The sequence below is a fragment of the Legionella pneumophila subsp. pascullei genome, from assembly GCF_900637585.1.
GTDB classification, from domain to species: Bacteria; Pseudomonadota; Gammaproteobacteria; order Legionellales; family Legionellaceae; genus Legionella; species Legionella pascullei.
Genome location: NZ_LR134380.1, coordinates 1 through 230686 on the forward strand (window position 1 = coordinate 1; position 230686 = coordinate 230686).

The window sequence follows — 230686 nt, forward strand, 5'->3', positions numbered from 1 at the left end:
GTGTCAACTACTGCTTGGCAAAAATGTTTAGGTTTGTTGCAAGATGAATTTTCTGCTCAGCAATTTAATACCTGGTTGCGTCCTTTACAAGCATACACTGACGAGCAACGTTTAGTCTTATTAGCACCTAATCGTTTCGTTGTTGATTGGGTTAGAAAACATTTTTTTTCCCGTATTGAAGAGTTGATTAAACAATTTTCTGGTGATGATATCAAAGTTATTTCTATTGAAGTGGGTAGTAAGCCTGTAGACACTGTTGAGGCCCCTGCTGAACCAATTGTTACATCCTCTAGTATAGCACCGCTAAAATCTACTTCCAAAAAAGCAGTTGACTACAAGAGTAGTCACTTAAATAAAAAATTTGTTTTTGATAGCTTTGTCGAGGGAAATTCAAATCAGCTGGCCAGAGCTGCTTCTATGCAGGTAGCTGAACGTCCAGGGGATGCTTATAATCCTTTATTTATTTATGGAGGAGTAGGTCTAGGTAAAACACATTTAATGCATGCTATTGGTAATAGTATTCTAAAGAATAATCCTGAAGCAAAAGTTTTGTATTTGCATTCAGAGCGTTTTGTAGCCGATATGGTTAAAGCATTGCAAACCAATTCTATTAATGAGTTTAAACGTTTTTATCGTTCTTTAAATGCTTTACTTATTGATGATATTCAGTTTTTTGCCGGAAAGGATAGGTCACAAGAGGAGTTTTTTCATACTTTTAACGCCTTACTGGAAGGCCAGCAACAAATTATATTGACTAGTGATCGATATCCTAAAGAAATAGAGGGGATGGAGGAGCGTTTAAAATCCCGATTTGGATGGGGGTTGACAGTAGCAGTGGAACCTCCAGAATTAGAAACTCGTGTGGCTATATTGGTTAGTAAAGCAGAGCAATCCAATATTGAGTTGCCTTATGAAGTAGCCTTTTTTATAGCCAAACGTATTCGTTCCAATGTCAGAGAGCTTGAAGGCGCTTTGCGACGAGTTATAGCTAATGCTCATTTTACTGGAAAGCCAATAACTATTGAATTTGTACATGAAGCCTTGCGTGACCTTCTCGCTTTGCAAGATAAGTTAGTTACAATAGAAAATATTCAAAAAACGGTTGCTGAATATTATAAAGTAAAAGTTGCTGATTTACTTTCCAAACGTAGAAGTCGTTCTATAGCAAGACCAAGGCAAATGGCGATGGCCTTGAGCAAGGAATTGACCAACCATAGTTTACCTGAAATCGGCGATCATTTTGGTGGTAAGGATCATACGACAGTCATACACGCCTGTAGAAAAGTTAAGGAATTAATCCAGGATGATAGCGATTTTGCTGAAGATTATAAGAATTTAATGCGAATATTATCTTCTTGATACGGAGTCTATCTTGTTTGAGCTAACCATTAAAAAAGAAGAGCTTATTACCCCTTTGCTTACTGTTTCCGGAGCTGTCGATAAGAAGCAGTCTTTAGCTATTTTATCCCATTTTTTATTAAAATTATCGGATGGACTTTTATTTATTACTGCCACAGATTTGGAAATTGAAATATCCGCACAGGTGGCATGTGATTCCAAACAGACTAGTGGTTCTATTACCGTACCAGCCAAGAAATTTATTGATATTATCCGCTCATTGGATGAAAACACTAGTCCATCTATTGTTTTTGATAAATCTTTAGTGACGATAAAACAAAATCGAAGTACATTTAAACTGGCTACTTTGCCTTCTGAAAATTATCCAACCAGCGAGGATGAGTGCAATGATGTTGAGTTAACTATCCCTCGTCTGGTTTTATTGCAGTTATTGCAATCTACTCATTTTGCTATGTCTCAACAGGATGTTCGTATATTTTTGAATGGTTTATTGCTTGAGTTTGACAGTAATCTTATTTCTGCAGTTGCCACTGATGGACACAGAATGGCTATATCTCGATATTCTTGTAATAGTATTGCTCAAGCAAAATTACTTTTACCCAAAAAAGGAGTACAAGAATTATTAAGATTGTTGAACTGTATTAATGATGATCAAGTTTTGTTGGCAGCAGGCAAATCCCATATAAAATTGATTACTAACCAATTTGTATTTTTGTCCAAATTAATTGAAGCACGTTTTCCTCCCTATACTAAAGCCATACCAAGAGAACAGGATAAACATATTATTATTGATTGCGCCACGCTCAAGCGTGCTCTGTCTCGTATTGTCATTTTAGCTCATGAAAAGTCAAAGGCTGTATTGTTGCATTTGCAACCAGGTCAGTTAACTTTAATTGCTAATAATAATGAGCAAGAAGAGGCAATAGAAACATTGAACGCTGAAACACAAGGCGATGAACTTAAAATAGGACTTAATGCTACTTATTTGCTGGATGTTTTAAGTCACTTTTCTGAAGGGCAAATTAAGTTATCAATGTCTACTACAGACAGTAGTATTCTAATTGAGTCATTAGTCAATGATAATTATCAATACATCATTATGCCTATGAAAATATGATTTTATCTGAAGTAAGAATTCATAATTTTCGGAATATATCTTCGACTAATTTAATCCTAAATTCCCATTTTAATTGCATTACAGGACCTAATGGCAGTGGTAAAACCTCACTATTAGAAGCTCTTTATATGTTGAGTTGTGGTCACTCTTTTCGGTCTCGTGAAGTGGCACCAATTATTTCTTATGGACAAAACCAACTAAATGTTTTTGCCCGTGCTCACGATGAAAGTACCATTAGTGTTCAGAAATCTTTAACGGATGGCATACAAATTAAATTAAATAATCATTTTTGCTGTACTACAAGTCAACTAGCCTATGCGCTTCCATGTCAAGTTATTTACTCAGATATTTTTCAAATTATTGATGCAGGTCCTTCGGTACGGAGAAGTTTGCTTGATTGGGGATTGTTTCACGTGAAACATGATTATTTGAAGATTTGGAAAGAATATAAGCGCACTCTTAGTCAAAGAAATGCCTTATTAAAATCCAGGGCGACCTTCGAACATTTTATTCCTTGGGATCAACAACTATGTCAATTGGCAAATCAACTGGATAAATTTCGGAATGATTACTTTTTGCAATGGCAACCTAAATTCTACCAAGTGTTAAGTGAGTTAACTAACATATCCTGTACAATATATTATTACAAAGGTTGGGATAGAAAGAATACAGGACAAAGTTTGAATGAATTACTTCTTAAATCGTTTGAAAATGATAGAAATAGATTATATACCCAATTGGGCGCACACCAAGCTGATTTGATAATTACTGCTGATCAACACAGAGTGAAGCATACGCTCTCTCGTGGACAACAAAAAATAATTCTAATCTCACTTAAGCTGGCTCAAGGCCAGTTGCTCGATAAAGACTGCTTGTACCTTATTGATGATTTGGCTGCTGAGCTGGACGAGTATCACCAGAAAAATTTGATTAAATATCTGACGCAGCAACGAGGGCAGTTTGTTATAACGAATTTAAACAATAACAATTTGCACACCCTACCAACTGACACAAGTTTATTGCAAGTAAACTGTGGTGAAATTAACATTTTATAAATATAAAATGTTTCACGTGGAACACAAATAAAATTATAAAGATGAAAATATAATACAAGACTAAAGAGATGTTGAAATGTATTGATGTAGAAGTCAAATAGACAAAACGGTATTCATGAAATTAAAGCCAACAATTTAGACGGCTCAAGCGTAAAGTTCTCTACTAAGATATAAACCAAATATAAAAGATGATATAATATATTCATTTTAATACCATAATACGGCAAGAGGACAGCTGATGAGCGTAGACGCCAGTTATGATTCAAATAATATTAAAGTCTTAAAAGGTTTAGATGCGGTAAGAAAAAGACCAGGCATGTATATTGGGGATACAGATGATGGAACCGGTTTGCATCACATGGTTTTTGAGGTTGTAGATAATTCAATAGATGAGTCTCTGGCAGGATATTGCAAGGAAATTTTTGTTACCATCCATAGCGATGAGTCAATTACAGTTAAGGACGATGGCCGTGGTATTCCTGTAGATATTCATAAAGAAGAAGGCAAATCAGCAGCCGAAGTCATCATGACAGTCCTACATGCTGGAGGTAAATTTGATGATAATTCCTACAAGGTATCTGGGGGGCTACATGGAGTGGGTGTATCTGTAGTGAATGCTCTTTCAGAAGAATTGCATTTGCTAGTGCGTAGACATGGAAAAGTCTATGAACAACACTACAGGCATGGCGTTCCTGAAGCTCCTATCGCTGAAACTGGAGAAGCCAACTCAACTGGCACACAAATCTGGTTTAAGCCAAGCGCAGAAACTTTTTCTAATATAGAATTCCATTACGATATTCTAGCCAAAAGATTACGGGAATTATCTTACCTAAATTCAGGTGTTTGCATCCATTTATTTGATGAAAGAACACAAAAAAAAGATACGTTTCACTACGAAGGCGGCATCAAGGCTTTTGTGGAACACTTAAATAAAAATAAAACACCAGTTCACCCTGTGGTTTTCTCAATGACATCAGAAAAAGATGGCATCGTTATTGAACTGGCAATGCAGTGGAATGATGGCTATCAAGAAACTATATTTTGCTTTACTAACAACATCCCTCAAAGGGATGGTGGAACACATATGGCTGGTTTCAGAGCAGCACTAACTCGTACCTTGAATAATTACATAGAAAACGAAGGGTATGCTAAAAAAGCAAAGGTATCGCCAACAGGTGATGATGCTCGTGAAGGACTAACAGCTGTTCTTTCTGTAAAAGTACCAGATCCCAAGTTTTCATCGCAAACTAAAGATAAGCTGGTTTCATCTGAAGTAAAACCAGCAGTAGAGTCTTGTGTTGCAGAAAAATTTAATGATTTTCTCTTGGAAAATCCCACTGCAGCAAAAGCTATCGTAGCAAAAATTATTGATGCCGCAAGAGCCAGAGAGGCAGCGCGGCGCGCCCGTGAAATGACTAGACGTAAAGGGGCTCTGGATATTGCCGGATTACCAGGTAAATTAGCTGATTGCCAGGAAAAGGACCCATCACTTTCCGAGTTGTATTTGGTTGAGGGTGATTCCGCAGGAGGCTCAGCAAAACAAGCACGAGACAGGAAATTTCAGGCCATTTTACCCCTCAAAGGTAAGATTCTTAATGTTGAAAAAGCCCGGTTTGATAAGATGCTCTCTTCTCAAGAAGTAGCCACTTTGATTACTGCACTTGGCTGTGGAATTGGTCCTGATGAATATGATCCAGACAAAGTACGTTATCATAGAATTATCATTATGACAGATGCTGATGTGGATGGGTCTCATATAAGAACTTTACTTCTTACCTTTTTCTATAGGCAAACAAGAGAGCTATTGGAGAGAGGTTATATTTATATAGCACAACCGCCTTTGTACAAGGTAAAGCGTGGAAAGCAGGAGCAATATGTTAAAGACGATGAAGCCTTGTTTGACTATTTAACTCAATGCGCTCTGGATGGAGCAATATTTTATCCTGCTAGAGAGGCTCCGCCCATATCAGCCAAATCGCTGGAAGAATTGGTTCAGCACTTCAGGCGAGTTGAGAAGATTATAAAGCGGTACAAGAGAAGATACCCCAGCGATATACTCAAACGAGTAGCTTATATGCCAATGCTACATCAAGAAGATTTTAACAATCAGTCAAAAATTGAAAACTGGTGCAGACAATTACACTTGAGCTTGCAACAAGTAGACAGTAAGACAGAACAATACAAAGTAGATATCCAAAAACTAACAGAAAGCAATCAATACAACCCAAAAATTACAGTGTATCAGCATGGCCTGGAAAATTATATTCCTATGCAGGTTGAATTTTTCTTGTCTAAAGATTACAAAGAAATGGTTGATTTAGGACATAAATTGTCGAATTTAATAGAAGAAGGAGCTTATATTCAACGTGGGGATAAATCTTTACCAGTGGAAAATTTTGAACAAGTACTTAATTGGCTGATGGATGAAGCAAAAAAAGGACAAACCATACAACGCTATAAAGGTCTTGGAGAGATGAACCCTGAGCAGTTATGGGAAACAACCATGGATCCCGATGTAAGAAGAATGCTGCAAGTGAGTATTGAAGATGCAGTAGCTGCAGATGAAATCTTTACCACCTTAATGGGTGACAATGTAGAGCCAAGAAGAGAGTTTATTGAAACGAATGCTTTAGATGCGGAAAACATTGATATTTAAAAAAATGTTCCTAATGAGTTAGAGAGACTACTGTTCCACTGGTGACAAACACTCCTCTAACTCACAGCAAGGCTTAGTCAATTATTAAATTGATTTTACTGTTTAGATAATGAGATAAAAAAAAGACTTGATTTTGTTGCTTAAAAGAAAAGGTTCATTGGCACACTACCAATTTAGCTAATAAGTGCTGCATCCTTGCAGCGAAGTACATCCTTTGTACTGGTCCCTTTGTTGACTTCCTGTCAGACATGTCCATGTCATCCCTATATGTTTTTAGTATAACCAATTGGTGGTTTATGTCATTGAGTATAATGAGCAGTGATATGTAAGAAATTTCTCATTTCAGAAGTGGTATTGTCTTCCTCATTGAAAGCTGCATTATTATCCTGCAATACCAATGGATTTAGGTTGCTGTTGAGTAATACAGTGTATACCGCCGCCACCAGAAAACACATCGAGCGCATCGATTTGTGTAATTTGATATCCTGGAAATATTTGTACAAATAGCTGATAAGCTAATCTATCAAAAGACTCATATCCAAAAGCAGGCATCACAATGCCTTGATTAGCCATGTAAAAATTGATATACGAGAGTGTGAGCCTTTCCCCATCAAGGTAAGTAGCTGGAGGTTGTTCAACAGTATACACATCAAGTGCACGTCCTCTGGCGTCCCTAGCTGATTTAAGAATTTCAAAATTCTCTTGTAAGCGATGATAATTGGGATCATCCTTATCATTGCTAATAAGGCACAATACCTTTCCAGGAGCAATAAATGTTGCTATTTCATCAACATGACCATCTGTTTCATCACCTATCAATCCCATATTCAGCCAAATAATGTGCTCGGCTCCCAGGTAATTCAAAAGGTATTGCTCGATTTCCTGCTGAGTTAAATGAGGGTTTCTATTGGTATTTAATAAACACTCTTTACTTGTTAATATAGTGCCCTCACCATCCACATGAAAGGAACCTCCTTCCATGACCAATGGGGCATGGAAATATTGAGCACCAGTATATTTTATTAGTTCAGCAGCTATTAAATTATCTAAAGAACAATCAGCGTAATTACCACCCCAAGCATTATGTATCCAATCCACTCCGGCAAGTTGCTTTGCATTATTAATTAAAAAGGTAGCACCTGTATCGCGGGTCCATGAATCGTTAATTGGTAAAGAGATAATTTCAATATTATGGCCATTGCATAATTGTTTAGCTGAGTCTTCATCACCTGGATTGACTAATATAGCAACGGGCTCAAATTGAGAAATAGCATTTGCAACCCGAGCATAGGCCATTTTAGCTTTATCTAATCCGATTTTAGACCAAGTGCCTTGGTGACAGGGCCATGCCATCCAGCATCGTTCATGAGGATACCATTCAGCAGGCATATAAAAACCATATTGTTGAGGTGTTGTATTCATAATCACTGTGCTACATTTCCATCTAGGTAAGTTAATTGAGAAAAAATACTTCTTAATTCATTTAAGTAAGAGAGTGCTATTTCCTTAGGTAGTTCTGATTTTATTAATTGCTTTTCATATGATTGAATTAATTTCTTAGTATCGAAATGGGCTAAATTCAACACGTTTGTGACAGTATCGCCACTGACTAAATCATCCAGCTCAAAATGCCCATCATCAGAAAGTTTTACATCCAAAGAATTGGTATCTCCAAACAAGTTATGTAGATTACCTAATATTTCCTGATACGCACCAACCAGGAAAAATCCCATATTATAAGGGTTATTGACATCATAGGAAGGGAGCATCAATGTGGTTGTAACGCATGAACTACCAGGATATTGTTTAATTGTACCGTCTGAATCGCAGGTTAAATCTTGCAGGATGCTATGCATGCTAAGCGTTCTATTAAGCTGCGAGATAGGAGCTACTGGGAAAATCTGGCCAATGGCCCAAGCATCAGGAATAGATTGGAAAAAAGAGATATTACAAAATATCTTGGCGGCCATGCATTCATTGATTCGCATCAGTAAAGCTTTTTCACTTGGATTTTCTTCATCCAGTTTATCTTTTATTTCCATACAAATGTTAGTATAAAAAGCTTCCACTTTGGCTTTTTCCTGCAGACTGATTACCCCGTGTTTAAAAAGGGAGTGCGCTTCATTAAGCGAATGAGCAGCATAATTATATATTTCTGTGGGTGAGCTGTCCGTGATAGCTTGGTAAGTGTCATAGATATCTTGAATAACATGGGAGTCATCTTCGGATATTTCAGGAAGGACTGGTGCTTTATTAATAATCTCTATATCCGTAATATTGGAAATTAATACAGCATGATGAGCAGTTAATGCTCGTCCTGATTCAGAGATAAGATCTGGTTCAGATATATCAGCTTCCTGGCATAAATGTTTTAAGGCCAACATGATGTGAGTAGCATACTCAACAAGGCTGTAGTTCATTGAGCATCCTTTATTAGATCGAGTTCCCTCATAATCCACGCTCAGACCTCCTCCAACATCAATTGTGCTTATCGGAGCATTGAGCTGACGTAACTCAATATAGTATCTCGCTACTTCCTGCATGCAATGGCGTATGTCATGAATGTTGGCTATTTGTGAGCCTAAATGGCAGTGCATTAACTGTAAACAATCCAGCATATCATTGGCTTTTAATTGTAAAATCAATTCAAGGACCTGTTTGGCATTTAATCCAAATTTTGATTTAACTCCGCCGGTATTTTCCCACTTGCCAGCACTCTTGCTGACCAGCCGAATTCGTACACCCAATGTCGGTTTGACTTGAAGGCGCGCAGATTCTTTTAAAATAATGTCCAATTCAGATTTTTTTTCAATAACAATAAAAACTTTATGCCCCATTTGTTGAGCGATTAGCGCTGTACGAATGTAGCTGGAGTCTTTATAGCCGTTACAAACTATGGTGCTTTGCTGGTCTCCCAACATACCTATAACCGCCATCAATTCGGGTTTGCTGCCAGCTTCCAGGCCTATCTGATTATCAGGCGATTTTAACAATTCACGCACCACACTTTGTTCCTGGTTTACTTTAATCGGATAAACCAGTTGGTAATTGCCTGCATAATCAGTATCTTCTCGAGCCTGGGTGAACGCCTGATAAATTCTGTGGACTCTATCATGCAGAATATCACTACAACGGATTAGTAAAGGTAAATGCAATCCGGCACGATCGGCTGCATCAACTATAGTTTGCAGTTCAACTCCCTGTTTACCTGGTTTTTTACTGATCTCAATATTTCCTTTAGAGTTGACTCTGAAATATCCTTCACCCCAATTTTCAATGTTATAAAGATTTTCATCTGATAGAGTATTATTGTTCATTCTTGCTTTCCAAAGGGGATTAACGGGGTTTGACTAATTCATGATAAGTCTCGGGTTCTCGCTGTTGGGGAAATGGGAATAATCGTCCCCACAATTCACGTTGGCTGAAGTCCAGTTCAGCAACTAATACAGCAGGCTCATTTCGCGGTGCCTGAGCTAAAATTTCACCCATAGGGGTACTGATAAAGCTGCTTCCGTAAAAGTTTAAGTCATCTTCACAGCCAATACGGTTGACTGCAATAATGAAGGTGTTGCTCATAATTCCCTGTGCTACCATAACTTTTTGCCACATGGGTTGACTATCAAATCCTGGTGCGGTTGGCTCTCCTCCAATAGCTGTGGGATAAACCAAAATTTCAGCTCCTTTTAACCCATAAATTCTTGATAGTTCAGGGAACCATTGGTCATAGCACGTGGGTAGTCCCAAGAGGTGACCTGCGATGGCATGGACAGGGTAATTGGAGTTACCTGGTTTGAAGTAGAAGTTTTCATGGTATTTTTCACCACTAGGGATATGTTGCTTTCTGGTAACAGCAATCAATTCTCCTTGGGGATTAAAGGCTACTGCAGTATTGTAACCTGCCTTTTCAAAAAGTGACGCTGTAATATGAATTTGATTCGCCTTTGCCATTTGGCTAACAAATTGAGCAGTAGGGCCGGCGGCAATATCCTCCATATAGGGGACAGGATCAACATCACAACGGGTACAGAAATAAGGGCTTAAGGTAAGCTCTTGTAAACAAACGAGTTTTGCTCCTTGTTGGGTGGCTGAAAATATTCCCGAAGCCAGTTTATCTTGATGCTCTTTAGGATTTTCATACCATTGTTCCTGAACCAGTGCTACCGTTAGTTTGTTTTCTTTCATTAGAGTTCCCAATAAATGCTGTTAAGTAATTTTTTGTCTCAAATTTGAATTGTTTATTCCTGGTTAAATCAAATCATCAATACAGATTAAAAATCTGGCTATGTTATCAAAAAAAGCTCTCATTGTACTAGCATTAATTTCAATTCACCGTTCATTTTTGCTGCTATTAACTGCCAATGACATCCATAACTGCAGCTATTCTGAAATTATTGAAGGGCTCCCGACTATCAACTGGAAGCAGAACTTTCTCTTCATTCAGGACAGCACACTCTGTTTTCCTTGATTTTTTATGAGGTAAAGGTCTTGCTTATTTGTTTTAAAACTAAAAAGTAAACTTGTTCAATAGCATTCTGTTCGAATCATATTAAGTTTAAAGCGGTTTTTTATTTTTAATTCATCGATTTAACTTGAGTAGATTACAATAAGTCAATGAATTTATGGGAAAATACTAACATGAATTGTCGCTGCATGATGTGTAAAGAATGGGTAAAAAAGTGTAAAGTTGCCCTTAACCAAGTAAGGGCAAAGGATACGGATGGTTTACTTGCCAAATAATCCGCAAAAATTAGTCCAGCAATTACTTTTTTCTTCTTCCTCTTCAGAATCTGAGGCAATGGGTTCTGACGGAGAGCTTTTCTTCTTTTGTTCTTCAGATTGTCCTTTAAATAAAACGTTTCTATTGCGTAAACTGGTTGGAGATTCTTGCTTTGGTGTCATTTCCTCGGTAGAAGGTAAGACAACGGGTGTGGGCTTTACCAGGCAGGGCTCTTCTTTGGGCACCATGGCACTGGCTATCATTCTGAAGGGACTTGATTGCTCGTGAGCTGCTCCATTGATCATTTCGAGTTTTCTACTGATATCTGAACGTACCTTAGCATCCAGTGTAGCTAACCTTTCTCCGATAGCTTGCTCATGCTCTTTTAATAACTCCGGGAATAAAATTGCAAATTCAAGGCATAAATCAACGCTAAAATCACGGCTATTGAAAAATTGTTCTGGATTATCGCCTAACAGATAACGGTCTATATCCCTTCTTAATGCAAAAGCGGATTGAACTTTTATTGCAAGCTCACTATCCTCAGTACAGAAACCTTTAATTTTCTTTAATACATCGGTGCGATTTTCGGCCGAGGTTCGCAGTGCGAGTTTTCCGGCAATTGAAGATTCTTTATCTTTAATTACATTGAATAAACTTGCGAATTCGATACAAGAATCGATCTTGAATTCACGGCTTGAGAAGAATTGATCAGGCCTGTCTCCTAACAATAATCGCTCTATGTCTCTGCGAACAGCAAAAGCGTGACCTACTTTAGCGGCAAATAGAGACTGTGGGAAAATATTGTTAATATTTTGAGATACTCGTGAACGTTCTTGGGGAGGTGTAGTTTCAGCCAGTCTCAATGCAATGGCTAATTCATTGTTGGTTAATACATCGATAGCCAACTTATTAAAATTATTAAATAGCTCACCATCAAACTCTTTTTCCAATATCATGGAATGAGGGTTTTTATTACGTGGATCAAGCAAGGAAATGATTCTTTTTTTTACCTGATAAGCTTGAAATAAAACAGAATGAAAGGTATCGCTATCATCTTGTGGCATTCTTGCTGCCTCAATCGCATGAGCAAAATCTTTTAATTCATTAACGGGGCACTCTAAAACCAGGCGGCTGGCTAAAACTAATTTTTCATCATTGGTTAATTTATTTAGCTCTTCACGGTTTTCAGCCAGTGCGTCACCATTGCCAAGTACTTCATATGGATGCTCTAATCCTTTTAATTCATCGCAAGTAAACGTCATTAAAATCTCCTTATTAACTCATCAGTAGCCTGATTGTAGATGTGCAAAAATATTTTGATTGACTATATTAACGAATTCAAACCACGCTGTCATGAAAATATACTAAAGTTTTATTATAGGGTGTCGAATAAATAGTTAGATACCCGTTTTTGCCTTTAAAAATTACAATAACAACAAGGAGTAGGCAATGTCTAAAAATCATTTACTACAAGACCCTTTCCTAAATGAATTGCGCAAGGAAAAGGTACCTGTTTCAGTGTTCCTGGTCAATGGTATTAAATTGCATGGGATAATCGATTCTTTTGATCAATATGTGGTGATGCTCAAAAACTCCATAACCCAAATGGTTTATAAACATGCCATTTCAACAGTTGTTCCTTCTCGAATGATCAAAGTTCCTGCTGAGGAAAGCTCTGGTGAGGAAGACGGAACTGTGGCAGACTAATCAATTTCTTGTTTGGGGATTAGGGTAGTGTTTGAACGTCCACAAGGCGGTGAGCGCGCTGTTTTAGTGCAGCTGGCTCTCCCCGGAGTTGATGCGGATAAGGCATTGACTGAGTTTGAAGAATTGGCGCTTTCAGCGAAGGCGGAGGTGTTAGATTGTGTATTAGGTGCCCGTGCTACCCCTGATGCTAAATATTATGTAGGGAAAGGTAAGGCTGAGGAAATAGCCCATTTGGTAAATACACTCGATGCGGATTTAGTGCTAGTCAATCATGAGCTCTCCCCATCTCAAGAGCGAAATCTCGAACGATTATTTGGATGTCGAGTGGTGGATAGAAGTGGCTTAATTCTTGATATTTTTGCTCAGAGAGCTCGTACTTTTGAGGGTAAACTTCAAGTTGAACTGGCCCAATTGCAACATTTATCAACAAGGCTTATTCGTGGATGGACCCATTTGGAAAGACAAAAAGGAGGAATTGGTTTAAGAGGCCCAGGAGAAACCCAATTGGAAACGGACCGGCGTTTGTTAAGAGAGCGTATTCGTTACATCAATAAGCGCTTGGAAAAAGTACGCTGCAGTCGTGATCAAAACAGGCAGGCCAGGCGAAAAGCGTCTATGCCTACTATTTCTTTAGTAGGTTACACCAATGCCGGAAAATCCACGTTATTTAATGCGTTAACAGGGGAGCGCACTTATGTGGCTAATCAATTGTTTGCAACGCTGGATCCGACGATGCGCAAACTGGAATTGCCGGGGTCGTCTGCTGCTATTTTAGCTGATACAGTAGGATTTATTCGTGATCTTCCCCATCATTTGGTAGAAGCATTCCGAGCTACTTTGGAGGAAACTCAACAGGCTGAGCTGTTACTACATGTCATTGATATTTCTGACCCAAATTGGCGCGAAACGGTTTTTGAAGTACAAAAGGTATTAGATGAATTGAAAGTTAGTGATATCCCGGTAATTCAGGTGTTTAATAAAATTGATTTGCAGGAAGGTTGGCAGCCAAAAATTGATTATACTGAAGATTCTTGCAAGGTATGGTTATCAGCAACAACAGGAGCTGGTCTGGATCTTTTAAAAGAAGCAATAGCAACTCAATTGCATGGTACGATTTTAATTGAGGATGTTGTAATTAAACCCGGCCAAGCAAAATTACGAGCCCAATTATACCAATTAGGCGCTGTACTTAAAGAGTCTGTAGATGAAAACGGTGATTGGTTAATGAAAATTAGAATAACGATTGATCAAAAACGACGGTTGCTTTCATGAATAGCCAAGCCAGACAGACTGTGGAGCCTACATTTGATCGGTTCACAAGAAAACATTTACAGGACACAAAAACGCCAAGCTTGAGACAAAAAATGTTTTTCACAAAGAGATTAGGGTTTTGCGTAAGTCCTGATTTAATGTATTGACCAAAAAGATAATTTTTATTTATCTTCTTAGGCGTTCCTATTCCTTTCGATGACTTTCTCTAATGTTTTTGCTGTTTGTCCTCCGTATAATTTTTTAATTAATTGCCCCTTTGGGTTAAATACAAAAGTTACAGGGACTCCTGTGATGTCTCCCAACTGTAAATCCTGAGCCGGATCCTTTAACAAATTAGGATAATTAATATTAAATTTCTTGATTAGTAGTTTTTGCTCCGGTAAAGGCAGAGCATCGTAATTGACGGCGTATAGGGCTACTGTATCGTTTTTATGATTTTTGTAAAAACGATTAAACTCAGGGATTTCATCAATGCAGCTTTCACACCAGCTTGCCCAATAGTTTATAAAAACCCATTTTCCTTTAAGTGATGAAAAAGGAATATTGTGACCAAGGGTATCTCTCAAGAGCGCTTCTGCATGAGCAGAGAAGGGCGCAATTGCTAAAATAAGCAGGTATATGAAAGTAGGTATTAAGCGCTTCATGATCACCTCTTGAATGGACAAAATTGTCTGCGGTTATTATGTTATGCAAGTTGAACATAAGAAAATGATTGTATTTGCTTATATTCAACTCACTAACCTTAAGACATATTTAATTGGTTTGCTAAAATTTAAATAGTAACAATTGGCCACTAGTTTATCAGGAAACAATCAGACTCCCAAATTCAACTGAACCTCTTCTTCCTCTTGAATGGCCGAAGGAGCTTGTTTCGCTCCCAAAATACTGTGCTTTTTTAACCCATCCAAAATATCCAGCGAGTCTTTGTTATTACGCCAGCTCGCTTTTGTTCGCCAATCAAATACAGTTGGCTCGTTTTCTGGAAGGCATGTTGGTGTGGGGATGGGAGCTCGTTGCGGATTTCTTCGTTTTTCATCTGCGATAATTTCAGCGAGCCTTTCATCTGAAACAGGCATAACTGAGCCGTCATAAAGATAAGGAAAGAGGCGAAGTTTGGTAACTAATTTAAACGCAGCCCATTTATTGGTTAGCTCCTTATACCCATGTTTTTCAGGATTTTGTCTGAGCTGTTCATATTCTGTAGGAGAAAGTATTTCAATTTTACTGAGATTGTTGCGGTAATATACTTTTCCTTTACTTAAAACCAGCAGTGGTTGATGTTGTCTTGAGTTAAAATCAACGTCGGGCATATGCACCAAACCGCCAAAATCTTTTTGCTCCGGTATTTCACTTCCAGATAATACTTGATTGATGTCTTTTAGTGATGCGGTCATACCATTTAAGCAAGCTAAACGGTTAAATTGATTAAGGCATGTATCAAATTTTCCATCCCCACGAGCTCGAGAAGGGGCTTCTGTCGTATTAGGAGTTGGGTCATAGGGTCTTACTGTATAAACTCCAACACGATTTACTTCATCATGAAGATTATTAGCCAGAATATTGCCCCATATCCCAAAACGCTCTTTTAATACGACACGTAAATCGCCGATCATGGACATATGTCCTGTAGCAAAATGATCGGAATAGTAATGAAAAGTAAATAGCTCTATAGAATAAGCTTGGGCATGATAGCGGTTTGCCAAATCAAGTAGGGTATTGCTTGAAAGAGGTTGATTTTTATTTTGTAAGGAGATTTTTAAAGTACTCAAATCAGGGTTATCTGATTGATAATTTTTGTCAGTAGCTAATTGTTTTAATTCATAGGATAAACGAGCATATCTTAAGGCGATAGCGTGACCCAGGATATAAACTCGAATAGACCATGGCGTAAAATGGGTTTGATTGCGAACAAGCATTTCCCCGTAATCTTTGACACGAAAATAATACATCAGTTGTTGAGCATAGAAATTCAAGGTAGGCGAAAAGGGTACATAGTTAGCATTATTAATGGAATAAATACGGTCAATTTCTTTTCGAGTTACATCAGGAGCAGCCAAGTTATTGTATGCTGTAATTAAAGCGCTTTCTTCTTTAGGATCTATAGGCTTGCGAATGAGGTGTTTTCCCAATTCTATCGGGGAATTAAAGAACTCGCATTTGGGTAGATCCAAATCCATAGTCCAATTAGCCTGAGTAAAATAATCACCCGCCATGGCAATAATTTCGCCAGCGGACATCTCTAACTCCATTGGTTCAGGCAGGTTGTTTTCACTGAATCGTTGGAGTCGCAGATGGAGCACACCAAACTCATCTATTCGTAAGTAAGGATTGCCTTCGATTTTATCCATGAGCAAACCATTGCCCAGCTCTGTATGTTCCGTTGTGTTCATAAGTTCCGCTCCTATCCCTAGAGTCTATTTTCATCATATCCTTGATAACCGAACCTGCCAATAGGTTAAATAATAGTAATTCCATTAGGAAACCATACTATTTTGAACTATCTTATATAGAATAGTAATAATGAGTAGTCCATATGAAGGCAATAGAAGTAGAGCAGTTGATCCAGGGAACATTAATACGGGAAGGTGGGGGTGTTAAGTTACGTCGGTATATAGGTGCTGATAAAACCAATCATTTTGAACCTATACTGCTTTTTGATTATTTTGACAGTACAGATCCATTGGATTATCTTGCCGGATTTCCGCCTCATCCACATCGTGGATTTGAAACAATTACTTATCTGCTGGAGGGAACCATTACCCATGAAGACAATAAGGGCAACAAAGGAGTAATCAATGCAGGTGGCGTGCAATGGATGACTGCTGGAAAAGGGATTATTCATTCGGAAATGCCCTCGTCGTCAACTGGTCGTTTGCATGGTTTGCAGTTGTGGCTAAATTTGCCTGCAGCAGAAAAATGGCAAGAGCCTCGTTATCAGGAAAAATCATCGGATCAATTACCTATTGAGGTCATGGAATCAGGTGCAACCATCAAAGTAATAGCAGGAACTATTGATCAAGGATTGAGCTCACCCATTGTTGAAATTGCGACGCGACCTTTATTTCTTGATATTATTCTCCCAGCCAATGAAGCTATCCAACAAACGATTCCCGATGATTATCAAGCTATCCTTTTTGTCATTGAAGGCATTGTGAATATAGGAGGACAGCAAGTTAGCGCAGGGACTTTAGCTAGCCTGACAAACGGCGAAAGAATACAAATAGAGGGCAAAGACAATCAAAATAGAAATCATTGTTTATTGATAGCTGCGGCTAAACTTCATGAACCTATTGTTCGATACGGTCCTTTTGTAATGAATACCCAGGAAGAAATTATGCAGGCAATGCATGATTTTCGTACAGGACATTTTTAGTTGCTTATTTTGTTGATTTTGGCTGGATAGTTAAAACTATTCAGGCTGATCTGCATATATTATCTTGGTTGCTCAAGGGAATATGAGTACAATGTGAATGATTAAACACTTATGATTTCCGTGAAACTTATTTAACGTGAGTTATGGATACGTTATCTTGAATCGTTCGGGCTGAGGAGGCATTTATGCCGTCTCGAAGCCTTGTATGGAATTTAATGTTTCGTGCCAAGGCTTCGAGACGATGCTTACGCATCTCCTCAGCCCGAACGAACCCGGGATATCGACAGCTTCTTATATAATCCTAATCCATAATTCACGTTATTTAATAACAATGTAATTATCAATCTAATTTTTGATAGAGTTATTAAAAAGCAGCAAGTATTCCCAATATTTCAGTCAGGATGCGATGGTCAACTAAAGTGAAAAAGGAGTTTTTATGAGTTTGGAAGTGGAATCTAAACCGCACGGTAATAATCCCTATGCCAATCGCTTTGATAACTTACCACCCAAGGCTCAAGGACGTTTCCCTCGAGTGGCTTATGTGTTGCAAGGCGGTGGATCACTGGGAGCCTATCAATTTGGAGTAGTTAAAGGACTTCTTGAAGCCGGATATGAACCAGACTGGATTGCAGCAACTTCTATTGGTGCTATACAGGCTGCGATTATTGTAGGGAATCCCCCTGAAAAACGTATTGAAAAACTCGAAAGATTTTGGGATGAAATTGCGCCGGGTAATTTTTTCGATTTTCTAGGCGAGTCCGAAATTACTTTAGATTTTTATAATAAATTAAGCGCCGCTTTTGCTTTATTATTTGGTCAGCCCGAGTTTTTTTTTCCAAAATGGTGCACTGGAACAATTCCTTTATGGGGTGATCCAACGACTCTAAGCTATTATGATACGACTCCTCTTCGCAAAACGCTGCTGGATCTTATTGATTTTGATCTGTTGAATTCTTGCCCCATTCGCTTAAGCCTTGGTGCCGTTCAAATCAGCAATGGTCATTTAATCTATTTTAATAATATCAATTATCGTATAGAGGTTGATCACATTATGGCAAGTGCTGCTTTACCTCCAGGCTTTCCTGCAGTTAATATTGATGGGGAGTTATATTGGGATGGCGGCGTTCATTCTAACACCCCACTAGAAGTTATTCTGGAGGCCATTCCAGCAGAAAATACGTTGTGTTTTCTAATTGATTGTTTTGGTGGACGATCGTTTATTCCCAAAAGCATGAGTGAGATTGAAGAGAGAAGAAAAGATATTTCATATGGAACCCATGCGCAACGCACTATTTATAATTATTTGCAGAGACAAAAAATGCGAAATTCAATGATGGAATTGAGCTGTATTTTAACGGATGAGCAAAAGAAGAAGGGCGCTCATTTGTTAGATATTGGAAGCCCGCATCATTGTACTTTGGTTCATTTGGCTTACAGTTCAAGAATAGTAAAAGCCGCATCAAAGGATTACAACTTTGGCCGCGTAGTCATTAGGAAGCGAATGGACTCAGGGTACTTGGATGCCAAGGCTGTGCTGGCAGAAGAATCTCAATGGGGTTATTTACCTGAGGATGGAAAAAGCCGATTATATGAGTCACCCAATAATCTTTCTCGATTGTTTCGAAAGCGAAAAAAAGAGGTATTTTAGTTTTAATGCCGAAAAGGGAGAGACCTTGTCATAGAGGTTCTCTCTTTGAGAGATAAACTTATGTTGTATGATAGAGTCATCATCAAAGAGGCGCTGCATTGTGAAAGAGAAGTTTGCCACATGGTATAAAATAGCAATTAAACAAATTCGGCTTTTCTTTAGTTATTCTATTCCTGTGTTTTTTAAAAAAGCCAAAAATTACATTAATCTTCCCATCATTGTCGTTGGCTTGGCTCTTATTATTGGCCTTTTTCATTTATTTTCCTATTTAATCCCTTTTACTGATAATGCGTTTGTTGTAACTAATGTGACTCCTGTAGCTGCTGATGTATCTGGTTTTATTACTGAAATCTATGTCAAGAATGGTCAGAAAGTAAAAAAGAACGATCCTATATTTAGTGTTTACCGGGTTCCTTATGAGTTGGCTTATCAACAAGCAAAGGCTGATTATAAGGAGGGGATAAAGAAAATAGACGTATTTCAAAAGCAGATTGAAAGAACGGTTGCATTGATTAAAGCAACGGATGCTGAACTTGAAAAAGCCCAGTTTGCTCTTGGCCTTAAAAAAAATAAGAATGTGGCTGAAGCGGTATCTATTCTTGAATTAAAAAATCTTGGTTATGATGTTTCTACGCTAAGTAATAAAAGAAATGCTCTGCAACAGGAAGTGGCGGTTTTGCAAGCCAGGATTGAACAACAAAGACATACTGTCGCCAGCCTTAAGGCAAAAATGGATAATGCCAAGGTTAATCTTGATTTAACCATTGTCAGAGCTCCTGGTGATGGGGTGATAGATAATATGTATGTCTCTCCAAATACCCCTATCGAGATCCATAAACCGGTGTTTTCTTTTATAGATACTGCAAATTATTATATCCAGGCTAATTTTAATGAAACGGACTTACGAAACGTACGCCAAGGTGATAAAGCGTATATCATTTTGCGTATGTATTATTTTGACAAAATATTTCATGGGGTTGTTGTCAACTCGTTATGGGCTGCTGAACGGCAAACTACTGCCCCAAAGAGTCAAATTCAGGTCGTTGCAAATCAAAATGAATGGCTGTTGCTTCCTCAGCGATTTCCATTACAAATCAAAATATTGGATCCCGATCCTGACTATCCTTTAAATCCTGGTGCCAGTGCTTATGTTTATATCTCAACTAAAAGATAAGCTCGCATCCTACGATAAGTATAAAGAACATCGTATTAATGGGCTAAAAGCAGTGTTCGTTTTGCAGCTTATGATTATATTTTACTTTTTTTCTTCCATTGACAATCCGTATTTCTATTATTTTTATGCTCCAATCACCTGCTTTACTGTGGAGGCGGCGGGAACAACGTTAAAAGAAAAGTACTTGCTTTTACTCTATACTCTTTTAGGAAGCATACTCTCTATATTCTTGTTTGGCATAATTTCCGTATACAACGTACTTTTTATTTTTTTTGTTTTTTTCTATACCTTGTCTCTTTATTTCCTTGTGCTTCACCATTTTAAAAAAATGCTTGTTATTGTTCCATTGATGCTGAGTTTGGCATCGTATTCCCTAATTTATGGGGTGGAGGCAGACAGCAATTTTTATATTGCCATTAATAATGCTTTATATACATTGGCTGCTATGGCGGTGATCTTTGCTGGATTATTTCTTTTTCCCAAAAAATATTATTTTGATATTTGGGAGCGTGCCTTTTTTGAAGTCATTACCGGCCTGGAATCTCTATCTGCCAAGATTTGTAAGGGAGAGGTCAAAACCATCGCTATTTTTTCAGGCATTATTGTGATGGAGCGCTATTCCAAAATGCTTCCAAGAAATATTAAGTGCTACAGTATATTAAAGATAACCATGCTGTCTTTTGAGTTAATTTTAACCATGTCTTACTTGCTGTCTTTTCAAAAGCAGTTACGTAGGGAATACGTTATGGTTTTACATCATTATCTTGAACGTCTTTGCAAAGCCTGTAAAGCGAGACAACCAGTGATACTCTCAGACCAGGAGCTGCCTGCATTTAAAGAAACGCATGAGTTGGAAGTTTTGTATCAATTAATTTTAAGCTGGAATTACTTATGCGCGGATGGTTAGGGGTTCAAGCATTTTCTTATCTTGAGCTGCGCTGTATTCAGATCAGTACGGTCTTTGCCTTTACTATTTTTGTCCAGGAATGGTTGCGTTATCCACGGGCAGGGTGGACGGGCTTTGCTGTCATGATGATTTATGCCGGCTTTGATAATGGAACAACCATATTCAGGACGTATCATCGGTTTTTAGGGGTCCTTTTAGGCTTATTCACCGGATATTTATTGTGGTTTATAGGTCATCTGGATTATCGAACGTTAATTCTGATTATGCCCTTAATGGTCTTTTTTGCTTTTTTTCTGGTAGGAAGGGCATACAGTGTTCCCACTGTATTTACTGTCAATGTGTCTGTAATTGGCTCAGGCTACTTTAGCACGGAAGATACCCTTCCAGTCTTCTATTTTATTATTGATTATACGGTTTGCACTTTGATTGCCTTTACTATTATTCTGGGTTTTGAATACTTTTGGTTTAGGCATTATGGGCTGATGCAGCGATTTATCAAGAGTACTCAGGCTGAAGTGATTGATGATCTTTACAGGCTGGTTCGCTTGTTAAATCAGGGTAAAATAAAAAAAACAGAGTGGTTCCAAGCTTGTATCAAGTTGACTGACAGCTTGTTTGAGGTCAATAAGCTCATAACAAATTCCCAGTTTTTAATCAGTTCAGAACATGCCGTTGGGGATGAATTTAATCAGTTTGTGGAACTGGCCAATCGAATTTTTATTGGCCTGAAAGCTTTATATATGGCTTATTATACCAAACATTATCATACGTTTAATTATTATCAATTATTTCAACAGGTTCAAAAAGATTTGGTGCACTTAAAAGATTTTGTTGCAGGAGAGCAAACAATTGACCTTAGCGAGGGAGTAAAGAATGCTACGTCCGGTTAAAATCATTTTATTATCAGTCTTTTTAGTCGGATGCTATAGTGAGCCCTATCACAGACCCAATGTTGAAGTGATTAACAAATGGTCTGTAACGGACAAGAATGTTAAAAATATTGACAGCAAGAATATTCCTTATATGGCTTGGTGGCGTGATTTTAAAGACCCCACTCTCAACCAACTGATTGAAAGAGGATTGCTTTCCAATACAAGCCTTGGTATGTCAAGAGGGAGCATTGAAGCGGCAGAGGGAGAGCTTAAAAAAATTCGTTATCAGTGGGCACCTACTCTGGATCTTATGACCGGTTATTCAAGAAATCCGGCAACTGGGTTTCCTGGCGTTCTGATTGTTTTTATTCCAAATTATACCATAAATATCATCAATCAAATTAGAGAGCAAAAACAGGCAAAATATACCCTTGCTCAGGTAAAAGCTGAAGACGATGCTCTCAAACTAACTATTATTTCACAAATAGCAGCAAGTTATTTCACCTATCTTGCAGAAATAGAACGCAAAGAATTTTTACAGACCTTAGCCAATGATCTTACTCAGCTGGCAAAGGTTGCCAGGAAAGTTTACCAGGGAGGGTTAAGTTCTGAAATTGAGCCGGAAGAATTGTATAGTCAGGTCAATTTGATACAAGGTGAACTGGAAGTAACAGAGCGTAATATCATTATAAGTCGCAATGCTATCCGTTATTTACTAAACCAAAATCCAGGCGAAATAAAAACGGTTAAGAAATTATTACAACTTAAAAATCATAATTTAATACCTGGTTCTTTACCGTTAACGGTTCTTGAAAACCGGCCTGATATGCAAGTGGCTGAAAACCGTTTGCGTGCTTCCCATGAAGGAATTGGCGTTGCAGAAAGTAATCTTTTACCAACAATACAGTTAGATTACATAGGTGGTTTGGCTGCTGGAGATAGCCGCTACGCGTTACCTAAAAAAACAGTGAAATTTAATGATCAGTTGTTGAAAGCACCTATTATTGATATGCCTGTTTTAGGTGCAGTAGCGAAGGCTAAAGGTGTAAATAAGGTTTCTTATTTTAATTATATTGATACTTTACAAAAAGCATTAAGAGATACGACCAATGCATTATCAGAGAATGAGCGTTTAACTAACAAGCTCAAACAGACAGCTTTTGCTCAAAAACATTTGGCAAAAGCATATAATTTGAATGATAGGTTGTATCAGACAGGTATTCAAAGTTATATAGTAACCTTAAGCAGCAAAATTTCGCTTGATAAAATCAATATCAGTTTAAATCAGGATAAACTGCAAGAGTTACTAAGCATCGTTCGGTTATATCAAGAACTGGCCGGAGGTTATCGCGCCAATTTAGAGTCTGAAATAAAGTCTTCCGTCTGAGCAAACAGAACTCTGTTATAAATTATTAATTACGAATAGGGGCGTATTTCATTTTTCATAGTACCCAGCTTATCTTCTTCTACAATGCCCCCCTGATTCAGTCTTTTATGGTCGTTTTTAGTTCATGGTGAGCATAAAGGTGCACATACTAAGACAGGATATGCAAATAAATATTGCATAATGTTTAATTTTATGACATTATTTGCGCCATTGTGTATTCTGTGAGAGTTGTGTATGTTAAAAAAAACAATGTTTTTTATTTTGTCGATATCTACTTCAAGTATTTTTGCTGCTGACAATGTAGATTTGTATCAGGCCCCTCTCAATAGCATCAATAAATACCCTATACTACAAACACCAAAGAATGCGATTATTTTAAAGAGTTCTTCTGCTGTTATTGATAATTCATTGCAAAAGTTAAATCAAACAAAAGAAGACAATCAAATGATTGTTCGTTATCAGCAACTGTATAAAGGAATACCTGTTATTGGCGCCCAAGTGATGATTACTAAAGGAACAGACTCAGGAGTGCAGTCCAATGACAATGCAGAGGTGAACGGGCATTTATTGGATAATATAGAACTTAATACGAAACCGGCTATTAGCGCACAACAAGCCAAGGACTATGCAAAAAAGTCCTATTTTCAATTCAGCCCCCAGTCTAACATACAACAGGAAACCGCCGAATTGCAGATTCGACCTGATCAAAATAGTCAATTAAAGCTGGTTTATTTGGTTTCATTTAAAAGCGTACAGCAAGACGGCAAACCAGACTGGCCTTTTTTTGTTATTGATGCTCAAACCGGAGCTTTGATTAAGCAATGGAACAATATTAAAAATTATTTGGATACAGGGCCTGGGGGCAATGAGAAGGTTCAGGAATATTGGTATGGTAAAGATGGATTACCTGCTTTGGATGTGACTCAAAATGGCAGTCAATGCGTCATGGAAAACTCAAAAGTTAAATTGGTTAATCTCAATTCCCAATGGGACTGGGAAAACAGTATCAATACCCCTTTTGAATACCTTTGTAATAATAATGTAGAAGAAAATATTAATGGAGGGTTTTCCCCAAGCAATGATGCGTATTATTTCGGACATGTTATTGTTGGTATGTACAAGGACTGGTATGGGGTTAATGCCTTACAACATCCTAATGGCGCGCCAATGCAATTGGTTATGCGAGTTCATTTTGGACAAAGCTATGATAATGCTTTTTGGGATGGGCAAGCCATGTCATTTGGAGATGGAATGGATTTTTACCCATTGGTTTCTTTAGATGTAGCAGGTCATGAGGTAACTCATGGTTTTACAGAGCAACACTCTGGTCTTGAGTATCATGATCAATCTGGCGCGCTTAATGAATCGCTGTCTGATATGGCAGGACAGGCGTCAAGAGCTTATCTTTTGGAAACAAATCCTCAGCTGTATAACAAGGCTTACTTGCAACCAAATGAAGTAACATGGGGCATTGGTGAAACAATTATTCGCGACTCTTTTGGCAAGGCTTTGCGTTTCATGGATTATCCTTCTTCTGACGGAAGCTCTGCGGATTGTTTGGACAAAGGTATTGCGCAAAGTCATGGCAGCTATTGTGCTATCAATTATGATGAGGTAGTAGCCTATGCCAATGCGCATATTGCGCTTCCTCAAGAACGCCAGAGTTTCATAGTTCATACTGCCAGTGGTGTGTTTAATAAGGCTTTTTACTTAATGTCCAAAGATATGGGTATTAAAAACGCGTATCACATCATGGTTGTTGCCAATACAAAATATTGGACCCCTACGACCGATTTTAAAAACGGAGCTTGTGGAGTGATTTATGCTGCCAGGGATTTAAATTCGGATATCAATAAGGTTAAGTCTGCTTTTGGCCAAGTAGGTATTGATACAGCCGGGTGTGCTATTTAAGGGGTGCAAGAGTTTCCAGCAGGTTTTTGCTTCAAGCAAATTAGTGTTTTCTTGTAATTCATCGCGAGCTATTTTTGCTCGCAGTGTTGTTTGCCGTGCATGGAAATTAGTATATAATCAATCAGGATCTATCTTTTAGATTTCCCTGGAGTTGAAATCTTAATAAGCTCTGATTTTAAAATCATTAGGATTTAATATTACTTTCGTATTAGGAACAGAATGGCATTTTTTTTAATCACGCTTTGCATACTAATATTGAGTTTATTCTGCCTGGCCGTAATGGTTTTAAAATTTATTCAGCAGCCCTCCTTGCCTCTATCCTTCTCCCAATATGTTAAGTTAATGTGTAGCGGGGTTATTGCTTTTATTGCGGATACAGTGGGTGTTGGTAGTTTCGCTGTTAATGTCGCCTTGGCAAAATTGTTAGGTACTTTTAGGGATGATGAATTACCGGCTGTGAATAATGGAGCCCAAGTGCTCCCTGGAGCTATAGAATCTTTATTTTTTATAAACATGATAGATGTTGATTTAACTACTTTGCTTACTTTAGTCACCGGAACCTGTATTGGTGGATTAGTTGGTGGTTTTGTCGTGAGTCAGTTAAGCAAGCAAGCCATTAGACTGGCAATGATTTGTTCATTTGCCCTAATCATTATTCTTTTAATCTCCCACCAGCTTCGCATACTGCCAGTTGGTGGTGATTTGACGGAATTACATTCCTGGAAACTGGTTATTGGTTTTTTTGCCATGGTGGTTTGTGGTTCTCTGACTTCGGTCGGGGTGGGGCTTTTTGTCATGGTACAAGGTGTTTTATTTTTAATGAATGTTTCACCCGTTGTGGCTTTTCCTATCATGACAACGGCAGGGGCTATGCAACAGCCCTTGACCACATTGGTTTTTTTACAAAAAAATAAAATCCCGTTAAAAAAGACTTTGATTTTAAGCTTTTCAGGATGTCTGGGTGTTATGATCACCATTCCAATTTTTACGAAATTAACAATAACCTGGCTGCATTTTTTACTTTTGTTTATCCTTATCTATAATTTTTTAGCGATTGGCCATACTTATTTACGATCAAGACCTGCGAAACAATATGTTCAATCTTCTATTAAACTCGCTGCAGCGGACTGAGTTTATCAGCTTACTTGGGATTCTTCTTTATTGTTTTTTCAGGAACAGAGTCTTTAAAGACATGCTCAACCAACATGATGATCCAGGCTGATTTTTGAAGGTGCTGGTATTTGCCTGTTTTCATTCGAATTTGATTAGAGTCTATCCTATCTGGACATGCACTTATATAGTATAATTGATGTTATTTTAAAAAATATATCGCCCTATGGATGAACAAATCAGTAAATCACAGAAAAAAAGAGATGCCCATTATTTACAAGATATAGGCGTGAAATTTATTGAACTAAGCACATCCAAGCTCGATTCTTTACCCCTTCCTGATAATTTACGTCAAGCAATTATGGATGCCAAGTCAATCAAAAGCCATGGAGCCAAAAGACGACAGGCGCAATTAATAGGCAAGTTAATGCGAGCAGCCGATTTTGAAACGATTATTGCTGCCTATGAAAAAATCCTTGAAGAAGAGAGTTCAATGACTGCCTCTTTTCATGAGATAGAACTATGGCGCGACAGGTTATTGCAAGATGGAAAAGAAGCTTTGACAGAGTTTATTGATGCCTATCAACCTGACGACGTGCAACAATTAAGACAATTGATTAAAAAAGCATTAGATGATCAGATGAAAGATAAAAATACTGGCGCTGCTAAAGCACTGTTTCGCTATTTAAGGTCTTTAATAAAATGAATTACTCACTATTCATTAGTTGTGCAAAAGGTTTGGAGTATTTGCTGGAAGACGAACTCAAGGGATTGGGGCTTCATGTTACTCAGGTGAGTCCGCAAGGAGTATATGGTGAGGCCAGCCTGCCTGTAATTTATAATTTATGTTTATGGTCAAGACTTGCCAACAGAATTCAACTCATTTTATTTAGTGGCCATGCTGCAAAAGAACAAGCTGTGCATCAGTTATGCACAGACTTTCATTGGCAAACGGTTTTCACCCATGATAAAACCATAGCCATCGAATTTCATGGCGCATCAGAGCAAATTCGTAATACCATGTTTGGCGCTCAAATAGTCAAAGATGGCATAGTGGATCATTTTCGCCGATTGAATGGCTCAAGGCCTTCAGTCGACAAGGAAAAACCGCAAATTTTAATTCATGCTCATTTGAAAAATGATATTTTGACTGTGAGCTTTGATCTGGTTGGATATAGCCTGCATCAAAGAGGTTATCGTAAAAAAGCGGGGAAAGCTCCTTTAAAGGAAAACATCGCAGCAGCCATGCTATTAAGAGCCAAATGGCCAGAGTTGGCTGCTCAAGGATATGGTTTACATGATCCGTTTTGCGGTTCAGGAACATTAGTTATAGAAGCTGCCATGATGGCGGCTCATATTGCTCCAGGCTTATTGCGACAAGATCAATCCTTACAATATTGGGCCCGACATCAGAGTTCTCTATGGGAAAAATTGCGAACTCAGGCATTACAGCAAGTTAAACCACTGGCAGTTAAGCTGGTTGGTACGGACACGGACAGCAAAGTAATTGCTCTTGCACATTCCAATGCAGAGAGGGCAGGGGTATTACCGTTGGTTGAGTTTAAAACATTATCGCTAAACGCTTGTAGGCCAGGGACAAAAAAAGGATTGGTTGTTTGCAATCCACCTTATGGCGAGCGACTGGGCGAGGTAACTCAGCTTGTTCCTTTATATCAGCAATTGGGCACTGCATTACATACTTATTATCAAGGTTGGCAAGCGGCTATTTTAACCTCCAGCCCGGTTTTGGCTAAAGCCTTGGGATTACGGGCTGATAAGCAATATACTTTATATAATGGGCCACTAGAGTGCAAACTCTATTGTTTGACTCTTTCTGCGGCGAATAAGCTTAAAAATACCCCGGATGCACCGTTGTCTGATAATGCACAAATGCTATTTAACCGATTGGAAAAAAACAGAAATCATTTACAGAAGTGGGCTAAAAAGAATCAAATTTCCTGTTATCGAATTTATGACGCGGATTTGCCCGAATATGCCTATGCCATAGATATATATAATGACTATGCTGTTCTGCAAGAATATGCGCCACCAGCCAGTATTCCAGTACACAAGGCGGAAAAACGCAGTCTTGAGATATTGCAAGTTGTTCCTCGAGCATTAGATGTTCACCATGAAAAATTAATAGTCAAACAAAGAAAGCAGCAAAAGGGTGCGGAGCAATATCAAAAAATAGGAAAAACCAGCCACAGAATGATTGTGACAGAAGGCAAGGCAAAATTGATAGTGAATTTGTATGATTATCTCGATACAGGGCTATTTCTCGATCACAGACCTATGCGCTTGAAATTTGCGCAATTGGAGCCGGGAACTCGATTTTTGAACTGTTTTTGTTATACCGCCAGTGCAAGTGTCCATGCCGCCCTGGCCGGTGCATTAACCACGAATGTTGATCTATCCAAAACGTATTTACTTTGGGCGGAAGATAATTTTAGGTTAAATGATATTAATTTGTCCCAGCATCAATTTGTGCAATATGACTGCAAGGAATGGATGAAAATTACCAGGGACAAATTTGATGTCATTTTTTTAGATCCCCCCAGCTTTTCAAACTCAAAACGTATGGCCGATATTTTAGACATTCAACGAGATCATGTTTCTTTGATTAACATGGCAATGCGGCTATTAAATCCCAATGGTGTTTTATATTTCTCTACTAATCTGCGCCAATTTAAGTTAGAGCCGATGCTAAAAGAAAAATATGCAATACAAGACATCACACCGCAGACCATCGATCAGGATTTTAAACGAAACAACAAAATTCACCATTGCTTTAAAATTCTAATGCCGCATTTTGCGGATAACTGATTGAAGCGGCTGAAAAATGGCGTTATTTATTATGAGACCTCTTGCCAAGCTTCACTAAGAGTGAAGCTTGACTTTCTTTAAGATTTGGATTTTGTTTTGCCTTTGCTTTCTTTCTCAGTATTGATGTTTCCTTCTTCATTCCCATAAATTTGTTCTTTTAGAGAATTCATAAGTCCTGCCATAAAAAACAATTCTGCTGTTAAATACAAAGGCGCAATAAGGGCTTGGGTAAAATTAACCATAAAGGCAGGCTTTTTTCCCTCAATAAAATGACCGTATAATTGCAATCCCCAACCTGCGATAAAAGTAATAATAAATACCCAAAGTCCGAATTTTGTTGGGCCATCATAGTTAAACCAACTGGCTAACCATAACAAAAAGATTAAAATGGGAGTTAATGCCAAGGCGAGTTGCCAGTTTAACAGGAAGTAATAAATGAGGGCTGCTAATGTAGCTAAACAAGCGAGATCGGTTGCATAAACACCTGGAATAACTATTTTAACAAATCCCAAAAAGATCATGATGGAAAGCATGATTAACGGGACTCCTGCCATATGCGTGTAACGTGTCGCTGTGTTTTGATGGTAAGTTGCATAGAATTGAGCTTGCTCAATAAACGATTTCATTTTCTTTTCGTCCTGATGTTGAGGGTCATGAAGAAAACATAGCACATAAAATAAAGAAGTACCAAAAAGAGGGAAGTTCTTAAGCATTCTTTAATAGTCATTGAATTTGATTTGGTCTATTCATTACCAGGATTTTTTTGAACGATAAAATCGAAGTGGGTAACCCCAAATATTGATTGGCTTTGAAATACAGATAGCTACGGAAGCAAATAGTGCTTCCGTATCCAGGTTGTTGTTATACGCTGATCAGCGAATTGTTCTGAAGTATCTCATCATTTTCAATGGAGAGATCATATCATCTGCTTCTATAGCAAATGCTATAATGTCCTTGGATTCGGTATTATATTGACATATCCAGTTGCCTTCTCCATCATCTTCTGGATGGGGAGAACCTGACATGGTTGAAAGTAATTTATTGCTTTCTGCCAATGCCATATCATCATTGTCAGCTGCGATTGGTCCTACAATAAACACCCAGTTTGAACTGGTATTGTAATGACTTAAATTATAGGTAATATACATGCCCTCCAAAATTTCAGCAGACATGGACATCCCTTCCGATTGAATCGAGGGTACACTGGGGCATGCCTCAGGTTTTATTTGATTTGCTAAAGAAGAGCCAGCCAAGATTACAGCACCGATAAAAGCAGTCAACTTGGTTTTCAACATCATGTTACTTCTCCTTGTTACCTAACAGTTAAAAATCTTCAAGAGACTAGCAAGTTGAATTTTCAGTTGCAACAATTTTAAAAGGATATGATTGGTATTTATTCCGCATTATCTTTTGTCGTATGCAGGGGTTATTACATATTTATAATGATATTTTCCCGAGGATATACAACACGTTTCCTGCTCCTGCTGAGCCAGGGATGTAGGTTGCCGCAACCGTTGTTCGTTTATAGAAAATGGCGACCCATGGTAATGCACCTGGAAAGGGGACGTTATCATAATCAACGCGAGAAGTAACCAATACGGAGTATCCGAGGCCTGCTTTTAAATCTTTATTCACGGAAGCTGTTTTTAGATAGGCATAACCAACGGCGGGTTCTATATGGCGATGGGAGTCCAGGAAGGCAATTGCATAAAGTCCATGCCAGTTTCCCTTTTCATCAAAAAGACTTTTACCTAATCCGCCACCCCATGCGGCTTCATTGTAGGATTTAATCTTCTCAGGTCTGTAAGTATAGCGATTATGCCAGGCGTAACCCGAAAAATACATATCATCATGGCCTTCTGTCCATGTTTGATGGATACGTTGACACACGGGTTTAAGGATAGGGATCCATCGAGAACAAGGATAAGATGCCGTTTCGGATGTCGCGAAAGCATTTAAAGAGCAAATTACTGTTAAGCTGGAAATTAATCTTTTCATTCAATTTTTAACCTTTGCAGGGTTTCTCCCAGCTATAATTTAATGGTAGAGTTGAACTGTGTAAGGTTTTGTTAGATGGAAGATAACCGGAGTTTATGTTTATTGATAACTTAAATTTCTGAAATAAACAATAAAAAATAAACCTGAGAGCATACTATCATGGACTTGTTTCGTAAAAAAGATATAAAAGGATCATTAGACAATGAATCACATTTAGCGAAATGCCTTAATGTATTTGACCTTACCTTTTTGGGAGTGGGTGCAATTATAGGTGCTGGTATTTTTGTTCTGACAGGAATAGTAGCCGCCACTCTAACTGGACCAGCCGTGATATTCTCCTATGTTGTTGCCGGATTTGCTTGTGCTTTTGCAGCCTTATCCTATGCTGAATTGGCTGCCAGCATAGGCGGTTGTGGCAGTGCTTATGGATATGCTTACGCAGGATTTGGTGAGTTAATCGCATGGATCGTTGGATGGGATTTGTTATTGGAATATTCTATTGCTGTATCCGCTGTTTCTATTGGCTGGAGCGGTTATGCCAATGATTTTTTAATGGCTCTGAAAATATTTATTCCAACTCATTTATTACACGGTCCTGCTGACGGCGGTAATCTCAATATTCTCGCCATTTCGATCATCGCTGTTTTAACTACATTATTAATTATTGGTGTGAAGTCCAGTTCTCGATTTAATAATATCATGGTGCTAGTTAAGCTTTTGGTTATTTTTATTTTTATGGTTATCGCATTTGGTGAGATCAAGGTTGAAAATTGGTCTTCTTTCATGCCATATGGTTGGGCTGGTGTAATGAAAGGTGCTTCAATCATCTTTTTTGCCTACGTGGGGTTTGATGCGGTCTCTACTGCCGCCGAAGAAGCAATTAATCCACAACGGGACTTACCCATAGGGATAATCGCCTCTCTGGCTATTTGTACGGTGATATATATTCTGGTTTCAGGTTTATTAACCGGAATTGCCCATTACACTACTCTTAACGTTTCATCACCAATCAGTCATGTTCTGCTTGTCTTGGGTTATAAAACAGCAGCTGGACTGGTCGGTGTAGGTGCAATTGCTGGTTTAACCACAGTCATGTTGGTTCTGTTCTATGGATTAACCAGGGTGTTTTTAGCGATGTCAAGAGATGGTTTATTGCCACGGTTCTTATCAAAAACGAATGAACAGACTAAAACACCAGTTCGAATTATATTGTTATGCGGTATATTAATGGCAGCTCTCGCCTCAGTGACTCCTATTGGTACTTTGGCGGAGTTAGTAAATATTGGTACTTTGTTTGCCTTTATTATTGTTTGTGGAGGCGTGTTATATTTAAGACGAACTCATCCTGATATGGAAAGGCCATTCAAAACCCCGTTTATGCCTTATGTTCCTATATTAGGTATAATAAGCTGTTTTTATTTGATTCTGAATTTGCCATGGGTAACGATATTGCGTTTTATGATTTGGATGCTAGTTGGTATAGTGGTCTATTTTGCATTTAGCAGGACAAATAGTGCGTTAAGTGTTGAAGGGGATTGTGCTGCCGAGTGAAATTAGAATCTAAACAGTCGGTGAGATGGTCATGATGGCAGCAGCAACTAATGCAGCTGCTGGAATGGTAAGCAACCAGGAGTAGAATATCCTTCGTAAAACTTTCCAGTGGGCGCCACCTATTCCACTGATTAACCCAACTCCTGCAATGGAACCTGTGACCGTATGGGTAGTTGAGACAGGGACTCCAAATTCTGTGGCGGCGAAAATGGTAATGGCGGCTCCTGTTTCAGCGGCACAACCCTTCAGTGTGTTAAGTTTGGTAATTTTAGTTCCCATGGTATGCACAATCCTCCAGCCTCCGGCTAAAGTCCCCAGGCTAATTACCCCGTGACATGAAATGACGACCCAGAATGGGACATAGAATACACCATCAAGCCAAGATACGGAAAAAAGTAATACCGCGATGATCCCCATCGTTTTCTGTGCGTCATTACCTCCATGAGTGATACTTAATAATGCTGAAGAAATCAGTTGAAAGCTTTTAAATAATGTATTCAGTTCTTCTTCGTTCTTATGTCTAAGAAACAAAGTGAAAATATGAGTAAATAATAAGCCAATCAATAATCCTAGAACAGGAGATATGAATATACCTGCCGCTACTTTGGCAAAACCTGTAATCTTGAGCGAAGATAGGCCTCCCTTGGCTATTGCCGCACCGGCCAATCCACCAATTAAGGCATGGGAGGAGCTTGATGGCAGTCCATAATACCAAGTCACTAAATTCCAGAATATCGCTCCCATCAAGGCCGCTAAAATAAAATAAGTATCTACCAGATCAGTATCGATTAAACCGTAGCCTATTGTTTGGGCTACAGTTAAATTGAAAATCAGGAAAGCAATGAAGTTAAAAAAAGCAGCCCATAGTACAGCTTGTCTTGGCGTTAAAACTCCTGTAGTGACTATGGTTGCAATCGAATTGGCGGCGTCATGAAATCCATTAATGAAATCAAATACGAAGGCAACAAAGATGACAAATAGAATGAATATCGTATTGTAGTCCATATGTAATCATATCCTGTTAAATATAATAACTACTCTGAGTCATTAATTTTGATACAGCATTCATCAATTGTTTAATAACATAGGGAAGTTCAACTGCACCAGCTTCCATGGCTGTATTCGCATGATGTTCTTCGTCTTCTTGCATTCTTTCTAATATGGCTTTTGATTTTTTATCCTTTTCCGGGAGATAATGAAGATGTCTTTGTAAATGAGCTGTTACCTGGCGCTCTGTTTCGGCAACAAATCCCAAACTGATTTTATCGCCAGCCAATCCAGCCAAGGCACCTAATAGAACAGAACCGCAATACCAGATGGGATTTAAAAGACTGGGTTTGCTGCCTAATTCATACAATCGTTCTTCACACCAGGCCAAATGATCGACTTCTTCGGCCGCAGCATTAGCCATTTGCTCTTTGATGTGAGTCAGCCGTGCTGTTAGAGCTTGTCCTTGATAAAGCGCTTGAGCGCAGACTTCTCCGGTATGATTTACTCTCATTAATCCTGAAATATGTTTCCTTTCCTCATTGGAAAGCTCGGTGTCTACAAGATTTTCAGCAGGGGATTGGCGCGCTGTAATACGTTTTTTTGGCAAAACAAGAGTTCGAAGCGCACTATCGACTTCACCTATTAACCTATCTAGGAAGCTTGATGTTCGCATGGATACTTTAAATAAAGTGTTGGACCTCTATGTTAACTTGATTGGTGGGCAGTTTGAAGTCATTAGTCAATTAAATTTTATAAGGTTGTTTAATATCGCTGTCTGTAAATTATGATGAAGTTGTGAATTGATCATGTTTGATGCAGTTATTTTGATTATTATACGATTACATCCTAAGCTTTATTATACAGAAACGATGCGAGTAGATCTAAATTAGCACATGATAGATAAAATGAGGAAGGTTAAAGGGTCGCGTCCATTAAATCATCTCGCTTCAGGAGATAATTTCAATCATCTTAACCTACTAGAACGAAGCTTAATAAGCCAATTGATTGAACTGAGTTACGATGAAAATACATTACATACTTTAAGTTTGCACGGGTTAAAATTACTTGGTAAGCATCCCTTACTAAAAGATACAATTACTGCGATTTGGCATCATGATGGCAGTCATATCAATATTCTTGCTTCTAATGGATTAACATTTGATGCGCAACACGAATTAGAGAAATTTTTAACTGCAATGCCGGATTGGCATTTTTTAAAAATAAATAATACAAAGCTCAAGAAGCATTCTAAAGAAAAATCAAAGCAGCGTATCGATATTTGCCTAGATAAATATCAAGGTAATTTATTTTGTCTTAGTTTCTGGTTTGAGTCTATTAATTTTAATTTTGAGATACTAATGCCTTTTTTTAAGGATATTCTGGGTGTATTAAACCTGTCTTTAGCCAAATTGATGAGTAAAAAAAGGGAAAAGCTACTGACCACTATTTTGGAAAAAGCAGGTGATTCTGTCGAAATAACCGATGAAGAGGCTGTCATTCAATATGTTAATCCTGCTTTTGAGAACATCACTTTGTATAATGCTCACGAGGCGATGAACAAAACGGTGGCATCCTTATTGCGTTCACCTGTCGAAGACGTTCATTTATTTGAACAAATAAACCAAACACTTAAATCAGGGAATACATGGAAGGGGCAAATACGCTCAAGAAAAAAAGATGGCAGCTATTGGATCGCGCAAACTATCATTGTTCCTGTGATGGATGATGAATTAGGGAGAATTACCCAGCATATAGCAATTAAACAAGACATTACTGAACAAGTACATCGATTCAATCAACTAAAAATTAGCGAGGAACGATATCGAAATCTAATGAACGCTGTATCGGATGGTATTTTTATTCATAATTTGGAGGGAGCATTTCTGGAAGTGAATGAAGCGGCTTGCTTGTCTTTGAATTATAGCAGGGAGGAGCTAATTAATTCCTATGTTTGGGATATTGAAGTGGGATTTTCTCAGGAAAGTTTAAATCAGTTGTGGGTGGATGTTCAAAAGGGACCCATGAACATAGAAGGTATGCACCGCAGAAAAGATGGCACAATTTTTCCTGTTGACGTTCGTTTAGCGGTTTTTAATGCGACTGGAGAGAAATTGGTTTTGGCTATAGTAAGAGATATTACACTTCAAAAACGTTCCGAAGCGACTATAAGAAAGTTAACACGAGCTTTAGAGCAAAGCCCGGTTCTAGTCATAATAACTGACAAAACGGGAACTATTGAGTATGTCAATGCTAAAGTGATAGAGCAAACAGGTTATCGTAAGGAAGAATTGATTGGAGGAAATACAAGAATTTTACGATCAGGCCAAACTCCCCACGAAATGTATAAAACCATGTGGGAACAATTAGCCAATGGGGAAGAATGGCATGGCGAGTTACTGAATAAAAACAAATCAGGAGAGCATTTTTGGGTATCAGCAATTATTTCTCCAATTCGTAATGAGAATGAAGAAATAACTCATTATCTGGCTGTTATGGAGGATGTGACTCAGAAGAAAAGCTACGAGGAAATGTTAAAACACCAAGCAACGTTTGATAATTTAACCAATCTTCCTAATCGTCTCTATGCTTTTAATAAACTGGGACGAGCCATTTCAAAGTCACACATCAATAATCAAAAATTGGCGGTGCTGTTTTTAGATTTGGATGAGTTTAAACAGATTAATGATTCCCTAGGGCATGCCGTTGGCGATTTATTATTGAAAGCGTTATCGGAACGTTTTCTATCTGTGATACGGCAAACCGATACTATTGCACGCTTGGGTGGTGATGAATTCATGATGATTTTAGAAAACATCATGCAAGATACCGATGCAGAAAGTATAGCAAAAAAATGTCGAGAAGTTTGCTCTCAACCTTTTGTAATTGAATCACAAGAACTACTGGTGTCTACAAGTATAGGAATTGCAATATATCCTTATCATGGCAAGGATGCCAAAACTTTAATGCGTAATGCAGATACAGCCATGTATCAGAGCAAGATGCGGGGTAAAAATAATTGGACAGTATTTCAAAATACTATGGTTGAGGAGGCAAATAACCATATTCGTATTAAGACGGAGTTATATCAGGCGTTAACACGTAATGAGTTATATATTTGTTACCAACCAATCATTGATCTTAAAGAAAATAAAGTAGTCGCTGCGGAGGCCTTGTTACGTTGGCAAAATACAACCTTGGGTCAAGTCAATCCTGACCAGATTATCCCCTTGGCCGAAGAGACAGGGATGATTATTCCACTGGGCTATTGGATTTTGGATAAGGTGTGTACGCAAGCGAAAGAGTGGCAATTTATTACCAGTAGCAAGATAAAAGTAGCGGTGAATATCTCTACCTTACAATTAAAACAAAAGGATTTTATTAATAAGGTGCAACTAATTTTGAAAAGGACGAACTTATCTGCAGATTCTCTAATTTTTGAGATTACGGAGTCTGCATTTATTGATGATTCAAAATTCATTTTATCTCAATTAAATAAGTTAAGTGACATGGGTATTCATTTTTCTTTGGATGATTTTGGGGTGGGCTATTCTTTCCTGCAGTATATTAAATCCTACCCATTCAAAAGTTTAAAAATTGATCGGGTTTTTATCCAGGGTGTAAATTCAAATCATAATGAGTTAAGTTTGATTAATAGTATTATAACCATGGCACGTAATCTGAAACTGTCAGTTATTGCTGAAGGAATAGAAACGGCAGAACAATTGGAATTAATGCGTTCAATGAACTGTGATATGGTACAAGGATGGTATTTTTCAAAACCTTTAAGTGGAGATAAATTTTTGTCCTGTTTTATTTAATGAATAAGTAAGGAAAGGGCAGCTGCCGTGCCTGATTTAAAGAATAGGCACGGATGTCGATGGATGGTACTAACTTATTTGTTTTTACTTCAGGTGCAAAAAACAGCAGGATATCCTTGTTATTATGATTTTAAATGATTAACAGATGAATTTTGTGCTATCCATTGCTCAAGTTGATTCACCACGTCTTCTTGCGTATATCGGCTGCCAGGATGTGATATTAATAATCCCTTCTCAGCAAGCGCATCAGCCAGGTAGGATGTGAAGGAATGATGATGATACGCCCTGGAGGAATGGCCCAGAAAATCTTTTAATTTTTCTACGGTTTCATCCAGCGTAGCATTCTTTGCGCTGATGGAAGTATATAGTTTATTGGCTGTAGAGATTCCAAAGCTTCCATGACGAAAAAAACTGAAATAGCCATCACCTTGTCCTCTGTTGTATTGGGGATTATTTTTGTTTTCGGATTTCGTATGATAATTCGTATAATTTTGCACAGCCTTGTAAACAGCAAATTGCAAGTCATTCACTGATAAGGAGGGTTTGTCTAAAAATACATTAACTTGTTCCCCGGCCTCTTCAGTCATTGGTCTGCAGTGAGCTTTGTCCAGAGGACCCCTTTTAACTTTAGCTTGTAAATGAGCAGGCAAACGTCTTCCTTTAGGGCCTTGCGGACGTTCCCTTACAAAATGGTTTAGCTTCGGTTTTTCACTATTGCTATCCGTTTTTTTGTTAGGAAATGTGGGTACGTTCTCTTCTTGAGGCGCTAGTCCTTTGAATTGTTGGTACTTGCTTTGAGAGTCAATAGCAGCCCATGCCTCTTGTATTTTTTTGGCAGTGACTATCCTGGTGTTATTAAGGGGTATTTTAGGAGCAAAAGGATTTATACCCCCCATTTTTTTAATGCGTTCTTCTTTCTCTAAAGCTTCAATTCTTTGTTGATATTTTCTTCTGATAGAATCATAGGATTCATTGTTTTCTACGTTTAACCATCTAAGCAAGGCTTCTGTTTTCATTAATAAACTCCAATTGCAGAGCACCATTAAATTGGTATGAACTTTATTGCTTTCATCGCTAATTTAAACCAAGCTCTGCTACAAAGGCCAGGCCTAATTTAGTGAAATTAACCATATGTTCCAGATTTAGAATATCCAAAGTATCATCCGAGGTATGAACATAAGGATTATCATCGTCTAAAGTAGTAGCAGATGGGTAGGTGGTTTTAAAACCTTCATAGGTCCAATTCACGTGATCACTGCAGGCATAACCACACTTAGTGTAACCAACAGGAATTTTTACATAGCGAGTTAATAATTGTGCTGTAAATTCAGTTAAACCCTTGTCTACATAATCCTTTAACAGCCAAATCGTTTGGTCTTTGGCGTTGGCTCTATATCCTGCCTGGTCTAACTGCATTACTGCTTTTACTGGAATTTTTTTCTGTAAAAAATCTTGTACTACATACCCAGAGCCAATAAGTCCTCTTTCCTCAGCAGCATAAGCGATAAAATAAACGGGTCTATTGAGTTCCAAATCCGATGAAAAGAGAACTCTTGCCATTTCAAGTTCAACGGATATTCCGCTTGAGTCATCATCTGCACCAGGCATATTGCCATCCAGTGTGTCAATATGTGCTCCTACAACAATTGCTTCACCTGGTTTATCTTTTCCAATCACCGTGACGACTGAGGGTTGTATATATTTATTACCCGTTTTGACAAAGTAGCTATCGACATCCTTTCTTCCATAATCTTTGGCTAAGGTATCAAATTGCTGTTTAAACCATCGCGCAGCGTCTACTCCTGTCCTGGATTTGGCAGATCGGTTGATATAACTGGTTAAATGTTGATTGGTCTGCCATATTTTGGCTGGATCAATTTGTTCGAACAAACCATGGACTTGTGCTTCATGATTAATAGGGTATGAGTTTGTGGGTGAGATGGGGCGGTTGCGACTCAATTTATCTAACAATTTTTGCGAATCAAGAATACTATTGCCGGTGTTTTTGATGTAGGGCTCGGTATTAAGGTAATGTCCGCATATTGGTCTCATTTTTTGTAGAGTATTGGCAATATTGTTATCAATGGAAATGGCAATAAAACTAAAGTGATCCGATTGGGCAATTAACCTGGCTTTGTCTTTTAGTTGCTTATACAGGCAGTTTGAAACAATGATTCTATCCTCCTCATGAGGCTGAGACAAACACCACCCGGTAACACTTGAAAAGCACAATAAAATAACGCCAGCTAACCTTGATTTAAATATCATGAAAAACTCCATTTCATTTTTATTCATTGCAATATATTACATGAAGGAGATTTAGGCCATTTTTTACTGCAAGGAATGGGCGTGTTCATGTTTTTCATCGCCTTTTGCCTCAATGTCATCCTTATTATCCCAAAAAGTGCCTGAAACTATGGAATAGCTCGATGATCTTGACCGTTGAAGCCTTTCGTCACGTTCTCGCAAGACTTTCTTGCCAAAAAAAGTGCCTGCCAAATAGGTACTGATACCAATAGCTGTAGAAGCGGCCAGAAGGGGGGCGCTTGACTGATGGCTGGGTTCTAAAAGTACTCCTCCGCCATAAGTGACATTCGTCATCGCATGGGCTTTCACTTTTTCATTGACCACCAGGTTGAAATAATCGGTGTGGATGGTTGTATTTTGAGACACAAAAAAGTCAAGAGGGAAAAATTCTGAGGTAACTGGTCCAGTATAATCAGGCGTGTTGACTGAACCAGTGATATTGGTTCCATTAAAAGGGTAAGTGAAATGATATTTTGATAAATCCTTAATTGAGAAATCCAGGACATTTTTTGTTAAAAGACTGCTGAATGAAGCGATTGCTAAAGAATTACAAAAGGATTTTGCGTTGACATACAGATATTCTTTGTAAGTAGGTGGCTCCAGGTCAGTGCCGTACTTGGAATTAAAGTGATATTTGTCTTCTCTGTTTTGCTGCCATTTTTTAAGGTTGGCCCCAAAAGTCCTTAAGGTAGTCCCAGAAAGAATAGCCAGAGAACTGATCATAAAAATAGTGCCTGGATTGGCAAAATCATTCAATGCATAGCTGCCACCGCCGGATTTTTCCAGTAAATCCCTGCGAAAAGGAATGGTTTGATTAAATCCATAATTAAATTCTACTGCAGTCACATCCAGATTAACTGTGCCAGCTACTCCAACTGATCCGAAGTACCCTGCTTTTATCGTTTCAGACATGGAGTAAGAGAGAGAGACCCCAGCGCCTCCAACCATACAGGCTAGTGAGCCCGCTGCATTTAAAGAGTTTGCTGCACCTTCGATTACGGTATTAGTAACCACGCGATACGCATTCCAAAATCGATCAGTCCATCCCATAGTTAAAATCTTTTGTTAAGTTATAAAAAATTAGATTCGTCACTTTGATTAAGTTTGAATCAAGAAATGTAACGAAGAATATCACAGTTTTTTAAAAAGCAAGATTTATTTGTTGTAAAAAAATACATATGATTGAAAAATAGATCGAATGCGGCTTTTATTTGTCCAGTGTTGACGGGGTTTCATGTCAATTAATAGAGCTAACTATAATCGATTGGAGTTGCTATATTTAAAATATGGTATTTGCTAGGCAATATTAGAAATGAAATTACACTATGTCAGCACAAACAAGGTACGTCTCATTATCAGTATGTGGCCCATCTATTTACTTGCAGTTCTGTTTTTTATTGCGAGTGTTTTTACGATAGCAGTATTAATGATGAAATACACTATTGAATGTAAAGAGAAACAACATCATTTGGCTAGAGGATGTGTTTTACACAGTAATGTTTATAATTTATATCACTCCAGCACCGAATTGGGGGATTTAAAGGCTGCCGTAGTTAAGACTAGTCGTTCAAGTAAAGGAAATACGCTTTATTATGTGGATTTACTAACAGATAAAGGTTCAGTCAATCTTACGGGGAGTAGTTCCAGTGGGCGAAGCGACAAGGACATTGCTGCGAACAGCATTAACAACTACATAAGCAATAGCTTGGAAACGACTTTTAAAGTGAGCTACCCAGCCTCGTGGTGGATGTATGGCTTATCCGGCTTTTTTCTGGTGGTGGGTGCTTTGTTGCTTACTATCAGAGGTGCTGTCGTTGATTTTGATAGAATATTAAAAACAATCGTAATAAAAAGGAAGGGACTGTTTAAGACAGAGGAAACCAAATTATCGTTCTCTGATGTGGATAAAATTATAGTTGAAGAGTCACTTGGGAGTAGAGGGACAAAGACGTATAGATTGGCTATTGCTCTAAAGGATAAAGCGCCTCTTCCTTTGGTAACAACTTATGATTCTTCTTTTTCTAAAAAAGAAATGATTGTAAAGCAATTAAATCAATTCATTGATGAAATTTGAAGTATTTGAAAAAGCATTTATTAAAAGCCTTAAGATAACCTTAAGTAATTCTGTATATAATATGTGCATATTGGTAGAGAAAAGTCAGCCTTGGATTCTGGAGAAGGAAAATAGCATGTCCAAATTTTTTATTATGTTGATAAGTATTTCAATTGGCTTGGCAAGCACTTCCATTTATGCTCAAAAAACGCTACGACTTAGTCCTAACGAAACCAAGACATTGAAAAATAGTACTTTGTGGACTTTGAATGCTACGTGTAACGTGCAGAGCAGTACGCAGGTTAGTGGTAAAATAAAAATCATTGTTTTAAAGAACAATGGCAAAGTGAATGGAAAAAGTCTTTCAACTGGTCAGGGAACTTCTATTACAATAAAAAATAATAGTAGTATCTCAGTTAGTACAGAATCAGGAACTCAAATTAATTTAATTAATTTAAGTGATCAAGAGTTACAGGCAGTTTGCTCTACTTAATTAAATCAATTGATCTCAAACAAACCATTGAAATTAATGGTTTGTTTGCCTTGTCCGCTTGTTTATTCGCTTAATAATAGAGCCATAGATAAATAATTTCCACGATAGTCAGGGTTATTAACGCGCTTAATCATTTGATTGAGATACCCAATTTCTATCGTGCTGTTTTTACTGGTTCTATAACCTAAACCAACAAATAAACGGTTTTGATCAAAACCTTGATTACGTTGAAGATTGAAATCATTCAGATGAAAAAAAACTTCATCAGAAAACACCGCTGCGTATTTAGGATGTTTGGGAATAAAGATGCTGGTTTTAAATAATTGTCTATATCGCCAAGCGGTATGAATAGTTCTTTCGATGAAGCGCTCTTCCAAGCGTGAACGGGCCGTAAGTCTGAAGCGAGTATACTCTTTGCTCCACAATAACTGTTGCCAAATTCGATTTTCGTTTACAGGTGGGTTAGAAAAGGGCTGTGCTGTGTAAATTCTATCATATCCGAGCCAGATGGTTGTTGTCGGCCAGAGCTCGTATCCCAGGCCAGGGCGTAATAACATTTGAGACAGTTGCGAAATATTTTCACCAATCCTCTCTTGTATTTCAAGCCAATACCTTATTTTGCGATGCTGTTTATTGATGGGGCCTATCGCGTTCATAAGAGTCCATAACTGAGAATCCCTTGTTGATGCTCTGACAGGAGCAAAAGCGAACATTTGTGCAATAAATAAAATAGAAAAAGCGAATAGAAATTTTTTCTTTAAACTAATGGAATATTGGTAACTCATTATTTTAAATGACTTATAAAGTTATAGTGCATCAGATTTGTGAAGCTAATGCCAATAGGTGTTTTTATTTTAGCGTTCCATGTTTTTATAAAATAGCTGAGAGTCATGTCTTTTATAATATTGATAGAATGATATTACCTTTTTATTGTTCCCCAGATTATAGGAAAAAAGCAATAGATTTATTAAGCGCTTGAGCCATTTGTCTGTTTAAATGGTAGTTAAGGCTGAAAGAAAAGATTATATATTTTAAGGTAGGTTCCATCATTTTCGATAGCAATTAATGCCTGATTAATTTTTTCAATAAGTTCTGCTTGACCTAATCTGGCGACAACTCCAAATCCTATTCCAAAAGGAAAACTGTCGCCCAATAACTTACAGTCAGGTGTATTGGATGCCCAGTATTGTGCCTGATCGCTATTTGTCACTATCGCGCTAACTTCCGGATCAGTCAGTCCATTAAGCAAATCCATGAATGTTTCGTAATATTTAAATTGAATATTATTGTTGAAATAGACCGTTAAATAATCGGCAGTAGGTGAACCTAAATGAATTCCTATAGTCTTTCCTTTAAGATCGTCAATTTTTTTTATATTCGAATTAGATGGTACAAGAAACTGGTGATAGCTGGATTTGTAGGGAAGGCTGAATAAAAATCGCTCGCTTCTTTCAGGCGTAATATTAATGCTTCCAATGCCTAAATTGATTGTACCGGAATTAACTTCAGCTAAAATTTGTTCAAATAATAACGGCTTGTATTGGCATTTCGCATTGATGCGCTTGCAAATCTCATTCATGAGTTCAATTTCAAAACCATAAAACTCATTTTTCGATGAAGAATCGTTGACCTGAATTTCAAAAGGAGGATTATAAGACAAGGTACCTATGGTCAAAGTCAGTGCATACCCTTTATAAAAGGGAATAACCAAGAGCAAAGAACATAAATAAAGTCTGAGGCGAACCATTTAAAGATCCTTTTTATATAGTTATTTATTATTTTAGCTTCATTTTGGCAAAATAAAAGGTCGATTGGGTTGTTTTTAATCTATCTTGAGGCAATCTACCTTACCCTTAACAAAATTAAGGCAGATTGCAATGATTGCTAATTGATAAAGCTGATGATGCCACACGGATTAACTGTGAGCCGATACATGATGAATAGTTTGCTGTTCCAGCTCATTTTGTTTGTCTAACCAGGCAATTAATTTTGGCCGGAATAATTTAAAAAACAAATAGAACCGGTTGCTTGAACGAATTTGTGCCATCTCATCCCTTGCGTACAGTTCTGCAATTTCTGATGGTGTTGTTAATTTTAAATTCAAGGCTATTTTATCCATATGGAAAGCAATATCGGTTAGCGCACAATCACTTAATTTGAATGCACCATCAATGATTTCTTTGCCGTTTAATTTTAAATCGTTCATAGTGAATTGATGATGATAGAAATACTCACAGGTTTTTCCATTGGCTGCTTTTAATTTGGGATCAGCCCCCGCAATCTCCAGTTCTCTGATTAGCTCATCAAAATGATAAAAATTAGCCCAATGCAAGGCGGTCATACCATGATGATCTCTTTGATTGACATCACAGCCTAATTCTTGCATTTTCGCCAAAATCAATCGGGCTGACTCTTTATCAGCAAGTTTGCAAGCTAATAAAAGCGCTGTATTGTCATAAGAGCATGTTATTAGTAAATTGCGATTGGCAAAGGTTAACGTTCGTTCCAGATTCGCTTTGTTAGCTTCAATAACGGCCAGATGTAAAGGCGTGTTTGTTGGTACCTGATCGTCATAACTTACTTTACTGGGGAGGCTCATTTCGCAGAAGGATGGCAAAGTTTCTCTCAGGAAAGACAGAGCGCTGCTGTGTAATAGTTCTTCATGATAGAGAGAAAAAAAGGCCTCAAGAGTATCTAGTTGTTTGAGCAGTGGATAAATTGTTTCCAGAACTTCCTCAGTTAACAAGTCGTTAATTTGTAATTTAAGCAAGAATGACTCGTATTTTTCTATAATTTGCCCATTACATAAATGAGGAGTGATTTTTTCCATAAAATTTTGGCTTAATATGCCTAGTTTATGCGTAGTACTCATAAATTTTGAAAGTGCCCTAATCTCAGGGATACCAAAATTCTTGATGATTAATAAATGAGCAATGGCAGGAATGAAATCGCTGGGCGTTGCCTGGGTTAACCCAAACAGTTCAAAAAGAAGAATCCATTCATCGTATTGCTCAAATACGCCATCCCCCTGGTAAATTTGCAGAGGAGGCACTTTCGTTATGTTAGTATATCGTTCCAGTTTGTTTTTTTGAGCCAAATAGGCTACCAACTCATAGGTTTTATTATCTTCTGGTGGAAGCATCCTGACTGCTTCAACCAATTCGGTTCTTGATAGAGAGCTTGTATTTTCATCAGCATATATACGGAGAGCCAGGGTAGGATTGGAGATCTTCTTGTGCTTAATGAAACTAATTAAATGGATTAATTCGGTTAATTGTTGAAATTGCCGTTCTGTCAATTTTCTCTTAAAGCCTTCAGCTATTCTGGTTTCGATTTCATCGATGGGAATGTCTGGAGTGTCAATAATAGCCAGGAACCAGTCGGTAAAAGTAATTGTTTCAATATGGGGAGTTGTTGCAACCATAATCATTCCTTAAATAAATTGTCAATATTATAAACAAAAGGCATTATTTTGATAACAATAAAATGACATTTTGTAAAATAAATGCGATGCAAGAGTGCAAAAAGTCGTAGAGTCCAATTTCATGGCATCCAGTGGTTATAAGGAGAAACCGGATGAGCAAGGCTTTATTTAAGATTGCAAGAATTAATTATTCATTTTGTAGATATTCAATCTTCTTCTGGATTACTATTTATAAGTAAGATAAATAGTGTGAGTAGCCATCTTGAAATTTAGGTTCCGTTTTTATCTGGGTATGGTTCTTTTAATTTTGGCGATAGTATGTCCTTTGCTGATCCCATTAATTGTGCAATCCAATTTCTCAGTGCTGATAAAGGGATTTCTATCTTCAATATTAGTGTTTGGTCTTCCAGAAATTTTGATAGTCTTAGCTATCGCCTTACTTGGAAAAGAGGTGTATGGCCTTATCGAGCAAAAAATTAAAAATATCCTTTTTAAGGAAAAAGTCTCAAGGACTCGTTATCGTTTAGGTTTGGTTTTCTTTGCCTTTCCACTTGTTATAGGGTTGCTGGAGGTGTTTGTAAAAGAAATTACCTTGGCTTATGGAAGTTATTATTATTATTGGGTAGAAATTATTTGGACTACGATGTTTGCTTTAAGCTTTTTTATTTGTGGGAAACAATTTTGGGATAAATTTAAATCTTTATTTATTTATGATTCTTATGTCGTTTTTGAAAAAACTAAAAAATGAATTTATTAATTGGAATTGTTTCTAGTTTGGTCTGTTCTCCTTATCGCTTTCGCTATCTGGCGATTTACAATATTCATTGATTTTAGGCAAACTTAATTTATAAATATGTTCTTGCCCTGGCAATATCTCTATTCCCCAGAGTGAGAATATGGGGTTATCATCTATCGTATATCTCGCGTCTGCGAGGATTAATGGTTTTTTATTGGCAACAATTAGAAATCCATCGGTAAACCATTGAAATGTCGCCAAATCTCTTTTTTGTCCGGATGACAAGGTGAACGGAATCATTGATTCATTAAAGCTTAAAGCCTGTCGAATCAGCTTGATTGTGGCCGGATAGAAAAGAGAGGTTTTTGCTTCTGCGATAATTAAACAATGCTGCTGTTTGGCGATAATGCGCCAATCAGTAGAGCTGGCTAATTTAGGTAAAGCACGTGTATGGTTTAATTTGAGATTATTAGTCGTGGCGTATTGATGAATGCCATCTAAAGCTCGGTTATGTAATATCGTATTAAAAATCAGAAAAAAAAAGCAGAAAATCAAGCTTGCTGTTACTGCTTTTTGATTTTGATAGATGACTGACCAGGCTGTTCCTAAGAATAGAGGCAAGGTAAAAACAGGATCAATAATAGAAATAATATCCCAACTGATGCGATTATCGCTCCAGGGCCAAAATAAAACGGTACCGTAAGAGGTTAATGAGTCTAATAAACAATGAGTCGCATAACCAACAAGAGAGGCTCCAATAGTTACTTTCCAATATTTTCTATATTGTGAAAAACACAATAAAAACAGCGCGACTACCAGGCCTCCAATTGGGATAAACATTAAGGAATGCGTAAGATAACGGTGCCATTGCTCAAGGCTCAATGGTTCTTGGCTAAAACGAATAAAAACATCCAAATCCGGAGCCATCCCTGCTAAAGCACCTGCTTGCCAAGGGATTTTCTTGTCATATTTTCCAAAAGCTGCTTGTGCACAAGCAGCACCTAAAGCACCGTGAGTTATTGGGTCCATTTTTTACTTAACAGGCTGATAATACAATGAAAATGCGCTTCTTCTGAGAAAGGTAAGGCTTTAATTTCATTGAAAAAATAAGTATTATATGTTGCAAAAGAATTTTTATAGATATTTTTTAAAAAATAAAAGTAATTTTTTCAATTTTAATTGGATTTACTGTTCTAATGATAATTGATTTTACTCAATTTGATGGGTTTTACAATGATAAGGACGTTTCTTACAGCATTCCTCATGCTGCTTTGTTCACTTGCTTTAGCACAAGAAAAGGTTATCACTCATTTTTTTAAGGAAGTTAATTCTTCCATAGCTATTTCAGAAGGAAAAGCGAATATCCAGGCAAGCCGATATCGTGTTGTTGATATCGATGTTAACCAGCTTTACGCAGAATTGGAAAATGCGCCTCATCGTGATGGTATAAGCACAGGCATACCCCTTCAACTTGAACTTCCTCAGCCGGATGGAACTGTAAAACGTTATCAAGTGATGGAAAACAGCACTTTAGCTCCCGAATTAAGTACAAAATTTCCAGAAATTAAAACGTATGACGCCTATGGGGTTGATAATCCAGGGGAATTAGTAAAGTTTGATCTGACACCTCAAGGTTTTCATGCCATGATCTTAAGTCCGGGTAGAGATACAGTCTTTATTGATCCTTTAATAAAGGGTAATACGCAGTACTACATGATTTATTACAAAAAAGATTTCATTACTTCCAAAAAAATGAAGTGCGGTGTGAAAAATCAAAATCAACCTCTTATAAATGCGGCTTCAAAAAGAGATTTCACTGATTTTAATCCCTGTGTATTAAAAAAATATCGTCTTGCATTGGCGGCAACGGCACAATATACCCAATTTCATGGGGGTACAGTACCTCAAGCACTTGCTGCAGAGACAACAACTGTCAACAGGGTCAACGGTATCTTTGAAATCGATATGGCAATCACGATGCAAATTATTGCTAATAACAATTTGATTATTTACACAGATCCGAATACCCAGCCCTATACCAGCGGCGATCCTGATAAAATGATTGGTGAAAATCAGGCAAATATCGATAAAGAGATTGGAGCAGCTAATTACGATATAGGTCATGTGGTTGACGCCGCTGGCAGTGGATTGGCTCAAACTCCAAGCGTGTGTATAAACGGTGAAAAAGCAATGGGTGTAACTGGGCAAAGTAATCCTGTTGGAGACCCATTTGATGTCGGTTATGTTGCCCATGAAATAGGACATCAATTTGGTGCGAATCATGTACAAAATAATAATTGTCAAAGAAATAATCCTACTGCTGTAGAGCCTGGAAGCGGCAGTACGATTATGAGCTATGCGGGAATTTGCGACCCTAATGTCCAAGATGATTCTGATCCCTATTTTAATGGTATTAGTTTGCAAGAAATGGGGAATTTTGTTTCTGATGCAACACATACTTGTCCTGTAAAGACATCAATACCCTCTGCTCCGGTAATTCAAGGAACGAATGGCGGGGTTAAAATACCAGCACAAACGCCTTTTGCTCTAACTGCTACAGCAACTAAAAGTGGAGGTAATGAGGCATTAACTTTTGCATGGGAGCAACAGAATAATGAAGCATCACAGCAGCCTCCTGTCAGCACCTCAAGAGTTGGACCAAATTTTAGAAGTTTCTCTCCTCAAGTATTGGGGACACGTTATTTTCCCAATTTAAATGCCTTGGCTAATAATGGTCCCTTTACCTGGGAAGTTTTACCTTCAGTCTCCCGCACTTTGAAGTTCAGGGTAACCGTACGCAGGAATACTCCCGGAGGTTCTTGCAATGCTTATACAGATACTACCTTATCTGTAGAAAGTAAGGCTGGACCTTTTGTAGTGACGAATCCCACCGAGTCAGGTATTACCTGGACTGGTATCTCACCAAGGACAGTCACTTGGGACGTAGCCAATACTAACCTTCCTCCAATAAATGCCCGATTTGTAAACATTCTATTATCAATAGATGGAGGGCAAACTTTTCCTTTTACCCTCTTATCAAATGTCGACAATACAGGAAGTGAGGTAATCTGTGTTCCTAATCTGAATTCGTCAACAGCAAGAATTATGGTGCAGGCATCAAATGGGACTTTTTTTAATGTTTCCAAAAACAATTTGACTATTATTCCAGTTCCACCTCGACCACCAGAGTTAACGCGCGCTGATCGAAATCCTATGGATACTTCTAAGGCTTTTGTTCTCTATGCAAATTGCATTCCAACTGGCAATGATGTGTATACGGTGAATGGATTGCCCCCTGGTGCAACAGTAAGATTTGATGCAAATAATCGACGATTTGTCATTGAGAATATTAATACACCGAAAAGAGTGCGGAATGTGACTATAACCGCAACGGATGAAAACGGTGTTAGCAGAACTTCAAATGCAATTACTATCCCCAGTATTTTATAAAAAAGGCTCAATATGAATAGATACCCCATATTTTTTTTAGTTCTTTGTGTTTTTGCACTGGAATCTCATGCCGGCTTGTATTCTGGAATTAATTTGGGAATCAATGCTGTTAAAATCAATAAAAATCTGGTTTACCCGCTGGAAGATCCTGTGCCAACAACTTCCAGTTTTAATAATGCTTATACTGATTTTCATGGACAATTGATCGCAGGTTATGATTTTTCTCTTGCCCCAAAAATATCTGCTGCAGTTGAAGCAAATATTGACCTATTTACAGGTAAGGCAAAACACAGAATCACCGAATGGTATTTTGATGAGGATGTTTATGCAGAAGAGCAGTTAAAAGTAGGTTATTCGTTATTTTTGTTACCCACCTATCATTTAAATGACATGGTTCAGTTTTTTGTAGGTCCAGGCGTGTCATCAAGTCGATTTAATATTGCTTTTAGTAATACTGCTGGAAACGTAGGGGTCAGTGATAGTTTGAATGAATGGCTGACCGGGATAAGTGTTAAGGCGGGTTCAATAACGAAGCTGACTCGTAATATAGACTTACTTTTAACCTATCAATTCACACAATATAACAGTGTTACCGGGGTTCAAATGGAACCTTTATCCGAAGATACGTTGAGAGGGAGCTATAAGCCAAACGTAAACACAGTGCTAATAGGTTTTAAAGTACACCCTTCAGATGAAATCACAAAAGACACTTAATCTCAGTTATGGATAAGACCTCAATTGCAGTGACTTGAGGTTTCCTATCCTTAACTGATTTTAAATAATCAAACTGAGCACGCCATGTCGTGGCCGCAGCAAACAGGTGATTTGATTTGACCGCATCCGTTGGGGCATTTTGCTACTTGAACTTTATTCCCATCATTTTTGACTATGGTGCCACTAACCAACAATGCGTCACATTTACTGCAGGTTAAATTTTTTACGCCCATACCACATTGATTGCATTTACATTCCATTATAATGACTCCCTTTTATTTAAGTAGAAAAACTTTTATTAATTATAATCCATACTAAATTGAATTGGATTCTTCATTAGAGTTCTGTCCTAGCAAGACTTCATTGACACTTTCTCTAATGCTTTCTGTTATTGAACCAAGGTTTAAGTGATCTTCTGTTAAACCAAATGGTTCTTCCAAATTTCGAGCAATTCCCTCTATGGCGATAATTAAATAGGTAATAATAATGGTAGCAGGTATTGCCCAAACTCCAAGCGTATCGATTAGGCTGCAAGGTAAAAAAAGGATAAAAATAATGAATACATGCTTTACAAAAACCCGAAATGAAAGCGAGATAAATGTATTTTTAATGCGCTCGCAACCGCCGCAAATGTCCATAAATTTGCTAAATTCGTTATCCAATAACCATAGATTCAATCTTTTCGATGCTTTTGTCTTGTCAGAAAGCTCACGATACAGCTCCTGGGCAATATAAGAGGGCACATGATTGGGAAGATTTGTCATTGCTAAAAACTTTTTAAAGTCATCACGAGTACTTTTTTGTCTCAAATGGATAGCCAATACCTCGCAAAATGTGTTGATGAGTTCAGAAAATTTTTTAGCTTCATCGGTATTAGGCAATAACAATACCCTGATTTTTATTGCTAAATTACGACTGGCATTGACTAATTGGCCCCACAGAGTTCTCGCTTCCCACCAACGCTCATAAGCCCGATTGCTTCTAAAAACCAGAAGCAAACCTAAAATGATGCCAAATACACTTTGTGAATAGGATAGCCAGTTACTGGAATGCAAGTTAACTTGTTCAAACCAAAAATAAATAATTGCGCTGTAAACACCAACTAAAACACTTATTCCAAGTACTTTCTTTAGAGCATGGGTGAAATGTACTTCTGAAAATAAATAGCTAACCATGGCCGTCCATTTGATTGTTTCGTTTTTCAAGAATAATAGAAACCAAACTTTCCATAAAGTGCTTTGTCAAAAAAGCATGGGGCAAAATAAGTAATAACCAGAGAAAACCAGTTATTACTTATTGTTCAGTCTAAACTCTTATTCTTAGAGAGCAATAGTCTGTTTATTAGTAGTTACTATCATTTATGGGTGTTGATGGGTGTTTGGCGCTGGTTGTTGATGATAATGTTGATTCTGAGATGCGTAATAAGGTGAATGATGATGCGTTGTAAAAAAACTATTGGGGTGGTACATAGGCAGTTGGCCTGGAAAATAAGGTGGGTTCGGATTAACAACCACAGTTTGTTGTCCATTGTTGACTTGAACAGTAGCATTTGACGGGTGAGAGTGTGTCTCAGGGTGATGATGTACTCGTTTCATAGATTATTATCCTTATAAAAATACAACTGCATTACATACATAAAACTGACGCTACTCAGGCTATTAAAAAATAATCTGAGTGGGAGATTGTAATGTAGATAGTTAAACAAGTACAGATAGTATTAAAAATTTACTATTTTTCTTTCTCGCATTCAATACTATTGGTTTTTTTGTGCTAATATTTTGATCATGATGAATATATAAAAGCACTATTCTCGTCAAACTGATTAACATAACTTAATAAGCTAAGGAATAAGCACCAAGGGGGTGGTTTGTATTTCTTTGTGTTTAACCAGATTTATTAAGGTTTTGTTATGGATTCTCTAGATTTAGATTTTTATGCCATTACCAGAGCTTTTTTATTTTTTGCACTTGTTGGTTTGATGGTGTTTTTTGAATATTTCTTTAGTTGTCATCATTTAGGCAAAGCAGGAGTTCGAAAACGTAGAATCAATAATTGGTGTCTGGGAATTGTTAATATTATAGTTGCTTTTCCTCTTAGCACTTTAACTGCGGCTGCCTATTGTGAATATTATCAAATAGGGTTGTTTAACTTGCTGAAGATGCCTTTTTGGCTTGTCTTTATTTTATGGTTCATAATGTATGATTTGTACGTGTACTTATTTCATCGCCTAAGTCATGTTACTTCCTTATGGCATTTTCATAAAATACATCATTCCGACAAATCACTTAACGTAACAACAAGTTTTAGATTTCATCCCATTGAATATGTTTTATTCAATGTTTTAAAGATAGTTTTGATTATGCTGTTGGGTCCTTATTTCTTTGTTTTATTAATCTCTGATTTTATTCAAGCAGTTCTTGTATTCTGGGGGCACAGCAACATTGGTCTAAATGTTAAACTTGAGCGAGCACTATCTCGAATAATTATTACTCCGAGATATCATGTGTTGCATCATACTCAAGATGAATGTAGAAGAAATTATACTTCAGGATTAACACTATGGGACTATTTATTTCATACTCACACAGAACCTATTTGGAATAAAGAGGATATCAATAAATTAACTCTCGGAATCCGAACAAAAACAAATGATATTGAATTTAAAAATCTCTTGTTAATAAATAAATTAATCCATTTTGTTGGCAAACCACAATTTGTCTATTTCAAATTCCCGCTTATTACAATAGGAATTGTAATAACTTTTGGAATAGTTGAATTTTATTAATTGCTTTGACATGTAGGCTTTAGTTAAAATATAGCCTGTTTTTCTTTATAGACTTATTTCCGGGAGCCATAACTTATGATTCCCCAAAAATAGATTGTTATTAAATCCCGGCAGTCTCTAATTATATCAAAAGAAATTTATTTCCCATGCTGAAAAGAAGTGCTAGCTTGATGCTGCTTTGATGTCTCTTCGCCATGGCAAAGTCTATAAAAAAAACAATAAAGATTATAATAAGGTGATGCACCAGGAATAAAATCGGGCGCATTATTTCTTCTTGCTTCCTTTTGTGTTTGTTCCAAAGTTAGTTTGTCAGTCTCTTTTTTTTGCATGTTATTTGTTGATTTCATAAACCTTATCCTTGATTAAGAAAATATATTGAATTTTTAGTATGGCTCAAACCAAGAAAAAGAGTTTCTGGTTTGTTTACAAATAAACCATTTTATTGCTCATGGATTGGTGATTATAGTTCAGACAGGTGATCAATTGTAGTAGTTGTCCCGGATGTGTTATGTTTATCTGACTGATAGGAATTGAGGTGCCAGAACAAGGAATAGATGATGAACTGTTTCCCTTTCTTTGCCAAAAAAAATAAAAAAAGTGATGATGGAAAAGCAGGAGCAACATTAAGTGTGATTCCTGCAAGTACTTCTACAAATAAAACAATGGTAAAGGAAATTTGTTTTACAGATATTTTTTGTGACACTCATCCTTTTGTTTGGTTTTACTATCCGGAACATAACCTGGCCATTTGGACATCAAAACTTGCGGGAACAACCCAAAACTACCCGGCGGATTATTTGCTTAAACAACTTGCAAAGATTCCTGGAATTACAATCAATCAGGGGGATGCAGCCATTAAGGATGTTAGTACTTTTATGCAGAGCCATCAAATGATTCCTATTAGAACTTGCGAGAGCTGGCAATATATCAAGTCTTCTTCTTTCTCAATGAGCTAATAGAAAATAAGCGAAGAGATAGAAAGCGGGTTCAGGTTCGTAAATAGTGTGTCAGGGTCATTCAGATGACTTTTCTCATGTCATTGATTTGATAGAGCCACACTTAATGAAACATTAGAACGTTATGAGAATAATAATATACAATGAGCTCATTTAAATTCCGAAATGAGTGAAGTATGAAACCTACTTATGAAAAGCACTGGTCTAAAATCGAATATCTACATCAAAGCGTAAAAAATCCAAACATTCATATCAAAGGTAAACACAGCTATTATAGTGATGCCTGGACTGGTCGTTTTGAAGAAACCGTCGTTCGGTATCTTTATGGAGATGAATACAGTTTAAAAACCTGGCAACCACAATGGCCGATCGACCAACTATACATTGGAGATTATGTCTGCATTGCTGCTGAAGCGATAATCCTGTTGGGAGGAAACCATAATCATCGAGCGGACTGGTTTTGTTTGTATCCATTTGCAGACAAATATGTAGATGCTTATCAGGGCAAAGGCGATACTATTATTGAGGATGGTGCCTGGATCGGGATGCGTGCTGTTATTATGCCTGGTGTTACTATTGGCGAAGGAGCAATCGTGGCAGCAAACAGTATTGTCACCAAAAATGTGGAGCCCTATAGCATTGTTGCTGGAAATCCTGCGCAACTAGTTAAAAAAAGATTTGCAGATGATGTGATTGAACGAATTCTGGCGTTAGGTATTTATTCCTGGAGTGAAGCCAAATTTAACTTGTTAAAAAACTATATTTGCAGCAATAACATAGATAAATTGGAGCAGGCAAGCAGGAGCTATGATCAAAACCATACCATAGAAAGCAAATGATGAATATCAGGCAATTAAAATCAGGTGACGAAGCCAACTTGGAAACTTTTTTAAAGTCCCATACGGATAAGAGTATGTTTTTGCGTAGTAATCTTTATCATTCCGGGTTGCATTATCAAGACAAACCTTTTCATGGTGATTATTTTGCTTCTTTTGATAATTCTGAAACGATTACCGGCGTATTAGCCCATTATTGGAACGGCAATGTAATCGTGCAGTGTCCTGATTTAAATGTATTAAGAACTCTAGTGGACACTTTTCAAAAAAGCGTGACCAGAGAAATTGCAGGTATTCTCGGTGAAGAGCAACAAGCCGATGTAGTTATTAAACACCTCCAGCTCGAACACATAGATTATTCCGTGAATTACCCGGATGGGTTATATGAGCTCAATTTACAGAATCTGGTAATGCCTGGTAACACGGGCGGATATCAACTGAAAGAAGCCAAACACTGTGATAAGCGTTTATTATATGAGTGGTTTAGAGCTTATCATATCGAGGCTTTAGGTGCTGAAGATGACAGTTCAAGATTAAAAGATCAAGTAGAAAATGAAGTTAAAAGTACTCTCCAAGGCAATGAACGTTGGATTTTAGAGGTGGATGGCATTCCTGTCTCATTATGTGGTTTTAACGCAAGACTACCGGATATTGTCCAAATTGGGCCAGTGTGGACACCAGTTGATTTGCGCGGGCGCGGATATGCTCGAACCGTTGTTGCGCTTAGTCTTGATGTAGCCAAAAAAGGAGGGGTCAGTCGAGCGGTATTATTTACTAATAATGAAGCCGCAGTTCGAGCTTACCAGGCAGTTGGTTTTAATAAAGTAGGTAATTATCGATTGGCCATATTAAAAAAACCAATATTCCTAAAGTGTTCATTGTGAATACTTATTAAAACAGTAAAGGTATTTATAAAGGGAAATAAAAAGATGGACATGGATATCATGCATAAGCCTTTGAAACGAGAACTCACCCTATTCGGCGCCACGATGATGGGGCTTGGATCTATTGTCGGAACGGGTGTTTTTGTGAGTATCGGAATTGCGGCGGGTGTCACAGGACCATCCGTGATTCTTGCTATTGCTTTGGCCGCACTTGTTGCTACCTGTAATGCGTTCTCAAGCGCTCAACTTGCTGCAAATCATGCCGTTAGTGGAGGTACTTATGAATACGGATATCGTTATTTACATCCTGCTTTTGGTTTCACTGCCGGCTGGATGTTTTTATGTGCGAAGAGTGCTTCCGCTGCAACGGCAGCACTTGGGTTTGCCGGTTATTTCATTCACCTGTCAGGTTTAGAGACGGAGCCTATCATCCCTGTCGCTATGATAGTGTCTATCATATTAATACTTTTAGTCTTAAGTGGACTCAGAAGAACAAACACAGTGAATATTATTATTGTAATGATTACGTTAATAACCTTAACCGTTTTTATAATAGGAGGATTACCTGATTTCCTGCAGCGGGGAATGGTTAATTTGAAGCCCTTCTTTCCTGTGTCAAACCAGGAAGGATTAAGCCATTTTTTTTATGCTACGGCTTTAATGTTTGTGGCATATACCGGTTATGGCAGAATTGCAACATTAGCGGAAGAGGTTAAAAATCCAAGAAAATTTATTCCTGCAGCTATTATTATCACTCTGATTGTTAGTGCAATACTTTATATCTTGGTGAGCCTTGTTGCCATTGGGGCTGTGGGGGTTGAAAAGTTGGCTCAAGTGACTGAAACAAACGCAACTCCTTTAGAGAGCGCAGCACGAGCCATTGGTATCCCTGGATTGAATCTTTTAATTGCCATCGGGGCATGCACGGCCATGTTAGGGGTATTGCTCAATTTAATACTGGGCTTATCTCGTGTAGCTTTGGCTATGGGCAGAAAAGGTGATTTACCAAAGATTTTTTGTCATGTATCAGAAAAAAGACATGTTCCTGTTTTTTCTGTCATTGGAGTTGGAATTGTAATTATTGCTCTGGTGTTGACTGGTAGTGTTGAAACTACATGGACATTCAGTGCGTTTACAGTGTTAATCTATTACGCAATTACTAATCTTGCTGCCTTGCGTTTGCCTAAAGAGGAGCAATTGTATTCACCCCTGTTTGCTATCGGAGGGTTACTGTCCTGTCTTTTCCTGGCGTTTTGGGTGCCGATTGGGGTATGGATGGCGGGAATCAGTTTACTTGCTCTGGGACTTATTTGGAAAGTTGTTGCCAATCGCTTTTTATAAAGATGAGAAAAAAAGACTGATGTGTTCTAAAATAAACAAAAAGATCAGAGAAAAGGAAGAGCAATGATCGATGGGATTATGGTTTTATGGTTTATTTTACTGATGCTCTCTTTGGCTTTTATTGCTTATGATGTGAGGGAGATGCCAATAGATTGGGTGCAAAAACTCGGATGGGTGTTGGTCGTGGCCTATACCGGCCCTTTAGGCTTGTTTTTTTATTTTTTGACTTGCAGAAGTCCAGGTAAAGGATTGCATGCTTTATATACTAAAGCGCAATGGAAACAGGCGGTTAATTCCGAAGTACATTGTTTGGCTGGGGATGCGACAGGGATCATCTTCGCGGCAATTTTTTTATCTTTTATTGATTTAAGCAATGGTGTAGAACTTATTCTCGAGTATATTTCTGCATTTATTTTTGGCTGGGTTATTTTTCAGGCTGGAATGATGCGAAGTATGTATTCCAGTTATGGCGAAGCATTAAGGAAAACATTTTTTGCAGAAACCGTATCCATGAATTTTGTGATGATGGGTATGATTCCTGTGATGATGATTTTAATGAACTCATTCGAATATGGGCGCAATCCAGCGCATTTGCAATTCTGGTTTATTATGGGAATGGCGACTTTAGTTGGTGGCTTTATCGCTTTTCCAATTAATAACTGGTTGGTTAAGAAAAAATTAAAGCATGGATGTATGACTTTGCCGGAGGGGGGAGAACATACCGAAGGGCATATGGCTCATCATCATGAGGAGCACGAAGCGCATTCTCAGACACAAGCTAAAATGATTGGTTCGAAAGGGAGGCATGCGCACACTCATGAAATGGGAAGCTTGCCATTAAATATCCAATTACAATATGTGGGTATAAGTTTTGCAATCTTATTGATTATTGTTTTGATAATGGCCTTTTTTGTTCCATTGAAGGTATAACAGAGGTTTTTATTAAATTTGAACAATGTTGGATTAAAATAATCCAACATTGCTTTCCTTCTATTGCATGGTTCTTGATATTGCTTTTCCAGTTGCTTTAATATCTTGTTTAGCCCCTGTTACAGTCCCTTTAACAGTATGGCATGCTGCTAACAGAGCAATGCTTACACTGAGGGCTCCTAACTTGATTAAATTCCTTTTTAAGTTAAACATAACTCCTCCTTTATGCTTATAACACACTCGAATTTTAAACGCCTGATTCTATAGTTATCTCTGCATGTCTTGGACAAGGGGAGACAAGCAGGATTTTTAACGAGTCATTTAAAATCAAATAACTGCATTTTTATTTTTGGTTATTTTCATCAAAAGAATTCTTTACATAAAGAATAGAAGAGTATTCTTAATTTTCAAGATAAAATTTCTAGCAAATGAAATAGTCCGGATTTACGAAAAAAGTAATCGCCAGAATTCGCTCTTGTTACAAAATTATTTGTAGGTAATAAAACTGATACGCCCGGTTCGCTCCAAACGAGCTTCTTTCACTATTGCTAAATCTCCTTCACTTAATTTCTCTCTGAGCACTTGTTTCAAGTCCTCTTCAGTCACTTGATGTCTTTTCAAAGCACTCCAAATGAGCTGGCCATCTTGTATTAACAGCACCGTTTTTCCTTTAACCAGTTTTCCAAATCTGTGCGAGTAAAAAGAGCAAATAGCGAAGACCCAATGTAAAAAAATAAGTAAACTGCTTCCAGCCATTGCGGATATTAAAGTAGAGTTGCCATTAATTGCACGGCTTAATACGGCACCAATGACAAATACAAAAATATAATCAAATGCTGTTTCAAAATTGTATCGGGTATTGCCAATACGGATGATAAAAATCGCAAAAACATAGATAATAAAAGTTCTTATAAAAAGATATAAAAGGTTTGGATCAGAATTAATCTTATGGAGGTAGTCAAGCCACATATCTTTTTCAACAAATCATTTATCCTAAAACTATAAATAGAATTGCTTTTATTTTGCAACAACTTTATCAAGTTTTAAATGGATTGCTAATTGGATGCTTGTCTGGATAAGAGCTAAGTCAGTTACTTAAAAACTTCAATCTTAGGCAGATAACCCCATATCCAGACAAATAAAACCTTATTTTTCAAATTGGTTCTGATAATTCATTGATATTTATGTCGTTTTTTCTTTTATAAACAGTTCGTTAAGCTTGTCTTCATAAAAATGGTAATTTAATACCTGATATAACTCTTCCCGAGTTTGCATTTCTGTTAGAACATCCTTTTGAGTGCCGTTCTTGCGGATTGTGTCATAAACTTTTTCTGCGGCAGCACTCATTGCCCGAAATGCGCTTAATGGATAAAGAGCCAGACTAACTCCCACTCCCTTTAATTCCTCCAGAGTAAATAATGGAGTGACTCCAAATTCAGTGATATTGGCCAATACCGGAACATGGCATTGCTCAGTTAATGCCTGATATTCCTCAAGTTTACGCACTCCCTCAAAGAAAATCATATCTGCCCCAGCTTCAATATAAGCACTAATTCGCTCTAGGGCTTTATTTAAACCTTCATTAGCCAGGGCATCAGTTCTTGCCATAATAACAAAATCAGGATCGGTTTTCGCATCCACGGCGGCTTTAATACGATCAATCATTTCTTCTTTTTCAACCAGTGCCTTACCTGGGCGGTGACCACATCGTTTGGCTTGAACCTGGTCCTCAATATGAACCGCGGCTACCCCTGCTTTAATCATTTCCTTGATAGTGCGTGCGATGCTAAAAGCGCCACCCCACCCTGTATCAATATCGACAAGCAAAGGCAAATCAACCGCGCTCATGATGCGCCGTGCGTCTTCAACTACATCATTTAATGTGGTAATTCCCAGGTCTGGTAAGCCGTAAGAGGCATTAGCCACCCCAGCTCCTGAAAGGTAAATGGCATGAAATCCTGCTTTTTGAGCTTGCAAAGCGGTATAGGCATTAATTGTTCCTACAACTTGTAATGGCTTTTCTTTCATTAACGCTTCGCGTAGTTTTTTTCCTTGGCTATATTGAAAATTTGACATTTGGTTTCCTTGTTTTGCCTAAGATGAGAATTTATCAGGACTTACGAAAAATCCCAATCTCTTTGTTAAAAAAGTTTTTAATTCGGTCATTTAGTTTATCTAAACTCCATCATTAACAACATTTTTTGCCTTGATCTTGGGGGTTTTCGTAAGTCCTGTGTATTTGATTTTTACGTTCTTTTGGATATTTTTTCAAACTATTCGAAAGATACAGCAGAACTACATCCAGAGCTTGAAAAAGTGTATAAGTCATGTACCAAAGACAAGTTTGTTTACCTCGTATCGCAACGAGACATGGCAAAAATCAACTACAAATCATGAATAACCCAAACATTTGGTTCAATGTATATTCCGATATCCTCTTCTTTATTGATGGTTACAGGATTCAATCCGCCTTTAACAAGATATTGGCCAGTTTGAGGCAATGGATGGCCGAGCCATTGTTCCCACTGAGCAATATTCGCTGTGATCATACGTGATTGCTGGCATGGATAAGCTATTTTTCCTCCCAGTTGTGCATGAACTCTTAACCAAGGATCAAAAATAGTATTATCCACTCTTTTCCACTTCAAATAATCCTCTATGGAAATAAGAGGGTAGTTTTCTTTTTGGCTAGGTCTGGCTGGCACTATCAGAGCTTTATGTTGAGCCTCGTGTGCACTTGCTTTTAACCGATTCAATAAGAGTTTGCTTAACCCAAGTCTTTGGTATGCTGGATTCACAGTCACTGATACAGCAGCAAGATAATTTGATGGGTTGGGTATTGTAGATTCCAGATAAGACAGGACCCAATTTAATCCTTCTTGTGGCAAATTATCCAGTGATTGATCAAATGCCACAGGCAAGGAATTAATAATCGCAACTACCTCACCATTATAGTGAGATAGCCACTGATATAAAGGATAATGACTGTACAACTTAAGAATATGATCTTTTTTAATGCGTTGATAATCAGGCCAAATCTTTTGCCGCAAATGTAGAATTTTCTCTATCCAGTTTTCTTGTATCTTGCCGGTTAGCCATGTGAGTTTATTGAGCATGAGTTTGTACCCAAAGGTGTTCCTTTGCGTTAATTAAACCAGACCACCAATCTTCCATTATATCGATCGCCGCATACGCGCCATTCAATATTTCTTTTTCTTGGAGAAAAATATTGGGATCAATCTGCTCTTGGGCAAAAGTATGATCCATAAATTTGCCTAACTCATCTTTATGCGCCTGTTCTACTCCATCCAGGTGTAAATCATGGAATTGCTTGATGCGAGAATTCTCAAAATCCAAACCTTTTCTTTGGCAAAGCTCCGCGCCTATTTTTTTAAATAAAATATGCTCAAAAATCGCAGCTGTTTCAGTGGCGTACATGACACCAAGGGTTTTGGATGCATTAATTCCAGTCAAAGTTTCAAGACTCATAAAGAACTGTCTGGTTGCCACATACGGAATCCTGTTTGTTACATCCAGCCCCATTTTTTTTAGTGCATGTCGATACATTTGAGCATGATTTTTTTCTTCATTATAGTTAGCGAGTAATTCTTCGGAAACTCCGGGATCAGAAAGTGACTTTGTTTGGATATGAGAATTCATTAAAAAACGAGTATTGTTTAACGAAAACTGATAATGCTCCATTGTTAACCATTCAAGATAACTCGTCGAAAATTTTTTTAGGTCGCTAAAATAATTTAAAATTTCGGTAGTAAATTGGTTGTTTCTCTTATCCATGTATTCTCTTATCATGAAGCCTCCAGCAAGTATTAAAATCAATTCACTCATTGGGTTTACCATAACTATAAAGATCATATAATAAAAATATTATTTTATAATTATCTTGATAATTTTTAATTATGATAAATTTTTCACAGATCCAGGTATTTATCACAATTGTTGAATCGGGTGGATTTATTGCTGCTGGAGAAAAGATGCACCGTTCACAACCAGCAATAACTAATGCCATAAAAAAATTGGAATCCAGTTTGGGTTTTGAACTGTTTGATAGAGGAGTATACCGCCCACAACTCACCGCGAAAGGTAAAGCTTTTTATCAAAAAGCAAGAGAAGTGGTCGCTCAATTTATTCAATTGGAGAATAGTGCTGAAACATTGAGATCCGGAGTAGAAACACAATTTTCTATAGATCTCGATATTGCTTTACCCTTGGCAGTATATGCTCCGCTTATTCAATCTTTCATAAGACACTATCCCGAAACCTGTTTTTCACTAAGTAACAATACTTTTGTTCGATGTCTTGAGCGTCTGGAAAGAAGAGAGTGTCATTTATGTATAGCTGCAAGCCATATTCGCTCTCCGCAGATAGAATATTTGCGCATGCCTTCCATACGAATGATTCCTGTTGCGAGTAGGGACTATTATGAACAGCATAAAGAACAAATAAATAATCCCAAACTGGGAATATACTGCATGCAAATTATGATAGCTGGCACGCAACAGGAATTATATCAACTCAATATTGATCCATTAAGTAATTCCATGCCCAAATGGTTAGTGGGTGATATGTATATTCGTAAACAACTTATTTTATCGGGTATGGGTATTGGCCGTTTACCTGATCATCTAGTTAAAAAGGAGTTGGCAGAGGGCTCTTTGGTTCAGTTAAATACTAAGGATTATGTAGCGGTTACTATGGATATCTATGCTATGCGGTTAAATAATCAAGAGCACGGCATTGTCTCCAATTATGCCTGGCAATCACTAAAAAATTATGCTGATGACACAGCATCTCTCGATTTGGAATAACCAATCTTTATGTTTGTTTATTAAAACAAGTGGTTTGGTGGATCGAATGTTTGAAAAGCAGGAATTAGTTCATTGACATAAAAGCAAGATACGCCTAAATTTAAATCAAAAAGACATAAAATTGATCCATGGTTGGATATTATAATGATTGATTTTAAAATAAACTCCCAGCCCGATGATGAGTCTTGCGGCCCAACCTGTTTGCATGCCATATACCAATATTATGGCTTGGATATTAGTTATGAAGAGGTGGCGACCCAGGTAGAGCGTTCTTTATCTGGTGGAACATTGGCTCCTATGCTTGGCAAACACGCCTTGCAATTAGGGTTTAACGCCACTCTTTATGTGAATAATTTAGTATTGTATGATCCTACGTGGTTTAATAGCGATGGCTCATCAAATACTAACGTTCTCAGAGAAATGCTCATGCAACAAATGAGGTATAAACGTAACCAGTATCTTGCTCGCGGAACACACGCAGTGCTTGATTTTCTGACTTTGGGGGGCGCTATATATTTTCGTTGCTTGACTGCAGAAATTTTAAAGGAATATTTTGCCAGGCAAATTCCCATATTGGCCGGGCTTAGCTCTACCTATCTGTATAACTGCAGTCGGGAAATATTCAATAATGAAGGCAAATCCAGGAGTGATAATATCCGCGGTCAACCGTGCGGGCATTTCGTTGTTTTATGTGGATACAATCAAAAGCATCGTTTAGTGGTGGTTGCCGATCCTTACAAAACGAATCCTGTATCTGGAGATCACTATTACAATGTGTCCATCCATAGATTGATTAATGCAATCATGCTAGGGGTAGTGACGCGTGATGGTAATTTATTAATTATTGAACCGAAAAACGCGTAGACGAGTTTTTACTTTTAAACGCTTATCACAAACCCGTGCCTGGTACTGAAAACCATGAATCTCATACACTCCTTCGTTCCAGCTACCTTTACGAACAGCTATTGCCCTGCAGCCAAAACAAAATAAATGATTCTGTCTTTCCCGGTACAAGGGTTTCGAATATATGTGGTGTTAACTGAAGTTTATAAAAAAGAGCCATGCAAAGGGTTCGACCAATGCACAGTAACAAAGATCTTCAATGGTGTCTGAATTTGATTTGTTCAAAATCGACGAACTATACTTAAATTGATATGTGCATTGTATTGTCAATTTGAGCTAACAGTGACTAGAAGTAAAGAATTAAAGACGAGAAATAGTTCATTCTTTCAGAATCATTTGAAGGTCTCTGTTGGGAAATTATTGTTCTCAGAGGGAGTGGGCGATTGGTATAAAAAAAAGGGTTATGGAGCTCAGGATGCGGAGAAAGATTTCCTGGCACCATTTGCTGATTTTCTTAATCAACAAAAAAACAATCCTGAAGCCACATATTTTAATGCGTTCCAGAATCTTGAGTTAACATTAAACAGGGTACCCTCTCAATTAGTTTCAGGGGATTCGTGTGAATTGGAAGTGCTGAAATGCGAACCAGAACCGGATTCTCCTCAAAAACCGGGTACTGGTAAACATATTGTATATTTTCCTGGCGCAAATACCTACTATCAAGCATGCTTTCGAGACATTAGCGCTGCAGCAAAAGAAACGGGAGCAACGGTACACGCGCTCAATTTCCCAGGTATTGGAATGAGTACCGGAGAGGTTGTGGATGCTAATGATCTAACAAACGCAGGTATTGCAGTGGTCCTGTCTTTATTAAATCAGGGCGTCAAGCCAGATGATATTGTTTTGCAAGGCGATTGCTTTGGGGCGTCAGTAGCGCTGGAGGTAAAAAATGAGATTGAGAAGCAAGCTGATATAAAAGTACGACTTATAATGAACAATGCATTTAAATCGTTTAAAGCCGCTGTTTCAGACTTAATCGACAGATCTCCTTTAGTTCCTTCAGCATCAAAATCTATTGTTAAAAATTTGCTGGAATTTACCGGATGGAACGTTGCCCCTGGGCAAAAATACATCCATTCAGATCCCTACCAGTGCTATATTCAACATGAAGGGGATCAAACCTTAATCACCGCAACTTTATTCTCCAAGGTGGCTAAATATGCAGAAGAAATAAGGACAGGGAGAACTACATCCCGCTCAAGAGATCCTGTTATTGACAGATGCCCTGAGGAATACAAACCATATCGTGACTTTCTTGATGAGAATTGTTTTGTCAGAGTTAGAGAGTCTGCAAAAAAACGGTTGGCTACTAAATTTGGTGTGGACAGCTGCGGTGAGGTTAATGCTCATTTTGCCGATCTTTGTGAATTAGAAATGTTGGGAGGGCAATCGGTCTATGAAGGATTTATTAATAACTACTTGGTAATGTCAGATAAATACATTAAGGCGCACCCTCAAGTAGACTTAGATCTTGATAAAATTAATTTTCTTTCTTCTAAGAGTTTGGACATTACCCCAAAATGATTCAACGTTGTGCTTATGGGTTTAGAAATTTTGAAAATTACAGATTAAGGGGTATGCCCACCGAGATCAATCACCAGCCCGTATCCCAGGTTTTCATTGTTTTTTCCGATCTGTGGCAGCAAGGTTCTGGGAGCATCAGATACACAATGAATCAGATTTGCAGGCGCATATTGATTATATTCAGTCTGAGTTATTGGATGAGAATTGGGGTGGTGTGGCTGTGAGAGAGGAGTTTGGAGAGTAAATTGATGGTAAAGATAAACCCTGGTCACGGGTTTGGCCCCCCTCCCATGTTTTGCTATTATGTCGAGAGAGTAAGCTCATTGATAAAATCCGGTTAAAGGATAATATCATCCAAACAATCCACAATGGAGGAACAGTATTTTCTCTTCCAGTCCAGTTTCAGTCCGATGATTTAGGACGGATACAGCTTCTTTGGTATGGATATTTGAGTGTTTTAGGTGTTGATCGAGTTCTGGCGCTTGGTTTGTCAGAAAAGATAGTTGCAATCATTGACGAGCTCAAAGATTGGTTATCAATAATTTGATTGCTTTCTATTTTTATGGGTTTAACTTTTCTCAAAGGTCATAAGAATGGGGCAAGGCGAAGAGCTTGTTTCTATACATTTTGTTACTAAAAGTGAGAGTCTATTCCGAGCTTCGGTTAATTCATTAATTTTTAAATTTAGTTTTTCAATACGCCTTTCAGCCATATCTCTTACGCGCTCTCGATCATTTTTAGCATCAAACTCCAATAGTTCTTTTATTTCTTTTAAAGTAAAGCCTGCCTTTTTGGCTAAAAGGATAAACTTTAAGCGACTTATATCATCGTCACCATAACGCCTTATTTTTTCAGCTCCAAGTTCTTTGTTAAGCAACGGAACATGAAGTAGTCCTTGGCGTTGATAATAACGTATGGTTTCAATCCCAACTCCACATAATTTAGCAAATTCACCAATTGTTTTATTATTCATTACTTGACTCCGTACTATAGTACGTACTCTATATTACTATTTATATACCATTAATCATAGAGGATAGAAATGAACAGTACTTCAATTAAAAAAGCAGTTTTGTATCGCATGGTAATAGAGCATCATGTTTGCCCTTATGGTCTCAAATCTAGAGATTTATTAAGACGTCAAGGCTATGAGGTAGAAGATAATTGGTTAACAACCCGCGAACAGGTCGATGCGTTTAAGGATAAACACAATGTAAAAACCACACCTCAAACTTTTATCAACGATGAGCGTATAGGTGGTTATGACGATTTACGACGTTACCTTGGAAAGAAAATAAGAGATCCAAAAGAAAAAAGTTATCGCCCCGTCATTGCGCTGTTCGCGATTACCGCTTTAATGGCGATGGCAGTTAGTTATGCTAGCTTTGGTAACCCGGTTACACCACATGCTTTAAGCTGGTTTATTGCATTTAGCATGGCAGTTCTTGCTTTATTAAAACTACAGAATATCGAAAGCTTCTCAACCATGTTTTTAAACTATGACCTCTTGGCCAAACGCTGGGTTCCTTACAGCTATATTTACCCATTTGCTGAAGGTTTAGCAGGGATATTAATGATTGCAGGAGCGTTAAATTGGCTTTCTATTCCAATTGCCTTATTTATTGGAACTGTAGGTGCTCTTTCAGTTTTTAAAGCCGTTTATATCGACAAGCGCGAGCTTAAATGTGCCTGTGTGGGCGGTGATAGTAACGTACCTTTAGGATTTATTTCTCTCACTGAAAATTTAATGATGATAGGAATGGCTTTATTCATGTTGCTTATGTAATTCAACTAGCAAGCTTAGCCCTGATGAAGTGGAACGAAATCCGGGAGTATGGCTGCGCTTGTATCAGGGCTACACTAGCTTTACACTGTCAACGTATAAAAAGTCGATCATCGAGCTATCGATATCAAGGGTTGTTAAAGTTCTCTTAAGACAGACCTTATATAATGAACATTTTTTATATTTATTCCAGTTCTGCCGATGAGCAAAGAAATCAAGAAGAACCTACAGAACAATAATTCAGCCTTTGTCTACTTGCGTAGCACGGGGCTCGCTACAAACTCTCTGTCGAGCATTCTGCAGTACATGACACGCATCATTGTACTTACGGAAAGCGCGGGCATTGCCCTGGGCATTCTGGGAGTGCTCTTTTCAGTCATTGGTTTTGTAAGCAGTACTATTGCAAGAATACTTGACCCAACAGCCTCTAAATTAAGTCGTGTGATGTCGGCTGGTATTCTCATTGCAGCTGCAGCAGGGGCTATACCACTCATCTATCTGGGAACGTTATTCCCCGCGATGTGGGTATATCTTGGTATAGGCATTATGGGGTTTGGCATACTTAATTCGTCATACTACCTTTATTCGGACGTGCGTAAGGAAAATGCACTCATAAATCAGTATAAAGATAACCCTGAACAATATGTGGAAAGCATTAAAGAAAAGCGACAAGCCAAGTACGAAAAACTTCTCAACACGCGGCTCGACGATAAGCAAGCACGAGTGCTGCTAGTTTTCAAGCTTTACCAACTTGACAAGAAATTAGCCTTTGCTAAACAAGAGGGGCCAGCTAGACTTTACGACATCGTATGCCATCGCAAGCACACCCGTAGTCTGGAGAGATTTATTGACCTTGGCACTTCTCTTACAAGCCTTATTGTTGGGGTGTCAGGCCTGTTTTGGGGAATCGCTGCCTGGCCAATTGGCCCCATATTGCTCGGTATATCTTTGGCTGTATTTGCTGTAAGCCTATCAAAGTCAGCGATACAGTTTTATAGAAAAGTTAATAAAAACAATGCGCTTTTAAAAGAAGTTCTCTCAAATGATAGATACATATCACTTATTGATGCGAATCTGGATAACCATTATGACATCCAAGAGACAGGCACTGTGCAAAAAACACAAGAGAAGGTTTTTACGCATGAGCTTTCACAAGAGTATGCGCTCTCGAAAGACCCTCCACATAAAGAACATTATACCAAACTCTTCCAGCCTGTGAATAAAACTGCTCTCAGGTCAAACGATGAAGAGATGGATGAGCTAAGCTGGCTATTTAGGAATTAGACGGTTTTATTGTAGCATCCTTGAATTGCATAAAAGGGATTCGTGAAGATGATGGAGCCTGGAGAAATAATTTATTGAGCGCTTGTGGCGGATTTTGTCTTTTGGGTAGTGAAAAGCAAAAGGCAAGACCTGACCCTCTAGCTCTTTGCCTTATAACGGTTGATTTGCCCCCTTCTTCGAGCATTACAGCATTGCTGGGTGTCAACTTTGAGTGAGCCGCTCGACCAACACTAAACTCAAAACAGGGCAAATATAGTTATTTTAGCCTTAATTCCGTTATTGTATTAAGTCATAAGCGGCAGGTTTGTTTTTTAGACATTCGGCGTCCAATTACATGTCTCATAAGTGACATTTGAGCGTCTGAGAAGTTCGAAACAATTATCTTTTCTTTAAATTGACTAGCACCAAGTGTTTCTGCAAGTTTGCCAATTACTTCATCAGCAACAGATGGGGTAAAATTTACATCAGCTAAATTAATCTCGATCGACTGATATTTATTTAAACATTCAATAATAAGCTCAAAAGCTTTAGCTGCATTGGAGCGAGAAGAATTGCTATTTACCAAATCTTTAAGTTGAATTTTAAAAGAAGTCTTCATCACTATACCCCTCAGCCATAGGCCAACTATCATATATAGATTTACTATCCAGTGGCTCATCAATTTTCCATTCTAATACAAGTATAGTCCCATTCCATTGAGAATTAATTGTACTTTGGAGTTCTTTGTTATCTTTTGAGCAAACGTATATTTCATTACCAGAAGCTAAAATATAGGTGCCTTTTGCTTGTATCATTAAATCTTTAGCTAGCGTTAGTCCATATCCGGAATGATCATTCTGTGGTTTACTTGTTACGCCGTACTCTGAAGCAATTTTACATGAATTTTCATTTTCTAAACGGGCAATCAATTGTTTATTTTCAATTAAAGAACTTCTAATACCTATTCCAGCATCAGCAATTGCAACTTGAATTAGTTTACCTTTAGGCCAGCTTTGAGCACAAACTAAGCACGGTAAGTTTGAGTTAGCTTTAGCATGATCAAAAAAATTATTTATCAACTCAGTCAAGCAAATGGTTAAGGATTCACGGATTTGTTTTGATGCAGTATTTAGTATAATTTTGGTTAATTCATCTGTAATATGCGAAACCTCTTGTTGATTATCAAGAAAAGCTTTAACTGGTAGAAATTTTCCAGTATTTTTATTTTCTGAAACATTGCAAGGTGGTAATAAATCTATAGCATCCCATAATTTCATTCTTGCAGCATATTGCATCAGATCTTCTGGTAGCTGCATAGCCTCCCAACCTGCTTTTTTTACAGCTAACCCAATAGTAACAAAATGAAACGGCTTTAGAAAACTGGGGCATGAACAGCTACCCGTTGAAATTTTTTCTAATTGGTCAAGCCATTGGGTTACTTCTGTTTGTTGGATGTTTTGCATTTAATGGCCTAAAAGAAAATACACTATAAATTATAGAGGGTGTAATCTGAATTTTAAAATCGGTACCAAAACTGGTACCAAGCTTCAGGAAGGAAAAACTTGGAATTCGCCAAAACCCAGACTAGGATTGGCTCCCCGGACAAGACTCGAACTTGTGACCTAATGATTAACAGTCATCCGCTCTACCGACTGAGCTACCGGGGAATTGAGGCGGAATCTTAAAACGATTCCGCGAGAGAATCAAGAGGTTTTTAATATATTTTTTAACTGCAGAAACGTTGTAATCGGTTCAAGGCATCTTTCAGGGTGTCAATCCCGGTGGCGAAGGATATTCTAATGCAGCCTTCTGTGCCGAAAGCGGAGCCTGGAACCAGTGCTACACCTACTTCATTCAGCAATTTTTCGGAAAATTCGATGTCATTGGCGTAACCTCGTTTTTCGATAATCGCCTGCACACTGGGAAAAATGTAGAAAGTTCCGTCGGCGGGGATGACCTCTATGCCATCGATGCTTTGCAATCTATCGGCCACGTAGTCGTGCCTTTGATGGAAGGCGTTGACCATTTCTTCAATGCTTTCATTGCTGCCATTCAAAGCGGCTACGGCCGCTCTTTGGGCTATGGAGCAGGGGTTGGATGTGGATTGGGATTGAATGGTTTTCATTGCATTGATTAATGGCGCAGGGCCTGCCGCATAGCCTATCCGCCAGCCTGTCATGGCATAAGCTTTGGACACGCCATTTAATACGATCGTTCTGTCATATAATTCAGGGCAGGCATTGAGTATATTTGTAAAAGCTTGACTCCAGAGAATATGTTCGTACATATCATCCGTGGCAATCAGTATCTGTGGATGTTTTTTCAAGACCTCACCCAATTCTTTTAACTCCTGCTGAGTGTAGGCTATTCCAGAGGGGTTGGAAGGGCTGTTCAGGAAAATCATTCGTGTTTTTGGAGTGATGGCTTGCTCCAATTGTTGTGCATTGATTTTATAACGCTGCGCGGGAGTCGTTTCAATGATGACAGGAACACCGTCGGCGAGCAAAACCATGTCAGGATAGGATACCCAATAAGGAGCAGGGATGATGACTTCATCGCCCGGGTTAAGATAAGCTTGGCAGAGGTTATAACAGCTTTGTTTTCCCCCTACGGAGACTAATATCTGATTTAGTTGATAATCCAGTTCATTGTCTCTTTTGAATTTATTTTTAACGGCTTCTTTTAGTTCGACTATCCCGTCTACAGCAGTGTATTTCGTGTCCCCTGCTTCAATAGCAGCGATGGCGGCTAGCTTTATATGTTGAGGCGTGTCAAAATCAGGTTCACCAGTTCCAAGGCCAATAATGTCAAGCCCTTGGGCTTTCATCTGTGCTGCTTTTGCGGCTACGGCAAGGGTAGGTGAGGGTTTTACTTTTTGTACACGCTTTGCCAATGCGATATCCATCTGTTGCTCCTGTGAATTATAGGGGTACTAGCATATAATATAAAATATGAAAGACTTATTTAAAATTTACTCAAATTACCAACCTGCCGGTGATCAACCTACAGCGATAGCCTCTTTAATTGATGGTCTTGAATCTGGTTTAGCCAAACAAACATTATTAGGCGTTACCGGTTCTGGTAAAACATTTACTATAGCTCATGTGATTCAAGCCATGAAAAGACCCACATTGATCATGGCACCGAACAAAACGCTTGCGGCTCAACTTTATGGCGAGTTTAAAGCCTATTTTCCTGATAATGCCGTAGAATATTTCGTTTCCTACTACGATTATTATCAGCCCGAAGCGTATGTCCCTGCTTCAGATACGTTTATAGAAAAGGATGCCTCCATTAATGAACACATAGAGCAGATGCGCTTGTCCGCAACCAAAGCGTTGATTGAACGCAAGGATGCCATTATTGTAGCGACGGTTTCTGCCATTTATGGATTGGGCGACCCGGATTCCTATTTGCGTATGTTATTACATCTCTCCCGTGGAGAACAATCCGATCAGCGTAAAATTTTAAAGCGTCTTGCGGAAATGCAGTACACACGAACCAATCTCAGTCTTGAGCGGGGTCAATTCCGCGTGCATGGTGATGTCATTGATATTTTCCCGGCTGATTCTGAGAAGGAAGCGATAAGAATTGAGCTTTTTGATGATGAGGTTGATAATATTGCCCGTTTTGATCCTTTAACAGGAGAAATTTTACAGCGATTGCCCCGTGTCACGATTTTTCCTAAAACACATTATGTCACTCCAAGAGAACGTATTTTAGAAACGGTAGAAAAAGTAAAAGTAGAGCTACAGGAAAGACTGGCTGAATTGAATGCTCAAAATAAGTTGGTGGAAGCCCAGCGTTTGGAGCAAAGAACTTGTTTTGATATTGAGATGATGTTGGAGTTGGGTTATTGTTCAGGCATTGAAAATTATTCTCGTTATTTATCCAACCGCGAAGCCGGTGAAGCGCCACCTACTCTTTTTGATTATCTCCCACCCGATGCCTTGCTAATTATCGATGAATCGCATGTTACTGTTCCTCAAATAGGTGGAATGTATCGCGGAGACAGGGCGCGCAAGGAAACATTGGTTAATTATGGATTTCGATTGCCTTCTGCCTTGGATAATAGACCGTTACGTTTTGAAGAGTTTGAAGAACGTTCGCCACAGACTATTTATATTTCAGCGACACCAGGGCCTTATGAGCAGGAACATTCAGATAATGTGGCTGAGCAAGTGGTAAGACCCACCGGTTTGATTGATCCCGAGGTGGAAATCAGGCCGGTGAAAACTCAGGTCGATGATCTCATGTCTGAAATCAGGCAGGTGATCGCTCAAGGCAGCCGTATTCTTGTAACGACATTAACCAAACGTATGGCAGAGGATTTGACAGAGTACCTAAGTGAGCACGGGATCAAGGTGCGCTATTTGCATTCTGATGTCGATACGGTTGAGCGCATGGAAATTATTCGTGATTTGCGTTTGGGTGAGTTTGATGTTCTGGTGGGAATTAATTTATTGCGTGAAGGTCTTGATATGCCAGAAGTTGCTCTTGTCGCTATTTTAGACGCGGACAAGGAAGGTTTTTTACGCTCGGAGCGCTCTTTAATCCAAACGATCGGCCGCGCGGCACGTAATGTGAAGGGACGAGCTATTTTGTATGCAGATACCATTACTGGTTCGATGCAAAGAGCATTGACGGAAACAGAGAGACGACGTGAAAAACAAAAAGCATTCAATTTGGAACATGGCATTACTCCCAAGGGTATTAATAAATCGATTGAGGATATTTTGGAAGGTGCCTATATAGGCAAACGAAAAACAGTGGTTGCTGAAAAAGCTCCCCAATATGCTCATTGGTCTCCCCAGGAACTGGTAAAACAAATTAATGCGCTGGAAAAACAAATGTATTCTCATGCTCAAAACATGGAATTTGAATTGGCAGCTAAAATTCGGGATGAATACCTGCTATTAAAAGAGCAGTTGATGAAGATATAACCCGATGGGTACCGGATTTTGAACCCTTAGGTTCAAGTGGGCAGCGAATGCATCGGTTCAGGCTTCCCACTCTAATGGTGGGCTTGCTCAACGCCGATAACAGGATGCTTCCCTGGCTGTGAGTGTTGGTTCTAAAATCACTCGCCATCGGGTTAATTAGATTATAACACTAACCTGGTTTCTATACCTAGAAAAACTCCCTGCGATAAAACATTTGTTATTTTTTCTTTAGACTATACTAATCATTAAGTATTCCATTTTAATCAGTTTCTTGTAGGGCATTGAAGCTGGAATAAACGAGTTGAGGAATTAAGAATTAGCCTGTTGACAGGCATAAGGGAATTACTGTTAATCCATGAATATTAAATCTAATTTGGCACATAGCTCCGTTATCCTGAAGGGTCATGTCAATCGATATGCTTTTTTGGGATTGCTTATTTCTGTTGGCAGTATCTTGATTGCGAGTTGCATTGTTTCCTATCAACTGACTGGAGCTGTGAGTTTAGGAGGATTTATTCAGGCTCAAAGATCTAACCCGGCAATTTGGATTCTTGATTTAACTCCCTTTATGTTTGTGTATTGGGGACAAGCATTTTGTTATGGATTGGTTAATAAAGCGGAAAGTTTACTGGTTGATAAAACCAAAGAGCTTTTAAATCTCAGTGGGAATCTGGAATTAAAACTCAAATATGAAAGTAATCACGATAGCTTGACCAATTTGCCTAACAACCGCTTGTTAAATGAAAAAATACGGCTCGCTATCGAACAATTGGGATCACAAGGTGAGTTAGCCGTTATCGTAATAAAAATTAATGATCTTAATTATAATTTCAGCTCATTTAATACCAATAATATCGTAAAGCAATTTGCTGAAAAATTAAAATCGATTTTGATTGATCCTTACCTGCTAAAAGCGTCTCTTGGAATTAATATGGTCGCAAGATTGCAAAGTGATGAATTTGCCATATTAATGCCAAGACTTAAAAAGGATTTGGATATTGATGAGCTATTAGTTCATCTGCTTACCTTGCTAAATACCAACCTGATAGTGGATGGAATTAGTATCAATGTGACACCTATCCTTGGTGTTGCCATCTATCCTATTCACGGAGAGGAAGATGATGTTTTAGTAAACCATGCCCTTATTGCAGTTTACCAGGCACGAAAAGAAAACAAATCTCATGCGGTTTACAGTCCTGAAATGGAAGAGGATCTTGTACATAACCGGATTGTGATAAATGAACTGCAGAGGTCCATTGAAAATAAAGACTTAAAAATTTATTACCAACCTATAGTTGAATTAGCTAATGGCAAAATTGTGGGTGCTGAGTCATTAGTCCGTTTCGAACATCCTGAATTAGGTTTATTAAGTGCAGAAAAATTCATGCCTTTAATCGAGGGAACCAGTTTAATTCATAATTTGACAACTCTTATGCTCAAGGAAGTAATAAAGCAATTAGCCGCTTGGCATGATTCTGGACATAAAATATTTGCCTCTGTGAATTTGTCAGTGAATCGTGAGCTGCCTGATTTAATAGAGAAATTATTAAATGATTATGAGATTGCTCCACAATTCTTGAAACTTGAATTTACCGAAAGGACTTGTTTAGCTGATCAGATGGTTACCAAAGAAGTTTTTGAACGATTATCAACCATGGGCATCAAATTATGCATAGATGATTTTTGTAGCGATAACTCTTCCTTTATTCACTTGACTAATTTCCCTATCGATGACATTAAAATTGAGAAATCTTTCGTACTGAAAATAGCAAAAGACACAAAGAAAGCAAAAATTGTAGAGGCTATGGTAAAATTAGCCCAAACATTAGGGTGGCAGCCCCAGGTGGATGGTATCGCTGATCAAAATGCATTGGAAAAATTAAGAGATTTAGGCTGTTTATATGGTCAGGGATTATATTTTTCTCGAGCGGTCAATGCGACTGAATTTACATCGATGCTAAAGCAATGAATCTAGCCACCACGCCCCATTCGTTTTCCCGTTTGGGTTTAGATTGAATACGAATCACAGTGGTGAGATGAAAAGGCTTCTCTGATATTAGAACTTGTCTGGATCAGCGTGTTCCCAGTGGATTTTATAATCATCAGGAATATCGCCATTTAAAAATTGGCCTGGGTTAACGTAAGTATAGATTTGATCAAACGATTTGACTTCATCGACCCCAATTCGTCTCATGATATGGCATGGTTTTAAATCACTAGGGTTATTTAATCCCAAGGCTCCAACCATTTCCAAAAAGCTTTTTATCGTATTATTATGGAAATTGGCGACAAGAAATTTTTTTTCATCAACAACAAGACCATACTGAAGACGTTTCTTTTGGGTAGCAACTCCTGTAGGACAGGTATTGGCATTGCATTGTTTTGATTGAATACATCCTATTGCCATCATCATGGCTCTTGCTGAATTACACATATCAGCTCCAAGAGCAATATTAGTGAGCAAATCAAACCCGTTGGTCACTTTTCCACTGCAAATCACGCGAATTTTATCACGGACACCAGTGCCAACAAGGGCATTATGAACAAAAACCAGGCCGGCTTCCAAAGGCGTTCCTATAAAATTGGTGTATTCAACTGGTGCTGCTCCTGTCCCTCCTTCAGCGCCATCTACTGTAATAAAATCAGGTAAAATATTTGTTTTCAGCATGGCTTTGCAAATAGCCATAAACTCGTGCCGGCGCCCCAGGCAGAGTTTAAAGCCTATAGGTTTACCATCTGAAAGATCACGTAATCTTTTTACAAAATGAAGCAAGCCGACGGGGTTATCAAAAGCGGTATGAGCAATTGGTGACAAAACATCTTTGCCCATGGCTACTTTTCTTACCTTTGCTATTTCTTCAGTTAATTTGGCTGCAGGCAAAATTCCACCATGGGATGGTTTTGCACCCTGAGATAATTTAATCTCTATCATTTTCACTTCATCACGAGAGGCTTCTTTGATAAATTCATTTTCGTCAAAGTTACCTTGGTCGTCTCGACATCCAAAATAAGCCGTACCAATTTGAAAAACAATGTCGCCGCCCTGTAAATGGTAAGGACTTAATCCTCCTTCTCCTGTATTGTGATAAAAGCCTCCAAGTTTTGCTCCCTTGTTTAAGGCCATTATGGCATTAGGTGATAAAGAGCCGAAGCTCATGGCTGATATGTTCAATCGGGAGGCATTGTAAGGTTTTTTACAATCAGGTCCGCCCACATGGATTCTTGGTTCTACTTCACTAGAGTGTTTCGGCGATAGAGAATGGAGCGCCCAGGTGTAACCAACGCTTAGAATATCTCGCTCCGTTCCGAATGGAATGGTGTCTCTCACATTTTTTGCGCGTTGATAAATCATCGAGCGGGTTTCCCTGTTAAACGGAAGCTCGCTTTCGTCCGTGGCGATGAAATACTGTTGAATCTCAGGGCGAAGAAATTCTAAAAAATATCTGACGTGACCTAGTACTGGAAAATTGCGTAAAATGGTGTGTTTTGTTTGCAATACATCATAAATCCACAGGATTATAACAGGTATCAAAAAGGCAAAAAACCAGACAATATCCTGCAGCATGGCAAATATGGCAAAGAGACATAAAAGGATAACTCCAAATCCGATATACCATTGACGTCGCATAGCTAATTCCTTTTAATTGTTTGCTATTAATATCAATAGTATAGGACGGTTTGCCTAGGAATACTTAATTTATCTGCTTATGAATTACTATCCATTTCAGAGCCAACTACTGCTTTATTAATTTTATTTTCCAGAGAAGATATAAATTTTGTCACCTGTAATCGCTGTTGCTCCTGCTCATTTTTACATAGGATTAATTCATGGCCAATGTCCAGAGCAGCAAGCAAAAGGATGTGGAAATTATCCAAATGTTTAAATTTATTTTTGTTATTTTGCATTTTCTCATTAAGTTTTTCTGCGGCGAGTATTAAACTCACTTCTTCGCCATCAGGACATTTGATCTCATAGATTTTATTTAATAATTTTATTTTACAGAGTTTAATATTGGTCATTATTACGCCTTTGTATTTGCACGGTATTAAGCAAATAGTAGCAATTTTGCCTTAATGCGGCAAATTATGAAAATCATAGGTAGTGAGAAAGTCTGGCAGGTGAACACTGATTCTAAATGGGGTATCATTAGCTATCTTTTTAAATAGGGTTAACTATGTCTTTAGATAATGATTCGCTACATTTACCTAAGTACGATGATTTTGTGCAGTCCATTTCTGTTTTAGCATTAACTATGTCCGCTAGCGAATTACACGGGATCATGTGCGGTTATCTATGTGCAGGGGCTGATAGTCAAGGCGAGGCTTACATTCGTGCTTTGTTAAATAACAGGAAAGATGAACAAAGTCGTCATGCCTTGTTATCCATGTTTTCTGTTTTTTCAATTAGTCAGCAACAAATTAATAATTTTGATTTTGAATTTCAAATGTTATTGCCCGATGATAATGAATCTTTGGTTATGCGTGCTCAGGCTTTTAGTGAATGGTGTGAAGGATTTACCCAAGGGTTAACTATTGCGGGAGTTGGAATGGAGCAATTTTATGAAGAGGAATCCCAGGATGCTCTTCAACACCTTATAGAATTCGCAGAGATGGATTGTGAATCGTTGGAAGTAGGTGAGGAAGATGAGCAAGCTCTAATGGAAGTCAGTGAGTATACTCGTATGGCAGTACTTCGATTGCACAGCGATTTGGTTTTGCATGAACGAGAACTTGGAGATTCTGGAACAACCCATTGATCGCAAGTTGGTAAGGTATTGAAGTTATTTGTATTTTTCGTTTTTTAAGGATTGCTCATTTGTTCTATTTATTAAAGTGAAAAGGGAAATTGATATGATAAGCCAACAAGAGTATAAGGCGAGAAGAAAAAAGTTAGCCGCGCAATTGCCCGATGATAGTGTTGCTGTAATACCCGCCGCACACGAAGTGCTGCGCAGTGGAGATACTCATTATCGATTTCGACAGGACAGTGATTTTTATTATTTGACGGGATTTAATGAACCTGATGCTTTGCTGGTCATTATTGCGGGTAAGGATAGCCAAAGTATTTTATTTAATCGCCCAAGAAATCCTGCAGAAGAACAATGGACAGGTAAACGATTAGGTCAGGATGATGCTTTGCAAGAGCTTGGAGTGCAGGCGGCATACCCACTAAGTAGTATTACAGAAGAGCTTCCTAAACTATTCAGCGGAAAATCTGCCATATACTATAACCTCAGTCGTAATTTATCATTGGAAAAAAAAATCAGGTATGTTCTGTCCTCACTAAAAGCTCAGGTGAGGAGAGGTATTAAGGCACCTGAATCTTTATGCGATCTCGAACCTATTCTAAGCGAAATGCGGTTGATTAAAAGTGATGCGGAATTAGAGTTAATGAGACAGGCAGCCAGTATTTCGGTGGCTGCTCATAAACGGGCGATGCAAGTTTGTAAGAAAATGGAATATGAGTATCAACTGGAAGCGGAATTAATTTATGAGTTTAGCCGTCATGGATGTCGTAGTGTAGCTTATGACCCTATCGTGGGTGGTGGCGCCAATGCCTGCATTCTTCATTATACAGAAAATAATAAACCTTTGCGCCGCGGCGATTTGGTGCTCATTGATGCAGGAGGTGAATATGGTAATTATGCGGCAGACATTACCAGAACTTTCCCGGTAAGTGGTACTTTTAGCCCTGAGCAGAAAATCATTTATGAATTGGTATTGAAGTCACAAAAGGCTGGTATAGCAGCGATTAAACCAGGTCTTCCCTGGAATCATATTCAGCAGACTATTATCAGAATTCTTACTGAGGGTCTTTGTGATATAGGAATTTTAAAGGGCGATTTAGAAGAGCTTATTAAAAATGAAGCGTATAAACCTTTTTATATGCATAATTCTGGACATTGGTTAGGATTGGATGTGCATGATGTCGGGCGATATAAAATCAATAATGAGTGGCGTCCTTTAGAGGCTGGGATGGTATTAACAGTTGAACCAGGACTGTATATCAGTGCAGGGATGGAAGGTGTTGACAAACGATGGTGGGATATCGGTGTGCGTATAGAAGATGATATTCTGGTAAGCAGAACAGGATGTGAGGTATTGACTGGTGCCTTGCCTGTTAATGTAGATGATATTGAGGCTTTAATGCGTGGCGAATAAAGAGACTGATATACTGATTATTGGCGGTGGTTTGACTGGTGCAAGCTTATCCCTGGCTCTGCAGGGTTTAGGTTTCACTGTCACGTTAGTAGAATCCAGGCCATACAGTGACAAGGTAAACCCTGATTTTGATGCTCGCTCATTGGCGTTATCACCTGCAAGTCAACGTATACTGGCAATGTTGGGAGTTTGGGAGACTCTCAAGGAATATACAACGCCAATTTATATGATTCATGTCTCTGATCAGCATCGTTTTGGGGTTTCTCGTTTGCATGGCGAGAAAAATAGCCCTCTGGGCTATGTAGTAGAAATGCAATACATTAATAGAGCTTTGAGTATTCTAATCAATAAAGAGTACTTGTTAGCACCAGCTGTTTTAAAATCCATCGATTTTAACAATTCTATTGCTACGGTCACTAATGGTGCCGATATGATTTCTATCCGGGCTCAATTAATTGTCGCGGCTGATGGTACGGAATCGATGACACGCCACCTTTGTAATCTGCCAGTCAAAATAAAAGATTATGATCAAGAGGCCATTGTCGCCAATGTGGGTTTGGTAAAACCACATGGTAATCGTGCTTTTGAGCGGTTTACTCCTAACGGTCCTCTTGCGTTATTGCCTATGATGGATGACAAAATGTCATTGGTGTGGGCATCAAAGCCAAAAGAGACAAAACGCTTAATGATGTTGACTGATGATGATTTTTTGCGCGAGCTGCAAACGGCCTTTGGGTATAGGCTAGGACGATTTGCTAAAGTGGGAAGGCGATACTCTTATCCCCTGAAGCAAGTTTTAATGCCCCAGCAAACCAAATGGCCGGTTGTTTTTGTAGGTAATGCTGCCCACACTTTGCATCCTGTTGCGGGTCAGGGGTTTAACTTGGGTTTAAGAGACGTTGCGACTTTGGCACAATGCATTAGCCAAAAGGGATTAAACCCACAGATGTTAGAGCATTATTTGAAATTACGAGCACATGATCAACAAATGATCACCTGGCTAACAGACGGTTTGATACATCTGTTTACCAGTCGTTTACCCGGTATGGGAATAGCGCGTAACCTTGGGTTGCTGGCACTGGATAATATGCCGGCATTAAAAAATTTATTAGCACGATATGCCCGTGGTTTTGGCGGAATTACTCCTGATTTGGTTTGTGAAATTGCATTGAGCGCAGGGGAACTTCAATGATCCAACATTTTGATGTGCTTGTTATTGGAGGTGGAGTTGTAGGTCTGACTGCAGCCTTAGCCATGGCTCAACGTCATTATACCGTCGCTGTTATCGATGCAGGAACATTGATGGTCAATACAGACAGTAGTGACTTGCGTGTTTATGCCATCAATAAAGCATCAAAAATGCTACTAAGTGAATTAGGCGTGTGGCAACACCTGGATGATTCTCGCGTCGCTCCTTATAATAAAATGCATGTCTGGGATGGTCTGAGTGGAGCTTATATTGACTTTGATTCTCGTAGTATTGCTGAGCCAAATTTAGGGGCAATTATTGAAGAATCTATCTTAAAACAAGCTCTTTTGCGCCAAATATCATTGGAATCTAACATTAGTTTATTTCCTCAAAGTGCAATAGATGAGGTGTTTAATTTAGAGCAGAGTATCAAAATTTCTAGCCAAGATACTTCCTGGGAAGGACAGTTATTGATGATAGCTGATGGAGCTAACTCCCCAATGCGTCATAAGCTCAAGGTGGATTTAACCAGTTGGTCGTATGAGCAACAAGCGATAGTTGCGACCATAAATAGTGAGAAATCGCATCGAAATACTGCTTTTCAAGTATTTAATCCTGATGGGCCGTTGGCGTTTTTGCCATTATCTAATCCCAATCAATGTTCTATCGTATGGTCAACTCATCCTGATAACGCAATGCGCTTGAAATTACTTGATGATAATGAATTTAGCAGGGAATTGACTAAAGCATTTGGAAGTCAGCTAGGGCAAATAAAGGTGATAAGTCGTCGTCATCAATTTCCTTTACAAATGAGACATGTCAAGCAATATATAGGATATCGCTGGTTACTGCTGGGTGATGCAGCTCATACTATTCATCCCTTAGCAGGCCTTGGGCTAAATGTTGGCCTGGCTGATGTGAAAAGCTGGTTAAACTGTCTGGAAATGAGTAGAAGAGAATTGACCTCAAATAAAATATTGAGGGCTTACCAAAGAGAACGAAAGCATTCTGTTTGGCAAATTGTTTTACTTATGGAAGGATTTAAAAGATTATTTGGAACCTCAGCATCCCCTATTACCTCATTACGCAGCCTCGGATTGCGAGCATGCAATGAATTGACCCCGATTAAGCGATTATTTATTCGCCATGCTGGCGGTTTATAAGTAATTTTTTACCAAAATAAGTCATTTTTTTTTGCAATAGAGATGTTGCTTAATTTTTAGTTAATAATTGGTGTGTATAATTTTTTTTGCTAACCTAAAAAACTCTCCGAGGTTTTTAAATCACTTATTCTTATTTCTGAAGTTTTTTAGGTTACCTATCATTCCTCAGAGATTAAGCAATGAACAGATTAAAATTTTTTTCCAAATTTCACAATGCGTTACTTAAATTTGAAACCAGTATTTCTAATTTAAGTGATCCTCTGGTTGGATTTAAAATCAAGGAATTACAGACTAAAAAAATATTGGTTCGAGCGGATGGACGTAGTTTAGATCATTTACACAAATTAGGTGGTTTGCCACAACGTGTTGAAAGCGATAAGCTGGAAAAGGTCCGTATTACCGATGTGGAAAGATACCAGAAATTTAATCTGAATCCATTTGGATGGGGTGCCTGTGCTTCTACAGAGGATTTACGAAAATTCCTGGAAACCTATCCCGAATTAACCAAGCAAGCATGGGTCCATAAATTTTATGGAAGTTCAACTTCCCTTCTTACTTTAAAGTCTGAAGTAGGAATAGCATGTGGTGATCATGATGGGGAAAAAGAAGAACTGGTTGTCGACAGTGTCTCATTTGAGCAAATAATTGCGTCTACTTGCCCAAAATATAGGGAAAAATACCTTGATGGGGGATTGGTTCCCAATGCGATGAAGGATTTTAACCCCAAAGTTCCGGAGACTATGAAACTCAGCGATTTCAGCTCGGAAAAAAGCACTTTGGAATGGTTATTGATAAATGATTGTGAAGAAGAGTTTGCCAAGCTTTGTAAAGAAGTATATGAAGATACCCCTCTTAAAAATTTGTTGATGCGATTTGAGGGAGATAAGTATCTTGCAGACGCCGTAACTTATTATGTAAAGGAATCTCCATCATCCCCTAGGGTTTAATGCTTGATGAGGGTTGTGGCATAGAATGGGCTGTCAGTTCAACGCCATGATCCTTATTTATTTGTGCTTCAACATGATGAGATGGCTCTAAAATAAGCGGATTCATATGATGTACTTGGTCAAAGCGGATAGAGCTATTATTTCCAATCATTGATTCAACGCTACCATATCCCCATTCATTTCCAGTTAGAGCAAACGCATCTGATGGATTAATCGCGGCAGGCAAGTATTTTTCAATCTCTTCTTCACGAAATTCCAGAACATCGCGTGTGCTTTGATACACTTTGGTAGGGCCATCATAGTCTTCAAAAATTGAATCAAACTGTTCTTGTTGAGTTTCATTAAAAATAGGAAATTCAATTTTTGCTATCCATGGAAATTTGTGTTCAGTTAACAGTTTTTTATAAGCTCTTAAATAATAAGGAAAAATCATGTGTTGTATATCATAACCGCAATCAATTTTTGCAAAAAAACCCATTCCAACTGCAGTGGCTTTAAGCAAGGCCGCTTTTCCAGTTTCTTTTGCTGTTTGATTTACTGATGCCAACAGTAATGAAACGTCTTCTAGCTGATAGCGAAAATAAGCTTCAGTTAGGAAGATAATAGCATTGGACTTGCTAAAGCTGGGATAAAAACCACCTGATGAAAACCTTGCCAGATAAGGAAACCCCAAACGAATGCGAGCCATCACCTTGTTGGTGTCATACTCACCCAACTCTTTTTTAGCATCATCAAACTGAATAGGTAAACCATCATACAAATGGCTAAAGAGTGGTGAATCAATTATCTTTTGCACAGGATCTAATAGAAATAAACGATAATGGAGGTAATTATTTTCAAAAGAAGGGCCTGCTAAAGAAAAAATACTCACTTTTATTGGTTTTCGATAGGGTAATAATGGATTAGTTAGTGGATAACCTCCGGAGGCGGTGACCAGGCTGTGCGAAGAAACAACTTTCTTACTGCCTGTTAACCTTTCTATGGGAGATAATAATTCAGGATGCCCTACAGGGATTTTCTCGAAATATCCTGCTTCATTTGGGAAAGGTAATCCATTTTGAAAATACCCACTTTTATCTCCTGATACATCAATGGCCGCTATTTTAGTTAACGCCCCATTAATCGTTTCAGTGTCGGGAAGATATTTCTGATTGGCAAATACTCTGACGGAAGACTGAGTTTCTCTCAACTCATCTATCTGAAATTTTTTATCGAGGCCACTGTTTTTTAATTGCGTTTCAAACCAAGTTTTAGGAGGGGTAGCTTTCATCGGTCTTGATGCGCGTGTGAAAAATGAAAAAAATTTAGACCGCATAAGAAATCTCCCTAACAAATTTGGTATGCCAGCGTGTCAGTATGGTATTGCTCTGTTAATGATTTGCACTAAAGATGGATTTTAAACAAAATAAAATTCTCTCGTTTTCATATACAGAAAGGAGGGAGACTCTATTAATTGCACAATTAAAACCACCCATTGTTTTATTATATTTCATTATGAGTCAAATTAAAACTTATGTTTTAAAAATTGTTAGCCTATTTATTTGCCAAATGTATTTATTTTGCAATAATGAAACTTAATTTATGATTTGAATGGAGAGTGCATGTTTGGAAGATTATGGTTGCGTGCAATTGGCTGCCCTTCGACTCTTGACTTGTCAAAGATGGTTTTGGGTCGAATGCCTGCTCAGACTACCTTTGAATCTGTAAAACGAGAGTTTGAACAGGAACTTCGTCGAGTTGGGTTGAAGCGATTTCAAGAAAGTATCCATGCTGAAAAACTGATTTTGGAGCAATTATTAAGACAGCGGGAAGAGATGACAAAAAAAATTGATGAAAATTGCTTGCGCCCTGCACTACGGCGATCTGCAAACGGATACGATGTAAGAGGATTATATTGGAACAAGATTCAAGAGGATCTGGTAAAAATTCAGTCTAAAAAAGAACGCGTTGAATTGGATGAAAAGATCGATTGGCTATTTGCTCGTCGCCGCTTTTTAAAGGAGCGGAATAATTTATCTATGGATAAAGAACCCGATTACTCTGTTTCACCCGCACTTTAGCGTGCAAATTCCTTGCGGCAAAAACTCACTTTATCCAGCGTAGATTCTTTTCCACTTTCTTTAAAACGGGCTTCAATCGTTCTATAACGCTTAAGCCCGCCCTCACGGTTGGCTATTTGTATATTTAATCCTGGTCTGGCATTCAATTCCAGCATTAATGGGCCATGTTCTTTATCAAGTACAATATCAACACCTAGATAACCCAAACCAGTTAGTTCATAGCAACTGGAGGCTATTTCAAGAATTTGATTCCAATAAGGAACTTCGATGCCTACGATGGGATTTAACGTGTCCGGATGATAGTCTATGGTGTCATTTTGAAACACGCCGCCAAGCGTTTTTCCTGTTGCAAGATCAACCCCAACGCCAATTGCTCCTTGATGTAAGTTGGCTTTTCCCCCGGAGAGGCGAGTGGGAAGTCTTACCATGGCCATTGCCGGATAACCTAGTAAAGTAATAATACGGATATCGGGTATGCCTTCATAACTGACTTCTGCAAACACGGGGTCGACAACAACTCGTTTTTCAATGATGGCATAATCTGAAGACCCGCCAAGACTATAAGCCCCAGATAGCAAGCAAGATAAATGGTAACTCAGCTCCTGCACGGTGGTAAGCTTACCATTAATTTGTCGATATCGACCGTAAACTTTATCCTTGAATACCAGTATTCCATCACCACCAGAGCCTCTGGCCGGTTTTACCACAAAATCATTATAACTCGCAAATCGGGTTTCTATTGATTTGATTTGTTGCTCAGTTTCAATGATGTCATATAAGGCAGGAACTGCAATTCCCGCTTTTAAGGCCAACTTTTTTGTTTTGAGCTTGTCATCAACCAAAGGGAATAACTTTCTTGGATTGTATCGCAATACAAAATCCGTATTCCGCTGGTTAATGCTTAAAACCCCATGATTTTTCAGGCGTCTAAACAGGTTAATCATTCTATCGCACTCGCAAGTGATTTAAAGCGTTTTAACTCGACTAAACGATAGCCGCGATATTGACCAAACCATAAAATCAAGGACAAAAGCACCAGAAGTAATTCCGGAAAAGCAAAGACCAAATATTGCAGGGGTTCATAACTCATTGCTCCGTAAGAAATAACTGCTGCGGCAAGACTGCCAATCCCTGATTTTATTGCTTCGGAAGCTCCTCGCTCATCCCACGTGATGCACATGCGTTCGATAGTCATGGTTAAGATGACCATAGGGAATAATGCGACAGACATTCCGGTATCCAGACTAAGATTTTGGCATAGAACACTAATAAAGATCATTAACAGAATCACTACAGTGAGAATGGCTGCAAGCCTTGGGACTAATAGCAGCCTTAATTGATCCAGATAAAAACGGGCTAATAGTCCGAAAGAAATAATAATGACGAATAAAGTAATACCCCACGCTACGTGAGTCTCTCTAAAGGCGAGTGCAATCAAGACGGGCATAAACGTACCAAAAGTTTTAATGCCTATAAAATTTCGTAGTATTAAAATGATGAATGCTCCAATAGGAACAGTTAACAAAATTTTATAGATCCCTTGTACATTGACAGGGAGCTGGAGTAGGGAGAAGCGTAAAAGTTGAGAGTCTGCTACTCCCCGCGATTTGGCTACACTTAAGGCATTAATAGGTGTTGGTGATACAGTTAATGAAAACTGGGCTCTATTGCCACCGACAACATTAAATAGAGGACCGTTCCCATATTGCCAAATAAGAAACTCTTTTGGCAAACCGGCACTGCCTGTTTTGGGATTAATGTAAATCCAGTTTTTTCCGTTAAAAACGGCGAGCAAGGATTTCAAATCGGCCTTTTTTTGTTGGTTTAGATAAATCCCCTGGACTCGAATGGCTGGAATCTTTGATTGATTGAGAATCAAAATAGTGGCATTGATAATATTTTCATCATTGAACTCGTTCCCAACTAAAAGCTTCGCATTACCATCTTTTTTGTTTAACTCTTTAATCGTACTTTGAGCAAATGTTTGAATGTCCGCCGATGTGGATCTCACTTGATTGGTAATCGTTTCAACGGCTGATTTTTGACTATCATTCAAAGGTTGTGATTTGATTACTGAAGGTTTTGGTAAAGAAGACTCATCACTGTCCGTTTGACGGAAGATTGCTCTATAATAAAGTGATTGAGGACCATTACCACGCCTTATAGACCATACGGTTTCTCTGTTAGAACCGTTTAAATTGGTTGTGACACCATAATTTCTGGATACAAAATATTCATCGAGTATAGCAAAATTGGGAGGCAGGTAAGGGATATTAAAACTTGCCTTTATCGGTGTATTTTTATCAGCGCTAAAACGCAGATTGGATTCAACCATCCAGCTATTGATCGTTTCAGTATCGGTCAGAGGGACATCCAGAACGATATGTCTGTATAAAAAAATACTTGATCCTAAAACCATTAGAGTGAGGATCAAACCATAAACATGACGTTTGTTATTTTTCATTGTTCACTGGGCTCTTGGATTTAGTTGTGAAAGTAAGGGCAGGGTCAACGGCTCCATTAAAATCAATAATGGCATCTCTTCCCAACAATAAGGGGTAGAGGAATCGTTTCCTGTTGGTTAAGTTGACTTTAATTGTTCTGACTTTATCACCAAGTTTGATATTAAGTAAGACAACGGGTCTCTTTATTGGTGTTGTTCTTAACAATCCCGGATTGGCTTCACTCGACCTTACTTTAATTTTTACTTTACCTACGTACTCTCCTTCAAAGGAGTAATCGCCGGTTTTAGTTGGAACGGTAAAGCGCAAATAAGGAACGCCCTTTTTTTCAATTTCTGTGATATTCACGGCATGTAATGATGCTGATTTAGCACCTGTATCAAGCTTTGCGGATAAAGTGAGGTTTTGATCGATTAATGTGGCTTTCTCTACATAGCCATAGATTTGAGCTTCACTGTTTGCCATAAGAGATCCTGTCAGTAGTGACATCAACATAAAGAGAACAAATTTTGATCTCATTTAATCCTCATATTGGGTTTTATTTTGGTGCAATATCGTAGCAGGTTTAAGGCATAAGTCACAGTCTGAGAGAGAATTTAATACAATTTTTTTTATTTTTTTTAATAATTTTAGTTATAGGATGTGTTATGATGAAAGGTTTGAGGTCATTGTTGTATTTTTTTAATTCAGGATGAAAGCTTAATTGACATCAAGTCTAATTATGCATACAATAGCGCCTAATCTTAGCTGATAGCCCCATACCTATACATGCCTCAAGCGAGTGATGAAAATCAGGCTTCCAAGCCTACTGATTTAGTCTTCATTTTAGCAATTGCTGGACGTATCGACGCGCAAAGTCGAATTCTCGCTCAAGAACTCGATAAAAGTCGCAGTATCTATTATGCCTACGCTGTTTTAGATTCTCTAAGTTCTTCATACAGCATGTTCAAATATTTTTTTGATCTGTTTGCCTCTCCTAATGATAACGATGCAATGCATGAATTTTTAAATTCTCCGGCAGGCCTTATTACGATTACAGTTGAGTCTGTATTTTTAGTTACCTTTTCTTTTTTAGCCTGTCAATTTGAGAATGAAAAAGAAGATTCCTATAAAAAATTTATTGCTAATGCCTGGCCCTATTTTCGTGATGTCATGAAAGGCTTGAAAAATGCTTACAAAGGCTGGAGAAGCGCTGTTGTTGCATTCAGTTTAATTGGAGGGGTGGATGCAAAATTTCTTATTCTTCCTATGGGAGTGATTTTGGGGGTATTTGCTGCAGCCAATAGATTTTGGATACGTAGCATGCTGGAAGATCGCAAAACAATGATGAGTGCGAATATAGCGCTTCTTATGGAGATAAAAAAATTAATTTCTTTATCTCATGAGGAATACTTCTCTTATTTAAAGCGAATCAAATACCAGACCATGCCAACTCGTAATTTTGCATTCTGGGCTGTTGCTGCAGGCGGGCTTCTTGATGGTTTATATCTCTATGTTGGTGTATTGGGTCTGGCTGTATTGTCACCGCAGCTGCTTACAGCAATGGCTCTTATTTGTGTCTTTTATACGGTGGCTTGCGTCATTACACGCATTTATGAGGAATATGATTTCCAGTTGAGATTATTAATCACCCAAACCAAATGTCAATTGGCTTTAATTACTAAAGAACTGGAAACTCATTATGCCAGATTACTCTTCTTGCAAGAAAAACATGATCTAAGCAAAGTTGATCGGGAAGAACTCAAAAGACTAAAAAGTTTAGTCTATAATTTAATAAACCAATTTGATGACAAGCGTAAGTTACTATCTCAACAATCGAACCGCACTTATTTGTCCTCTGCTTTATTGGGGATGAAAAATGGATTATACGCTTATGGTGCTTTGGCAAGCGTTTTGTTTTTAGTGGGTTCTATTTTAGTGTTGGTTGGTATTTCTTTTCCCCCTGCTTTGCTTGTCGCCAGTATTATTTTAGGTCTGGTGCTGGTTCTTGGTTTCACAAGCCATTCTTTGGTGACTAATTATTGGCATCAGAAGAAGCAGGACACTCAAAAGCAACGTCCATATGAGCGATTGATCGAATGGAAAAATAGTCTTAATGATGAACTTAATAAGGCTGAACTGTTGGAGCCTGAAGAGTTTCATGCATTACTAAATGATGGATTATCTTTAGACCCTTCACCACAGTTTTTCTTTCAAGAATGGTTTGAGGTTTTGCGTTCCTTATTTTCCGGATTCGGTAAAGGGCAAAAATTTGTTGATTTTGCCGGTAGTTCATTACAGGAAATGGGTGAGGATGGTCATTATCGTGATACTCCTGTTATGTATGTATTATCAGCCTTTAGTGCTTTATTGTTTGGGGTGACTCTGGCTTTAAGAGCTTTAGCCAAAGGATTGGGGAGAACCCCCTTAGCCCAGCAGGCTAAGCTGACGGATGACAGTAAAGAAACGTCGGTTAACCCGGAGATAACGAAGGAAGTTATTCAGAAAACCGAAGAACAAAGGGAATCAATCCAATATGCAAAGTGCCGGACTGATTCCCCAGGGCGTGCGGATTCTCTATCTTTATTCGGTATATTTGAAACCAAAACTAAAAAAAATCAATCTAATTCTCCTGCAATTCCCCACTCCAAAAGCGAGTCAGCATTAAATCAATTAATACCTAGTCAGAACAGTACAATTCTGGGTTTAGCTTAGGATCGTTATACATCTTAAATTGATGGTAGACTCTGAACGTGCGCGTTTTAGCTCGTACCTCATCAAGTAATTCATCAAGACACAAAGCCAATTGATTTAACTGCTGTTGTATGATTTCCAGTTTTTGTGCGCAGGCCATTTTATGTTCTTCGCTCACATCCTGGCGTTTTGTTTGCAAGTCCATATGATAGGATTTCAGTGATAAAATAGATAATCTGTCAATAATCATCCCAGGCGACTCGGAATTGACAGGGCAATTAGTATGGCTTTCAGGTTGTAATTTTTTATAAAGCCATTCATCCATGGCTTCCATACGGTTATTTCTTTGCTGATTGTAGGCATCTATTTCTCTTTTGGCTTGGTAAACAAATTCGAAGCCCATATCATCTCGACGTGCCTTGTCTTCTGCATGCCATAATTGGAAATTAAAAGCATGATTTTCTTCTACAAGTTGAAGGAATTGTTTATGTTGATACTCTATACCATTGGTTTTCCAATGTATGATGCTCGTTTTGTGAAGATTAGTGATAGTTGATGTATCAAAACGTTCTTGCATGTCATATCCTGCAGATTAATTTGGATTGTACCTTTATTCATAACTTGAACTCGACTCTTTTGAACTTTATCTCATACATTGAAGATCAATTTTTATGAGAGAGCGGTTCAATTGGCATTAGTTTAACCTGAATCCTGGAGTTGAATCCAGTTTCGGTTTTTTTGAAATGGCTAGTCAATCGTCCCGGACAAGACCCTAATTACTAAAATAGGTATTATAGATTTTGACATAGGTTCCGTCTTTCTCGATTTGCAATAAAGCCTGATTGATTTTCATAATGAGAGGTGCTTTATTTTTGAGGGCCAGTATTCCATAACCATTACCTATAGGGATTGAATCTCCCACCAATTTTAACTCGGTCAAGGAGTTGCTCATCGCATATTTCGCTGCATTTGCATTAAGAACTATGGCTTCTATTTTCTGGTTTGACAATGCAATAGCCATATCAGGGAGTTTGGAAAATTCTACCAGGTCAAAATAATCCTGGAAATGTTCTGCAAGGAGGCTACCATACAACGTGTATTTTAAAGTGCCCACTTTTTTACCTTTCAGATCTGCTAAGCTATTGATGTCGCTGTTAGCTTTCAGAGCTATCACCTGTGCATTGCTCGGTAAATAGGGAAGGCTGAATATATAATTAGTGTCAGTGGTTGATACGATTGGAGTAGGTGCCAGCATGATATCAACCTTTCCTTCGTTAAGATTGGTATATAGCTGTTGAATATTCATGCCCTTGTATTGGCATTCCATTTCAATGATCTTGCAAATGGAATTCATCAACTCGATGTTGAATCCAAAATATATCTCTCCTCCTCCTCCAGATCTTGATACGAATGGGGGCGCAAATTCCGGAACACCAATAAGAAGAGGTTTTCCAAAGGTGTAAAAATTTAAAAACATCAAAAGAATGAACATGAATCGTTTCATGTTTTAAGTCCATTTAGGATGTACTTAAAATTTAGGAGTAGCAACCGATTTTGTCAAATTAAAGTCAATATGTGTTTTAATTGGTATTTTTATTTGTTTTTTGCAAGCCAACGATCCAGGGCATTGGCAAAATTGGTTTTTTCTTTCGCACTTAAAGTAGAGGGGCCTCCTGTGCGTTCTCCAGTTGAACGCAATTGTTCATTGATATCCCTCAGAGTAAGACGCTGTTTGATATTATTTGCTGTAAATAGCTCTCCTCTTGGGCTAATTGCTAACCCTTGCTTAACTATTACTTCCGCAGCCAAAGGGATATCTGCTGTAATCACCAAATCTTTTGCTTTCATATGACTCGTAATATAATGATCTGCACGATCATAGCCTTTTTCTACAAGAACAGAACTAATAAATGGTGAATTTGGATAATTAAGATAGCAATTAGCTACCAGGATAAGGTTGGTATTGGCTCGTATAGCAGCACGAAAGAGGATTTCTTTTATCATTTTCGGGCAAGCATCAGCATCAACCCAGATCGTCATTTGGTATCCTAAAGTTTTCAAATCAATGGTTTAAGGGTATAGTAAAAACATTATCCTTTTAAACCCCCATTAGGGAAAGGATTATTTTAGGATGTTAGGGAAGTGTCGTAATGAAGCAGTTAATAAGTATAATAAAAGGGCAAATTCAACAGCTCCCCATTCCCGACTTGAAACCTTTGTTGTTAAGTCACTTTAAAGAAGATGCTCATGATTTAACAGAACTTTTTTGTCAAAAAATCCCGCCTCAGAAAAATCAATTGCCGCTTAATAGTCCTGTCCCCTTTAGATTACCCACTTCGTTATCTGTTCTTGCAATTGTTTTGCCTTATGTTCCTAATCCGCTGCACCAAGAGTTATTAGAGCAGTTGTCGACCGTATTAGATTCAATAAGAGAGACCGAAACCATTGTTGATAATCAATTGGCAGAGAGATGTACGGAGCAATTGAATTATTATAGTGATGCAAAACCTGTCATTATCGCGTTGAAAGAACGAGGAGCCAGGGATTTAATTCAGATATTGGAACAAGCCGATGAACGCAATTTGTTAGCTTTTTCTTACCTGGCTAAAGACACCGATTTAAATGTTTTAATTGAAACCTTTTTAGTTAAAAACACACATGACTTGGACTTGGTCAATAGAAACCATTTGGTTCAATTTTTGCGTCAACCTGATTTGGCAGGATGGTTAACCCGTTTTCTTGATTCATTAATCAGTGAATCTATCAATGCTCTCTCAATTCGATTGTTGTTGACTTTGACTCCATCTGTGAAGGCAATTGATAGATTAAATGAGGCTAGAGCCTGTCTTGCCCAGTATCCCTTTTCAATACATTTACAAGCCATGCGGGCTGTATTTGATTTTTATCAGTATGAATTAAAAAGAGATTTATTTTCTCCTGAAAGCCATTTAGTCATGCTGCTCCTGCATGATTTATTAAAGAATTCGGAATTAGACAAACAAAAGGAGTTTTTTCAGGAATTAAGTCAGGAAACAGTGCTTTTGATCATTGATTATTGTTTAGCGGAATATAACAAAACGACTGGGGAAGAGAAGCAGCACTGTAAAAACTTGCTTACCAAGCTATGTTCTGTGTTTTCAGATTTAAACCAGGACTTCTTGGTTAAAATAAGAGCTAAGATTAACCAGTTGGATCCCTGTCTTTTTGATACTGCTCAGTTATATCAATTGGCATCCGATCTGATGGCTAAATCATGCAATTCAGGAAAGGAGCCGTTAGCCAGTTCTCCAATCGCTTTATTGTTATCCATGCCGCAATTTGTTGAGGTTTGTACACCTAAGGTTTTAAAACAATTAATTGAAAGATATGGCTTGTATACCTTAACGTTGAATCAGATGGACTATAGGAAAGACCTGTGTTTTAAAGAGCATGCTCCGTACTTTGATGAAATCAATGAGCATATGGCTCAGATTGAGCGTAATCTGCTTACTCATCCGGAAACGCAATCATTTTGGCTGGATAAAAAATACAGCTTATTACAGTTTAGAGTCGAGAGCAGTATAAGCGCTTTGCTCCATCAAATGGAATGCTTACTGGAGGCGAACAAAGAAGGAAATGAGGTAAAGAATAACGGATTAGATGCGTTATATCATTATTACATCTTAAATTATCCTAACTTACGTTCCGATTTATCCCTTAAAGCGATAAATCATGTTTATTCCCGGTTTTTTATTAAGGGGAATACTGAAGCCCAAGCCAAGGATGGGTTACTTCACTGGTTAAAACAAGATTTTCATTTAATTGATAAATTACCCAAAAGATTAGACAGGAAAAAAGAAATTTTTTTATATAACTCTGCTGGGAAGAAGATTGGACTTCTGAATGAGTCTAATGTTGCAATGACTTTTGTGAATGAAGAAATCGTATTATTAACCCGAACAGGCTCTCTGGATATCAATGAGCCTTTGTATGATCAAGAGGGTTTGATTCTAGGGTATTTGACTCAAGAGAGTTACCTAAGAAGCGAGAGTGAAATAAATAAAAATGCTGCGGCATGGGTCTTGGGTGGTTTGTCCAAAAGTGATTTGGAAAATTCCTCTTTTGGATTGCAGTTGTTGTTCCGCAAGGTATTATTCGAAAACTCGATAGGGGTTTTATATCAATGTGACCCCATTTGTTCTGATGCCAATAAACGTATATGGTTGAATAATAAATTATTAAAAGAAATACAAGAGGCTCCAGGAGAAATCCCTGCGAGTGTTTTATATCCATTACTTGATCATATTGATGATGAAACCGTATTTGAATTATTAGGATCCATAAGAAATAAAACCAATGCACTTGAGCTTTTTCATTATATTTTAAATCGAGATTCAAAGCGTTCTATTTTGCTGAATGGCTTATATGAGTCTGATTTTCAGAGATTTTTGGAGCATCAAGGTGCTGATATTTGTTTGGCAGATTATTTGGTTAATTACTATGATAAATCCTGGTTTTCAGAAGGTTTACTACGGTTTGCTTACTATGGTAAAAAATATAAAAAACCAGACCTTCTAAGTAATGCCTTGACTTTTATTACTAAAGAAGTTTCTCAGGATAAGAAGCAAGAGAAAATCTGTAATGCGGTTCTGGATCGTTTAATAACTTCTGAAGCTTGCGCTGCATTAGTGTTAAAGGAGTTTCTTGGTGATAGGACTCATAACTCAGTCCAGAGGGTAAGTAATCCAGAAATTGGCAAAGTAAGCCAGTTTTTTAATAAGCAGCATATAGTCTCCCTTTTTGCCCAGTTAAATAAAACGTCTTATTGGGAGCAAAATGCGCAGTATAAATTGGCATTGCATATTTTGGCTAATCAACATAGCCGCCTTTTTTCTGAAAATGATTTTAATCCCGGTTCTACTCAGGCCTGGCAAGGCAAGGAGTTAAAAGAATTAGCCTGTTTTGTAAGCAGGCATTTAAGCAAGAAACGTCCTTTTGATAATAAGCATGATATTGGGCATCGTGTTTTAGGTGAGCTCATCTTTAGATGCGCCAATTTGGGGATAACGTCACTATTTTATACGCGAAGAACGTTGAATCGCGCAATAACCCGATTGTCATTCACAGAACCTTTTTTAGTCAGGATGGTGGATAAATTATGGATGCCTAAAGGAGTCAGAGAACTTTATGGAAAGTCTTTGTTTTTTAAGGGTTCCTGGTTTGATGATCCGGTTTTTTTACAAAAGGAATTAAAGGATCATCATGCCCTGCTGGACTGGAGCCATTTTATTAAGCAAACCTGGAATAAAAGGGATAAACAGAAGAGGTCACCTGTCCTATGTGCTTATTTGCTAAGTTATACCGGTCAGAAGAACGAATTGTACCGGTTACTACAGGATTATTTTAATTCCTTTCAAGGAGTGCCAGATTATATTAGGCCAGTCAGTCAATTATTGAGGCTTTTTCCTCAACGCGATGTGTCCGCAGTGATATACGATGTGTTGGAGGCTGAAATGATAAAAAAACCGCAGTTATTAGATCGGCAGATTTTAAGTGACATGGCGTTTTATTATGGAAAACAGTTGACCAGGAAGGATACTAGTTTCCCACAGACTGAAATTAATTTATTAATGTATTGGGGCCAGAATAAATATTATTCTGTAGTAAAAAGAGGGTGTGAACTATTAACCAGGGATTGTGAGGATAAAGGAGTAAAGCAACGACTGGTTAGTGCTGCCAAAGAAGCGGAAGTGGAACAGGATTTGAGCTCCAGTGTGCAAACATTTTATTTTGGGTTGATTAAATTTTTTAAAAGATTATGGCATTATGGTTTTAATGCGGAAAACAACTCTTCAAAAATTATAAAGTTTTGTGATGATCCAACCCCAGGCCCTACCCGCAAACAAGTGGTAGATTTCATCAATGCACCTGTTACAGAAAACCAGACAAATTCCCGGTATTTAGGTTTTTCTGAAAAACGCAAGCAGTTAATCAATCTTTTAGCTACTATTAAACGTAGTCCGGCACACTTCTCACAAGTAGTACATTATTTAGATCGGGCTCAAACATTCTTTGGGGAGCAATCCAAACAGTCGGCACATTATGACAAACCTGCTACATCAAGTGCAGTTGACTGTTCTAATTGATTTCAGTACATCACTCTATAATTCTTGTCTTTATTTTTGTAGGTCATATATTCTTGGCCAAGCATTAATGCATGGCTCCATACAAATTAATTTATAGATAACTACTCAAAAAAATAATTCTACTGATAAGCACTTTCTAAAATTGTTTGACATGTTAAAATGTCAAACAATTCAAAATTTTATAGTTAAATTATTTTTTGTATAAAATTATGATTTGCAAGGGATTATTTAGTTTTTCCATTTTAATAAGTAACTAATTCCTTAAATATGGACCTATTTATTATTTTATTTGCGAAATTTAATATATGAAACGGACTTTACCAAAAATTTTATTTTTGCTACTTTCTCTTACTGGTAATCCCATCTTTGCAGCAGGTTTATTGTTTAATGTTTTGGCTACTGGTTCCGTATTAACTATTAACACAACCATTCCAAATCACACCTATCCTAATGCTGGTATTTCTGTTAGGACACCAGGATATCAACTCACCGGACTTGGAAGAGATTGTCAGTTAAATACCAATGGTTATTGTTTATTTACCGTAAGTGATAGGCAAACCGCTCAAATATCTATATCAGGACCATCAGGAACTGTACAAGTTGTTCTGTGTTTAAATGGGGCTGGGGCTTTGTCTTGTCAGAATTATTATGTTCATATAGATAATTTTCTTTTTACTGTGGGCACTTATGAAAGTGGAGGAATTATTAGTCCGATTTTCTATCGCTCTACTGATTTTGGAGCCACATGGCAAGGTCCTCTCTTTTTAACTGTTCCGGCTGGGGCAACAAATAATAAAGCGAATTCTATTTCTTGCTCAAAGTCAGGACTTGTTTGTTCCACCGTAGGCAATATCTTTATTGGAGGAACAAATCAATCCTTTGCTTGGTCAACGAGTGACGGTGGAATTAATTGGCTACCATCTGTGATCCCCTTATCAACTGCCAATGAAATATTGATTGGTGTTTCGTGTTCAAGTGATGGGGTAAAATGTGCAGCTGTTGGACAATCCCTCACTACAGGACGTCCTATCGCTTATTTTTCTAAAAACTCAGGTAGAACATGGCTCGCTTCAACAGTTCCTGCAGGTGCAACAGGTAGTATGCAAGGCGTTTCGTGCTCAAGTTCATTAAGTACTTGCACTGCTGTGGGTTTGTCATTTGTTCCTCTCTCAGCAGTAGCTTATTATAGCCTAGATGAGGGGCAAACCTGGTTTACCTCATCAGGCATTGATCCAATTGAACAGGCGGTTTTATTTCGTGTTTCTTGTTCTACTTCAGGAAAAAACTGTGCGTCTGTTGGTAAAACCCTTGATGATTTGAACTTAATTGCTTACACATCAGAAAACTCAGGAGTAACTTGGACCAAATCAGCACCATTTCAGTTACCTACGAATTCGCTCCCTACTGTCGAATTAGTCGGCCTCGGATGTTCTGATTCAGGAACTCAGTGTACTGCAGTTGGTTCTGCTTCCAGTGCTACAGTTGATTTTGCTCTCAGTTATTCGACGAAAAATGGAGGAAGAACGTGGAGTAGCCCAACACTTGTCCCACCTCCTAATCCACCAGGAACATCGATTGGATTCAATGGTTTGTTTTGTTATCCTTCAGGCGTCTTGTGTTTTGCAGTTGGTCGAGCAGATTTAGCCAATCCCCGCCAACCAATTGTTTTTGAGACAGCTAATGGTGGTTCTAATTGGGAAGAGGGTAGCCCTTTAAGTGGAGATGCGGGCAGATACAATTTATTTAGTGCAAGCGGTAGTCACTGATTTTAAATCAGACTCTTAATGAGAACATACTTAAAAAGCGAGTGCACTTTTGTTCACATATTTTGCAGAAAAGGGAATTACTCTATCCCACGGGATTAAAATAGTTGAAGTAAGGAGCTGGGGGAGATGATGTCTTTTGTACATAAAATAGGCAGAAAAATTATACTATTGTTAGTATGTGGAATAAGCATATCAACAAATTTAGCATCAGCGTTGCCTCAACCCAAAGGCCACTTATCAATAGATTCTTCTCCCCAATCTATGGCAAACAATAATCCTTTATCAAGGCAAGATAAATCACCAATTAAACCAAGATCCTTCCTGCCAATAGTTTCCATTCATGGTGGAGGATTTATAGCCTCTCCAGGGCGTGCACAAGATATTTATATCGTTGATTTAATTGGTGACCATTATTCAGTAAACAAGAAAAATAGTTCCAATGCTCTTTTCGGATTAGGTGTTAGTTTTACTGGAATTGATAATAGTCGTTTTGATCTTACCTACGGTGTAAATGCTTTTTATTTTGGACGAACAACTGTAAGTGGAGCGATCACACAAGAACAATTATTTACTAATCTTGCCTATAGTTATTCTGTAACTAATATACCAATATATGCTTCTGTAAAAGGTATCATGAAGAATTCTCGAAACGATAATTTCAATTTGACTTTGGATATTGGTTTTGGCCCAAATTTCATGAGCACAAACAATTTTAATGAACAATCACTAGATGGTGGCATCACAATTCCTAACAATATTTTTGTAGGGCGTGAGATAACTAATTTTAGTGCTATGGCAGGAATAGGCATTAGAATTAGTGATGTCTTCAATCTGATACCTATTGAATGTGGATATCGTTTCTTTTACTTGGGCAAGGGCAATTTCAATTCATTCAATAACCAGATAATCAATACTCTAAATACGAGCGATAATTATGCTAACGCCTTAATATGTACTTTGGTTATTTAATATTTAAGAGCATTTTGCCAAGAAAAAGTTCACTAATATAAAATAAATGGACGACATGAATAAGTCAGCTACTAATTTTGGGTTCTAAAGATTAAGAGTTGATTTGGAAATTGACCATCCGTTAAAATTCAAAAAAGGTTGCTTGTGATTAGCCATGAATGGAAATATTGTCGGCAATCGCCTTTTCATAGTTTTCCTTTCTTTTCCGCATTGTTTTATTTTATTGTTTTACTCTATTTAAGACTGGTTCTGTGTATTAGAATAGTCGCCGGACTGCCATTTAAATCGGTTACTGTTGGCTTTTGGTAATCCAGTGACTCATTTTTATTATGCAAGGAGCCCTTATGAAGAGTCGTTTCTTTATCTCTATGGCAATAGCAAGTTTTCTGAGTGGGTACACTTTAGCGGGAACCATGGGCTCACCTTCTAAAGGATGGGCTTGGGTAGGTTCTATTAGTGCAGGTCCTATCTGGGCAAGAGGTGGTGAGATTCAAACGTTTTTTCTTGCGCCGGAAATTGAAAAAACGTATGTGGCTAGAAAAGCAACAAATACCCTCGCTAACGGCGAGCTTTTTATTGGGATACAAAAAATATTATTTTCCCAATGGTTGGCTCAGTTGGGTTTGGCTGTTGCAACCACTGACAATAGCAAACTGCAGGGTGTTATTTGGGATGATGCGGACCCACAGTTTGATAACCACAGCTACCAATACAAAGTTCGGCATAGCCGGATTACTGCGAAAGGAAAGCTTCTTCTTGATAAGAGATATTGGCTCATACCCTGGGTGAGCGGAAGTTTGGGGGTTGGCTTTAATCGCGCCTATGATTTTTCGAATACGCCACTAATTTTTGAAGCACTTTCCAATCCCAATTTCAACAACCATACTCAAATTGCATTCACGTACACTTTAGGCGTTGGTGTACAAAAAGCATTTAACGAACATTGGCAAGTGGGCATAGGCTACGAATTGGTTGACTGGGGTAAAAGTGAGCTGGATAGAGCTGCAGGACAGACTATGAATTCAGGATTGAAGCTTAATCACTTCTATACCCATGGTGTTTTATTAAACCTCACTTATGTTGTCTAAGGATACTCAAGATGAAAAGAAATAGAAGGACCTCTCCCCATAAAATATGGTTTGGTATTTTATCTGGATTCATAATATCAACAGTACAGGCTAGCAGCCCCGTGTGGACGTTTGAACCGCTTACTGCCACTAGCGTTGCTGTACCTGCCAATAGTACTGCTACAGTCGAATACCGGGTGACTAATCAATCGACTAATCCACACACCCTAGTTATGCAACCTATCAAAAGTATTGTACAAATTACTACAGGATTAGGCGTTTGCGGTAATCCTTTCGTTTTACGAGGTAAAAGCTCTTGTATTCTGTCTTTGCGGATAAACGGCAGTCAGTTAAGTAGCCCCATTGTTGATGGGCCTATTGTATGCCAGCAAGGCTCTGCTAATCAGTGTTATAGGCCAAGTGCTGCGAATATTTTACATATCGTGCAAGCACCACCGATCACGGATGCGGTGATTACGGTCATTGGCTCTCCACTAATCCTGACAGTGAATGGCCCCACTGGTCAACTAACAATCAATAACACCACGACTGAAGTAGCAGCCACGAACATTACTTCAAATTTTACGGGCACAGCGCTGGATGGCAACGTGACGGAAACAGGAAATACTTGTGTTAATGTCCCACCAGGAGGTAGTTGTACTTTGACCTATACACCAGGTAATACGATAGTGCCACAAACCAACTTTACTATCCAGGGTACCAATACCAATGTGCTGACTGCAGCAATTGCCATCCAGTCAGGAAGCACTTTAACGGCAGTTAATCCAAATTCGGGAACAGCTTCAGGTGGGACTGGTGTGGTATTAACTGGAACAGGACTAACTGGGGCAACTGCTGTGACCTTTGGTGGAATACCCGCTACCAGTGTCAATGCGGTCAACCCTACGACAGTGACGGCAGTCACGCCTGCCCATGCCGTTGGACCTGTCGATGTAGTCATTGACACACCTGCTGGTGGTGCAACACTTACTGATGGCTATAACTATGTGGCAACCGCGGTTGGACAACCTACAAGTGGTGGTGTCATTGCCTGCTTGGAAGGTGGCTTGAACAACTTGATTGCAGCAACTGCAGATAACCACACAGGCATTGGCATTATATGGGGCGGTTTTGGTACAGCAACTAATGCTCAGAGTAATACGGATGGTGATGCCAATACCGCGACGATTGTTGCCTGTTTAACAGGACCTGGTGGTGCGCCAGGATGCCCACAAAACATTGCTGCGAACACTTATGCTGCTGGTATTTGCAGTACCTATGAAGTGGATTCTCAAGGAAATACCCCTTGTCAGCCAGGCAACACCTGTTACAGTGATTGGTTCTTGCCAGCTGGAAATAACTCGACATCATCAGGCCAGTTAAACTGTCTTCACACCAATCGAGTTGCTATTGGTAATTTTGGTGCTGGTGCCTACTGGAGTTCTACTGAGGTTAACGCGGATCCGACGGGCCGTGCCTGGATTCAGGTCATATCCAATGGCATCTCTGGCTTCGATTTGAAGGTCGTCAATAATGCGGTTAGGTGTGTTCGGAGCTTTACACCTTAGCTTCTTTATCCGTTTCTTTGGAGGCAGCTTTGCTGCCTCATGATTTTTTGCTAATGAACTGTTCAGGTTTGGATAAATGACATTCTTTACAGAACTTCCAGCCACGACAGCAACAAGTTATTCAGATATATTGTCAGATAACTTTGTGAAAAATTAGAGAGATCTATTAGAAATATATCATGTTTTACAAAATTACTCTGCGTCACTGTATCATGAAGATAGTGATTGAGCTATCTGCATAGGTTTTTTTATAATAACCTCGTGCACTATTTATTTTAAACAGATTAGAGATTTTAATTTGTTCCTAAATCTATCGGATATGAGTACTTAATCCTATATAATTGACTAAGGCAAATAAAAAGTGAGTATTAGATTTCATTTACAAGAAACTGCAGTCAGGGACTGTAATGGATGTAGGTATTGATGCTGGATTTACTGGTGAAGACTAAATAACTTATAGTTATATAAAAATTATGAGGTGAATCATGAGAATTTTGCTCTCTTTATATCTTTTATTACTTTCAACAGGGCTTTTTGCAGAATCCACTTTTCCTGATGGCTGTCGGGCTGTACCTGTACAAGGTCAATCAGTGACATTAAAAGCAAAGAAAAATAAGTTGGTGTTTATTCACAATGTGACCAATTTGGATCTATGGATTACTCATCCAGTCACAGATCCTGGAGCTAGTGCTGGTTGGACAAGTCGATTACAGGCTGGTAAATGGTCAGCTTTGGTAGTGGACAAACCTGCCTTTATTTTAAATTGTATAGAATCAAGGCCAGGACATGAACAACAAATACCATGTGAAAATGCTATTGCCGTATGTCAATGGAAAGGGGTAAAAATACCGGCAAGCGATCAAGGTACTTTCTGGGTAGCGGAAGACATGTCCTTAGCAGCGTTAACTGCCGCGGTTGGTGGAAGAGGGTTTGTATTGCCAGAGAAGTAATTTATCGATGACAATCCTGGGCATGGCTATCGATTCTATGCTGCAACAAGTCATATCAATTTTCATTACAAATCAAGATGGCGGCTAATACGGCCATCTTGAGCCTTTGGCAAATAGTTTAGCTAGCCGTCATGTTTCTCAATCTTGATTCCTTATTAAAACTTAAAACTTTAATGATGGGCTATATGAGATTAGGCGATATAAAACAAATCCTCATTTTATTATGAGGACTTCTTGCCTTGTAAGATTGGAAATAAGATAAATAAAGAGCGTTTTATGCAGAATTGTCCGATACTTGACAGCATATCCTTGCTAGTTATAGTGATAAATGGTAGAACAGGACTAAAGAGGTTTTAGTCATATAAAGTTTGAAGAGAAAAATGGTGAAAAGTGAGTAAAAAATCCAAAGATCCCTTTTATAAGAGGGAGCGTGAAAAATACGCCGAGCCAATTCCAAGCCGGGAATACATCATGGAAATCCTGGATGAATACGGTAGGCCTATGTCTCGCAGTAAACTGTTTGATAAATTGGATTTGAGCTCTGAGAGCCAGCAGGAATCCTTGGGTTTTCGGTTGAAAGCCATGTTGCGTGATGGGCAAATCATGCAGGACAGGCGTGGACGCTTTTGTTTATTACAAAAAATTAATTTATTGCGTGGAACTGTTCAAGGTCATCCTGATGGTTTTGGATTTTTCATTCCGGATGATGGTTCCGATGATATGGTGCTCTCCGCTAAAGAAATGAGAGCTGTCATGCATGGTGATGTAGTGCTTGCCTATCAGTCTGGGTTGGATAGGAGAGGAAGAGCAGAAGCTAAAATCCATGAAGTCCTGGAACATGCTAATGCTACGGTTGTGGGTCGATTTTTCACTGAGCATGGCGTGAATTTTGTCATTCCTGATAGCAAGCGCCTGACTCAGGATATTTCAATTCCACAAGAATTCATTGGAAATGCCAAAAATGGTCAAATAGTACTGGTTGAATTAATCGCATACCCTAACAAGCGTTCGCAAGCTATTGGCAGAGTAATCCATATTTTAGGGGAACATATGGCCCCTGGCATGGAAATTCAGGTAGCAATCCATGCCCATGGCATTCCTTTCGAATGGCCAGACGATGCTCTTGTGGAAGTGGCTAAAATTCCACAGCAGATTGCCGAGGAGCAATTAAAAGGTCGAACCGATTTGCGTAATCTTCCTTTTGTAACCATTGATGGGGAAGATGCAAAAGACTTTGATGATGCTGTGTATTGTTATAAAAAGCCCAAAGGAGGCTTCCAACTGTATGTTGCTATCGCAGACGTCAGTCATTATGTGGCCAAAGATTCTGCTTTGGATAAAGAAGCAGCAAGGCGAGGAAATTCAGTTTATTTTCCCGGTAAGGTAGTGCCCATGCTGCCAGAAGCTTTATCCAATGGTGTTTGCTCATTAAATCCCCATGTTGACCGATTATGTATGGTGGCTGAATTATCGATTAGCCAAGAGGGAAAAATATCTCGCTCTCGTTTTTATCGGGCAGTCATCCATTCTCATGCTCGTTTGACCTATACAGCAGTTGGCAAGTGGTTGGAACAAGGCAAGGCAGATGAAAAACATCAAGCGTTGTGGCCTATGCTTGAATCTCTTTATGATTTATATCATGTTCTGCTCGACACCCGTAAACTTAGAGGTGCTATGGATTTCGAGACCACGGAAACTCGAATCGAATTTGATGAAAACAAGAAAATAAAATGTATTGTGCCTGTAATACGTAATGACGCACATAAATTAATTGAGGAATGCATGTTGGCAGCGAATGTTGCAACAGCAAGATTTTTAGAAAAGGCTGAAATTCCTACTTTATACCGAGTTCATGCAGCTCCTGAAGAAGATAAGATTACTGCATTGAGGCAGTTTTTAGGTGAGCTCGGATTGTCATTGGGAGGGGGAAGAAAACCTGGGCCTAAGGATTTCCAGCGTACTATGAACCAGATTGGTGAGCGACCGGAGAAGCATCTTATTGAAACGGTAATGCTTCGTTCTTTGAAACAGGCTCAATACGTTGAATCGAATGAAGGTCATTTTGGTTTGGCTTATTCCGCTTACACCCATTTTACATCACCCATCAGAAGGTTTCCTGATTTGTTAATCCATAGGGCAATAGGGCATTTACTGGATAATCATCCTGTCTATGAGTTTGAGTACAGTCATGAAGACATGAATCGTTTGGGTAAACATTCCTCCATGACGGAGCGCCGGGCGGATGAAGCGACTCGGGAAGTGATTACTTGGTTAAAATGCGAGTATATGCAAGATAAATTGGGGCAGGTGTTTAAAGGACGAATATCCGCTGTGACCAGTTTTGGTATTTTTGTGGAACTCGATGAAATTTATGTAGAAGGCTTGGTTCATGTCACTTCTTTAAAGAATGATTATTATACGTTTGACTCTGCAAAACATCGTTTAATAGGCGCTCGCGGCGGTCAGGTCTATCGTTTGGGAGATAAAATGACCGTGTTGGTAGCTCGTGTTGATTTAAACGAACGCAAAATAGATTTTGAGCCTGTCGAGGATGAAGTTAGTAATGAATGAGCAGTATGTTTATGGGTTGCATGCAGTTTCTGCATTATTGGCGAATCCACATCGAATGATAAAAAAACTCTTTGTTAATCAAGACAGAATAGATAAAAGGCTTCATGAGTTTTTAGTCAAGGCAGAAAAAGCCCATGTTCCTATTGAAAAGTTAAGTTCGCAGAAAATGAATCAGCAGTTTTCCGAGTTTACTCATCAGGGTGTTGTTGCACTTGCCTCCGCATTACCCGAATACGGTGAAAGTGATTTGGTTACTTTATTAGAAAGAAGTAAAAAACCTGTATTGATTCTTATTCTGGATGGGATTACAGATCCCCATAATTTAGGTGCTTGTTTGCGATCAGCTGATGCAACCGGTGTTGATTTTGTTGTGATTCCTAAAGATAAAAGTGCAAGTATTACACCCGTTGTTAGTAAAGTGGCTTGTGGGGCTGCTGAGTCAATTCCCTTGGTGAGAGTAACTAATTTAGCAAGGGCTATGGACATTTTAAAACAACAGGGTGTCTGGATCTTTGGAGCAGCTGGCGAAGCAGAGCGTTTACTTTATGAAATGGATTGTTCTGGAAACATCGCTCTTGTCATGGGAGCAGAAGGAACCGGGTTAAGAAGATTGACTCGCGAGCATTGCGATGGATTGTTTTCTTTGCCTATGGTGGGAAGTGTAGAGAGTTTAAATGTGTCAGTGGCGACTGGCGTTTCATTGTATGAAGTAATTAGGCAAAGAGGGCAAATTCGTGAGTGAATTAAAAATCAAAGCAGCCAAAGCAGCTATAGCTTATATTGAAGATGATATGGTAATAGGTGTTGGAACTGGCTCTACAGTTAATTTTTTTATAAAAGAATTAGCTGCAATCAAACATAAGATAGAGGCTTGTGTCGCCAGTTCAAAAGCAACCGAAGCATTGCTTCGAGAAGAAGGTATTCCTGTAATTGATTTAAATTCAGTACAGGATTTACCTATCTATGTTGATGGCGCTGATGAAGTCAATGAACGAGGTGAAATGATAAAGGGGGGCGGAGGAGCCCTGACTCGGGAGAAAATTGTAGCGAATGTAGCCACACAATTTATTTGTATTGTCGATGAATCCAAGGTTGTGAAACGTTTAGGGGAATTTCCCGTTGCTGTGGAAGTCATTCCAATGGCCCGTAGTTTTGTTGCACGACAAATTGTTAAATTAGGGGGAGACCCTGAATACAGAGAAGGTTTCGTTACTGATAATGGTAATATTATTCTGGATGTGTTTAATCTGAATTTCTCAACACCTATGGCCTTGGAAGACAGTCTTAATGTAATCCCGGGTGTCGTTGAAAATGGAGTGTTTGCCAAACGTTTGGCAGATAAAGTGTTAGTGGCTTCAGCAAGTGGTGTGAATAATTTAAAATAGTCGACTTGTATACGTTCATATCTCAAAACATTAATTGCCAATAATTTTATAGGTTCCTCAAAAATGGATACGCACAAGGTTTTTGTAAATCGAATTATAAATATGAGAAAAATTAAACTGATTGGTTTGGACATGGACCATACCCTCATCCGATATAATTCGAAAAATTTTGAATCCTTAGTTTATGATCTCGTCAAGGAAAGACTGGCAGAAAGCTTTCACTATCCTGAGGAAATTAAAAAATTCAAATTTAATTTTGATGATGCCATTCGTGGCTTGGTGATTGACAGTAAGAATGGCAATATTTTAAAACTGAGCCGGTATGGTGCCATTAGATTGAGTTACCATGGCACGAAACAGATCAGTTTTAGCGATCAGAAAAAAATTTACAGAAGTATTTATGTTGACCTGGGTGATCCGAATTACATGGCAATTGATACTTCTTTTTCTATAGCATTTTGCATCCTGTATGCCCAGCTGGTTGATTTAAAAGATACCAATCCAGATAAAATGCCAAGCTATCAAGCCATAGCACAAGACGTGCAATATTGTGTGGATAAAGTTCACTCGGATGGTACTCTGAAAAATATAATTATTAAGAATTTGAAAAAATATGTGATTAGAGAAAAGGAAGTTGTTGAAGGGTTGAAGCATTTTATTCGTTATGGGAAAAAGATATTTATTCTGACCAATTCAGAATATTCTTATTCTAAATTGTTGTTGGATTATGCCTTGTCCCCATTCCTGGATAAAGGGGAGCACTGGCAAGGTTTATTTGAGTTTGTTATCACCTTGGCAAATAAACCCCGTTTCTTTTATGATAACTTACGATTTTTATCAGTTAATCCCGAAAACGGGACGATGACTAATGTCCATGGCCCAATAGTTCCTGGCGTATATCAAGGAGGTAATGCCAAAAAATTTACTGAAGATCTCGGGATCGGCGGAGATGAAATTCTCTATATAGGTGATCATATTTACGGCGATATATTACGATTGAAAAAAGATTGTAATTGGCGTACTGCTTTGGTTGTTGAAGAATTAGGTGAAGAAATTGCATCCCAAATAAGGGCTTTGCCAATTGAAAAGAAAATTGTTGAAGCCATGGCTATTAAAAAAGAGTTAGAGCAGAAATACGTCGATCTTTGCACAAGAAGTATTGACGAAAGCTCTCAACAGTATGATCAGGAAATTCATGACTTGCAATTGCAAATATCCACTGTTGACTTACAAATTTCAAGATTGTTACAAGAACAAAACAGTTTCTATAATCCCAAGTGGGAAAGAGTTTTTCGCGCTGGGGCGGAAGAGAGCTACTTCGCCTACCAAGTTGATAGATTCGCCTGTATCTACATGGAAAAATTATCCGATTTATTGGAGCATTCTCCAATGACCTATTTTCGTGCCAACAGGCGATTGTTAGCTCACGATATAGACATTTGATTTTTTCTATTAGTCAGGTACCGGGATCAGACGAGGGGGAGTGCTGTTCATCCCCAGCAACGTTATTCTATGACGTGTTATGTGTAACGGAACATGATCTTTATCGCACAAGATACTGGATATGCTATAGCGAAGTGTACCAACCAGGCTGGTTGGTGCTTTTTCATAACTAACGTGAATTCGACATAGCTGGCCAAACAACAGCTACCATAGTTTTTTCTATAATCAGAGATGGCTTTTTGGGTTTTAAAGAGTAGGCAGCCAATCCTGACAACAAATTGACCATAAAATTAAAGACAGAGCGAAGTCTTGAATGTCCAATATTGGAAATGTTTTTAAGTTGATCGATAACTGATTCAACAATAGCTCTCTTTCTCAGCAACCCCCTTTATCAAAGGCATGTAAGATTTTTGGCTTCATATGTTTTCTGACTTTTGTTAGAAGTTGAATTCCTCGTTTCTCATGCAAGAATATTGCGCAAAGCGCGCGAGAAAGTTAAATGGACGGTCAAAGATGGGGTTTCTCCCTGGCGAATCATCAGTTACTTGCAACGATAGTGCATGTGGCGGCTCACGTCGCCAGGCTTCTTCACCGCCATGCGGTCAACATCGGGCGAACAGCATGGTGGTCATTATCCAAGCTCATTTGTTCTTCAAGTTGTGATTTGAGATCAATAAAATCCTGGGTTCTTACTTCATATAATGTCTTCACGGCAACTAAATCGTCAGGCGACCCCAACGACGATGACATCACAGACGCCCAATGGCTTGCCCCACCTCTATATACAGCAAACTCAGAACCTAACTTAGAATCAGCGCTAAACCAATCTTCGGCCTTTTTAGTAGTCGAATTATAAAATTTTTTCAATGATTTTGGTTGTGAGGTAAACTTAGGAACAGGATAAAAGGGCTCATTAGAGCAGTACTCATAAACCACATGCATAGGCAGTAATTTTTGTGCACCACCAACACCTTCTCGCCATTGCTTATCAATGGCATCCCAATCTTGAATCCCTGGCGCGTTTAGCGAATTTACTTGCGTTTGCAGCTCTTTAATGAGGGTGTTTTTGAAATCAAAATGCTGTTCAGTGATTGTTTTCCCATTGAGCCTATAAGTTACTCCGTCTGTGTTGACTTTGTTGTATTGAGCAATCAATTTTGCGAATACTTTTCTGCCTTCTTCATTATGTGGTATACACGCAATCATTTTTGCCCACATGTGTTTATCCAGAGCCCACAGTGCATATTCAAAAGCACTGATATTATCAAAAACTCGTCCGGAGCAATCCGTTACTTTGCCCCTTTTATAAATTAAACTCATGTCTCCTTCTAACATTACTTTAACCGCTTCATGTTCTCCGTGCGTCACGTGATACAATAATTTATGAACATCAATCATAGGTTTAAACAAAGCCAAATGATATTTGGATGTCTGTGCCAAGTTCACTAACTCTCGGTTTGATAAACTTGGTGTCGTTTCAATTTGCAGTTCTTGGGGTAGTTCATCAAACAATTCAAATTTGTTTTTCATGCTTTTTGCCTTATCTCTATTTATTTAGGTTGAGTTTAGGAAAGAATTATACATGAACTTTTCGATTAAATAAACGTCTATTTGGTCTAAAAATACACACAATGGCGATTGGAAATATTCTTACATTAATGCGAGGTTACATCCCATGTGCTTCCCTGCTGACAAAACGAGAAGCTTGGCTATTGCTAACATTTGGTGCAGGTCCGCTCCAATTACGGCCAGCCTGCAGGAAGGTTTCACTATGGTCAAGGTTGTAAGCAACTTGTAAAAGATGATGATCTGCCTGGCCAAATCCTACTTCCCAGCCATAAACAAAACCTCTGGGAAGCACGGCTGCTTTAACATTACCAGAAAGAAAGTCACTATTGAAAAAACCTGCCGCTGAAACGAGGGCAACATGCTCATTGTCATTATAAAAAGAAAAGGTGGTATTATCTTGAGCTCCTAATACTCGAGCGTCGATTCGATTACGATTCCAGGCAACTACCGTATAATAATAGCACCAGCGAAACCCGTCATCGAAATTTTTATCTCTTAAAAGACTAATTGCTTCCCAGGTTAATCTTGAGCCTTCCAGTTGCGGACTCCTAATGATTGAGGCAACGCGACCAATATGGTGATCACTACTTAAATATCGCATATCCCAACCATTGAGAAATACAGTCTCATCGGTTGCGTAATCCGGTAAATCATAGCTTCTTTGCAAGTTGATAGCATTCTCGCTGCCTGAGCGATTCGATTCACCACAGGCTGAGCCATCAATTACTTGAATGATTCCAGTATCTTCCAAAGCGGTAGTTCTGAATTGAGAAAAAGGTTGAACTGAAAGGGGTTTAGTTAATTCGGCTATCTCTTCAATGTTATGTTGTACTGGTTGTGATAAGGAGGTAGTAAAGAGTGAACAAAGAACAAGGAATAATAATCCCTTAACGAAGTGAATTATTGAACACATCTCAAGACCTCCAATCTGTCTTAATGAAAAACTTAGATAAAACTCATCAACACAGTTTATTGTAATTTGTACAGGGATTTCGTCATTTTTTGTATTTAATATTCTCTTAATTTAAATTTTATACAATATCGAGTCATTTAAAATTAAGAGAAATAGTAAGGAAATACAATGCCTAAAGTTATTATTTTTACCGATTTTGACGGTACAGTAACCGGAAGAAGCGGTAATCAAACTGTATTTACCGAATTTTATCAGTCACTGTTGCAAGGCTATAAAATGGATGTGGAACAGGACTATAAAAGTACTCCAATGAAAGATCCAATTGAAATTCAGGCTTTGTTCGAAGCAAAATTTGGAAAATACAACGAAAATTTTGATCATAGCCAGCAAGATGCTGATTTCCTGATGAGACCAGAAGCGGTGGCATTTTTCCATGAAGTACTAAAAAATGATGATGTGACTGTCAATATTGTCACCAAAAACCGAGTTGAGTACATTCAAGCAGTTTTCAAATATCAAGGATTTTCCGATGAAGAAATCAGGAAGTTAACCATTCTGGAGTCAGGGTATAAATTTAATGATGTCAATTCCCGGCTTAATCACCAATCAGAGAAGGCCAATCGGGTTTATATCTTTGATGATAGTCCGGCAGACTATGCTCAGATGCTGCGTGCGGTAAAGAGTAATGGATACAATGAGGATGAAATTCGTGAGTATTGTAAGAATCCCGGGGAATTTGAATGGTCCGAATATTTAGAAGATGTTAGGAAAGTGTTCCCGCCTGAAGTGAATCCTCTTGAAGAGGTTAAGCTACCAGATGAGCAAGAGGAAGAGCTTTCTATCGGTAAAGAAACCCCTGTTTTACCACAAGAAGACAATGTATCCTTGCGTGAGGAAACGACTCCCATTTTATCTAATCAACCTGTTTCATCTTCTGATTATCGTACCCTAAAGATAATGGGTGCTTTTGCAGGTATTGGATTTGGTTTCGGCTTTGCCTTAGGTGTCACGTTGGTGGCTACTGGGGTTTTTGCTCCTTCAGGTGTTAGTCTCTTGGGAGCTTTGACTTTCGGTGCTATAAGCGGTACAGGCACTGCTACATTATCAAGTGCCATTGGATTTGCAGTTGCTAAAGTAACGGAATCCATAGCAGATCCTGCACGTAAAGAGTCTGTTTCTGATGTTAAGCAAAGCAGTCATGAGACTATGCGTGGTTTGGGTGGTTCTCAAATACCGAGTACTAACAATCTTCATCCTGTTGATCATTTCCCAAGTGTTCTATCAAGAGGAACCCCAAGGCAAGGTAAAGAAGAGAAATATCAAGAAGAATACGTATTGACTAACCCTCTCCATAATTCATAGTAGTTCTATTTCGCTGGATAAATAATGATTCTTTAATCATTATTTATCCAATCATTTCAGTACTGTTTAATTACAATTCAATGTAATCAAAAATTTTTAAAATGATATCTATTAGAGTAAAATAGGTTGCAATTGATTTAATTTATGGTTTTTCAACAAAATGAACCAATTGCCAAATTGCCCTAAATGTCTTTCTGAATATAGTTATGAGGACGGTGAAGCATTAATTTGCCCTGAGTGTATGCATGAATGGCCAAAAAGCAGCGATAACAATAACGAAGAGTCTGCAAAGATTATCAAAGATGCCAATGGGAACGTATTACAAAATGGAGATACGATAACTGTCATCAAAGATTTAAAAATAAAGGGCTCATCTCAAGTTATAAAGGTAGGAACTAAAGTAAAAAATATCCGCTTGGTTGAAGGTGATCATGACATTGACTGCAGAATCGATGGGATAGGTGCCATGAAATTAAAATCACAATTTGTAAAAAAAATTTGATAAGGAACTGCGTTGATTTCTCAATTTGCAATTTTTAACTGGACTAATTCCTTTTTCTTAAGATTTTCTTAAGGTTCACACATTATACTTCTCTCGTAGTTTAGAGGGAGCTGTGATGCGTGTATTAATTGTTGAGGACAGTGCTTTTAATGCCTTTTGTTTGCGCCGATTGTTGGAGTCGGTGGTTGCATCAATTTCAGTGACTATTGTGAATAATAGTCAAGCTGCATTATCCTTTATCAATAACTATTGCCCCGATATAGTCGTTATGGATGGTGATCTGGGGGCCTGCAATGATGAAATGAATTGCAATGGCCCTGAGCTTGCAGGAATTCTATTACAAAAATATCCACAAATTCCTATTGTAGCCTGGTCTGATTCAGATGCCATGCGAGAAGACTTTATTAAAGTGTTTAAGAATCATGGTCGGTTTTTGAATGAGTATAATACCTGGCCCAAAGTCATTGGTTTGGAACGTATTCATAAAACATGGTCTTATTATTTCAGTGAGTTTATGGGCTGTCAAAATGCTTCTTTTGCTAGCCAAACATCGATTAATTATTATTAAATGATAATAAATTAAGCGTTTTTATGCGCCTCAATGCGCATCATCCCAGTTAGAACCTGTTCCAATAGAAACAACAAGAGGTACAGATAATTTTACAGTTTGTTCCATGAGCTTGTGGATAATGGCTCGGCATTCTTCAACTGCGTCCTTTCGGACTTCAAAAACCAATTCATCGTGTACTTGCATGATCATCTTTGCAGAAGGATTCTTTTGTGAACGCTCCCAACTTGAGATAGCTATCATTGTTTTTTTTATAATATCGGCGGCAGTACCTTGCATTGGCCCATTGATGGCGGTGCGTTCAGCCGCTTTTTGTCTCATCAGGTTGCGTGAATTAATTTCGGGTAAATAGAGACGACGACCAAATAATGTTTCAACATAACCAAGTTGATGTGCTTGTTTACGAGTACGGTCCATGTATTCAAGTACTTTGGGATAGCGGTGGAAGTAAGTATCAATATAATGTTGAGCATCCTGACGCTCCACACCAATTTGCTTTGCCAGGCCAAAGGCTGACATACCATATATCAAGCCGAAGTTCACTGCCTTGGCCCGTCTACGTTGTTCTTTGGTAACGGAGTCCAAATTCGTTTGAAAGATTTCACTCGCTGTTGCTGCATGAATATCCCAGCCATTGGCAAAAGCGTGTAAAAGGTTATCATCCTGGGATAAATGAGCCATTATTCTCAATTCAATTTGCGAGTAATCAGCAGCTATGATCACACTGCCGGCCGGTGCTATGAATGCCGTTCGAATCAGCCTTCCTTCTTCGCTGCGTATAGGTATATTTTGTAAGTTAGGATCACTGGAAGATAAGCGGCCTGTTGCTGCTACCGCCTGGTTATAGGAGGTGTGTACTCTATGTGTTTTGGGATTGATTCTTTTAGGTAATGCATCAATATAAGTACTGACTAATTTTGATAAGCTTCGGTATTCCAGAATTACTGCTGGCAGGCGATAATCAAAAGCTAATTCCTGTAAAACAGATTCTGCAGTCGAAGGTTGTCCTGTGGGAGTTTTCGCGACAACAGGCAGTTTTTGTTCATCAAATAATATTTCTTGTAATTGTTTTGGGGAATTGAGATTAAATGCTTTTCCAGCGAGTTGTACGGCTTCATTTTCCAGGGACTTCATTTGTTCTTTCAAACGACTTCCGTGCTTTTCTAGAATGACGGGATCGATGAGAACGCCATGCATTTCCATGTCTGCGAGAACAGTCACCAAAGGCATTTCGATATCATGCAACACGTTACGTAATGATTCATCCAGCATGGGGTAAAGTTTATGATGTAGTTGCAAAGTAATATCAGCGTCTTCAGCTGCATAGACCCCGGCCTTCTCTACTGGAATTTGGTCAAATCGGAGTTGTTTTGCTCCTTTTCCTGCGACATCTTCATAACTTATGGTTTTATAGCCCAGATATTTTAATGCCAAAGAATCCATATCATGTCTGCCTGCACCACTATTGAGCACATAGGATTCCAACATGGTGTCATAAGCGATGCCTTTTAAAGTAATGCCATAATTTTTAAGTACACTGTAATCATATTTAATATTTTGCCCTATTTTTCCTATAGCTGGGTTTTCCAAAATGGGCTTTAAAGCAGTTAAAACTTCTTCTCTTACTAACTGTAGACTGCCATCCGTATGAGCCAGAGGAATATAAGATGCTTTATCTTCCTCAATTGCCAAAGAGATGCCAACCAGCTCAGCTTGCATGACATCAAGATGGGTTGTTTCAGTATCGATACAAAATTGTTTACTTTGTTCCAGTTTATTGAGCCAATGATTCAACTGTTGCTGAGTAGTTATTATTTCGTAGGATTTATTATTGCCGGCATCCTTTTCTTTGGGAGATTTTTGATTCTCTTCTTCCTGCAGTAACTCTTTAAGCCATGATTTAAATTCCAATTCACGAGTTAATTTAACTAATTGCTCATGATCGGCCGGTGTGGGCATCAATTGGTTTAAATTTAAGGGTAGATCCAAATCCGTTTTGATAGTGACCAATTTTTTTGAGAGTGGTAAATGAGGGATGCTGGCACGTAAATATTCACCGATTTTGCCGCCAATTTCGTTTGCGTGTGCAATCAAATTATCGAGCGTTTGATATTCTGTAAGCCATTTTACAGCCGTTTTGGGGCCGCATTTCTCTACTCCCGGAATATTATCTACGGTATCTCCAATGAGAGTGAGGTAATCAATGATTTGCTCAGGTGCTACACCAAATTTTTCTTTGACTCCGTCAATACCCATGCTGTAATTACTCATCGTATTGATGAGAGACACATGTTCATTGACCAGTTGTGCCATGTCTTTATCACCGGTTGATATAACAACGGGTATGCCTTGCTCTGTGGCTTGTTTTGCCAAAGTGCCAATCACATCATCTGCTTCGACTCCATCAATGATAAGCAAGGGCAATCCCATCGCTTGCAGTAACTCGATTAGTGGTTGAAACTGAGAGCTCAATTCCTGAGGCATCGGTGGTCTGTGTGCCTTGTATTCTGAATACCATTCATCTCGGAATGTTTTTCCTTTGGCATCAAAGACAACCGCTATTTCTTTTGGTTGATAATCTTTGATTATTTTTTTAATCATATTGGCAACTCCATAAATTGCGCCAGTAGGCTGGCCTTTGGAGTTTGTCAGTGGTGGGAGGGCATGAAACGCTCTAAAGAAATAGGAAGAACCATCTATTAGAATCAGAGGTGGCTTCATGGTTATTCTACCTCTTTTTCTTTAATATCGAGTTTTTTGTTAATTACAGCAACTTGCTCGGTAAGTGATTTAATGTTTTTTCGTATTAAGGGAATACGATTGACTGATAGTTCATGCTTAATCGCTACATCTTTGGGTTTTGCCGGATTACCAAGATATACTGTCCCTTTCTTTAAGTGTTTGTGGGGGGGGACCCCTGTGCGTGCGCCTAATATGACTTCATCTTCAATATGAACATGGTCACTTACTCCCACGTTGGCGGCAAAGATGACATTATTCCCGGTAGTGGTACTGCCGGCGATGCCAGTAAAAGCACAAATAATATTATGCTTGCCTAACTTGACCGAGTGAGCGATTTGTACCAAATTATCAATTTTTGTTCCTTCACCTATCACTGTAGCACCTAATGTGGCCTTGTCTATCGCTGTATTGGCTCCAATTTCAACATCGTTTTCAATCACTACATATCCCGAATGCGGTACTTTGAGATGTTGTCCATCAACAAAAGTATAACCAAAGCCATCAGAGCCTATTACTGTCGAGGCATGGATAGTGACATTGGAACCGATACGGCAATTATCATAAACAGTGACCTGGGGATGTATGATGGTGTTATCACCAATGACCACATTATGACCGATATGAATATGACTTTTGAGTACCGAATGATTACCTATAATACTTCCTGATTCAATGACTACGAATGGCCCAATATAGACTTGATCACCTAACTGTACTTCTTCACCGATTACGGCAGTGGGGTGTATCCCTGGAGTTATTTTTTTTGGGGGATAAAAATGGTTGAGTAAAGTAATAAATGCTTTAAAAGGGTTTTTTACCTGAATTAATGGCTTTGGGGAATCGATAGTCCCTTGACCAATAAGAATAGCAGCCGCTTCAGAGTTTTCAGCGAGTTTGATGTTTTCTTCACCTTCAGCGAAAACTAAAGCTCCGGGAAGTATATTATCTATAGGTGATAGTGTGGAAACAGTGATGACATCATTACCTATTACAATACCTTGAACAAGGTTTGCTATATCACGAAGAGAAGAATTCATTAGTTTACCTTTCTATTCCGCAAAATAGACCGATTATATACCTCTTATTGTCCATTTTCGAGTGAATTATCCTCGATTCAAATGGCTTTCAGATTAATAATTTTTCTCATCGTCATCCTGTCATTCCTGTGGCAAAGATGAATTGTCAATGCACCCTAGAAAAATGAGATTAATTAAGGTATAAAATCAAATAACTGCTATTAAAATCAGTTCGTTAAAGCGCCTGAATCAGGAGGGCTGATTTGTAATCAAAAGGACGGGATATGCTGAAAAAAATATTGCTCACCGGATTATGTGTTTTGTTTAGTATGAATCTTTCTGCTTCAGAACCGATTTATGATGAAGAAATTCCCTTGCTTTGGTCATCTATTATTACAGTGAGTGGGGGACCTTCCTGGGTAACACCCGGACAAAATCAGTATATTTATCCAATGTCGCCAATCTATATTATTAATTTTAATCGTAATTTACCGCCAAATTATTATCTCTATTTTACTGATGATTCTCCCACTAGCGTTTTAGCCAACGGCGAGGTGTTTTTTGGGCTGCAGCGCGCGATCAATCCTAAAATGATTGGCCAATTAGGTTTAGGGGTAGCTGGAGTAAGCGATGCCAAGGTCACTGGCGATGTCAATCTTAACGGGCTACTCCATGTATATTCCTATGACTATAAGGTTAATCATGCTCGAGTAGAGCTAAAAGGCAAGCTGATAGGAAGCGCCTTTACACCCGTACAGCCCTATCTTAGCGGCAGTTTTGGTATAGCATTTAATAATGCCCATGATTACAGAACTCTTTCTATCAATCAATTTCTATTTCCTGCACCATGGTTTGCATCAAACACCACTTATGCTTTTGCTTATAGCGTTGGAGCTGGTGTCCAGAAGATGTTAAATCGCAACTGGCAAGTTGGTATGGGATATGAGTTTGCAGACTTAGGGAAAAGTTATTTGGGTGGTGATGGAGTTAATATTACCAAAGGGCCACGATTGACCCATTTGTATAATAATCAATTACTGTTTAGTCTAAGCTATTTATATTCTTAACTAATGTATTTACGCAGAACCAAAGCGGCATTTGCTCCACCAAAGGCAAAATGGTTGGATAAAGCAATATCAATTGTTTTTTCTCGTGCTGCATTTGGCACATAATCCAGATCACAGGCCGGGTCTGGAGTGTGCAGATTGATGGTTGGTAGCAACATATTTTTTTGCAAGCTTAGTGTTGTTGCAATAATTTCCATGGCTCCTGCCGCCCCAATCGCATGTCCCGTCATGGCTTTTTGAGCGGTAATTGGGATGTCATAAGCTCTTTTGCCGAAAACCATTTTTATTGTTTCTGTTTCCGTGCTGTCATTGAGTTGGGTTCCTGTCCCATGCGCATTGATATAATGGATATCGTTAATTGATAACTTCGCATCATTTAAAGCAGCAAAAATAGCTCTTGCTTGTCCTTGTGAGTTTGGTGCTGTGACATGGAATGCATCACAACTGGCACCATAGCCAATGATTTCTCCGAGAATTTTTGCTCCTCTTGCTTTCGCTTGTTGTAATTCTTCAAGAATTAATATCCCAGCTCCATCTGCCATGACCATTCCATCCCGATTGAGATCAAATGGTCTGCTGGCTTGTGAGGGATTTTCATTGTTAGTCGACATGACTCTAAGCTTACACCAGGCAGCCATAACTGATTCCCAGACCAAAGATTCTGTTCCACCGCAAAGGGCTGTAGTCAAATTACCATGGGCGATTTGTTGGTAAGCCATGCCTATGGCTTCTCCAGATGAAACACAGGCATTGGAAATGGTTGAGTTTGGTCCACCAATGCCAAAAGCAATTGCAATATGGTTTGCTATTGAATTGGGCATCCCTCTAATCACACTTAGAGGAGGGATTTTTTTCCAACTGTCTGTAAAGAATAATCTATAACCTACTTCTAATTCAGGTTGACCGCCAATGCTTGTGCCTATAAAGGTGCCTGCTCCATTGAGTTCACTTTGCGCAAGCCCTGCTTGCTCTATGGCATGATGCGCACAAAATAATGCGTATTGAGCAGCACGAGGATAGCGTTTGCTTTTGTTGAATTCGGGGAGATGATCTAGGGATAAGTCAGTGATTTCTCCTGCTATTTGGGTAGAGTAGGGTGAAGGATCATAGGATTGGATGCGTTTAATTCCACATTGACCTTGAGATGCAGCAAGCCAAAATTTATCAATTCCCGATCCTATGGATGACGTTATTTCCATACCAGTAATAACAACCCTTTTTTTCATTAATTATCCTTATTTTTGATAAAATATGCCTTCCTCTACCGCCATTCGCAATACTAATGGTGAGATTTTAATTATGTCAAGCCATATTTATGTTATGTGATTTGTGACTAAAAATTTAATGGTTTATTTTTCAAGTTTAATCACATTAATTGACCAATAATCACAAGCATTTTGAATATGAAATCCAAGCTGAATATACAGGTTTAATGCTTTTTTATTATGGGTTTCAACATCAAGATCCACCCGAGATTTGCCTTCACTCAATATCATATTGATACAATGAGCAATCAGGGCAGAACCAAATCCTTTTCCTTGTTCTTTAGGTAATATGGCAATATCAGACAAGGTAGCCCTTTTGGTTTGCCAGCGGATATGAGCTTTTCCAATAGGATGATTATTTAGCATAGCTATTACAATTTCATATTCTCTTTCGTTAAGTATTTGCTGGAATCGGTTAACCAAATCTTGATTTTTATCAGGAAAACACACTTCATCGAGGCCACATAATATGGGAATATCCTCTAAAGTCGCCATGCGAAAGGACAATGAACGCTTGTAATCGAGTATGGGATTTAAGTCATCACGCTCCATGAAATATTCACTGTGCAGATAGGTAAATCCTTTTTGGGCCAGCCAGCTATCATTGAGGCGTGAGGGGCATGAAAAAATCAAGTTAAAGTAGTTTTGAGACTTAATTAAGGGTAATGCTGCCAATACTAATTGTTTGGCAATTCCTTGTCTGCGATATTGTGGATTAACCAAAACAGCGACTTCAACGGCATCGTCATAAAAGAAATAAACACTCAAAAACCCAATCAAGGCACCGTTTTGATAATAAAGGAAGCTTGTGGGAAGGGAGCGATGTTGCTTCAAGATATGGATATATAGATTGGGGACGCTACCATCGCTTTTTTTACACTCCGCTCTTAATGCTTTTAAGTCTTTTAATTGAAGTTCATCTAATTGGTTAACTTGAGTAATCATAATTGTATTAGTAAAAAATTAAAAATTATTATTTATTAGATTAGCGTGTTTTCTCATGATTTGCTTATCCTTTTTTGATAAATGATAAAACGATGGGTCATGATCAAGAGTTATTCTTGTATTTTTTATTATCCCACACCTCTTGAACTCGGGCATCCCGGTCACAGCGGTACCGATAATACTTATAACGTATAGGATTTTTTTTGTAATAATTTTGATGATATTCTTCTGCCGGATAAAAAGAAGTCGATGGGACAATTTCTGTATAAACTATGGGGAATTTTTGCTCTAACTCTTTTTTATATTCCATGGCAATTTTCTTTTGTTGATTATTCAAATAAAAAATGGCACTGCGATATTGACTGCCATGATCACAAAATTGCGCATTTTTGACGGTAGGATCAATATGCATAAAGAAATACTCAACCAGTTTTTTATAACTTAATTTATTGGAATCAAACTTCACCATTACCGATTCGGCGTAATGGGTATTGCCGGCAGAAACTTGTTCATAAGTTGGATTTTGAATAGTGTCCCCATCAAATCCTGATGTGGTCGATAGAACCCCTGGAAGATGGTCAAAATCTGCTTCCATGCACCAAAAACATCCACCTGCAAAAATGGCTTTTTCAGTCTTTGCCAGGCAAAATGTAGTATTAACGAGTAAGAGAAAATACAAAAAAATACGTAACATTGTAAGCCTCTTTTATGAATTGCTATAAATTATACAAGATTTTGTATTGGAGTCAGCATTAAAATCAGAGAAAGTATTAAACCAGGTTTCGGAAGGTTTATTATTTCCCTAACCTGAAGCCTGTGTGCTCCTTTTAAATTCAAAAAGTCTTATCAAGGCTGTTAAACAGACCAAAAAACAAAAGACAGCGGCAAGAAAATTAAAATAGTTAGAAAATAATGTCATAAAAATAAAGAATAGAAATGCTTCCGCACGCTCCATTATTCCGGGACTGTAATAAAAACTTTTTTGAGAGGTATTGTTAGAAAAAATTCCCACAACCAGAAAGCTTGTAATACAGAGCAAAATACTGCCTAACATTAAAATGGTTAAAGTAGCACGGTGTTGTGGATCAAAAAGATATAAAGCAAGAACAGCAGAAAATTCTACAATTCTATCCATGACGATATCCATTGCTGAACCAAAATCAGAGGCTTTATTTTGAAAGCGGGCCAGTGAACCATCAAGAGTATCGAGATATCCCGAAAGCAAGAGAAAGCTAATAGCAATATAAGGTTTGTCTAATAAAACAAAAGGAATAAACAACAAGCCCAATATCCCTGACAACCAGGTAATGGACAATGGCGTTATCCTGTCACGTAAAGCAGGCAGTATGGGATCTACCAGGACAAGCTGATAATAATGTCGTAAAGATTGTTCAAGCATGATATTCCATCACTATGAAGCCAACTATGGGCTTATGGCAGTTATTTGGCTATCTAACGTGAGTTATGGATAAGTATTATACTAAGAAGCAGTCGATATCTGCTGTTCGTTTGGGCTGAGGAGATGCCTAAGCATCGTCTCGAAGCTTTGGCACGAAACATTAAACGAACGATTCAAGATAATAACCTATCTTATACATAACTTACTTATTTAAATACTACTAAATTCAATAAATTAAAGAAACTTATGTTTGCAGTTTTTGAGAGTAGACAAGGGTCTGTTGGCAATTGCTCCCCATTGCCGGCTTGTTTATGGCACGTAGGGGATGGAGAGCAATAGTCAACCTACCCAAGGTTTATATCGAAAAAATTATTTTCAGTTTATCCAGAAAATTTAAAAAATACACTCAACTAGCTAATCAAAAAGAAAACGATAAAAACAAGACTTAAAACAATAATTAAAGGATTTGGTTTTTGACGGGTAAATAATTTAAGAAGAGTATAAAGTATAATTCCCAAACCAATCCCATCGGCAATCGACGCGGTGAATGGCACCATCATGATGATGACCATACAGGGTGCTGTTTCTGTGATATCCTGTAGTTTCATATTAGTAATATGTTTTATCATGCAACAGGCTACATAGAGTAAAGCGGGACCTACTGCAAAGCTTGGAATCATTTTGGCAAGTGGAAAAAGGAATAGCATCAGAATAAATCCTGTTGCAATCACCAGTGCAGTTAGCCCAGTTCTTCCACCGGCTTCAATTCCTGTTGCTGATTCAATATAAGGTGAAGTACTGGCAGAGCCTATTAGACCTGCGAGGGAAGATGCGGCTGCATCGGCAGTTAAACTGCGAGTCAGACGTATATAATAATTTTTTTCGTGTTTAAAAATAGTTGAACTCAGTAAGCCAATTAATGATCCCGTCGCATCAAACACCGTGATTAGAAAAAAGGTAAAAATTGTTTTTAAAGCCACGACACTGGAAAGACCAGAGAAATCCAACTGCAAAAAGGTAGGCTTGAGCGAAGGTGGCAGGGCAATCAAGCCTTGCCAACGGGTTAAACCCAATGTCAAACTTAAGACACTGATGCTCAATATTCCGATGATGATGGCGCCGCGAATCTTATAGTAATCCAGAGTAAGAATAAGAATAAATCCCAGGAAAAAAAGCCCTGTTTCTGGTCTAATAATGTGCCCTAACCGCATTAAATTGTGTTGGTCACCAATAATGATTTGGTTATTTTTTAAAGCAATTAAGGCGATTAGCAAACTGATGCCTATAACAATAGCTATTTGTAAATTATGAGGTATTGCTTCAATCAGGAGGCGTTTTAATCTGGTGAGGGTAAGAAACAGGAAAAGCAAGCCGGAAATGAATACCATAGCCAAGGCGTGTTGCCAGTCAACTCCCATTCCTTGTACTACGCTGTAAGAAAAGTAAATATTTAAAGCCACACTTGGCGCGACGCCTATCGGTGTATTGGCGATGAGGCCTGTTAATGCGCAGCCGAAAGCAGTTATCAAACAAGTGGCTGTAAATACAGCACCTTGATCCATTCCAGCATCGTGTAGAATCTTCGGATTGATAAAGACGATATAAACCATGGTGAGGAAGGTTGTCGCGCCAGCAAGGATTTCTGTGCGCAAAGAGGTGTCTTTGAGAAAATAGGACTTTAGAGCCATCATAATTTAAGGTAAAACCCTAAAAATGGAAATTCATAACTGCAATTATAATTTCTACTGTAATTAATACAATAATGATTATTTCCAAGTGATGGCTATGGCGATTTTCCAAATAACCATTGAACATATCGAAAATTTCATTAAGCGTATCAAGACGATGGTTAATAGCATTGACGCGCCTTTGTATATGTAAATAGCGCTCAAGCATGGAAAAATGCTCTTCTAAAGTGGGGTGTTGCCAAAAATATTTTGGGTGGTATAAGAAATTACTAATCAAATTCAACTCACTTTTGGCACCTAAAATTTCACCAATTACTTGTTGAATTTGTTTTCTGCTTATAGGCATTTCTCCTTTATGAGATAAGGCCTGAATCAGCGGGTTATATTTTTCAATCAATGCGTCAATAATGGTTTCGAAATACTGTAATTTGACAGATTGAGAAAAACCATAAGATAAACTGAGCTTTAACTCATCACTGTCTTCTTCAATGGTTAGGCAATCCACATCATAAAAACCATGCGGTTCTATGGCTGTTTTATCTCCAATTTGATAATGAAATTCATCGTGTACCAATAGCGCTACAGGTTTGTCTACAAGCAGTTTAATAATATCCAGGTAGTCGTGAATTTGGTACCTTTTTACCCCCCAGGACACTACAGTTCCATTTTTAAAAATAAATACGGTATGATCTTTGTTTCTATGAGAATTTAATCGTATTACATCCCGGGTTTTTACAGCGCTAAATTCTTTAGAGACGTTTTTTAGATGCAGATCAAGACGAGTCAAATCTATGGTTTTGGCCACACAGAAACTTAAGCATTCCATGATTTTAATAACCTAACAATGAAAAAAGCGTTTGCAAAGTTAATAATTTTAGCAAACGCTGTCTATTAGCTTTCAGTATACATGAAATTCCAGGTTTATTACACACTATCAGCAGTTTCACGGCCTGAATATGCCTTTTTTCTATCTGTTGCACCACTTAGCCATTGGGGACAAACTTCCAGAATTTCTGCGATTTTATCCAGTTGCTCTTTATCAGGAAGAACATGACCAAATATCATTGAATTAGCCAAATGGCGTGTGACGCCAAATACTTTTGATACAGCTTTTGTCTTTTCTGCTAAATCCTCTGGGAATCCCAGAGTTGCCAATTCTCGATTAAAGCGTTGCGAAAATACTTTACTATTCATTTTTCACTCCATGAAAATAAATTGGTTAACTCAACATGAATTTACTGAGATGTTGACCCAACATTTGCACTAATCAATCCTTGATGTAGTTAAGAGTGTTATAACTTATTTTTTTTTAATAGCAAAGGGATTTTTGCTTTTAAAATCAATTATTTTTCATTGAGATAATAGCTCTTCTACATAATCTTCCCTTTTTGTTTTATTGCTGCACTGCAAACAGTTCTGTGGCACTTATTTTACTATTGAGATTTGACTTTTAAATGGCTCATCATCAGCTAACGTAGAGGTATCAGAGTGCATTTTGTCGATGCCGCTGAGAAGCTTTGGTGGGCCAAAAATCAGTTATCTTAGACTCTCGAGACTTGCGAAAAACTCATCGAGACAGAGGAATTTATCGCTCATCGAGAAGGTTTTTATCTGAGGGGTATCGCAATTTTTGTCCATGGTTATTTTTCAGGCTAGAATCCAGTAGCAATTGCACTCAGTATATGACAATATCCACAAAAAACGCTTTTGTAGTACACTTGCCCTTAGGTATGTCATTAGTATGTGCTACGGAAGAGTGTAGGCGTTTAGAATATAACAAATGGATTGGGGTTAATTTATGATTCAGTTAAGCGATTTGCTGAAACCAACTTGGGCTGCTGAGAAGTCTTTAAAAAATGCTTGGTCTGTATTAAATGACGAGGAAAAGGAAATCATCAAAAGTCGAATTGATAAGATATTTTATAACGAACTTCCTTTTCAACTTGAGCATGACAAGCTTATCTATATCCATTTATTTTCCTTGTTTGCTCAATTAGAAACAATTGGTTTAAGAGGGCTTATAAAATCACTAGAGAAACTCCGTGGAACGGATTTGTATCAACAAATGCGTCAACAAATTACCGACGAGATTTTCCATGCCACTGTTTTTGCAAAAATTGCGTTTCAGTTGTCTGCTCCTTACGCATTACCACTTGGTCATCAAAAGAGTATTAATCATTTTATTTCTTCTCTTGAAGGCGAAGATGATCTGGCAACTTCTATTACCTTGGTCAATTTGGTTGGAGAAGGATGGGTAGAAGAATTATGTATCGCAATGAAAGAGAAAAACATCGCAGTAACTATTTTTGAAACAGTTCTTGAAGATGAAAGCCGGCATATGAACGAGTACGATTTATACCGTCAGATTGGATTGCCAAATAAAGACTATTTAAGGAAAAAATTAGCAATTTTTGAAGATGAGTTGATAAATACAGTATTTGCCCATGAGCAATATTTGACCACTCTTGGCATTCTATTAGGTAAGGAAGGGGCACTGAAACTGCTCAACAATATCAATAATAAACATCATTGGATGCTTAAAAAAATTGGCTTAACACCCTCAGCCCATTGGCAGTTGTTTATGGATACCATGCCTTTATTGATGAAGAATTTATCGCATGATTTTGAAAAAGATAAAGCAATTGAACCGACCAATATTCGTAAATTACTTTCAGCGATGTGGAACGATCCCGAATTACCTACTGAATCTGCAATTTTTAATATAAATGTTACTCCGGTTTGTTTTTTTGAAAAGAAATTTAAACCGGAAACAATAACTTGCCTTATGTTACAAGCATTGAGTAAAGCGTGCTTTGATAACCCGCAGACGAGAAATTATATTTTCAATCATAAACTGTACCACTCGCACAATAGTTACGTGGCGCTTGCGGTAAAGATTCCAGGTAGTGATCAGTTAGGTGCGATTGAGTTAAAAAATTGCCATGAGATGACTATGACTGAATTAGCGCAACACATTCAGCATGACATGCGCATTATGAAGTACTGTTATGAAAAAACACAATCCTTAGAAAAAGAGCATCCCTATTTAAAAGAAGTAGTAAATCGCTTGCTAACTCCACGACATGAACGAGTGTACCGTGATTTCTTATTTGCCAGACCCGCTATTTCTTTGAGTAATATTGGTCATTGGGGATATCAAGCAGCGGTTTCACCCTTATTTCCAAATGAAACGTTTAAAATAACCTTGACAGAAATCGAAAGAAAACAAGTCTGGAATAAAACAAATAACAAATTTGAGGTGCAAGATTTGTTGCCTGTAGGCATGAGTGTTGATCACCGAGTTTTTGATGGCAATATCCCGTTCCCGCGTTATATGCAGGAGGCTTTTGATCAAATGTTTCAAGACATGGAGCAATCCAGGATAAAGCCACTGTCAAAACCCTTTTCAAATTTGGATAACTTTATCAAGTACAGTAATACATTATTGGAAAACGATCTGGAGTTTGGGTTTATGTATTTATTTTCTTTGATGCACGTATGGAAAAATTATATTTCCTATGATGAGTTGTCAAAAACGGTGGAAGAAAATTACCAGAGAATAAAAGAGGCATTAGCGAAAAGCGAATATCAATTTGGCTGATGGTTATGCGATCGTTTTTTTTTTATTACCAACATCTAGAAAATGTAAGCAGAAGTTTTAGTTTTTGTATAAGCCAGTTAACTTCTCCAGCAAAAGAATGGGTTGCGTTGAGTTATTTGCTTTTGCGTGTTGCAGACAGTATTGAAGATGCCAAATGGCAAGATCTTCAAACACAAAGTGATTCATTTGCTGCTTTTAAATCATTTTTAGTTCAAACACCGGCAAATGATCAATTCACAAAATGGCTTTCCAGCTTTCCTTCGCAGCTTCCATTAGGGGAGAAACAACTTCTATGTGCCGTCCCTCTTTTGTTGGAAGAAAAAGATAATTTACCTGAATCCATCAAGCAATCTGTGATAAAAACAATTTTTCAAGTAGTGGATGGCATGCACTATTTCCTTAATCATTATCATATGGGAGGCAAAATCGTATTTCCTTCATTAGTTACCACTAATCAATATTGTTTTTTTGTTGCAGGATTGGTTGGCAAATTATTGTCACACATATTCACTGATTTAATATCTAATTTTAAGTGGACAGCTAGTTTGTTAAATCAATCCTTTCATTTTGGTTTCTTTTTACAAAAAATCAATCTCTTAAAAGATAAAGTGGATGATGAAGCAAATGGGCGTTATTATATTTCTTCAGAAAATAGCCTGCGTGAGAGTTTATTCATTCATGCGCACCATTCACTGGCCTATATAAAGAGCATCCCAATTATTGAAGGACGCCCGTATCGCTTATTTTGTGCCTGGTCTTTATTTATTGGCTTGGCTTCAGTGAAATGGCTTGATAAAGATGGTAATCGACAAAAAATTAAACCTCGAGAAACTTATTATCTGGTTAACCAAATTAATCTGTTAATAGATGATAACCGCGCTCTAGAAAAATTATTTAACAGCTATCTTCCCGAACAGTACAAAGAGGATTCACGATATATTTCTGAATCAACAAAACAAATACCAGCTTGGTTTAAGAAAATTTACGATAATGAGATGGATTCTCTGACTTTGTTTGAGCTGGATGTCCAAGTATGATGATTAAAGAGAGTTCTCCTCTACTGACCAATAGTTTTAAAGACTAGGATTTAAAAGCAGTGAAGGCTCTTTGTCATCTTTTCTTTTATACTTAAATAGCCCATTAGTCGCTAATTGTTTACCAATTTCGCAAGGGGAATCCATCTCATCAACGGTAGTATCTGTGAGCTTTGATTTGCTACTGGCTCGGCTTCGCAAGTAGTCAGCCAATTCAGATTGATCACTGGAAATGGCTTTACTAACAGCAACTCTAAGTGCATTTCGACTGGGTGTAATTTCCAGTGATTCACAGAGATAGTAAACAATTTCCAGTTGTTTGGATTTCACTGCTGAAATCAATGCTTGATCAATCTTGCTCTGATTGAGACCGTACATATCATGGCGGCATAGATAGTCTAAAATCGGTAATTTCCCGGTAGTAATAGCAAGCTGGAAGGCTTGTTCAATGGCATGCTTTCCGGGAGGGGTTTGGTGGTTTGAATGAATAGACCTAAAAATAGCCGTTTGTCCCTTTTTAGCCGCCATAACTAATGTCTGATCAATTAAGCGGGGAGTTGGTTTATTGCTCCCTGTCATTGAACAGAAATAATTAACTACAGATAATTTGCCTGCCTGAACCGCAATTTTCATTCCTGAGTTGATTACTGGCTGCCTCAGCCTTGTGGTTTCTGGCTCACAGAGGCAGGAGACAATGTCCAAATGTCCTTGTGCTGCTGCTTGTTCTAAAGCGTCTTCAATAGCTTGCTTGGTTAATAATTCGGAAGGTAAGGTACAAATAGATTGAACAACCTTTGTATGCCCCAGTTTACTGGCTTTCAGTAATGCTCGTTCAATAACTATGGCACGCACGGGTGTTTTTTCCACATTGCCAAGAATTTCTACTGCCTCATGTTGCATAGCCAGCGCAGTTTGTTGAAAAGCCTTTTCAAGCGTGGTTTGCGATGGAGAATAATGCTTTGAATTGGCAAGATACTTAACAATGTCCCAGTGCTGTAATTGAATTGCTAATTTAAATAGGCGGTCAAGCGTTGATTGTTTGGGTGATTCCACTGGGAGTTTACAGAAATACATGATGACCTGTAAATTATCATTGGCTATCGCTTTTTTAAGAATTGCGCTAATTAATTCTGTGGATGGCTTGTAATCATATAATTTCAAGAGTTTTTTTACACTTTCTACTCGTCCATGCTCTGCCAGATAGGCCACAAGGTTATCAATTTCATCTAGATTTAACTCAACTTCAGGAAGACTAAAAAGATGATCCAATGTTTCCCATTGGTAGTTTTTGGCTGCTGCTCTTAGCGCTTTGTTAAGCACTGAAGGCTTCATCTTGTCTTCAAGCAAATTGATTAAACCTAAATTACCTTTTTTTGCTGCTTTAATGAAAATAGTTTGACTACCATATTCTTTTTCATGCCAATCCAGCCTATCGAAAGGCGTTGTTTCCAGCTTGTGAATTATTTGTTTTCTGATGGGCTCATTATCTATCGTTGCAAGAATTTCGATAAGAGCTCGCTCGTAAAGACTGATTTCTTCAGATGAGGTAACGGGAGGCAAATCCAATGCATCCATGAAGTTATCTAAGTCAAACAGGTCTCCCTGATTGATAAAGACAGCTTCGGCAATTCTTGCTTGAAGGGCATATTTATGCCCGAGGCTAAACTTCATTTGTGGGTTGATTTGATGGATTATTGCAAATTTTCTTAATGCTCCAAGCCAAACATCTTCGATGGTGTTGTAGTTATGATTGCCAAAGACTGAACCTGATGCTTGTTCAGCAATGCAAAAATTAAGCTGTTTTTGCATATGTTCACAACGTTCCTCTAAAAGGAGCTCACAATCCGGATATTTTTTTAACTGAGTTAAAAGTTCTTCATCCTCAAGCAGCTGAGCATGATTCACGAGATTATCGAGAATTGCTTCGAATACTGCTTTCGTTGCCGGATGGTTTTTCTTCAATAACACCCTAAACAAAGCCATTAACTGATAAATGATTTCCTGATCATGAGTGTCCAGTCGAACCAGATGATTGATATACTCAATAACATTTTCTTCTGTAATATCGTGAAGCAATCTTGGTTTATGTTGTAGTAAATGAAAAACACAGCTTTGGTTAAGAGTAAGAAGTTGATGGGCAGTAGACTCCGCAATAAGATCTGCAAGGGTTTTTAAGACTTTCGGTGAATACTCTCTGGCAATAATATTGATAATATCGGGCAATAATTTGAGTGTTTCTGCCTGATTCAGCGTTTGCTTTAACATCTCTAGCCAAGCCTCGTTACTATGGTTTGTTGCAGTAGCAACTCCTGCAGTTAAAAAAGCCGGGCCAAAAGTTCGGTATAATGCGGTAAAATTGTCTCTGGTTAGGGAAAACTGTAAAGGGGGGATTTCTTGTGAAACAACAGGAAGATTTTTACCCTGAAAAATACCGTCAAGAGAGTATTGCAGGAACGTTAATTCCCCACAACTTATCCTTTGCGCTGCCATAACGAGTTCCTTCGCCTCAGGGAAACGGCTAAGCAGTGAATACAAGCGAGAAACTTCATTATCCTTGGAGTGCAACGTGAATAAATGATACTTTAGAAAATCCTGCAGCAGATTAGTAAGAAGAATTTTTTCAACGCTTACTTTGCGCTCTAACAACCAGAGTATTAAGGCAGTAAATTTTTCTGTTTCACCAATCCAGTTTCGACATAGCGCAATTATTCCCAAGGGATTTTCCTGGCAGGCTAAATGCTCGTGCAAATATTCGAGATGAGCCATTACAGATTTGCTGTCAGCCTCCATTTTTTGCTGGAGCAATTCAAACGCTACCCTTTCTTGAATGTCTGTGCAGTGTCTGAATAATTCTTTATTTTTATCATAAAAAGAAAGAGTACTTTCTTTATTATCTTCTAATAATACTCGGAATAACTCATTGATTTTAGGCATGAGACGAAGTTGTTCTTCATAAGACTGGGATAACAGGCTTTTTAATGCAATTAAAAATACAGTGTTTTTTTCATCCTTAACAAACTCTTGTTTATACAATTGGAGATAATCCATAAAAAGACAATGCTGGTCTAATTCTTTAATCGCCTCTGTACTGGAGGTACCACTATATTTTAAAAGACGGACCTTACCTAGAAGTACACGATTTGTTTGTTTGGCTTGTAATTCCTCTTGTTCAATAAGCTCACGTTCAATCGTTTGATCACGAAGATGAAGGGTTGCGCTATCATTGTGTATCCAATTAAACAGTTCATGTATGATCATAATTTGAAATAAGAGGGTAAATTCAACATTCTATGAATTATAAATAAACAAAAGGAAACATCAAGTTATTATTTGATCGATAAGATCAATTTAAGATCTTTGTGATTTTAAATAAAATTTAGTGATATATTCGTGACAGGAACAGGACTTACGAAAAACCCCAAGGTCGAGGCAAAAAATGTTTTTAATGAGGGAGTTCAGATAAGCTAAATGACTGGGTTAAAAACATTTTTTAACAAAGAGATTAGGATTTATCGTAAGTCCTGATGAAAATTTCGATAGGACTCTCTTTTGTAAAACAGGTTAAATATCTAATGAATACCAATGGGGAGGAAAATTATTTATTAATAATGTCTAGCACATGATTGGCGTATTCAATTCCCTTGAGATAAGATTGGGTGAGAGCTTCGCTCCTTATAGAAAGGCGCTCTAATTGATTAAAATTTGCTTGTTCATAATCTATGACAAATTTCAGGATTTTGCCTAAACCCCCTTTATAGTTCAGCAGAGCCTCATTGAGTGTTTCACTTAATCGAATTTTCGCCAATAGTGAAGGCATAGGTTCATTTAATATACCATCTAAAGTAGAAAGTATGCCTATAGTATAAGCTTGATGAGTGTTGGGATAACCCATCGATTTGGATAAGGACTCACACATTTTGGCACGAATTAATGTTCGTTCTAACAAATCAGGAGCTACATCATCGAGACTTGCCAATAGCAATAAATTTAGCCAATTGCGAATTTGCATCAAGCCCAATTGAGAAATGGCATCCATTAATGATTCTATTTTTTTACTCATGTACAAAGAAGCAGAATTTGCCAAACGCAAGATACGATAACTTAGTCTAGGAATCTGTAAGATAATTTCTTCGATGCGTTGGATTGGTACGTCTTCATTGTTTATTTCCGTTAATAATCTTAAAAGCTGCATTTTATTTTCAGTAATGCTTTGTCCTTTCAATGGATCCGGTTTGTTTAGAAAAAAACCTTGAAAAAAATCAAATCCAAGATTGATGCAATGATTGAATTGTTGTTTGTCTTCAATTTTTTCTGCGAGTAACTTCCCCCTAAAAGATTTCAGTGGTAATAATTGTTCTGCAATTTGTTGCTGGTTAAGATGAAGCACATCAATTTTAATAATGTCGGCCATGTCAACTAGTGGCGCTAACTCATTTCTGAAGACAAAGTCATCAAGAGCAATTTGGTATCCTTGTTTCTTTAATTCTATTAAACTGAGCAGCAATGGTTGGTCAATCGCCACTGTTTCAAGAACCTCAATGACGATTCTATTTTTGGGAAGTAACATCGGTATTTTTTGTACAAGATGACTGTGAGTGAAATTAATAAAAGCTCGTTTGTTACCAATTATGGTGTTCACATCAAGATTGGCGAATAACTGCAATAGGACAGAAGAGGTAGCGGTTTCGCCTGACGAAGGATTTAGGTTATCGATGTGTGAATTTTGTGCCTCGCTATTACGATATAAGAGTTCATAGGCAAAGATTGCGCTATTCCTATCATAGATTCCCTGGCGTGCTAGCAATGTTCTGACTGGTGGCTCATCCAATTCTACAACCATTTATTCAATCCATTTGAATTACATTATAACATTATTTTATAAAGTTAATAATGCAATGCTTGAGAACTATCAAACGGAAAGGTTTGTAATTTGCTGAAAATATATCCAAATTCTGCTGAAAGAAGTTTGTAACCATAAAACGCAGCAACTGTCATCAAAAGAAAGCTGCTGCGCTAAAATTGGGAAAAATCTGTTGTATAGGTTACTCGTGAGTTGCGAAATAATTTAAATCCAATTCGCGAGCCGCTTTCACATCATCCAGCCTTCTGACTGGTAAAGTGTGGGGAGCCGCTTTGAGTAAATCAGGTTCCTTGATAGCTTCTTCACGGATCGTCTTCATCACAGCAACAAAAGCATCCAACTCCTCTTTACTTTCTGTTTCTGGTGGTTCAATCAATAAACATTCCGGTACCAGCAAAGGGAAATAAGTAGTGGGGGCATGAACGCCATAGTCCAATAACCTTTTCGCAAAATCCATGGCAGTTACGTCATAATTTTTCTTTTCGGAATTTAAAGTAAGAATAAACTCATGAGATGCGCGTCTACCAGGATAAGCTGCCGTATAGCCCACTTTAGTCAATTCTTTAAGTAAATAGTTGGCATTAAGTGTTGCAAATTCTGATACGCGTAATAGGCCTTCTTTACCAAGGACAATCATATAAAAATAAGCACGTAATAAAATTCCTGCATTACCCATAAAACATGATAATCTTCCTATGCTTTGTGGATAATCCTGGCGAGTTGCCCAGTGATATCCGGAGTCGGTTTTTTTCACAATGGGTAGAGGCATGTAAGGAATAAGACGTTTGCCAACAGCAACAGGACCAGCGCCAGGGCCTCCACCTCCGTGAGGTGTCGCAAATGTTTTGTGTAAATTAAGGTGCATGACATCAAAACCCATATCACCCGGTCTTACTTTACCTAAAATAGCGTTGAGATTAGCGCCATCGTAGTATAATAATCCTCCGGCCTGGTGTACAAGACTGGCTATTTCTTTTATCTGACGCATAAATAATCCCAAAGTAGAGGGGTTAGTTAGCATAATTCCAGCAGTTCTAGGCCCTACTTTTCTTTTTAATTCGTCAAGATCAATGTCACCGTCTGCAGCAGTAGCAATTTCTACTACTTTGAATCCGCACATCACAGCAGAGGCGGGGTTTGTTCCATGAGCCGCATCTGGAATGAGAATTTCATCACGGGCGGTGTCTCCGCGAGATTGATGGTAGGCTTTAATCATTGCCACGCCAGCAAATTCTCCTTGTGAGCCAGCCATTGGCGTAAGTGAAACACCAGGCATCCCCGTAATTTCAGAAATATAATTTTGCAATTTATAAAGAGTTTCCAGAAATCCTTGGCTATCATGATCCATAGCTAACGGATGGCGATTTATAAAGCCGGGAAGAGACGCCGCTTTATGAACACCTCGGGGATTGTATTTCATGGTACATGAGCCCAAAGGATAAAAATTGGTGTCTATGGAAAAATTCTTTTGGGAAAGGCGGGTAAAATGTCTTACCACTTGCAATTCGGAACAGGCCGGCAATTTGGGGGGCGACTTTCGTTGAAATTCATCAGGTATGGAATAGTGTTTGCTTGCTGCCCTGGGTATCTGGGCTTTTGCCTGGCGACCAGTTTTAGATAATTCAAAAATCAACATAATTTGCCTTCCGTTTTTTGAATAAGTTCCTTGAGTTCATCCCTGTGCTTTACTGGAGTAAACTCGATAAATTGATACTCAGCAATTTCTGCTAAATAATAAGGGTCTTGTTTAAATACTGACTCTAAATGGGCCCTGTCATTTGTCGCTGCTATAATAATTCCACCGGTTCGAGGTTTCATGGGGCCAGAAACAACCAATAGTCCTTGTTTGTAGTGATAATCAAGAAATTCCCTGTGTGCTTGCAGATATTTGTTTACTTCATTGATGGGAACCAAATAGGTTAATTGCACAATAAACATCAGGCACCTCGCTTGGACATTATGGATTTTAATGTTCTTGTATATTTCGCGATATCCTCTGTGGTGCGCACTTCTGTCGCGCAAACCAATAGCGTATTGGCTAACTGAGGATAGTGTTGTTCCGGTGCGTAGCCTCCAGCAATTCCAGCATCGGCCAGTTGTTGTAACACAGGCTGCACCGGTTGGTTTAGTTTAATTAAGGCTTCATGGAAAAACGGGGCCTTGAAAACCAGTTCTACTCCCTCAATTTGTGTTAAGGCAGTGACCAATTCGTGGGTGTTTTGGTGGCATTGAGTCGCTACTTGACTTAAACCTTCTGGCCCTAAAAGACTCATATAGATAGTTGCTGCTGTGACAAGTAAACCTTGGTTGGTACAGATATTTGACGTGGCTTTAGCACGACGAATATGCTGTTCTCTTGCCTGGAGAGTTAAGCTAAAACCGGTTTTTCCATCTTTGTCCACTGTACGTCCAATTATTCTTCCAGGCATTTGTCTCACATGGGCCATACGAGTACTCAGAAAACCAAAATAAGGGCCTCCTGATGCCATAGGGGAGCCTAAAGGTTGTCCTTCGCCGCATACGATGTTTACACCATGCTCTCCCCATGAGCCGGGTGGCTTTAATACAGCCAAGGAAGTCGGGTTAACACAAGCGACACTGACTGTTTTGTTATGATGCGCCCAGGAAGTCATTTTATCTACCTGTTCGAGGCAACCAAAGAAATTCGGCTGGGCTATTACCAACGCTGTAATATCTTCCCCTGTGTATTGATTAAGAGAGCCAAGATCTGTGATTCCCTGTTGTTCATCAAAGGGGAGGGTAATGACTTCAATATGCTGATTACGTACTATCGTTTCGATGGTTTCGCGATAAAAAGGATGTACTGTGCCTGCGATGAGCACTCTGTTGGTTTTGCTGTGCTTATTAAGTCGGACTGCCATTAATACTGCTTCAGCTAAGGCCGTTGCTCCATCATACATTGACGCATTGGACACATCCATGCCAGTCAACTCACAGATCATGGTTTGATATTCATACAATAATTGTAAAGTGCCCTGGCTAGCCTCCGCCTGATAGGGTGTGTAAGCAGTTAAAAACTCACCTCGAGATGCAATATCCCACACGGCTGCTGGAATATGATGTTCATAACATCCAGCACCAATAAAACAGATCCCGTTACGATTCTTTTGGGCTTGATTCTGGGCTTCTTTGAGCATTTCCATTTCGTTAATGCCAGCAGGGATATTCTGAAATCCTGCATATTGTAAAGAAGCTGGAATTTCATCAAATAAATCCTGGATATCTTGAGCACCAATTGCCGCCAGCATCTCTTTGGTATCATTGGGCGTGTGTGGAATATAAGGCATGATTAATTTTCCTCAGCTATCTCATTTTGATATTGTTCATCACTCAACAGGCTTTTGATTTCATCAGGATGGGTAGGCTTTAGCCTCACGAGCCAACCTTCATGGTAGGGATCGTGGTTTACCAAGGCAGGATTTTTACCAACGGCTTCGTTAACCGCGGTTACAACACCACTAACGGGAGCATAAAAATCAGAAGCTGCTTTCACTGATTCCACCACACCTAATTCTTGACCTGCGCTCACTTCATCACCTATTTCGGGCAGTTCTACAAATACCATATCCCCCAATAATTCTTGCGCATGATCTGTAATTCCTACTATGACCTCTTCCTCATCTTCCCTAAGCCACTCATGGGTTGTTGTGAATTTCAAATCATTCATTTTTTTATATCCTTAATATTAATATTACTAAAATTTAAACAGGTTTTCCTTGTTTGATAAAGCGAGGCTTCCCTACTTTTGCCGGGATTAACTTTCCGCGAATGTCAACAAATACTTGTTCCCCCGTTTCCACGGGAACTCGCGCCAAAGCAATTGATTGTTGAAGAGTCGGTGAGTAACTGCCGCTTGTGATAATTCCGTCAGGGCAGCCTTCAATAATAACCTTTTGGCCATGACGCATAATGCCTTTGTCCAACAAGGTTAAACCGACCATCTTACGTTTAATTCCTTGTTGTTTTTGAGAAACCAAAGCGCCCATTCCAATAAATCCTCTATCCTCCGGTTCCCACTTTACTGTCCAGGCTAAACCAGATTCTAGCGGGGTTGTTGTTTCATCCATATCTTGGCCATAGAGAAGCATCCCTGCCTCTAATCTGAGGGTGTCCCTGGCTCCCAATCCACAGGGTGTTACTCCTGCATTTAGGAGATCATTCCAGAGTTGAGTAATGAATTCATTGGGGACAATGATTTCAAGTCCATCTTCTCCCGTATAGCCGGTACGAGCAAAAAACCAGTGATCCACATCAACGCACTCGAAAGAGGTAAGGGTTGAAACAGCATCTGCATGGGCGGGCGCAAGAATGCTCAATGTTTTCGCTATGGCATTTGGGCCTTGTACAGCAAGCATGGATAATTCGCGCCTTTCTTGTAAGCCAACGGCAAATCCTTCGCTTTTTGCGCGAATCCAGGCCACATCATTTTGCCTGGTTGCCGAATTGAGTACTACTCGATAATTATCTGAAGCCCGTTGATAGACAATGAGGTCATCTATAATTCCGCCGTGTTCATTACACATGCAGCTGTATAGAGCTTTCCCGTTGTGAGTAATCTGATCAACATCATTGGTCAGAAGCTTTCGCAGAAACTGACGACCACCAGCGCCTAAAATATCAACGATGGTCATATGCGAGACATCAAACATGCCAGCATCATTTCTGACCGCATGATGTTCGTTTAACTGGGATCCATAATGGAGAGGCATATCCCAACCATGGAAATCCACCATTTTGGCACCACAAGCTAAGTGCGTCGCGTGAAGAGGAGTTTTAGCAGTCATTGCATTTCCTTTTTTTATCACTTATTGGATGTGATTATACCTGTTGAGATTAATTTTGCGAGGTTTCCAATTTGATTTTTTTGCATGATTCTCTCTTTGGAAATAGCATATAATATAAATTTATGGGAAAGAATATGGTTTGGCCGATAATTTGGAGATGGATCCTTGATTTAGGATGGCTGTGTTTCCTTTTAATTCTTTTTTGGTATTTTTGGAAAAAAAGACGAGATTTGGTTGAAGCGAAATCCTGGTTAAAAGCGAAGGGACATATCACTCGCTGTGAGTGGACAAGAGTAGGGCATAGTGTTTGGCCTAAAATAGAATATATCTATGAAGTTTATGAGAAGGATTTGACAGGCGAGTATTTGTTTCTGGATACAACGTTTAATACGCCTAACAGTAAATATTCCCGGGGTATTGCCTATAAAGTGGCAATAGCTTACAGAGATAACTCAGAAATTGATGTGTATTATAATCCCAATCATCCTGAGCAATCTGCTTTAGATGTCACCATACCTAAAAAACTGACTTTTATTTTAATTTTAATTAGTGCATTGATTTTGTTGCATATCGGTTTTATTGTTTGGCGTTTCCTTGCTTAGCGTTTCCAGGTGTTTCTTCATTTTTACATTGGCATGGCGGGCTAATGGGTGTGGATTGCAGGCTGGTTACGCTGAAACCTCTTACACCTTGTCCGGGAGATGCAACAGTAAATCCTAAGATAACTTTTAAGTTTTGTTTCTGCTCGTATTGAGGATTTTTATAGACGACCAGTATGGGCATGATGGCTTGCCAATGTGTGGGATCAAGGGTGATAAGTTTTGGTGGTTCTGTAGCAACGGCATTGACGTAATAAGCATTTTTTTGCACCGCTTCAGGCAGTTTTGATTGATTGAGCGCTTTACTATAGGCTATCCAGCCATCAGCAGAAAAATATTTGGCTATTTCCTTTTGCTGTTGCATGTAATTTTTATAATCAAAAGTGTAAGTGGCGATAATCGCTTCATTAGCCCAAACAGCTAATTGCGTTCTATCGGGTTCTGCATAAGTTAACTTTGCGCTAATACTTATGAGTAAACCCAGTGCAATAGTGATTTTTTTGTTCATAATAAATTCTCATCGATTATCTCAATACTGCCAGTTTAGTCATTTTTTCATTACAAAAAAATCCCCGGTCAATATTCCGGGGAAAATTATATATCTGGATTTGGTGCAATCCAGATATTACCCCGCATAAAGAGGGGGAAAGCGGGGTAGAGCACTCGGGGGGGAATGCTCACTATATTAGACACATGAATTGCAAGAAAGTTCAAAATTTAAGCAGAATTATTTGTAAATACGGCTGGATGTGTTGGTTTGTCTGGTATCGATGAAGTGGTATTTATGGTATTTTATATTCACAGGACCTATGAAAAACCCCAATCTCTTCGTTAAAAAATGTTTTTAATACGGGCATTTAGTGTATCTAACCCCCCTCATTAAGAACATTTTTTGCCTTGACCTTGGGGTTTTTCGTAAGTCATGATTCAGGAATGGGATAAATATTTTTAGATTTAAGGATTAGATTAAAGGACACTTGTAACGTCAATTTTAAGAGAGGGCATAGTGGGCAATAGTCGGTTTTATTTTGCTAATCCTGATAAATTTAGTCGATTTATTAATCGATGGGATTTGCTATTGCTTATATTGACTTTTTCCGTGATATTTTTCCTGGGTTGGGCTGGTTCACAGATGGCCACCCCGTATCAATTGGGGGATCAAATCCCCATTTCCTTGGAACCTTCCAACCTTCCATTTTATGCATTGCGCACTGTTTTGCGCATGTTTATTGCATTGATTTTTTCGATCCTGTTTACGTTTATTGTAGGTGCCTTAGCTGCGAAAAACCGTAGGGCTGAGCAAATTATTATTCCGGCGATTGATATTTTGCAATCCATTCCTGTGCTGAGTTTTTTATCTATTACCGTCACCGGGTTTATTCATCTATTTCCCAATAGCTTGTTAGGGCCCGAATGCGCCTCAATTTTTGCTATTTTTAGCGCTCAAGTCTGGAATATGACATTTGGCTTTTATCAATCTTTAAAAACAGTTCCTCATGACTTGATTGAAGTCTCTGCCATGTTCAGATTGTCAGCCTGGCAGCGTTTTTGGAAAGTAGAAGTTCCTTTTTCCATGTCTGGGTTGTTATGGAATATGATGGTTTCAATGTCGGCAAGCTGGTTTTTTGTGGTTTTGTCAGAAGCAATTTCGGTGGCGCATCAAAATATCAGATTACCCGGTGTAGGTTCTTATATCGCATTGGCAATAGCCCAGAGGGATTTGCATGCTGTAGGGTATGCTATTCTAACAATGGTTATCGTTATTTTTTTATATGATCAAATACTTTTTAGACCGCTTATCGCTTGGTCCGAAAAATTTAGAATGGAACAGTCTCCCGATGAGTCAGAATATCAATCCTGGTTGATTGACTTGATACGCAGTAGTCGCTTGATGAAGAGAGTGACAGAGTGGCTTGCCGTATTTACCAATAGTTTTGTAAATGCTCGTTGGCTGAGGATTGGTGAGGTTAAGGCCGTTAAGGAAATTGATTTTAAAAGGCAGAAGCGTTTGGACAGGTTGTGGGGCGCCCTGGTTCTGATTACTGTTGTGACTGGCGGGTGGTTTTTGTTGAAATTTATTCTCGCTGAATTGAAGGTGAGTGATATATTTCATGTCTTTTTATTAGGTGCAGCAACAGGAGCTCGAGTCATTATATTAATTTTGTTAAGCTCCATGTTATGGATTCCCGTTGGGGTGTGGATAGGGTTAAGACCACGCTTGGCTCAAAAAATACAACCTATTATTCAATTTGTGGCAGCATTTCCAGCGAACCTGTTTTATCCTTTATTTGTAATTGCTATTGTCAAATTTAATTTGAGTGTGGAAATCTGGGTAACTCCGCTCATGATCCTGGGTACGCAGTGGTATATTTTATTTAATGTGATCGCAGGCGCATCAAGCATACCCCGCGATCTTTATCTGGCTGCTGATAATTTCGGGTTAAAGGGTTGGATATGGTGGAAAAGATTGGCTTTGCCGGGTATTTTTCCTTTTTATATTACCGGAGCTATTACAGCAGCAGGCGGCGCATGGAATGCCAGTATAGTTGCTGAATACGTGAGCTGGGGCAATATTACTCTTAGAGCCACAGGACTGGGCGAGTATATTCAAGCCAGTACGACAGCGGGAGACTTCCCGCAAATTGCGTTAGGAACAGCAATGATGTGTGTCTATGTATTGGCCTTCAATCATCTTATTTGGCGCCCCCTTTATCGATTAGCCGAAGAACGATTTAATTTTAATTGAGACTCCTATGCCGGAAACAATTATTAACATAGAAAATTTAAGCAAATCTTTTAAAAAAGCACCTTCTCAGAATCTTCTTGTCCTTGAAGATGTTAATTTCAAATTACAGGAAGGTGAAATAGTTGCTTTGTTAGGTAAATCTGGTTCAGGAAAATCAACTTTACTCAGGATTATTGCAGGTCTTATTGCTCCTTCCAGTGGAACGGTGACTTACCGCGGTAAACCTGTAACCAGGCCGGTAGAAGGCATTGCTATGGTATTTCAATCGTTTGCTTTAATGCCATGGCTTACGGTTCTGGAAAATGTGGAGCTTGGCTTGGAAGCGCAAGGAATCAGCCGTGAGGAACGACGGCATAGAGCTATTGAAGCGATAGATATTATAGGCTTGGATGGTTTCGAATCCGCTTTTCCCAAGGAGTTATCTGGGGGGATGCGACAACGGGTTGGTTTTGCTCGCGCTTTGGTGATTAATCCGGATGTGTTGTTAATGGATGAACCCTTTTCGGCACTTGATGTTCTGACTGCGGAAAACCTCAAATCAGATTTATTGGAATTATGGAAAGAAAAGAAAACGAATACCAATGGTATTTTATTAGTAACACACAATATAGAAGAAGCAGCGACCTTAGCGGACCGGATAGTGATTTTTGGTAATGATCCCGGCTATATTCGCGCTGAATTACCAGTGACTCTCCCACAACCCCGTGATCCGGAAAGCCCGGAATATCTGGCTTTGGTTGACAAGATTTATACTTTAATGACGACCGGACCCAAAGAAAAAGCCAAGCGAGCACAAAGGGAGCGTCAAATAGGTTTAGGCTATCGATTACCCGATGTAGAGCCCTCTGAATTATCTGGTCTGATAGAAACCATGAAGTCCTTTGAAGAACGTATTGACTTGCCTGAGCTGGCGGACGAGCTGATGATGAATATTGATGATCTGTTCCCAATTCTTGAAACTCTGGAGATACTTGGTTTTGCCAAGGTGTCTGCGGGAGATATTCAGTTAAGCGAATTAGGAAAACAATTTTCAGAAGCTGATTTGCAAGAGCGTAAGCAATTGTTCGCGCAAAGATTATTAGAAAAAGTTCCTCTGGCTCGTTATATAAGACGTGTACTGGATGAGAAAGCGGGTCATCGCGTCTCGGAAGAGCGCTTTTTGAGTAAGCTGGAAGATTATTTAAGCGAGAAAGAAGCCGATCGTGTTTTGAAAACAATGATTGACTGGGGACGATATGCCGAGATTTTTGCTTATGATTTCAATACTGGTATTTTGAGCCTGGAAAACCCGGGCAAGGGAGCTTAGCAAGAAGGCCAGGTCAAAATGACCTGGTCTACGATAAATTATCACGACGTGGAATATCTTTTATAGCATATGTTAATTAAGCTGATTTTCTTACCAGGTAATTCAAAATTTCAAACAAACGCGCTTCGCTCCCTGCCATTTGTAAATCAGTTTTGTACTTGTTATTGACGACAAAGGCTGGTACGGCGTTAATTTGATAATGTGCCATCAACGACATACCGCTGTTAACGCGCATATCGATTGTTGGTGAGTTTTCGAAAGCGCTCTTGGCAATTTCCCTGTCTACTCCATGAGCAACAAAAAAATCAATCATCGATTGTTTCGTCGCCAAGGGATTTTTATCTTCTTGAATTGCTTTGAATAATATGGGATTCATTTTATCAGACATTGCCAGGGTTTTTGCTGTGTAATAGGCTTTGGCATACAAATCCCAGTTTGGTTTAAAAACAACTGGAATGCGCTCGAGATGAGCGCTTTTTCCCATTCTGGTTGCCCAATCATTTAGTGGGGCGTCAATTTTATAACACCATGGACAGCCATAACTAAAAAATTCGGTAATCTGGGGTGTTTTGTCTTTATTGGTAGACGATTGCGCGCTTGCAACGGTTTGATAATCTTTGCCTTCAATAAATTGAGTTGCCAAAGCAGTTATTGGCATAAGAAATAATAGGGCAATTAATTTTTTAAACATAGTCAATTCCTCAATATAACCCTTGAATATAATAAGCAACGGCTTCCATATCTTCTGGGCTCATTTTACTACTGATGTCTTGCATAATTTGATTTAAGTCATTCGTTCGCTTGCCATCTTTAAATGCTTGCAGTTGCATTACAGTATATGCTGCATGCTGACCCGAAAGCAGAGGAAAGCCTGCTTGAGCATTTCCACTGCCTTTAGGACCATGACAGGCTATACAGGCCGCAATGTGTTTATTTAAATCACCACCTCTGTAAAGTTGTTCACCTCTTTTTAAATATTTTTTAGGGGTTGAACCTTCAGCAAGGGGCATTTTAGCATAATAGGCTGCCAAGTCATCCATATCCTGCTCACTCAAGTTAGCGACTATTGCAGTCATAGTGGGGGCAGAGCGTGTTTTACCTTCTTTTATGTCTTTCAATTGTTTAACAAAATATTTTTCATGCTGGCCAGCAAGATTAGGCCATTCAGGATTTGTACTAATACCTTGCGGGCCATGACAGGCGGTACAGACTGTTGATTTACTTTGTCCAGCCTCTTGCAGGTTTTCCTGGGCAAAAATGACTGATGAAGAGCACAGGATTAATACGAGTGCTAATTTTTTCATGGATTTCTCATAATAATTTAGTCAATTAATGGTACACTGCCTGGGTCAAAATCCCAAAACTAAAATGATATCTTATGCCAATCAATTTATATTCTAAAGCAGTATTTTTAAAAAGTGCAGCCCGTGTCAATCAATTGCCTGAAGATTCCGGCTATGAGGTGGCGTTTGCTGGCCGCTCCAACGCTGGAAAATCCAGTGCCTTAAATTGTCTGACTAATAATAAAAATTTGGCAAGAACCAGTAAAACACCAGGCCGCACCCAACTCATCAACCTGTTTTCTCTTGATGAGCAAAGACGCCTTGTTGATTTGCCGGGTTATGGTTATGCCAAGGTCGCAATGGAAGTAAAATTGGAATGGCAAAAGAATTTAGCCCACTATCTCGAAACGAGACAATGCTTGAGAGGATTGATTTTGTTGATGGATGTACGCCATCCATTGAAAGATTTGGATCAAATATTAGTGAATTGGGCTTTGCACAGAGAACTCCCAGTGCATATTTTACTGACAAAATCCGACAAGTTAAGTCGTAGTGAAGTCAAAAATGCCGTACTTAAAGTTCGTCAGTATTATGAGCTGGCAGAGCATTTGGTTTCCGTGCAAGCGTTTTCTTCTGTGAAAAAAGATGGCGTTGAGGAGTTGATTTCTTTGCTTGATCGTTGGTATGAGTGGAATTAGCTTATAGGATATTAGTTTTTCGACTGATTACAGACCATTCTTTTAATGATTATCTAATATTTTGCTGTTATAATGCCCTCTTTCTGTCCGTTATGCTTTTAAGAGGACCACAATGACCCCTTTATTCCCAACCAAAGGCCCTATTACCATCCGACAAGGTATTGGAGGTAGTTGCTATCTTTTGTCATCCCTGGATTGTATTTTAAATCTTGGAGATGAAGGGGAGCAATTAATTAAATCACTGTTTACCCAAACGGAAGATGGCAAGGTTATTGTAAGAATCAAACGTCATGAGGCATTAAAAGATAATTTACAAAAGAATAAAATGACTGGGAAATACACCCATTATGTGGATGAACTCAGCAATGAAGATGTGTTTGAGATTAGCCCGGAAAGACTAAAGGAAATTGATAATCAATACGGTGGGGTAAAAAGTAATTCACTGGCAATAAAAATTTTGGAGCGATTGGTTTCTTATTATTATGCGGGAGATTGGAGTAATACTGATCCTTTGGCAAGCGTTGTTGCTCATGATATCCCAGACAGAATTGCCGGTTTTACTTCCACGGCTTTTGTGGGCAAATTCTTTGGCATTCAAGCGGAAGACATTCCCTACTCAAAGCTTGACGATATCATCAAATTGAAATTAATGAATCCTGATGAGCCTGTTTATATTAGTATGTCTTATGGAAAAGTCGATGTCTTTGGGAAGTTTCATGGCCGTCATGCTTTAAGAATAGACAAAATCATTCCTAAAGGTTCTGGCAACTATGATTTTGTATTAATCAATCCGCATGATAATTCTAAAACAGAAACTTATAAGTTAGATGATCTCAACAAACGAAACTGCCGATTTTGCCTTTTTAATACCAATATCCATAGAGCCAGTTTGATAAAAAAATTATTGACACTTTCCAACGATGAAGGAAGGTATGTTTTCGCCCATTCTGGGTTGCAGAAAAGGCTGATGTCTTTGGAAGAAATGAATCTTCTAACTAACAACAAAATGATTTCTTCTTGCATTAGTTTGCATAAGCAAATCCCTTATCTGGAAAAACTTTTCCTTAAACTGTCAGTGGATGAAAAGAAAATATTAACCACTTGCATAGTCAATGCGGATGGTTCTAAAAAGGAATTTCTAAAATTACTCATAACCCGTATCCCTACACTGGACTTGCTTGAACTGGTTCTTAACGAAGAAACATCTCAGGAATTACTAGGTGAGGTTTTGACAGAATTAGCCTTGTCAAACCCAGTCGAAGAAAACAAATTAAGTCCCAAAGCAGGCATAAACTTTAATAGCGAGGCTTTTCTCAATTTAATAGTGAAGTCCGCGATAAAACAAAAAATCAATCAATTAGGCTATACAGCTGAAAAAGCGAAACAAGAAATTGAATCCGGGATAATCAATTTTTACTTTGGTGGAGCCTCTTCTAGTTTAACAAGAGCATCAGGATTAAGAGCTTTATTTATAGCCAATGTTTTCTCTAAAAAATCAATAGAGACTATATTTACGCCAAAAGCTCGTTTTGCAAAAGCAATCGCCTATTATCTCACACTAAAGACTTTACCAGATTTATTGATTGAGTACATAAAAGGCAAAGACGCATCAACAATGGATGAGGAGTTTTTTGATATCGTTTTTGCCAGTGCAACGTTTAACGATCCGGATGAACTATTTGAAAGTTTGTTCAGATTAAGCCAAATCAATCCTCAAGCGGCAAAAGCCTTATTTGTTTTCGCATCTCACAAAATTAATGTTCTATTTAGCATTTCATTAGAAGAGTATGCAAAGAAAATCGCTTTAAGGGAATCCAGTGAATTCAAATCTTGGTTTGAATCTCTATCTAATCCACAGCCAGTGATAAAAATTCCTGTCATTGATAATTTATTAAGACAACAACGAGTTGAAGATGCTAAAAGAGTGATTGCAGAGATCGTTCAACGAATCAATTCTTTTCCATTTAATTTTGAGATTTATAAAACCGTTGAACACATCAATCTTAATGCAGAAGAGTTCAAAGGCCAACTTAAGCAAATAATTAATTCTGGCGAATTACAAAATGCATTACAGGTACTTGATTTACCCGATGAACATCCTGAAATCCAGAAAACTTTACAGCGTAAGTTACGAATGATAGACGTTGCAGCTAATCGGCGTATAGATTTTCTTAAGAAATATGAAACGGATATAGATGAACATGTCAGGCAAATAAAAGAGTTCCCAATAGACTTTAATGACGCCAACGCCATAGTAGCTATTGAATCCCAACGTATTCTGTTGAACAAACAACTTCACAAACTGGTTAAAGCGGAAGATCTTTTGGGTGAACAATTAATAGCTAATCCCAAAATAAAATTTGTCTATTATGAGCAGGTTGATAAGATTAATTTGCAGGCTGAAATATTGCAAAAACAGCTTATTGATGAGGCGCAAAAGGTTATCGATTCTGTTGAGAAAAGAATTAATAATTTTGCAATTGGTTTTAATGATATCAGTTCTTCTTCCGCAGTAGAACGGCAGCGTAATCATTTATTGCAACAACTTGAGAGCCTGGTTAAACCCAATCAAGCCTTATTAAGTGCAGAAAAGGTTCTGGATTGTACGGATTTGCACCCACCGATAGCAAAAGCACTGCAAGCTAAAAAGCAAAAAGTCAATGAGATTGCCGATCAACTGATCGTTAAAATAAATGCTGAAGAAATAGTAAAAAGCTATGAAAAACAAATCAGGGAATTTGCGGTAAGTTTTAATGGCTGCCAATCAGTTGAAGAAGTGATTGCCAGAAAACAGGATTTAATTCAATCAGTTCGAAATTTGGTTGATAACAAACCAGACTTGCTTAAAGCTCAAGAGCAGCTTCAACATTTATCTGAAGAGTACCATAGTGATATCAGAATGGCACTGGCAGATAAAATTCGTGAAATCAACAGGCAAGCTGATGCGATGAGTAAGCGTATTACTGACCAAATCGCCATGGCAAATGAAACTTTGAATGTTCTTGCCACAATTAAATTTTCCGACCACTTAAAAATCATTGAAAAGATGGTTAAAACATTGGAAGCCAAAGCCGGGGAAGATAAAAATTATCAACGTGCAGCCCCCATAGCGAGAACATTTTATGATAATTTATTAATAGCCGAAGAACATTTCAAAAACTCTCAATTGCCTAAAAACGATAAGTGCAGAAATTTTCATCAAGCTTGTGTACGTGCCATTAATTCGGCCTTACCTGTTTTAGAAGTACATCGTGGCTGGAAACAAGTCCTTGCTGATTTGGCGAGTGCTTTAGTCACTTTATGCACTTTGGGTGGGGCCAATTTATATGCGGGAAGATGGCGATTATTTCCTGTACCCACCGATTCTGAAAAAATTGTCAAAGATTTTTCAGAGGCAATACAACCACTTACTGTCAGAGCCTGATAAAATTGATTTGATATTGCTTGAAATGTTGGCCGAGCTTCACAGAGTTTATTCCTTTGTTATCTCATAAACTTTGTGAAGCTCGAGCATTCTTTTTACTGCTTCGAAAAATTCATCATTAGTTCCGCAACGACCTGAGGGTTAGCAAGGGTTGTTAAATCTCCCAGCTCATCAATGTGCGAAACTTCTTTGCAAGCAATTTTTCTTAGTATTCGGCGCATAATTTTACCTGAACGGGTTTTCGGCAAATCATTTACAAACTGAATGACATCTGGTTTGGCAATAGCGCTGATTTCATCCTTGACGCGCTCCATCAATTCAGTTTGGAGCTTAGCATCCGGCTTATTTCCCTGCTTCAGAATGACATAGGCAAATATGCCTTGCCCTTTTAAATCGTGAGGAATACCTACGACACCAGCTTCTGCCACCTTAGGATGGCTGACTAAGGCTGATTCAATTTCAGCAGTACCCAATCGATGCCCGGAAACATTAAGTACGTCATCAATTCGACCTGTAATCCAATAGTCTCCGTCTTCATCTCGTCGGGCGCCATCACCAGTGATGTAATAGCCATTGGATAAATAAGTGTTGCAGTATCTTTGGTGATCTCCTGCAATGGTTCTTGCCATAGAAGGCCATGGATATTTGATAGCCAAAAATCCTTCTCCAGCGCCATTAATTTCCTGCCCTTGCTCATTTAAGAGGACTGGTATGATCCCCGGAACGGGTTTACGAGCAGAGCCTGGTTTGAGAACTTCATCGCTGATGCTGGGACTCATCATAATAGCTCCAGTTTCAGTTTGCCACCATGTATCTACTATCGGGCATTTCCCTTGCCCAACTTTTTGGTGATACCAATTCCATGCTTCCGGGTTAATTGGCTCACCCACTGAACCCAGTAAACGCAGAGAACTTCTTGAGCTTGAGTTTAGCCATTGGTCGCCCGCTCTCATTAGGGAGCGGATGGCCGTCGGGGCTGTGTAGAACACGTTCACTTGATGCTTATCAATGATGCGCCAATTTCTTGCTGCGTCAGGCCAAGTGGGTATTCCTTCAAACATCAACGTAGTAATGCCATTGCATAGGGGGCCATATACGACATAACTATGGCCTGTAATCCAACCGACATCAGCAGTGCACCAAAATACTTCATGGTCCTGACAATCAAATATCAGTTGATGCGTATAAGCGGCCTGCACTAAATAGCCGCCTGTGGTATGCACTACTCCTTTCGGCTGTCCTGTGCTTCCAGAGGTATAGAGAATAAACAGCGGATCTTCTGCGTCCATTGGTTCCGGCGCGCATTGATCCGATACGGTTTGTTTCAGCTCATGCCACCAGTGCTCTTTATTTCTATCTGCTGTTATTGAGGCATTAGAGTTTTTAACAATCAGCTTGGTGATATTTAGATCCCGGCTGGCTTCATCGGCCTGTTTCTTTAAAGGAATAGTTTTCCCTCCACGTTGAAACGCATCCGCAGTGATTAAACATTTGCAGGATGAGGCTATTAACCGCTGTTGCAGTGCATGGGCTGAAAACCCGGCAAAAACCACGGTATGAATAGCCCCAATGCGCGCACAAGCCAGCATGGCAATGGCCGCTTCAGGTATCATGGGCATGTAAATGCCCACCGTATCACCCTTGCCAACATTCAAGCTTTTTAACACATTGCTCATTTTGCATACCTCAGAATGCAGCTGGGCAAAAGTCAGAGTTTTATTTTGATTTTCATCGTCACCTTCCCAAATGATGGCCGTTTGATGGGCTTTGTGGGGTAAATGCCTGTCCAGACAATTAGCGCTCACATTGAGCAAGCCACCTTGAAACCATTTGACGTCGCCCTTATCTAATCCGCCCTCCAGGGTAATACTCCAAGGTTGCATCCAGTCAATGGTTTGTGCGGCAATTTCAGACCAAAACTCAGATAAAGATTCTTCTGTAAGGGTTAAATGAGGGTGAGTTAGATGGACGGGATGCATGCTACACCTCTTGTGTTTTGGCAATCTGTTTGATAATGGCTGAAAAATCGACATCACCAAGGCCTTTATCGATAAATTGTTGATAAATTTCAGTAGTCTTGGCTCCAAGGGGTGTTTCAATGTGAACTGACTTCGCGGTATTTTGACTCAATAGCAAATCCTTCAACATCATTTTTGCTGCAAATCCTGGCTTATAATCATTATTTGCAGGAACATTTTCCAAGATTCCTGGCACAGGGACGTATTTGCTCATAGCCCAACATTGGCCTGATGAGTTGTTTACCACTTCAAATAATTTTTCATTGGATAATCCTAACTCTTTCGCCAGAATGAACGCTTCTGATATGGCGATCATTGTGGTGCCCAGTATCATGTTATTGCAGATTTTGGCTGCTTGCCCGCTGCCTGCACCGCCTGTGTGGATGATTTTTTTTCCCATAGCAGTGAGAATGGGATGCGCCGCATGATAAGCCTCCATTTCACCACCGACCATGAATGTCAATGTGGCTGCGACAGCCCCCGCTACGCCTCCAGAGACGGGAGCATCGACAACCAGAAGATGATTTTCTTTCGCAATTTGATGAGTTTCTCGAGAGCTTTTTACATCAATTGTGGAGCAATCGATGTACAGTGAGCCAGCATTTAATTGACTGAATATACCATCTACACCAAGGCATACGTGTAAAACTTGCTGCCCCGTTTGTAACATAGTAACAATGATGTCTTTGCCTTTCGCCAGTTCTTGCAAGTTATGGGCAATTGCTCCTCCTTGTTCAGCAAAATGCTCAAGTGCTGATTGTTGCAAATCATAGCCCATGACACTATGACCAGCTTTCAAAAGATTAATGGCCATTGGGAAACCCATATGACCCAAGCCTACAAATCCAATATTAGCCATATATTTCTCCGTAATAAGCCTAATTAATCATGAGTGGGCATGGCAAAGCTGCTATCCTTTAATTCAGTTATTGGCCATTTGCTGGTAACCGTTTTGCGTCGAGTATAGAAATGAATACTTTCCTCTCCATGCATGTTCGTGTCTCCAAACACAGATCGCTTCCAGCCTCCGAAAGGATGATTGGCAATGGGAACAGGTATTGGAATATTAACCCCGACCAGGCCTGCTTGAACTTGTTGACTATACTCACGAGCTGTAAAGCCATCTCGAGTGAAAATAGCAGTGCCATTTCCATATTGGTGTTTATTGACCAAAGCAAGAGCTTCTTCAAAATGGTTGACTCGCACGATAACCAGTACGGGTCCAAAAATTTCATTTTGATAGACAGACATTTCTTCGGTCACCTCGTCAAACAAACAAGGTCCCAGGTAAAAACCCTGGGGGTATTGAGGATGTTGAAAGGTTCTGCCATCGATGATTAAGCGGGCACCTTCATTAACCCCTTTTTCAATAGCAGCCAACACCCTTTGCCGGTGAGCCTGGCTGATAAGAGGCCCCATATCAGCACCCTCAACATCCCCCGCGTCTACACGAATGGCTCGAATGAGGGGAGCAATTTTATTGATTAAGGCATCTGCTGTATGTTGCCCCACCGTTACAACGACCGATAAAGCCATGCAACGCTCTCCAGCTGAACCATAGGCTGCTCCGACGATAGCATTAGCGGCTTGATCCAAATCGGCGTCAGGCATAACCACACAATGATTTTTAGCGCCGCCAAAAGTATGTGCCCGTTTTCCATAGGCTGCCGCAGTGGTATAAATGTATTCGGCAACAGGAGTGGAAGCGACTGCAGTAAAAGCGGCTATATCCGGATGAGCCAGTAAATGCTCAACGGTCGTTTTATTACCCTGGATACAATTGGCGACACCAGGTGGCAAACCGGCATCACTTAACAGTTCCAGCAAGCGGATTGGCGCAGAAGGATCTTGCTCGGAGGGTTTAAGGATAAAGGTATTTCCACAAGCAATGGCAGGAATCATCATCCAAATGGGTACCATGACAGGAAAATTAAATGGAGATACCCCGGCACAGACTCCCAGAGGTTGCCGAAAAGTATGACAATCAATATGGCTCGCCACTTCGGCAGAAAAATCCCCCTTCAGCTCGTTGACAAGCCCGCAGTGTAATTCCACCACTTCAATGCCTCTGGCCACGGAACCTTTCGCATCATCCAGAGTTTTTCCATGCTCACGAGTGACTATTCGTGCCAGATCCGTTTGGTATTTTTCCAACAGCTCTCTAAATCGGAATAAAACCCGTGCTCTTTTTATAGCGGGGGTTTGTGACCATTCATTTCCTGCTGCTTTGGCAACAGCCACAGCTTTGTCACAGGTTGCCTTTGACGCAAAATGAACTTGGCCAATAACTTCACCCAGAGCAGGATTATAAATGGATTGAGCTTCGGTATCAGTTTCATTAATAAGTTGCCCACCAATATAGTGAGGTACATTGTATCCCATTTTTAAACTCCTTGTATTGAAAGGCAGTCGCTAGATAATAGTTAGAAAAACAGAACTGAAATTAATTTTTTGCCATTTATTTCTAGCGAATGAGCCATTGCTTAATGATTAGTCACTTTGTGTTTTAAGTGTTACCTGATATTGTCTATCTGATTGGCTACCCTGTGAACCTAGTGTTTCAACGACCTCAAAATGAGTTGGATTGCCTGCTTTTTTTAAAGCGTTTTGAATGGCATCATCAATCCCGGACTCTGAAAAACCTGTAAAATCCTCTATACTTTTCATAGCTATCCTTTTACTATTCCTCCAAAAAAACTAGTTTAGCATGAAGTAATGCTATTAAGACAATTAACTTCCTGATATCTTAGGCTAAATATATAATTCAATTGTTAATTCAAAACATTGTCACTTTGAATTATTTATACAATAATGAGGAAATTAAGGCAGTAAGGGAATTAAGCTATGGGAAAAGGTATAATTTTACGTGTTTTGGAAAATACAATATTATCTCCTCAGGTATTTGAGACATTAGAGCGACTTCTACCTGGTTACAAATTAGAGTATTTTAAAGAGCAACCTGATTATCGTAAAAGTATCGTTCGCCGGATAGATAGCCTTCATGATGCCTTTTCATTTATTTTAAAAGCTTACCCTCTCGATCCAAAATATACTGCTCTGACGGTTGAAACCTTAAGTACTTATGCCGCAGAATGCAAGGCTTCATGTGACCTGGAAAAACTGACATTAGAAGAGTTACATTTTGAGCTTGAACGATTTACTGCCAAACTGGTTGAAGCCATTGCAATCGCATGGAAATGGCCTAAAGGCAAGGCAGTCAAAGAAGCGATAGCCTGCCTTAATGAAGCAGAGCAATATGTGCTAATGAGTCGAGGTCGTAGTGATGTCGCTACGATAATGCCTATAGACATGGGTAGTGAGACAAAATATGTATTGCAATATGACGAGTCTCTTTCACCTGTTTATGAGCAATGGTCAAATGAATTAAAAGAATTAAAAAAATATAATTTCCCTAAAACACCCGCCTGGTTTAAAAATCTGCCGCCTTATCAACAAGCATATTATTGTAATCTGAATTTAAGCTCTGTTGATCCTAAAAAAGTTCTGCAGCATTTTAATACATTCTTTGGTAATTGGGAGGATATTGCAAAAAGGTCACTTAATTTGACCACGGAATTAAATCAAATCTATACCAACTCACCGCCGTATCCTTCCTGGTTCAATGAATTAAGCCCTGCGCAGCAAGCCATGATTCGAGTTTTGTCTGCTAATCCACATGAGATTAAATCCAGTTTAAAAGAGTTTAAAAAATTTATGGTCGAGCAGGCCAAAAATGAGCAATATGCTTTGACCCTGAGCTTAGTGCCTAAGCTTCCACAATGGTATTGGGTTTTGTCCGAGAAACAACAATACTTTTTGGAATACGCTCTCAAAAATACCGAGAGGGTAGAAGATGTCGTATCCTATTTATCAAGCCGGCATCGAACCTTACCGGCTCCGGCCAATTATGGCGCACACAGTTTGTATTTAATCGATTCTGAGGGTAAGGACACTTTATTTTATGATAGGAGATATCGCTCAAGTCATGTTGCCAGTCGTGACTCGTTAAAGTTTCCTGAAGATGTCCAGCAGCGTCATGTTGACTCCAACCTGGTTAAGGTGATGGAGTTTGCCAAACCACAACAGCCTTTGTTATTACAAACATTAATTAGCCCTATCCATGCAGTAGATTATATTCCAACTGTGGTTACAGACTTTTTACCGGAATTACCTCCGGATCTGGAGTTGTATAAAATTGCCCGAGATGCGGTCACTCGGAGCAAGCGCAGGCATGAAATATTCCAACATAATCATCCTTTTAATATTGCCAAGCGTTATTATTATACTCAGGCAACGGATAAAGACAGCGAGTTTTTATTAAAGGCAGCGCAGAAATGCGTGTCTACGAAGCCCGGATTACAGGCGTTAATCGATGATTATAGAGCCGTTTTAGAGTCTCCTTTAGGATCTGCAACGTTCTGGGATTACGATGGCAGGGAATTATTCCTTAGCTCTTTGGAAGAACTAATCATTCTAACCATGAATGGGTATAGCTATGGTTCCTGTGTCAGTGGTAAAGATAGAAAAGCAGTCGAGTTGTTGCATACTGATGCCATGATTTTATATAAGGCAAAATATGGAAATTGGCCTAAATTTGGAATTCCCAAAGAAAAAGAAGAACGAGTCAATTTTATCAATATTGTTGTAGATCTTTATATCTCAAGGCATCAACATGAGCTTGCAGGGCAAAATGCGCCAGGTTCAGAGGGAATCAAAACGCCTGACTGGTACTGGCCAAACGATATAGCTGAGGCCATTAACAAGCGCTTGGGCACTGAGAAAGCATTAGCCTATGATGACCGATTAGCTACTGATAATGAAGTGAAAAATATTAGCAAGGATTTGCGTTCCTTTTTTCTGCCAGAAAACGAATTGCATTGCTTGTTAATTGCCAAACAGCTGGGCGAAAAAATGTGCACCAGACTTTATGATGTGCTAAGCGCTTTAATCAATGAAGAGCGCAGATTTCAAAAATCAAGCAAAGATTCCTGGAAATTACGGTGGTTCTCTGATAAAGATGTGAGCTCAACACCGACTGGAATACTCAATATTCGTGAGGTAATGCACGATGAAAACTCCGGCAATGATAATATTCTGCGTATTGGAAAAATATTTGCAGCCGTTTTAAATCGGCCAGAAAGTGATTCATCGAGGACTACAGCAACCAATTCAGTATATGATCGTATTCGGAAATTATTACAACCTCTGACATCAGAAGCTACATTACAAACATTGGCAGATGAAGCGATTTTAGAATGGTCTTCTTTGTTTGAGAGTTCCAAAAGAGAAAACAGCGGAATGGTTTATATGTAATGTTTAAGAAGTAGAATTGAAAACCGTTCCATGCCATTTGCTGAAGAGCGAGACCCGTATACTCTGCAGTAATACGGGTCAAATTAATCCTTGCAATTTATAGCAAATGTTCCAAACCATAAACCAGATTATTTAAACTTAATACTTTTTGGCAAGCCAATACTATTCCCGGCATAAAACAGCGGCGATCGATACTGTTATGTGTAATAGTTAATGTCTCGCCAATATTGCCAAAAAGGACTTCTTGCCGGGCAAGCAATCCAGGTAGTCTGAGGGAATGGATATTAATATCATGATGAGAGCCGCCACGGGCTCCTGGGGTTAATTCTTTTAACGCAAGCTTGTTTTTTGGATTTTTGCGTGCCGCAGCTATCATTTCTGCAGTTTTTAAAGCGGTCCCTGATGGCGCATCCAATTTTTGTTGATGATGACCTTCAATAATTTCTACCTCCGAAAAGTATTCAGACACTTTCGTGGCGAGCATCATCATTAAAACAGCACCAAGAGAAAAGTTAGGCGCAATAATTCCACCCATTTGTTTTATTGCACAAAGCTTGGTGAGTTCATCGATTTGCGTTTCAAGCAATCCCGATGTTCCAATAACAGGTCGGGCGCCATGATTAATAATGGTTAAAGAATTTTCATAGACACAGTCTGCTCTTGTTAAATCAACAACTATTTGTGCTTGGGTGTCCAGTATACTTTGACCAAGGTTGTCCTGTCTGCTTAGTTTGGCAACTATTTCAAACTGCTCATGGTTTTCCAATGTTTCACAGGCGAGTACTCCCATTTTTCCGTGGGCACCATTTACAATAACACGTGTTCGCATTTATAACTCCGAATTATTTACATGACTTACAGAAAATTCCAATCTCTTTGTTAAAAAAAGTTTTTAATTCGGTCATTTAGTTTATCTAAACTCCCTCATTAAAAACATTTTTTTGCCTCGACCTTGGCATTTTTCTTAAGTCCTGATTTAGTTATATGTTGGATAAAAACAGGATTGGGATAATAATTATTGTTTGGTGTGAGACGCCGGAGTAAGTGGATTGACTGCCCGCCACGCCCAGATTGAAGCAAAAGGCCATCCAATCAGTGTTGCCTGCATAATCAAGGCAACAACAGCTCCGCCTGGATTGTCTTTAATCAATAAAACCAACCAAGGGATGAATATAGCAAGAATTGAAAGTATTATCCTCATTTTGTAATCACCATTTATACATGATTGAGCGATAAGGTTTCCTTCATTTAGTAATCTGGCAAGTATCCTATGCTCTATTCTGTCTGACTTAAATTAATTATAGACATATCATAATGTATTTTGCTAATTGGATACAAATCAAAAGGCATTCAGCTTAATGGAAATAATAAAGAAGGCTTGCAAACAACCAATAAACATTGTACATTGTGCGCTCATTCCTCGAGTAATTAATAGCATAATTTACACCATCTGACTTCACGATATGACTATCATACATTCAAGGTCGACAGACTTTTGCAAATCAAATGATTTTGATAATTTTCATGCCAATAGACTAAACACAATAAGGGTACCAGAATGAGAAAGCAGGCGCTGCACCCACGAACCGCTGTTATCAATAAAGCACAAAAAAATCAATCCAAACGTGCACGATCTGACGCATTATTATGGCTTGCGGCTAATTTTCCTGAGGCATTTGATAATTCTTTGCGTATCCGGCCATTAAAGATTGGTATTATGTCTGACATATTGCAGCATGCAGAAAAAGCAGAGCAAGTTGGAATTTCTAAAAGTAAATTAAGAGAAGCGGTTGTTCTTTTTACCCGTCGTCTCGATTATCTGGCTTGCTTAAAGGCTCGTGAAGTCCGTATCGATTTGCAAGGAAATCCAGTAGCGGAGGTTACGGAAGAAGAAGCTGAGCATGCTTCCATGAAAATTAAAAAACGTGTGGAAAAGAGTGTTAAAAATGCTCGCAAACAAGTAAGTGGAAAAGTAGTTACTCATTCGCATGTCAATAATCAACAGAGTACAATTTCCAGCATTAAGCCAATCAATTCAATTGACTCTCATCCTGAGCCTGTTTTGCCAGTATATCCCCTCAGAAGTTCTGCGTATACATCACAAAATACGGCCATGCAATCCGCCAAGCCATCATCCGTAGTAGTCAAACATAAAGCGCCAAAGCAATATGATCCGGATGCCGTAGCTCGTTTAAAAGAAAAATTAGGATTGTCTCGAAAAGCAGAAGAGAAGAAGGAAACGGCAGAATAAATGCGAATAGTGACATTTTTTTCAGCAGCATTGTTTATTTCTCCACTGTGGGCTGCGCCAAAATTTTTACCATCCCAACCTGCTTTTTATGGAATATACGACATTAAGGGAGCTGAATTATGCAGTACAGCAAAGCATACTTTAGCTTACTTAAACAAGGGTAAAAATTATGACCCTCAAGTGATTCACGATGGAAAAATCATTAAGATTTCCTTAGAAAGAGTAAAAAGAACCCTAGAATTTATTTGTCAGAACCAAAAAAAATTAAATAACCCGGATTTTGTAAAACAACACTTCGATTTCATTCGATGGTATCCTGACTTAAAGCAAGCAAAACAATTATCTGCCAATAAACCATTATTACAAAATATACCCAAAGATAAGATATTGATGACTAAATATTTTGTGCATTTGGCAGGCGCCAGTACCAAACCGACCTCCAAGAAACCCTATCCTTTGTATGCCTTACCCCAAGATGAGCAGAATTTGACTCTGGATGAAGCAAATGCCAAACCAGAATTGATCCGTTTCAAATATGGAAAGCAAGCGATATTATCCGGTGCTCTTAAAAATCAACCGGTTAGTGAATTGGCCTACTTCAGTCGGGATGATTTAGAGGCAGCTTTACTGCAAGGTACCGTTGTTGCAGATTTCGGACCGACTGTTGGCAAAAAAACATTTAATGTCCATCGTAGTAACAATATTGCCTATAATCGAACTAAAACGCCCTATCAGCAGGAGCGCTTCTGGTATTTCAAGGAAGTTGATGGAATTAAAGGTTATGGAAAGGACGCTGAATACAAAATTACTGTTAACCCCAATGTGACCTTTGCGGCTGATTTGACTGAATTTGGCTTGGGAAAATTACTGATGGTTCAGTATCAAGACAAATCAGGGCGTAAAATGACTAAAATGGGCATCATGGCTGATACTGGGGGTGCTTTTAATAACAATTTCTATCAAATCGATTATTTGGCAGGAAGTTTTCCGGGACAGAGTGCTCTGTACAAAGCTACTCGAGGTTTACCTGATTATGTTGATGCTTACTTTATGATTTTAAAACAACCTTAGGTGTTTAACGTATTAACGGAGTAAGGCCATGATATAGAACGGTTTTATATCGATAAAACCTGTTGAACCTTACAATTTGGTAAACTTGATTTCACCTTCTTTTCCTTCTCCCTCGCGTGGTGAAGGGCCATCCGTATTTTTTATGGCATTAAGTTCTTCTTTAAGGCTTATCGATTTTTCTATATTCTTTATTGATTGTTCCATTTGTTTTTGGCGATAAATATAAATCAAACTGCCCCCGGTTTTTATTGCTTCGGTGATACTTGCTGTAATGATTGTAATAAACTGCATAAATTTTCTCAGGAAATGAGTGCCTTTATCAGCTGAAATTAATTTTTCAATAAAGACAGTGTCATTGGGTAATAATTTAACTTTTAAAGCACGTTGCCTTATTGGGATGTCTCTATTTTGTAATTCTCTATTGATGTTCTCAATATACTCTTTGACATCCTGATTTTTGGGGGGGAGTTTTGCGCTGAATAGGCGGAGCCTGTCGTAGGCTTCAAAAACTATCAAATGATCAGGCAAATGTTTTTTTTCAAATTCTTTCAATCCTTGCAGCAACTCTTTTGAACAGTCATCGGCATATAGAAAGCGATTTTTATTTTTTTTGTAATATTCTCTGGCAATTTGTTCATATTCCTGGGCAATCGGCGCTTTAAGCGTTGTATAAACAAGGTGATTACGTAATGACACTTCGAACTGCATGTCCATTAAGACATTTCTGGTTTGATTGGGGTTTTTATCTTCAAGCAGCACCATCTGTTGCCTGAGGAAAGCTAATTTATCGTTCTTAATCTCAATTTCAAATGCTATTTCATGATTCGAGGGATCTTCGGACAGCTTTTTCTTTAATGTTTGCAGATCGCTTTCGGTTTGTCTGATGAGAATATTGACATAAGTGGTATCGTCCAGAATAGATAACTTTTTACTAAAAGGCATGTCTAATTCCAAGGCAGCAGATAAGAATAATTGGTTGACTGCAGCCATGGCTGGATTAATTAATGTGCCTGGTTTTAAATTCAGGTAGTCTTCTTCCTGAGATAATTTCGTAAGTAAATCTCTATACGCATTTTCTTTTATCTTGGGGAAGTCATAAGTAACCAAGGTATTGACCATGCCAGCTACCTCAGCTGCCTGAGCCCCAGCCCGTTGAATTTGTTCTAATAAATCAAGAAGAACTTTGATCGTTGCAATATTAAAACCATACTTCTCTTCTAATGTTTCTTTCAATCTGCTAATTTCAGCGTCCATAAATTCTTCATTCGCTAATTGTTCTCGGGTAAACGAACGAATAACCTTGGGTTGTTGACCAAACGCATTTTTGTATCTGGAACTTAAATAGGCTCTTGCTTTCTCTAACTGGGGAGAGGCCAAATGCGCGTATTTTACACCTAGTTTTGCCGCTTTTTTTCCTATTGATTCATTCCGGTCGATTTGTACTTCACGAATTCCAGCCTCAAAAAATGCTTTTTCAATACGATGGTCTCTTGGTGTTTTTCTTTTTAACAATTCTTTATGGGCTCTATTAAGAATAAACTGAAGATCAGCCCAATCTTCTTTGTTGTAATTGATGGATTGAACTTTATTACTGAAACTCAATGCGGTACGTACTAATGGACCATAATGCTGTTTCAATTCCGGTGAAAATCGCTCCACTGCCATTTTTAATTCGTGAGCATGGTTTGCAATTTCTACCAACGCTTTTGTTTGCGACACAAGGCTGCCGCTCTTTTTTATGTGCTCAAATTGTTTTAAAGCGGTTTCCAGGTGATATAAACCGTTTTCGACTTCTTTAATTTGCTTTACCATGAGCGGATCTGTGTCATTTATGACGTGCAATGGTTTGTCTTCAGGTTTTATTAAATATTCTTGCACTCGAGTTGAGAAATTATCTCTGGTGAGAGCAGAAAACTGCTCTCGTATCATACCCACGGTGGATGACAATTTTAATTCTTGAATGTAAGCCAAATTACCACGAACGGTGTTAAGAGATGAGACTGATGTTGGTTTTAATTCTCCAGGACCTACAGCGGGTTTCTTGCCTTCGGTTTCTAAAAATGTTCTACGCAGTTGAAAAATATTGATTTCTTTTGATGTATCAGATTTTAACTCAAAAGATTTGGCTTTAACGTGCTCGATGGATTTATCAACGACAGCAATTTTTAATTCGCAGGATTTTTTGTGTTCGTTTAAATAGTTTTCAACTGCAGGCTGCAATTTTATCAATTGAGAGACTGTCACCTTAATTTTATTTATTGTTTCAGGTGGGGATGTTTCAAGTTGATTTAAAGCAGCAACAAAATCATTACTTAATTCCAAATGAGTATTTGCCATTGCTGATTGAATCTTGACAAAAGCAAGACGCAATTGAGCGAGCTCATTTGGCTTTATGCTGGTGAGTGGTTGACCTGAATAGTGTTTAAGTATTCCGAAAAAAGTGTTAACTGCTTTTTTTTGCTCTTCTATTTGGATCAATGCAAGGCAGTGTTCTGTTTTTTTAGCCATTAAGCGTTCTATGCGTTTGTCGCCCATATAGAATGAAAGAGGAATTTTTTGCAATTTAAAATTGGGTTTGGTTTCGATAATTTCATTTAGTTTGTCGTTAATTTGGTCTAATTCCAGGGCAATAGGTGCTGATAAAAGGCCTGGTGTTAAGTAGTGACGTGTCTCAATTTCATCAAGCATCATCATCAACTTGGGATAACCCTCTTTTAACCATTCCTGGTATTGTCGAATAGTGACCTCTTGCAGGTTAGTTCCTTCGCGTTGAATTTTTTTATTTAATTCGATAAGACCAGAGATAGCGCTGAATCCTTTAAACATGCTCATTAAGTGGGCATTTTCTTCAAAAAACAATTCAAATACTGAACCTATGGCTTCAATTTTTTTGCTGCTGATTCTTAACTCATCAATTGATTTCTCAGATTTTTGATCCAATGAACTTGAAATATTGTTCAATAACCTTGGAATTTCTGAAAATAATTTAACCAGTGAAGCGGTTTGCGTTATTTCATCCGTTTTAGGTTGAACTGTATTAATTCCCTGACCTAAAATGCTTCCCAGTTTTTGCGCGACGTCAAGTTCACTGAATTGACTTGCCCAGCCATACTGGTTCACCAGCCTGTTTGCTTCAGTAATTACAGGCGCTATTAAATCGTGATTCTCACGAATTAAATTGTGAATGTCTGAGAAATCCTCGGTAAACAACGTAAATGATTTGTACACTTGGGATAATGCCGCTACGCCTTGATGTGCGGCAGCAATCTTACCCACGGTAGTGCTGGTATCTATGCCATGCCAGGTCTTAAGAGCACACTCTGCATGATACATACTGTTGATGATTTTTTTTATTGCCGCGATTTGTGGCGGGTCTTGATCAAGATGAACAAATGGAACGCCATGTTCCTGTGGGTTTAGACTGTCAGCTATGGCAGGAGATAAGGTGGATTTAAACTTACTTAATAACAATGTCCGAGCAGTACTGATTTTATCAGCATAATCCAATAATTCAGTCGTTTTTTCTTTTGGTTTTTTTTCATTTCCCTTTACAGTTTCTTCAGGTAATGTTTTTGTTTTTTCCGGAGATGTTTCGAGTGGACTTCTGGTCCTGACTTGGCCTTCTGTTTTTAATTGTTGCAAGGCGGATAAGTCATTAGCTGTATAATTGGTGTCTGAGAAAGATGACCCTAAAGTCATAATTTGTTGCAACAGTGGAGCCAGCGCTTTTTGACCCTCTGGTGAAAGTTCTTTGACACTTGATTTTAGTTTGGAAGCTGCAGAAGCGATTGCGATAAAATAATGCAATCGGATCATAATCCCATAGCTCAAATCGATTTTTTCAAAATCTTTAAGCGCTTTTTCTAATTGAAACAAATTATTTTCAATCGCTTTAATTTGTTTCACCAACTCAGGATCCTTTTCATTGACTTGATACGGAAGAGTTGAAAAACAGGCTTGATATTTTTCTGGCAAATGGCGATGAATCAGAGTATCGACACTAGCTCTTGTGCTGTTTACTGTAGTCGATAATTGCATTTCCTGAATGGCAGTTAGTGTTCCACGCAGATTGACTAATTTCGAAGGTTTCACTGCAACAAATGTGGATGGAGGAGCCTCTATCGGAGAAGGTTGCTTTCTCAGGGTTGATTTTATAGCATTGACACGAACTTCGGCTTTATATTGCAGTGCGGTTTCTTCTAGCTTATCTGACCCGGTCCTTAATTTTTCACGAGCTTTTTCAGCAATCAGGATCTTAAATTGTTCGGAAGCAATTTGGCTTGACAGAAAACGATCAACAGATTCTCTGGTTCCCAGGATTTTATCAACGTTGTAATTTACTACATAACTGGCTACATAACCTAAACCATCTTTGGCTAATTCCCACCATGATTTGGGTTTAGGTGCGGTTTTTTCAGGGCCGGTAGTATTTAAAACAGAGGTTAACAGATTTTCAAGGTCCAAGCTGGCATGAGCCAGTGCTGTTTGTATTTGGGGATATAATTGTCTTAGTAATATCCGATCCGGCTCTGTGACTTGTGAAAGATTCATGCCTTTATAGGCTTCCAGGATCCGATAAAAATCAGCAGTAGCCGCTTGCTGTTTTTCGGTAGCCATGATAGCGCGCACACTGTTGGCCTGAGCATTATGAATTTGTTGCTCTCTTTTCCCCTTCAATGATTCTATGGATACAACGCGCTCAGTAATACCAAAATTAGGTTCAGATAGTATGCCATTCACTTGCTTGCCTAAATGCTCTATTTGAGAACACAAATTGGTACTTAAACTGCCTGGTTTTAAATAGTTTTGTCGTTCCAGTTGATCAGCAAAGGTGATTAATGTGGGTAAATAGTGATTAGCCCAGGAAACATATTGCTGAATAGATTTTTTGCTAAAATCAAAACCATCGTCTTGTATGTTCTTAAACCATTCTAATAAATCCTTTATGGCTTTTGAGTCTTCAAAATCACTGATACTTAATTTACTGATAAAAGGATTATTGTCCAAGTCATCAAGTAAAGAACGAACCAATTCTACGGCTCGTTCTTTCTCTTTTCCTGTCATGCTCTTTTCTTGTAGTGTGGATACGGTTTCTACCAGTTTTGATATTTTTGAAAAAGCGTCAATAAGTGGATGCGTATCCTCTGATTTGCCTATATCAGGACCTAGTAAATCCATTCCTTGAAAGATCACTTTGGAGGCTTTATCAGTTACATCCATTTCCATGAATTCTGATAACCAGCCAGACTCTTGCACTATGGTATAAGCTTGAGTAAACAGCGGTTCAAGTAAATGATAATTGTCGGCTATGACACCCCTTATTTCAGGGGTAGCTTCATCAAGTAAACCCAGGGATTTGTATATCTGGGTTAGTGCACGGATTAATTTGGGCGCTGCTTTGGCTTTACCCAATAGCGTACTGGTATCAATGCTTTCCCAGCTTTTAAATGCTTCCTCCGCATGATAAAGACAATTAATGACTTTTTTTAGAGTTGCAATTTGGGGTGGATCCTTCTCAAAATGAATAAAAGGAACACCATTTGGTTGTGGAATGAGTTTTTCAGCGACTAGATCATCCAATTGCGCTTTAAGGGCTTGCAGCAACAAACCCCTGACTTCATTTATTTGCTGCGATAACGGAACATCTGATGAGTTATGATCTGGCATATTTATCACCTCTATGCTTAATAGTAGCATAGAGGTGATGTTTTGATTAAAGTGATGGTAAAATGACCGATTTTATCGCTTATGGAAGAACACTATTTTAACCAATAAGATGCCAGGCACTCAAACGACAGGTATAATTTCCATGCAGTTAGTGCCGCCGGGAGTTCCAATTTGGGTGCCACGGGTTAATAAAACATAACCTTTCTTTTCAAGGTGCCCTGATTTGACTAATTCATGCAAAATTTGTTGATTCAATCCTTCAGGGTTGAATTGATGAAAATCAATATAGATAGGAAAGACATTGTTTACAAGGCTTAAACGGCCAATGGTTCTCTTATTGGCTGATATAGCAAAAATAGGAACAATGCTGTGCTGTCGGGATATCCATAAAGCCGTGTCGCCAGACTCAGTCAATGTGATAATCGCCTGAATGGGAAAATGATTGGCAGTATGCATGGTCGCCATAGCGATTGCTTGGTCAGCACGTTGATAATGACAGGTTTCCGGATCACTATGATAAAAAAAGCTGGCATGTTTCTCAGCACTTAAACAAATTTTATTGACCATGGTGATGACTTTAACTGGAAAAAGACCGCTTGCTGTTTCGGCCGAAAGCATTACTGCGTCAGTTCCGTCCAGAATCGCGTTAGCCACATCAGAAACTTCGGCACGAGTAGGCTGGGGATTGCTTATCATGGATTCCATCATTTGGGTTGCAGTAATCACCACTTTATCTAACAGTCGCGTTTGTTCTATGATGTGTTTTTGAATAGCGGGAACTTCAGCAGCACCCACTTCAACGCCTAAATCTCCTCTGGCCACCATGATAGCGTCTGCTTCCCGAATAATATCGGTTAAATGATCCAAGGCTTCCATGCGCTCAATTTTAGCGATGATAGGGGTTATTTTTGCCCCATAATCTTTCATTAACGCTCGTGCTTGCTGGATGTCTTCCGCGTCTTTTACAAAAGATAAACTGATGTAGTCCACTTCCGCTTCAATTGCTGTACGTAAATCATTTCTGTCTTTTTCTGTTAAAGTCCTGGCCGCTAAGCCACCACCTTTTCTATTCAAACCTTTCAAATCAGTGAGTATTCCACCTTCCACTACCTTGCAATGAATTTTTGACCCGGCAATCTCGATGACTTCCAATTCAATTAAGCCATCATTAATCAGAAGATGATCACCAATACTGAGTTCATTGGCCAAATTGGGATAAGCGACTGAAACGCCATTGATGTCGCCCAGGGCATCCGGGGCCATACAATTCAATGTAAAATTTTGTCCATCAATTAAAGTGATGGATTTGTTGTGAAAACGGCCGACTCTTATTTTAGGTCCTTGTAAATCAGCCATTACGGCAACCGGGTGGTTTAATTCGTCTGCGATTTTACGAACCAGTGCAATTAATTGCAGGGCAGAGGCATCGGCATGGGAAAAGTTAATTCGTACTACGTTGACTCCTGCAGCCAACATGGAACGCAGAATTTCAGGTTCCTTGCTGGCCGGGCCTAAAGTGGCAACAATTTTAGTTCGTCTTAACATGTTTTGCGCGCTCCTGCAAAATAGCAACAGCAGGCAAGGTTTTTCCTTCCAGACATTCGAGAAATGCCCCACCTCCTGTGGAAATATAAGAAATTTGTTGATTCAAATCATAGAGATCAACAGCGGCTAAGGTATCGCCACCACCAGCAATAGAGAAGGCATCACTCTCGGCAATCGCTATAGCAATGGCTCTTGTTCCATAAGCAAACTGCGGGAATTCGAATACACCAACCGGACCATTCCAGATGATGGTATTGGCGTCATGGATGAGGTCTACATAATCTCTTATGGTTTCTGGGCCAATATCAAGAATCATATCGTCTTCAGCCACATTAGACAGAGACTTGTTGAAAGCAGGGCAGGTTTCACTAAAGGTTTTGCCTACGACAACGTCGGTGGGTAGTGGAATTTGGCAACCCTTCTCTTTGGCCAGAATAAGAATATGACGCGCCTCATCTAATAAATCAGGTTCGTACAGGGAAATACCAATTTCAAATCCCTGAGCTTTCAGAAAAGTATTGGCAATACCTCCCCCTGGAATAAGAACATCAACCATACCCACTAATTGTTTCAATAGACTGAGCTTGGAGGAGACTTTGGCTCCTCCAACAATAGCAACGATAGGTTTTTTGGGTGCTTTGAGCACCTGATTTAATGCTTCAAGTTCCCGGATTAGCAGAGGACCAGCAACGGCGATTGGAGCATATTGAGCTACACCATAGGTAGACGCTTGTGCCCTATGTGCCGTGCCAAAAGCATCCATGACAAAGACATCACAAAGGCTGGCCAATTTTTTTGCCAGGGCCTCGTCATTGGATTTTTCACCTGGATTAAATCGGACATTTTCGCAAATGACCAATTCCCCAGGCTTAACATCCAGGCCATTCAGGTAATCCTTGACGAAGCGAACAGGATACTCCAGGTTTTCCTTTAAATAATCAGCAACAGGTTCCAAAGAGAATTTTTTTTCATATTTGCCTTCTTCTGGACGCCCGAGATGAGACAATACGATAACTGCTGCGCTGCTGTCCAGGGCAGATTTGATGGTAGGCAGGGCCGCTTGCAATCTTTGATCACTGGTAATTATGCCGTCTTTGATGGGGACATTTAAATCCTCACGAATCAGAACTCTTTTGCCAGACAGATCAATGTCGCTCATTTTAATCAGGTTCATTGGTTATCCTTTAGCAGTTCATCATTTGGTGTGCAGTATCAATCATGCGGTTAGAGAAACCCCATTCATTGTCATACCAAGCAACCACTTTGACCAAATTACCTATCACTTTAGTTTCCGTTGTATCGAAAATAGCCGAAGCAGGGTTATGATTGAAGTCGCAAGAAACTAAAGGATCTTCATTAATTTGTAAAATTCGGCTTTTAGCCTTGCGCATGATGTCATTGATTTCTTCTACAGAGGTTTCGCGTTTTGCCAGGAAGGTTAAATCAACAACGGATACGTTTAATACCGGTACTCGCATCGCAAATCCGTCCAACTTCCCTGCCAGTTCCGGTAAAACCAAACCAACGGCTGCAGCAGCGCCAGTTTTGGTTGGGATGATGGACTGCGTTGCAGAGCGAGCGCGTCGTAAATCTTTATGGCTTCCATCCAGAAGCATTTGATCTTTTGTATAGGCATGGACAGTGTTGACCAATCCTGACTCAATTCCTATGGCGTCATTTAACACTTTAACCACTGGGGCAAGGCAGTTTGTTGTACAGGATGCATTGGATACAATGACATCAGACGCTTTGATAACAGAGTGATTGACTCCATAGACCACAGTCGTATCAACGCCTTTGGCCGGAGCCGATATTAATACTTTTTTAGCACCGGCAGTAATATGGCCCATTGCCGCATCTCTGCTGGTAAAGAAACCGGTGCATTCAAAGACGATATCAACGTCCAGTTGTTTCCATGGCAATTTGGCCGGATCACGTTCAGCAATCACTTGAATGCCATGCCCATCAACAATCAGCATGTTTCCTTCTATGCTGACATCCGAGCGAAAAGGACCGTGGGTTGAATCGTAGCGAGTCAGATGAGCGGTCACATCGATGCCAGATAAATCATTAATGGCAACGACTTCAAACTCATTTTGCCTGTTGTATTCAAAAATCGATCTTAAAATGCAACGACCAATGCGGCCATAGCCATTAATCGCGACTCGTATTGTCATACTACTTCTCCGAGTTAGGGTACCCTCCATACTCAGTCAGACTGAATACAGACCTTCTTGAAACTTAAGAAGGGGTATGGGTTACACCATTGTTTGTTTGGTTAATGTATCCAGAGTATTGATAATTTTTTCTACTGTAATTCCAAGGTAATTAAAGGCATCCGTAGCGGGAGCTGATACTCCAAAACAATCCAGTCCAATGACAGCGCCGTCAAAGCCAACAAATTGGTGCCAATAGGCACTGCTGGCCGCTTCTATAGCGATACGTATACGAACGTCATCGGGTAATACCTGGTTTTTGTAGTCATCGCCTTGGGCAAGGAATCGCTCAGCGCAGGGCATGGATACCACCCTGACATGGAGACCTCTTGATTTTACCTTCTCTGCCGCAGCTATAGCCAGCTGAAGTTCTGAACCTGTAGCTATCAGGATAGCATCAGGCTTCCCTTCACAATCTGCGATAATATATCCACCTTTCTTAATCAAGTCGGCGGCGTCAGTACCATGGGCTAAAGCAGGCAGATTTTGCCTTGAGAGCAATAAAGCGGACGGTCCATCATGGTGTTCTAACGATTGTTGCCATGCAACAGCGGTTTCCATTAAATCAGCAGGACGCCATACGGTCATGCCTGGAGTCATTCTTAACATAGCGATGTGTTCTACAGGTTGGTGTGTAGGGCCATCTTCCCCTAAACCGATAGAATCATGGGTCAATACGTATATCACTCTTTGCTTCATCAGAGCGCTTAAACGGATCGCATTTCTTGCATAATCTGCGAAAACAAGGAATGTTCCACCGTAGGGAATAAATCCTCCATGCACAGCAATTCCATTCATGATGGCAGCCATGGCAAATTCCCTCACTCCATAATAGAGGTAGTTTCCGGAAAAATTGTGAGCCGTGATGGCTTTGCTGCCTGACCAGTCGGTATTATTGGAGCCAGTCAAATCAGCGGAGCCGCCGAACATTTCCGGTAATATTGGCGCGAAAAACTCTATGCATTGCTGCGACGCTTTACGCGTTGCTATGGCTTTCTCATTATTCAGGCATTGTTTCAGGAAGCCAGCCGATATTTCTTGCCAATCATCGGGCAGGTCGCCATTGGCACGGCGTAAAAATTCTTCGTGTTCCGATGGATATTGTTGCTGGTATTCATGCAGGAGTTGCAGCCATTGTTGTTCTTCTCTTTCTCCTTGCTCTCTATGGTCCCATTGCTTGTAAAGCGCATCTGGAATTTCGAAGGGAGCATGTTTCCAATTAAAAAATTCGCGAACATTATTTATGTCCTGGGCACTCAATGGAGAGCCGTGCGCTTTTTCGCTGCCTGCTACAGAGGAGCCCAGCCCTATGACGGTTTTACAGATAATCAATGAAGGTTGGGACGTGTTCATGCGCGCTGCAGATATGGCTTGCTCAATTTGATTTGCATCGTGGCCATCGATGGGTCCTATGACTTGCCAGTTGTAGGCTTTAAAGCGAGACGTGGTATCGTCCGTAAACCAGGATTCCACCTTGCCATCAATAGAAATGCCGTTGTCGTCATAAAATACAATGAGCTTTCCCAAACCAAGAGTGCCAGCTAAAGAACACGCCTCATGAGAAATGCCCTCCATCAGGCAACCATCACCGGCAAAAGTATAAGTATAATGGTCAACCAGGTTAAATTGATCGTGGTTAAAGGTACTAGCCAACACACGCTCCGCTAAGGCCATCCCGACAGAATTGGCTAACCCCTGACCTAACGGCCCTGTTGTGGTTTCGACACCGGGAGTATGCCCGTATTCCGGATGCCCTGGTGTTTTTGAATGCAATTGGCGGAAATTTTTAAGCTCGCTAATATCCAAATTGTATCCGGTCAAATGCAGTAAAGAATAGAGAAGCATGGAACCATGGCCATTAGATAATACAAAACGGTCTCTGTTAAACCAGTGCGGATTCTTGGGATTAAATTTTAGAAATTTTTTCCATAAAACGGTGGCAATATCGGCCATACCCAAGGGCATGCCAGGGTGGCCTGATTGAGCCTGGTTTACTGCATCGATGCTTAACATGCGTACCGCATTAGCTAATTCTGTAAAACTGTTCATGCCTACTCTTATGCATTTAACTGAGGCACTATTGTCGCTCAGAAGGCATAAATCGGCAAGAACGCCAATCATTTTTAGTTGAAAATAATGCCAATATTAGAGCAAAATGTAAATTTAAGTTTAAATTTTTCCTAATTTTTGACATAATGTTAGGGTTTGATTAATTTTTGCAGTCCAGATAAAGTGACTGCAGCAAAAATTTTTGTAAAGCTACATTACAAACACAAATGATATGCGGATTATTTATTTCAAAAAATCATGACACCGATTATTAGTCATTTACTAAAAATGTTTCCAGAGCTGACCACGCAAGTTGAAACTGATTCATTGAATTGGACTTTTAACACTCGCCTGAAGCAATTGGGTCCTGATTTTTATTCGAAAGCCGCTCGTCTTCATCCCATTCTCAATATTGAATACAGTGTATTGTGCCAGCGCTTAAGGTATACCCTGTCCTCGCTTGATTACAGTTCTCCTGAGCAAATCAAGGAACAACTGATCGACGCACTCAAACTGGCTGAGCTTTTGGAGTACACCTATCAATACTATCTGGTCGTTCCACGCGAAGTGCTGCGTTTGCGCCGCCATAAAGCCATATACAGGGAATTATTGACTGAATTGTCCGGGTATTCTTTTGCGTTAGATAGTTCAGAAACAGAATCTCTAAAGACAAGCTTGTCATTGACACAGGCCATTCGCGAGAAAACAGCCCAATCCAATTGGTATAGAATCTTTATCAGCAGAAGTAAACGAGTCATTAATCTATTGGATAATCTAGACACTGGCTCAAAGGCATTTCGTGATTTTGTAGTACTACTTGATAAATACACCAATCCATTTTTAGCTTATTTAGGCTGGTGTTTCTTTGCTCCCCGCTTATTTACCAATCTCTTTTTAATTTTAAAGCATACCATTCCAGGGCAATGGATGGGAGAAAAAGAAAAATCACTGGATTGGTCTGATCGTTTTTATGCCCACCTGCAACGACGTTGGTTCGAGCTGGCCAATGATAGCGTTTGGTTTACAGTCGGGATTCTCAATTGCTTCTTGCTGGTGGGTGCATTAGCACCTCTCTCTGTTTATTTGTCTTTGTTTGCCTTTGTCTTTGATGTCGTCAACACAAGCCTGCGAGCTTATATAGAGATTAGCCGATTACAGCAATTGCAAAAAGAATATGGCGAACTCTTCGATCAGGAAGAAAATGAAGACAGGAAAAAGACAATCAAAGAGTATCAGGACTCCATCAGCTATCGCATTAAATTTGAGGTTCTGCGTTCCTTTTTAGCGGTTGGCGGGGCAGCCGCTGTCGTGATTGCAATGGCTTTATCAGTTCCTGCTTTAGGTTTTATAAATCCTGTCATCCCCTTGGTTGGGGCAGTACTTTTGCTAGCGCTATGGGGTGTTTCGTTATACTTGACCAACAAGTTGGATGAATACAGGCCTGTCGATAACATTGAAAAACCTGCTCCTTCCGTTATCAAAAAATTGGGCTTTTTTGCCTCCAAAAATGAAAAGAGAGAGAGTCTGCATCTTTCTGCCAAGACAGAAAAAGACGATGAAGCAGGGGAATTAATCCCGACGCCCGCTTTTTAATTGATTACTATGCTTTGCCATTTCAGCGCGGACAAAGTATAGAGACGAATTCAATTGAATGTTATGCTTTCAAAAAAATTACATGATGGAAAGGTATAACATGTCGACCACAGTTGGATTACCACAATTTAGTCATATAGAAGTTGAACATTTCAAATCCCATCTTGATGCGTTATTAAAAAACCATCTCGAGGAAATTAATAGGCTGCTTAAAGAAAATCACCACTACACCTGGGATAATTTAATTTATCCTTTAGATAGCCTGGCCGATGAACTGGAGCGTTTTTGGTCTCCTTTTGCACATATGCATGCGGTGATGGATTCGGAGGCAATACGTGAATCCTATGAGGCGTGTCTGCCCTTGCTGTCTGCCTATGACGCTGCGATTGGGCATAATCAAAACTTGTATGAGGCGATTAAATCGATAGATCAGCACCCCCTTAATCCTGCCCAGAAAAAAATTATTGCAGACAACATTCAGGATTTCGAGTTATCCGGAGTTGCTTTATCCAAGACAAATAAAAAACGGTTTGAGGCCATTCAATCGAGACTGGCTGAATTATCCAGCAAATTCGAAAACAATGTGTTGGACGCGACCCATGCTTACACTATCCATATTACCGAAGCAGAACGGTTAGCCGGATTACCCGAGCACGCTTTACATACGGCAAAAGAATTGGCACATGAGAAGGGGTTGGATGGCTTTGTTTTAACGCTCGAATACCCTTGTTTTCAAGCCGTCATTACTCATGCCGAAGACAGGGCTTTACGTGAAGACATGTATCGGGCTTACATCACTAGAGCCTCAGATCAAGGCCCTAATGCAGGAGCCTTTGACAATACTCCGCTAATTGATGAAATTCTGTCCCTGCGCCATGAAAAAGCCGAGCTTTTAGGGTTCAATAATTTTGCCGAGTTATCCCTGGCGACCAAGATGGCGGCCTCGACAAATCAAGTCACTGAATTTATCTATGATTTGATTGGCAGAACCCGTGACAAGGGTAAGGCTGAATTTAGGCAACTTGAACTGTTTGCGCAGGATAAATTCAATCTAAGCCCTGTAAACCCATGGGACGTTGCTTATCTTTCTGAAAAAAGAAGACAAGATTTGTATTCCTTATCTCAAGAGGAATTACGGCCTTATTTCCCACAGCCTAAAGTGATGCAAGGCTTGTTCGCGATTGTTAAAAAGCTCTTTGGTATGAGTATCGAGGAGATTGAGGGCGTGGATGTTTGGCATAAGGATGTTCAATGCTATTGCATAGTCGATGAATCCAATCAAACACGCGGGTACATTTACACGGACTTATTTGCCAGACCTCACAAACGAAATGGTGCCTGGATGGATTCCATGCAAAGCCGCAGAAAACTCGAGGATGGCACGGTTCAGTTACCCATTGCGACCTTGACGTGTAATTTTGCCAAGCCTTCTGCAAACAGACCAGCCATGTTATCGCATGATGAAGTGGTGACTTTGTTTCACGAGTTTGGTCATTGCCTGCATCACATTTTGACCCAGGTGGATTATCTTGGCGGCTCAGGAATTAATGGCGTGGAATGGGATGCGGTGGAATTGCCCAGCCAATTTTTCGAAAACTGGTGCTGGGATGAGCACGCATTGTCTTTACTGACTTCGCACGTGGATACAGGGGAAACCTTGCCTTCCGCATTGTACGAGCGCTTGATTGCCGCTAAAAATTTTCAATCCGCTATGGCCATGCTAAGACAAATGGAATTCGCCTTGTTTGATTTTCGCATTCACCAGGAATATCAAACGGGTAAAGCGTCATTTGTCCCAAATATTCTGGCGGATGTACGTTCTAAAACCAGTGTTGTGCCCATTGTTCCTTATAATCGCTTTCAACATAGTTTCTCGCATATTTTTGGGGGTGGCTATGCTGCTGGCTATTACAGTTACATGTGGGCAGAAGTACTGTCCAGCGATGCCTTTGCGCGATTTGAGGAGGAAGGTATTTTCAACCCCAAAACCGGGCATGACTTTTTGAAATCCATTTTGGAGGTAGGCGGATCAAGAAAAGCAGCCGATGCTTTTGTTAAATTCAGAGGAAGACCCGCGACGATTGATGCCTTACTGCGCCATAATGGGATTTTATAAAATCAGGGCTTACGCCCCCCAATCTCTTTGTTAAAAACTATTGTGTTTTGACCTTGAGGGGTGTAAGTCCTGAAAATATATTCATTATGCTGGTGGGATTTTGCTTACACGCCCGCATTTTATGTTATAATTAAAGTGTACAGAATGGGGGGCGACCTGGCTTCGACGTGGGTTGCAAAACCGGAAGTGCATGCCGAGAAGGAGATCTCTCGTAAATAAGACTCAATTAAATATAAATGCAAACGATGAAAACTTTGCTGGTGGGGAAGCTATCGCTGCCTAATAAGCACTTTAGTTAAACCATCACTGTGTACTGGCCAATAAACCCAGTATCCCGTTCGACCGAGCCCGCTTATCGGTATCGAATCAACGGTCATAAGAGATAAGCTAGCGTCCTAATCTATCCCGGGTTATGGCGCGAAACTCAGGGAATCGCTGTGTATCATCCTGCCCGTCGGAGGAGCCACAGTTAAATTCAAAAGACAAGGCTATGCATGTAGAGCTAAAGGCAGAGGACTTGCGGACGCGGGTTCGATTCCCGCCGCCTCCACCATCCTATTGATTTATAAAGAATTTTTTATTGATTTGTTCCCGCTGATTTTTGTATTTTTTGAAATAAAAACTAATATAACTGCTTGATTATATTTAAAATATAATTTTTTAAATATCTATTCTTTCCTAAAGAATATATTTAAAAGTACCCAATTTATGCCCAAAAATGATGTCGGAAATAATTTGAGATGGATAAGATTTTTATATTGTTTTTGGTATGCTTATTCGTCGAAGTGTAACTAATATAAAATTAACATAGATACGCTCCTTGTAGATTTTGATGTACTCTATTGTGATATTCAACTTTATTTGTGGGTGTTAAGGTATCTATGAGAGTTGTTAGTCCAATGCCTTTACAAAATGGAGATACAATAGGCATCGCTTCTCCTTCTAGTCCTCTAAAATCAAAATCAATTGATAAAGGCATTAATTATCTCCGAGATATGGGATTTAAAATAAAATTTGGAGCTCATTTTAAAGAAGAGAATAGATTTTTAGCTGGAAGCGATGAAAATCGTGCAAAAGACATAATGGATTTTTTTATAGACCCCGAAGTTAAAGCTATTATTGTTAGCCGAGGAGGGCAGGGCTCACAGCGTGTTTTACCATTACTTGATTATCATATTATCGCTAATAACCCTAAAATGCTTGTGGGATTCAGCGATACTACAGCATTACAATTAGGGATTTTTAAAAAAACGGGCTTAATTTCATACACTGGTTATACTCTAACTATTCCATGTAATCCTTTACTCGAAACAACATTTTTATCCTGTCTATTTAATAAGTCTTATTCTGTTCAAGGTGGAGATATAGTGCATACAGGTGTAACCACAGGGGAGTTAATAGGAGGAAATTTATCTCTTGTTACATCTCTGGTAGGGACGCCTTATCAGCCTGATTTTAAGGAAAAAATTTTATTATTAGAAGACGTATCAACGGAACCTTTTAATGTGGACAGAATGATTTCTCATTTGGATTTAGCAGGAATATTCGATCAGGTTTCAGGGATAGTATTTGGTCAATTTGAGAGTTGTATTTCGAAAGACGATACTGAGGGTACCATTGATGAGGTTATAAACGACTGGGCATCTCATTTTAAAGTTCCTTGTGTTAAAAACTTTCCTTATAGTCACGGTGTAAATAACTGTGTATTGCCTATTGGAGGTCTTGTGACACTAGACGCTCCCTCTCGTTCCCTAAATATAAATAAAAGAGTTACAATTTAACGCTTATAAAGATATATCTCATCAATAGAAGTATCTAGTTCGTAAAATGATGGGTTTGCGGACGATTTGGTAAGCCTATCAAAAATAGCTAATTTACACTTGAAATCGGTTCGGAAATTCTATCCATAAATCAAAGTTCTTTTTGACTTCATTCCTATGACATTCCGAATTTCAATCTTGGGATGCCTTCATGATATCAATTTACTTATGCTATAGTGATAAAATCACATTTTTTATAGCAAGCGTAGGTCGGGCCTCGGCCCGACAATTACTTAATTGATAGATATATTTAAAAAGGAATTACAACCAGTGATTGGGCTTTTTAGGATACATTACACACACTAAATCAGTTTGGAGAATAACATTGATTTTATCGGGCCAAGGCCCGACCTACGCTTGCTTCCTTTTGTTAATCAGGGGAAAACCGCTTTTCTAGAAGAAGAGGCATTTCTTACGGATTAACAGATTTCCTAACAGGCGTTTATCCTGATAAATTTGAGGGATTTATGTTAAATAATGAAGCTCACATTATTCTTTATTTTATTATCTAGAGTCTATATAGTTTTAACCCAAAAAAAATAACAAAGTGATTAAAAAAATACTAATAAGGGTTAATATATGAACCTTGTTGAATTTTGGAGATATATTTATGGGTCCAAAACTAATGTGTGGATTAACCATGTTTTTTGTTTCTTCTGTAGCAATGGCTAATCTATCGAGCACGGTTGAAACACGGCTAGGTGATAATAATCAACTAATCATTCCGTTCACTTTGAATAACCAAGGCACCCAAGCCATCACTTCAGAATCTAATTTAGTGCCCAGCGAAGCTAAAGTAGTAGCGCCTCAAGACGCAGTAATGTTTGAAGTGACTCTTCCTGATGTAGTAGGAACACAGCGCATACGATATCATGCTGGTGCCTCAGGCTGTGATTTTTATATTGACATACAGAATGGCGGAGCTTCACCTGACAGCCATGTGACCTATGTTTCTGCTGTTCCTATTAATGGCATTACAGGATGTAATGTTTACTCTTCTGGTGGCGTAAATCATCTGGCTGTATCATTTACGCAGTTTTAAGATTTTTATAAGCCCTTCTACATATTGTGTTGGCTCAAAAATGAGGTCAACACCGCTTCCACCAAATCACCCTAATACATCGTTTAATAGTATTAAACGTGAATTCGATATAACTGCTCAAACAACAGCCATAAAAGATCGTTGAATATTTAAAGAGGGCTTCTTTGGTTTAAGTGTATAAGCCGCTAAACCGGCCAACATGACGTGGTCAACCAAAATGTTACACCCCAGTTAAGCAACTTTCATTAAAAAATCGCTCTGTTTTTCAAATTGATTTGGGCTTAAATATCCCAAATATGAATGTAATCTGTGGCTGTTATAGAACATGGTGATGTAATTCAAAATGTCCTGTTGAGCTTCCCATCGGGTTTGATAATTTCGCCATTGAACTCGCTCTTGTTTTAAGCTGCCAAAGAAGCTTTCAACGACGCTGTTATCCCAGCAGTCGCCTTTTCTGCTCATGCTACCAATATATCCCTTGCTCTTTAATAAATTGCGGTATTGGTAACTAGCATATTGAGCCCCTCTATCGGATTGAACAATAAGCCCTGATGAAGGTTTTCGCTGCCAAATTGCCATATTCAGAGCATCACAAACCAATGTTGCTTTCATTCTGGATCCCATGCTCCAACCAACCACCTTCCTTGAAAATAAATCCAGAACGACTGCTAAATAAAGCCAGCCTTCCTGAGTCCAGATATAGGTAATATCTGATACGTAGGCTTTATTAGGCTCGTTTGTATGAAATTGCCTATTCAAAACATTTTCATAAACCGGCTGTTTATGGTTGCTATTGGCAGTCACTTTATATTTCTTTCGATAACGAACAAAAACTTTGGCTTCTTTCATTAAACTTTGAGCTCGTCTTCGACCTACTGGATAGCCTAATGCATTTAAAGCATTCTTCATCCTGCGGCTTCCATAACAATACTGGCTCGCTTCAGCTATTTTTTTCACCCACTCAATAACCTCCTCATGCTCAGGATTATCTGGTTTATTTCTCTGGCGTTGCTGATAACTGTAATATCCATGCCGTGTAATGCCCAGGAGTTGGCACATTAAGCCAACTGACCAGGTCTTCTTATTTTGGGCGACAAACGAATATTTTATTTCGTTTCTTGAGCAAAGAAGACCGCCGCCTTTTTTAAGATTTCCTTTTCCATTTTCAGGCGTTTATTTTCTTCCTGCAGGCGACGTATCTCTAATTGTTCTGCTGTTAACTTCCCATTTCCTCGAAATGCTTGCCCATCTTGTTCTTTGTGTTCTTTTATCCAGCGACTTAGTAGCGCTTGAGTAATGCCTAAATTATTGCTGCTTCTGTTACCCCATAACCTTGTTCTAAAACGAGAATAATTGCATCCAGTTTAAATTCTCTGGGGTATTTCTTTCTTATCGTCATTACTTTCTCCAGTTAAGTACATTATCTCTTAACTGGGGTGGTCAAATCTATTAAACCACGTCATTCTTCTAAGCATCTCAGAAAAAAGAGAGGTGGCTCGTATGCATCAGATTTCCAAAAGACGTTAAAGAGAAAAACTTCGTAAACAAGCTGAAATCGATTATAAGGGAAGAGGAAAGCAATGAGGATGCAGTTAAATATTATCTGTATACACTTTCAGATATAAAATGGAGCGATTATGAGAAAGATTTGGACTATGCTGAGTTGATTGATGATATCTTTGAAGGTTTAAATCAAGCTCCTTTAGAGGGAGCCGCACAAATCTTTTTCACTGAAGAAACAAAAAATAGGATATTGGAAGTTGAAAAAAAATTAAGCTGACGAAACCGTTGATGAAAGATGACGATTTATTCGGGTCACAATTTGAAGAAATTGATTATTTGATGTAAACAGTAAAATTTTTTAATAAGGAAATGAAATGCATGCTGTAAGAGGTGAGCGAAAGGGGATAGTTTATCTACATTGGTTAAATGCAATAACTACATTCAGTTTTGCTATTTTATTTTCATCATTATCTCTATATTTAACAAAGAACATTGGCTTAACTCAAATGCAATCCAATGGGGTCGTAGGATTTTTTCTAGCATCAAATTTTATTTTACATTTTGTAGCGGGCTACATTGGGGATAGATTTTTAAGTAATCGATTACTATTTGCCATTTCAACACTCATACAAACCCTAGGTCTAATAGTGCTTAATTTTTCTGATTCTTTTGTGTATTTAGGGTTAAGCTTATTTCTCATAGGGTGTGGATTAGGATCTACATGTATTAACTGCCTTATTACTCAACAATTTACTAGTCACGAAAATGAATTGAGAGAAAGAGCATTTTTTCATAATTACAGTGCGATGAATATAGGGTTCCTCTCGGGTTATGTCATGAGCGGGTTTATTGATATTCACGATAGATACGATCATTTATTTGAAGTAAGTAATTTGATTAATTTAATTACAGTGTTTTTCATTATTAAATCTTGGAGATATTTTGCAAAAAATAAAGTAAATACCAGGGAGGAGATAAAGAGGGATAGACTTGGATTGATATTAATCATACTTATTATACCTATCCTTTTAGCAGGATTTTATTATTCTTGGTTAGCAAATGGTCTCATACTCTTTATTGGTGCTGCGGCTTTATTCTATATCACATTACTTGGACGTAGTTTAAGTACGCCTAATGCTCGAAAAAAAATTTATTCTTTTGTATTTCTAACTGGAAGTTCAATTGTATTTTGGATGCTTTATTTTGTTGGACCGATGGGCGTTACTCAATTTTTGAAGTATAACGTGAATATCTACATAGGCTCTTATTATATTCCTCCACAATGGTTAATGAATTTAAACTCCATCTTTGTAATTATTGGCTCACCTATAGTAATCACACTATTTGATAGACTAAGAAAGAAACACATCATCATTTCGATATCAAAACAATTTATGTGTTCCTTATTGTTTATTGCATTGTCGTTTTTAACATTAACTGTTGGCATAGTAAATTGTGGTGCTGATGGATTAACTACCATGGTTTGGATTGTTGTGCATTATCTTCTTCAAGCAGTAGGGGAGTTGCTTATTGCTCCTGTTGGTTACGCGATGATAGGAAGTCTTGCACCAGAAAAATTACAAGGACTTATGATGGGGATATGGATGATGTCTTCAGGAATAGCAGCTACATTATCGAATTATTTTTCTAATTTAATGACTCAATCTGAATCATTGAATCCTCTGATTAGTAATGAACACTATATGAGCGCATTTACCCAGCTAGGTCTTTATGCCATTGTTGGTGCATTTATCCTTTGGTTTTGTTCTAAAACGATTGAGAACAGTATACAAAAAACTTCGGTCGAAGCGATCGAAGGAATAACATAATCTATCGTAACGATAATTCAGCCTATAATTTGGATAGTTTCGTTTCTTCTTGAGCTTGTTAAAGCCTAAATAATAAATCGAATTATTCATAATACGCCCATGTGAAAAAATGTTATCTAATTAACCCTGATGTGGCCAGCATATAAATTAACTGAGGCGTAGTTTTACAATTAAAACTTGTTTTTAAGTCACTGAGTCGATAAAGAATGTACCTTTTTGACTTTTTTGTATCTTCGGCAATGTCATTCACATGGCAGCCGTTGACTATCATTTTTAAAATTTGATTATCCACATGATCGATTGTCATTTAAAACTCCGTTTTTATTTAAAATGCATTCCATGTGACATAATTTATAACCTGAAATGCAATAATGCAATAAAAATAATTATTTTTACCAATAAATTTTATTACATGAAAGACACTTTTATTGAATACACCTATTTTCTCTTGTATGATTCAGTTAAATAATAGGATTTTATATAGATGCCATATGAGTGAATTATCGTGGGATAAGGTAAAAACGGACATAGCTCGGATTAACAAGCGCCTCTATGAAGTATTAGAAACCATAGACGGTATTCAAAATATGCTTTTTACTGTGCTTGAATATCAGTATGGGCAAACCATCGCAGATGAGCACCATTTTTATTTACCTAATACTGGTGGGAAGTTGCCTTCAGTTCCTTTTTCAATGGTTTTAGAAAAAAATCTTGAAATGTTTATTGAATTTAAAGGGAAGTCGAGTACACACCAAGTCTATAGAGAGGGCGATTTTTTAAGTGTTAGTTCACTTTATAATGCTTCAAATACTCATCATCCCACAGATATATTGCAAATATCGTCAGGCGCAAGGAATATATTCTTATTATGTCCTGTGGCAGATGCAAGGCCTCATGCTAATTTAGAAAAATATTTTAAGGCAGATATTCCTGTTCCAGATGATCTTGGAAATCATTATTTAACCTTTAAGAGCTTATGTGACGCAGCTAATTGTAACTGGCGTTCAAGATTATTAGTATTTCCCTCTGAAATTGTAACTTTAATTAAAGAAAATAAATTACCTACTCTTTTGAGTTTAGTCATGGAGTTCGATTCTAATCAGACAGGGTATTATGCAAACTTGCCTTTTTATAATTATCTAATGGCCTATGTCCGAGCCAATAATCCTGAAATATCCCAAAATGAATTTACTAATAATGCGATTAGTCAATTGATTACTATAGGAACCGGCCAAGTTCCTGGCTACGGTTTGGCTGTTGGTGATGATTTGCTGCCCTTAGATTTTATTGTTGAGGTATATCGCGATATATATAAATCCAAATACACTCCTTTTGTTATGGAGCCTGTTCATTTTGATAAAAATAAAAACAATCCTGTTTTTTATTCAATACTCAAAGAAGAGATGGCCTTTAAACCTACATCATTTTCGAATAAACCACAACGCTGTGAATTAATATACGATACTTACTTACAATATGCGGATCATATAAATAAATTGGGTCATTTCAAGAGTACGCCATTTTTTGAAAGTGCAACAAATCTGGATTTAACGCTTTTTCATGAAAAGAATAACCAAGTGACTAATAACCTATTTAAGTTACCTCGAGAGACAATTTTTTCTTACGACCCTCGGTTTTTAGAAGTAACAAATAAACTTGGTTATTCAGTTGATCAGTTTCCTTCAAAAACAACATTTTTAGTCGGATGTTTTGGTATTAAATATAATGAAAATAAAAACACTCTTATGCATTGATCCTCTTCAGGATTATGAATTAATTGATTGTGATCTGCTACTGCAATTAGGGATTGTTCCTCTTTTTTTAATTAATGATGTATCTAAATCGGTTAAAGATAGGAAAAATGTATTAGTAACCTCATTTTCTTTTGAAGAGCTATTTGCTATTTGTGATTCGATTAGTCCAGATTATATTGTTTGTTTTTCGGAAGATATGTTTGTTGATATAGCAAGAATCAGAGAAAATCTAAATATTGCAGGTATGAGTTTCAATACATCGATGCTATTAAGTCATAAAGATCTCATGTATCAAAAATTGGATGGTTTATTTTCATATCCTAAAACAACTACATTGATTGAATCTCCAAACTTAAAATTAATCAAAGAAAAGGTAGGTGTTCAGGAGGTTTTTGTTAAACCTATTAATTCCTCTGGGTCCTATGAGACATATCATATTAAAACCGAAGAGGAGTTTTGTAATTTTTTAACAAATAAGAAAGAGAGTGCTGAAAATTATATCGCTCAAGCTTATGTAGCAAATGATTTATATCATTCAGAATTGGCAGTATTTGAAGGGAATATATTATTTGTTGAAGCCAGAAAATATACTAGCCCAAATCATTTAATGGTTAGTAAAAATTTACCTATATTTAGCTTGAATATTTTGAATGCACACCAACGACAATCAATTATCGATGCTTCAATTAAAGTGTGCCAATTATTAGAATTCAATAATGGGGTACTTCATACTGAGTTTTTCATGAATGAGGATGGCCACATTCAATTTATCGAAACTAATGCAAGACCTCCAGGTATTGGTTTAAATAAGTTGTACCAGAGGAAATATTCCATAAGTCTTGAAACAATTTTATGTTGTATTGTTTGTGGAGTTGAGCCTCCTGGCTTCGTAGAGAATAAAAGCCATTTTGTTTGCGGTTATTTTCCTAGAAAGAAAGGGATTATAAAAAAAATTAACAAACCTCAACTTTCTGTACAAAATGAATGGACACTTTTTGCCAGGCCTGATGATACAAGCGAACAAATGGTGCACATGTCTAAGTCAGCGATGGTTCTTTGTTGGGATGACTCTATTATTGAAATAAACAAAACAGGATGTTTTCTTGCTGAACAAGATATCGTAGAAGTATATTGATTTCAAAAATGAATTATAGCCTCATTTTGGCGGCTGATGAGTTTTTAGTGAGGTCTTTAAACAGTTGTTCGTTCATATTTTCATCACAATTGTTAAATATAAATAAATTATATATGTCGTTTATATAAAAATCTACAGGTTATAAGAATGTATGAATATCAATTAATAGAGTTTAATTCAGATAGAAAAAAAATCCAATTAGTTTCCAATAAATCCAATTTACAACAATTATTAACAGAATTTTATAAAGAGAATTTTGAAAAGATGTTTGATGAAGGGGGTTGTTCGAAGGGATACATTTCGGTATTTGTTAACTCAGAGCAGATATCATCCATCAAAGATATTACTCTTAATCCTAATGATGAGATCTGTATTGTTACCTCTATTTCAGGGGGGTAGGAGAGTGGATAGATACAAACGCCAAATTTCCGTTATTGGTGAGCAAGGTCAAAAACTAATAAATAATGCAGCAATTATGATCATTGGGCTTGGCGGAATAGGGAGTCCCGTTGCTCAATATCTTGCCGCAGCTGGAGTTGGGAAGTTAATTCTTGTCGATGATGATAAAGTGGATCTTTCTAATTTGCATAGACAAATTTTATTTAATGAAGCCCATATTGGGTGTTACAAAGCCGAAAAAGCGAAGGATGTCTTAAGTAATGTTAATGAAAATGTGGTTATAGAGACACACACTAAAAAATTTGATGTAGATTTTGGTTATTCTTCAGTATCAGATGTTGATCTGATCATTGATGGTACAGATAATTTTGAAACGAGATACCTGATTAACGATATCTGCGTTTTAAAGAATAAAGTATTTATAAGCTGTAGTATTTTGGTCAATATAATCCAGCTTGTTTTATTTGATACAAAGCAGCTTTGTTATCGTTGTCTATACCCCAATCCACCACCTATAGGTGTAGTTCCTAATTGTTCTGAAGCAGGTGTGTTAGGCACGGTGACAGGAATAGCTGGAACCATGGCTGCTAATCTTGCTTTAAATTATTTACTTAAGATAGAGAATGAGAAAGTACCACAGATGCGAATAGTTGATGCAAAAAACTTCAATATCTCTTCCATGCCCATAAAGCAAAATAATAACTGTTTTGCATGTAAACAAAGAAAAATCAGCTTAAGGTATCTGCAAAATCAATGCGCTGATTATGCAATTACACTGGACCAGCTTGATAGAACCAAACATTTTCTGGTTGATATAAGACAAAAAGAAGAACGAAAGCTTGCTAAATTAGATGATGATTTATTTTTTCCTATTAAAGAGAATACTGATTATTCGTTTTTCCTATCTTATGAAGATAAAAAGTTGGTATTCTATTGTGCATCAGGGTATCGAAGTAAATTATTTGTATCAGAACTTAGAACCTTAGGCGTTGATGCCTATTATCTTAATGAAAGGCTTTCTAAATGATTTTTGAGTATACAGATACGTCTTTAAGAGTTCGCAATTACGGCGAAACACTAAGCATATTGACTCCTTTCAAAAAGCTGGCGGGCATTACACGATTAGCTGATTTAACCCATTTAGATTATGCGGCGCTTCCTGTCTACACTGCAATAAGGCCTAGAGCAAAATCGATAACCACGAGTCAGGGAAAAGGATTAACAAAAGTAGCGGCTCAGTGCTCAGCATTGATGGAGTCTATTGAAGTATATTTTGCTGAAGAATTAGTCCCACAAGTAACTAATAAGTCAGAGCTTGAGTTAGTTCAACGTAAAGCTATTTTTTTACCAATAAATCATCTTTCAAAGTCTGTACATTTTAGTGATTCATCACGCCCAATGAATTGGGTACAAACTGAATTAGTATTTGCAGAAAAGACCATTCTCGTGCCTTTTGCTGAGTATTCACTAAATTCTTATTTGCCAGAAGTATTGATTTACTCTCCTGATACAACTGGACTTGCGGGGGGAAATAATTATAAAGAGGCTCTTTTACACGGAATTCTAGAGGTAATAGAACGACAAAATGCACAGCAGATATTTGAGGTTGCTTTAGTTAATCTCAAGATATTAAAAAATATAATAAAAAAATTTGATTGTCATATTTACTTTCATGAAAATACCTATGAAATTCCTTCGTTTGAGGTATTGATTAAATCAAAAAATCCTTTTGAAAATCAAATACTATTTAAAGGCGCTGGATGTCATCTCAATAAACAAATAGCTTTAAATCGTGCACTGACTGAGGCCATTCAATCGAGAGTAACTACAATAGCAGGCTCGCGCGATGACTTGACTCATACTAAGTATGATTTTAAAACTAATGAGTTTCCTGTTGTCATAGATAAAAAGGGGTTTGCTGAGTTGCCCAATTATTCGGTAGAGACGATAGAGGATGCCCTTTCGGTTCTGTTTGAAAAGATTAAGAGGAAGAATCAGGATATTTTAGTTTATAAATACTATGACAAAGAAATATGCATTTTAAAAGTAAAACTAGTTTCTATGGATTTGATAAGTCATGCATGAAACAGTCGTTTTTTTAGAAACTTCCTTAGCCTATCAAGAGGCGATGCATCTACTTCCCCACGCGACGTATTTATCTTCAATCAAAAAAGGAGATGTGCTTAAAGCAATAAAAGCAGGGTATAAACGGATAGTTATCATCGATGGAAATTTTTCCTGGGTTCCTTCTGTGTGGCATAAAGAAATATTAACAGCATTAGACTACGGTATTGAGGTTTGGGGAGCGGCTTCAATGGGTGCTTTGAGAGCCGCGGAGCTGGATTCTTTTGGTATGAGGGGGCATGGACGAATATATGAGATGTATAAAAATGAAGAAATAGATGGTGACGATGAAGTAGCTATTGCTTATTCTAAATTCAATAACTTGCAAACTATTCCTTTAATCAATATCCGTTTAACGCTTGAACTACTAAATATTACTAATAAAAAAGAGGTTTTAAATTCGTTACGCTCCATTTTTTATGCTGAAAGAACATGGGAGAAAGTTGCTCAGCACGTGCCAGTTGGGCTTTATGACTTGATTAAGTCAAATTATATGGATGTAAAAAAGGAAGATGCAAAGTCATTATTGTTTTTTTTAAGTCAACAAAACACTCCTTCTTTGGTCTTTGATTTGGATACAAAAAAAAGAGAATTTACTCTTTTTGAAAAAAAATTAATTGAATGTACTTTATCACCTATTTGGGAGAATCTTGCCCATGGTGAGCAAGCAGTGGGTGAGGTGGAGCAACAGCGGGCTGAAAATATTCTTAAATTACTCTCAATTTCAGAAACAAAAAAGAATACGCTCCATTATCAACACTTACTATCTCTTCTTGATGAGCAAACGTACACAATCACAGAGTATGAACTTATATATCAGGTTGAACAATTTAGAGAGGAGTATAATTTGCTAAAAGGAGAGGATTTTTTTAATTGGTTAAAAGACCGGGAGCTGCATGATTCTAACCTGGAACAGGTCTTTACCGATTATGTAAAACTTACTAAACACTTACTGATTAACTACGATTTTAATAGATATTTTAATTAATCGATTCATCCTAAAAAAATATTTTCACTTTTTTCTTATCTTTGCACCTAGGTGAATGCACCTGATCTTAAATGATGATTTAATAGCATTATCGCTCATCAGAATAAACCATGATGAATGTAGAACAAGAGGTATTTGATATTTAGAAAGCTGTATTTTGTGTTTGCAAAAAGCAGCTATAGAAATTGGTGGCTTTGAATTTGATAAACATATGCAAGCAGCAGCTTTCGCCTAATCACTATTAAAACGGGAACTATTGCCATGACCTTTAGAACAATTTCATCACTTAATAATAACCCAAGAAGAGGACAATGAGATTCATTTTTATTTATAGTCAATTTGCCGAACCTAAACTAACTTGGATGATTTGTGAATAATCTCAAAGAGATACAAGAAAACCGTAAAGTGTTTTTTCTTTTAAAAGAGGAGCAACTGGTGCAGCAATTAATAATTAAAAGCTTGTTAAAAGAACATTATATGATTGAGGAATTAGCCCAAATTATAGGGAGCCAAGTTGCAACAATACTTAGTGTCCAAAAAGGGAAATCTAAGCTTGAGCAGCACACTTTAAACAACTTAATTCATTTATTTTATCAAGTGAATAATTAAGCAATCTCATACTTATTCAAAGCAGGAGGATAAAGAACTTAGAGAAAAATACAGTTTTACAAAAATAATAATTAAAAGGAGAAATAAAATGAAACAAAAATTAATTGAGAAAATCCTACACAAAAAAATGGCGGCATTTGAAATGACTAAATGTGTTCAATGTACCAGAAAATGCCATCCTTGTATCGGTTGCGCTTAATTATAAGGATTTAAAATGGTACCAGTTCTTAAGCATTTACTTAGTTATCGTAATAAGAATGTATTAGAACGCTATACAATGGATTATCCGAATAACCGCTTAACTTCTGAAGAAGCTTTTCAGGAGTTAATGAAGTTTTTTTGGTTGTCCTTAAAGCACAAAGCTGAAAAGCTTTGTGCGCCAACCAATACTGAATTGGATTTTATTTGCGGCATACATTCCGAGATGAAAGAAATTGATGATATGTGGCATACATTTTTATTATTTACAAAAGACTACGCTGCATTTTGTAAGAATTATCTAGATATTTTTTTTCATCATTCCCCAACCACTAATGAACAAAAATTAGAGGTTAATAAACAAGATTTTGCAAACGATTTTTCTAAATTCTTATCCTTTACCTATGATTATCTGGGCGAGGAAACAGTGCAAAAATGGTTTGGAGTATTGGCAGAATAATATGGATATACAATTAAATACAATAAAGCAATCCAAACGAATTTATATACTTTCTTTACAACAAGAGCTCATCGATAAATATCTTGGCGCAGTAAAAAATATTTCTCTATCCGATATAGACTATATTCCCTATTTTCGTTTTTTAATGGCTAAGGAGTTTGAATTACTTTTTCATCTTCAAGCGATGCTTCTTAATATCTTAAAAGATTATGAGCATGGCGGTATTATGATTCATTGTGGCGATTTAAGCGAATCAAACTATATCAAAATGTCCATTGCAGTCTCTTATCTTTTAGGTCATCCGGATATAGACCCTCTTTCTGGTAAGCATTACGCGATTTTCACTGTAAAGCATACAGATAATCAAGTTCCTAATTTGTTCCGGCCCTATGAGCAATTTAAAATGCATACTGATGGTGCTTATATGAATAAAGTACCTGATTGGATATTTTTTATGAAAATGGATGAAATTGCGGCAGCGGGAGGACGAACTCGATTATTACATATTGCTGACTGGGAGGAATACGAACAATTTTATAAGATGATGGATAAAAAAGTGTTTAGATTTTTTTCTACTCCAAGTTCATCTAAAAGTAGTTCTAGGTATCAATGTGGTAATGAAGATAGCATCTATGCCATGTTTTTAGAAACCAAAGATAAAGAGAAATCAATACGGTTTGTTGATCGATTTGTTTATCCCCACAATATAGAGGAGGCGGAGCAAATTTATCAAATACAACACTCTTTAGAAGCCTCAAACCATATCCTAGAAATTGATATTCCTATTGGTAGTATTTTACTAATTAACAACCGTTTTTGGTTGCATGGTCGAATGGAGTTTCAAAAAAATAGCGCTTTATCCAGAACGCTAATGCGGCAACGAGGCAGCTTTCATGCCAATGACGCAACCTTATATTGATTCTCCCTTATTAGGATAATAGATGCACCATAAAGACGAACTTAATTTTAAAGCGACTGGCACCATAACGATGGCCGTACTGTGCAGTAGGATTTTAGGTGTCATTCGTGAAGTGTTATTAAATGATCTTTTTGGTGCTGGTTTAATGGGTATATTTTTAGTTGCTTTTCGTGTCCCTAATTTGCTTCGAGATCTCTTTGCTGAAGGGGTTTTGTCTATTTCATTTATTACTGTTTTTTCAAAAACCATAGAAAAGAAAGGGGAACAAGCTGCTTGGCAGCTTGCCTCTAAGATATTTACTTTAACCTCTGTGATAATGGGACTAATTAGTTTATTAGGAATTGTATACGCAAAAAATATTATTAGGGCTTTAACCCCGGGTTTTTCAGAAGAAAGTATCGTTACTACCATTTTTTTAACACAGATAATGTATCCCTTTATTTTTTTTATCAGTCTGTCTGCGCTAATAATGGGCCTGTTAAATGTAAAGAATATTTTTGGTATTCCCGCATTAGCTTCTAGTTTTTTTAATATAGGCTCCATTATTGGAGGTGCTTTGATAGGATGGATCATTGATTCTCATTTTGGTATACCTGCCCTTGCTGGGCTTGCCATAGGGACATTATTAGGTGGCGCATTACAATTATTAGTACAACTTCCTAGTTTATGGGGTATAGGTTATCGCTTTAAGCCCGATTTTCGGTGGAATGATACGGAAGTACGACAGGTATGCGCTTTAACGATCCCAGGCATTATAGCCGCAAGTGCTGTTCAAATTAATGTTTGCATTAGCTCTATGTTCTCGTCTTATCTTGGCGCAGAAGCAGTGACTTGGTTAAATAGTGCCTTTCGTTTAGTGCAATTTCCCATTGGCATTTTTGGAGTCGCGGTTTCTACGATTACCTTACCTATACTTTCTCGTATTGCGGTAAGAAACGATGATAATCTCCTAGGCGATACATTAAGTAAGGCCTTAAGATTCGTTGTCTTTCTTACTATGCCCGTTGTTCTATTCTTCTTTATTTTTGCTCAGCCTCTTGTGAGCCTTATTTATGAGCATGGCAAATTTACTCCCCAAGACTCAATTCAAACTGCCCTTGCTTTACAAGCTTATGCTATAGGACTTATTGCTTATTCATGCATTAAGGTGCTTGCTCCGGCATTTTATGCGATTAATAAAAAATGGGTGCCTATGATGGTAAGTTTTACTGCTGTTCTTCTGAATAGTTCTTTAAACTATTTATTTATTTTTAAATTAGGAATGGGGCATAAAAGCTTAGCACTTGCTACCGCTCTTTCTGCTCTAGTAAATGGTGCAATTTTATTCTGTCTTTTTGCACGTTTATATAATATACAATTTAAACTATTTATTAGTAATCTCATTTACAGTGGAATTGCCTCAACTATAGTGACTGGTCTCGGTTTAATTATTTTAACTCATGGGGTGGGGCTAATTTACAGTCCGATATTTTATATTAGAGTAATTTCCCTCCTTAGTAGTTTTATCATTTTAGGAAGCATCTATTTGTCTATAAGTTTATTTTTCAAATTGGAAGGAGCTCTTATTATCTATGATGCAGTATCACAACAAATAAGACGATACTTAAAGGGATTTCGACCAGCGAGTCCTGAAGATAGAGCCATCAACAACTGATTATCGGTTGAAATTTGAAGCTGAAGAGCATTTAGATCTTCGGCCGGGATCCTGGTAAAAAAGGGTCATGTTCAATTTTAATCTTTATAAATGCTAAACTCTAATAGCATTGTTTTTCGTGACCACGTCAATGTTACGTGGTCGCATTTCTAGATTTTCATTAGATGCCTTGGTCAATATTGCTGCTGCTATTGGACAACGTGTTCATATTGAATTAGAAGCTGCATAATACATATAAATTAAGGTGCTGATAACCGGTACCATTTGCAGACAATTTCAGCCTATGAAAGACAACTTCACGTATTTTAGTGAAGATGTGATAACCCAAAGCTCATGTGGTTTTTCATGGTCTTTGATGGTTTTTCGTGATTCCCGCTCAAATGTATGGTAAAGGGTTCGATTCCTGCTATCACTAACATTCCAATATAGTCAGCTCCATTCCAAAAATCCTTGTAAAAACTTGAGGTTATCTTTATTATCGGTCGCCTGTTGCTCTGTGTATATCGGGCTTTATAGCTCTTAATATCAGGTGAGTTTTGTTCGATATCATTGAACCTGTCTAAAATCTAGCTGGATGTGGATTTAAAAAAGGAGTTTATGAATGCACAATAAAATACTTCAGTTAGTCAACTCTGATCAGCAAGAAAAATCTATCTCCAGAAAACTGATTAAATGGCATCTTAAAGATCCTACTTTATTTAATTTGACCTTTGAGTGTAAGCGTTCTCTTTTTTATGTCTTAGTTAGGAAAAATAAAGTCGTTGTCATTGAAGAGTTGTTAAAAATTGATAAATTCATAACTCTTGCAATGAAAGCCGATAGGAACCATGATTCCATTTTACACTATTCGATAAGAAAGCCTAAAAATAATCGCCTCTCTTTTTTGTTTATTGACCGTTTGCCGGACTTATTAAATCTACGCAACTCTTTAGGCAATACTCCTTTACATGAAGCTGTAATCAATGAAAATATTGAGGTTATTTATACCCTCGCCAAGCATCCAAATATTAAAATTCAAATGAATTACATGTTAAAAACCCCATTTGACTTGATTTATCATAATGATGAAAAAGTAAAACATGCACTATGTAGTGAAGAGATTAACCGTATCATGGCTTTGGATTTATCACACACTTTACTTTCCGATCTTTCAAGAGGGGTTGGGAAATCATTTCCTAGATTAACATCACAAAATCCATCAAGCTGTCATTTAACATCTGAAAAAGCCACTACTCACTTGGAGCTTTCTGACGCACCATTAACCACGAGTTCAAAAAGAAAAGAGACAAAACAAAAAAGCAGCTTTAGCAAGAAAAAAATAAGAAAAAATTAAGTGAAATTTTTGAACAATTAGTCATGGCATACGAACAAAATCGTTATTCACTTGAGTATCAAGAACTAAAAAATCAATTTTGCATGCTTTGCCTGAAAACAAGGAGTGTTAATGTTCAAAATCTATATAATTCAATAAGGAGCGCGTCAAATAATAAGGCAATTCTACGTGATATTTTGAATCAGTTATATCCAATAATGCATGGAAAATTGGCTAAAAATCTTGAAAAAAAAATGAAGGTGAAGGAAGCAATACTTGTCTTAATCATTTCTGAAATTTATAAATCCTCCTTTCAAAGTAATTCCATCGACTTTACGCCGATAAAAGAGATGAATCAGGATCTGTTAGAAATCATTAGGCTAATCCTTACGCCTCAGGAAATGGCTTATGGGGTTCATCAATATGACCTAATAAAAATCTCGCATCAAGTCATTGGACTCCAAAGTAAAATTCTATTTGAAGAATTTATAATTTGTTTAAGGAATTTATATCAATCCTTAAATGTAAATCAAAAATTTGTTGCAAATTATATTGTCTTTCAATTGCTAAGTTATTATGCCGTCTCTAATAAATACCAACCCAATGCAAATTTAGATTCAGAGCTTAAATTATTTTTTAAATGCAACACGGATAAAAAATTTGGATTAGGGCTAGTTGGTGAAAATTTAAATAAGTTAATCGATCAATTTATTCATTATCATAACTATCATTGGATAAAAAATTATTGTCACTTGGATTGTTATTATGCCGAGATAAATTACCACTCAGGTACGGAATCATTTGACCAATTAGTAGAACATGCTCTAGCCAAAAAAGCATCAGATCGTAAGCAAGAAATTGAGATAATTGCTCATGAACTTAAAATGTTAACCATAGAATTTTATAAAACAGTTCCCTTGGGTGAATTTCATAATGGTAGTCGGTCATCAAAAAAAGAGGAGCATTTAACTCCTGCTATTACTAAATTTGCTGGTTATTTTAATCGCCTTAATAATTATTTTCTTACAAAAATTATTACCCAACCACCAAGCAATATTGTAAATGCCATACAATTTCTTATTCAGTTGGCCAAATCAGTTTGTTCTTTAGACACGAATAATTTGCCTGATTTAAACAGCCTAATGCTCATTTCAAGCATATTAAATGGAAGCATCATGAATCGATTAAGCAATTATTTTTCTATGTTAACAGAACAAGAAAAAGATACGATTCGAGAAATTAATGACATCATCGCGCCCGATAAAAATTACAAAACCATGCGCAGCATACTATCTCGTCGAGAGGCTTTGCCTTTTTTAGGACTCATTCTTAGTGATCTTACCTTTGCTATGGAAAACGAAACCCAACTCTTCCAAATAGAAACTGTTGGAGAAACACTGACTAAATTAGCCCAAATCAAGTGGTTGGTTAATTTTGAAGTTGTTCAATATCAAACACATTTGCTTCAGTTTTTGGATAATTACCAGCCTTCTGATGAAGATATGCTGTATTATAAATCACTTAGGCTTCAGCCTAGAAAATCTGACATTCTTAGTTTGGATGATTTCTTAGAAGACCCAGCCAAGGTATTTACAACCCTCGATGAGCAATATTTTAACAATAACCTTATTCCTAATATTGTCTACCGTGGGGAGTTACATCCAATCAGCTAATGTGGGATCCAGTTAACCGCTTGGTTTTATGATAAATTATGTTCATTTGATCATAAAACCCGGGATATCAATGCGTTAGAGTCCCTTCTGAAGTCGCTGGAGAATGCATTAAAATCGTTTATCAAGATTTACAATCAATTTTATTATCCCATCTACCAATCCGAACAAATCAATCAATATTATATACTTTTAAAATTGTCTCAACTTAAGGCCGAGTTTGAAAAAATATCCTCTATAGATCCAAGGACTAGCCAAAATTTAACTCGCCCAAAAATAAAGAGATGGTTCATGAGTAAGGAAGCATCTATTCCAAGCCAAATATAAGACGATCCGGATCGTCTTAATGGCCCTCAAGAAGCTGATGAAGGCATTAAGATACGTGGCGGATCAACGATTTTGTCACCCAAAAATAAATCGTCACGTGTTAGATTTTATTCTAGTCCTGTAATAGATGCAGAAAAACCCGCAATGAGGTTTTTCAGTTCTTTGTCAACTGATCCGATTCCTTCCAAAAATTCACCCATAATACCTTCAAGGGCCCAAAGATTCTCACTCCCCATAGAGTTATCCGACTCTAACCAAACGAATGACAATTCAGTAAATCTTAAAGAATCTGATGAGCTTGCCAAGAGCACAGAGACGGTTGGTCGATCAAAAATTTCACCTCGGAGAAAAAAGTCGCTAAGTTATGGATTTTATTCTAATCCTGTACAAAGCAAGGTAACAGATAGTACGAAGGATTTAAATGTTAATAATCCAAGCAACACCCCTAAAGTTTTTTTACACAGTAGTTGATCTTTGGCTATGAGTAGAACTTTAAGTTTACTTCGAATGATCCTTCTCTCCTGAGGGCAATGAATAAATTGTAGTGATTATTAAAAATGGTTGGAAACAAGTTGAGACTGCTCAACATGGTCGCAGCTAAAGGTCTAGTGGTCTGTGGGATTGTTCAGGATCTGACCCTGACCTATGCTGACCTACAATAAAATCTGACAGTTCTCGCGGTATATTTTTGATGCTGGGTGCTTCTGCAATATCACCGCTTAGTAATACACCATTGCTGCTGGTGTTAATAATTTCTTGGTAAAGTTTTTTGCGCTCATTAGACAAGTTTGATGTTACTTACTCTGTATAGAAGTTAGCTTTTGCTCGAGTAATTCAATCCGATCATTAGCAATACTTCCGTATTGAGAGAAATGGCCAGGAATGGCGCCTTTAAACGATGGGGAGGTCATGATTTCTCGTAGTGATTTAATCAAGTATTCTTGCAGGGTTGAACCAGCGTTTTTAATTTCATCTACTATTTCAATGCGTCCATCCAACACGGATACAATATCCTCAAAATCATGGCTGGCGTAAAAATCCATTTTGCCTCTTGTTTTAAAGGCTTCAAATTTGGTTGCTAAAAAATAAGGGGCTGTAACAACTCGAATTTCAAGATTGTCAGTCAATGGATAAATGTTTGAGAACTCAATTGCTTGTTTATACCAGCGATTTCCAAATCCTAAAATTGTTTCATCAGTAGGCATTACATCAAGAATGAAATCATCATAAAACCAACGACAAATAACATCTTCCGTTATGGATTTCTTGAAGCCTTGTTTGTTAAGTTTTTTCTCTAACTGGTAGTATTGATTCCTGGAAATAACATCCACGATACAATCAACGTCAAGTGTATAGCGCACGTCCGGTACGAGAGGGTCAGATATAAATAAACCTGTGGTACATCCTCCCAAGAAAACAACATCGTTTCGAATATCACCTAATTTTGTCGCGACAAATTCTAACACTCTTAGATTTGCCAATTTCACATTATTACCCAGCATGATTTAATTTTTCCTTCAAAAGCGCTGCTGCAAGGTTTCGCTCACGCGGACGCCCCGAGCGTATGACATCAATTAGGACAAGCAATTCATGAAAAGCAGCGTCGGGGTTTGCTCGTAGCGTTTTGGATAAATTAGGGTGAATAGGTAATAACGCAACACCTCGCTCTTCTCCCATCGCATCAGGCCAAACGGGAATGGGGTCATTACCTAAGGCGATTTTATCGCGAAAAAGTGGGGCGGCAATTGCTGCGGGTGTACCGCGAGTATATTCACCTAATTTTACAGGGAAGAGGAATTTGATTGAGTGTATTAGAAACTCTTCTGCTGCATGAACATTAGGGAAAAGTTTGCCTTGTTTATCTTTCCTTAATAACCCCGCTTCCTCTAGTCGCTTTATGCCTGCATTAACTTCAGATAGACTAATCCCCAATGCAGCGGATAATTGACGTTGGGATAAGTTACTACCGATATTTGCCAATAGCTTTATTAATACAATGCAATCTTGTGACTTTAACATGGTATTATTCTCAAAATGACACAAATAAATTATATCACAGGCGTTCGCTGTTCGCGAACAGAAGAACATCCAGTTATTGGGATTTAGTTCAATTCCAAGGGTAACACTTAATGAATGGGGCCTAATTGGGGGCCTTTTCAAAAACCACATTTAAATAATTATTTATTATCAATCAATTAGATGGCCAATATTATGGAGTGACCATCACTAAAGGCTATGACAAACCCTAATAAATCAAGAGATTAAAGCGTGTTTTTCCCAAATACGGGGGTATTTTATCAAGCACATAACACTCTAACTCCTAATCAGTAGTTTTTTCTGTATTGTTTTAAGATTGAGTCATGTTACAGAGGGATTAATTGGTTGGTATACTGTCCCTTTTATCATAAAAATGGTAAAACAAATTAAATTATTCGAGACCCAAAGCTAAATAAAGGGGCATCAATTCATGTTTAATGTTTCTATTAGAAAGGCTACTTCTTTGGATGCGGAGGCGATTGCATCAGTACATGTTCATTCTTGGAAAAAAGCTTACCAACAATTTATTCCAGAAATAGTACTTGATAGTTTATCAATTCCTGAGCGTACCCAGCTATGGAATGAACTACTAAATAATGGCGTAACAGTGCTTGCATTGGAAATTGACAATCAAATAATTGGGTTTGCGAGTATTTGTACATTTCGTGATGATATTGAGGATAATTCTAAAGGGGAGATTAGTGCTATTTATATACACCCCAATTTTTGGCATCAAGGATTTGGTAAGAAATTGTCCCTCGCTGCGTTAAAAACCCTGAAAGAATTAGGCTATACTGAAGCTTTGCTTTGGGTTTTATCAGATAATAATCAAGCGCGTAGCTTTTATGAAGGTATAGGCTTTGAATTAAATGATAAATCAAAACTTGAGGAGTTTTACGATGGTGGAGCGTTATTAAAGGAGGTGCTGTATAAAAAGAAATTATAAGCTCAATGTATCATATCTTAATATGATGGGTTTGTGGACTGTGTAAGGAAAAGAGTATAGCTTTTCTATTTGGCTATTAATCGGTTCTAAAACTCTGGTCAAAAATCAAAGTTCTTTTTGCTACATCCAGAATATTCTTACGCAAATATATAAAATAGTCATGCCTATTATTGGAATTATAACAAAACCAAGAAACAGGTGAATCTGTGTCCGGTTCTCTGATGAGGATCTGTAAAATTTTTTGAATTTATTAAAAATTGACATCCAATATACCCTTTCAACTGATTTCATTATATATCTATTTAAATTTCTACTTTTGATGCTAATCAAAATCGCAGGGGATTACCATCCCAGGTACCTGCTGTTTTTAATATTAATGGATTAAACAGGAAGAGCAATTTTTTGGCAAGCGTGGGTTGGGTCGAAACAACCCAACCCACTAACTAGAGCACTAATTCCAGGGGCCATTTGTCCAATGCATAGTAACATTGTTACCATGTTGATCGTAACTGTCCCTTGCAGAGCGTTCTTCCTGTTTACCAAATAAGCTATTAGGATGTTTGGCTGATGTTGTGCTGGTTAATGGGCGACGACCGTCCTCAGTGTAGCTCAATCTGGGATCTTGATCTTCAGGAGCAACATGTTCATTACTGTTTTTTATAGGTTTCATTATTTATCCTCAGGTTAAAAGTTGTTTGGGTGTAAGTTAAAATCAAAAAGCCCGTAAAATATTACAAATGAATAAAATGTGTCTTAATTGTACTGTAAAAAATCAATTTAACTGTGGTTTAAAAAGGACAATTTACGGTTATAAAGGGACAATGTGAGCTTATCCAAAGAAGAGTAGATTGGAGCAAGGTCCCTATTTGAGACGTGAAAGGCTGTTAAATTAACCTAAAGGGGAGCAAGAAAAGTCCTATTATCTGGTGAAATCTTTATATGTGTTCAACCATCTGGAAAATAGCGCTTGGTGATTTGGAATTACTATGGGCGAGCCTCAAGAATAGTTGTTGTATAGGGGAAACAATTCCAATCTTTTTTTACTCCATTGATGATGATACTGATCTCGGAAATTTGCTCTAACCCTCCTTGGAGTCCTGTATTTAAGAAACACACCTTGTCGATACCATCCATTGTAATGAATAAATTGGTAGTGTCAGGGCTGATAGCAACATTTGGAGGCCAATAATAAAGATCATTACTGTACTCTAAAGGAGATGGCAGTCCTTTTACCATGATAGCTGCCCCAAAAGACCCAGTGCAGATCCACATTAATACTAAAAATAGGGTGGGTTTCATAAATACTCATCCTTTTAAATCAATAATATGTTAAAGAGATTGCCTAAAGGCATTCTCTTACATACTCCAATACTATATAGGATAGACTATTATAATGTGGTGCACTTGATTGGAACACCTGAGATGGGATGGATAAGTACAATAAGAGGCAGGTCTAACCTTTTGCCTTAATTCCCTAATCATTTTCCCTAACTCAGATGCCCCATTTTTTATTCAAAATGAAAATAAATATTGTATTTTGCATTTACAAAAAACAAATAAATTTGTATTGTTTGAGATCACCTTGGTTAATAAAATAAATTGTATTTATGAAGCGATACATCTGGTTTCACCCATCCTATGTTTCAGAGTCTGCTGAGGCAACCTTGCTTGGGCAACAAACCAATGCCAAGGATCATGGTTATATTTTATTAAAGGACAAAGAATTAGGACACGTCACAAGGGCAGATCATCTGACAATTATAGGGCATTCCTCATTAGCAACAACCCCATCAGATGATACCGGATTGTATATGCAGGGGGACACAGCAATTGGTCTAATTGATCGATTAACTACTAATGGATTAAAGGAAGCGCCAAAAATATTGAGCCTTGAGTCTTGTCAAGCAGGAATCCCTGGCGGTCTTGCCCAGCAACTGTCACGCTCTCCTTTTTTTAAATACACACTGATTGAAGGGAACCTAAGCGGTGTCGGAAGAAAACCCAGGGAAACGCTGTGGAATTTTCCAACTGATTCCTTAGGTCGCGCCGTATTAAAACCGGATAACAGCCCGTGGATGTTCTATCTGGGTGGCTTTCTGGTCGGGCAACTCATTCATGATACCTATAAAATCAAGGACTTATTTAACACCTTATCTCCCACAGCTTTCCATAAGCATTTCTTTGTCTATTATCAACCAGGGCTTTGCGGAGGTCGAGCTGGACGCTATTGTTTTTTTAACAAGACCACAATAACGTTGGAAAAGGCATCGTGCTTGGCCCATGAAGACCCCGATTCAGCCAGTGCCAAAGCCCTTGAAGTGGTTTTGGAAAAGCTTTATTCACAATCGGTTTAATTCAACATCAACAGGACTTACGAAAAACCCCAATCTCTTTGTTAAAAAATGTTTTTAATTCGGTCATTTAGTTTATCTAATCTCCCTGATTAACAACATTTTTTGCCTTGACCTTGGGGTTTTTCGTAAGTCCTGATCAATAGATTTTTACTCAGATTCTCCCTGGATAATAATTAGCGACAATATGATCTGACATAGGATCATGCAAAATGACTTTTGAGCGAAACCCGGTTAAAATAGGTTACTTATGGCATGGTAAATAGTGCCAATTAACTTCCCCTCATTTTATTAACCAGCTTTCTGGGATGAATTAACAAGGAATGTTCAATGATCACAACAAAAATACATAAAAACTGCTCCGTTTTTCTCTTTTGGAAGTGATCTGACTGGATAATGCGTGGCAGTGCTGAAGCGCATTGTAAAGATAAGAGGAATAACAATCCGAATCTTAACTTAATAAAGGATTTTATAATGTCACAGATTCCAGCATTTGTTATTCGAAATTTAACTAAAACCTATTTAATGGGTGAAGTAGTCATTCATGCTTTACGAAGCATAAATCTTGACCTATATCAGGGAGAGCTGGTCGTATTTTTAGGGCCATCGGGAAGTGGCAAATCAACATTATTGAACATTATTGGAGGGTTAGATGTCCCCTCATCTGGTGAAGTGATTTATAAGGATCATCTCATCACCTCGGCCAGTCAACATGATTTAACTCGCTACCGTCGTGAGCATATAGGATTTGTGTTTCAATTTTATAATCTGATTTCGAATCTTACGGCTTTGGAAAATGTTTCTATTGTCACTGAAATCGCAGATAACCCCATGCGTCCGGAAGATGCAATTAAATTACTTGGTTTAGAACATCGAATGAACCATTTCCCCGCCCAACTATCCGGAGGAGAACAGCAGCGGGTCGCGATAGCTCGAGCAATAGCCAAGAACCCGGATGTCCTCTTGTGCGATGAGCCTACAGGCGCGCTCGATTGTGAGACTGGTAAAATTGTTTTAGCGACACTTGCTTTGGCTAATCAAAAATTAAAAACGACTGTTGTCATTATTACCCATAATATGGTCATAAGCGAGATGGCAGATCGCGTGATCCATATTGCCGATGGTGTCATAAGCAACATATCCAAAAATAAATTCAAACGCAAACCAGAAGAATTAGAATGGTAACAGCATTAAACAAAAAATTGTGGCGTGATGTTATCAAATTAAGAAGTCAAATCATCACAATCGCATTAGTTGTGTGTAGTGGAGTCAGTGTTTTAATTGCATCAGTGAATACGTATGTTTCTTTAAGGAATGCACAACAAGAGTTTTATTCAAAATATCATTTTGCAGATGTATTTGCTTCATTGAAAAGAGCTCCTGACTATTTGGAAAAGCGAATAACAGAAATTTCAGGAGTATCTCGAGTAGAGACCCGAATTGTAAAAGATGTTGTGCTTGATTTGCCTTGGATGCCGGAGCCCGCTGTTGGTCGCTTTATATCTATATCGGATAAAAATAAACCGGGTCTTAATCAATTATTTTTACGTCAGGGAAGATGGCCTGAAAGCAATCGATATGATGAGATACTGGTGAATGAAAGCTTTGCAAACAGCCATGATTTAAAACCAGGTGATGGCATCATTGCCTTATTAAACGGGCACAGAGAGCGGTTAAAAATTGTTGGGATTGCATTATCACCTGAATATGTGTATGCCATTCGGGGGGAGGACCTGCTTCCAGACAACAGGCATTTCGGTATTTTTTGGATGGATAGAAAGGCATTAAGCACCGCCTTTGGGATGCAGGGGGCTTTTAATGACATCAGTATTAAGCTTGCGCCCAATGCATCAGAGCAATTTGTGATGGCTCAATTGGAAAGAATGTTTCATTCTTATGGTTTGACCATTGCCTATTCACGAAAAGATCAGGTGTCTGATCGATTTGTAACCAACGAAATAAAACAGCAAAAAATTATTGCCACTTATATTCCGCCTGTTTTCCTGATGGTGGCAGCGTTTTTATTAAATTTGGTGACAGGACGTTTAATAAGTAAAGAGCGCGAGCAAATAGCAACTCTAAAGGCATTGGGTTATGGTGATTTGGCGATTGCCTACCACTATATAAAAATAATTTTAATTATTATTGTTATTGGGTCGCTTGCTGGGGTGTCATTAGGTGCCTGGTTTGGTAATTTGATGACGGAGCTCTATACTGAGTATTTCAGGTTTCCCAAGTTCTCTTATCTTTTTTCCATTCTGGCTGCTCTCATTGGGATCCTGGTTTGCCTTTTGGCTGCTCTTTTGGGAACATTACGCGCGATTTACCAGGTCATAAATCTCATGCCTGCCGTAGCGATGAAACCGCCTGCCCCTATCGTGTATCGAGCCACTGTGATTGAAAAAATTAAATTTTTTTCAAGACTTCCCAGTAGTGTCAAAATGGTTTATCGATATATTTTGCGCCATTTTTTACGCACTATGTTGACTTGTGTGGGCATTGCCTTGGCAATGGCTATCGTAATACTGGGATTGTTTTGGCAAGATGCGATACGTTATCTCATCAATACCCAATTTATAATGGCACAACGTGAACATGCCCTGGTTAGCTTTAATAATCCCGTTAATAAAATAGCGGTAGCGGAGTTGAATAAAATTATCGGGGTTACGAGCAGTGAAGGTTATCGTATTGTTCCTGCTCGGTTAACTTACCAACATCGAAGTGAGTTATCCTCGCTGTTTGGTATCGCTGAACATGCAAAATTAAAAATTTTATTAGACAAGCATCTTAATCGAATGACTATTCCTGAACAGGGTTTATTAATCAGTGAGGGATTGGCAGAACGATTGCACTTGGCGGTTGGTGACAGGCTTGATATCGAACTTCTGGAAGGGAATAAAGCAAAGACCCAATTGACAGTGCAAGGAATTATAAATGACTACGTAGGAATGTTCGCCTATATAGAAATCAAAGCGCTTAACCGTTTATTAAATGAGGATCGCTTAATCAATGCAGCGGCTATTACAGTAGACACGAAACATGTCAAACATTTATATAAAAAGGTAAAGGAAATACCCAAGATAGCTACTATTACTTTTAAAACATCCATTATTAAAACATTTGAGGAAACTTTCGCGAAACACATCCTTGTGTTTACTACCATTCTTGCGAGTTTTGCCATCATTATAGCTGTGAGTGTAGTTTATAATAATGCGAGCATTACCTTGGCAGAAAGAGCGAGGGAGTTAACTACGTTACAAGTTTTAGGATTTACTCAGGGAGAAGTATCCACATTACTGTTTTTAAATCACATGTTTGAGATAATAATCTCTACCCCTTTAGGATTAATTACCGGGTATTTGTTGTCCTGGTCTATACTGCAATTAATGCAAACCGATTGGTTTAAGATTCCTTTTGTTATAGAAGCTAAAACCTATGTTATTTCGATTATGGTTATATTTTTTTCTAGTTTAATTAGTTTTTATATTATTCAGCGTAAAGCAAGCCATCTGAATTTGACAGCCGTATTAAAGGTAGCAGACTGATGAAGACAATGAACCTGAATTTGAAAAAACTAATAGCGTATTTTCTGGCAATAGTCGTAGTTTTTGGTGTCGTTCTTTGGATCCTTTCTCACCAGGGTATTCCAGTTGAAAGGGCAAAAGTAAAATATGATCATTTCATTCAGTATATTGAAGATGATGCGAAAACACGTGCTATAAAAATATACACTATTGTGTCTCCCCTGTCAGGAGAATTGTTGCGCATTAATTTGACGGAAGGTGATAAAGTAAAAAAAGATGACGTAATTGCCACTATTAAGTCCAAAATCCCGGCTTTGCTAGACATTCGAGCAAAGCAAGAGTTAGAACAGGAATTGGGTACGGCTGAGGCCTTGTATGAACAGGCAAAGGCAGAGTCAATTCGTGCTGAAGCAGCACTGGAGACGGCCAAGTCGGATTTAAAAAGAAAGGAACCGCTGGCAAAAAAAGGATTCGTTTCGGAAACAGAATTGGAACATGCCCAGTTGGAATATCAATTAAGACAGAAAGAGCATAATGCCGCGTTGCGAAAATTACATGCTGCAGAGCATTACATTTTAAAAGTTAAAGCATCGCTTTCAGCAACAGAGGGCAGTGCAACGAGTCCGCAAGACAAGATTGAGGTTCGTTCACCTGTCACTGGCTCGATTTTGAGAGTGATTGAAAAAAGCTCAACTACCGTAGAGCCTGGCACAAAAATTATGGACATTGCCGATGTGGTTGGTCTTGAAGTCGTGGCTGACATATTAAGTGATGATGCGGCAAAAATTCCTCCACATGCAAGAGTCATCATTAAACGATGGGGAGGCCCTTATCCTTTGGAGGGGCGCGTGCGAATTGTTGAGCCAAGCGGTTATACTAAAATATCAGCGCTTGGAGTTGAGGAACAACGAGTCAATGTCATCATTGATATCACGACCCCATATGAATTATGGAAAAATCTTGGCGATGGTTATCGGGTGGATGTAGAAATCATTCTTTTTGAATCGAATCATGCTCTTGTAGTGCCTATGAGTGCTTTATTTCGCGATGGAGAAGATTGGGCTGTTTTTGTCGTCAAAGGGCACAGAGCTTATAAGAAGAAGTTAACTATAAAATACCATAACCCGGATTACGCGGTAATAGAGAGTGGTTTAGAGTTAGGCGATGAGGTCATCCTTTATCCCAGCTCTTTGATTCATGATGAGGTCTTAATTAAATGATGTGTAACTGATAGGTTCCTGATAATTGATGAGATGCCACTGAATCACATTTTTGACAAGGCATGCTATTTCCCTTGGTTGACTAGGGTTCCTTTATTTTGGTTATAGTATACATTTTCTATCGCGAGGCTTGGGGTACAACAATTGGTAAACCAAGAGGAGAAATGTCTAAAGATGCTCCTCTGCTCTTAATGTGAGTATCTCATGTCCATTATCAGTCACTAAAATGGTATGTTCCCATTGTGCTGATAATTTGTGATCTTTTGTGACGACAGTCCAACCATCCCCTAAAGTCTTGATTTCTTTACGACCCAAATTGAGCATCGGTTCAATAGTGAAGGTCATTCCGGCTTGTAAGCGTAATCCGGTATTTGGTTTACCAAAGTGCATAATGTGGGGATCTTCCCACATGGATTTACCAATGCCATGCCCCCCAAACTCTCGTACTATCGAATATCCATGATGTTCTGCGTGATTCTGGATTATGCTTCCTATATCTCCGAGATGAACCCCTGGGCGTACTATTGAAATAGCTTTGTAGAGGCATTCTTGTGTCACTTCTACTAACTTTTTAGCAAATGGTTTTACGTTGCCGACGAGAAACATTTTGCTGGTATCCCCAATATAACCGTCTTTTTGTACAGTGACATCAATATTAATAATGTCACCATTTTTAAGTTTTTTATCGGAGGGGATGCCATGACAGACCACGTGATTTATCGATGTGCAAATGCATGCGGGAAACCCATAGTGGTTTAACGTCGAGGGTATGGCTTTCAAATCCTCGACAATATACTGACGACAAATTTGCTCAAGCTCGTTGGTACTTGCACCTGCAATGACATAGGGTTCTAACATTTCAAGTACAGATGCCGCCAAATGACCGGCAACTCGCATTTTTTCTATTTCTTCAGGCGTCTTCACTAACATCGTATATTTCACCTAGTGAAGCTTGATGGACTAAAATTTTAAGAATGTCAGTATAGGTAATGGAGGGATTTTCTTCCGCCAATTTTCCTATTCTAATCCAATATTCTGCTTGTGAATTAATTGACCGACTCATGGCTCTTGCCATCAGTTTGGTCGCTTCGTGCAACTCGTCTGAAATTTTTACTATGCCCATATTCCCCCTCCAAAAATACATAATATAGCGATTTAATATAAAATAATACATTTTAATATAAAATATATTTTTTGTGGGAAATAAATAAATCGATCAGTAGATTAGAGTCAGGCTTCCTCTTTTCCTTGGCGAGAACAAGGGGGAGATTACAAATGAAAAAAAAGACTCTGGATATTTATGTTGATTGTAATAATAATTTTCTCTGGACTTTATAGAGAATCAATGCACTGGCAACTGCTGGAATGATTGCCAAGAATGCAAAACCAAAAAATATATAGGAGAGCAATAATTCAACGAATGGTGAAATGAAAACAAGCAAGAATTCAGGGAATTTCCATACGATGAGTCCGCGAATAAAATCATCCAATATGAATAACATCAATAAAGAGACGTTTCCCACATAGAGCCCAAAAATAAAATAAGGATAAGGTTGATCTGAAAAAGTCTTGTATTTAAAAACAAATAACAAAGCGGTGGCAATAAATGAAGAGAAAAATAATAAAGCACCGCTGAGATCTGATTTTGGCGAGGCAAACAGCATACGCACTGAATCATCATAGCCAAAAATCAGGAGGCATGAAATAATACCAAAAAGCCAATAAATCCCCTGATATAAAATAAACAATTTAAATTGTTTAACGGTTTTTTCTTTCATAACCAATTCCAATCAAGTTATTTTAAACGGAATTTCTGTCTTTGGCATTTTAACACGATTCTTGGCGGCATTGATTAGTAAGGAAAAATGAAAGACCTGCCTCTTCTTGCTTGCTAAGACGAAGTTTTAATATGCGGAGTTTTACAATCCAAACCATTATTTTGCTATTTTTATGGTTTATTTGCGTTATAATAAATCAAAAGCTTGATGAGATTTACCAATGAATTTGAAAGCAGAAGTTTTTTTAAACCAAAATTGTGCGGAAATGATGATAAAGAAAGCTGCTCAGTTGATTTTAGGCAGTGATCTTGATTTTGAATACACTCATGTCCAAGATATCCAAATTGATCTGGGACCCGCTTTTATGTTCAGTCCAGACGAAGAAAAAACACTATGGGTAAGTGGGAATAATCAGGAGTCGTTGGAAAAAGATCTCGCTACTCTTAATAAAAGCGGTGTTTATTTTTTCCGTACTGGCACTCAAGGAGGAGCTGGTCATTGGCAAACCCTTTACTATGAGGCTACAAAATCAGGTTGGGTTAGTTATTCCTCTCAATCAAATCACTTTCAGGTTACCGACAGCAATGGAAAGTTAACAGCCAGTGGTCACGGATTACTTGTCCCCCATGCAAAATGGGGAAAGGAAAATGGAAATTATGCGTATTTACTCGTAAATGCAAGTGCGCAAAACATCATTCATGCAGCGAATTTCGTATATACCTTTAGAACTCAGAGTGAGGATGCTGCAATACAATATTGTGCGCTCAACCAGGCGCTTCATCCAGAAATAAAGAGAACAGCGATAACCAAAGCTCAAACACAAACGAGGGCAACGCCAGAGATTCATTGTCCACGGGGAAATTTATCTCGCGAGAGGCTTAAAAATATCTACAGTAGGCATCCAGCCTTGTTACATGTCATCAACCGCCTGGAAGCAGGAAGTAAAAGTTACAATCCTTACTGGATGGGTAGTGAAGCGAAGCTAAATAAAATTTTTAAGGCACTTGAACATTGTTATCAAAAAGGTCTTGATGTCGATAATGAATTAAACAATAGCCACAGCGAATTATCAAAAGCAATTAATATACGTCGCCTCCCATCGCTTTTTAGTTTTTGGAGTGGAAAAAACGAATCCCCTGTAGAATCAAGAAAGATAATTGATGAAAACAGGATTTACAGGCCTAAATAATTTGGGAGGGTGCGAATAGGGCAGGATTTGGTCTCTCATGTTGTTGATTTTGTAAAAGGACATAACAGTTAACTGTCATTTAATCATAAAGGTGAACGGATGAATAACTCAGATGGACAATCAATGACAAGAATTGATGAAATGGTACCTGACATCTATCGCATCAGTACTTCAATATCGCAAGAGGTAGTTCCTGGTGGATTCTCGTTTAATCAATATTTAATCGTTGATAAGAAGCCTTTGCTATTTCATACAGGCCCTTTACAACTTTTTCCTGCCATCAGCCAGGCTGTAGCAAAGCTAATACCTGTAAAATCTTTATGCTTTATTGCTTTTTCACATTTTGAGGCAGATGAATGTGGTTCGTTAAATGAATGGTTGAAAGTGGCTCCTAATGCTGTTCCTCTGTGTGGACAAATCGCTGCGATGCTTTCAATTAATGATATAGCGATTCGTAGCCCTAAAGTCATGAGTGATCTGGAACAAGTTTCTTTGGGCAAACATAACGTACAATGGTTGGATGCACCGCATTTACCTCATGGGTGGGATTGTGGATTTTTGTTTGAAACCACTAGCAAAACACTATTTTGCGGCGATTTATTTACCCAGCCTGGGGCAGATCATAAGCCTGTAACAGAAGAGGATATTCTGGAAAGCAGTGAAATAATGCGGCAAACAATGGATTACTACGCCCACGGAAGCAACCAGCGCCAGTTATTTGAAAAATTAGCAAACACACACCCCAAGGTATTAGCCTGTATGCATGGGAGCGCTTGGAAAGGAAATGGGTTTCAGTTGATTAATGCCCTGGCTGATAGAGTCTGTGGTGACGTCTGATGGATCCGTACACTCGAGTTAAGCAGATCAGAGTCAGGATTTTCCCTTTTCCTTGGCGAAAATAAGGGGGCAAGTTTTATAAAGCCCCGAGCTTTTATGCTTCGATTACTCATGATGTATTCGAGTCATTATTTATTGACCGATAATTTTTACTAGGACTCTTTTATCTCGGCGGCCGTCAAATTCACCATAGAATATTTGCTCCCATGGGCCAAAATCCAGTCTTCCTTCTGTAATAGCGACAACCACTTCTCGCCCCATGATTTGGCGTTTGATATGAGCATCAGCATTATCCTCACCAGTGTCATTATGGCGGTATTGCCCAATGGGTTCATGAGGTGCTATTTGCTCAAGCCATTTTTTATAATCTTGATGCAAGCCGCTTTCATCATCATTGATGAATACGGAAGCAGTGATATGCATGGCATTGACTAATATTATACCCTCTTGAATACTACTTTCCTTTAAGCATTCAATGACTTTATCTGTGATATTAATAAATCCCATACGCTCTGGGATATTAAACCATAGTTCTTTTCGGTATGTTTTCATGTTTTGATAATGATTTGGCAATAAATCAATATTTGGCAAACATATAGCATTCCTGGCTCTATTTCAAATGGATGACAATTTAAATTTAATCTTTATTAGAGAAATCATCCGGGAAGTCATGGGATGCGGAGAGAGCAACCCATTGAGGCATTTTGGGCTTATGGTAAAAATGTAAATGCTTATGAGATTAACGTATTATAGTTATTAGTGATTTGCAAAACCCAGATAGCACAAGATTAGGTAGAGTTCGCGCTTATAAATCAGGGTTAGATCTTTCCACTCTGAATCAAAACTTTGATTGTTCTTTGACTGCTTTTCTAATATATTAAATTTCAGGATAGCTTGGCAAATTCAAGTGTATTTATCGAACCGAGTCATCTCTGCAATTCAGGTATCTAGTGGACTAGTCTTATATCATTCCAGCATGGATTCCCATCTGCATGGGAATGGCATAATTTGGTAAAAAGTCTCGCAAATTGATTTTGTAGTTTCAAGAAAGGGAAGAGAAATGATTGGTAAAATAAAGATTGCTGTATTAGGTTTGGGAATAAGCCTGGGCTGCTTCGCTGGGGAGATGGGTACTATTCAAAAAAGTGGTTTTTACCTGCAAGCGATGCTGGACTACAATTGGTTTCATTATAACCATGCTTATACTGCTTCTTTTTTTGGACCGCAAAATATTACGGCACTTGAAGCGTCTATCGATGATCAATGGGGTTATGGCCTTGGTTTGGGTTATCGTTTTAATGATTATTTGCGGACAGCGATAACCGCGCAGGCACGGCCAGATGTTAACTTTGCTGTAACCGATGATGCTCCTGAAACAGCAACAGGACATTTTGATAACTACACTTATATGCTCAATGCCTATTTATCTCACCCTAATTTTTCCGTTATGAATTTCAGCCCTTATATTATGGCTGGTGCAGGGGTTGCCTATAACAAAACAACGAACATTTACTGGCCGGCGGCTGCTCAGACAGAGTTCGCTGACAAAGTCACAAAATTTGCCTGGCAGGTTGGTATTGGAAGTCTCTATGCCCTCAGTGACTCTTTGTTAATAGATATCAATTATAATCTTATTTCAATTGGCGAAGTGAGGAATTCAGGTCAGTATAATGCTATTGCAGCCAATAATACTCCAGCTTCAGGTGCGCCAACAAAATTTACCAAGGTGTATAGCAATCAAGCTGAAATTGGTATTCATTATAAATTTAATGCTTAGCAATGCGTAAATTGAAAGATATAGTCAATAAGCTCATTTGGCAGGATATGTTGATTAACACGAACGTGCTCAAGATCATGTTTGATAATGTCATTTCGACAAGAGGCACACAGGGCAGAAAAAAGCTCTCCCAGGATTGGGGCCTTGCTCATTGAATGGGTCAGATAATTTAGCATATAAATTTTAAAATTAAAGGGGAGGTTTTCAACATAGGGAAGTATGAGTTTTAGAGTGTTTTCATCTTTCAATAACATAGTTTGTGCTAATTCAGTGACTGTTGTAATTTTTAATTTTTTGGGCATTGTTTCTATTAAATCCGCCAAGATAAAAATTTTATTTTGATTACTACTTAATTTGACTTCTTTAATGAAATCCTTTGCAAAAGTCCTATATTCTTTTTTAGGAATATATTCACCTAATAGTACAACTGATTTCATTATCCAATATTGGAGATTACTACGAAAGCCAATCAAGTCTAAGGTTGTCTCTTCAAATAAATCAAAGACTGACATTAAATGACCAACTAAACTCGCAGCTCTTTCCGGAAAAGAAAGGCTTAACTTTGCCATTATAAATAACTCGAATCCAAAATTATCCACGGTTGGTGCGCGAGTCGCTTTCTCCTTATCAATTTCTCTGAATAAGTTATATGTATTTGTATACGTTGGGTGGTTGTTTTTATAGATATAGGCAACATAACGCCTATTTGCATTATATAACCCAATAGTTTGATTAAGGAATTTAAATTTCCAGTGTTTTGGAATGAGTGAAGTTAAATTTGAGAGAGCAGAAAGCGCCGCCGAATTTTCTTCCTTGTCTGGACTTGAAATACACAAAGAAAGACACGTTAATAATTCCTCTTGTTGGTTTTCAATATTGGATAGATCATCAATATTGGCCAACATTTTTAATGCTGTTATGGTGCTTTCTTGATTATCATTTCTTAATTTACTGATGATCAATTCGGCTAATTTTTTTTGTTCTTTGGCAGTGAGGCGCTTCCATTCAGAAGTAAGTAGTATTAGTGCACTATCATTGTAATTGATTATAAAATTTTTTATTAATAATGAAATCTTAACTGCGTCATTGGTAGGGCAAAGATTGCGTAGTTTTAACAGAATTCTTGCTGGGTAGAATATTTTTTGATTTGTGCCAATCCTATAAAAATACAGTTGCCTGTTTAAAGGCTCAGAAAGCATTGAAATAATATCGCCATAATGACTTTGATTGATATGGACCAATATCTTATCAAGAACTTTCAAGGCCATGTTGTCATAAGTATTATCTTCACTGGAAGGCAGGCTGTTCTTTCGACTGACAATTTTTTTCAAATATTGAATAACTAGTTTTTGATTCTTTTCCTCCATAAATGGAAAGTAAGCCTTGATCAATATGCAGGCTTGATAGATGGAGTCTCGTCTTTTACTTTTAGTCAATGAGATTATTTTCTCAATGACTGCCTTCATAGATTTCGATGGTAATAATTTAGGGAAAGAAGCAAGTAAACTAGCATTTTCATCACTCATTTTAGAGTAGAGTGATTTGATAAAATCTTGCGGTAAATTAGTTAACAAACCTTTTGTTGCCAGCTTAATTAATAATTGTTGCTGATGACCTGGAATGCCTTGAAATTTGTCAGTTTTTGAGCGAGTCTGCTGGTCAGAAGCACCAAAAACTTGAGTATTTAAATAATGATCCAGGAAATTTGTTAACTTTAACTTAATTTTAACTGGTTCAGATAAATGAACTTGATGAATTTCATAGACTGAAAAAAATCCGGATAATAGCAGAATCAAGTTTTCATTGGCAGTTTGAGCAAGATGTTTGTTCAGCAAGGCAGTAAGTGAAAGAATAAAGTTTTTATTTCCATTATGTTGAGTATCTCTTATTAATTGGACAAGTAAGTAACCAAACTTACTGCTGTCATCTAGGTCAAGGGAGGAAATACAATCGTCAATAAGTTTTATAAAAATGTCTGTGCACTCAATGAGCCCATCAATATTATATTGAGCGATTTTTCCAATATAATAGGATTGGTCATGATTAATTTCGGACCCTTTCTTTTTGCGGGTTTTTGAATGTTTTAATAATGCTTTCTTTATCTTTTGTGTACTTATCACTAACTCACCAATTGATTTATTTTAAATCAGTTTAAAAATTTTTTTACCATTGCATTCCAGCTCAGATCTCTCATCAATAAACTTGATGTAAACAAATAGAGGGCAGGTTTTTCTCTTTTCCTTAGCGAAAATAAGGGGAGTATAAGAAAACGGGAAAGCCCTAAGACTCTTGATTCCGTAATATTCTTCATTGAACCCTCCTTCCGATAAGGTTGGGTAACTTTACCATATTGTCGCATCTGGTAGCTTGGGTAGACGGAAGTATGAGTCTTATATCATTGCTTGCTAAAAAGGTTAATAAATATTCGAAATAAATTGGGAAGTTGGGTTAAATATGGCTATATTTGTTAGTATGTGAATACTATCAGAATATCCAAACTCTGGATAAGTAGTTAATCAAATTAATTTCAGGGCAAGAAAAAGGATTTATAAACAGATTTGCAAGTTTTTTGTTAGCATCTCAATCAAGATAAACAAGGAAAGCATAATGTCCAAGACCATTTATTTTTTCAGTAATAACTTGAAACTGGAAGGAAAACTGGAAGAACCAACAGGTCAATGCCTTGGTTATGTATTATTTGCCCATTGTTTTACCTGTGGTAAAGATATAGCTGCTGCAAGCAGAATTGCCAGTGCTTTAGTCTTAAATGGATTTGCGGTATTACGGTTTGATTTTACAGGCTTGGGGCGCAGCGAAGGTTCCTTTTCGGAAACAAATTTTTCTTCAAATGTTGAAGATTTAGTTGCTGCTGCTGATTATTTAAGGACACATTATCAAGCTCCTGTTCTGCTGATAGGCCATAGTCTTGGCGGCGCGGCTGTGCTGCTTGCGGCCAGGAAAATTACTGAAGTAAAAGCAATAGCCACTATTGGCGCGCCTGCCAGCGCTCATCATGTGAAACACCATTTTTCTGCTGATTTAAGTAAAATAGAATCTGATGGCGAAGCTCAAGTTACCCTGGGTCCACGCTCATTCACTATTAAAAAACAATTTCTACAAGATATTGACAGATACCAGGAAACGATTAAAAGCGACGCTGGTAAAGCCTTACTCATTATGCACTCTCCCATAGATAAAGTGGTATCCATTAAAGAAGCCGAAAAAATCTATAAAGCCGCCCAACATCCAAAAAGCTTTATCAGTCTTGATAAGGCTGACCATTTGTTAAGTAACAAAAGAGACTCACAATACGCCGCAGAGGTTATTGCCGCCTGGGCTAGCCGTTATTTAGCTCCTTCATCAGAGGATAAAAGGGCCGAGTAGGGGCAGATTTCTCCTTTTTCCTTAAGGGAGAATCATTGAGCGTACTAAGTAAAAGTGAAGCCTTGCCCCTTTATCTCGGAGCAAGGCTGGACCTACACTTCCTAAAATGCAGAATTAATCATTTGTTTTCGCTTCCCCAGTATTGGGGTCGATATGTAGCTCTTTTTTTTCATGGCTAGCTGTTTCACCTTTTATTTTATAAATACCCTCATCAAACTCAATTTCAATGATTTTGAATTTACCATCATCTTCAATTTTTTTGGTAATATCTATGATTGAATATTTCGGCTGTGGATGTTCTTGTTTTTTTAAGATCTTGCCAGTAGCTGGATCAAGGTGAATTTCAAACTTAACCCCTTGCTCATTGCTGCCCTCAACGGTCAAAATACCATCGTCAATTTCAGCATCATGAATGTTTTTATACCCTTGGTCAGACAACTGTTGAAGAATAGTACTTAATTTTACAGTAGAAGTTTCCTCAGGTTTTGTTACTTCAGCCATGACAATAGGGGTGACCAATAATCCTGAAAATAAAATCATGGGTTTAAGGTAATGTTTAATAGTTAGCATCCTGCTTATCTCCTATTGGTAGTGTGGTGTTCAAAGTCAAATAAATCGTTAAAAAAAATCTTTTGAAGAAAATTTGTTTTAGGTTTAACTATAGTCATTTGAGCCTTGGAATGCAAAATCACTTTGATTTGACAATGGATTTCAGAGTTCACGGTGCTTGCTTTTTATTAATTATCTAAAATTTTGATTTCATTTTGTTGAATATAAAATATGCGGCGGCCGAAATGGCACCTGAAATAATCCCTGTAAAGAAATCTACTCCTATAGACATAATTGACGACAGGTTTTCTGTGTAATGATGAATGGCAGCTATTTGATGAGTAATAATACCCCCGCCTACTAAAAACATGGCAATTGTTCCGGCCACGCTTAAAATTTTCATAAGTACTGGCGCTGCGCCAATCAAAAGAATTCCAATTTGTTTAAGCAGGCGCTTTTTTTCACGTAAAATGAAGCCCAGATCATCCAATTTCACAATGCACGCCACCAAACCATAAACACCAATGGTCATAATTAATGAAATCAAAGTCAATACCGCTATTTGGTTAACCAAGGATGTAGCAGCAACCGTGCCTAATGTGATGACAATAATTTCAGCTGATAATACAAAATCCGTCCGTACAGCACCACGAATTTTTTCTTTTTCAAATTGGTGCATATCGATGGTTTGTAAATCCAGTTTCTTTTTTGCAGCCTCATTTTTTTTATGGAAAATTTTTTCTACAATTTTTTCAAAACCTTCAAAACACAAATACAATCCACCCAAAATCAATAGGATACCTACCAGTACAGAAGCGAAAAAATTTATTAAAATCGCTAATGGAATTAATATTAATTTATTAATAGCAGAGCCCTTGGCCACTGCTCCTATGACAGGCAATTCTCTGCTCGCATGAATGCCTATTATTTGCTCGGCGTTGAGTGCCAAGTCGTCACCCAATACACCTGCTGTTTTTTTAGTTGCTACTTTAGTCATGGCAGCTATGTCATCCAGTGCCGTTGCAATATCATCAATCAGTGTTAATAAACTTGTTCCTGCCATATTGAAACTGACCTTAATTTATTGATTCCTTTAAATAGTAAAGCAAATTCAAAGCATTGCAAAAACATCTCTTATCTCCTTTTCGAAGATTAGAACCTGATAATATAAAAAATAAGATCATTTCAATGATCGTATCCTGATTTCCAGAGTTCTAATTTTGGATGCATCGCTCACAAGTTAATGTTTTATCTCTTACCCCAAATGGGGTAGAAGCCTGGAAAAATGCTAACTGTTTTAAAATCACCAATTATCCGCTCAAAGGAACTAGTATTTTGATGTAATTAAAATGATAAGTGCTTAATGCGCTTATTATTCAATATCATGGGATTGAGGGTTTTTTCTTAATGTCTTGAGTTGGCTCTGCCTTGATTTTTCATCCAACATTTTTTGTTTGGATCTTCTTGAACGTCGCCTCTTCTGGCGTTTTATCTTTTCAATTCTTTGTTGTGTTTTTGTTTTTTCATCGCTAAATATTGCCTGTAATTTCTCGCAAAGTCGTTGTCTTGCAAAATAGCGGTTGTCTTCACGACTCCTGGATTCCTGACATTTTATTTCCATGCCGGTAGGCAGATGTTTCAAGTAGACTGTTGATGCTGTTTTATGTAGTTTTTGCCCACCCTTACCACTGCCTAGTATAAATTTTTCGGTGAGATCTGTTTCATAGATATGAAGATTGCTCATCTTCTCTGTCAATATCTCCCATTTCTCTTTGCTAATCATGAAGTTTCTTTATTATCCATAAAAAAATGCCTTTAAATCATTATAATAGCTGAATTTTAGCAAAATAATTTTCCTTTGTTCACATAGGGCAGTCCTTTGAATAAGCACTTAAATTCTCTTCTTCTTCCTTCGAGTTTTGTTGAGCAGTGTTTTGACTGGGTTCGGCAAAAAATTGAAAAGCACGGCGATGTGCATATTGTTTCTCGGCTTTTGTGTCACTTTCAATAAAATAATCCACCAGATCATGGGCGAGGGAGGTTAATGCAGCAAACATAAGGATTACAGCTAAAATTTCAATAAATGCCACAGGTTTTTTGGTTATGAAAATTAAAAATACATACGCCGAAGGGATACTGATAGATAGCAATTCCTCGAATAACTTAGCTAGAGAACTTGCTGCAATTCTTGCCGACATAATCTGGGCTATCTCTTGACGATGTTTTATTTTATCAAGACGAAGTAATGTATTCGTTATTTCTTCAGTATCTGTCAGGTGTAGAATTAAATCACGCCAACCACAATTGGTTTGTGAAAGAGCAAGTTTTGATCTGGCGTCAAGAAACTTAAGAAGTATTAACTTAATTTCCGGAGGTAAATTTTGGAGTCCAATCTCGGTGGAGTCATATTTTGCTTTCATGGTTTATAGCCTAAATAATTTACTTTCTGAAAAAAATTAAAATTTATTTTAGGCAATATTGGTTTTTGTCAAAAATGATTTATTTGTATATGAACTATATAAAATAGTTATATGTGGCTGTCATAAAGCGATGGGTGATCAGATAGAGTTATTTGATTTTTAAATGATTTGTCAGACTGCCCGCGTACCTCGGTTTGTCCCTGTCTCTTGATCACAGCCCTACCGACGCCCCGTGGACAAGTCACAGAACGTTGAAGATCAGTACAGTAATGGGTTTTCAGAGATGTGTAGAAGATTCAGGTCTGGTCCGAGGTATCAAGACCGCTTTATGGATACCGCTGATAAGCAGCGGTACGTAGAGAGTCTGTCGTAGAGAATTTGTCACTTAAAATTTAAATGACTCTAATTACGCTTGCTTAGATTTTCACAACAGGATTTTGACCATCACATAAGACACCTATAGATAAATTGGGTAGATTAGCTTCTCTAAATAAACCTGGATGAGGAAAAATCGCTTTTATTTTGAGCAAAAATGGATAAAATGCCTGATTTACAATAAATTGGGTTATCTAATGACAACACTTTACATAAAAAATTTAAGATTTAATGAAGTAGCAGTCTGTCGTGCCTTATTTGACGCCGCTGAAAAGACTGAAGAAGGAATAAAAACAAAGAGATATGGCATTCAAATGACGGCTGATATGCCTGGCTTATGGTCTCCTCTTACTAATTATGACATTGAGAATGATCTCAGAATGGCAAGAATTCATCGCAATGGAAGAATGAGGGAAATTGGATATTTGACCGTTAATCTTGTATTTCAATTTGATAGCGTGGATGTTACAGAGTATGAAACAAAATATGGTATTTCAGCAAAAGACGTTTTAGAAAAAGCTGGATTTACCTGCAGTAACGATGCAGCAGGTTATTATGAACCGGTTTCAACCTCCACAAGATACTTAGGCCAAGAAACCAAGTCAGAAAAACCAACCCAAACAAGTATTATCAATACCTCATTTTTTTCTCTAAAGAGTGTGGATACAGATAAGAGATTTACCAAATCGACAAAACCAGGAATATTATACGAAGCAAGATCCTACGGCAAAATCGATGATGATACTTTGAAAAGCTATGGTTTTATTGACGGACAATGGGAAAGGCAGAAAGACGGTATCGAAAATATAGTGATAATTAAAAAACTCACCGATAGTATTTCTCCGAGATTAGCCGTTTTGGATGAAGCAGTTGATTATATTCCATCCCCTTCTTAACGTTTATCAATGGCTAATCTATTAAAATACTGAAATTGAAAAGTGCGGCGATGTGCATGCTGTTTTCAACTTTTGTGTCACTTTCAATAAAATAATCCACCAGATAATCGGCGAGAGAGGTTAATGCAGCAAACAAAAGGATTACAGAGAAAATTTTAATAAGTACTCTATGCCTTTTGCTGTACTTCTTCCCGCCATCATCTCTACTATCGCTTGACATTGAGTACTCTCCCAGAGTCGCAAAAACTCAACGGAATGGAAGAATGAGGGAATTCGAATTGCAGAGAAATTTATGATCAACAAATCTAGCACAAACAGTGGATTCAGGCAGGTAACAACTGAGTTCGCCTCAAATTTGAAGACACGATGAGTATATTACTTAGTCGTGTTTTTTATAAAAAAACGTGCAATTTCTTCAGTTAAATGATTAAGGTTCGTATTCATACTCTGCACAAGCGCTTCAATACTGATTAAGGGGACTTTAATATGGTAATAAGCATTTCCTTTGTGGATCAGCTCTTCTTTTCGATAAATAAGGTATTCGGCTCTTAAAATACTGTTACCATGAATATCAGTTTCAAATTGTGAAATCATTACTTGAAGATGATAATCTGGATCGAATTTATTGTTCCAAGGTGACGCCTGAACGACTACTCCTGGCATTAGAGTTGAAAGATTAGTAGTTAATACAAGAGTAATATTTTTATCCAAGGCCCCAGCCCATTGGTTAAACTCTTCAAGAGTTACATGATGAGGCGTCTGGTGAATCATTAATTGAGGTTTTTTCATATAATCAGGGGTGCTAACTTCATCAACACCAATCTGTAAATGATTATAGGAATGCCGACTGTCTTTTTGAGGGGGAATAGGTGTTAATAAATAAAATTGAGTTTCTTTGCTTCGGCCGCAATCGCAGAGGGTTAAGACAATGAGCAATAATAAGAGGAACTTCACAGGTTTTTTGCGAAGTTCAACATAGCTAGAAATAGAGGAGGATGTGATGCCCCCAAAGGAGGCTCGAACACTACACCAACGCAGATCTCTGATGCAATAGAATTTTAAAAAATGTCTATTGTTTTTCATCGCTTGCCTCGGAGTAAAGACTCAGGATATCGAGACAAATAATCCGTCAAATTTTGAGTGGAGTAAGCTGCACTGGTAATTTGTTTTAAGCTTTGATTTAAATACGCAACAACACTGGGCACATCTTGGTTTAAGCTAGAGGCTAGTTGCCCTAAATTTTCAGAAACTTTTTGTATAGCTTCTAAAGTATCTTGGATTTCTTTGGAACGAACTAATTCACTGACGTCTTCAAAAGCCTTTTTCGCGGCCTCAAACGCTTCCTCCATAGATGTAAATTTTTCAACCGCATTGTGAGTCGGGAAAATAGGATAAGAATGGTAGTATGTTTGTGTGAATATTGCAGTGGGGGTTGGCTTAATCAACTCAATTTCAGCAATGCCGGTTAACAGGTTAGGTTTGGTGATATTTGCTACATACCCATTATTAATAAGCAGGTGAATAGGGTCGTGGCTAAAACCATAGGTCCTCTCGACAAAAAACTGGACGTACACAGGAATAAGCACTTTATTGTGCCCTTTGTTTTCAGTGATTTCTATGGTTTTGACTTCACCAATCTTCACGCCTCGATAGGTTACTGGGGCAGTGGTTACTAGCCCTTTTAAAGAGCCTTTGAAAAACATGACAAAAGTTTGTTTTTGCGCGCGTTTGTATTCTATGTAAAAAAAAGTACCACCTAGAATCATTAAACATAGGGCGCCTACTATAAAAATACCGACTAATGTATAGAATCGTTCGTTATGCACGTCGTCCCTAAAACGTAAGAGTAATATACATACTAGCAATGATCAGCCAGAATGAGCCACGCGTTAAAATTCGAGAAACTGCTTTTCTCAAATAAATATGTCTAATAGATGCTTCATAATAATAATAACCAGAAGTCAATCCGACTATTATACATAAAATGAATGTCTTAAAGACCGAGTATATCAGATCAAATAAGGTTGTCGAGTTGACGATATAGGATAAAAATTCATTGTTTGTAAACCCTAACATAAAATGAAAAGTAAGATAAAAACTAAAAAAAATAGAGGATACAAGATAAACATACAGTAGTAAGGAAGTAATGATCATACCTATAATGATTGGTAATACTTGAGCAAGGATGATTGCCTCTGGGTTCTCTTGGTAATGCTCCAAACGGGTGTTAATCAGATGCAAGGCGGCCTGGATACATAAAATGAAGCCAATAAGTACAGGTAATATTTCATGGGTTAAAATATTTTGCACAATGGGAAGGACTCTTTGATGCAGGTGAAAGGGATTTAAGAGAACATAAACCGTTTGTGAAACAGTAATGCCTAATAATATACCAATAAAACTCAATAGAATAACAAGACGTGCTCCAGAATAGTAAATAATTTCTAGTGTGTTAGGCCAGACTACGGACAGTTTGCCAAAAATAACCTTGAGAGTACTATGAACCAAATGACCTAAAAATCGAAAAGCGAGCTCAAGCGAATGGATAAAAGTAATAATATGCTTCGAAAAACGGCGAAAAACATACATGGCTAATCCATTAGTCCTCTTTCAAAATGCCGCTAAAAGAATAATAGCTTCGTTAGCAAGATGCTTGCATCAGGCAAAAAGAAGTTAATTCTTGACTTAATAGCAGTGAGACTTATTGCTCTTTTACTATTGCTAAGAATAACACTCTGTTTGTTTAGTTGCTAGTGATATTCGGGTGAGTGGGGGATCTAAATAAAGTTGTAAGTATAATAAACACCGAATAATGACAATGTGCGGTCGCTGAATTCAATCAAAATAGTTTTCCTTATCCTTATCATTGCTTATGGATGATCTGATAATTTGAATAATTTTTTTACTGACAGGATTGTTATGTTTCTCTGGTCGGTAGACAAGACAAATCTCATCTCTAAACACAGGCGCATTGTTTAATTTTTTCAGATGTTTGTAGGGATAGGTGACCCTGGTAGGTAGAATGCCATACCCAAGGCCTAAGGCTGTGAGTTTGGCTACAACTTCAAGACTGGTAGAATTAATCACACCATTGAAAGTTACTTTTTTGCCTATTTTTTTAAGGATATACTGCGATTGGGCAAGCTTTCTGTCATAAATCAGTTTATTTTGTGCATCATTGGCATAAAAGACTGTTACTTCATCAGTAGAGAGCTTTATTATAACAAGATCAGGGTGTTGTATAGGGTTCACAACAATACCAAAATCTGCTTCCCAACTTATCACTTTTTCAGTCATCTCTCTTGAATGACCATGAATAAAATTAACGCCAAGCCCAGGATAGTTCACTTGCAGTTTTGGCATAAAGTACTGGAGAGTGTAAAGCGCGACGGAAGGGTGAAGGGCAATGGTATAGTTTCCCTGAACAAAACCTGATTCAGGATTCGCTATGTTTTGCACCTGCTCCCATTCATATAACAGGCGATGAGAGCGCCTCTTAAACTCTTCTCCAAGTTTCGTTAGCTGGATTCCATTTTTAAGCCTGATAAATAGCAGTCCGCCAAGTTTGTTCTCCAATCTCTTTATAGAATAACTAAGCGCGGGTTGAGATATCCCAATAATTTCAGAAGCTCTTGTCATATTGAGGGTATCGCTGGCCGCTATGAAATACTTTATATCATCCAATAATAAAGACATAAATCATCAACTTAACTTTAGGTATAAATAAAATTTATCACAACAATTAAAATAAATCATTTTAATTATCTGTCGAGGAACTGTACTCTCTTTTTCAGGAGGGAAGGAAAATGAAAAATACAGCGTTTTTAATTACAGAGAATCATTACCCTAAAGATTATGTACTTAAAAAGTCATTAGAGAGTGACTCAGCTATGGGAATAGCCAAAAGAATACTAGCTGAAGTAATGATTTTTCGTCGTGTCCCGGAGACCACCAGTTTATGTGGTGCGGGGTGTCCAAAGTGCGCTTCACCCCATTTGCCAAAAATCATCTTGGCGGTTAAAAAGAATGAACCGGTTACTTTTATATTGCCGGCCTTCCCGGGAAAATCCCCCAACCCTGAAAAAGTTCTGGGTCCCCTGCCAGATCATGCGGAACGCCTTTCTCTTAATTTTTTGGGAACACTTTGTCAGCGAATAAAAACATTTTATACACCGGGAATTAAAATGATTCTGTGTTCCGATGGACGGGTTTTTAGTGATGTGGTTGGAATGAATGAAAGTGATGTCACAGCCTACCAGCTTGAGCTGGATAGACTTATAAAAGAAATGTCCCTGGCAGACCTGTCCATTTTTAATCTTGATTATTTTTATAAAGATCTTCATTTTGTACAAATGCGAGACGAACTCATGAAAAGATATGGACAGTCCCTGGACTTTCTTAAACAAAAGATTCGTAATGGCGCAAAACCCTCAGCAAGTCCCGATGAGCAAGAAGCCAATCGTATGTATAGCGGAATCACTCGTTTTTTATTTGAAGATGCCATGCATGCAGGGCAAAGCAAAAGTCGTACTGCTATCCAAAAAGAATCTCGTTCTAAAGCCTATGAGGTTATAAGAAGAAGTAATGCCTGGAGTGCGCTCATTGCCGAACGTTTTCCCGAGGCGGTTCGACTGTCCATTCATCCCCAAACTTGTGGATCAAAAAAATTAGGGATTCGGTTAATAGGAAATGAAAGCTGGATGACCCCTTGGCATGGTGTTGCTGTTGAAAGCAGGAAAGGGTATGTCTTGCTGAAACGCTCGGAAGCGGAGGCTTTAGGCGCAAAATTAGTTTGCGCCTCTGATGGTCGGCACAGTCATTATCAATTAATGGCAGAGGTGTGATATGAATTATCAAGTGACTCCTATAAAACCATTTGGTGTGCTCCTGGAGCCTATGAACGAACAGATAAAAGTGACTGATGTCGATATAGAGAATTTGCGCCATTTATTTGCAAAGAATCAACTCGTTGTATTAAGAGGCTTTGACGCATTTCAAAATACCGAGGATTTTTCTAATTATTGCGAATTATGGGGAGAAGTTAGCCTTTGGCCATTTGGCAAGGTACTTGAGTTAATTGAGCAAGAAGACCCGGAAGATCACATTTTTGATCATAGTTACATGCCCCTGCATTGGGATGGTATGTATCGACCTCACGTGCCTGAATATCAGATTTTTCATTGTGTCCAGGCGCCTTTGCCTGGACAAGGAGGAAGGACTACTTTTTCAAACACAATTTTAGCGTTACAGTTCGCCACTTCCGAAGTCAAGGAATTATGGAATAAGGTAACTGGGACCTATCAAAGAAAAATGGAATTTTATAGCAGCAAGACGGTATCGCCAATTATTACGAGGCACCCTCAAAAGGATTTTGCAGTCATTCGCTACAATGAACCCCCCTCTGAGGAGAGAGGGCATTTTGTAAACCCACCCAATATTGAATTTACTGGTATTGACCAGGAAGAGTTGGATTTTTTCCACCGAAGTTTAAAAAAAGCGCTTTACTCCCCGGATAATTTCTATGCCCACGAATGGCAAACAGGAGATATCGTCATTGCAGATAATTTCTCGCTATTACATGGTAGAGAAGGATTTGTTTCCAAGTCGCCTCGTCATATCCAACGCGTTCATGTTTTGAGTAATCCGCCTTTTGATAACCCTGGTCTGGAGTCTTATGAATGAGCGCACAAGTTGCAGACATTGTGATTGCTGGCGCGGGTCCAGTAGGCCTTATGTGTGCCTATCTGGGACAACTTTGTGGTATCCATACTGTAATTGTCGATAAGTCTGATGGCCCTTTAGAGGTCGGTAGAGCGGATGCCCTTAACGCGCGCACTTTGCAACTTCTTGAATTAGTCGATTTATTTGATGAACTGTATCCTTTAGGAAAGACCTGCAACACCAGTTCTGTATGGGCAGACGGACAATTTATTTCCCGACAATCGTCATGGTGGGAGGAATTAGAAGGTTGTTTGCATAAACATTTCCTTATGCTTGGTCAATCCTACGTAGAAAAACTGTTGGATAAGAAACTGAGAGAGACTGCAGCAGCAGTAAAACGTTCAACAGCGATTGTCAACATTGAGATTAATGAAGCAGGATGTCTTACGACTCTTGCCAATGGAGAGCGTATTCAGTCACGCTACGTCATCGGAGCCGATGGGGCTCGTTCCTTTGTTCGCAATCACTTTGCTATACCTTTTGAGATCATACGGCCACAAATTATATGGGCCGTAATCGATGGCATGATTGATACCGATTTTCCAAAAGTTCCTGAAATCATCGTATTTCAGGCACAAACCTCAGATGTGGCCTGGATTCCAAGGGAAGGGGAAATCGACAGGTTTTACGTAAGAATGGATACCAAAGATTTTACCTTGCAGGAAGCAATTAGCAAAATTAACCATGCCATGCGGCCTCATTCCTTAAATTTTAAGGACATTGTCTGGTTTTCACAATTTTCGGTCAAAGAATCTGTAGCAGAGCATTTTTTCATTCAGGATCGTATTTTTCTTGCCGGTGACGCATGTCATATTCATTCGGTAAACGGTGGACAGGGCCTCAACACCGGTCTTGCAGACGCTTTTAATCTCATGTGGAAGTTACACATGGTCATGCATTGCGGAGTCCCTAAAGAACTTTTGCAAAGTTATGAAGAAGAGCGCAAGCCAGTAGCTTGCGGTGTGATAGAGACTTCGGGTGAGCTTGTGCGTTCGACCAAGTATTCGCCTAATGGAACTCACGCCCAAGACTATGTAAAGATTGTACAAAGACGTGCGGGAAATATCACCGGGATGGGGATTCGTTATGGAGAATCAGGTTTTCGTGGCTCTCGGCTCTTTGATTTTGAAATTTGTAACGGCATTGTCAAAACACGACTTTATTCTCTTCTGGATTATATGAAATTCACCTTGCTTATCTTTGGTGATTGTGAAGTCGAGCTACAGCCTCCAGAGTTTATAAAAGTCATTCAAATATATCCAAACCAATACCAGGAAAATTTTTGGACAAATAACACAAAGTATAAAAATCAGGCCATTTTAGTAAGGCCTGATTCCTACATTCACTCTTGCGCACCACTAGATAAAATGGAGTCCTTATTTGAGATGGGATGGTTATGCTGAAAAATCTGATTTTCTTGGCAATAGGAATGTTTACAGTAGGCTGCAACACATTTCTGATTGCCGGTCTTCTTCCACAAATAGGCCAAACGATTGGACAACCTGTTGCAGTAGTCGGGCAAGGCGTGAGTCTATTCAGTTTGACTTATCTGCTTTCGGCACCATTTTTTTCTATCCTCTTTGCTAATAAGCCGGTAAAACGCATTATTCAGCTCGCACTGGCTCTGTTACTATTTGGCAATTTAATAACACTACTTTCTGAAAATATCGTACTGTTTTTAATTGGAAGGTCTCTTGCAGGAGCAGGCACTGGGATCTTTACTCCCTTATGTATCAGCATTGCAGTTTATTTTGTCAGCCCATCTGCCAAGGGGCGTGTTTTAAGTTTTGTCTGGAGTGCTAACAGTGCAGGTGTAGTATTTGGTGTCCCTGCTGGACTCTACCTGTCTTCAACGTTTAATTGGCAGCTATCGATTGCCAGTCTTATTATTTTAAGTTTGCTTGCATTGATTGGTTTTTCATTGCAAAACACTGATATAAGACTACCCAAGTCTCCGTCATTTGGACTCAGACTGCACCTTATACTCGATCGAAAAACGCTCTCGGTGATTGGAGTCACTTGTGTTACCGCTGTAGCCAGTTTGGGACTCTATTCGTATGTCACTTTGATTCAATCAGGATCCCCTAATTCACTCAGCATGACCTTATTGAGTTGGGGAGTGGGAGGATTCTTGGGAAGCTCACTGATTGGGGTTATTATCGATAGAACAGGTAAGCCACGGCTTATTATGGCCTTAATTTTAGCAGGTCTTATGCTCGCGCTAATTGCTATACCATTCACCAGGAGCTTGCCTTACCTGGGATTAATCCCTTTTTTTATGTGGGGTGCATTCGGGTGGGCTATAGCGACTCCTCAGCAGCACATTTTATATGAATTACATGAAAATCAGGGAACCATTCTGGCTGCTATCAATTCTTCAGCCTTAGGGTTGGGATCGGCTTTGGGAACGCTGCTTGGTGGCTTAATCATTTCTTACGGATTCAGGGAAATCTACCTTCCTCTTCCTGCCGCAACGTTACTACTCTTCGTATTGATAGGTCAGCTAATAATTAACAATTCAAATAAGGTAAATAATACATGAACAGACCCGTTGTCCTCGTCGACCCATTATCATCAGGAATAGAATTGGCTCCTGCCTTTAAGGCTCGGGGGATACCTGCTATTGCAATCACTCTTAAAAATCAGGATTGGATTGGGTTTGGAGCAAAAATGCAAATCTCCGACTTTGTCGAGATTATTCCAGACCAACCAAATCTTGTGGAGGTGCTTCGAAAATACGACCCTCTTGCTATTATTCCCGGCACCGAGGAGGGCGTTCCTCTCGCAGAAGTTTTAGCCATCGCTCTAACACCACAGTTTGTCAATGATCCTGAAAAATCACAGAATAGATTACACAAGGCTCTGATGCAAGAAGCTTTGCAGAAAGCAGGAGTTCCTGCCCTCAAGACGCTCAATACGGCATCCGAAAATGAAGCGGAAGCCTGGATTAGGACAAACGGATTAATTGATTCTCCACTTATAATTAAACCCCCGGTATCAGCCGGCAGTGATAAGGTCTTTCACATTCCAGCCAGAGGGGAGTGGAAAAAAGCGTTCAGCCAGGTTTTATCTGAGCCATCTAAAATTACCGGGAAAAATAATGAAACCGTTGTTGTGCAAGAGCAGGCAATAGGAACAGAATTTGCTGTAGGTACGGTGAGTGTCAATGGAAAACACTATTTAGCGCATTTAATCCAATACAATAAAACATCCTTTAATAATCGCAAAACGGTTTACGATTATGTCGAATTTGTACCTTATAGTGACGAAATGTATGGTGAATTATTTAAGTATACGCAAAAAGCATTAGATGCCTTGGGAATTCGCTGGGGAGCTGCTCACAATGAAATCATGCTCACTAAGGACGGGCCTCGCCTCATAGAAACAGGCGCTAGAATGTGCGGTGGTCCAGTGGTTGGCTTTGCTCGAGAAGCGACTAGTAGTAGTCAAGCCGATAAATTAGTAGAGATTTATGTTGATGGGGATGTCTCAACAAAGGAATACGTATTTAAAAAAACGGTTGTGCCAGTTTTTTTGAAATCACCCGCTAAAGGCAAAATATCAAATGCGGAAGCCTTCGCTGACATTTCTAAATTACCGACATTTCTTAACAAGCACATTTGGTTTAAAAATGGTGATCTTGTTCCACAAACAGTGGATTATCTAACGAGTATTGGAATTATTGGGTTGGCTGGAGAGAGGGAGTCCATTTTATTGGATTACGAAAAAATTCGAAGCATGGAGTCGAAATTAGTTATCCAGACATTTTAGAGTTTCTATTGCTGAACTACCATTGAAATATTTTTCAATAGTGAGAAGTGTTCTATGCACTTGAATTTTAAATGACTGATTCATTAGCCTAATCAACAAGGTGTCCATCGATTACAAATTTGCCTATACTTATATTATTTATTTAAAAATAAAAAATGGATAACAACTCCAAAAGTTTTGGTGAAGTGAATGAGCGAATAGGTAATGCAATACACCATGTCTGTTTAAATGCATCGGATGCAAAATTCATTAAATCCAATATTCAAGAGAGTTACCAAAGTTGGGCTAATAGGCTTTATGACCGAGTTTTTTTGAATTGGGGATTATGTGATAAAAAAATATATGGGGAATTATCGGCATTAAATTTTGATTTTTCTAAAGTGGGTTTTTTCCCTCATGTTTATGGACAATCGCTACTTTTTTATTTGATAAGGCCATTAATAAAAATCCATTTCTTTAATAAAAGGTTACTTGATGTAGGCTGTGGTAATGGCGTCGGTTTGAAAATAAGTACTGAATTATTAAAAGCAAGATACGCGTTAGGCATCGATTTGGTCAACAAGCTCGTAACTAATTCCAATCATAGTTTTTACACAGAAGATAAAATTAATTATATGCAGGCCGATGCAGAAAATATGTCTGTAGCAAACGAAAGTTTTGATATTGTAACTAACCTTGAAAGTTCACATCTTTATCCTCAAATCGAGCATTTTTTTTCTGAAGTAGAGAGGGTTTTAGCGCCTAACGGATTTTTTTGTTATGCAGATGTTCATTTTGATGTGAAGCAACAAGCGGAGCGATTAGAAGCTTTTGTGAAGACAAGGAAAAATTTACGCATCATTGAAAAGCATAATATTACTAAAATGGTCCAGGCATCAATTTATCAGCGTTTAATTGTCAATGAGAAAGGATTTTACCAATTAGCTCAATATCTTTTGGGACCTGATAAAATCAACTTTACTTCAGAGCTGGCTAATGTGGCCAGTTCAATGGGCCTCATGTTTCTTCCCTGGTGGAGGATTCGCTTTAAAAATCCGGCATTGCAAGCGCTTGGAAAATTTGCTCGCCGGTGCAAGCACTGGAATAAAAAATATTATTTTTATTATTTAATTCAAAAGATAGACTCATAAAAATCAGTTTATTATTCCAGGACATTATTTTATTTTGAGTCTGATAAATCCTAAAATAGCCGCTTTATTGAGATATACTGGGTATAACGAGGATAAAGTACTATGTTTGTCAAATCTCCACGTATAGATCTAAACAGGCACTCAAAAATATGGATCAATCCTGAGGGAGAGATACCTAAGAAAATTGTAGAGAGATTAAAGTGGCAAAAAGAAACTCGGCCGGAGGATACGATCACCTTATTTGTAAATAGGGCTTGTGAAGATAAATCCAGTTCTGCATTGGAATCATTAAGAGCTTGCGGAGTTAAAATAAAAGTAATTGAATTATGTTTAGAGAAAAATGATAAACAGGATGATCCATTTGTAATGGCTTGTTTTAATAAAGCCTTGGATATAGCCAAAAAAGAGCAAAATCTTGCGGATCAAGTCAAGGCATCTGTTCGGGCAACAAACGTTCTAAGGCTTATGAAGTTAGTGCAATATGAAGGATTGTACTCAGATAATGATATTTTATTTTTAAAATTTGAGACAGCCAGCTTACCCACTCCCTATCTTTTTGGTCAGTATGAAGGAGAGGTAAATGATGTTCATTTCTTTGGAATGGCTATAAATGACCCTCTCACTACGGATTACTTTTATGCCCAGTTAGTTGAGAAAATGAAAAGGCCTTGGGAAGAAGAAATTACCTCTGATGAGTTCGAACCACCATGTGGTCTTTATCTTATTCCAGATGAAATAATATCAAAAATTCAGTTTGGACACTTAAAATTTTCTGAAATAAAAGATTATATTATTACAGGAAGTGATCAATCTCACCATGATATTACGCATGCAAAAAAATTATTAAATTCTGAAGAGGATAGCTTGCTGAATGAAGCTAAAAGCGCAGTATCCTCACAGGAAAAACAATATCGAGTCTGATGATACAGTTGCCCATTATCTCGGAGAAACTTCAAGACCCTGTCAATTAGTACATGGCTCTTAGTCTTGCTACCCGCTCTGCTGTTGATGGATGGGTTGAAAATAAGTTAGCCAGTTTTTCACCGTTTAATGGGTTAATGATAAACAGATGCGCAGTGGCAGGGTGCGTTTCTGCTTTATCAAAGTATTGCTCATGGTTAGCCTGATCAAGTTTTAACAAGGCACTGGCAAGCCACTGCGGATTCCCGGAAATACGCGCTCCACCGGCATCCGCTTCAAACTCCCTGGAGCGTGATATAGCCATTTGAATCAATCCTGCCGCCAGGGGAGCCACTATCATCATGATCATGCCAACCACAGGATGGACACCCTCTTCATTATTTGAATTGTGGCCAAACATGGAAAGCCACATGAACATATTGGTAATCCCGCTAATCGCTCCTGCTATTGTTGCACTTACAACATTAATTAAAGTGTCGCGGTGGATTACATGAGCCAGTTCATGAGCTAAAACCCCTGTTATTTCTTCTTTATTGAGCCTATCCAGTAATCCCGTTGTAACAGCGATACTGGCATTCTCCGGATTCCTCCCTGTTGCAAACGCATTTGGAGTAGGGTTATTAATTAAATAAACTTTGGGTACAGGAGTTCCTGCCCTATAAGCAAGTTCTGAAACAATATTGTAAACAAAGTGATTATTCGGCAGGGGTTCTGCATTATACATTTTCAAAACAAGAACATCGGAGTACCAGTAAGCTGAAAAATTCATAACTCCTGCAAATACTAATGCAATCAGCATTCCTGTTGAGCCTCCAAGCAATCCCCCAATAACAACTAGCAATGCTGTTAGAGAGGCTAGCAAGATAAAAGTTTTCAGGTTATTTATCATTTCTTATCACCTCATTTATTGTTCCTATTTCTCAAAATGAGGGCAGATACTAAAAATTCAACCTGGTACGTTGCATGGATTTATGCTTACAGGACTTACGAAAAACCCCAATCTCTTTGTTAAAAAAAGTTTTTAATTCGGTCATTTAGTTTATCTAAAATCCCTCATTAAAAACATTTTTTGCCTCGACCTTGCGGTTTATCGTAAGTCCTGGCTTATTCTTTAGAGCTTGCGATCAAGAAGAATCTACTAAGACTACCGATTGGTTATTTTAATTTTGAGATCAATGTGATATATTGTTGAACAAATTTTCGGTTCATTAAACAGATTATGTATAGTAAATATCCAGCATTTTTCCCAAATAAAAATATAAAATCTTCGTCAGGTGTGCAGTTTTCAAATGTTGTAAAAATTCCCTCTGCAATCGAATCATTATATCGAGGTGATAATAATCTTGCAGATATAATTTTTCTTTTGCCTACTCTGGTTACAGGAGTTTTTTGTCAAAATTTTCCTGAAGTTGTGGATATGGAACAAATAAGATTGCACAAATTAACTAACCTATCTAATGATTTTCATATGGTGAGTATGTCAGAGGATCCTCAAATTGCATTAGATTGGGGGAAAGGATGTTTTATAACAATCGATCCTGTTTTATTTTCTGATTATATTGTAGATGTTCATGCAACCTTTAGTAAAAACCAGCTCAATTTGCCTGGCCGAATGGAACGAGAAAGAGAGCATGTCGCTTTAGCTGTAACTTTTTGCAGCATAAGAAAAATAACAATTCACAATAAAGAATTAGTTAACCCCTTTTATCTCAGCATACCTCAGGATAATCTTGAAGCAAGAATGGAGTTTAATACGCTCTACGGCGAATTAATTTCGCTTTTAAGAAAAAAATACACTAAGGAAGTAGATGGGGAAGAAGAGAAAGTCGCATTACGTGCTTACACCATACGTTATTTAGACTTTTATGCTAAATTCGGTAGTTGCGATAATCCATTTAATAAAAGCCTTGCTCAGTTGGTTGAACTCTATCCGGAATTTATGAGCTATCTTTTGCAATCAAGTTGTCATCTTTCATCAAAAACAGGTTTGATGAAAGAGATTGTCCTAAACTCATCGGATAATTTATTTAAAGAACATCCTTATACCAAATCGATTGATGCTTCTTATATCTATAGGGTTAGAGAGAGCACCACTTGTTATGAAGACGACTGGGCAAAACCAGTTTATGATTAGTAATAAGAAAGATGCTGGTTTTCCTTGAATTCGTTGAAGATGATGACTAACGAGGTGAGGGCGTTTGATCTAAGTTACCTTCTGTATTATCCAAAGTATCTGAAAACACTGAATCTGTTTCATCTGTATCATCCAAAAAGTCAAAATCTACAGGCGTACCGATGCGTTCTGGTTCCAGTTGTTTAATGATGTTAGCTAAATAAATTGTGGTTTTGTGATTAACGAACGATGATACAGCAATGACTTCTTTATTAAGTAACAGGTGATAATATTCATGAACCCCATCGTTACCTTTTTGAATAGTAATAGATGGATCAGCGGGCGTGATAAAATAAGTATTGCCAGCTTTTTTAGATGTAATGCGCGAACCTAGTTTTTCAAATAAACAATCCATGCCTTCTTCAGGAAAAAGAGGAAACTCCTCTTTGGTATCTGAAGTGGTAAAAAAGGAATAATCAAAAAAAGATGATTTTTTCATATAGTATCTACCATTAAACATAAATATGCTCAAAATTATATCATGATAAACGATTTAAAGGTATTTGAATTGCTAACCACTGGGGTTGGTTAGCAATGGCAGAATTATTTTACATCAAACAGGTTTCTTCTTTCTTGAATAGTCAAAGTATTCGCTGCAGAATTCGATGAG

Annotated in this window: 197 protein-coding genes, 1 tRNA gene, 2 other RNA genes and 3 pseudogenes; 105 read left to right on the forward strand and 98 right to left on the reverse strand. The window is 38.3% G+C overall.

Annotation, left to right across the window (positions count from 1 at the left end):
* The 4 genes from dnaA (at position 1) to gyrB (ending at position 6187) form a co-directional block, all read left to right on the forward strand.
* A complete protein-coding gene (gene dnaA / locus EL201_RS00005; RefSeq protein WP_027223110.1) occupies positions 1–1359 on the forward strand; it encodes a chromosomal replication initiator protein DnaA in 1359 nt (452 codons plus the stop codon).
* A 13-nt stretch (positions 1360–1372) separates the two neighbouring features.
* Positions 1373–2476: a DNA polymerase III subunit beta gene (gene dnaN, locus EL201_RS00010; RefSeq protein WP_027223111.1), complete on the forward strand. Its 1104-nt coding sequence runs from the start codon at positions 1373–1375 to the stop codon at positions 2474–2476.
* On the forward strand, positions 2473–3531 hold the full coding sequence (recF, locus tag EL201_RS00015) for a DNA replication/repair protein RecF (protein WP_027223112.1): 1059 nt from the start codon (positions 2473–2475) through the stop codon (positions 3529–3531). Before dnaN ends, recF begins: the two co-directional genes overlap by 4 nt.
* A 238-nt stretch (positions 3532–3769) precedes the next feature.
* Positions 3770–6187 (forward strand): DNA topoisomerase (ATP-hydrolyzing) subunit B, encoded by a 2418-nt coding sequence (gene gyrB, locus EL201_RS00020; RefSeq protein ID WP_027223113.1) that lies wholly within the window; start codon positions 3770–3772, stop codon positions 6185–6187.
* Positions 6188–6568: 381 nt separating this feature from the next.
* Here the strand turns inward: gyrB and EL201_RS00025 are convergent, their stop codons facing one another.
* The 4 genes from EL201_RS00025 to EL201_RS00040 all read right to left on the reverse strand — a co-directional run bounded on the left by EL201_RS00025 (position 6569) and on the right by EL201_RS00040 (position 12169).
* Positions 6569–7609, reverse strand: coding sequence for an agmatine deiminase family protein (locus EL201_RS00025; RefSeq protein ID WP_027223114.1), 1041 nt, complete (start codon positions 7607–7609; stop codon positions 6569–6571).
* A gap of 2 nt (positions 7610–7611) precedes the next feature.
* Entirely contained in the window at positions 7612–9504 is a 1893-nt protein-coding gene (gene speA, locus EL201_RS00030; RefSeq protein ID WP_027223115.1) for a biosynthetic arginine decarboxylase, read from the reverse strand.
* 19 nt (positions 9505–9523) lie between these two features.
* Entirely contained in the window at positions 9524–10369 is an 846-nt protein-coding gene (locus EL201_RS00035) for a carbon-nitrogen hydrolase (RefSeq protein WP_027223116.1), read from the reverse strand.
* Between the two features lie 540 nt (positions 10370–10909).
* Positions 10910–12169, reverse strand: coding sequence for a lpg0008 family Dot/Icm T4SS effector (locus EL201_RS00040; protein WP_027223117.1), 1260 nt, complete (start codon positions 12167–12169; stop codon positions 10910–10912).
* Between the two features lie 187 nt (positions 12170–12356).
* Here EL201_RS00040 and hfq point away from each other — a divergent pair, with 187 nt between their 5' ends.
* Together hfq and hflX are read left to right on the forward strand one after the other, a co-directional pair.
* Entirely contained in the window at positions 12357–12614 is a 258-nt protein-coding gene (gene hfq / locus EL201_RS00045; RefSeq protein WP_027223118.1) for an RNA chaperone Hfq, read from the forward strand.
* A gap of 27 nt (positions 12615–12641) precedes the next feature.
* Positions 12642–13886, forward strand: a complete 1245-nt coding sequence (hflX, locus tag EL201_RS00050; protein WP_027223119.1) for a ribosome rescue GTPase HflX — start codon at positions 12642–12644, stop codon at positions 13884–13886.
* 173 nt (positions 13887–14059) lie between these two features.
* On the opposite strand, the gene EL201_RS00055 is transcribed toward hflX, so the two are convergent.
* The gene (locus tag EL201_RS00055; protein ID WP_027223120.1) at positions 14060–14530 is read right to left on the reverse strand and encodes a TlpA disulfide reductase family protein; all 471 of its coding nucleotides are present in this window, start codon (positions 14528–14530) and stop codon (positions 14060–14062) included.
* Between the two features lie 168 nt (positions 14531–14698).
* Positions 14699–16276, reverse strand: a complete 1578-nt coding sequence (cegC1, locus tag EL201_RS00060) for a Dot/Icm T4SS effector CegC1 (protein ID WP_027223121.1) — start codon at positions 16274–16276, stop codon at positions 14699–14701.
* Between the two features lie 143 nt (positions 16277–16419).
* Here cegC1 and EL201_RS00065 point away from each other — a divergent pair, with 143 nt between their 5' ends.
* From EL201_RS00065 to rlmKL, 10 genes are all read left to right on the forward strand, one after another.
* Entirely contained in the window at positions 16420–17259 is an 840-nt protein-coding gene (locus EL201_RS00065) for a pirin family protein (RefSeq protein ID WP_027223122.1), read from the forward strand.
* A gap of 436 nt (positions 17260–17695) precedes the next feature.
* Positions 17696–18907: a patatin-like phospholipase family protein gene (locus tag EL201_RS00070; protein ID WP_027223123.1), complete on the forward strand. Its 1212-nt coding sequence runs from the start codon at positions 17696–17698 to the stop codon at positions 18905–18907.
* 100 nt (positions 18908–19007) lie between these two features.
* The gene (locus EL201_RS00075) at positions 19008–20081 is read left to right on the forward strand and encodes an HlyD family secretion protein (RefSeq protein WP_027223124.1); all 1074 of its coding nucleotides are present in this window, start codon (positions 19008–19010) and stop codon (positions 20079–20081) included.
* On the forward strand, positions 20056–20988 hold the full coding sequence (locus EL201_RS00080; protein WP_027223125.1) for a hypothetical protein: 933 nt from the start codon (positions 20056–20058) through the stop codon (positions 20986–20988). Before EL201_RS00075 ends, EL201_RS00080 begins: the two co-directional genes overlap by 26 nt.
* Positions 20973–21878 carry an FUSC family protein gene (locus EL201_RS00085; protein WP_027223126.1) on the forward strand — a complete coding sequence of 302 codons (906 nt, stop codon included), beginning with the start codon at positions 20973–20975 and terminating at the stop codon, positions 21876–21878. Before EL201_RS00080 ends, EL201_RS00085 begins: the two co-directional genes overlap by 16 nt.
* On the forward strand, positions 21862–23247 hold the full coding sequence (locus tag EL201_RS00090; RefSeq protein ID WP_027223127.1) for a TolC family protein: 1386 nt from the start codon (positions 21862–21864) through the stop codon (positions 23245–23247). The genes EL201_RS00085 and EL201_RS00090 overlap by 17 nt, the downstream gene beginning before the upstream one ends.
* 234 nt (positions 23248–23481) lie before the next feature.
* Positions 23482–25158 carry a M4 family metallopeptidase gene (locus EL201_RS00095; RefSeq protein ID WP_027223128.1) on the forward strand — a complete coding sequence of 559 codons (1677 nt, stop codon included), beginning with the start codon at positions 23482–23484 and terminating at the stop codon, positions 25156–25158.
* A gap of 219 nt (positions 25159–25377) precedes the next feature.
* Positions 25378–26289 (forward strand): hypothetical protein, encoded by a 912-nt coding sequence (locus EL201_RS00100; protein WP_027223129.1) that lies wholly within the window; start codon positions 25378–25380, stop codon positions 26287–26289.
* Positions 26290–26494: 205 nt separating this feature from the next.
* Entirely contained in the window at positions 26495–26974 is a 480-nt protein-coding gene (gene yjgA / locus EL201_RS00105) for a ribosome biogenesis factor YjgA (protein WP_027223130.1), read from the forward strand.
* Positions 26971–29094 carry a bifunctional 23S rRNA (guanine(2069)-N(7))-methyltransferase RlmK/23S rRNA (guanine(2445)-N(2))-methyltransferase RlmL gene (gene rlmKL, locus EL201_RS00110; protein WP_027223131.1) on the forward strand — a complete coding sequence of 708 codons (2124 nt, stop codon included), beginning with the start codon at positions 26971–26973 and terminating at the stop codon, positions 29092–29094. The genes yjgA and rlmKL overlap by 4 nt, the downstream gene beginning before the upstream one ends.
* Positions 29095–29171: 77 nt before the next feature.
* On the opposite strand, the gene EL201_RS00115 is transcribed toward rlmKL, so the two are convergent.
* The 3 genes from EL201_RS00115 to pagP all read right to left on the reverse strand — a co-directional run bounded on the left by EL201_RS00115 (position 29172) and on the right by pagP (position 31092).
* Positions 29172–29720 (reverse strand): Mpo1 family 2-hydroxy fatty acid dioxygenase, encoded by a 549-nt coding sequence (locus tag EL201_RS00115; protein ID WP_027223132.1) that lies wholly within the window; start codon positions 29718–29720, stop codon positions 29172–29174.
* Between the two features lie 246 nt (positions 29721–29966).
* Positions 29967–30392: a DUF4949 domain-containing protein gene (locus EL201_RS00120; RefSeq protein WP_027223133.1), complete on the reverse strand. Its 426-nt coding sequence runs from the start codon at positions 30390–30392 to the stop codon at positions 29967–29969.
* 139 nt (positions 30393–30531) lie between these two features.
* Entirely contained in the window at positions 30532–31092 is a 561-nt protein-coding gene (gene pagP / locus EL201_RS00125) for a lipid IV(A) palmitoyltransferase PagP (RefSeq protein WP_027223134.1), read from the reverse strand.
* Between the two features lie 159 nt (positions 31093–31251).
* On the opposite strand from pagP, the gene EL201_RS00130 reads away from it, so the two are divergent.
* Entirely contained in the window at positions 31252–32643 is a 1392-nt protein-coding gene (locus EL201_RS00130) for an amino acid permease (protein ID WP_027223135.1), read from the forward strand.
* 9 nt (positions 32644–32652) lie between these two features.
* Here the strand turns inward: EL201_RS00130 and EL201_RS00135 are convergent, their stop codons facing one another.
* Both EL201_RS00135 and coq7 read right to left on the reverse strand, forming a co-directional pair.
* On the reverse strand, positions 32653–33648 hold the full coding sequence (locus tag EL201_RS00135; RefSeq protein WP_027223136.1) for an inorganic phosphate transporter: 996 nt from the start codon (positions 33646–33648) through the stop codon (positions 32653–32655).
* 16 nt (positions 33649–33664) lie between these two features.
* On the reverse strand, positions 33665–34306 hold the full coding sequence (coq7, locus tag EL201_RS00140; protein WP_027223137.1) for a 2-polyprenyl-3-methyl-6-methoxy-1,4-benzoquinone monooxygenase: 642 nt from the start codon (positions 34304–34306) through the stop codon (positions 33665–33667).
* A gap of 232 nt (positions 34307–34538) precedes the next feature.
* On the opposite strand from coq7, the gene EL201_RS00145 reads away from it, so the two are divergent.
* Positions 34539–37451, forward strand: coding sequence for a sensor domain-containing protein (locus tag EL201_RS00145; RefSeq protein ID WP_106197066.1), 2913 nt, complete (start codon positions 34539–34541; stop codon positions 37449–37451).
* Between the two features lie 122 nt (positions 37452–37573).
* On the opposite strand, the gene EL201_RS00150 is transcribed toward EL201_RS00145, so the two are convergent.
* The 3 genes from EL201_RS00150 to EL201_RS00160 form a co-directional block, all read right to left on the reverse strand.
* Positions 37574–38467 carry a hypothetical protein gene (locus EL201_RS00150; protein ID WP_027223138.1) on the reverse strand — a complete coding sequence of 298 codons (894 nt, stop codon included), beginning with the start codon at positions 38465–38467 and terminating at the stop codon, positions 37574–37576.
* A gap of 58 nt (positions 38468–38525) precedes the next feature.
* Entirely contained in the window at positions 38526–39719 is a 1194-nt protein-coding gene (gene lapB / locus EL201_RS00155) for an aminopeptidase LapB (RefSeq protein WP_027223139.1), read from the reverse strand.
* Positions 39720–39782: 63 nt separating this feature from the next.
* The gene (locus EL201_RS00160) at positions 39783–40808 is read right to left on the reverse strand and encodes a hypothetical protein (RefSeq protein WP_027223140.1); all 1026 of its coding nucleotides are present in this window, start codon (positions 40806–40808) and stop codon (positions 39783–39785) included.
* 262 nt (positions 40809–41070) lie between these two features.
* On the opposite strand from EL201_RS00160, the gene EL201_RS00165 reads away from it, so the two are divergent.
* On the forward strand, positions 41071–41832 hold the full coding sequence (locus EL201_RS00165; protein ID WP_027223141.1) for a hypothetical protein: 762 nt from the start codon (positions 41071–41073) through the stop codon (positions 41830–41832).
* Positions 41833–41947: 115 nt separating this feature from the next.
* Positions 41948–42304, forward strand: a complete 357-nt coding sequence (locus EL201_RS00170) for a hypothetical protein (RefSeq protein ID WP_027223142.1) — start codon at positions 41948–41950, stop codon at positions 42302–42304.
* 62 nt (positions 42305–42366) lie between these two features.
* Here EL201_RS00170 and EL201_RS00175 read toward each other — a convergent pair whose 3' ends face one another.
* The 3 genes from EL201_RS00175 to ankQ all read right to left on the reverse strand — a co-directional run bounded on the left by EL201_RS00175 (position 42367) and on the right by ankQ (position 45734).
* A complete protein-coding gene (locus tag EL201_RS00175) occupies positions 42367–43089 on the reverse strand; it encodes a DUF2490 domain-containing protein (RefSeq protein WP_027223143.1) in 723 nt (240 codons plus the stop codon).
* Positions 43090–43307: 218 nt separating this feature from the next.
* On the reverse strand, positions 43308–44051 hold the full coding sequence (locus tag EL201_RS00180) for a transporter substrate-binding domain-containing protein (protein WP_027223144.1): 744 nt from the start codon (positions 44049–44051) through the stop codon (positions 43308–43310).
* A gap of 168 nt (positions 44052–44219) precedes the next feature.
* Positions 44220–45734: a Dot/Icm T4SS effector AnkQ/LegA10 gene (ankQ, locus tag EL201_RS00185; RefSeq protein ID WP_080273211.1), complete on the reverse strand. Its 1515-nt coding sequence runs from the start codon at positions 45732–45734 to the stop codon at positions 44220–44222.
* Between the two features lie 256 nt (positions 45735–45990).
* Between ankQ and EL201_RS00190 the strand changes: the two genes are divergently transcribed.
* Positions 45991–46476: a transporter suffix domain-containing protein gene (locus EL201_RS00190; RefSeq protein ID WP_027223146.1), complete on the forward strand. Its 486-nt coding sequence runs from the start codon at positions 45991–45993 to the stop codon at positions 46474–46476.
* Between the two features lie 21 nt (positions 46477–46497).
* Here EL201_RS00190 and EL201_RS00195 read toward each other — a convergent pair whose 3' ends face one another.
* Positions 46498–47493, reverse strand: a complete 996-nt coding sequence (locus EL201_RS00195) for a metal-dependent hydrolase (RefSeq protein ID WP_027223147.1) — start codon at positions 47491–47493, stop codon at positions 46498–46500.
* A 204-nt stretch (positions 47494–47697) separates the two neighbouring features.
* Here EL201_RS00195 and EL201_RS00200 point away from each other — a divergent pair, with 204 nt between their 5' ends.
* Both EL201_RS00200 and EL201_RS00205 read left to right on the forward strand, forming a co-directional pair.
* A complete protein-coding gene (locus tag EL201_RS00200) occupies positions 47698–49914 on the forward strand; it encodes a reprolysin-like metallopeptidase (protein ID WP_027223148.1) in 2217 nt (738 codons plus the stop codon).
* 12 nt (positions 49915–49926) lie between these two features.
* The gene (locus tag EL201_RS00205; protein WP_027223149.1) at positions 49927–50628 is read left to right on the forward strand and encodes an outer membrane beta-barrel protein; all 702 of its coding nucleotides are present in this window, start codon (positions 49927–49929) and stop codon (positions 50626–50628) included.
* Between the two features lie 314 nt (positions 50629–50942).
* Here the strand turns inward: EL201_RS00205 and EL201_RS00215 are convergent, their stop codons facing one another.
* Positions 50943–51803 carry a bestrophin family protein gene (locus EL201_RS00215; protein WP_027223150.1) on the reverse strand — a complete coding sequence of 287 codons (861 nt, stop codon included), beginning with the start codon at positions 51801–51803 and terminating at the stop codon, positions 50943–50945.
* 183 nt (positions 51804–51986) lie between these two features.
* Positions 51987–52223 (reverse strand): hypothetical protein, encoded by a 237-nt coding sequence (locus EL201_RS00220; protein ID WP_027223151.1) that lies wholly within the window; start codon positions 52221–52223, stop codon positions 51987–51989.
* Between the two features lie 314 nt (positions 52224–52537).
* Here EL201_RS00220 and EL201_RS00225 point away from each other — a divergent pair, with 314 nt between their 5' ends.
* Positions 52538–53413 carry a sterol desaturase family protein gene (locus tag EL201_RS00225; RefSeq protein WP_027223152.1) on the forward strand — a complete coding sequence of 292 codons (876 nt, stop codon included), beginning with the start codon at positions 52538–52540 and terminating at the stop codon, positions 53411–53413.
* Positions 53414–53550: 137 nt separating this feature from the next.
* Here EL201_RS00225 and EL201_RS00230 read toward each other — a convergent pair whose 3' ends face one another.
* Positions 53551–53760, reverse strand: coding sequence for a hypothetical protein (locus EL201_RS00230; RefSeq protein WP_027223153.1), 210 nt, complete (start codon positions 53758–53760; stop codon positions 53551–53553).
* 207 nt (positions 53761–53967) lie between these two features.
* Here EL201_RS00230 and EL201_RS00235 point away from each other — a divergent pair, with 207 nt between their 5' ends.
* From EL201_RS00235 to EL201_RS00255, 5 genes are all read left to right on the forward strand, one after another.
* The gene (locus EL201_RS00235; RefSeq protein ID WP_231955093.1) at positions 53968–54369 is read left to right on the forward strand and encodes a hypothetical protein; all 402 of its coding nucleotides are present in this window, start codon (positions 53968–53970) and stop codon (positions 54367–54369) included.
* Between the two features lie 176 nt (positions 54370–54545).
* Entirely contained in the window at positions 54546–55208 is a 663-nt protein-coding gene (locus EL201_RS00240) for a CatB-related O-acetyltransferase (protein WP_027223155.1), read from the forward strand.
* Positions 55205–56089, forward strand: coding sequence for a GNAT family N-acetyltransferase (locus EL201_RS00245; protein WP_027223156.1), 885 nt, complete (start codon positions 55205–55207; stop codon positions 56087–56089). Before EL201_RS00240 ends, EL201_RS00245 begins: the two co-directional genes overlap by 4 nt.
* 45 nt (positions 56090–56134) lie before the next feature.
* The gene (locus tag EL201_RS00250; protein WP_027223157.1) at positions 56135–57430 is read left to right on the forward strand and encodes an APC family permease; all 1296 of its coding nucleotides are present in this window, start codon (positions 56135–56137) and stop codon (positions 57428–57430) included.
* Between the two features lie 63 nt (positions 57431–57493).
* Positions 57494–58360 carry a DUF4396 domain-containing protein gene (locus EL201_RS00255; RefSeq protein WP_027223158.1) on the forward strand — a complete coding sequence of 289 codons (867 nt, stop codon included), beginning with the start codon at positions 57494–57496 and terminating at the stop codon, positions 58358–58360.
* 60 nt (positions 58361–58420) lie between these two features.
* Here the strand turns inward: EL201_RS00255 and EL201_RS15600 are convergent, their stop codons facing one another.
* The 5 genes from EL201_RS15600 to EL201_RS00280 form a co-directional block, all read right to left on the reverse strand.
* A complete protein-coding gene (locus tag EL201_RS15600) occupies positions 58421–58573 on the reverse strand; it encodes a hypothetical protein (RefSeq protein WP_165481399.1) in 153 nt (50 codons plus the stop codon).
* A gap of 273 nt (positions 58574–58846) precedes the next feature.
* A complete protein-coding gene (locus EL201_RS00260; RefSeq protein ID WP_027223159.1) occupies positions 58847–59329 on the reverse strand; it encodes a DUF421 domain-containing protein in 483 nt (160 codons plus the stop codon).
* A 213-nt stretch (positions 59330–59542) separates the two neighbouring features.
* Positions 59543–60436, reverse strand: coding sequence for a methylisocitrate lyase (gene prpB / locus EL201_RS00265; RefSeq protein ID WP_027223160.1), 894 nt, complete (start codon positions 60434–60436; stop codon positions 59543–59545).
* A gap of 308 nt (positions 60437–60744) precedes the next feature.
* Positions 60745–61476 (reverse strand): transferase, encoded by a 732-nt coding sequence (locus EL201_RS00275; RefSeq protein ID WP_027223161.1) that lies wholly within the window; start codon positions 61474–61476, stop codon positions 60745–60747.
* Complete coding sequence (locus EL201_RS00280; protein WP_027223162.1) at positions 61466–62170, reverse strand: DUF3865 domain-containing protein; 705 nt, start codon at positions 62168–62170, stop codon at positions 61466–61468. The genes EL201_RS00275 and EL201_RS00280 overlap by 11 nt, the downstream gene beginning before the upstream one ends.
* A 107-nt stretch (positions 62171–62277) precedes the next feature.
* Here EL201_RS00280 and EL201_RS00285 point away from each other — a divergent pair, with 107 nt between their 5' ends.
* From EL201_RS00285 to sdbB, 3 genes are all read left to right on the forward strand, one after another.
* The gene (locus EL201_RS00285) at positions 62278–63186 is read left to right on the forward strand and encodes a LysR family transcriptional regulator (protein WP_027223163.1); all 909 of its coding nucleotides are present in this window, start codon (positions 62278–62280) and stop codon (positions 63184–63186) included.
* 144 nt (positions 63187–63330) lie between these two features.
* On the forward strand, positions 63331–64050 hold the full coding sequence (locus EL201_RS00290; protein WP_027223164.1) for a C39 family peptidase: 720 nt from the start codon (positions 63331–63333) through the stop codon (positions 64048–64050).
* A 321-nt stretch (positions 64051–64371) separates the two neighbouring features.
* Complete coding sequence (sdbB, locus tag EL201_RS00295; protein WP_027223165.1) at positions 64372–65613, forward strand: Dot/Icm T4SS effector alpha/beta hydrolase; 1242 nt, start codon at positions 64372–64374, stop codon at positions 65611–65613.
* Positions 65614–65657: 44 nt separating this feature from the next.
* Here the strand turns inward: sdbB and EL201_RS00300 are convergent, their stop codons facing one another.
* Together EL201_RS00300 and EL201_RS00310 are read right to left on the reverse strand one after the other, a co-directional pair.
* Positions 65658–65885 carry a hypothetical protein gene (locus EL201_RS00300; RefSeq protein ID WP_027223166.1) on the reverse strand — a complete coding sequence of 76 codons (228 nt, stop codon included), beginning with the start codon at positions 65883–65885 and terminating at the stop codon, positions 65658–65660.
* Between the two features lie 296 nt (positions 65886–66181).
* Positions 66182–66586, reverse strand: a complete 405-nt coding sequence (locus EL201_RS00310; RefSeq protein WP_027223167.1) for a MerR family transcriptional regulator — start codon at positions 66584–66586, stop codon at positions 66182–66184.
* Positions 66587–66655: 69 nt separating this feature from the next.
* On the opposite strand from EL201_RS00310, the gene EL201_RS00315 reads away from it, so the two are divergent.
* The 3 genes from EL201_RS00315 to EL201_RS00325 all read left to right on the forward strand — a co-directional run bounded on the left by EL201_RS00315 (position 66656) and on the right by EL201_RS00325 (position 68895).
* Complete coding sequence (locus EL201_RS00315) at positions 66656–67399, forward strand: glutaredoxin family protein (protein ID WP_027223168.1); 744 nt, start codon at positions 66656–66658, stop codon at positions 67397–67399.
* A gap of 198 nt (positions 67400–67597) precedes the next feature.
* Complete coding sequence (ceg2, locus tag EL201_RS00320; RefSeq protein WP_027223169.1) at positions 67598–68680, forward strand: lpg0059 family Dot/Icm T4SS effector; 1083 nt, start codon at positions 67598–67600, stop codon at positions 68678–68680.
* A gap of 20 nt (positions 68681–68700) precedes the next feature.
* Positions 68701–68895 (forward strand): hypothetical protein, encoded by a 195-nt coding sequence (locus tag EL201_RS00325; RefSeq protein ID WP_027223170.1) that lies wholly within the window; start codon positions 68701–68703, stop codon positions 68893–68895.
* Between the two features lie 74 nt (positions 68896–68969).
* Here the strand turns inward: EL201_RS00325 and EL201_RS00330 are convergent, their stop codons facing one another.
* The 4 genes from EL201_RS00330 to EL201_RS00345 form a co-directional block, all read right to left on the reverse strand.
* Entirely contained in the window at positions 68970–69278 is a 309-nt protein-coding gene (locus tag EL201_RS00330; protein ID WP_027223171.1) for an STAS-like domain-containing protein, read from the reverse strand.
* Positions 69262–70122 (reverse strand): hypothetical protein, encoded by an 861-nt coding sequence (locus EL201_RS00335; RefSeq protein ID WP_027223172.1) that lies wholly within the window; start codon positions 70120–70122, stop codon positions 69262–69264. The genes EL201_RS00330 and EL201_RS00335 overlap by 17 nt, the downstream gene beginning before the upstream one ends.
* A 128-nt stretch (positions 70123–70250) precedes the next feature.
* Positions 70251–70326: transfer RNA gene (locus EL201_RS00340), tRNA-Asn, on the reverse strand.
* Positions 70327–70385: 59 nt separating this feature from the next.
* Positions 70386–71564, reverse strand: a complete 1179-nt coding sequence (locus EL201_RS00345; protein WP_027223173.1) for a pyridoxal phosphate-dependent aminotransferase — start codon at positions 71562–71564, stop codon at positions 70386–70388.
* A 46-nt stretch (positions 71565–71610) separates the two neighbouring features.
* Here EL201_RS00345 and uvrB point away from each other — a divergent pair, with 46 nt between their 5' ends.
* Entirely contained in the window at positions 71611–73602 is a 1992-nt protein-coding gene (uvrB, locus tag EL201_RS00350; RefSeq protein ID WP_027223174.1) for an excinuclease ABC subunit UvrB, read from the forward strand.
* Here uvrB and ssrS read toward each other — a convergent pair.
* Positions 73597–73759, reverse strand: a non-coding RNA gene (gene ssrS, locus EL201_RS00355) — 6S RNA. The two genes, uvrB and ssrS, sit on opposite strands and share 6 nt — an antisense overlap.
* 198 nt (positions 73760–73957) lie before the next feature.
* Between ssrS and EL201_RS00360 the strand changes: the two genes are divergently transcribed.
* Positions 73958–75571: a putative bifunctional diguanylate cyclase/phosphodiesterase gene (locus tag EL201_RS00360; protein WP_027223175.1), complete on the forward strand. Its 1614-nt coding sequence runs from the start codon at positions 73958–73960 to the stop codon at positions 75569–75571.
* Between the two features lie 87 nt (positions 75572–75658).
* On the opposite strand, the gene EL201_RS00365 is transcribed toward EL201_RS00360, so the two are convergent.
* Positions 75659–77230 (reverse strand): FMN-binding glutamate synthase family protein, encoded by a 1572-nt coding sequence (locus EL201_RS00365; RefSeq protein WP_027223176.1) that lies wholly within the window; start codon positions 77228–77230, stop codon positions 75659–75661.
* 77 nt (positions 77231–77307) lie between these two features.
* Positions 77308–77622, reverse strand: a complete 315-nt coding sequence (locus tag EL201_RS00370; protein ID WP_027223177.1) for a cell division protein ZapA — start codon at positions 77620–77622, stop codon at positions 77308–77310.
* 155 nt (positions 77623–77777) lie between these two features.
* On the opposite strand from EL201_RS00370, the gene EL201_RS00375 reads away from it, so the two are divergent.
* From EL201_RS00375 to EL201_RS00395, 5 genes are all read left to right on the forward strand, one after another.
* Entirely contained in the window at positions 77778–78359 is a 582-nt protein-coding gene (locus EL201_RS00375) for a UPF0149 family protein (RefSeq protein WP_027223178.1), read from the forward strand.
* 94 nt (positions 78360–78453) lie between these two features.
* Entirely contained in the window at positions 78454–79764 is a 1311-nt protein-coding gene (gene pepP / locus EL201_RS00380; protein ID WP_027223179.1) for a Xaa-Pro aminopeptidase, read from the forward strand.
* Positions 79754–80956 (forward strand): 2-octaprenyl-6-methoxyphenyl hydroxylase, encoded by a 1203-nt coding sequence (ubiH, locus tag EL201_RS00385; RefSeq protein ID WP_027223180.1) that lies wholly within the window; start codon positions 79754–79756, stop codon positions 80954–80956. The genes pepP and ubiH overlap by 11 nt, the downstream gene beginning before the upstream one ends.
* On the forward strand, positions 80953–82116 hold the full coding sequence (locus EL201_RS00390) for an FAD-dependent oxidoreductase (protein WP_027223181.1): 1164 nt from the start codon (positions 80953–80955) through the stop codon (positions 82114–82116). Before ubiH ends, EL201_RS00390 begins: the two co-directional genes overlap by 4 nt.
* A gap of 179 nt (positions 82117–82295) precedes the next feature.
* Positions 82296–83063: a hypothetical protein gene (locus tag EL201_RS00395; protein ID WP_027223182.1), complete on the forward strand. Its 768-nt coding sequence runs from the start codon at positions 82296–82298 to the stop codon at positions 83061–83063.
* On the opposite strand, the gene EL201_RS00400 is transcribed toward EL201_RS00395, so the two are convergent.
* Positions 83053–84378: a hypothetical protein gene (locus tag EL201_RS00400; RefSeq protein WP_027223183.1), complete on the reverse strand. Its 1326-nt coding sequence runs from the start codon at positions 84376–84378 to the stop codon at positions 83053–83055. The genes EL201_RS00395 and EL201_RS00400 overlap by 11 nt on opposite strands.
* 286 nt (positions 84379–84664) lie before the next feature.
* Between EL201_RS00400 and EL201_RS00405 the strand changes: the two genes are divergently transcribed.
* Positions 84665–85123 (forward strand): hypothetical protein, encoded by a 459-nt coding sequence (locus EL201_RS00405; protein WP_027223185.1) that lies wholly within the window; start codon positions 84665–84667, stop codon positions 85121–85123.
* On the opposite strand, the gene EL201_RS00410 is transcribed toward EL201_RS00405, so the two are convergent.
* The 3 genes from EL201_RS00410 to EL201_RS00420 are packed head-to-tail and all read right to left on the reverse strand — an operon-like array spanning position 85120 to position 88104.
* Positions 85120–86067: an alpha-L-glutamate ligase-like protein gene (locus EL201_RS00410; protein WP_027223186.1), complete on the reverse strand. Its 948-nt coding sequence runs from the start codon at positions 86065–86067 to the stop codon at positions 85120–85122. The genes EL201_RS00405 and EL201_RS00410 overlap by 4 nt on opposite strands.
* On the reverse strand, positions 86064–87587 hold the full coding sequence (locus EL201_RS00415; RefSeq protein WP_027223187.1) for an inactive transglutaminase family protein: 1524 nt from the start codon (positions 87585–87587) through the stop codon (positions 86064–86066). Before EL201_RS00415 ends, EL201_RS00410 begins: the two co-directional genes overlap by 4 nt.
* Complete coding sequence (locus EL201_RS00420; RefSeq protein ID WP_027223188.1) at positions 87577–88104, reverse strand: ATP-dependent zinc protease family protein; 528 nt, start codon at positions 88102–88104, stop codon at positions 87577–87579. The genes EL201_RS00415 and EL201_RS00420 overlap by 11 nt, the downstream gene beginning before the upstream one ends.
* A gap of 249 nt (positions 88105–88353) precedes the next feature.
* On the opposite strand from EL201_RS00420, the gene EL201_RS00425 reads away from it, so the two are divergent.
* A complete protein-coding gene (locus EL201_RS00425) occupies positions 88354–90279 on the forward strand; it encodes a hypothetical protein (protein WP_027223189.1) in 1926 nt (641 codons plus the stop codon).
* Here the strand turns inward: EL201_RS00425 and EL201_RS00430 are convergent.
* From EL201_RS00430 to EL201_RS00440, 3 genes are all read right to left on the reverse strand, one after another.
* Positions 90245–90835, reverse strand: a complete 591-nt coding sequence (locus EL201_RS00430) for a DUF4254 domain-containing protein (RefSeq protein WP_027223190.1) — start codon at positions 90833–90835, stop codon at positions 90245–90247. The genes EL201_RS00425 and EL201_RS00430 overlap by 35 nt on opposite strands.
* 195 nt (positions 90836–91030) lie before the next feature.
* Complete coding sequence (locus tag EL201_RS00435) at positions 91031–91762, reverse strand: transporter substrate-binding domain-containing protein (RefSeq protein ID WP_027223191.1); 732 nt, start codon at positions 91760–91762, stop codon at positions 91031–91033.
* Between the two features lie 89 nt (positions 91763–91851).
* The gene (locus EL201_RS00440) at positions 91852–92298 is read right to left on the reverse strand and encodes a YaiI/YqxD family protein (protein ID WP_027223192.1); all 447 of its coding nucleotides are present in this window, start codon (positions 92296–92298) and stop codon (positions 91852–91854) included.
* A gap of 110 nt (positions 92299–92408) precedes the next feature.
* Here EL201_RS00440 and EL201_RS00445 point away from each other — a divergent pair, with 110 nt between their 5' ends.
* The 10 genes from EL201_RS00445 to EL201_RS00490 all read left to right on the forward strand — a co-directional run bounded on the left by EL201_RS00445 (position 92409) and on the right by EL201_RS00490 (position 108102).
* On the forward strand, positions 92409–96383 hold the full coding sequence (locus EL201_RS00445; RefSeq protein WP_027223193.1) for a hypothetical protein: 3975 nt from the start codon (positions 92409–92411) through the stop codon (positions 96381–96383).
* Between the two features lie 305 nt (positions 96384–96688).
* Positions 96689–98149: an ACT domain-containing protein gene (locus EL201_RS00450; protein WP_027223194.1), complete on the forward strand. Its 1461-nt coding sequence runs from the start codon at positions 96689–96691 to the stop codon at positions 98147–98149.
* 126 nt (positions 98150–98275) lie between these two features.
* Positions 98276–99118, forward strand: coding sequence for a hypothetical protein (locus EL201_RS00455; protein WP_050598304.1), 843 nt, complete (start codon positions 98276–98278; stop codon positions 99116–99118).
* Positions 99119–99462: 344 nt separating this feature from the next.
* Positions 99463–100206: an outer membrane protein gene (locus EL201_RS00460; protein ID WP_027223195.1), complete on the forward strand. Its 744-nt coding sequence runs from the start codon at positions 99463–99465 to the stop codon at positions 100204–100206.
* Positions 100207–100217: 11 nt separating this feature from the next.
* Positions 100218–101753 carry an IPT/TIG domain-containing protein gene (locus EL201_RS00465; protein WP_231955102.1) on the forward strand — a complete coding sequence of 512 codons (1536 nt, stop codon included), beginning with the start codon at positions 100218–100220 and terminating at the stop codon, positions 101751–101753.
* Between the two features lie 485 nt (positions 101754–102238).
* Entirely contained in the window at positions 102239–102703 is a 465-nt protein-coding gene (locus EL201_RS00470) for a hypothetical protein (protein WP_027223197.1), read from the forward strand.
* Between the two features lie 390 nt (positions 102704–103093).
* Complete coding sequence (gene rnr, locus EL201_RS00475; RefSeq protein ID WP_027223198.1) at positions 103094–105274, forward strand: ribonuclease R; 2181 nt, start codon at positions 103094–103096, stop codon at positions 105272–105274.
* A complete protein-coding gene (gene rlmB / locus EL201_RS00480; protein ID WP_027223199.1) occupies positions 105267–106016 on the forward strand; it encodes a 23S rRNA (guanosine(2251)-2'-O)-methyltransferase RlmB in 750 nt (249 codons plus the stop codon). The genes rnr and rlmB overlap by 8 nt, the downstream gene beginning before the upstream one ends.
* On the forward strand, positions 106009–106659 hold the full coding sequence (gene rpiA, locus EL201_RS00485; protein ID WP_027223200.1) for a ribose-5-phosphate isomerase RpiA: 651 nt from the start codon (positions 106009–106011) through the stop codon (positions 106657–106659). Before rlmB ends, rpiA begins: the two co-directional genes overlap by 8 nt.
* Positions 106660–106722: 63 nt before the next feature.
* Complete coding sequence (locus EL201_RS00490) at positions 106723–108102, forward strand: HAD-IG family 5'-nucleotidase (RefSeq protein ID WP_027223201.1); 1380 nt, start codon at positions 106723–106725, stop codon at positions 108100–108102.
* Positions 108103–108271: 169 nt separating this feature from the next.
* On the opposite strand, the pseudogene EL201_RS15975 reads toward EL201_RS00490, so the two are convergent.
* From EL201_RS15975 to EL201_RS00505, 3 genes and pseudogenes are all read right to left on the reverse strand, one after another.
* Positions 108272–108561, reverse strand: a pseudogene (locus tag EL201_RS15975) (transposase); the annotation flags it as partial.
* 129 nt (positions 108562–108690) lie between these two features.
* On the reverse strand, positions 108691–109632 hold the full coding sequence (locus tag EL201_RS00500) for a hypothetical protein (protein WP_032828948.1): 942 nt from the start codon (positions 109630–109632) through the stop codon (positions 108691–108693).
* A gap of 136 nt (positions 109633–109768) precedes the next feature.
* Positions 109769–110584 (reverse strand): hypothetical protein, encoded by an 816-nt coding sequence (locus tag EL201_RS00505; protein WP_027223203.1) that lies wholly within the window; start codon positions 110582–110584, stop codon positions 109769–109771.
* A 168-nt stretch (positions 110585–110752) separates the two neighbouring features.
* Here EL201_RS00505 and EL201_RS00510 point away from each other — a divergent pair, with 168 nt between their 5' ends.
* The 3 genes from EL201_RS00510 to EL201_RS00520 all read left to right on the forward strand — a co-directional run bounded on the left by EL201_RS00510 (position 110753) and on the right by EL201_RS00520 (position 113016).
* On the forward strand, positions 110753–111946 hold the full coding sequence (locus tag EL201_RS00510; protein WP_027223204.1) for an HAD family hydrolase: 1194 nt from the start codon (positions 110753–110755) through the stop codon (positions 111944–111946).
* A gap of 160 nt (positions 111947–112106) precedes the next feature.
* Entirely contained in the window at positions 112107–112448 is a 342-nt protein-coding gene (locus tag EL201_RS00515; protein WP_027223205.1) for a zinc ribbon domain-containing protein YjdM, read from the forward strand.
* Positions 112449–112563: 115 nt separating this feature from the next.
* Positions 112564–113016: a response regulator gene (locus tag EL201_RS00520; RefSeq protein WP_027223206.1), complete on the forward strand. Its 453-nt coding sequence runs from the start codon at positions 112564–112566 to the stop codon at positions 113014–113016.
* Between the two features lie 30 nt (positions 113017–113046).
* Here the strand turns inward: EL201_RS00520 and polA are convergent, their stop codons facing one another.
* Both polA and lpxD read right to left on the reverse strand, forming a co-directional pair.
* Entirely contained in the window at positions 113047–115737 is a 2691-nt protein-coding gene (gene polA, locus EL201_RS00525; RefSeq protein WP_027223207.1) for a DNA polymerase I, read from the reverse strand.
* Positions 115738–115739: 2 nt separating this feature from the next.
* A complete protein-coding gene (lpxD, locus tag EL201_RS00530; RefSeq protein ID WP_027223208.1) occupies positions 115740–116795 on the reverse strand; it encodes a UDP-3-O-(3-hydroxymyristoyl)glucosamine N-acyltransferase in 1056 nt (351 codons plus the stop codon).
* 263 nt (positions 116796–117058) lie between these two features.
* Between lpxD and EL201_RS00535 the strand changes: the two genes are divergently transcribed.
* Positions 117059–117841 carry an outer membrane protein gene (locus tag EL201_RS00535; RefSeq protein WP_027223209.1) on the forward strand — a complete coding sequence of 261 codons (783 nt, stop codon included), beginning with the start codon at positions 117059–117061 and terminating at the stop codon, positions 117839–117841.
* On the opposite strand, the gene EL201_RS00540 is transcribed toward EL201_RS00535, so the two are convergent.
* The 7 genes from EL201_RS00540 to EL201_RS00570 form a co-directional block, all read right to left on the reverse strand.
* Positions 117838–119067 carry a beta-ketoacyl-[acyl-carrier-protein] synthase family protein gene (locus tag EL201_RS00540; RefSeq protein WP_027223210.1) on the reverse strand — a complete coding sequence of 410 codons (1230 nt, stop codon included), beginning with the start codon at positions 119065–119067 and terminating at the stop codon, positions 117838–117840. The genes EL201_RS00535 and EL201_RS00540 overlap by 4 nt on opposite strands.
* Before the next feature lie 123 nt (positions 119068–119190).
* A complete protein-coding gene (locus tag EL201_RS00545) occupies positions 119191–120051 on the reverse strand; it encodes a GNAT family N-acetyltransferase (RefSeq protein ID WP_027223211.1) in 861 nt (286 codons plus the stop codon).
* A gap of 103 nt (positions 120052–120154) precedes the next feature.
* Positions 120155–120745: a peptide-methionine (S)-S-oxide reductase MsrA gene (msrA, locus tag EL201_RS00550; protein ID WP_027223212.1), complete on the reverse strand. Its 591-nt coding sequence runs from the start codon at positions 120743–120745 to the stop codon at positions 120155–120157.
* A gap of 108 nt (positions 120746–120853) precedes the next feature.
* The gene (locus EL201_RS00555) at positions 120854–121450 is read right to left on the reverse strand and encodes a CDP-alcohol phosphatidyltransferase family protein (RefSeq protein WP_027223213.1); all 597 of its coding nucleotides are present in this window, start codon (positions 121448–121450) and stop codon (positions 120854–120856) included.
* A 410-nt stretch (positions 121451–121860) separates the two neighbouring features.
* The gene (locus EL201_RS00560; protein WP_027223214.1) at positions 121861–123141 is read right to left on the reverse strand and encodes an NCS2 family permease; all 1281 of its coding nucleotides are present in this window, start codon (positions 123139–123141) and stop codon (positions 121861–121863) included.
* A gap of 16 nt (positions 123142–123157) precedes the next feature.
* Positions 123158–123964: an RMD1 family protein gene (locus EL201_RS00565; RefSeq protein WP_027223215.1), complete on the reverse strand. Its 807-nt coding sequence runs from the start codon at positions 123962–123964 to the stop codon at positions 123158–123160.
* 98 nt (positions 123965–124062) lie between these two features.
* Entirely contained in the window at positions 124063–124332 is a 270-nt protein-coding gene (locus tag EL201_RS00570) for a hypothetical protein (RefSeq protein WP_027223216.1), read from the reverse strand.
* Between the two features lie 604 nt (positions 124333–124936).
* On the opposite strand from EL201_RS00570, the gene EL201_RS00575 reads away from it, so the two are divergent.
* The gene (locus EL201_RS00575; RefSeq protein WP_027223217.1) at positions 124937–126739 is read left to right on the forward strand and encodes a 2-oxo acid dehydrogenase subunit E2; all 1803 of its coding nucleotides are present in this window, start codon (positions 124937–124939) and stop codon (positions 126737–126739) included.
* Complete coding sequence (locus EL201_RS00580; protein WP_027223218.1) at positions 126739–127776, forward strand: squalene/phytoene synthase family protein; 1038 nt, start codon at positions 126739–126741, stop codon at positions 127774–127776. Before EL201_RS00575 ends, EL201_RS00580 begins: the two co-directional genes overlap by 1 nt.
* A 36-nt stretch (positions 127777–127812) precedes the next feature.
* On the opposite strand, the gene EL201_RS00585 is transcribed toward EL201_RS00580, so the two are convergent.
* From EL201_RS00585 to gcvT, 7 genes are all read right to left on the reverse strand, one after another.
* Positions 127813–131031 carry an ankyrin repeat domain-containing protein gene (locus EL201_RS00585; protein ID WP_027223219.1) on the reverse strand — a complete coding sequence of 1073 codons (3219 nt, stop codon included), beginning with the start codon at positions 131029–131031 and terminating at the stop codon, positions 127813–127815.
* 337 nt (positions 131032–131368) lie between these two features.
* Complete coding sequence (locus EL201_RS00590; RefSeq protein WP_027223220.1) at positions 131369–132613, reverse strand: EAL and HDOD domain-containing protein; 1245 nt, start codon at positions 132611–132613, stop codon at positions 131369–131371.
* 202 nt (positions 132614–132815) lie between these two features.
* Entirely contained in the window at positions 132816–134270 is a 1455-nt protein-coding gene (gene gcvPB / locus EL201_RS00595; RefSeq protein ID WP_027223221.1) for an aminomethyl-transferring glycine dehydrogenase subunit GcvPB, read from the reverse strand.
* Entirely contained in the window at positions 134264–134572 is a 309-nt protein-coding gene (locus tag EL201_RS00600; protein WP_027223222.1) for a YciI family protein, read from the reverse strand. The genes gcvPB and EL201_RS00600 overlap by 7 nt, the downstream gene beginning before the upstream one ends.
* Entirely contained in the window at positions 134572–135942 is a 1371-nt protein-coding gene (gene gcvPA / locus EL201_RS00605; RefSeq protein ID WP_027223223.1) for an aminomethyl-transferring glycine dehydrogenase subunit GcvPA, read from the reverse strand. Before gcvPA ends, EL201_RS00600 begins: the two co-directional genes overlap by 1 nt.
* Before the next feature lie 2 nt (positions 135943–135944).
* Positions 135945–136322, reverse strand: a complete 378-nt coding sequence (gene gcvH / locus EL201_RS00610) for a glycine cleavage system protein GcvH (RefSeq protein ID WP_027223224.1) — start codon at positions 136320–136322, stop codon at positions 135945–135947.
* Positions 136323–136356: 34 nt separating this feature from the next.
* A complete protein-coding gene (gcvT, locus tag EL201_RS00615; protein ID WP_027223225.1) occupies positions 136357–137439 on the reverse strand; it encodes a glycine cleavage system aminomethyltransferase GcvT in 1083 nt (360 codons plus the stop codon).
* A 134-nt stretch (positions 137440–137573) separates the two neighbouring features.
* On the opposite strand from gcvT, the gene EL201_RS00620 reads away from it, so the two are divergent.
* Complete coding sequence (locus EL201_RS00620; RefSeq protein WP_027223226.1) at positions 137574–138041, forward strand: DUF3592 domain-containing protein; 468 nt, start codon at positions 137574–137576, stop codon at positions 138039–138041.
* Here the strand turns inward: EL201_RS00620 and EL201_RS00625 are convergent.
* Positions 138016–138546, reverse strand: a complete 531-nt coding sequence (locus EL201_RS00625) for a DotI/IcmL family type IV secretion protein (RefSeq protein WP_027223227.1) — start codon at positions 138544–138546, stop codon at positions 138016–138018. The two genes, EL201_RS00620 and EL201_RS00625, sit on opposite strands and share 26 nt — an antisense overlap.
* A gap of 498 nt (positions 138547–139044) precedes the next feature.
* Here EL201_RS00625 and EL201_RS00630 point away from each other — a divergent pair, with 498 nt between their 5' ends.
* Positions 139045–140784 (forward strand): ABC transporter permease, encoded by a 1740-nt coding sequence (locus EL201_RS00630; protein ID WP_027223228.1) that lies wholly within the window; start codon positions 139045–139047, stop codon positions 140782–140784.
* 7 nt (positions 140785–140791) lie between these two features.
* A complete protein-coding gene (locus tag EL201_RS00635; protein ID WP_027223229.1) occupies positions 140792–142090 on the forward strand; it encodes an ABC transporter ATP-binding protein in 1299 nt (432 codons plus the stop codon).
* Between the two features lie 76 nt (positions 142091–142166).
* Here the strand turns inward: EL201_RS00635 and EL201_RS00640 are convergent, their stop codons facing one another.
* Positions 142167–142781 carry a thiol:disulfide interchange protein DsbA/DsbL gene (locus tag EL201_RS00640; protein ID WP_027223230.1) on the reverse strand — a complete coding sequence of 205 codons (615 nt, stop codon included), beginning with the start codon at positions 142779–142781 and terminating at the stop codon, positions 142167–142169.
* 10 nt (positions 142782–142791) lie between these two features.
* The gene (locus EL201_RS00645; RefSeq protein ID WP_027223231.1) at positions 142792–143394 is read right to left on the reverse strand and encodes a c-type cytochrome; all 603 of its coding nucleotides are present in this window, start codon (positions 143392–143394) and stop codon (positions 142792–142794) included.
* Between the two features lie 74 nt (positions 143395–143468).
* Here EL201_RS00645 and yihA point away from each other — a divergent pair, with 74 nt between their 5' ends.
* Both yihA and EL201_RS00655 read left to right on the forward strand, forming a co-directional pair.
* Entirely contained in the window at positions 143469–144071 is a 603-nt protein-coding gene (gene yihA / locus EL201_RS00650; RefSeq protein ID WP_027223232.1) for a ribosome biogenesis GTP-binding protein YihA/YsxC, read from the forward strand.
* Positions 144072–144183: 112 nt separating this feature from the next.
* A complete protein-coding gene (locus tag EL201_RS00655; protein ID WP_027223233.1) occupies positions 144184–147495 on the forward strand; it encodes a coiled-coil domain-containing protein in 3312 nt (1103 codons plus the stop codon).
* Positions 147496–147590: 95 nt separating this feature from the next.
* Here EL201_RS00655 and acs read toward each other — a convergent pair whose 3' ends face one another.
* The 4 genes from acs to EL201_RS00675 all read right to left on the reverse strand — a co-directional run bounded on the left by acs (position 147591) and on the right by EL201_RS00675 (position 152180).
* The gene (gene acs / locus EL201_RS00660) at positions 147591–149474 is read right to left on the reverse strand and encodes an acetate--CoA ligase (protein WP_027223234.1); all 1884 of its coding nucleotides are present in this window, start codon (positions 149472–149474) and stop codon (positions 147591–147593) included.
* 1 nt (position 149475) lies between these two features.
* Complete coding sequence (gene mmsB, locus EL201_RS00665; protein WP_027223235.1) at positions 149476–150372, reverse strand: 3-hydroxyisobutyrate dehydrogenase; 897 nt, start codon at positions 150370–150372, stop codon at positions 149476–149478.
* Positions 150373–150395: 23 nt separating this feature from the next.
* Positions 150396–151895 carry a CoA-acylating methylmalonate-semialdehyde dehydrogenase gene (locus tag EL201_RS00670; protein WP_027223236.1) on the reverse strand — a complete coding sequence of 500 codons (1500 nt, stop codon included), beginning with the start codon at positions 151893–151895 and terminating at the stop codon, positions 150396–150398.
* A 108-nt stretch (positions 151896–152003) separates the two neighbouring features.
* Positions 152004–152180, reverse strand: a complete 177-nt coding sequence (locus EL201_RS00675) for a dodecin domain-containing protein (protein WP_080273224.1) — start codon at positions 152178–152180, stop codon at positions 152004–152006.
* Positions 152181–152357: 177 nt separating this feature from the next.
* On the opposite strand from EL201_RS00675, the gene EL201_RS00680 reads away from it, so the two are divergent.
* Positions 152358–154826, forward strand: coding sequence for a hypothetical protein (locus EL201_RS00680; protein ID WP_027223237.1), 2469 nt, complete (start codon positions 152358–152360; stop codon positions 154824–154826).
* 97 nt (positions 154827–154923) lie between these two features.
* Here the strand turns inward: EL201_RS00680 and dapB are convergent, their stop codons facing one another.
* Positions 154924–155655 carry a 4-hydroxy-tetrahydrodipicolinate reductase gene (gene dapB / locus EL201_RS00685; RefSeq protein ID WP_027223238.1) on the reverse strand — a complete coding sequence of 244 codons (732 nt, stop codon included), beginning with the start codon at positions 155653–155655 and terminating at the stop codon, positions 154924–154926.
* Between the two features lie 186 nt (positions 155656–155841).
* Entirely contained in the window at positions 155842–156027 is a 186-nt protein-coding gene (locus tag EL201_RS00690) for a hypothetical protein (protein ID WP_027223239.1), read from the reverse strand.
* 357 nt (positions 156028–156384) lie between these two features.
* On the opposite strand from EL201_RS00690, the gene EL201_RS00695 reads away from it, so the two are divergent.
* Together EL201_RS00695 and EL201_RS00700 are read left to right on the forward strand one after the other, a co-directional pair.
* Complete coding sequence (locus tag EL201_RS00695) at positions 156385–157077, forward strand: ProQ/FINO family protein (RefSeq protein WP_027223240.1); 693 nt, start codon at positions 156385–156387, stop codon at positions 157075–157077.
* The gene (locus EL201_RS00700) at positions 157078–158148 is read left to right on the forward strand and encodes a hypothetical protein (protein WP_027223241.1); all 1071 of its coding nucleotides are present in this window, start codon (positions 157078–157080) and stop codon (positions 158146–158148) included.
* 69 nt (positions 158149–158217) lie between these two features.
* On the opposite strand, the gene sdhB is transcribed toward EL201_RS00700, so the two are convergent.
* From sdhB to tkt, 5 genes are all read right to left on the reverse strand, one after another.
* Positions 158218–163845, reverse strand: a complete 5628-nt coding sequence (sdhB, locus tag EL201_RS00705) for a Dot/Icm T4SS effector SdhB (RefSeq protein WP_080273225.1) — start codon at positions 163843–163845, stop codon at positions 158218–158220.
* 90 nt (positions 163846–163935) lie between these two features.
* On the reverse strand, positions 163936–165360 hold the full coding sequence (gene pyk, locus EL201_RS00710) for a pyruvate kinase (protein ID WP_027223243.1): 1425 nt from the start codon (positions 165358–165360) through the stop codon (positions 163936–163938).
* Positions 165344–166534: a phosphoglycerate kinase gene (locus EL201_RS00715; protein ID WP_027223244.1), complete on the reverse strand. Its 1191-nt coding sequence runs from the start codon at positions 166532–166534 to the stop codon at positions 165344–165346. The genes pyk and EL201_RS00715 overlap by 17 nt, the downstream gene beginning before the upstream one ends.
* A 10-nt stretch (positions 166535–166544) precedes the next feature.
* Positions 166545–167537 carry a type I glyceraldehyde-3-phosphate dehydrogenase gene (gene gap, locus EL201_RS00720; protein WP_027223245.1) on the reverse strand — a complete coding sequence of 331 codons (993 nt, stop codon included), beginning with the start codon at positions 167535–167537 and terminating at the stop codon, positions 166545–166547.
* A gap of 81 nt (positions 167538–167618) precedes the next feature.
* The gene (gene tkt, locus EL201_RS00725) at positions 167619–169625 is read right to left on the reverse strand and encodes a transketolase (RefSeq protein ID WP_027223246.1); all 2007 of its coding nucleotides are present in this window, start codon (positions 169623–169625) and stop codon (positions 167619–167621) included.
* Positions 169626–169883: 258 nt separating this feature from the next.
* On the opposite strand from tkt, the gene EL201_RS00730 reads away from it, so the two are divergent.
* From EL201_RS00730 to EL201_RS00755, 5 genes are all read left to right on the forward strand, one after another.
* The gene (locus EL201_RS00730) at positions 169884–171218 is read left to right on the forward strand and encodes a hypothetical protein (RefSeq protein WP_027223247.1); all 1335 of its coding nucleotides are present in this window, start codon (positions 169884–169886) and stop codon (positions 171216–171218) included.
* A gap of 100 nt (positions 171219–171318) precedes the next feature.
* On the forward strand, positions 171319–173334 hold the full coding sequence (locus EL201_RS00735) for a M3 family metallopeptidase (RefSeq protein ID WP_027223248.1): 2016 nt from the start codon (positions 171319–171321) through the stop codon (positions 173332–173334).
* Positions 173335–173481: 147 nt separating this feature from the next.
* Positions 173482–173887: a transfer-messenger RNA gene (ssrA, locus tag EL201_RS00740) on the forward strand.
* Positions 173888–174215: 328 nt separating this feature from the next.
* Positions 174216–175115: a S66 peptidase family protein gene (locus tag EL201_RS00745; protein ID WP_027223249.1), complete on the forward strand. Its 900-nt coding sequence runs from the start codon at positions 174216–174218 to the stop codon at positions 175113–175115.
* Between the two features lie 649 nt (positions 175116–175764).
* Positions 175765–176196, forward strand: a complete 432-nt coding sequence (locus tag EL201_RS00755; protein ID WP_027223250.1) for a hypothetical protein — start codon at positions 175765–175767, stop codon at positions 176194–176196.
* A 231-nt stretch (positions 176197–176427) separates the two neighbouring features.
* On the opposite strand, the pseudogene EL201_RS00760 reads toward EL201_RS00755, so the two are convergent.
* A pseudogene (locus tag EL201_RS00760) lies at positions 176428–177595 on the reverse strand (IS3 family transposase).
* A gap of 478 nt (positions 177596–178073) precedes the next feature.
* On the opposite strand from EL201_RS00760, the gene EL201_RS00770 reads away from it, so the two are divergent.
* A complete protein-coding gene (locus tag EL201_RS00770; RefSeq protein WP_027223252.1) occupies positions 178074–179528 on the forward strand; it encodes a peptide MFS transporter in 1455 nt (484 codons plus the stop codon).
* Between the two features lie 112 nt (positions 179529–179640).
* On the opposite strand, the gene EL201_RS00775 is transcribed toward EL201_RS00770, so the two are convergent.
* Positions 179641–179835, reverse strand: a complete 195-nt coding sequence (locus EL201_RS00775) for a hypothetical protein (protein ID WP_014843127.1) — start codon at positions 179833–179835, stop codon at positions 179641–179643.
* 184 nt (positions 179836–180019) lie between these two features.
* Between EL201_RS00775 and EL201_RS00780 the strand changes: the two genes are divergently transcribed.
* The 13 genes from EL201_RS00780 (at position 180020) to EL201_RS00840 (ending at position 192753) form a co-directional block, all read left to right on the forward strand.
* On the forward strand, positions 180020–181282 hold the full coding sequence (locus EL201_RS00780; RefSeq protein WP_027223253.1) for a hypothetical protein: 1263 nt from the start codon (positions 180020–180022) through the stop codon (positions 181280–181282).
* Positions 181254–182417 carry an ATP-grasp domain-containing protein gene (locus tag EL201_RS00785; RefSeq protein ID WP_027223254.1) on the forward strand — a complete coding sequence of 388 codons (1164 nt, stop codon included), beginning with the start codon at positions 181254–181256 and terminating at the stop codon, positions 182415–182417. Before EL201_RS00780 ends, EL201_RS00785 begins: the two co-directional genes overlap by 29 nt.
* A gap of 147 nt (positions 182418–182564) precedes the next feature.
* Positions 182565–182816, forward strand: coding sequence for a MoaD/ThiS family protein (locus EL201_RS00790; protein ID WP_027223255.1), 252 nt, complete (start codon positions 182565–182567; stop codon positions 182814–182816).
* Positions 182817–182820: 4 nt separating this feature from the next.
* Complete coding sequence (locus tag EL201_RS00795) at positions 182821–183843, forward strand: MoeB/ThiF family adenylyltransferase (protein WP_014843131.1); 1023 nt, start codon at positions 182821–182823, stop codon at positions 183841–183843.
* Positions 183840–184901 carry a YcaO-like family protein gene (locus EL201_RS00800; RefSeq protein ID WP_027223256.1) on the forward strand — a complete coding sequence of 354 codons (1062 nt, stop codon included), beginning with the start codon at positions 183840–183842 and terminating at the stop codon, positions 184899–184901. The genes EL201_RS00795 and EL201_RS00800 overlap by 4 nt, the downstream gene beginning before the upstream one ends.
* Positions 184894–185928: a TfuA-like protein gene (locus tag EL201_RS00805; RefSeq protein ID WP_027223257.1), complete on the forward strand. Its 1035-nt coding sequence runs from the start codon at positions 184894–184896 to the stop codon at positions 185926–185928. Before EL201_RS00800 ends, EL201_RS00805 begins: the two co-directional genes overlap by 8 nt.
* Positions 185929–186297: 369 nt before the next feature.
* Positions 186298–186537, forward strand: a complete 240-nt coding sequence (locus EL201_RS00810) for a hypothetical protein (protein WP_014843134.1) — start codon at positions 186298–186300, stop codon at positions 186535–186537.
* A 214-nt stretch (positions 186538–186751) separates the two neighbouring features.
* Positions 186752–187195, forward strand: coding sequence for a UCP032817 domain-containing protein (locus tag EL201_RS00815; RefSeq protein ID WP_027223258.1), 444 nt, complete (start codon positions 186752–186754; stop codon positions 187193–187195).
* 1 nt (position 187196) lies between these two features.
* Positions 187197–188114 carry a carbon starvation induced protein CsiD gene (locus EL201_RS00820; RefSeq protein ID WP_014843136.1) on the forward strand — a complete coding sequence of 306 codons (918 nt, stop codon included), beginning with the start codon at positions 187197–187199 and terminating at the stop codon, positions 188112–188114.
* 22 nt (positions 188115–188136) lie between these two features.
* Complete coding sequence (gene murJ, locus EL201_RS00825; RefSeq protein WP_027223259.1) at positions 188137–189768, forward strand: murein biosynthesis integral membrane protein MurJ; 1632 nt, start codon at positions 188137–188139, stop codon at positions 189766–189768.
* A gap of 118 nt (positions 189769–189886) precedes the next feature.
* Positions 189887–189997 (forward strand): XRE family transcriptional regulator, encoded by a 111-nt coding sequence (locus EL201_RS00830; protein ID WP_197712597.1) that lies wholly within the window; start codon positions 189887–189889, stop codon positions 189995–189997.
* A gap of 372 nt (positions 189998–190369) precedes the next feature.
* Complete coding sequence (locus EL201_RS00835) at positions 190370–191101, forward strand: ankyrin repeat domain-containing protein (protein ID WP_027223260.1); 732 nt, start codon at positions 190370–190372, stop codon at positions 191099–191101.
* A gap of 23 nt (positions 191102–191124) precedes the next feature.
* Complete coding sequence (locus EL201_RS00840; protein WP_027223261.1) at positions 191125–192753, forward strand: RasGEF domain-containing protein; 1629 nt, start codon at positions 191125–191127, stop codon at positions 192751–192753.
* Positions 192754–193184: 431 nt separating this feature from the next.
* On the opposite strand, the gene EL201_RS15910 is transcribed toward EL201_RS00840, so the two are convergent.
* From EL201_RS15910 to EL201_RS00850, 3 genes are all read right to left on the reverse strand, one after another.
* On the reverse strand, positions 193185–193313 hold the full coding sequence (locus tag EL201_RS15910; protein WP_256365506.1) for a hypothetical protein: 129 nt from the start codon (positions 193311–193313) through the stop codon (positions 193185–193187).
* A gap of 558 nt (positions 193314–193871) precedes the next feature.
* The gene (locus tag EL201_RS15775; protein ID WP_231955112.1) at positions 193872–194579 is read right to left on the reverse strand and encodes a hypothetical protein; all 708 of its coding nucleotides are present in this window, start codon (positions 194577–194579) and stop codon (positions 193872–193874) included.
* Entirely contained in the window at positions 194569–195096 is a 528-nt protein-coding gene (locus EL201_RS00850) for a winged helix-turn-helix domain-containing protein (RefSeq protein WP_027223263.1), read from the reverse strand. Before EL201_RS00850 ends, EL201_RS15775 begins: the two co-directional genes overlap by 11 nt.
* A 448-nt stretch (positions 195097–195544) precedes the next feature.
* Between EL201_RS00850 and EL201_RS00855 the strand changes: the two genes are divergently transcribed.
* Positions 195545–196060 carry a GNAT family N-acetyltransferase gene (locus EL201_RS00855; protein ID WP_027223264.1) on the forward strand — a complete coding sequence of 172 codons (516 nt, stop codon included), beginning with the start codon at positions 195545–195547 and terminating at the stop codon, positions 196058–196060.
* Between the two features lie 451 nt (positions 196061–196511).
* Here EL201_RS00855 and EL201_RS00860 read toward each other — a convergent pair whose 3' ends face one another.
* Together EL201_RS00860 and EL201_RS00865 are read right to left on the reverse strand one after the other, a co-directional pair.
* Positions 196512–196730 carry a hypothetical protein gene (locus tag EL201_RS00860; RefSeq protein ID WP_027223265.1) on the reverse strand — a complete coding sequence of 73 codons (219 nt, stop codon included), beginning with the start codon at positions 196728–196730 and terminating at the stop codon, positions 196512–196514.
* Between the two features lie 314 nt (positions 196731–197044).
* Positions 197045–197359: a hypothetical protein gene (locus tag EL201_RS00865; protein ID WP_027223266.1), complete on the reverse strand. Its 315-nt coding sequence runs from the start codon at positions 197357–197359 to the stop codon at positions 197045–197047.
* Between the two features lie 308 nt (positions 197360–197667).
* Between EL201_RS00865 and EL201_RS00870 the strand changes: the two genes are divergently transcribed.
* The 4 genes from EL201_RS00870 to EL201_RS00885 all read left to right on the forward strand — a co-directional run bounded on the left by EL201_RS00870 (position 197668) and on the right by EL201_RS00885 (position 203155).
* Positions 197668–198414, forward strand: coding sequence for a hypothetical protein (locus tag EL201_RS00870; RefSeq protein ID WP_027223267.1), 747 nt, complete (start codon positions 197668–197670; stop codon positions 198412–198414).
* A gap of 471 nt (positions 198415–198885) precedes the next feature.
* On the forward strand, positions 198886–199596 hold the full coding sequence (locus EL201_RS00875; RefSeq protein WP_027223268.1) for an ABC transporter ATP-binding protein: 711 nt from the start codon (positions 198886–198888) through the stop codon (positions 199594–199596).
* Positions 199590–201956: an ABC transporter permease gene (locus EL201_RS00880; RefSeq protein ID WP_027223269.1), complete on the forward strand. Its 2367-nt coding sequence runs from the start codon at positions 199590–199592 to the stop codon at positions 201954–201956. The genes EL201_RS00875 and EL201_RS00880 overlap by 7 nt, the downstream gene beginning before the upstream one ends.
* On the forward strand, positions 201956–203155 hold the full coding sequence (locus EL201_RS00885; protein ID WP_027223270.1) for an efflux RND transporter periplasmic adaptor subunit: 1200 nt from the start codon (positions 201956–201958) through the stop codon (positions 203153–203155). The genes EL201_RS00880 and EL201_RS00885 overlap by 1 nt, the downstream gene beginning before the upstream one ends.
* A gap of 168 nt (positions 203156–203323) precedes the next feature.
* Here EL201_RS00885 and map read toward each other — a convergent pair whose 3' ends face one another.
* The 3 genes from map to EL201_RS00900 form a co-directional block, all read right to left on the reverse strand.
* Entirely contained in the window at positions 203324–204085 is a 762-nt protein-coding gene (map, locus tag EL201_RS00890; RefSeq protein ID WP_027223271.1) for a type I methionyl aminopeptidase, read from the reverse strand.
* A complete protein-coding gene (locus EL201_RS00895; protein ID WP_010945919.1) occupies positions 204066–204278 on the reverse strand; it encodes a ParD-like family protein in 213 nt (70 codons plus the stop codon). The genes map and EL201_RS00895 overlap by 20 nt, the downstream gene beginning before the upstream one ends.
* A gap of 175 nt (positions 204279–204453) precedes the next feature.
* Complete coding sequence (locus EL201_RS00900) at positions 204454–204933, reverse strand: hypothetical protein (protein WP_027223272.1); 480 nt, start codon at positions 204931–204933, stop codon at positions 204454–204456.
* A gap of 220 nt (positions 204934–205153) precedes the next feature.
* Here EL201_RS00900 and ravD point away from each other — a divergent pair.
* Together ravD and EL201_RS00910 are read left to right on the forward strand one after the other, a co-directional pair.
* Positions 205154–206141 (forward strand): annotated as a pseudogene (gene ravD / locus EL201_RS00905) (Dot/Icm T4SS effector deubiquitinase RavD).
* An 80-nt stretch (positions 206142–206221) separates the two neighbouring features.
* Positions 206222–206959 (forward strand): FprA family A-type flavoprotein, encoded by a 738-nt coding sequence (locus tag EL201_RS00910; RefSeq protein ID WP_027223274.1) that lies wholly within the window; start codon positions 206222–206224, stop codon positions 206957–206959.
* Between the two features lie 132 nt (positions 206960–207091).
* Here the strand turns inward: EL201_RS00910 and EL201_RS00915 are convergent, their stop codons facing one another.
* Positions 207092–207511, reverse strand: coding sequence for a secondary thiamine-phosphate synthase enzyme YjbQ (locus EL201_RS00915; protein WP_027223275.1), 420 nt, complete (start codon positions 207509–207511; stop codon positions 207092–207094).
* A gap of 508 nt (positions 207512–208019) precedes the next feature.
* On the opposite strand from EL201_RS00915, the gene EL201_RS00920 reads away from it, so the two are divergent.
* Entirely contained in the window at positions 208020–208736 is a 717-nt protein-coding gene (locus EL201_RS00920) for an outer membrane protein (RefSeq protein ID WP_027223276.1), read from the forward strand.
* Here EL201_RS00920 and EL201_RS00925 read toward each other — a convergent pair.
* Positions 208733–210856: a hypothetical protein gene (locus EL201_RS00925; protein WP_027223277.1), complete on the reverse strand. Its 2124-nt coding sequence runs from the start codon at positions 210854–210856 to the stop codon at positions 208733–208735. The genes EL201_RS00920 and EL201_RS00925 overlap by 4 nt on opposite strands.
* 487 nt (positions 210857–211343) lie before the next feature.
* On the opposite strand from EL201_RS00925, the gene EL201_RS00930 reads away from it, so the two are divergent.
* Positions 211344–212120, forward strand: a complete 777-nt coding sequence (locus EL201_RS00930; protein ID WP_027223278.1) for an alpha/beta hydrolase family protein — start codon at positions 211344–211346, stop codon at positions 212118–212120.
* Between the two features lie 114 nt (positions 212121–212234).
* Here EL201_RS00930 and EL201_RS00935 read toward each other — a convergent pair whose 3' ends face one another.
* The 4 genes from EL201_RS00935 to EL201_RS00950 form a co-directional block, all read right to left on the reverse strand.
* Positions 212235–212690, reverse strand: a complete 456-nt coding sequence (locus EL201_RS00935; RefSeq protein ID WP_027223279.1) for a PepSY domain-containing protein — start codon at positions 212688–212690, stop codon at positions 212235–212237.
* 175 nt (positions 212691–212865) lie between these two features.
* Complete coding sequence (locus EL201_RS00940) at positions 212866–213732, reverse strand: DUF808 domain-containing protein (protein ID WP_027223280.1); 867 nt, start codon at positions 213730–213732, stop codon at positions 212866–212868.
* 309 nt (positions 213733–214041) lie between these two features.
* Positions 214042–214452, reverse strand: coding sequence for a peptide chain release factor family protein (locus EL201_RS00945; RefSeq protein WP_027223281.1), 411 nt, complete (start codon positions 214450–214452; stop codon positions 214042–214044).
* A 79-nt stretch (positions 214453–214531) separates the two neighbouring features.
* Positions 214532–215089, reverse strand: a complete 558-nt coding sequence (locus EL201_RS00950; RefSeq protein WP_027223282.1) for an F-box protein — start codon at positions 215087–215089, stop codon at positions 214532–214534.
* Between the two features lie 545 nt (positions 215090–215634).
* Here EL201_RS00950 and EL201_RS00955 point away from each other — a divergent pair.
* Positions 215635–216360, forward strand: a complete 726-nt coding sequence (locus EL201_RS00955; RefSeq protein ID WP_080273271.1) for a hypothetical protein — start codon at positions 215635–215637, stop codon at positions 216358–216360.
* 13 nt (positions 216361–216373) lie between these two features.
* Here the strand turns inward: EL201_RS00955 and EL201_RS15605 are convergent, their stop codons facing one another.
* From EL201_RS15605 to EL201_RS00975, 5 genes are all read right to left on the reverse strand, one after another.
* On the reverse strand, positions 216374–216580 hold the full coding sequence (locus tag EL201_RS15605) for a hypothetical protein (protein WP_027223284.1): 207 nt from the start codon (positions 216578–216580) through the stop codon (positions 216374–216376).
* 155 nt (positions 216581–216735) lie between these two features.
* Positions 216736–217443, reverse strand: a complete 708-nt coding sequence (locus EL201_RS00960) for a PqiC family protein (RefSeq protein ID WP_027223285.1) — start codon at positions 217441–217443, stop codon at positions 216736–216738.
* Positions 217440–218126, reverse strand: coding sequence for an MlaD family protein (locus EL201_RS00965; protein ID WP_027223286.1), 687 nt, complete (start codon positions 218124–218126; stop codon positions 217440–217442). Before EL201_RS00965 ends, EL201_RS00960 begins: the two co-directional genes overlap by 4 nt.
* 67 nt (positions 218127–218193) lie before the next feature.
* Entirely contained in the window at positions 218194–218949 is a 756-nt protein-coding gene (locus EL201_RS00970; protein ID WP_027223287.1) for an ABC transporter permease, read from the reverse strand.
* Positions 218950–219195: 246 nt separating this feature from the next.
* Positions 219196–220056, reverse strand: a complete 861-nt coding sequence (locus tag EL201_RS00975; RefSeq protein ID WP_027223288.1) for a LysR family transcriptional regulator — start codon at positions 220054–220056, stop codon at positions 219196–219198.
* A gap of 110 nt (positions 220057–220166) precedes the next feature.
* On the opposite strand from EL201_RS00975, the gene EL201_RS00980 reads away from it, so the two are divergent.
* The 7 genes from EL201_RS00980 to EL201_RS01010 all read left to right on the forward strand — a co-directional run bounded on the left by EL201_RS00980 (position 220167) and on the right by EL201_RS01010 (position 227903).
* Positions 220167–221204, forward strand: coding sequence for an L-tyrosine/L-tryptophan isonitrile synthase family protein (locus EL201_RS00980; protein ID WP_027223289.1), 1038 nt, complete (start codon positions 220167–220169; stop codon positions 221202–221204).
* 1 nt (position 221205) lies between these two features.
* Positions 221206–222042 carry a TauD/TfdA dioxygenase family protein gene (locus EL201_RS00985; protein WP_027223290.1) on the forward strand — a complete coding sequence of 279 codons (837 nt, stop codon included), beginning with the start codon at positions 221206–221208 and terminating at the stop codon, positions 222040–222042.
* Positions 222039–223484: an FAD-binding protein gene (locus EL201_RS00990; RefSeq protein WP_027223291.1), complete on the forward strand. Its 1446-nt coding sequence runs from the start codon at positions 222039–222041 to the stop codon at positions 223482–223484. Before EL201_RS00985 ends, EL201_RS00990 begins: the two co-directional genes overlap by 4 nt.
* Positions 223478–224623 carry an MFS transporter gene (locus EL201_RS00995; protein WP_027223292.1) on the forward strand — a complete coding sequence of 382 codons (1146 nt, stop codon included), beginning with the start codon at positions 223478–223480 and terminating at the stop codon, positions 224621–224623. Before EL201_RS00990 ends, EL201_RS00995 begins: the two co-directional genes overlap by 7 nt.
* Positions 224620–225852 (forward strand): ATP-grasp domain-containing protein, encoded by a 1233-nt coding sequence (locus EL201_RS01000; RefSeq protein ID WP_027223293.1) that lies wholly within the window; start codon positions 224620–224622, stop codon positions 225850–225852. The genes EL201_RS00995 and EL201_RS01000 overlap by 4 nt, the downstream gene beginning before the upstream one ends.
* 155 nt (positions 225853–226007) lie before the next feature.
* A complete protein-coding gene (locus tag EL201_RS01005) occupies positions 226008–226982 on the forward strand; it encodes a class I SAM-dependent methyltransferase (RefSeq protein WP_027223294.1) in 975 nt (324 codons plus the stop codon).
* 102 nt (positions 226983–227084) lie between these two features.
* Positions 227085–227903, forward strand: coding sequence for a hypothetical protein (locus EL201_RS01010; protein WP_027223295.1), 819 nt, complete (start codon positions 227085–227087; stop codon positions 227901–227903).
* Positions 227904–227949: 46 nt separating this feature from the next.
* Here EL201_RS01010 and htpX read toward each other — a convergent pair whose 3' ends face one another.
* Positions 227950–228792: a zinc metalloprotease HtpX gene (htpX, locus tag EL201_RS01015; RefSeq protein ID WP_027223296.1), complete on the reverse strand. Its 843-nt coding sequence runs from the start codon at positions 228790–228792 to the stop codon at positions 227950–227952.
* 330 nt (positions 228793–229122) lie between these two features.
* Here htpX and lart1 point away from each other — a divergent pair, with 330 nt between their 5' ends.
* Complete coding sequence (lart1, locus tag EL201_RS01020; RefSeq protein ID WP_027223297.1) at positions 229123–230037, forward strand: NAD(+)--arginine ADP-ribosyltransferase Lart1; 915 nt, start codon at positions 229123–229125, stop codon at positions 230035–230037.
* Positions 230038–230083: 46 nt separating this feature from the next.
* Here lart1 and EL201_RS01025 read toward each other — a convergent pair whose 3' ends face one another.
* The gene (locus EL201_RS01025; RefSeq protein ID WP_231955127.1) at positions 230084–230515 is read right to left on the reverse strand and encodes a hypothetical protein; all 432 of its coding nucleotides are present in this window, start codon (positions 230513–230515) and stop codon (positions 230084–230086) included.
* Between the last annotated feature and the right edge of the window lie 171 nt (positions 230516–230686).

Bases quoted from the DNA above. Each gene is read 5' to 3' on its own strand.
- EL201_RS00735 (WP_027223248.1), top strand. From the start codon at position 171,319: ATGTCGACCACAGTTGGATTACCACAATTTAGTCATATAGAAGTTGAA.
- EL201_RS00940 (WP_027223280.1), bottom strand. From the start codon at position 213,732: ATGGCAGGAACAAGTTTATTAACACTGATTGATGATATTGCAACGGCA.
- EL201_RS00235 (WP_231955093.1), top strand. From the start codon at position 53,968: ATGATGAACTGTTTCCCTTTCTTTGCCAAAAAAAATAAAAAAAGTGAT.
- EL201_RS00330 (WP_027223171.1), bottom strand. From the start codon at position 69,278: ATGAAGACTTCTTTTAAAATTCAACTTAAAGATTTGGTAAATAGCAAT.
- EL201_RS15600 (WP_165481399.1), bottom strand. From the start codon at position 58,573: ATGTTTAACTTAAAAAGGAATTTAATCAAGTTAGGAGCCCTCAGTGTA.
- speA (WP_027223115.1), bottom strand. From the start codon at position 9,504: ATGAACAATAATACTCTATCAGATGAAAATCTTTATAACATTGAAAAT.
- EL201_RS00150 (WP_027223138.1), bottom strand. From the start codon at position 38,467: ATGAAAACAGAAGCCTTGCTTAGATGGTTAAACGTAGAAAACAATGAA.
- EL201_RS00880 (WP_027223269.1), top strand. From the start codon at position 199,590: ATGGTAACAGCATTAAACAAAAAATTGTGGCGTGATGTTATCAAATTA.
- coq7 (WP_027223137.1), bottom strand. From the start codon at position 34,306: ATGCGAACATCAAGCTTCCTAGATAGGTTAATAGGTGAAGTCGATAGT.
- EL201_RS00220 (WP_027223151.1), bottom strand. From the start codon at position 52,223: ATGAAACGAGTACATCATCACCCTGAGACACACTCTCACCCGTCAAAT.
- EL201_RS00085 (WP_027223126.1), top strand. From the start codon at position 20,973: ATGCGCGGATGGTTAGGGGTTCAAGCATTTTCTTATCTTGAGCTGCGC.
- uvrB (WP_027223174.1), top strand. From the start codon at position 71,611: ATGAAAGACTTATTTAAAATTTACTCAAATTACCAACCTGCCGGTGAT.
- EL201_RS00730 (WP_027223247.1), top strand. From the start codon at position 169,884: ATGACACCGATTATTAGTCATTTACTAAAAATGTTTCCAGAGCTGACC.
- lart1 (WP_027223297.1), top strand. From the start codon at position 229,123: ATGTATAGTAAATATCCAGCATTTTTCCCAAATAAAAATATAAAATCT.
- hfq (WP_027223118.1), top strand. From the start codon at position 12,357: ATGTCTAAAAATCATTTACTACAAGACCCTTTCCTAAATGAATTGCGC.
- EL201_RS00570 (WP_027223216.1), bottom strand. From the start codon at position 124,332: ATGAATAGTAAAGTATTTTCGCAACGCTTTAATCGAGAATTGGCAACT.
- EL201_RS00625 (WP_027223227.1), bottom strand. From the start codon at position 138,546: ATGAACAAAAAAATCACTATTGCACTGGGTTTACTCATAAGTATTAGC.
- EL201_RS00130 (WP_027223135.1), top strand. From the start codon at position 31,252: ATGGACTTGTTTCGTAAAAAAGATATAAAAGGATCATTAGACAATGAA.
- EL201_RS00365 (WP_027223176.1), bottom strand. From the start codon at position 77,230: ATGCGACGTCAATGGTATATCGGATTTGGAGTTATCCTTTTATGTCTC.
- EL201_RS00200 (WP_027223148.1), top strand. From the start codon at position 47,698: ATGATAAGGACGTTTCTTACAGCATTCCTCATGCTGCTTTGTTCACTT.
- EL201_RS00250 (WP_027223157.1), top strand. From the start codon at position 56,135: ATGGACATGGATATCATGCATAAGCCTTTGAAACGAGAACTCACCCTA.
- EL201_RS00370 (WP_027223177.1), bottom strand. From the start codon at position 77,622: ATGACCAATATTAAACTCTGTAAAATAAAATTATTAAATAAAATCTAT.
- EL201_RS00565 (WP_027223215.1), bottom strand. From the start codon at position 123,964: ATGGAATGCTTAAGTTTCTGTGTGGCCAAAACCATAGATTTGACTCGT.
- cegC1 (WP_027223121.1), bottom strand. From the start codon at position 16,276: ATGAACACAACGGAACATACAGAGCTGGGCAATGGTTTGCTCATGGAT.
- EL201_RS00285 (WP_027223163.1), top strand. From the start codon at position 62,278: ATGATAAATTTTTCACAGATCCAGGTATTTATCACAATTGTTGAATCG.
- EL201_RS00405 (WP_027223185.1), top strand. From the start codon at position 84,665: ATGTTTGGAAGATTATGGTTGCGTGCAATTGGCTGCCCTTCGACTCTT.
- EL201_RS00395 (WP_027223182.1), top strand. From the start codon at position 82,296: ATGAACAGATTAAAATTTTTTTCCAAATTTCACAATGCGTTACTTAAA.
- EL201_RS00205 (WP_027223149.1), top strand. From the start codon at position 49,927: ATGAATAGATACCCCATATTTTTTTTAGTTCTTTGTGTTTTTGCACTG.
- EL201_RS00135 (WP_027223136.1), bottom strand. From the start codon at position 33,648: ATGGACTACAATACGATATTCATTCTATTTGTCATCTTTGTTGCCTTC.
- EL201_RS00515 (WP_027223205.1), top strand. From the start codon at position 112,107: ATGAACCAATTGCCAAATTGCCCTAAATGTCTTTCTGAATATAGTTAT.
- EL201_RS00985 (WP_027223290.1), top strand. From the start codon at position 221,206: ATGAATTATCAAGTGACTCCTATAAAACCATTTGGTGTGCTCCTGGAG.
- gap (WP_027223245.1), bottom strand. From the start codon at position 167,537: ATGACAATACGAGTCGCGATTAATGGCTATGGCCGCATTGGTCGTTGC.
- pagP (WP_027223134.1), bottom strand. From the start codon at position 31,092: ATGAAAAGATTAATTTCCAGCTTAACAGTAATTTGCTCTTTAAATGCT.
- EL201_RS15605 (WP_027223284.1), bottom strand. From the start codon at position 216,580: ATGTCAAGCGATAGTAGAGATGATGGCGGGAAGAAGTACAGCAAAAGG.
- ceg2 (WP_027223169.1), top strand. From the start codon at position 67,598: ATGAGCAAAGAAATCAAGAAGAACCTACAGAACAATAATTCAGCCTTT.
- gcvH (WP_027223224.1), bottom strand. From the start codon at position 136,322: ATGAATGATTTGAAATTCACAACAACCCATGAGTGGCTTAGGGAAGAT.
- gcvPA (WP_027223223.1), bottom strand. From the start codon at position 135,942: ATGCCTTATATTCCACACACGCCCAATGATACCAAAGAGATGCTGGCG.
- EL201_RS00860 (WP_027223265.1), bottom strand. From the start codon at position 196,730: ATGAAACCTATAAAAAACAGTAATGAACATGTTGCTCCTGAAGATCAA.
- mmsB (WP_027223235.1), bottom strand. From the start codon at position 150,372: ATGGCTAATATTGGATTTGTAGGCTTGGGTCATATGGGTTTCCCAATG.
- recF (WP_027223112.1), top strand. From the start codon at position 2,473: ATGATTTTATCTGAAGTAAGAATTCATAATTTTCGGAATATATCTTCG.
- EL201_RS00435 (WP_027223191.1), bottom strand. From the start codon at position 91,762: ATGAAACGATTCATGTTCATTCTTTTGATGTTTTTAAATTTTTACACC.
- EL201_RS00180 (WP_027223144.1), bottom strand. From the start codon at position 44,051: ATGGTTCGCCTCAGACTTTATTTATGTTCTTTGCTCTTGGTTATTCCC.
- EL201_RS01010 (WP_027223295.1), top strand. From the start codon at position 227,085: ATGTTTGTCAAATCTCCACGTATAGATCTAAACAGGCACTCAAAAATA.
- EL201_RS00695 (WP_027223240.1), top strand. From the start codon at position 156,385: ATGAGAAAGCAGGCGCTGCACCCACGAACCGCTGTTATCAATAAAGCA.
- EL201_RS00965 (WP_027223286.1), bottom strand. From the start codon at position 218,126: ATGATTCTAGGTGGTACTTTTTTTTACATAGAATACAAACGCGCGCAA.
- EL201_RS00900 (WP_027223272.1), bottom strand. From the start codon at position 204,933: ATGAAAGAAAAAACCGTTAAACAATTTAAATTGTTTATTTTATATCAG.
- EL201_RS00425 (WP_027223189.1), top strand. From the start codon at position 88,354: ATGCCTCAAGCGAGTGATGAAAATCAGGCTTCCAAGCCTACTGATTTA.
- EL201_RS00800 (WP_027223256.1), top strand. From the start codon at position 183,840: ATGATTTTTGAGTATACAGATACGTCTTTAAGAGTTCGCAATTACGGC.
- EL201_RS00885 (WP_027223270.1), top strand. From the start codon at position 201,956: ATGAAGACAATGAACCTGAATTTGAAAAAACTAATAGCGTATTTTCTG.
- EL201_RS00290 (WP_027223164.1), top strand. From the start codon at position 63,331: ATGATTGATTTTAAAATAAACTCCCAGCCCGATGATGAGTCTTGCGGC.
- EL201_RS00460 (WP_027223195.1), top strand. From the start codon at position 99,463: ATGAAGAGTCGTTTCTTTATCTCTATGGCAATAGCAAGTTTTCTGAGT.
- EL201_RS00070 (WP_027223123.1), top strand. From the start codon at position 17,696: ATGAGTTTGGAAGTGGAATCTAAACCGCACGGTAATAATCCCTATGCC.
- acs (WP_027223234.1), bottom strand. From the start codon at position 149,474: ATGCATCCCGTCCATCTAACTCACCCTCATTTAACCCTTACAGAAGAA.
- rlmKL (WP_027223131.1), top strand. From the start codon at position 26,971: ATGAATTACTCACTATTCATTAGTTGTGCAAAAGGTTTGGAGTATTTG.
- EL201_RS00790 (WP_027223255.1), top strand. From the start codon at position 182,565: ATGTATGAATATCAATTAATAGAGTTTAATTCAGATAGAAAAAAAATC.
- EL201_RS00600 (WP_027223222.1), bottom strand. From the start codon at position 134,572: ATGTTTATTGTGCAATTAACCTATTTGGTTCCCATCAATGAAGTAAAC.
- EL201_RS01005 (WP_027223294.1), top strand. From the start codon at position 226,008: ATGGATAACAACTCCAAAAGTTTTGGTGAAGTGAATGAGCGAATAGGT.
- EL201_RS00930 (WP_027223278.1), top strand. From the start codon at position 211,344: ATGTCCAAGACCATTTATTTTTTCAGTAATAACTTGAAACTGGAAGGA.
- EL201_RS00100 (WP_027223129.1), top strand. From the start codon at position 25,378: ATGGCATTTTTTTTAATCACGCTTTGCATACTAATATTGAGTTTATTC.
- EL201_RS00145 (WP_106197066.1), top strand. From the start codon at position 34,539: ATGAGGAAGGTTAAAGGGTCGCGTCCATTAAATCATCTCGCTTCAGGA.
- EL201_RS00245 (WP_027223156.1), top strand. From the start codon at position 55,205: ATGATGAATATCAGGCAATTAAAATCAGGTGACGAAGCCAACTTGGAA.
- EL201_RS00975 (WP_027223288.1), bottom strand. From the start codon at position 220,056: ATGTCTTTATTATTGGATGATATAAAGTATTTCATAGCGGCCAGCGAT.
- EL201_RS00120 (WP_027223133.1), bottom strand. From the start codon at position 30,392: ATGATGTTGAAAACCAAGTTGACTGCTTTTATCGGTGCTGTAATCTTG.
- EL201_RS00165 (WP_027223141.1), top strand. From the start codon at position 41,071: ATGAAATTACACTATGTCAGCACAAACAAGGTACGTCTCATTATCAGT.
- EL201_RS00520 (WP_027223206.1), top strand. From the start codon at position 112,564: ATGCGTGTATTAATTGTTGAGGACAGTGCTTTTAATGCCTTTTGTTTG.
- EL201_RS00415 (WP_027223187.1), bottom strand. From the start codon at position 87,587: ATGAAAAATAACAAACGTCATGTTTATGGTTTGATCCTCACTCTAATG.
- EL201_RS00510 (WP_027223204.1), top strand. From the start codon at position 110,753: ATGCCTAAAGTTATTATTTTTACCGATTTTGACGGTACAGTAACCGGA.
- ankQ (WP_080273211.1), bottom strand. From the start codon at position 45,734: ATGATTATGGTTGCAACAACTCCCCATATTGAAACAATTACTTTTACC.
- EL201_RS00505 (WP_027223203.1), bottom strand. From the start codon at position 110,584: ATGTGTTCAATAATTCACTTCGTTAAGGGATTATTATTCCTTGTTCTT.
- EL201_RS00540 (WP_027223210.1), bottom strand. From the start codon at position 119,067: ATGAAAAAAAGGGTTGTTATTACTGGTATGGAAATAACGTCATCCATA.
- EL201_RS00585 (WP_027223219.1), bottom strand. From the start codon at position 131,031: ATGATCATACATGAACTGTTTAATTGGATACACAATGATAGCGCAACC.
- EL201_RS00275 (WP_027223161.1), bottom strand. From the start codon at position 61,476: ATGCTCAATAAACTCACATGGCTAACCGGCAAGATACAAGAAAACTGG.
- EL201_RS00855 (WP_027223264.1), top strand. From the start codon at position 195,545: ATGTTTAATGTTTCTATTAGAAAGGCTACTTCTTTGGATGCGGAGGCG.
- EL201_RS00065 (WP_027223122.1), top strand. From the start codon at position 16,420: ATGAAGGCAATAGAAGTAGAGCAGTTGATCCAGGGAACATTAATACGG.
- EL201_RS00715 (WP_027223244.1), bottom strand. From the start codon at position 166,534: ATGAACCTGATTAAAATGAGCGACATTGATCTGTCTGGCAAAAGAGTT.
- EL201_RS15910 (WP_256365506.1), bottom strand. From the start codon at position 193,313: ATGGGGAGTGAGAATCTTTGGGCCCTTGAAGGTATTATGGGTGAATTT.
- EL201_RS00645 (WP_027223231.1), bottom strand. From the start codon at position 143,394: ATGAAAAAATTAGCACTCGTATTAATCCTGTGCTCTTCATCAGTCATT.
- EL201_RS00345 (WP_027223173.1), bottom strand. From the start codon at position 71,564: ATGGATATCGCATTGGCAAAGCGTGTACAAAAAGTAAAACCCTCACCT.
- pyk (WP_027223243.1), bottom strand. From the start codon at position 165,360: ATGTTAAGACGAACTAAAATTGTTGCCACTTTAGGCCCGGCCAGCAAG.
- EL201_RS00175 (WP_027223143.1), bottom strand. From the start codon at position 43,089: ATGAGTTACCAATATTCCATTAGTTTAAAGAAAAAATTTCTATTCGCT.
- EL201_RS00865 (WP_027223266.1), bottom strand. From the start codon at position 197,359: ATGAAACCCACCCTATTTTTAGTATTAATGTGGATCTGCACTGGGTCT.
- EL201_RS00025 (WP_027223114.1), bottom strand. From the start codon at position 7,609: ATGAATACAACACCTCAACAATATGGTTTTTATATGCCTGCTGAATGG.
- EL201_RS00920 (WP_027223276.1), top strand. From the start codon at position 208,020: ATGATTGGTAAAATAAAGATTGCTGTATTAGGTTTGGGAATAAGCCTG.
- EL201_RS00950 (WP_027223282.1), bottom strand. From the start codon at position 215,089: ATGAAAGCAAAATATGACTCCACCGAGATTGGACTCCAAAATTTACCT.
- EL201_RS00490 (WP_027223201.1), top strand. From the start codon at position 106,723: ATGGATACGCACAAGGTTTTTGTAAATCGAATTATAAATATGAGAAAA.
- EL201_RS00870 (WP_027223267.1), top strand. From the start codon at position 197,668: ATGAAGCGATACATCTGGTTTCACCCATCCTATGTTTCAGAGTCTGCT.
- EL201_RS00390 (WP_027223181.1), top strand. From the start codon at position 80,953: ATGATCCAACATTTTGATGTGCTTGTTATTGGAGGTGGAGTTGTAGGT.
- EL201_RS00335 (WP_027223172.1), bottom strand. From the start codon at position 70,122: ATGCAAAACATCCAACAAACAGAAGTAACCCAATGGCTTGACCAATTA.
- EL201_RS00315 (WP_027223168.1), top strand. From the start codon at position 66,656: ATGAACAGTACTTCAATTAAAAAAGCAGTTTTGTATCGCATGGTAATA.
- lpxD (WP_027223208.1), bottom strand. From the start codon at position 116,795: ATGAATTCTTCTCTTCGTGATATAGCAAACCTTGTTCAAGGTATTGTA.
- EL201_RS00170 (WP_027223142.1), top strand. From the start codon at position 41,948: ATGTCCAAATTTTTTATTATGTTGATAAGTATTTCAATTGGCTTGGCA.
- EL201_RS00820 (WP_014843136.1), top strand. From the start codon at position 187,197: ATGGATATACAATTAAATACAATAAAGCAATCCAAACGAATTTATATA.
- lapB (WP_027223139.1), bottom strand. From the start codon at position 39,719: ATGATATTTAAATCAAGGTTAGCTGGCGTTATTTTATTGTGCTTTTCA.
- EL201_RS00590 (WP_027223220.1), bottom strand. From the start codon at position 132,613: ATGGTTGTAGAATTGGATGAGCCACCAGTCAGAACATTGCTAGCACGC.
- EL201_RS00470 (WP_027223197.1), top strand. From the start codon at position 102,239: ATGAGAATTTTGCTCTCTTTATATCTTTTATTACTTTCAACAGGGCTT.
- EL201_RS00770 (WP_027223252.1), top strand. From the start codon at position 178,074: ATGCATGCTGTAAGAGGTGAGCGAAAGGGGATAGTTTATCTACATTGG.
- EL201_RS00255 (WP_027223158.1), top strand. From the start codon at position 57,494: ATGATCGATGGGATTATGGTTTTATGGTTTATTTTACTGATGCTCTCT.
- EL201_RS00500 (WP_032828948.1), bottom strand. From the start codon at position 109,632: ATGAAAAACAAATTTGAATTGTTTGATGAACTACCCCAAGAACTGCAA.
- EL201_RS00910 (WP_027223274.1), top strand. From the start codon at position 206,222: ATGAATAACTCAGATGGACAATCAATGACAAGAATTGATGAAATGGTA.
- EL201_RS00755 (WP_027223250.1), top strand. From the start codon at position 175,765: ATGGGTCCAAAACTAATGTGTGGATTAACCATGTTTTTTGTTTCTTCT.
- EL201_RS00260 (WP_027223159.1), bottom strand. From the start codon at position 59,329: ATGTGGCTTGACTACCTCCATAAGATTAATTCTGATCCAAACCTTTTA.
- EL201_RS00780 (WP_027223253.1), top strand. From the start codon at position 180,020: ATGAGTGAATTATCGTGGGATAAGGTAAAAACGGACATAGCTCGGATT.
- map (WP_027223271.1), bottom strand. From the start codon at position 204,085: ATGTTAGTGAAGACGCCTGAAGAAATAGAAAAAATGCGAGTTGCCGGT.
- EL201_RS00655 (WP_027223233.1), top strand. From the start codon at position 144,184: ATGACCCCTTTATTCCCAACCAAAGGCCCTATTACCATCCGACAAGGT.
- EL201_RS00215 (WP_027223150.1), bottom strand. From the start codon at position 51,803: ATGGTTAGCTATTTATTTTCAGAAGTACATTTCACCCATGCTCTAAAG.
- EL201_RS00835 (WP_027223260.1), top strand. From the start codon at position 190,370: ATGCACAATAAAATACTTCAGTTAGTCAACTCTGATCAGCAAGAAAAA.
- EL201_RS00445 (WP_027223193.1), top strand. From the start codon at position 92,409: ATGAAGCAGTTAATAAGTATAATAAAAGGGCAAATTCAACAGCTCCCC.
- EL201_RS00970 (WP_027223287.1), bottom strand. From the start codon at position 218,949: ATGTATGTTTTTCGCCGTTTTTCGAAGCATATTATTACTTTTATCCAT.
- EL201_RS00575 (WP_027223217.1), top strand. From the start codon at position 124,937: ATGATTCAGTTAAGCGATTTGCTGAAACCAACTTGGGCTGCTGAGAAG.
- EL201_RS01025 (WP_231955127.1), bottom strand. From the start codon at position 230,515: ATGAAAAAATCATCTTTTTTTGATTATTCCTTTTTTACCACTTCAGAT.
- tkt (WP_027223246.1), bottom strand. From the start codon at position 169,625: ATGAACAGTTTTACAGAATTAGCTAATGCGGTACGCATGTTAAGCATC.
- EL201_RS00960 (WP_027223285.1), bottom strand. From the start codon at position 217,443: ATGAAAAACAATAGACATTTTTTAAAATTCTATTGCATCAGAGATCTG.
- EL201_RS00915 (WP_027223275.1), bottom strand. From the start codon at position 207,511: ATGAAAACATACCGAAAAGAACTATGGTTTAATATCCCAGAGCGTATG.
- EL201_RS00465 (WP_231955102.1), top strand. From the start codon at position 100,218: ATGAAAAGAAATAGAAGGACCTCTCCCCATAAAATATGGTTTGGTATT.
- EL201_RS00545 (WP_027223211.1), bottom strand. From the start codon at position 120,051: ATGATTACTCAAGTTAACCAATTAGATGAACTTCAATTAAAAGACTTA.
- EL201_RS00430 (WP_027223190.1), bottom strand. From the start codon at position 90,835: ATGCAAGAACGTTTTGATACATCAACTATCACTAATCTTCACAAAACG.
- EL201_RS00040 (WP_027223117.1), bottom strand. From the start codon at position 12,169: ATGACGTTTACTTGCGATGAATTAAAAGGATTAGAGCATCCATATGAA.
- EL201_RS00700 (WP_027223241.1), top strand. From the start codon at position 157,078: ATGCGAATAGTGACATTTTTTTCAGCAGCATTGTTTATTTCTCCACTG.
- EL201_RS00115 (WP_027223132.1), bottom strand. From the start codon at position 29,720: ATGAAATCGTTTATTGAGCAAGCTCAATTCTATGCAACTTACCATCAA.
- EL201_RS00840 (WP_027223261.1), top strand. From the start codon at position 191,125: ATGGCATACGAACAAAATCGTTATTCACTTGAGTATCAAGAACTAAAA.
- EL201_RS00080 (WP_027223125.1), top strand. From the start codon at position 20,056: ATGTTTATATCTCAACTAAAAGATAAGCTCGCATCCTACGATAAGTAT.
- EL201_RS00785 (WP_027223254.1), top strand. From the start codon at position 181,254: ATGAAAATAAAAACACTCTTATGCATTGATCCTCTTCAGGATTATGAA.
- EL201_RS00095 (WP_027223128.1), top strand. From the start codon at position 23,482: ATGTTAAAAAAAACAATGTTTTTTATTTTGTCGATATCTACTTCAAGT.
- EL201_RS00455 (WP_050598304.1), top strand. From the start codon at position 98,276: ATGATGTCTTTTGTACATAAAATAGGCAGAAAAATTATACTATTGTTA.
- EL201_RS00225 (WP_027223152.1), top strand. From the start codon at position 52,538: ATGGATTCTCTAGATTTAGATTTTTATGCCATTACCAGAGCTTTTTTA.
- msrA (WP_027223212.1), bottom strand. From the start codon at position 120,745: ATGTTACGTATTTTTTTGTATTTTCTCTTACTCGTTAATACTACATTT.
- EL201_RS00875 (WP_027223268.1), top strand. From the start codon at position 198,886: ATGTCACAGATTCCAGCATTTGTTATTCGAAATTTAACTAAAACCTAT.
- EL201_RS00420 (WP_027223188.1), bottom strand. From the start codon at position 88,104: ATGAGATCAAAATTTGTTCTCTTTATGTTGATGTCACTACTGACAGGA.
- EL201_RS00440 (WP_027223192.1), bottom strand. From the start codon at position 92,298: ATGACGATCTGGGTTGATGCTGATGCTTGCCCGAAAATGATAAAAGAA.
- EL201_RS00675 (WP_080273224.1), bottom strand. From the start codon at position 152,180: ATGAAAAGTATAGAGGATTTTACAGGTTTTTCAGAGTCCGGGATTGAT.
- EL201_RS00360 (WP_027223175.1), top strand. From the start codon at position 73,958: ATGAATATTAAATCTAATTTGGCACATAGCTCCGTTATCCTGAAGGGT.
- EL201_RS00995 (WP_027223292.1), top strand. From the start codon at position 223,478: ATGCTGAAAAATCTGATTTTCTTGGCAATAGGAATGTTTACAGTAGGC.
- EL201_RS00895 (WP_010945919.1), bottom strand. From the start codon at position 204,278: ATGGGCATAGTAAAAATTTCAGACGAGTTGCACGAAGCGACCAAACTG.
- EL201_RS00375 (WP_027223178.1), top strand. From the start codon at position 77,778: ATGTCTTTAGATAATGATTCGCTACATTTACCTAAGTACGATGATTTT.
- EL201_RS00580 (WP_027223218.1), top strand. From the start codon at position 126,739: ATGGTTATGCGATCGTTTTTTTTTTATTACCAACATCTAGAAAATGTA.
- EL201_RS00230 (WP_027223153.1), bottom strand. From the start codon at position 53,760: ATGAAATCAACAAATAACATGCAAAAAAAAGAGACTGACAAACTAACT.
- EL201_RS00195 (WP_027223147.1), bottom strand. From the start codon at position 47,493: ATGGACCCAATAACTCACGGTGCTTTAGGTGCTGCTTGTGCACAAGCA.
- EL201_RS00090 (WP_027223127.1), top strand. From the start codon at position 21,862: ATGCTACGTCCGGTTAAAATCATTTTATTATCAGTCTTTTTAGTCGGA.
- gcvT (WP_027223225.1), bottom strand. From the start codon at position 137,439: ATGACTGCTAAAACTCCTCTTCACGCGACGCACTTAGCTTGTGGTGCC.
- EL201_RS00035 (WP_027223116.1), bottom strand. From the start codon at position 10,369: ATGAAAGAAAACAAACTAACGGTAGCACTGGTTCAGGAACAATGGTAT.
- EL201_RS00410 (WP_027223186.1), bottom strand. From the start codon at position 86,067: ATGATTAACCTGTTTAGACGCCTGAAAAATCATGGGGTTTTAAGCATT.
- EL201_RS00815 (WP_027223258.1), top strand. From the start codon at position 186,752: ATGGTACCAGTTCTTAAGCATTTACTTAGTTATCGTAATAAGAATGTA.
- EL201_RS00690 (WP_027223239.1), bottom strand. From the start codon at position 156,027: ATGAGGATAATACTTTCAATTCTTGCTATATTCATCCCTTGGTTGGTT.
- EL201_RS15775 (WP_231955112.1), bottom strand. From the start codon at position 194,579: ATGCTGGGTAATAATGTGAAATTGGCAAATCTAAGAGTGTTAGAATTT.
- EL201_RS00055 (WP_027223120.1), bottom strand. From the start codon at position 14,530: ATGAAGCGCTTAATACCTACTTTCATATACCTGCTTATTTTAGCAATT.
- EL201_RS00450 (WP_027223194.1), top strand. From the start codon at position 96,689: ATGAAACGGACTTTACCAAAAATTTTATTTTTGCTACTTTCTCTTACT.
- dapB (WP_027223238.1), bottom strand. From the start codon at position 155,655: ATGCGAACACGTGTTATTGTAAATGGTGCCCACGGAAAAATGGGAGTA.
- pepP (WP_027223179.1), top strand. From the start codon at position 78,454: ATGATAAGCCAACAAGAGTATAAGGCGAGAAGAAAAAAGTTAGCCGCG.
- EL201_RS00945 (WP_027223281.1), bottom strand. From the start codon at position 214,452: ATGATTAGCAAAGAGAAATGGGAGATATTGACAGAGAAGATGAGCAAT.
- murJ (WP_027223259.1), top strand. From the start codon at position 188,137: ATGCACCATAAAGACGAACTTAATTTTAAAGCGACTGGCACCATAACG.
- yjgA (WP_027223130.1), top strand. From the start codon at position 26,495: ATGGATGAACAAATCAGTAAATCACAGAAAAAAAGAGATGCCCATTAT.
- EL201_RS00535 (WP_027223209.1), top strand. From the start codon at position 117,059: ATGCTGAAAAAAATATTGCTCACCGGATTATGTGTTTTGTTTAGTATG.
- EL201_RS00980 (WP_027223289.1), top strand. From the start codon at position 220,167: ATGAAAAATACAGCGTTTTTAATTACAGAGAATCATTACCCTAAAGAT.
- EL201_RS00280 (WP_027223162.1), bottom strand. From the start codon at position 62,170: ATGATAAGAGAATACATGGATAAGAGAAACAACCAATTTACTACCGAA.
- EL201_RS01000 (WP_027223293.1), top strand. From the start codon at position 224,620: ATGAACAGACCCGTTGTCCTCGTCGACCCATTATCATCAGGAATAGAA.
- gyrB (WP_027223113.1), top strand. From the start codon at position 3,770: ATGAGCGTAGACGCCAGTTATGATTCAAATAATATTAAAGTCTTAAAA.
- EL201_RS00805 (WP_027223257.1), top strand. From the start codon at position 184,894: ATGCATGAAACAGTCGTTTTTTTAGAAACTTCCTTAGCCTATCAAGAG.
- EL201_RS00745 (WP_027223249.1), top strand. From the start codon at position 174,216: ATGAGAGTTGTTAGTCCAATGCCTTTACAAAATGGAGATACAATAGGC.
- EL201_RS00160 (WP_027223140.1), bottom strand. From the start codon at position 40,808: ATGGGATGGACTGATCGATTTTGGAATGCGTATCGCGTGGTTACTAAT.
- EL201_RS00240 (WP_027223155.1), top strand. From the start codon at position 54,546: ATGAAACCTACTTATGAAAAGCACTGGTCTAAAATCGAATATCTACAT.
- EL201_RS00555 (WP_027223213.1), bottom strand. From the start codon at position 121,450: ATGCTTGAACAATCTTTACGACATTATTATCAGCTTGTCCTGGTAGAT.
- sdhB (WP_080273225.1), bottom strand. From the start codon at position 163,845: ATGCTACTATTAAGCATAGAGGTGATAAATATGCCAGATCATAACTCA.
- yihA (WP_027223232.1), top strand. From the start codon at position 143,469: ATGCCAATCAATTTATATTCTAAAGCAGTATTTTTAAAAAGTGCAGCC.
- EL201_RS00670 (WP_027223236.1), bottom strand. From the start codon at position 151,895: ATGGGATACAATGTACCTCACTATATTGGTGGGCAACTTATTAATGAA.
- EL201_RS00640 (WP_027223230.1), bottom strand. From the start codon at position 142,781: ATGTTTAAAAAATTAATTGCCCTATTATTTCTTATGCCAATAACTGCT.
- EL201_RS00775 (WP_014843127.1), bottom strand. From the start codon at position 179,835: ATGACAATCGATCATGTGGATAATCAAATTTTAAAAATGATAGTCAAC.
- EL201_RS00310 (WP_027223167.1), bottom strand. From the start codon at position 66,586: ATGAATAATAAAACAATTGGTGAATTTGCTAAATTATGTGGAGTTGGG.
- EL201_RS00935 (WP_027223279.1), bottom strand. From the start codon at position 212,690: ATGCTAACTATTAAACATTACCTTAAACCCATGATTTTATTTTCAGGA.
- EL201_RS00635 (WP_027223229.1), top strand. From the start codon at position 140,792: ATGCCGGAAACAATTATTAACATAGAAAATTTAAGCAAATCTTTTAAA.
- rlmB (WP_027223199.1), top strand. From the start codon at position 105,267: ATGAATGAGCAGTATGTTTATGGGTTGCATGCAGTTTCTGCATTATTG.
- prpB (WP_027223160.1), bottom strand. From the start codon at position 60,436: ATGTCAAATTTTCAATATAGCCAAGGAAAAAAACTACGCGAAGCGTTA.
- polA (WP_027223207.1), bottom strand. From the start codon at position 115,737: ATGAAGCCACCTCTGATTCTAATAGATGGTTCTTCCTATTTCTTTAGA.
- gcvPB (WP_027223221.1), bottom strand. From the start codon at position 134,270: ATGTTGATTTTTGAATTATCTAAAACTGGTCGCCAGGCAAAAGCCCAG.
- EL201_RS00680 (WP_027223237.1), top strand. From the start codon at position 152,358: ATGGGAAAAGGTATAATTTTACGTGTTTTGGAAAATACAATATTATCT.
- htpX (WP_027223296.1), bottom strand. From the start codon at position 228,792: ATGATAAATAACCTGAAAACTTTTATCTTGCTAGCCTCTCTAACAGCA.
- EL201_RS00620 (WP_027223226.1), top strand. From the start codon at position 137,574: ATGGTTTGGCCGATAATTTGGAGATGGATCCTTGATTTAGGATGGCTG.
- EL201_RS00560 (WP_027223214.1), bottom strand. From the start codon at position 123,141: ATGATGGCTCTAAAGTCCTATTTTCTCAAAGACACCTCTTTGCGCACA.
- EL201_RS00400 (WP_027223183.1), bottom strand. From the start codon at position 84,378: ATGCGGTCTAAATTTTTTTCATTTTTCACACGCGCATCAAGACCGATG.
- EL201_RS00850 (WP_027223263.1), bottom strand. From the start codon at position 195,096: ATGTTAAAGTCACAAGATTGCATTGTATTAATAAAGCTATTGGCAAAT.
- EL201_RS00990 (WP_027223291.1), top strand. From the start codon at position 222,039: ATGAGCGCACAAGTTGCAGACATTGTGATTGCTGGCGCGGGTCCAGTA.